Here is a 229889-nt window from a genome sequence, read left to right as displayed (position 1 = left end):
GCCTCACCTTTCAACCAGGCCCGCCCTAGCAAATCCCCGCGCAACGGCGGCAATCGGCATGGTTGGTCCATGGCCAGGCAGTAAGGGTGGAAAACGCGCGGGCGAACGGACAACGCCGTATCGGCCCACAGGCCATCCGCCCCCAGATGCCTATGCCTTCTCGTTTAGGGTGAGATTGTGGCGACAAACATCGCCAAATGGTTGCTGCACGGGCCAGCCAAATTGATTCACGACCGCTGTTGCGGAATCGTCACAGAACGGAGGCTGAGGGGCGTTCCAAGGGGGCGGCGGGTTGTGTGACGCAAGTCGCATCCGCATATTGCAGGACACCGATAACGAAGGAGCCTGCAATGAAAACCGTGTCCCAGACGAAAGGAGCTATTCTTCAACAGGACATGACAGTTCATGCACTCTCGAAAATCGAGCACGGGGCCGCGCCAAGACGCCAGCCGTAGCCACTTTCTCTCCAAACTTCTTTCCAGCCTGACCAGCCGCGGGGGCACTGATCCCGCGCGCGCTGCTTCACGCTTCCGCAAATTCATCGACTACTACCGGCCCTACAAGGGGCTGCTGCTGGCCGATCTTGCGTGTGCTGTCCTTGTGGCCGCCACCGCGATCGCGCTGCCGCTTTGCGCCAGCTACATCACCACACGCCTGCCCGACCTGGCCGCCGCCGACAATGGCATGATGCAGATCCTGGCCGTGGGTGGGATCATGCTTGGCGTGTTCCTAGTGCAGTCCCTTGCCACCTACTTCGTCGACTATCAGGGCCATGTCATGGGCGCACGGATCGAGGCCGACGTGCGCCGGGGGTTGTTCGAGCACTGCCAGAAGCTATCTTTCAGTTTCTATGACCGCCAACGAACCGGCCAGTTGATGAGCCGGATCAGCAACGACTCGCTGTGGCTGGGCGAGCTGTTCCACCACGGGCCGGAAGACATCGCGATCAGCGTGCTGAAATTCGGCGGCGCCATGGTGGTGCTTGCGATCCTCGACCCGGTTCTGGCGGGGCTGATAGCCCTGCTGGTGCCCTTTGCCGTGATCTATGCGCGGCATTTCAACCGGCACATGAATGTGGCGCTCAAGAGCAGCAAGGAACGCATCGCCTCGGTAAACGAGCGGGTGGAAGACGCGTTGGCCGGCGTGCGGGTCGTGCAGTCCTTCGCCAATGAGGCGATGGAGCTGCGCCGTTTCGAGGTGGAGAACCAACGCTTCTTCCAGAGCCGCGCGGCCGGCTATCGCAGCGAGGCCCTGCTCTGGGTCGGCATGGACGGTTTCGCGCAACTGGTGACCATCATGGTCATCGTCGCTGGCGCCCTGCGTATCCTCAGCGGTGCCCTGACCGTCGAGGAAATGCTGACCTTCCTGCTCTGTGTGGGCGTGCTGGTCGATCCGGTGCGGCGGCTGGATAACTTCATCCGGCTTTGGCAGGAGGGCTATACCGGCTTCGTACGGGCCATGGAGCTGCTGGAAGAACAGCCCGACATCGTCGACCGGCCCGGCGCAGTCGCCCTTGGCGACGTTGCCGGACGTGTCAGGTTTCAGGATGTGGGCTTCCGCTACGAAGAGGACGGCCCGCATGTGCTGCATCGGCTGACGCTCGATGTGCGTCCAGGCGAGTTCGTGGCGCTGGTCGGCCCGTCCGGCGTAGGCAAGAGCACGCTCTGTGCGCTCATTCCGCGTTTTTATGACGTGGACGAAGGCGCTATCACTATCGACGGGCATGATGTGCGCAATGTGACCTTGGCCTCGCTGCGCCGCAGCGTTGGGGTGGTGCAGCAGGATGTGTATCTGTTCAGCGGCACGGTGGCGGAGAACCTGCGCTATGGCTGCCCGGAAGCATCGGACGCCGAGATCGTGGCGGCGGCGAAAGCGGCTAACGCACACGAGTTCATCAGCGCCCTGCCCCAAGGCTATGACACCGACATCGGCCAGCGCGGAGTGAAGCTTTCCGGTGGGCAGAAGCAACGGCTCACGATCGCCCGGGCCTTTCTCAAGGACCCTGCCATCCTGATCTTCGATGAGGCGACCAGCGCGCTCGACAACGAGAGCGAGCGGGCGGTGCAGCAAGCGTTGCTTGATCTGACCAAGGGACGAACGACTATTGTCATCGCCCATCGGCTGTCGACAGTGCGGAAAGCGGACCGGATACTGGTGCTCACGGCAGACGGCATTGCCGAAGAGGGCTCGCACGACGTGCTGATGGCGGCGGAAGGGCTCTATGCTGGTTTGCACAAAGTGCAGGCGAGTATCTAGCAAGGAGGAAAGGTAGGAAGGGACGCGGTGCCCCTCCACAGCTCGTCACCCTCGGGCCTGACCCCAGGGCTCTACACTTGCCGCACGGTCAGCAAGTGAAGGACTCTTGCGGCAAGCCCGAGGGTGACGATCGAGTTTTCAGAGAGTTGGGAGGAAATTCCTCGGGCCCTACAGCCAGCGCTGACCGCGCATCCACCAGACGATACCCAGCGCCATGACGAAGAGGCCCGCGCAGACGGCCCAGAAGGCGTGCGGGTTATCGGAAAACGGAATGCCGGCAACGTTCATACCCAGGGCGCCGGTGAGCAGCGTGAGCGGCATGAACACGACTGTCACAGCGGCCAGAACCAGCATGGTGCGGTTCATCTGTTCGGCGCGGGCATCGATGATCTGTTCGTGCACCAGCACGGCACGCTCGGAGAGGGCCTGCAGCTCATCGCCGATGCGTGCCGACCGCGCCGACGCCTCGCGCAGCCGCAGCCGGTCGCGGGCAGTGAAATGGGAGAGGTCTTCGATTTCGAGCGTGTTGAGCACGTCCCGCTGCGGCCAGACCAGGCGGCGGAAGCCGATGAGGTTGCGGCGCAATTCGGCGAGGCGATTGTTGTTCTTGATGCTTTTCTGAACGATCAGCGCCTCTTCGATGTCGTCGAGGCGATCACCGAGCATTTCCACGAGCGGCTCCAGCCTGTCGGCGGCGCGCAGGCCGAGGCGGGCGACCAGGTCAGCCGGGCTAACGGGCGCGTGGTGGGAGGCTACCCATTTGTTGAGGCCGAGGAAATCGAGGATATTGAGCTCGGAGGCGATGATGACGCGCCCCTTTTCGATCCACAGCGTCAGCAATTGGCGGCCGATATCGTGCGGTTCAGCGCCCGGGCGCGCCACCCGCATCACCACCATGGCACGGTCCTCGATAACCGTGCAGCGCGAGCGGGTGCTCGGGACCGTCAACAGATCGGCGTTGAACTCACCCAGTTCCTGCTTGAGCCAAACCTTGAATTCAGGAGCTTTGGAGTTGCCGCAAACCAGCTTGAAGCCGCGCACCGGCACTTTGGGTTCATCGGCCGTCGGCTCATGACGGACAACGCCGCCCTTGCCGTCGAAGACCAGGACCGCGCCAACACCGACCATGCCATTGGCGACATGTCGGGCGGGCGGTTCGCGCGGGATCGTGTCGTCCATCGGGTATCGAGCCTTTCAGTCGACACCCTCCCCCTAAGGGGAGGGATCAGGGTGGGGGTGGGTTGACCCCGATATCGGGCTCTGGTCACCCCCTCCCAGCCTCCCCCATCAAGGGGGATGTGCCGTCCAGTGGTGATGGCCGGCTTGTGCCACTACCCTATGGGTGGGCTGTCAGCTCAAACGCTTCAGCGCTTCGGTGATGTGATGACGCCGTTCGATGGCAGCTTCACGACGAGCCTTTTGTTCTTCGATCACCTCTTCGGGCGCCTTGGCGACAAATTGCTCGTTGCCGAGCTTCTTGTCGATCTGGGTGACCTCGCCATCGAGCTTGGTCACTTCCTTTTCGAGGCGCAACTTTTCGGCTGATATGTCGATGAAGCCTGCCAGCGGCAGGGCCCAGGTGGCCTCGCCGACGACGAACTGGGCGGACTCGCCAGGGACGGTCGATTGCGGCGAGATTTCTTCGAGGCGCGCCAGACGGGTAATCAACGAGGTGCCCGCGACGAGGCGGCGCAGGGTTTCGTCCCCTGCGCCGACGACCACCAGCGGCAGCTTGGCGCTCGCGGGCACATTCATCTCTGATCGAACCGAGCGGACATTTGTGATGACATCAATCAGCCAGGTCAGTTCGGCATCGGCGGATGGGTCCTCGAGGCCCGCTAGATCCGGCCAATCGGTGAGGATCAGCATGTTGGATCTCGCCGGACCGAACTTGCCAGTCTCCGCCCACAGCTCTTCGGTGACGAAGGGCATGAAGGGGTGGAGGATGGTCAGGATCTGGTCGAGCGCCCAGGCCGCAGTGGCGCGGGTTTCGGCCTTGGCAGCTTCATCCTCGCCCATGAAAACCGGCTTGGCGAATTCGACGTACCAGTCGCAGAAGGTGCCCCAGACGAAGTCATAGGCGGAATTGGCGGCTTCGTTGAACTTGTAATCGGCAATGCCCTGGGTAACGGCGGCAGCGCCGCGCGCGGTGGCGCCAACGATCCAGCGATTGAGCGGCAGCTTGTTAGCCTTGGGATCGTAGCCCTCGACGCGGCGGCACTCGTTCATTTCAAGGAAGCGGGCGGCGTTCCAGATCTTGGTGACGAAGTTGCGGTAGCCCTCGACGCGCTGCAGCGACAGCTTGAGATCGCGGCCCTGTGCGGCCATAGCGGCGAGGGTGAAGCGGGTGGCGTCGGCACCGTACTGGTCGATGAGTTCCAGCGGGTCGATGACGTTGCCCTTGGTCTTGCTCATCTTCTGGCCCTTTTCGTCGCGGACCAGCGCGTGCATGTAGACCGTGTGGAACGGCTCTTCATCCAGGAACTCAAGACCCATCATCATCATCCTGGCGACCCAGAAGAAAATGATGTCGAAGCCCGTGACGAGAACGTCAGTTGGATAGTAGCGGCGCAGCTCGGCGGTGTCGTCCGGCCAGCCCAGGGTGGAGAAGGGCCAGAGGGCGGAGGAAAACCAGGTGTCGAGCACGTCTTCGTCGCGCCGCAGCAGCGACGAGGCCACCGGCTGCTTCAGGAAGTCGTCAAAGTCCTCAACCGTTTGGAATGGTCCACCATTTCCGGCCGTTTTGCGGTAGTGATCGACAGCCATCTGGAAGGCTTCGGCTTCACTGGAAGCTACGAAGGCCTCATTGTCCGGGCCATACCAGGCCGGAATCTGATGGCCCCACCAGAGCTGGCGCGAGATGCACCAGGGTTTTATGTTCTCCAGCCAGGCGAAATAGGTGTTCTCGTACTGCTGGGGCACGAACTTGGTGCGGCCCTCGCGGACCGCAGCCATGGCCGGTTGGGCCAGCACGTCGGCCTTGACCCACCACTGGTCAGTAAGGAAGGGCTCGATGACGACGAGCTTGGACTTCTCGTCATGCGGGACCATGATCTTCTTGTCCTCGATATGATCGAGGCCACGGGTCGGCTCGGCTTCGGCCAGCGCGGCCAGGTCGGCGACGATCGCCTTGCGCGCGACGAAGCGATCGAGGCCCCAAAAGCGCTCAGGAATATTCTCGTCTGCGCGGATGGAACCGTTGGTCGTGAAAACGTTGATCTGGTCGAGATTGTTGCGAACGCCGACTTCGAAGTCGTTGAAGTCGTGCGCCGGAGTGATCTTGACCGCACCGGTCCCCAGAATGGGGTCGGCGTACTCGTCGGCAACGATCGGAATACGGCGGCCGACCAGCGGCAGGTCGACGAACTTGCCCACCAGCGGCGCGTAGCGCTCATCGGTCGGATGCACGGCAATGCCGCTATCGCCGAGCATGGTTTCGGGCCGGGTGGTCGCGACGATGATATAGTCGCGTGTCTCCCACTCGGTGGGCTTACCCTCTTCGTCATGGGCAATCGGGAACTGGTAGGTCACACCATCGGCCAGCGGATAGCGCAGGTGCCACATGTGACCCTTGATCTCGATGTTCTCGACTTCGAGATCGGAAATGGCGGTTTCGAGGCCCGGATGCCAGTTGACGAGGCGCTTGGCACGGTAGATCAGGCCGCGCTTGTGCAGTTCGACGAAAACCTTGGTGACGGCGCGGACCATCTGGTCGTCGGCGGCGCCATTGTCGCCCATGGTGAAGCGCTCGCGGGAGAAGTCAGCCGAAGCGCCGAGGCGCTTGAGCTGGTTCATGATGGTGCCGCCGCTCTCGGCCTTCCATTCCCAGACACGCTCGACGAACTTCTCGCGGCCCATTTCACGACGGCCGGGCTGCTGCCGCTCCATCAGCTGGCGCTCGACGATCATCTGGGTGGCGATGCCGGCATGATCGGTGCCCGGCTGCCAGAGGACGTCCTTACGGAGCATGCGATTGAAACGCACCAGGATGTCCTGGATCGTGTTGTTCAGCGCGTGGCCAATATGAAGCGAGCCGGTAACGTTGGGCGGCGGAATGACGATGGTGAAGGTCTCGGCGCCATCTGGGGCCCCTGCCCCCGCGGCAAAGGCATCGGCCTTCAGCCAGTCGCGATAGACGCGATCTTCGACGGCGCCGGGCTCGTAGGACTTTTCAAGCATAACGTCACTCACAACAGCAGCGACCCGCCAAGACGGGCTGCTCGTTGGAGAAGCACCTGGCGGGTCGAACAATAGGTTTGGCAGACTTCAAGCAAATGCGCGGCGCAGGGTCAACAGCGGCGCGGCGGGAATGGTCAGTCGCCGCGCGAAATGCGGGCGATTTCCTTTTCCACCATGCGCTCGACGACGGATGGCAAGTTTTCGTCCAGCCATTCCTTGAGCATCGGGCGCAGCATGTCGCGCATTAGCGACTCGATGGTAGCGCCGGAATTGCCCATGCCCAGGCCATTGAGCTTGGTGATCGAGCTGCGCACGGCGGCCTGCGTCGCCGGTTCTAGAAGCTGATCGGCAATGTCGCTCGACAAAGTCGGGTCCGGCATAGGCGCGGCCTGGGCAATCGAAGGCTGCGGGCGCGGCGCCACGCGGGCGGGCTCGGGTTGCGGCGTTGACTCGGGTGCCTGCACGCGCATCGGCGGCGGGTCGAAGGCTGGCAGACCGTCCTCAATCTCCTCAACGGCGAAGCTGATATCTTCGGGTTCGACGAGCTGGGCACTGATGGCAGCCGGTTCTTCCTCGATCGCCGTATCGGCCAGGATCGAGTCGAAGCTGAAGCCGCCGACGTCATCGTCCGGAGCCTCTTCGCTGACGATCTGGGCCGGAGACAGGGCCAAAGGCTCGATATCGTCGAGCATGTCGCTCAGATCGCGGTCGAGAGGACGGGCGGGCGTCGCCTGCATCGGTGGCGGCGCTGCCTGGATGGTCGGGCGACGCGGAACCCCTGCGGCATCGTCATCGGCAATGATCTGCCGAATGGACGACAGGATTTCGTCCATCGAGGGTTCTTTGGGTGCCGGCTTGTTCATCGATGCCTCTTACTCATGCGCGCTCGAACCTGGCACGAGGCCCCCGCTATGCGGCCACCCCCTGATTCGTAGTCACCACCATAAACCGGCACGCCGCAATTAGGAATCACCGAGGTCAAGCCGCAAGGGGTCTTCCACTAAAAGTTGTGGCCGGGCATTGCCCGGCCACAAAGGATGGAATTCGCCCTGTTGAGCTTACTCGGCAACCGTGCGCAGCTCCTGCCACACGTCTTCGACTGCCTGCGTGTAGCGGACTGCCGACTTGACCTCGACAGCGAGACCCAGATCGGTCGCGGTGAGGTGGCCGGTAGCGGCCAGCAACGAGAAGGTCGCGATGACCTTATTGGTGGAAGCGTTGATGAGACCTTCGCGCGCCGTCGTCAGCTCGGCCTGGGCGTTGAGCACATCGAGCGTCGTGCGGGTACCGAGGTCACGTTCCTGAATGACGCCGTCGAGCACTTCACGGCCGGCAGCAACAGCGGCATTGGCAGCGGAAATCTGCGCGTCGGCGCTCTGGATACCGGCCCAGGCCGAAATCACGGCCTCCCGGATCTGGTCATAGGACGACATCGCCGTCACTTCGGACTTGATCTGCTCGATATTGGCCTTGCGGACCCCGGCACCAATGGCACCGCCAGCGTAGATCGGCACGGTAATCTGGAAGCCGACGCTGCCGCTGATACCGTCCTGCGGGCCGCCGGACGGACCAGTCCAGCGCGTACCCAGCGAACCGGTGACCGACGCCTTGGGGCCAAACGCGGCCTGGGCTGCATCGCTGCCCGCCTGAGCGGCGCGGATAGCGGCCTTGGACATGAGAATGGCGGGGTGGCCAACTTCGGCCTCAGCAATCGCGGCCTGCAGATTGCTCGGGATGAGGCGGCTGTAATTATGCGACGAGTCGAGATTCTGTGGCGCGACGCCGACATAGCGCTGGAACGTCGCCTGACTGATCTCGACGCTGCTGAGCGAGGCACGATAGGTCGCGTCCCCCTGGGCGAGGCGAGCCTCGGCCTGCGCAACATCGATGCGGGTGCCTTCGCCAACGTCGAGCCGATCGCGCGCCGACTGCAGCTGTGCCTGGAAGAAGTTCACGTTTTCCTGGCGCAGGGCGACGAGTTGCCGGTCCCTAAGTACGGACATGTAAGCCTGCACGACCGAAAGCAGCACATTCTGCTCAGTGTTGCGTATCTGGTATTCGGCCGCCTCGGCGCCAGCGCGCGCGGACTCGATCTGAGCGTCGGTCTGGAAGTTGTCGTAGATGGTCTGATTGTAGGACAGCCCGGTGGTCAGCGACGTGCCGTCGCCGATAGCGCCGTTCTGCAGCTGCCAGTTGTAGCTGCCGCCCAACGTAGCGCCGATCGTCGGTCGCTTACCCGATTCAGCAAGGGCGATATTTTCGGCCGCGACCTTGGCACTCAACAGAGCCGCCTGCAGGTCCGGTGCGTAGTCATAGGCCCTCGTCAAAGCCTGCGTGATGGACTGCGCTTGCGCACCGCCGATCGCAAACGCTGCCACACTCAAGGCCAGCACACTTGCGACCAATTTCCTGCGAAAACTCATGGCCCGCCTCCAGTCCCCAGAATAGTACGCGCCGCACATGGGGTACACAACCTGCGAGCGCAATCCCAACCAAGCCCGATGCGCGATTAATCTTGTTGCGTGCCCGGCACGCAACACGGATCGCTCAACCGACACTTTAAAATACAAACTCTTCCTCGGCCTTAACGGTCAGGAGTGGCGGCAACCAGGCGTTGAACTCGTCACGCGCTGCAATGCCCTTGCCCGACTTGACGAAAACGCTCGCCACGGCGACGGCGCCACGACGCATCAGAGCCACCAGACGCCCACCATCCGTGAGCGCCGCAAAGAAGGTATCGGGAACCGTGTCCAGCGCGCCCTCGACGAGGATGACGTCGAACTGAGCCTTGCCGACCTGCCCGATATCGCCGGCAACGATGCGCACGTCCGCCAGGCCGAGCGCCGAGAGATTATCGCGAGCCGTGCTTGCCAGCGCCGCATTCTGCTCGAGGCCGACAACCGACCCGGCAAGGCCAGCGATGATCGCCGCGGAGTAGCCGGTGCCCGACCCGACATCGAGCACGGCATCAGCTTCGGTGACCTCGGCAAGCTGGAGAAGTTTGGCGAATGTCGCGGGGGGCGCGATGAAACGGCCGGAACCGGCCTGCTCAAGCCACTGCACCTCGTCGATATAGGCAACGGCGGCGCGCGACGCGGGGACAAAGAGCTCACGCGGAACCTCGCTCATCCGCGCCAGAATACGCCAGTCGGTGATACCGCTCGTGCGGAGCTGGTTATCTACCATGTGCTCGCGCGAACGCTCAAAATCGGTCATGTCCGTCAGCCCGCCCTCGTGCGACCATATGCTGGACGTGAATATCCTCGGCGGCGTGCATTTGGCAAGACGGCTTGGTGTGCCGCGACAAAAAGAGCTGCGCATAGCTCATATGTCAGCGGCCAGAGAGGGGCAAGAGGCCCCGAAGGTGAGGCGCCCCGGCAAAGCTGTCGAGGCGCCAGCCCTTCTAGTTTGCCGCTGGCGTAAAGCCGCCGTCGCGACAGGCCTCAATCGTGATCGTGGCCATATCCAGGGTTGCAAAGTCGACCTCGCCTCCACCCGCGTCACCTGACGGGCTGGCCTCGGTATCGTCGCTTTCGGGGCTGGAAGTATCGGTGCTGGTTCCCGCGCCCATGCCGGTTTCGGCCGCGAGCGTGTCGCACTGCGCCTGAATACGCTCGACCTGATCGGCGGGCACCGGCGTGCCCATGAGCGTCATTTCCTGCGCGAAAACGGCCGGGGACAGGCTGAGCATCAGCACAGCAACGGATGCTGAAAGTATGGTTCTGGACATAGGCTTCTCCTCTTTCTGGGGCTTACCGCCCAAATCGAGAACGGCTCCCGGCAGACATGGTTGCCCAGTAGTCCGGTGTTAGTGATCGCGGGGTCGCTTGCTCGTCATCGCTGGACGAGACGAGGCTTGAAAATACAGAAAGTGAGCAAACGACAAGACCGCCCCACAGCGGGCGGCTGGTGGTAATCATATGAATTTGTGGGTGAAATCATTGGAGGCCACGTCCGGAATTGAACCGGAGTACGCGGATTTGCAATCCGCTGCGTCACCACTCCGCCACGTGGCCTCACGTCCGCAGTAACTATTGGACGGACATTGCTTATGCAAGACCCTCCCTAATCGACGGTGAATTTTCTGAATTATGACGACGCGCCGACGGGGCGGTCGACGCCGGGGCGGCCGAGGCGGCTTTTGCGCTTCACCCCGACCCCGGGCTTGCATAGTCTGCGCTCGCATCAGGGGGAATCGTCTTGGCACAAGCCTTGTCCGCCGCGCCGGGGCAGCGCGAGTATTTTCAGCCGATCATGGCGGGTGCGCTTGCGGCGGTCGTTGGCTATGCCAGCACGTTTACGCTGGTGCTGGCCGCACTGACGGCGACCGGCGCCTCACCGCAGCAGGCCGGTTCGGGCCTCATGTCGGTGTGCATCGCCATTGGCATTCTCAACATCGTGGTGAGCGCGCGTGTTCGGGTGCCGGTGAGTTTTGCCTGGTCGACGCCTGGTGTCGCGTTCATCCTGACGGTTGGTGAGCCGGTCGGCGGCTTCCCCGCGGTCGCGGGGGCGTTCCTTGTGGCCGCGGGGCTGATCGTGCTGACGGGATTGATCAGGCCTCTTGCCCGGCTGATGGCCGCGATTCCAGCGCCGATCGCCAATGCCATGCTGGCGGGCATGCTGTTGACGCTCTGCCTGGCGCCGATCAACGCAGTGGCAGCCATGCCGGCCCTGGCGCTGCCCATTCTGCTCGCCTGGGTCATCGGCTTGCGGTTTGCGCGGCGCTATGCGGTGCCGATCGCGGTGGTGGTGACGGGCATTCTGCTGGCCACCACAACGCATCTGGAGCCGGGCGCGCTGGACGGCAGTTGGCCGGTCTTTGTGCCGGTAATGCCGGTCTTCACCCTTGATGCGATCATCCGCATCGGCCTGCCGCTCTATGTGGTGACAATGGCATCGCAGAACCTGCCGGGCCTCGCGGTGATGAAGGCCAATGGCTTTGAGCTGCCTCCGGCACCGCTCTTCGTCATCACCGGCATTGCCAGCGCCGTCACGGCATTCTTTGGCGGGCATACCAGCAACCTGGCGGCAATCACCGCGGCGATCTGCGCCGGACCCGAGGCGCATCCCGAAAAGAGCAAACGCTGGCCGGCGCCGATCTCGGCCGGCGTCGTCTATCTGCTGCTGGCACCGGCCGCGAGCTTGGCGGCAGCGTTCATTGCGGCATCGCCGCCGCTACTGATCCAGGCCGTCGCCGGCCTGGCGCTGCTCTCCAGCCTTGCCGCAGCGCTTTCGGGGGCGCTGGTGGTGGAGGAAACACGGCTGCCAGCGATCTTCACCTTTGTCACCACGGCCTCGGGAATCACGATCATCGGCGTCGGCGCGCCGTTCTGGGGGCTGGTAGGAGGAATCGCCATGCTGGTCCTGTTGCGCTGGGGTATCCCGCGCGCACCCGATATCGAGGGGCAATGAGCCTGGTCCACGCGGTGATCATTGCGGGTGGGCAGGGGCAGCGCCTGGGTGGCGTTCGCAAGGGCTCGCTGCGTATTGGCGGCTTGCGACTGATAGACCGGGTCTCGGCAGCACTGGGGCCAGTCGCAGACCCGCTGATGGTATCGAGCGGACCGCATTCGGCGATATCCGACCTGCCGGAGGGCGCGGAAGCCGTGCCGGATCTCCCCGTTCCGTGCGCCGGGCCACTCGCCGGGCTCGCCGCTGCAGTGACTGCGCTGCGGCGGCGCGGTGTTGTGCGCGGCGAGCTGGTGTCCGTCGCGGTGGACACGCCGTTCCTGCCTACTGATTTCGTGGCGCGGATGGTAGCACCGCTGGCGCAAGCCCCAGCCAGCTATGCGGCGTGGAAGGACGACTTCTATCCGCCCAATGCGGCATGGCGGATAGAGGCAATCGCCGATCTGCCCGAACGCATGGCGGCCCCTGCCCCGCCGGCAAGCCTTAAGGCTCTGCAAAGGCTGCTCGGTGCCGAGGCCGTCGACTGGTCGGGGGACCAGACGGACAATCCGTTTCACAACGTCAACACCATTGAAGACGTGATCGCACTTGAGCGGCGCGCCCGGTCTACCCGTCCACTGTCGTGACTTATTCACACGCGGGAGATTTGGGGCTTGGCAAAGCAAATCAAGTTCGCTACATGGACCTCGCCTTCGCAAGAAGGTCTGACGAAGGTATTCCGCGGTAGCTCAGTGGTAGAGCAATCGGCTGTTAACCGATTGGTCGTAGGTTCGAATCCTACCCGCGGAGCCATTCGTAGCGCTCGTTTTGAGCCCCATTCCCGCATAACCTGGCACTGCCAGCGCCAATCGGCGCTCGTACGGGTTCGCATATTTCGAGCTTTGGACTCCTCTCTTCATGGACGCCCTTCCCGGCGCGGCCGCCCCGGCCGCGCAGCGCACATCCCTGAATGTCATCCTGGCCGTCAGCGGGGCGCACCTGCTCAACGACCTCACGCAGTTCCTGTTGCCGGCGCTCTTCCCGCTGCTCAAGGACATCTACAACCTCAGCTACACGCAGATCGGCCTGCTGGTGCTGGCGCAGCAGATTACGGCATGCCTGCTGCAGCCGGCTTTCGGTCTCTATGGCGACCTCAAGCCCAAGCCCTACTGGCTGGCGCTATCGATGAGCATCGTGGCGGTTGGCGTGCTGATGTTGGCCACAGCCAATGGGTTTTGGCTGCTCATGCTGGCCTCGGTCGTGATGGGCACCGGGTCGGCCCTGTTCCATCCCGAGGCGTCGCGTCTGGCGCGGCTGGCCTCGGGCGGCAAGTTCGGGCTGGCACAGTCGATGTTCCAGTTCGGCGGTAATATCGGTACCGCCCTGGGCCCGCTGGCCGCAGCCATGATCCTGCTGCCGCTGGGGCAGAGCAGCATTGCCTGGTTCGTCCTGGCGGCGTTACTGGGCGTCATGCTGCTGAGCTATGTCGGGCGGTGGTATGCCGCCCACCAGCGGCAGTTGGCGTCGCAGCCCAAGCGGGTGAGCGACAAACCGAATCTCTCCCGGCGGCGCTTGACCATCGCATTCGCTGTGATCGGCGCGCTGCTGCTGAGCAAGTTTATCTATATCGAGACGCTCAAGAGCTATTACAGCTTCTTCCTGATCGAGAAATTCGATCTCTCGGCGCGCGACGCGCAGTTCTATCTGTTCCTGTTCCTGGGCGCTATCGCGGCCGGCACGCTCCTCGGCGGCCCGGTGGCCGACCGGTTCGGACGATTGAGCGTCATCTGGGCTTCCATCCTTGGCGCCCTGCCCTTCACGCTGCTCCTGCCGTATCTAGACCTGTTGGGTACCGCTGCGGCCAGCGTGATGGTCGGATTGATCCTGTCGTCCGCATTCTCGGCTATCGTCGTCTATGCGCAGGAGCTGGTGCCCGGTAAGGTTGGCATGATTGCCGGCTTCGTGTTCGGCTTTGCTTTTGGCATCGGTGCCATTGGCGCGGCGGGTATGGGCGCGCTCGCCGACCAGATCGGCATCGTCAGTATCTTCAGCATCTGCGCTTTCCTGCCGGTTCTCGGGTTCCTCACCATCTTCCTGCCCAGGACCGACGAACTGCATCCAACCGAAAAGGTACCAGCATGAGCAACGGCATGGACATCGACAGCGAAAGCCAGATCACCCTGACGCGCACCATCGACGCCAATATCGCCGATGTGTTCTCCGCCTGGACCGATCCGGCGCTGATCGAGCAGTGGCAGGCCGACGAGGCCGAACTCGATGCCTTCGAAGGTGGCGAATACAAGTTCACCACGTTCGGTGACGACGAAGATCCGGAGGATCATACGGTCAGCGGCGAAATCCTGCAGTTCGTCGAAAACGAGAAGCTCGTCATGTCCTGGGTGCACAAGGATGACGAGGACGATGGCGATGACCTGATCTTCGTGCTTGAAATTGCATTCAAGGCGATCGGCGACGACCAGACCCAGATTACCATCACCGAGCGGGGCCTGGCTCATGCCGATCCGGAATCGCGCATTTTCTCCATCGAGGCGTGGAGCGCCGCACTGGAGCATCTGGCCGAGGTGATGGAATAGTTTGAACCATTTGCGCGCTCCGGGCGTATTTGGAGCGGAGGGCTCCATGGTTCGAACGACGATCGTCTGGCTGCGCAATGACCTGCGGATTGCCGACAACCCAGCGCTGACCGCAGCAATGCGCGAAGGCGGGCGCGTCATTGCGCTCTACATCCACGAGGGAACGGCCGGTGTGCGTCCCCCTGGAGGCGCCGCCCGCTGGTGGTTGCACCAGAGCCTCGTCGCATTGAACAGGTCGCTGGCCGAGCTTGGCGTCGAGTTGATCGTGCGCCGAGGCAACAGCCGCGAAGTCGTCGATGCCCTGGTCGCGGAACTCCATGCCGGAGCGGTCTACTGGAACAGGCGTTACGCGCCGGGCGAGCGGGCGATCGATCAAGCGATCAAGGAGGGGCTACGAGAGCGTGGCATCAGCGCAGCCTCGTTCGAGGGCAATGTGCTGGTCGAGCCCTGGGATATCCAGACGGGTCAGGGCAAGCCCTATTCGGTGTTCACCCCATTCTGGAAAACCCTCAAGACCCACGACATTGCCACGCCCAAGCACCGCCCAGCGGCGGGTGAAAGCCGCGATCCCCGTGCCGTAGACGATGCCTACATCGAGCCGAAATGGGCGGCGAAGCTGGCGCAGCATTGGTCCGTCGGCGAGGCGGCCGCGCGCCAGGCTTTGGCGGACTTTCTCGACGATCAGGTGGAGAATTATCCAGCAGGCCGGGATTTTCCGGCGCGCGAAGCGACGTCGCGCTTGTCGCCGCATCTGCGCTTTGGCGAGATCAGCGCGCGGCAGGTCTGGCACACATCCATGGCCGTCGCCCATGGCAATCATCAACTGCAGCCGGCAATCGACAAATTCCTGTCCGAACTGGCCTGGCGCGACTTCAGCCATCACCAGCTCTACCACAGGCCGGATATAACTACCGAGCCGATGCAGCCAAAGTATGCGGGCATAAACTGGCGGGCATCGGAGAAGGACCTGGAGGCCTGGCAACATGGGCGGACCGGCCTACCCATTATCGATGCTGGTATGCGGGAGCTGTGGGAGACCGGGTATATGCAGAACCGGGTGCGCATGCTGGTTGCGTCCCTGCTGACCAAGAACCTGCTGATCGACTGGCGTAAAGGCGAAGAATGGTTCTGGGATTGCCTGGTCGATGCCGACGTGGCGAACAACCCGGCAAGCTGGCAATGGGTGGCCGGTTGCGGGCTCGATGCCGCTCCTTATTTCCGTATCTTCAACCCGGTGACGCAGGGAGAAAGGTTCGACGCGGACGGCGACTATGTGCGCCGATGGGTTCCGGAGCTGGCGAAGCTGCCGAGTGCCTGGATACACAAGCCCGCCGACGCACCTAAAGAGGTGTTGGCTGACGCCGATGTCGTGTTGGGCGAGACCTATCCCCTGCCGATTGTCGACCTCAAGGCGTCACGATCCCGTGCGCTGGATGCAGCATCGGTGCTCTGACGGAATGAAATTCCGGCGTTCGGCTGCTGGCGCACAGGCGTTGCGCTGGCCCTGCCAACCGGGAAAAGCCGTGCCGGGATGGCCGGTAGCGGCTTGCGGCGGCGGGTGCGCACACCTACCATAAGTCCCTCACAGCCCTTGCAGATCGATCCATGGCCAAGCACGAAGACCTCATCTCCGCTATCGGCAATACGCCGCTTATCCGCCTCAACCGCGTCTCCGAACTGACGGGATGCGACATCTGGGGCAAGGCGGAGTTCCTCAATCCCGGGCAATCGGTGAAGGATCGGGCAGCGCTGTTCATCATCCACGACGCGGTCAAATCCGGCGCGCTGAAGCCCGGCGGAACGATCGTTGAGGGCACGGCGGGCAATACCGGCATCGGGCTGACGCTGGTGGCCAATTCGCTGGGCTTCAAATCGGTGATCGTCATCCCCGATACGCAAAGCCAGGAAAAGAAGGACGCGCTACGGCTTTATGGCGCCGAGCTGATCGAGGTCCCGGCCAAGCCGTACAAGAACCCGAATAACTACATCAAGATTTCAGGCCGACTCGCCGAGAAGCTGGCCCGCGAACTGCCGGGCGGCGCCGTCTGGGCCAACCAGTTCGACAACACCTCCAACCGGCGCGCCCATATCGAAACCACGGGACCAGAAATCTGGCAGCAGACTGGCGGCAGGATTGATGGTTTCATTTGCTCGGTCGGCTCGGGCGGTACGCTAGCCGGGGTGGCAGAGGCACTGCGGTCGCGCAACCCCGATATCAAGATCGGCCTCGCCGACCCTGAGGGTGCGGCGCTCTACAACTATTTTGCCAATGGCGAACTCAAATCGTCGGGCAATTCGATCACCGAGGGCATCGGCCAGGGGCGCATCACGGCAAACCTCGAAGGGCTCAAGATCGACAATCCCTACCAGATCTCCGACGCCGAGGCCCTGCCCTACATCTTCGACCTGCTGGAGCATGAGGGACTGTGCCTGGGCGGCTCAAGCGCCATCAACATTGCCGGAGCCGTGCGCATGGCGCGCGACCTGGGCCCGGGCAAGACCATCGTCACGGTGCTTTGCGACTACGGCAACCGCTATGCCAGCAAGATATTCAATCCGGAGTTCCTGCATGCCAAGGGGCTGCCGGTGCCGAAGTGGATGGAAGGCCGCTCGCCGATCGATATCTCTGGGATTATCGAGCCGGAGCCGGTCTGAGACCGGCTCGCTCCACCTATCGCAGTTCTACGAAGCCGAGATTGGTCGGCAGCGCCAACACGCCGCCATTCTTGGTATTGGGGACTACCCTGGAATCGACGGCCTCAAGGTGAAAACCGCGAGCCCAACCCTTGCCATTGCCCTTTAGGTAGAAGCCGTAATTCAGGGTCTTGGCCTCGTCGGGTACGTCCAGGACGATGTTTCGTTCTGTCCAGTCCGTCGTGCCAGAGATCGGGCCATCGGCTTCGCTATGCTCCAAATTCTCGAAGCGCAGCGAACCGTCCGGGCCATCGATGCGAAACCAGATCGTCACGCCGCCATCGACGCCGAGAGCGCGCAACTGACTGCTAACTCGCACGCTGCGTGCACGATATGCCGCGGCGTCGACGGTCTGCATCAGGGTGCAGAAGTCACCATGGCCGATCGTGTCCACGAGTTCCGGCTTGCTCTCGACCCAGGCCGCGTCGAGGGATGCATCGAGGCCAGTCCGGTAGAATTTCGCGTTGTTGCCGGTTCTGATCCAGCCTCTTGGCACCTCGCCATCAGATGCGCTTGCGCCAGCTTCTATCCTTGCGCTCAGGATGTTCCAGTTGGCCACGCCAAACTGGCGTGCCACCAATTCAAGACAGTCGCTGTGCGACAAGTCTACGCCGCGCTCGGCCAAACCTTGCCGCAGCAGTTTGGCCATGAGCTTTGAATCCATGAAGCCATGCATGGTTCGATCCTTCTCCGCCGGGCAATTTATTGGTCAGTGCTCGCATTGCTGACGGCTTGCCCGTCCAGAGGGTCAAACCAGCGATCGTCGTGCATTCACCGTCCCTTGCGGGCGCGAGCGGCTGGCTGCACGAGCCATGACGAGAGACTAGCTTTCGCGCGATGGATGTCAACCAATGGCATTGTCGGACGACGCGCGGCTGATACAGTGCCGGCTCTGGTTGTGGGGCGGCGTTTTGGTCGGCATCGACGATATTCTCAGGGCGATCATCGCCGACTTTCACATTGTCGCGGCCATCACGGCGGCGATCTATCTGCTGGCCTTTATCTGCGCCGTGCGTGAGATCATGAATTCTCGAACGTCGCAGGGTTCCATCGCCTGGCTACTGTCGCTGGGATTGCTGCCGTTTCCCACGGCGTTTCTCTATCTGATCTTCGGCTGGAAGGCCTTCGACGACTATGCGACCGACCGGATACGGAATGGTCGCGCCGCCCGCCCGCTACGCGCAAAGGATTTGGCGTTGATCGACCGGGAGACTAGCCACTTGTGGCCGGTGCAGACCAAGGTCTCCGAGGTACCGTTCCTCAACGGCAACGCGGTGGAGCTGCTGGTGGACGGGCGCGCCACGTTCGATTCGATCTTCGAGGGCATTGCCAAGGCCAAGGACTACCTGCTGGTGCAGTTCTACATCGTCCGCGACGATGCGCTGGGCAAGGAACTAGCCGAGCGCCTAATCGAACGGGCAAGGGCCGGCGTGAGCGTCTACCTGCTCTATGACGATATCGGCAGCACCGGCATGCCAAAGCGCTACCGCACGCAATTGCGCGAAGCCGGAATCAAGGTGGCGGGGTTCAACCAGCGCCACAAGTTCCTGCGCGTCTATGGCCCAAGCCGCATCAACTACCGCAACCATCGCAAGATCGTGGTGGTGGATGGCGAGCATGCCTGGGTCGGCGGGCACAATGTGGGCGTGGAGTATCTGGGCGAGAATCCACGCTTCGGTCGCTGGCGCGATACCCATGTGCGTGTTTCCGGACCGGCTGCGCTCGGCTGCGCCCTGCTGTTCCGCGAGGATTGGGAATGGGCGACGGGCGAGACGCTGCCGGCGACGCCCCCCGAGACCGTGGCGACACCCGGCGACCAGTCGGTGCTGGTGATGGGCAGTGGTCCGGCCGACAAGCTTGAGGAATGCGCGATCGCCTTCACCGATATCATCGGCCGGGCGCGCGAGCGGCTGTGGATTGTCAGTCCCTATTTCGTGCCGGATACCGACATCCGGACGGCGCTGTTCGCGGCCAAGCTGCGCGGCGTCGATGTGCGCGTCATGTTGCCCGACGAGCCCGATCACAAGCTGGTCTGGCTGGCCAGCATCGCCCATGCCGATGCGATGATCGAGCACGGGGTGGAAATTCACCGCTATCAGGACGGGTTCCTGCACCAGAAGGTGGTGCTGATGGACGACCAGATCGCCTCTATCGGCAGCGTCAACTTCGACAACCGGTCCTTCGCGATCAACTTCGAGATCACGCTGTGGTTCACCGATAAGAAGACCATCGATGCAGTGGAGGCGATGCTGATCGAGGACTTCAAAAGCTGCCGTCAGGTGAGCATCGAAGAGGTCAGGACCCGCACCCTGCCCCTCCGTTTCATGACGCAGGCCGCGCGCCTGCTTTCTCCCCTTCTCTGAGTTTTTTTATGACCGAATTCCTGTTTCGCGACGACAGCTATCTGCAATCGACACCTGCCACGGTAACCGCAGTGACAGCGGAGGGTGGGTTCGTGCTCGACAAGACGGTGTTCTACGCCGCTTCGGGCGGGCAGCCGGGTGACAATGGCCAGATCGAACTAGCCGATGGGTCGACGATCATCATCGCCACGACCATCCACCCCGACGGCGACAAGACGCAGGTCGCGCATGTGCCGGTCGAGGGCTCGCGGTTGCCTGCCGTTGGCGAATCCGTCGTTGCCCGGATCGATTGGGAGCGCCGCTACAAGCTGATGCGCATGCATACAGCGCTGCATCTGTTGTCGGTGGTGTTTCCGTTCCCGGTAACTGGCGGTTCGGTGGGTGAGGACAAAGGAAGGCTGGACTTCGACATGCCCGAAGTGCCGGAGGATCTGGCGGCATTGGAGGCCGAGCTCAACGCCATGGTTGCCGGCAAACACGAAGTGACCCAGGAGTGGATCACCGATGCGGAGATGGCCGCCAATCCCGACCTTATCAAGACTATGAACGTCAAGCCACCCATGGGCCAGGGCCGGGTTCGGCTGATCCGCATCGGGGCAATCGACCTGCAGCCCTGCGGCGGAACGCATGTGCGCAATACCAGCGAAATCGGCCGCTTGGCGCTGGGCAAGATCGAGAAAAAGGGCAAGCAAAACAGGCGCGTAAGCCTGGTATTTGCCGATTAGATTCCGCTAAAGGACGGGCGGTGCGTAGAGCAGGCCGCCATTGGTCCATAGGGCATTGGGCCCGCGCAGCAGAGCAGCGCCCGTCTGCGGACCGAAGTGTCGATCGTAAAGCTCGGCATAGTTGCCAATGGTGCGGATGACGTCGGCCATGAAGGTTCGCTTGAGGCCCAAGGGGGTGCCGAAATCGCCCTCGACGCCGAGCAGACGGCGGATGGCCGGGGTGCGGGTTGCGGCCAGCGACTCGGTGTTGAGCGAGGTGACGCCGCCCTCCTCGGCGTTGACGAGAGCGTAGAGCGTCCAGCGGACAATATTGAACCATTGCTGGTCGCCTTCACGCACGACCGGGCCCATCAGCTCCTTGGAGATGCGCTCGGGCAGGATGCGGTGGGCCGCCGGATCGGGCAGCGCGCGTCGGATGGCCTGGAGCTGCCGGCCTGAGGCGGAGACAGCCTGGCAGAGGCCGGCCTGATAGGCGACGGCAAGGTCGGCCACATCTTCGTAGGGCACTTCGGTGTAGCTGGCCTGATTGGCGAAGAAGAATTCTTGCATGCGCTCGAGTTCTTCGCCGCCATCGATGATGCAGACGCTGATGTCATCTAACTCGAAGGCGGAAACGACGCCCAGCGATTGCGGCACGAGGAATGCCTGGCCGTCGAAGAAGGCCGTGCCGACATAGCTAGCGCCGTAGAGCGTATCGCGGCGCTCGGTCCAGGGACCGTTGCGGGTGAGAACGTCGACCGTGCCGGTCTGGAGTGGCGCAAAGCGGGTCTCGCCGCGCAGCGCGCGGAACTCGATGCGCTTTGGATCGCTGTCGCCAAACACCGCGGCCGCGATACCGCGACAAAGATCGACGTCGAAGCCGGACCAGCGGCCTTCGGCATCCTGCTGGGCAAAACCGGGCAACGGATTGGTGGCGCCACAGATCAGGAAGCCGCGTTCACGCACAATATCGAGGGTCGATTGCGCCATCACCGGCGCAGCGGTGAGCGCCAGCGCACAGGCAGCGCCCGCTGCCGCAGTAAGCAATCGCTTGAAAAATCTGGTCAAAACGCCGGGCTTCCTTGCTCGCCACAGCATATTGGCCCGCTGCCCCTCGCGGTCAAGCCAAGCGGCCGATTGCCCTGCCGTTTTCGACAGGGCAATCGGGATGCGAACTCAGTGCAGAATCTGGCTGAGGAAGAGCTTGGTGCGCTCATGCTGCGGGTTGGAGAAGAACTGCTCTGGATCGTTCTGCTCGACGATCTGCCCCTGGTCCATGAAGATGACGCGGTTGGCAACCTGGCGGGCAAAGCCCATTTCGTGGGTCACGCAGATCATGGTCATGCCGTCTTCGGCGAGGCTGATCATCACTTCGAGCACTTCCTTGACCATTTCCGGGTCCAGCGCCGAGGTGGGTTCGTCAAACAGCATGATGCGCGGCTGCATGCACAGCGAGCGGGCGATCGCCACGCGCTGCTGCTGGCCGCCGGAAAGCTGTCCGGGGAACTTGTTGGCCTGCTCCGGGATCTTGACCCGCTCTAGATAATGCATGGCTGTCGCCTCGGCTTCCGCCTTGGGGATGCCGCGCACCCAGATGGGGGCGAGCGTGAGGTTTTGCAGGATGGTCAGGTGCGGGAACAGGTTGAAGTGCTGGAACACCATGCCGACTTCACGGCGCACTTCGTCAATGCGCTTAAGGTCAGCGGTCAGCTCCGTGCCGTTGACGATAATCTGACCTTCCTGATGCTCTTCGAGCCGGTTGATGCAACGGATCAGCGTGGATTTGCCCGAGCCCGAGGGGCCGGCGATGACAATACGCTCGCCGCGCATGACCCTGAGGTTGATGTCGCGCAGCACGTGGAAATCGCCATACCATTTGTGCATGCCGATAACGTCGATGGCCACGTCGGTCTTGGAGACCTGCATCGCAGAGGTGTCGATGTCGCGATCGACGGTGGTTTCGGAAACTTGGCTCATAGCAGTTACCTCTTATGCCCGGTATCCAGCCTGCGCTCCATCCAGAGCGAGTAGCGGGACATGGCGAAACAGAACATCCAGAACACGGCGGCGGCGAAGATATAGCCCGTCGTGGCCTGGTTGGGAGCAGCCCATTCGATATCGTCGGAGCCGGTCTGCACGGTCTTGAGCAGATCGAATATGCCGACGATGGATACCAGCGAGGTGTCCTTGAACAGGGCGATGAAGTTATTCACGATGCCGGGGATCACGTGCTTGAGCGCCTGGGGCAGGATGATGAAATACGTCCGTTTCCAGTAGCCCAGGCCCAGTGACGCGCCGGCCTCGTACTGCCCGCGGGGCAAGGCCTGCAAGCCGCCACGGATGGTTTCGGCCAGATAGGCCGAGCTGAACAGCGTCACGCCGACCAGGGCACGGAGCAGCTTGTCTACCGTCGTACCCGTGGGCATGAACAGCGGCAGCATGATCGACGCCATGAACAGCACGGTGATCAGCGGTACGGCGCGCCATAACTCGATGAACAACACGCAGAGCGTCTTGATGATCGGGAGCTTCGATTGGCGGCCGAGCGCAAGCAGGATGCCGAGCGGGATCGAGCAGATGATGCCCACCAGCGAGATGATCAGCGTGACCAGCAGGCCACCCCACTGCTCGGTCGGCACATAGCGCATGCCGAAGACGCCGCCATTCAGCAGGTAGAAGCAGATGACGGGGTAGACGACGAAGAAGAGCACCGCATTGGTGCGCTTGAACAGTGCCGACGGCACCAGCAGCGGAATGATCAGCGCCGCGCCCAGCGCGAAGACTATGTTGGGGCGCCAGTACTCGGCGATCGGGTAGAAGCCGTAGATGAAGAAGTTGAAGCGGGCGCCGATATAGGCCCAGCAGGCCCCGGCCCCTTCGGCGCGGCATTCCTCCACCGTGCCACCCGGGAATACCGCGTGGCCGATGAGGAAATTGTAGAGGTGCGGTACGGCCCAGAGGAGCAGGACCGCGCCGAGGACTGTGAGCAGGCTATCGCTCGGCGTTGCGAACAGGTTCTGCCGCAACCACAGGATGGGGCCACCGGTTCGACCGGGAGCGGGCTTGGGATCAATAAAGTGATCGCGAACGAAAAGGGCGGAAGTTGTCATGGTTCTACCGCTCCACCAGGGCCACGCGGCCGTTGTACCAGTTCATGAAGGCTGAGGTCAGCAGCGAGAAGGTCAGATAGACGGCCATTGTCAGGGCAATCACCTCGATCGCCTTGCCGGTCTGGTTCAGCGTCGTGCCGGTGAACACGTTGACGAGTTCGGGGTAGCCGATGGCCGCGCCGAGTGACGAGTTCTTGGTGAGATTGAGGTATTGGCTGGTCAGCGGCGGCACGATGACGCGCATGGCCTGCGGGATGATGACCAGCCGCAGCCGGTCCCCTTCCTTGATGCCCAGAGACTGCGCCGCTTCGGTTTGTCCCTTGTTGACGGCCCGGATGCCGCCTCGCACGTTTTCTGCAATGAAGGCCGCCGTATAGATGGTGAGGCCGAAAACCAGAGCAACGAGTTCGGGCGGCAGTTGCACACCGCCGTCGAAGTTGAACCGGTTGAGCACCGGAACTTCGAATTGCAGCGAAGCGCCCGTTACCCAGTAGACCAGGGCCGGAACACCGAAGGCGACAATCAGCGGCAATGCGATGGGAAACTTGCCCTCCGAGGCGCGACCATCGGCGCCATCGAGCAAGATCCAGCCCAGGACAACGCCCGCGATCGCCGAACCGACCGAGATCACTACGCTTGGCACTGACGGGAACATGCCGCTCAGCACGAAGGACAGAACAACCCATGCCAGAATAAAGGCAATGATGGAGCGTACGTAGGGGCTCGCTGGCGTGAAGGTCATCGCCGTCAGTACCACCGCGCCGATCAATGGCAGGCTGGAGAGGCCAGTCAGGGCGGGAAGAAGTGCGCCGAGGGCCATAAATGCCAGATACCCCATGGCGAAGGTGACGGCGGCATTGGCAGCGCGCGCTGCCGTGACGATAGCGGCCGGGTATTTGCCGGTCAGCGTACGGATATTGGTCGCCCAGCGACCGATGACGATGGCACCAATGGCGGCCACAACGAAGGCCACGATCACCCAGGTGAATTCGTGGTCGATCAGGGGCCTTGGCACCATCAGACCGCGCTGATTGATGAAGATGTCCAGTGGCAGCGCGAAAGACTGGCGCACGGCCGGCATCGCCTTGAGCACTGCGAAGTACCAGAAGAACAGCTGCAGCAGCAGTGGGATGTTGCGGATGGTCTCGATGTAGACCGTCGCGAAACGCGAGATCAGCCAGTTACACGAGAGGCGCGCGATACCCAGTGTGAAGCCCAGTATTGTCGAGAAGACAATGCCGATCACCGCCACCAGCAGCGTATTGAGCAGACCGGCGAGGAAGGCCTGCCAATAGAACGAGCTGCGGCTCCACGGAAACAGCGTGAAGCTGATATCGAAACCGGCGGTGCGGAACAGGAAGTCGAAACCGGTCGTCTTGTTCTGGGCTGCGAGGTTCTGGGCAGTGTTGAACACGATCCAGCTTATGAAGGCGATCACCGCAGTGGCGACGAGCACCTGGTAGAGAATGCCGCGGAAAACCGGGTCATTCAGCAGTGACGTGCGCGGGGCACTTGCACTGATATTGTCTTGCACGGCCATGGGGCATGCATTCCTCTGCTGTGAACCGGGCTCGCACGGGCGGCAGGACAAAGCTTCGCCGTCGCGGCTTACGCCACGCTCAACTCACCGGCGTCAGGCCGGCGCCGTCCAATCCCGAGGTCGCTCAGTTCAAAACCAAAACCGGCGCTCCTTGTGAGAGCGCCGGGCTTGTGATCGCTGCTTTAGCGGATCGGCGGAGCGTATTGCAGACCACCGTTGGTCCACAATGCGTTCAGGCCGCGCTCAAGACCGATGTCGGTCGAGGGACCAACGTTACGGTCGAACGATTCGCCGTAGTTACCGATCAGCTTGATAACCTGGTAGGCCCAGTCCTTGGTCAGGCCGATAGGCGTACCGAAGTCGCCCTCGACGCCGAGCAGGCGCTTGATCGCCGGATTGTCGGAACCGAGCATTTCGTCGACATTGGCCTGGGTCACGCCCAGTTCTTCGGCTTCCAGCAGTGCGTAGTAAACCCAACGGTTGATCTTGAACCACTGGTCATCGCCCTGACGGACCACGGGGCCAAGGGGTTCCTTGGACACAATTTCCGGCAGGATGATGTGATCGTCCGGCACAGCGAACTTGGAACGCTCGGCAGCGAGGGCCGAACCGTCGGTGGTGTACACGTCGCAACGGCCGTCTTCGTAGGCCTTCACGACTTCGTCCTGGTCAACGAACACGACGGTGTTGAACTCGAGGTTGTTGGCCGCGAAATAGTCGGCGGCGTTCAGCTCGGTGGTCGTGCCCGATTCGATGCAGATGGCGGCGCCGCTGAGATCGAGAGCGGAAGCAATGCCGTCGGCCTTGCGAACCATGAAGCCCTGGCCGTCATAGTACATGGTGCCGATGAAGCTGATACCCAGATCGGTATCGCGGCTCATGGTCCAGGTCGTGGTGCGCGAAAGGATGTCGATTTCGCCAGCGGACAGGGCAGCGAAGCGCTCCTGGCTGGTCAGAGGGGTGTAGCGCACTTTCTCGGCATCGTTGAAAATGGCGGCAGCAACAGCGCGGCAGAAGTCGACTTCAAGCCCGGACCACACATTGTTGGCGTCGGGAGCGGAGAAACCGGGCACACCGCCGGTCACGCCACACTGCACGTAGTCCTTGGCTTTTACGTCGTCGAGAGTGGCTGCTTGGGCAGCGGTCGCGCCGAGGCCGAGCGAGGCCGCGACTGCAATCGTTACGAGCGTTTTTTGCATAGTTTTGCCTTTTGGTTTCCTGACCTTGTATCCCAGAGCTCATAAGGCTTTCACCCTCGTCCCCGGTGGGCACCACCGCCTTTGAATAGCGGTTGTGATGCTGGTAAGCATGCAAGCGTCTATTGACCGTTGCGTCAAGGGCCGATGGGGCTTGGGACAGCAAGGCTGTCACTTTATTAGCCACTCATTGCCGATTGAACTGATTTTGAGCACGAGCACCGCATGATTGAGAACGATAGAGGCAACAACGCTCCCTTTTCGGTGGAGACGGTGCTCACTCACCAGGGTCGCGTGCCCGACGATCAGTTCGGATTCGTCAACACGCCGGTCTATCGCGGATCAACGGTGCTGTTCAAAACGCTTGATGATCTTGAAGCGCAACGGCAGCGGTTTCTCTACGGCCGTGCCGGCAATCCCACGACCGAAAGCGTCGAGGCGGTCATCACCGAACTTGAAGGTGCGTATCGCACTCGCCTGGTTCCCTCGGGCTTGGCCGCAGTAACCGTTGCGCTGCTGGGTTGCCTCAAGGCCGGTGACGACGTCCTACTCACCGACAGCGCCTATGAGCCGACCCGCGCATTTGCGGATGGGTTCCTGCAGCAGATGGGGGTAACGGCGCGCTACTACGACCCACGGATCGGAGCGGGCCTTGCCGACCTCATGCGGCCGAATACGCGGGCGGTGCTGGCGGAAAGCCCGGGGTCGCTGACCTTCGAGGTGCAGGATATTCCGGCGCTCGCCAAGGTCGCCCATGCGGGCGGCGCGCGGTTGATCGTCGATAACAGCTGGGCCAGCCCGCTCTATCACCAACCACTGAAACTGGGCGCCGACATTGTGGTCCATGCCGCGACCAAGATGTTTGTCGGCCACTCGGACGCGTTCGCCGGCACAATATCGACGACAGAGGAGAGCTGGCGCGGCGTGGAAAGCGCACGCCGCCTGCTTGGCTTCTTCACCTCTGGGGACGAGGCCTTTCTTGTCGCGCGCGGGCTGCGCACGCTTGCCATCCGCATGAAGGAGCATCAGGCGCGGGCGCTCGACATTGCAAGTTGGCTTGAGCAGCAGCCGGAGGTGACCTCGGTGCTGCACCCTGCCCTGCCCAGCCATCCGGACCATGCGCTGTTCAAGCGCGACTTCACCGGCTCAGGTAGCCTATTTGCGTTCGTACTGGCTCCAGCGCCCCGCGCCAGCGTGGCCGCGTTCGTCGACAAGCTGCAATTGTTCTCGATGGGTTATTCCTGGGGCGGCTATGAGAGCCTCTGCCTGCCCGTGGTGCTCGGCAAAAATCGCACGGTTCGGCCGTGGTCCGCGCCGGGCAACCTGTTCCGGGTGCATATCGGGCTCGAAGGCGTAGACGACCTCAAGGCCGATCTCGGCGCCGCAATGGAGCGCTATGCCCGGGCGCGGTGAAAAGCGCGTCGCATGGCAGAGAAGCGGCGGGCAACGATGTGCCCGTCGGGCGTCCTGCGGAACAGCCAACCCCGGCTAGCATAGAAGTTGCGGACCAGGTAAGCGCCCAGCATACCAACGACAATCCCGCCAAACACATCGGTCGGATAGTGCATGCCTACGGGTACGCGGGAGACGCCCACGACCATTCCAATAACAAAGAACACCGGAAACAGGCGCGGCCAGAGGAACCCAACCACAAAGGCCAGCGCGATCGCAGTAGTGGTGTGGCCCGACGGGAAACTCTGAAACGTCCAGTCATTGAAGACATTCTGGAACGAGAATGCGCCCGAGACGTCGAACTCGCTCGGACGGCCCCGACCGACGATGCGCTTCAAGCCATTGGTCAACAAGCCGGGCAAACCGACGCCGAGAAAGATGAAGCTCGACAGCAGCGCCAGTTCGTAGGCCACCAGCCTGCCCAGTCGACGCAGGGCCACCACCGCAATCAAAGCGACGACGAGGACGATGAGTGAGGGAATCAGCACCCAGTCGGACAGGCCATAGTCGGTGATAAAAAAGAACGGCGCGCGCCACTGGTCAGGCCAGCCAATTGCGCCACGCGAGGCCCAGACGTCGACCCGCGACAACACGGCAATGCCGAGGACGACGCAGAAGCAGAACCACGGCCAGCGCCGGCTATCGAGGCCCAGCGGCCATGCCTTAGTCAAATCGATCATACCGTCTTGTCGAATCCGGAAGCTCTGGCGTCAATAGCGCAAGACAGCGCGACGGTGGCTTGCCCTTCTCCGTCGAACAGGCTAACGGAGGGCGGTGATCTCGGAGTGTAGCTCAGCCTGGTAGAGCACCGGTTTTGGGAACCGGGGGTCCAAAGTTCGAATCTTTGTACTCCGACCATCACATCCTTAGCGTTAGCGCATCGTGTTGAGGACTTTGCATGACCGCCCGTATCTACCGCCCGGCCCGTAACGCCATGCAGTCGGGCAAAGGCAAATCCAAGCAATGGGTATTGGTGCATGAGCAGGCCTCGGCCCGCGAAATCGATCCGCTGATGGGCTATACGAGTTCTGGCGACACGCGGACGCAGATCAAGCTGTCGTTCGACACGCAGGAAGCGGCGGAAGCCTATGCTCAGAAGAACGGCATTGCCTATTCCGTGCAGCCCGCCCACGACGCCACGCCCAAGCGCGTGAGCTACCCCGACAATTTCCGCTCGGACCGCAAGACACCCTGGACGCACTAGTGCCGGCCCCATCGCCACGAATTCGCAATGCGTCGCAAATGTTTGCGGCGCATTTGTTTTTGGCGGCGTGAATGGACGCGGCGCTCCTCATCGTGCTGGTTGGGGCAGCAGCGGCGGGCTTCGCGCAGGGCGTGTCGGGCTTTGCATTTTCGCTGGTCGCCCTGTCCGTCTGGGCCTGGGCAGTCGATCCGCAGATGGCAGCGCCCATGGCCGTGTTCGGAGCGCTGGCCGGACAGCTCGTGGCCCTGCCCTGGGTGTGGCGAGGCTTTGAGCTCAAGCGGCTGCTACCCCTAGTCATGGGCGGGTTGATCGGCGTGCCGCTCGGCGCATACCTGCTGCAATGGCTAGACCCCACCATTTTCAGGTTCTCGCTCGGCCTGTTCCTGCTCGCCTATTGCCCTCTGATGCTGTTGCTGCCGTCCGGCTACAAATGGGAGCATGGCGGGCGCGGCGCCGATGGCATCGCCGGGTTTGCCGGAGGCGTGCTGGGTGGCCTGGCCGGGATATCGGGCCCGGTGCCAACGCTGTGGACCACCCTGCGCGGCTGGGACAAGAACACCCAACGCGGTGTGCTTCAGGCTTTCAACATCGCCATGCATGTTGCGACGCTGACCGCTTACGCGGCCTCAGGCTCGATCACGCGTGAGACGCTGGTGATGTTTGCGTGGATCACGCCGGCGCTGGCGATCCCCGCCATATTGGGCGTGTTGTTGTTCCATCGGCTCAATGCGCAGGCATTTCGCCGATTGATTCTCATCCTGTTGATGATCTCTGGCACTACCCTTGTCTGGGGCAGTTTGGCGCACTGGCTCTAGCGCTTGGCGATGGTTACCCTATCTGGCAGGGTGACCCGCGACGAGGAACCAATGATGAAGCTATTCGCCGCCCTTTTGCTCCCTGCCCTCGCCGCCCTGGCAATGACTACTCCCGTTATGGCCGCGCCCGCCATGTGGGAAGTTCGCGACGACGACAGCGCCATCTGGGTATTTGGCTCAATTCACGTGCTCCCGGCTGGCAGCACATGGCGCACGCCGTTGTTCGAAACCGTTCTGGCGGATGCCGACAAGGTGGTATTCGAAACCGACGTCCGCCCTGAAGCCATGGCTGAGATTGGGGCCCAAGCCTTTGTGCGCGGCATCTATGTCGACGGCACGCTGCTGACCGATCTGATCGACGACCAGCTCGAAGTGCAGTTGCGCATGCAGATGGCCAAGATCAGCGTGCCGATGGGTTCAATCCTGGCCATGAAACCCTGGATGGCTACCAACACGATCAGCGCGGCCGGATTTATCGCGGCCGGATATGTCGAACAGGGTGTCGAGTTCATCTTGGAGCCGGAACTGACGCCAGAGCGCATGGTCTTCCTGGAAACGGGGGAGGAGCAGATCGACGTCCTGGCTGGCGGCGATGAGGACGAGCAGATCGCGACACTGGAGGCGACGTTAGAGCAGATCGATTTGCTGCCCAAGCTGATGAGCAAGATGCTCAGCAACTGGAGCGGTGGCACCCCCGAGCGTCTGGCTGCCATGTTCGAGGTGGAGATGAGCGGCTTCGAGGAAGCCTTCCTGGAGCGCCTGCTCTATGCCCGTAACCGCAACTGGATGACGCCACTGGAGGCCATGCTGGCCGACAATCAGGAAAACCTGGTGATCGTTGGGGCGGCCCACCTGGTCGGCGAGGGCAGCGTGCTCGATCTGCTGGAGCAGGCCGGCTACCAGGTCGAGCGCATTCAGTAGAAAGGGCGCCACAGTGGGCGCCCTTGAAATCGAAATCAATTCAAGCTCTTAGACGTCGCTGAGCTTGGTCCATTTGCCGTCGTTCTTGCTCGACTGCACGGACGCCACGATGAATTCCATGCCTTCGATACCATCCTGCAGCGTCGGCAGCAGGCCTTCATAGGCGGCGCCGTCACCGCGGATGACCGAGGCGAACTGGCTGTAGAGGGTGGCGAAGGCTTCGAGGTAACCCTCTGGATGGCCTGAAGGAATTCGTACATTCATGGTCGAGGCAGCGTCGCCGGAGATGGCGCCGCCGCGGGTCAGCAGCTGCTTGGGTTTGCCGAATTCGGTGAACCACATGTAGTTGGGGTTGTCCTGGCGCCATTCGAGGCCGCCCTTTTCGCCGTAGACGCGAAGCTGGAGGCCGTTTTCGGAGCCCACCGCGACCTGGCTGGCCCAGAGCATGCCCTTTGCCCCGCCTTCGAAGCGCAGCATTATGTGGACGTTGTCATCGAGCTGGCGGCCGGGGACGAAGCTGGTGAGGTCGGCCGAAACTGCCTGTGTTTTCAAGCCGGTAACAAAGCGCAGCAGGTTGTAGGCATGGGTGCCGATATCGCCAATGGCGCCGCCGGCGCCGGAGCGGGCGGGGTCGGTACGCCATGAGGCCTGCTTGTTGTCGTCTGAAGTGGCCTCGGTCAGCCAATCCTGAGGGTATTCGGCCTGGATGACGCGGATTTTGCCGAGCGCACCGGAGGCGACGAGCTCGCGGGCCTGACGGATCAGCGGGTAGCCGGTGTAGTTGTGCGTCAGTAGAAACTTGGCGCCGTTCTTGGGTTTGATGCCAGCAAGCTTGCGCGCATCTTCCAGCGTGCTGGTGATCGGCTTGTCGCAAATGACGTGAATGCCCGCTTCGAGGAATGCCTTGGCTGGACCAAAGTGCATGTGGTTGGGCGTGACTATGGACACAGCCTGAATGCCATCGGGACGCGCTGCTTCAGCGCGGGCCATTTCCTCGTAGGAGGTGTAGATGCGGTCCTCGGCGAGGCCGAGATTGCGACCGGACTCTTTGGCGACGTCGGGACGCGACGACAGGGCGCCGGCCACCAGGTCATAGTCACCATCGATGCGGGAGGCGACGCGGTGGACATAGCCGATGAAGGCCCCCGTGCCGCCGCCGACCATGCCCAGACGAATGCGCTTTGCGCCGTTTTCAGCCATTCTTTTCTCCCTATCGAACGCGCTGCGTTCAACGCGCCGTCACCACCCGGCTTGTCCGGGTGGTACATGGATTGCTCGGACAAGCCGGGCAATGACGGCGTACCAAATATCTTCCGTGACTACGATAGCCCCAGTATCTTCCGGTTGGCCGCCGCGTCCGTGCCCGACGAAGCGAAATCGTCGAAGGCGTGTTCGGTGACGCGGATGATGTGGTTCTTGATGAACTCGGCGCCTTCGCGGGCTCCGTCTTCGGGATGCTTGATGGCGCATTCCCATTCGAGCACGGCCCAGCCGGCGAAGTCGTACTGCGCCATCTTGGAGAAGATAGAGGCGAAATCGACCTGTCCGTCGCCGAGCGAGCGGAAGCGCCCTGCCCGGTTGATCCAGCTCTGATAGCCGCCATAGACGCCCTGGCGGCCGGTCGGATTGAACTCGGCGTCCTTAACGTGGAACATCTTGATCCGCTCGTGATAGATGTCGATGTAGTTGAGATAATCGAGCTGCTGCAGCACGAAGTGGCTCGGATCATAGAGCAAGTTGGCACGCGGATGGTTCTTCACCCGGTCGAGGAACATCTCGAAGGTGACGCCGTCATGCAGGTCTTCGCCCGGGTGGATCTCGTAGCAGACATCGACGCCATTTTCGTCGAAGGCGTCGAGGATCGGCGTCCAGCGACGCGCGAGTTCGTCGAAGGCCTCTTCGACCAGCCCTGCCGGGCGCTGCGGGAATGGATAGAGGAACGGCCAGGCCAGAGCGCCCGAAAAGGTAGCGTGTTCGGTGAGGCCGAGATTCTTCGAGGCTTTTGCGGCCCAATTCAGCTGCTGGACCGCCCATTCCTGACGGGCCTTGGGATTGCCGTGGACCGATGCGGGAGCGAAGCCATCGAGCATGGTGTCATAGACGGGGTGCGCGGCCACGAGCTGGCCCTGGAGGTGGGTCGAAAGCTCCGTGATCTCGATGCCGTGTTTGGCGGCAGTGCCCTTCAGCTCGTCGGCATAGGTCTTGGAGGTCGCGGCCTTTTCCAGATCGATCAGGCTGCCGACCCAGGTCGGGATCTGCACGCCCTTATAGCCGTAATTGGCCGCCCAGCCGCAGATGGCGTCCAGGGAATTGAACGGCGCCTTGTCACCGGCGAACTGCGCCAGAAAGATTGCGGGCCCCTTGATGGTGCGCATGACATTTCTCCTCTGTGGCGCTTGGCGCCTGGTCTTCTGCAAAAACAGGCGGCGGAGCTGGCCGCCGCCTGTTCAAGTCGTTGATCTCAATCTTGACCGGCTCGAAGCGCCTGTCAATGAGGTACGCACCTCAGCGCTTACTTCAGCAGCGCCTGTGCATCAGCCGCATTGAGTGCCAGCGGGCGCTCGCAGGTGGTCGACAGCGTCAGCACCTGGCCGCTTTCGCCGGCCTTGAGCAGGCTGGTCATCACGTCCACGGCATGCAGGGCCACGTCGAGGCCGCAGCGGGCGGTGTAGCCCCCGTCGATCGACGCCATCATGTCAGCCAGACCGGCGGCGCGATAGTTGGCGCGGGCGTTTGCGGTGCCGACATCCTGGTTGGCGACGCCGAACGGATGGCTCCATGGAGTCACTGTGCTGCGGGTACCGGTAATGTCTGCCGTAACCAGATCGCCGCCGAAGAAGTTCGGATCGGGTACAAAGATCGAGCCATCAGTGCCGTAGAGCTCGATATTGTGGTGACCATGCGCCGCCACGTCCCAGCTTGCGCCCATGGTGATGATCGCGCCGGAGACGAATTCCAGGACGCCATGGATGGTAGTGGGCGTACCGACCTTGACGAAGGTACCCTTGTAGGGGCCTTCGGCGGTCACTTCGCGTTCGGTGCGCGCCATGTTGGTGAAGGCCGAGAGGCGCTTCACCGGGCCCAGCAGATGGATCAGGTCGGTGACGTAATATGGACCGAGGTCGAGGATAGGGCCGGCGCCGGGCTGGAAGAAGAAGTCCGGATTGGGATGCCAGTGCTCCATTCCGCGGCTCATGACGTGCGTGGTACCGCTCATGATCTTGCCGAGCTGGCCGCTGTCGATGATCTCGCGGGCCTGCTGATGCGCGCCACCGAGGAAGGTATCGGGAGCCGAACCCACCTTGAGGCCGCGATCGTCGGCGGCTTTCTTCAGCGCCATGCCCTCTTCGAGCGACAGCACGAAGGGCTTTTCGGAATAGGCGTGCTTGCCAGCCGAGACGATATCCATAGACACGGAATAATGGGTCGACGGAATGGTGAGGTTCACGATGACGTCGATTTCGCTGTTCTTGAGCAGCTCATCGGGCGTCTGCGCCTTGACGCCGAACTCGTCGGCCCGCTTCTGGGCGGCGGCCGGCAGGATATCGGCGACGGCGCGCACCTCGAGCCCCTTGAACAGGGGCGCGAGACGCAGATAGGCACTGGAGATATTGCCGGCACCCATGATGCCGACGCCAAAGGTCTTGGCCATTTTAGTTTACTTCCACTTCTTGGCGGTAGCGATCGAGCGCGTAGCGAAACGCACTTCGTCGGACGGCTTGTCGTGTTCGGCGACGAAATATTGCGCCTTGGTCTTGGACTGCACCTTGGTGATCAGATTGTCCCAATCGAGCACGCCGTGACCGACGTCGGCCCAGCCGTCCTCATCGGTGGCCTGCCCTGCCGGCGCGATGTCCTTGACGTGGACGGCCGTGATGCGATCGCCATACTTGTCGAACCAGGCGACGGGATCGGCCTTGCCGCGCACGACCCAAGCGACGTCGCATTCCCATTCGATCTTGGGCGCGGTTTCGAGCAGGATTTCCATCGGCGTGCGGCCCGAGGTGGTCGGCGCGAACTCGAAATCGTGGTTGTGCCAGCCGAAGCCGTAGCCTTCCTTGCTATAGGTCTCGGCAGCCTTGGCCAGCATTTCGGCCAATTCGAGCCACTTGGACTCGTCGGCGCTACGACCTTCCGGACCGATATGCGGGCAGAAAATCTTCTTCATGCCGAGGGTTTCGGCGGTCTTTAGCGTGGTCGACACATCAGCGACCTGGGCCGGGCCGAAATGGCCAGTCGGCATGGACAGCCCGTTCTTCTTGAGGCTCGCGGCAAGACCGGCAGCATCGGCATAGAGCCCGCCATAGCCTTCGACCTGGGTGTAGCCAAGCGCGCCAAGGGTGGCGAGAAAATCTTCAAGCGACGGAACGTTCCGTGCACTGTAGAGCTGGAATGACAAGACGGTCATTTGGGCCTCTTTGTAACGTTAGAATGGACTGCTGGGCGCGTTTGCGGACCAGCAGATAGCGATGTTTGGCTGTGCTGTCGCGCTGTCGGGAAAGGCCAGCTACCGCAAAAGTAACATTGGCGAAAAAGTCCGGCTGACAGGTGGCGGGGCGCCCGGGGGCGCCGCCGCGGAATGGAGCAATTGACGATCAGAGACGGTTGGTCGTCTCCGTGCTGAAGATCGAGCCGCGGGCGGGATCGAAGCCCACGACCAGCTTCTGCCCGACGGTGAGATGGACATCGCTATCGGCACGGAAGGTGACGGCCTGTCCGGCGATCTTGGTCCACGCCAGGGTGTCCGAACCCATCGGCTCAACGATCTCGATTTCGACTTCGGTCGAGAACGGCATCTTGGCCACGTCGTCGCCAAGAACGATGTGCTCGGGGCGAACGCCCAGGATGCCCTTGGTCGCAGCGGCGGCCGGGGTCGTGAACTGGTAGGTCCCGATCGGAATCTCCGTGCCATCTTCGGCGGTGAAGGTGGAGCCGTTGATCGTCCCCTGCAGGAAGTTCATCGACGGCGACCCGATGAAACCGGCGACATAGAGGTTGACCGGCTTGTTGTAGATGGTGTGCGGATCGCTGAGCTGCTGGATCACGCCATTCTTCATGATGGCGATGCGGTCGGCGAGCGTCAGGGCCTCGATCTGGTCGTGGGTCACGTAGATCATGGTGTTCTTGAGCCGCTGGTGCAGCCGCTTGATCTCGACGCGCAGGTCCGAGCGGAGCTTGGCGTCGAGGTTGGATAGCGGCTCGTCGAACAGGAACACGTCCACGTCACGCACCAGCGCACGGCCGATGGCGACGCGCTGACGCTGGCCACCCGACAATTCCACCGGCTTGCGCTGCAGCAACGGCCCGATCTGGAGGATTTCGGCGGCGCGCTGGACGCGGCGTTCGATCTCGTCCTTCTTCATGCCGGCGACGCGCAGGCCGAAGCTGAGATTCCGCTCCACCGTCATCTGTGGATAGAGCGCGTAGGACTGGAACACCATGCCGATGCCGCGGTCCTTCGGCTCTTCCCAGGTGACGTTCTTGCCGCCGATGAAGATCTGGCCGTCGGAGACATCGAGCAGACCGGCAATGCAGTTGAGCAAGGTGGACTTGCCGCAACCCGACGGTCCGAGCAGGACGATGAACTCGCCCTGCGCGATATCGAGGTCGAGGTGTTCGAGCACCTTCACATTGCCGAAGTTTAGCGACAGATCGCGAATGGATACACTGTGTTGCGTCATCTGCTTAACCCTTCACCGCACCGGCGGCGATGCCGCGGACGAACCATTTACCCGAGATGAAATAGACAGCCAGCGGCACGGCTGCGGTCAGAATGGTCGCCGCCATGTGCACGTTGTATTCGCGCACGCCAGTTGTCGTATTGACGATGTTGTTGAGCTGCACGGTCATCGGCATGTTCTCGCGACCGGCAAAGACGGTGCCGAACAGGAAGTCGTTCCAGATGCCCGTGACCTGCAGGATGACCGCCACGATGGTGATCGGCACGGCCATCGGCACCATGATCTGGAAGAAGATCTGCCAAAACCCTGCCCCGTCGACGCGTGCTGCCTTGAACAGTTCCGGCGGCAGGGCCGCGAAGAAGTTGCGGAACAGCAGCGTCAGGATCGGCATGCCGAAGATGGTGTGGATCAGGATGATCCCCGGGAAGGTGCCGAAAATGCCAAGCTCGCGGAAGCCGACGATCAGCGGATAGATCACCACCTGGTACGGCACGAAGGCGCCGAATACGAGCAGGCCGAACAGGACGTTGGCGCCCTTGTACCTCCAGAACGACAACGCATAGCCGTTGAGGCAAGCGATGATGATCGAAACGGTAGTGCCGACGACGGTAATCTTGACCGAGTTGAGGAAGCCCGGCTTGAGGCCGTTGCAATCGCGACCGGTACAGGCGGTGTCCCAGGCCTTGAGCCAAGGTTCGAAAGTAATCTGCTGCGGCCACTGGAAGATGTTGCGGAGCTGGATTTCCGGCATGGTCTTGAGCGACGTCACGACCATCACCCAGAGCGGCATGAGGAAGAACAGCGCGGCCAGGATCAGGAAGAGATAGATGCCGACGCGGCTGGCAGTCAGCGTCTTGGGCTTGGCGCCACGCGGGCCGGCCTCGATGCGCGAACTGATGGGAGCGGCTGTCATGGTTTCGGTGGTCATGATGCTTTCCCCTTGGCCTGGTTGGCGCGCCACTGCACGAAGACCTGCAGGCCGAGCAGAACGACGACCGGCAGCAGCATCATGGTTGCCGCGGCCATGCCGAGGCCCACATTCGAGCGGTCGGTAATGTGCTGGATGACGAAGACGGCGGGCATCTGCGTTGCGATGCCAGGGCCGCCCTGCGTCATGGCGACGATCAGGTCGAAGACGCGGACCACGCCGACGCATTGCAGGATGAAGGCGGTGAGGATCGCGCCGCGCATCATTGGCAGCACGATGAACAGGTAAGTCCGCCAGGTAGGGATGCCGTCGATCTTGGCGGCTTTCCAGATTTCGGAGTCAACGCCGCGCAGGCCGGCAAGCATTATGGCCATGGTCACGCCGACGCCATTCCAGATGCCGGCGACGACGAGGCCGTAGATGGCGGTATCAGCGCTGACCAGCGGCGCGAAGCGGAAATCCTCAAAGCCGAGGCCGCGTACGGTGGCCTGGATGCCGTAATTGGGATCGAGGATCCAGCGCCAGACGAGGCCGGTGATCACGAGCGACATGGCGAAGGGATAGAGAAAGATGGAGCGGAACAGGTCTTCCGCCCTGATGCGCTGGTCCATGAATACGGCGAGCAGGTAGCCGGCGGTCATGTTGGCCGCGATCGAAAGCAGGCCGAAGAACCAGATATTGTTGACCGATACGAGCCAGCGGCCAGTCGACCAGAGGCGGGCATATTGGTCGGTGCCCACGAAATTCTCGGCGCCGAAGGCCGGGAAGATGCGGGAATTCGTGAAGGAGAGCACGAAGGAATAGAGGATGCAGATGACGAAGACACCGACTGCGGTCAGGATCATCGGCGTGGTGCCGACGATGGACATCAGTGTCGATAGGCGGAACGGCTTCCGCCCAGAGGCGCGACCTGCCGCTTTGGCAGCGTCGTCCTCTTTGGCCGTAGCAAGCTGAGCCATGACGATTTCCCTTGTGGGTCGATATGAAGGGCGGTCCGAACTCAGCGTGACCTAGAGCCCCAATGGCAAGCCGGGCGGCCCTTGCGGGTCACCCGGCTCGTCAGCAATCGCCTTATTCAGCCGATGCGATGATATCGACGAAACGCTGCTGGATTTCCTCAGCAGTCATGTCGGGATTGGCCCAGGCTTCGGCCCAGAGATCGTCCATCTGACCGATCGAGTCCTGGGTCAGGTAGATGCCTGCGCCCTGGATCACGCGGTTCGGGTCCTTCAGGATGTCCAGACCGACCTTCATGCAGTCGTCGGCGAGGGACATATCGACGTCGTCACGCACGGGGAGCGAGCCCTTGGCGTTGTTGAACAGAGCCTGCACCTGCGGATTGACCATCATCGAGGCCATCTTGAGCTGTGCGGCTTCAACCGCGGCATCTTCCTGCTTGGGGAAGAGGAAGATATCGCCGCCGGTATCGAGGTAGGCCTCTTCAGAGGGGCCAGCGATACAGGCGTAGTCGACACCGGGCTTTTCGCCGGCAACGGCGAATTCGCCACGGGCCCAGTCACCCATGATCTGCAGGGCAGCCTGGTCCTGGATCACGAGGTTGGTCGTGTCGTTCCAGGTGCGGTTGGCCGAACCTTCGTCGGTGAAGGTCTTGAGGCTCTTGAAGATCTTGATGGCGTTCAGAACTTCGGGGCCACCAGCGACTTCGAGGTTGCGATCCTTGTAGATCGCTTCATGGCCGGTCTTGCCGAGCTGGCTCAGCATCACGACGCCCATGGCGCCACCGATCTGCCAGGCTTCACCACCGATGGCGAAGGGGATGACACCGGCTTCCTGCAGCTTGGGAGCCTCGGCGATGAATTCATCGAGGTTCTTCGGCAGCGGCACGCCAGCCTTTTCGAAGGCGGGAACCGAAGCCCAGGCCCACTGCCACGAGTGAATGTTCACCGGGACGCAGTAGATCTTGCCTTCGAATTCGCAGACGTCGAGAATTGCAGCGGGCCGGATAAAGTCCTTCCAGCCTTCTTCTTCCGCCAGCGGAGTCAGGTCGAGCAGCAGGCCGGCTTCGGCAAGCTCTTCGAACTGGCGGCTGATGTTGAACTGGGCGGCGCCCGGAGGATCGCCACCGAGAGTACGCTGAAGCGTGGCCGAACGGGCGTTCTCACCACCGGCAATGGCCGTATCGACCCATTTGTCCTCGCCCAGGGCGTCGAACTCACGAGCGAACACCGAAACGGCGGCCTGTTCGCCACCAGACGTCCACCAGTGGATAACTTCGACATCCGCAGCATTGACGGCGGTGGAGCCGAGCAGAGCAGTTGCCATGGCGGCAACTACCGTAAACTTCTTCATAGGTTGTCCTCCCAACGATCACTTGGAGCAATGCGCTCCCGCGAAGCTGCCAGCCGTCAGGTTGCCTTCTTGTGAGACATCCCCGACTGGCCGCATGTAATCGATTGCATGTTCCGCTCCCGAAATCTCCGCAATCGATTGCATGAGTTTCATACACGTGTTGCGCACCTGTCAAGATCGATTTAGACAGATCGGGTTCTGACGGCCTGAGGAGGTGCTGCCAGGCATGCCATCAGGAAGAAAAGTTCCGACGATTCAAGATGTTGCGCGGTTTGCCCAGGTTTCGACCGCCACGGTGAGCCGTGCACTGTCGAGCCCGGCAAGGGTGAGCGAGGACACCCGCGCACGAATTTCGGAGGCCGTGCGGGTTACCGGCTATACGCTGAACCAAACTGCCCGCTCTTTGCGCAAGCGGACGGCCCGAACCATCCTTGTCGCCCTGCCGGATATTCGCAATCCGTTCTTCTCGACCATCCTCGATGCCATCGAACGCGCAGCTGCGGCGCGTGGTTACGGTGTGCTGGTCGCCAACCGTTTGGTGGGCGTGGAAGCGAACCGCCGATTGCAGGAATTCTTCCTCTCCAACCGCGCCGATGGCCTATTGCTGCTCGACGGGTCGGTTGACTTGGCAAACCTGGTCGAGCTGGCGGGCGAGCCGGCCGAAGTGCCCATCGTCATGGCGTGCGAGGACATTCCCAATGCCCCATTCCACGCCGTCAAGACCGACAACCGCTACGCGGCCGAGCTAGCAACGCGGCACCTGATCAGTCTCGGCCACACGAGAATCGGCCATATACGCGGTCCGGCGGGCAACACGCTGACCGACGACCGGGAGGCCGGCTTTCGCGACGCCCTGACAGCCGCCGGCCTGCCGGTCTGCCGGCAATGGTTGTTCGACGGCAATTTCGAGATGGAGCGCGGGCTCAAAGTCAGCGAGAGCTTCCTCGCCCTTGCCGATCGACCGACCGCCATCTTCGCCGCCAATGACGAGACAGCGATCGGGTTTCTCTCGGGTATCAGACGGCACGGGCTCGAATGCCCGCGCGACATATCCGTGATCGGCTTCGACGACCTTGCCGTCGCCCCACACTTCTCCCCGCCCCTGACCACCATGCGCCAGCCACGCGAAGCATTGGGCCGGATTGCGGCATCGGCGCTTATCGACCTGATCGAGGGACAGCCGCGGAGCCAGGTGCCACTACGGCTGGTGCTGAGCTCGGAAATGATCGTGCGCGGCAGCACTGCCCCAGCCGCCCTACCCGCTTCATCGCTTGCCGCTTCGTAACAGCCGCAAACAAGGGCGGTTCCCTTTCGACAAAAATGCGCTAAATGGGGCGCGAGCTGGTCCCGTAGCTCAGCTGGATAGAGCAGCAGCCTTCTAAGCTGTTGGTCGGGGGTTCGAGTCCCTCCGGGATCGCCATCAACTTCATTGTAGGTAGAGGAATGGCTCTCGGTTTGTCCAAGAGCAGCTCTTACGCGGTTGGCCTGCGGCAGTTATCTCCCCTGTTTCGGCAGGCTTGCCAGCAATGATTGCCAGGCGGCAACAATGTGCTCGCTGAGCAGCCGAGAAGCCAGCTCGCCATCGCCGGCCTTGCAGGCATCCAGGATGGCGCGATGCTCCAGGTCGGCAGTTTTCTCGCCATGCGAGAGGGTCAGCTGCAGCCGGATATAGCGCTCTATGCGATCGTTGACCGAGCGGATCAGGTTCATCAAATACGGTCTGTTGGCGTCCTGATAGAGGCTGGAGTGAAAGCTCCAGTTCAGTTCGGCCCAGCGGCCGACATTGGATTCGGTCTGGAATTCATCACAGATCGCCTCGGCGCGCGCAAAAGTCTCAGGGGTCATATGCGGCACCGCCAGGCGGATGGCGTTGGATTCGAGCATGGCGCGAATTTCGAAGATTTGCGCCAACTCTGTATCGCTCATGCTGGTGACAACGGCACCCTTATTGCGCTGGAACAGCACCAGGCCCTCCGCCTCCAGGCGCTTGAGGGCCTCGCGCACCGGAATTTTGGAGACGTTGAAGAGCTTGGCGACATCGTCCTGCCGGATCGGATCGTTTTCCTCCAGCACGCCAGAGACGATGGCATCGCGGATGTGATTGGCGATCACGTCGGAGGCCGTCGGCACGGCACCCAGATCCGGGGTCTTTATCGCCTTAAGCGGCACGGCTGCTACTCCAACGGTGTCAATGACGCATCAGTATCGGACCAGGCCGAGAGTCGGCAGCTCGAAATGCGAGATTTCCGTACACCTGGGCCGGTCAATTTACCGGGCCCCAGCAAGCCGCCGGATCGCTAGCCGGGCAACCACGCAACGCAGCTCGATCGCCGCGCCTGCAATTCTGTCGACAAATTGCGCACATCGTCTTTCGGAGGGGTTGACGGGCTTAAGAGATCGTATACGGTTCAGGTCTGTTTAGAATATCGTATACGAAAAGTCGAGATCGCACTCGGCTCTAACGGAGGGGAAACCACCATGAAACTCTTGCTCGCAGCCACCCTGGCGCTTGCCTCGTTGACCACTGCCTTGCCCGCTTACGCCGACAAGCTCGACGACATTATCGCGTCAGGCACCCTGCGCTGTGCGGTTGTGCTGGATTTCCCGCCAATGGGATCCCGCGACGCCAATAACACCCCGATCGGGTTCGACGTCGATACCTGCAATGACCTGGCGGCCGCGCTCGGCGTCACGGCTGAAATCGTCGAGACGCCCTTCCCCGACCGTATTCCGGCTTTGGTTTCGGGCCGTGTCGACGTCGGTGTAGCCTCGACCTCGGATACGCTGGAACGCGCCAAGACCGTCGGCTTCTCCATCCCCTATTTCGCCTTCGAAATGGTGGTGCTGACCAAGGATGGCCTGGGCATTTCCGACTATGACAGCCTCAAGGGCAAGAAGGTTGGTTCGACCTCCGGCACCTATGAAGCCATCGCGCTCGAGAAGAGCGTCACCGAATGGGCCGACCCGGCTGGTTCGTTCCGCTCCTACCAGACCCAGGCAGACGTGATGCTCGCGCTGTCCCAGGGCCAGATCGACGCCACCGTGGTGACGTCCACGGTCGCCGGTTCGACCATCGCCACCGGCAACTTCCCCGGCTTCGTCATGGGTGGCAAGGCACCCTACGAGATCGATTATGTAGGCCTGATCACGCTGCGCAACGAGCAGGGCCTGATCAACTACCTGAACCTCTTCGTCAACCAGCAGATCCGCACTGGCCGTTATGCCGAACTCTACGCCAAGTGGGTCGGTGAAGGCGAAGCGCCGAACCTGATGGTTCCCGGCGTCTACTACTGATCGCAGTTGGGGAGGCGTCCTCAAGGCGCCTCCCATCTCCGGACTTACCGGAAGACCTTTAAGCCGCCGCATCCTGATGTCGCCTTGATCAACGGAACGCGCCCTTAATGTTCAACTACACCTTCCATTGGCGCCCCGCCTTCCAGGCCCTTCCGCAAATGCTTGAAGGCGCCGTGGTGACGCTGCAGATCGCGATCATTTCGATGATCATCGGCATTGTCATCGGCGTGCTGCTGGCTCTGATGAGCAATTCTGGCAGCAAGACGCTGCGCGCTATCGCCAGCACCTGGATCGAGGTCGCGCGCAATACGCCGGCGCTGTTCCAGATCTACATGGCCTATTTCGGCCTCGGCCAGCTCGGCATTCACCTCGATAGCTTTGCCGCGCTGCTGTTCGGCATCGCCTTCAACAATGCGGGATATCTCGCCGAGACCTTCCGCGGCGGGTTGCGCGCCGTACCGGCCACACAGGTTCGCGCCGCGCGCTCGCTCGGCTTCGGGCCGATCAGTGCGTTCAGGCTGATCGTGCTGCCGCAGATGTTCCGCGCGGTGTTCCATCCGATGACCAACCAGATGGTCTGGGCCATCCTCATGACGTCGCTCGGGGTGGTCGTCGGGCTCAATACCGACCTGACCGGTGTGACGCAGGAGCTCAACGTCAAGACCTTCCGGACCTTCGAATACTTCGCCATCGCCGCGGTGCTGTACTACCTCATCGCCAAGGCGGTCACCCTCGGCGCGCGGGCTTTCGCCTACCGCCTGTTCCGGTACTGAGGGGCGACACGATGTTTCACACCAGTCTCAGCCTCAACGATATCGGGTTCCTGCTGCAAGGCGCTGGCGTCACGCTGCTCATCACCTTCTGGGCCATGCTCGGCGGTACCATTCTGGGGATCGTGTTCGGGGTCTACCGCGCCACGGTGCCCTGGTGGGCAAGCGCCCCCCTGGCCTTCGTGCTCGATATCTTCCGCTCGGTGCCATTGCTGATCCAGCTCGTGCTGGTCAACGCCTTCCAATCCATCGCCGGTCTCAATGCCAGCGCCTTTATCGTCTCTTGCGTGGTGCTGGCGCTCTACACGTCCGCCTATTGCTCCGAGCTGGTCCGGGGCGGCATTGCCGCCGTGCCGATCACCACCCGCCGCGCCGCCCGTTCGCTGGGCATGACCTGGTGGCAAGACATGAGCAACATCGTCTACCCGATCGCCTTGCGCATCATGCTGCCGAGCTGGATCGGCCTGACGCTCGGCGTCATGAAGGACACGGCCCTGGTCACCTGGCTCGGCATCATCGAATTGCTGCGCTCGTCGCAGATCATTGTGACCCGCATCCAGGAGCCACTCTTCGTCCTCACGGTCGCCGGGCTCATCTACTTCATCATCAGCTTCCCGATCTCGCGTCTGGGAGCACGGCTCGAAAAGAAATGGCGCGAAAATGATTGAGATCGAGAACGTTCAGAAGTCTTTTGGCGACTTCAAGGTGCTCGATGATGTGAGCCTTTCCGTCCAGACCGGCGAAGTGGTTTCCATCATCGGTGGCTCGGGCTCGGGCAAATCGACCCTGCTTATGTGCATCAATGGCCTCGAACCCATCCAGGGCGGCAAGATCAGCGTCGATGGTGTCGAAGTCCACGCCAAGGGCACCGACCTCAACAAGCTGCGCACCAATATCGGCATCGTCTTCCAGCAGTGGAACGCCTTCCCGCATTTGACGGTGCTGGAGAACGTCACCCTCGCCCCGCGCAAAGTGCTGGGCAAGAGCCGCGCCGAGGCCGAAGCCATCGGCCGCAAGCAGCTTGAGCATGTTGGCTTGGGCGACAAGCTCGCCACCTATCCCGGCAAACTGTCCGGCGGGCAGCAGCAGCGCATGGCCATCGCTCGGGCCCTCGCCATGAGCCCGAAATACATGTTGTTCGACGAAGTCACCTCGGCGCTCGATCCCCAATTGGTGGGTGAGGTGCTCGACACCATGCGGCTCCTGGCCAAGGAGGGCATGACCATGATCCTGGTTACGCATGAAATGGCCTTCGCCCGCGAAGTATCCGACCGCGTCGCCTTCTTCAAATCGGGCAAGATGCACGAGATTGGGCCGCCGGATCAGATCTTCGGCAATCCGCAGCGACCCGAAACCGCGCAATTCCTAGCGTCGGTGCTCTAACACCCGCGCGCTCCAGCGAGACTCCAATGAAAATCACCGCGATCAAGGCGTGGCAGGTCGACCTGCCGCTTAAGGAAGGCCGCTATAGCTGGTCGGGCGGCAATTACATGGAAGTGTTCGACAGCACCGTGGTCGCCGTCGAAACCGATGCCGGCATTACCGGCTATGCCGAATGCTGTCCCCTGGGGTCGGCTTACCTCCCCAGCTACGCCATCGGCGTACGGGCGGGCATCAGCGAATTCGGCCCCAAACTGATCGGCATGGACCCCACCGATCTTGGCCCGCTCAACCGCCACATGGATGCGGTGTTGCGCGGCCACCCCTATGCCAAGGCGCCGATCGACATCGCCTGCTGGGACATTCTGGGCAAGGTCGCCGGCCTGCCCGTCTACAAACTGCTGGGCGGCATGGAGCAGAAGGAGATTGCCCTCTACCGCGCCATTTCCCAGGAAGACCCTGAGACCATGGCCCGCAAGATCGACGGCTATCGGGCCGAGGGCTACACCAAGTTTCAGCTGAAGGTCGGCGGCAATGCCAATGATGATATCGAGCGCATCCTCGCCTGCCGGGCCATCCTCAAGCCCACCGACATCTTGGTCTGCGATGCCAATACCGGCTGGACCATGGCCGATGCCGCCCGCGTGGTGAATGCGGTCCGCGACCTCGACGTCTATATCGAGCAGCCGTGCATGACCTATGAGGAAAGCCTCTCCATCCGCCGCCGCACCACCCTGCCCTTCGTGCTCGACGAAAATATCGGCGGCGCCGACAGTCTGCTCAGGGGCATTGCCGAAGACGCCATGGATGCCATCAACCTCAAGATTTCCAAGGTCGGCGGGCTGACCAAGGCCAAGCTGATGCGCGATCTTTGCGTCGCGTCAGGCTTGCCCATGACCATCGAAGATACCTGGGGCGGCGACATCGTCACCGCCGCCATCGCCCATCTCGCGGCTTCGACGCCGGAAAAATTCTATCTCTCGGCCACCGACTTCAATTCCTATGGCACGGTCACCATCGCCGACGGCGCGCCCAGGCGGGTCAATGGCAAGATGAGCGCCTCGGAAGAGCCCGGCCTTGGTGTCACGCCCCGCTTCGACGTCCTGGGCGAACCTGTACTTACTATTGGAAACCCCGCCTGATGCGTACCAGCAAGATCATCCAGACCGTCTCCTGCCACGCGGAGGGTGAGGTCGGTGACGTCATCACTGGCGGCGTAGCGCCGCCGCCCGGCGATACCATCTGGGAGCAGCGTACCTTTATCGCCAATGACGAGACCCTGCGCAATTTCATGCTGCAGGAACCGCGGGGCGGCGTCTTCCGCCACGTCAACCTGCTGGTGCCGCCCAAGAACCCCAAGGCCCAGATGGGTTGGATTGTCATGGAGCCGCAGGATACGCCGCCCATGTCGGGCTCCAATTCGATGTGCGTCTCCACAGTACTGCTCGACGCCGGCATCATTCCCATGACCGAGCCGGAAACCCGCATGGTGCTGGAAGCGCCGGGCGGGTTGATCGAGGTGGTCGCCCAGTGCCGCAATGGCAAGGCCGAACGCGTCTCAATCAAGAACCATCCGTCCTTCGCCGACAAGCTGGATGCGATCCTTGAGGTCGAAGGCATCGGCACGCTGACCGTCGACACGGCTTATGGCGGCGACAGCTTCGTTATCGCCGATAGCCACGCGCTGGGCTTTGCCATCACGCCCGACGAGGCGCGCGATATTGCCCTGACCGGCATGAAAATCACCAAGGCCGCCAATGAGCAGCTTGGCTTCAACCACCCCACCAATGCCGACTGGAACCACTTTTCGTTCACCCAGATCGCGGCACCGGTGACGCGCGACGAAAATGGCGTCCTGACCGCCGCAAACGCCGTCGCCATCCGCCCCGGCAAGATCGACCGCTCCCCCTGCGGCACCGGATGTTCGGCCCGCATGGCGGTGCTGCATGCCAAGGGCCAGCTCAAGGTCGGCGAGGCCTTCGTCGGCCGCTCGATCATCGGCTCGCGCTTCGATTGCCGTATCGACAGCGAGATCATGCTTGGCACCCGCAAGGCCATCGTGCCAATCATCGCCGGAAGCGCCTGGATCACTGGTACGCACCAGCATATGCTCGATCCGGCCGACCCTTATCCCACCGGCTACCGCCTGTCCGACACCTGGCCGATGGAGGGCCGTTTCTGACCCATGCCCTACGTCAAGATCGACATGCTCGAAGGCCGCACCCCGGACCAGAAGGCCGCTCTGGCGCGCGCCATTACCGACGCGTTCGTGGAACATGCCGCTGCCAAGCGCGAAAGTGTTTGGGTCGTGTTCGACGACGTGGCGCGGAAGGACTGGGCTATTGCCGGTGAGCTGCTGGAGAAGCCGGCGAAGTAAGCGGCTGCCACCTATCCCACCCCACCCACCGACGTTCCCTCGGACTTGATCCGAGGGCCGTTCGCCGCTTGTGCTGCGCTGAAGGCAACCCACCGATCAAGTCCGTGGGAAGCGACTGTGGATAGGCAGCTGGTGTGCCCCAAACCACCATCAATTCATCAGATCAAACGCATCGCCCCAGGTGTCCGACACCGAATAGCCGAGTTGGTAGGGATCGGTTGGGTCGACCCCGATCTGGTGGATGCCGTGGATCCAACCGCGCCCGGAGATGATGGGCTGCACGGCTGGCCGACCAGCGACTGTCGTATCGCTGGCATAGGTCACCTCAAACGTTGAATCGATGATCGAACGCGCGGTGAAGCGATCACCGGGCTTGGCCAGCCCACGCGCCGCCGCCACCGCCAGCCGCGCCGAATTGCCGGTGCCGCAGGGCGACCGATCGATGCGGCCGGGCGGCATGATCGTGGCGCCCTTGAGCTCGCCAGCCGCGTTGTGGCTGACGAACATCGTATAGGAAATGCCCTTGATCGCCTCGATCTCGGGGTGGGCGATATTGAGCTGTGCGTTGACGGCGCGGTGGATGGCACTCCCTGCTTCGACCAGCTTCTTGGCCTGGTCCGGGCGAATTTCGAGACCGAGCTGGGCCGGGTCGATCAGTGCATAGAAGATGCCGCCATAGGCGATATCGACTTTGACCTTGCCATAGCCTTCCACATCGACCACCGCATCGAGCTGATCGGCATAGGAGGGGTTCATCGTCAGCGTGACGCGCTCGCATTTGCCATTGCGGCAGGTGGCGCGGGCCGTAACCAGGCCCGACGCAGTCTCGATGCGGACGATGGTCTCCGGCTCCTGCATTGGCAGCATGCCGGTCTCCAGCAATACCGTGGTCAGGCAAATGCTGTTGGAGCCAGACATGGCATGGGCCTTGTCGCCCTGCAGGATCATGAAGGCGATATCGGCATCGGGCCGGGTGGGTGGAAAAATCAAGCAGGTGCTCATTTGTGCCGAGGCGCGCGGCTCGAACACCAGGAAGCGGCGCAGGCTGTCGTCGACCTCGTTGAGGTGACGCAGCTTGTCGGCAATCGTCGCGCCGGGCACGTCGATGACGCCGCCAGTGACAATGCGCCCCACTTCGCCCTCAGCATGCGCCTCGACCAGGGTAACCGTTTTCGACCAGCGCATACGCCTGTCCTTTCGACGAGATAATTGGCTAGGCCGCCAAGGCGCCAAGCTGTTCGTGCAGCGGGGCGGTGGCCTCGACAAGATAGGCTTCCGCCCGTTGCGAAAGGCGGCCGGTCAAGGCGGCCCGCACCTGCGCATGATAGGCGTCCAAATACGCAATGTCGCTGCGGTTCAGTTGTGCCGCGTCGGCCATCGACAGATCGATCGGCACCAGCGTCAGCGTGGCGAACCGCAAAAAGCCCGGTGCACCCGCGACCACTTCCACCTGGTTTTCCACCCGCAGGCCGAAGCCGTTCTCCTGATAATATCCTGGCTCGATAGTCATGATGACCCCAGGCTCGAAGGTGAAGGTGTTCACCGTCTTGCCGAAGCGGTGGGGGTGTTCGTGCACAGACAAGAAATGGCCGACGCCATGGCCCGTGCCATGGTCGAAGTCCAGCCCCAGATCCCAGAGCGGCCGGCGCGCCAGTGCATCGAGATAGTGCCCGGTCGCCGTGACCGGGAATTGCGCCGTCATCAGCGCGATGAAGCCTTGCAGCACGGCGGTATAGGTGCGCCGGACATCCGCGCTGGGCCGGCCAAGCATGATGGTCCGCGTGGCATCGGTCGTGCCGCCGAAATACTGTCCGCCTGTATCGATGAGAAACGGCAGCTCGGCCGTGATCGGGGCGTTGGTGCTTGGTTTGGCGGAGTAATGGCACATGGCAGCATTGCTGCCGGAGGCGGCTATGGGCGCGAAACTCTCTTCGACGAAATGCTCGCGCTGCTGGCGGAACTTGAGCAGTTCGGCCTGTGCTTCCATCTCGTTTATCGGATTGCCAGCCGCGAGCCGCTTGGGGCCTTGCTCCATCAGCCAGGCAATGAATTCCACCCAGGCGATACCATCTTCGACATGCGCGCTGCGGAAACCATCGAGCTCAACCGGGTTCTTGATCGCCTTGGCCATGGTAACCGGGCTGAACTGAGACGCAATCCCGCCCCCTGCCCGCTCCACCGCCTGCCGCACGGCAACCGGAGCAAAGGCAGGGTCGACGGCGACGGTGCGACCTGACGCGCGCTCAGCGATAGCATCGAGGAGGCCCTCCGCAGGACGCAGATTGAGACCGGCACTCAGCACGCTGTCTTGGTCATTGGGCAATTTGCGCGCATCGACGAACCACTCCGCCGCGCCCGTGTCATCGAGCAAAACGGCCGAATGCGCGACGGGCGTATGCGCGATGTCGCTGCCGCGGATGTTGAGCAGCCAGGCAATATTGTCGGGCTGGGTTTCGACCAGCAAATCAGCCCCAATCCGCTTGAGCTCGGCGGCGATGCGGCCGCGTTTGGTGGCGCTATCCTCGCCGGCGAAAGCCAACGGAAATGGCTTGATGGCGCCCAATGGCGGCTCCGGCTGGTCGGGCCAGATCGCGTCGACCAAATCCGCCTCGAGCCCAACCAGTTCTCCACCGGCAGCTTCCAGCGCCGTCTTCAATGAGTCGAACAGCTTGCCTGGCACCAGCATCGTATTGACGCCGACCCGCTGGCCCGCCGCGGTATGGCGCGACAACCACTGCTCCAAGGGCGCATCGTAGAAGTGCTCGATTTCGAAGGCGGATAGATCGACTTCACGGCGCGCTTGCACCTGATAGCGACCATCGACAAACAGCAGAGCCCGGTCGGCCGTGACCAAGGCAATACCCGCTGAGCCCGTGAAACCAGAGACATAGCCCAGTCTCTGATCATGCGGCGCGACGACCTCCCCCTGATACGCATCGAATCGGGGGATGATCACGCCGTGGAGTCCCATGGCGCTGAGCTGCCGCCGTAAGGCAACGAGACGCTGGGCGGGCAGAAGCGCGACAGGTTTTGAGGGCATAGCACACACTTCCGCAACAGAGGATCAAGACGCAGGAATTGTTTGTCGACAAACTGAATACGGTTTACCTTGCATGGCGACGGCGAAATTGCAATGTACTGGTCTAGTTGTATCGGAACGGGTTAGTTGACGAGCCATACGGCATGTCCACCAACGGAGCAGAACGTGAAAACGCGAGACACTGGCGATACGGCGGTCAAGGCAGAGAAGCCCGACCGGACACGCGGTTCGGGCGCCCAGACGGTCTACCAACAATTGCGCCAATCGATCCTGGAGCTGGCGCTGGAGCCGGGTAGTCCGTTGGACGAGGTGACTCTGTCCGAGCAGTTCAAGATGTCGCGCACGCCGATACGCGAAGCGCTGGTTCGGCTGGTGGCCGAGGGCCTCGCCAAGACGCTGCCGAACCGCAACACCGTCGTCGCGACCATCGATTTCGCGCAATTGCCCACCTATTTCGAAGCGCTGACGCTGATGTATCGCGTCACCACGAGGGCCGCTGCTATCAATCGCCGCGTCGAGCATCTGGTCGCCATCCGGAGCTATGAGGCGGCCTATGCCGACGCCGTGGAACGGCGCGATGCGCTGGACATGATCCAGGCCAACCGCGACTTTCACGTCGCCATTGCCGAGGCCGGTGGCAACAGCTATTTCACCAACCTGTTTGCTCGCCTGCTCGACGAGGGCCGGCGCATTCTGCGCATTTATTACCGATCGTTCGATGATCGGCTGCCGCATCAATATGTCGACGATCACAGTCACATGGTGGCGGCAATCGAGGCCGGCGATGCCGAGCTGGCCGACAAACTCGCGGCTACGCACGCGGCACAGATCGTGCAGCAGATCCAGCGCTATATCGCGCGTGACACTGTCTCCAATATCGCTCTTTAACAGGATACCGGCATGGCTCGCATTGGCATCGTTGGCACCGGAATTGTCGGCGCGGCCATCGCCACCCGGCTTATTGGCGACGGCCACCAGGTAACGGTGTTCGATGCCGACCCCGAGGGCCTGCCGACATCGGCGGGGAATGCCGCACTGATCGCCCTGCCGGAAATTGCCCCGCTGGCCAGCCCGGGCATGCTGACGGCCGTACCGAAATGGCTGCTCGACCCCTTGGGGCCCCTAACTCTTCGCTGGCAGGACCTGCCGGCACTGACGCCGTGGCTACTGGCTTTCCTGGCGGCATCGACACCAGCCCGGGGCGCCAAGGCCCGCGCGGCGTTGACCGACCTGATGCAGACCGCCCTGGCTGATCATGAGTCCCTGGCGCGGATTGCTGGCATCGAGGGTCACCTGCGGCAGACCGGCTACATCTCGCTGCATGACAGTGAGACCAGCCTCAAGGGCGCCCTGCACGAGGCCGCCTCGGTCAAGCAGGCGCTCGGCTACGACTATGAAGCCATTTCGCCGGAAACGGCGCGCCGCATGGTGCCGCAATTGGAGGGGCGTTTCTTTGGTGCGGTGCATCAGCCGATTTACTGGATGGTCTCCAATCCGCTGACGGTATTGCGTCAGTACCAGGATTTCGTGCGCCACTCCGGTCAGTTGGTGCGCGGCCAGGTTACCGGTATCGAGCAGGGCGGCCGCGGCGTCGCCCTTCGTCTGGCAGGACAACCCGAACAGGTGTTCGACAAGGTCGTGGTAGCCGCCGGGGTCTGGTCGCGCGATCTGGTGCGGGGGCTGGGGCTCAGGGTGCTGCTGGAAACCGAGCGCGGCTACAACACGACCTATACCGATCTCGGCTGGAACCTGGACCTGCCGGTCGGCCTGGCCGATCACGGTTTTATTGCTTCGCCATTGGTCGACGGCCTGCGTATCGGCGGCGCGGTGGAACTGGCCAAGCCCGAGACCAGCCCCAATTTCGGCCGCGCCAAGGCTATGCGCGAGAAACTGCGGCGTTACATCCCGTCCCTGCCCGAAGGTGGCACCGAGTGGATGGGGCGCCGTCCATCAACGCCGGACTCACTGCCGGTTATCGGGCAGCATCCGGCGGACAACCGGATCGTCTTCGCCTTTGGCCATGGTCATCTGGGCCTGACGCTCAGCGCCGTCACGGCGCGTCTGGTCGCCAGTGCCATGAGCGGGGCGAATTCTATGCCCGAAGCGCTGTCGATCGTCCGCTTTCAGTAGTCTGGACAGGCGAAGCGGCATCCCCCAGCACGATGTCATCCCGGCAAAGGCCGGGGCCTTCGCCGGGATGACCCCGTCGTTCTGAGAGTGGCCCTCGGTCGGCCTAGAAGCCGTACTTGGCCAGGTCGGGGCGGTTCTTCAGCCCTTCCTCAACGACTGCACGGATATGGGCGGCTTCGGCGCCGACCAATTCAAGCCGCGGCGCGCGCATGACCGGCGAGGTGCCGCGGACGATGTGCTCGGCGAACTTGATGTTGTGGACGAATTTCGCCCCGATATCGAGGTGCAGCAGCGGCAGGAACCAGCGGTAGATTTCCAGCGCTTCGGGAATGCGACCCTGCTGCACCAGCTTGTAGATCGCCACGGTTTCCTTGGGGAAAGCCACCACGAGACCGGCGATCCAGCCCTGGCAACCCAGGATCAGGCTCTCGAGCGCCAGGTCGTCGACGCCGGTCAGTAGCTGGTAGCGATCGCCCAATGCCTTGATAGTCTCGTTGATGCGGCGCGTGTCGCCGGTGGATTCCTTGATCGCCACGAACTTCGGCTCGTCGGCCATTTCCTTGAGCATGGCCTCGCTGATGTCGATGCCATAGGCCAACGGGTTATTGTAGACGATGATCGGCAGGCTCGACGCCGCGGCGATAGCGCGATAGTGGGCCACCACTTCGCGGTCGTCGGCGAGATAGCGCATGGCCGGCAGCACCATCAGCCCTTTGACGCCGATCTTTTCGGCTTCGGCGGCCAGCGCGGCGCCGGCACGGGTAGAGTCTTCTGCAATGGTCAGCAGCACCGGCACGCGGCCAGCGGCTTCCTCGATGGCGGCTTTGGCGATGGCCAGCTTTTCGGTCGCGACGAGGCTCGACGCCTCGCCCAACGACCCGCAGACGATGATGCCATCGACACCCGCCTCGATCTGAAAGGCAACGTCGGCCCGCACCCCGGCGAAGTCTACTTCCTGGTCCGCCGTCATCTTGGTGGTGATCGCTGGGAGGACGCCCTTGAAGTCGCTCTTGTTCATAAAATTCTCCGTGGCCGCATGGCGTATCTGGTGTGTTGGGCAATACGTCTAGCTTCTTGTATTTAGTTTGTCGACAAGAAAATCCACCCTTCCCCTGTCGCGACTTGCATCGGCGTACTAGGCCAAATTGCTGTCGCCAAACTGGCGACAAACTTGTTGACAGCAAGGATTTGTTTTGTGTCAATGCGACCTCGACCGCAGTTAAGCGGCTGGAACGACGAGACAGCATTTGCTCGGAGGGAGCGTTCATGATCAGGAAAATCCAAAAATTCGCCTTTGCAGGCGCGCTGGTTGCCACGACCGCGCTGGCCGGTATTCCCACGGTTTCTGCGCAGGAAGGGCAGCCCGGCGGCACGCTGCGCATTCTGGGCACCGAGGATCTCGACCACTTTGACCCGACATCGGCGGCGCTGGTGACGACCAACAATTTCCTGCGCGCGACCACGCGGCAGCTCATTTCCTACGCCGCTTCGACCGATGAACTGGTGCGCGTCACCCCGGCCGGCGACCTTGCCACCGAAGTGCCGCAGCCGACCGACGACGGCCTGACCTACACCTTCAAGCTGCGCCAGGGCGCCAACTGGAATACGCCAACGGGCCCACGGCAGATCACCTCGGTCGACTTCGAGCGTGGCGTCAAGCGCATGTGCAATCCGGCGCTCGGCTCGGCCTCGCTCACCTACTTTACCGATCTCGTCGCAGGCCTTGCTGCCTTCTGCGAAGGCTTCGCCGCCGTGGAGCCGACGGTCGAAGCCATGAAGGCCTATATCGAAAGCAATGACATCACCGGGATCGAAACACCCGACGATGAAACCATCATCATCAAGCTGACCCAGCGCGCCGGCGACTTCATCTTCATGCTGTCGCTGCCGGCCTCGGCTCCAGCGCCGGTGGAAGTGCTCGACTATCTGCCCGATAGCCCCGATTACCGCAGCAACTTCATCGCGAGCGGTCCCTATACGCCAGCCGCCTATACGCCTGACAGTTCGCTGCAGCTCGTGCGTAACCCGGCCTGGTCGGCGGATACCGATCCGCTGCGCAAAGCCTATGTCGATGAAATCCAGCTGACCTTCGGACTGCCGGTCGACGCCATCATGCAGCAATTGCAATCCGGCGACGGCGATATGACCTATGACGTCACCATCCCGCCTGCCGTGCTGCAACTGCTCAAGGCGCAGGGCGACGAGAAGCTGGTGACCGTGTCATCGGGCAATACCAACTTCATCTTCATCAACACCGTCTCGGACAACAACAATGGCGCCCTGCGGGATATCCGCGTGCGCCAGGCGCTGAACTATGCCGTCGACAAGGCGGCCGTGGTGCAGCAGCAGGGTGGCCCCGAAATTGCCAAGCCGGTCCATGGCATTTTCGGTGTTGGCGTGCTCGGCTATCACGAGTTCAATCTCTACCCGTCGGAAGGCGACAAGGGCGATATCGAGAAGGCCAAGGCGTTGCTCGCCGAAGCCGGTTACCCCGATGGCATTACCCTCAAAATGCCCTATCGTAACAAGGGCATCGAACCGACCATCGCCCAGACGATCCAGGCCTCGATGGCCGCAGCCGGCATCACGCTGGAACTGACTCCAGTGGCGCCCGCCGACTACTATTCCAAGTTCATGACCAATCCGGTCAACACCAAGGACGGCACCTGGGACATTGCGCCCGTGGGCTGGACTCCTGACTGGGCCGGTGGTGCTGCCCGCTCGGTGTTCCAGCCGCAATTCACCTTCAACGGCACCCACCAGACCTACAATTACACCGACTACAACAATGACGCGGCCAATGAGCTGGCTGACCAGGCCATCAATGCGCCGACGGCCGAAGAAGTCGGCAACCTGTGGGGCCAGGTCGACGAGCTAGTCATGGCCGACGCGCCCGTCGTGCCGCTGATCGCCAACCTGATCGTGCTCTATCACGGCGCCGCCGTGCAGAACTTTCAGCCCTACTCCATCGGCGTCCAGGGCGACTGGACCAATGTCTGGCTGCAGCGCTAACGGACCGATGTCCCAGTCGACACCCTCCCCTTGTGGGAAGGGATAAGGGTGGGGGTGGCTAGCCCGAATATCGGGCTCCCGTCACCCCCTCCTAGCCTCCCCCATCAAGGGGGAGGTACCGTCTGGTGGAGTGGCAAGATAGCGCTCCACCCAAATGCATTTGCCTCTAATAGAAAGCGGTGCGGGTTTGCCAGTGCTCGAAGCGCGCCACCTCAACGTATCCATCCCCACTGAGGACGGAACGATTCACGCCGTGCAGGACGTGTCGTTCAGCGTCGAGGCGGGCGATCTGTTCGGCGTGGCCGGCGAATCCGGGTCGGGCAAGAGCGTGATGATGCAGGCCATTCTCGGCCTGCTGCCGTTTGCCGACGTGACCGGCGAAGTGATGTTCGAGGGCCGCAACCTGTTGACCCTGCCGCAGCGCGAATTGCAGAAGCTGCGCGGCGCCCGCATCGGCATGATCTTCCAGGACCCGCTCTCGAGTCTCCACCCCTATTACAGCATAGGCGCGCAGATCACCGAAGCTATCCACGCGCATGAAAAGGTCAGCCAGCAGGCCGCGCGCAGCCGCGCCGTCGACATGTTGACCAAGGTCGGCATCGCCAATGCCGCCGAGCGGTTCGACAGCTTTCCGCACCAATATTCGGGCGGCATGCGCCAGCGCGTGATGATCGCCATGGCGCTGGTGCTCAATCCACCGCTGATCATCGCCGACGAACCAACCACCGCGCTTGACGTCACTGTGCAGGCTCAGATCGTCGCCTTGCTCGACCAGATGCGCAAGGAATTGGGCACCACGGTCATCATGATCACCCATGATCTGGGGCTGCTCTCCAGCGTCGCCGATCAGGTGATGGTCATGTATGCCGGCAATCGCATGGAGTTCGGGCCGAGCGCCCCGGTATTCCAGGCACCAAGCCATCCCTATACCGCGGGCCTCTTGGCCTCTTCGCCCTCAAACTATGCGGCAGGCGAGGAACTGATCGCCATTCCAGGCCGCCCGCCGAGCCTGTTGCACAAGCCTGTCGGCTGCGCCTTCGCGCCGCGCTGCAGCTACGCCTTGCCGAACTGCGCGACCGAGCGCCCACCGCTGCGGCGCTACAGCGACAAGGTTGAGGCTTTATGCTGGCTCGAAGAGCCGCCCGAGCCACGCCACAGCGAGCGGATGGCAACGACCGGCCGCAATGCCGATGCGGCGGCGCCCGTTGTGCTCAAGGTCGACAATGTCGAACTGAGCTTTGCCACCGGCGGCCTTTTCGGCAAGCAGGGGCGTTTCGAGGTGCTGAAGGGCATCGATATCGAATTGCGGCGCGGTGAAACGCTCGGCCTGGTCGGCGAAAGCGGTTGCGGCAAGTCCACGTTGGCGCGCGTCATCGCCGGCCTGATCCCAGCCAGCGGCGGCACCGTGCGGCTCGACGGCAAGGATATGTCGACGCTGGACCATGCCGGCTGGAAGGAGATGCGCAAGCGCGTGCAGCTGGTGTTCCAGGACCCGTTTGGTTCGCTTAATCCCCGCCGCCGCGTCGGCGCCATTATCGGCGACCCGTTCCGCCTGCATAACGTCGCCAGCGGCGGCGATCGCAAGCGGCGGGTGCAGGAACTGATGGAAATCGTCGGGCTCAATCCCGAGCACTATAACCGCTTTCCTTCCGAATTCTCCGGCGGACAGCGGCAGCGCATCGGCATCGCCCGAGCCCTGGCGCTCAACCCAGCGCTGATCATTTTCGACGAACCGGTTTCGGCGCTCGATGTCTCGATCCAGGCGCAGGTGCTCAACCTCATGCGCTCGCTGCAACAGGAGCTCGGCCTGACCTATCTGTTCATTTCCCATGACCTTGCGGTGGTGCGCCAGGTCTGCGACCGCATCGCCGTGATGAACCGGGGGCGTATCGTCGAACTGGCGGAGGCCGAAGCCATCTATACCAATCCGCAGGACGACTATACCCGCACCTTGCTGGCAGCCTCCGTTGTGCCACCGCCGCAACGCGGTGGCAGCACACGCGAACTCGTCGCAACCACCTGGGGAGAACAGGCATGAGCGCGCCAGCCGCCGCCCCGCCTGCCGTCGTTCAGCGTGGCTCGTTCGACCTCACCCTGCGCCGCCTGATCCGCGACCGGGCGAGTCTCGTGGCCTTCATCTTCATCGTGCTTTTGGTGATCTTTGCCGCCATCGCCCCATGGGTAGAAGCCTGGATCGGCCATTCGCCCATCGAACAATTCCGCGACAGCGGCCTCTCGCCATCGGGCCTGCCGGTCGCGCCCAATGGCGAGTTCATTCTCGGCACCGACCAGTTGGGCCGCGACGTGCTGGTCCGGCTGGCCTATGGCGCACGCGTCTCGCTGCTGGTGGGCGTCGTCGCCTCACTGCTCGCCGCGCTGATCGGCATCACCGTCGGCATGTTGGCCGGGTTCTTCGGCGGCTGGGTGGATACCGTGCTCAGCCGCACCATGGATTTGATCATGAGCGTGCCCTTCCTGCTCTGCGCGCTGGCACTAGTCTCGGTGCTCGGGCCCAGCCTGTCGCTCAGCATTGGCGTCATTGTGTTCTTCAGCTGGACCACGATGGGCCGCGTCATTCGCGGGCAGGTCAAGTCATTGCGCGAACGCGAATTCGTGCAGGCCAGCCGCTCGCTGGGCGCGGGGCCGCTATCGATCATGGTCATCGACATCCTGCCCAATCTCAGCGTGCCGATCATCGTCTACACCACCATGATGATCCCGGGCTCGATCGTCTTCGAGGCGACCCTGTCCTTCCTCGGCCTCGGCATCGTGCCGCCAGCGCCGAGCTGGGGCGGGATGCTGGCCGATGCGGGCGCCAATTCGATCTACCTGGTGGCCTGGTGGCTGGTGCTGTTCCCCGGACTGGCGCTGTTGTTCACGACCCTGTCGTTCAACATCCTGGGCGACGGACTGCGCGACGCCCTCGATCCCAAGGCTCGCCCGATCCGCCGCCGCAAGCCGGAAGGAGCCAAACCATGATCCGCTTTCTCGCCGGCCGCCTTGGCTTTGCGGCGCTGATCCTGCTGGCGCTCAGCACCTTCGTGTTCTTCCTGTTCTTCGTCGCGCCCGGCGATCCGGCGCGCATGGTGGCCGGGGACAAGGCCACCGAGGCGCAACTGATTCAGATCCGCAGCAATCTGGGGCTCGACCGGCCGATCCATGAGCAATATCTGAGCTTTATTGGCAAAGCCGTGCAGGGCGACCTGGGCTTTTCCTATCGCAACCAGCAGCCTGTCATCTCGCTGATCGCCAATCGCCTGCCCGCGACGCTGTCGCTGGTGGCCGGTGGTGTCATCCTGTGGCTGGCCGTGGGCATCCCCATCGGCATCATGTCGGCGCGCCATCCCGGCGGCTTCCGCGACCGGCTGGGACAGGGTTTCATCCTGATCGGGCTGAGCTTTCCGACCTTCGTGCTCGGCATGATGTCGCTATACGTCTTCTATTTCCTGCCGCGGCAAGCCGGATTCACGCTGTTCCCGGCCGGTGGCTTCAAACCCTTCCTGCCCAATCCGGCCGTCTGGGCCTGGCATATGGCGCTGCCCTGGGCGACGCTGGCGCTGACCACGGCGGCGGTCTATGCGCGCCTGACCCGCGGGCAGATGCTGGAGGTGATGGGAGAGGATTATATCCGCACCGCCCGCGCCAAGGGTCTCTCCGAACAGAAGGTGGTGTTCAAGCACGGCCTGCGGGCGACTTTGACGCCGCTGGTGACGCAACTGGGCGCGGATATCGCCCTACTGCTCGGCGGCGCGATCGTCATCGAACAGGTCTATGGCTTGCAAGGCGTCGGCGCGCTGGCAGTGCAGGCGGTCAACAACCAGGACCGGCCGATCATCATCGGCGTGGTGCTGCTGGGCGGCTTCTTCATCGTGCTGTCCAACATCATAGTCGACATCTTATACGTGCTGCTCGACCCGCGCGTCCGCTAGGAAAACCACATGCTCATCTCGCAATACACCATTCCCGGGCGGCATATCCGCGACCACCTGATCGACGTGCCGCTGGATTGGTTTGGCGGCAATGGCGGACCCAGCATCAAGCTGTTCGCGCGTGAAGTCGTCGATCCGACCAAGAAGGACGAAAAGCTGCCGCTGCTGGTCTTCCTGCAGGGCGGCCCGGGCGGCAAGTCGCCGCGCCCGACGACGTCAAGCCCAGCCTGGTTGAACGAAGCGCTCAAGACGCATCGCGTCATTCTGCCTGATCAACGCGGCACCGGTCGCAGCACGCCCGTCGACGCCGCCACCATGGCCGGCTTCAATGATCCGCAGGCGGCAGGAGACTATCTTGCCCACTTCCGCGCCGATTCCATCATCGCCGACTTCGAGCACCTGCGCAAAACCGTGTTCGACGGCGTGCGCTGGCAAACGCTTGGCCAGAGCTATGGCGGCTTCCTGACCATGACCTATCTGAGCCAGGCACCCGAAGGACTGAGCGCCTGCTATGTCGCGGGTGGTCTCGCCAGCATCACGCCTTCAGCTGATGCGGTTTATCGCCTGACCTACCCTCGCGTCGAAGCCAAGAACCGGCGCTATTACCAACGCTATCCCGACGATATCACGGCGGTAGGGGCACTTGCCGATTTCATCGACAGCAACGATGTCCGCCTGCCCGATGGCGACCAGCTCACCGTCCGTCGACTGCAGACCGTCGGCATTGATTTCGGCATGGCACCGGGATTCGAGAATGTCCACTGGCTCATCGACGAGGCCTTCGCCACACCCGCCCGTGACCGGCTTTCGGATCATTTCCTCGCGCAGGTGATGGCTGCAACCAGCTATGATAGCAACCCGCTGTTCATGGTGTTGCAGGAGAGCATTTATGGCGCTGGTCCCGGCGCGACCGCCTGGGCGGCGCAGCGGGTGCGCGAAACGCTGCCGCAATTCGACACCAGCGCTCGCCCGTTGCTGTTCACCGGCGAGATGATGTTCCCCTGGATGCTCGATGACATTCGCTCGCTTCGACCGTTCAAAGCCGGCGCCGACGCTCTGGCGCAGCGCGTCGAACACAGCCCGCTCTATGATCTGCCCCGGCTGGCCGCCAACGACATTCCGGTCGCCGCCGTGATCTATCATGACGATATGTATGTCGACGCTGGACTGTCGCTCGAAACGGCGGCCAAGGTCGGCAACCTCGAGCACTGGATCACCAATGAGTTCGAGCATGACGGCATCCGCCAAAGCGCCAACGTCTTTAAGCGACTGCTCAGCATGGTCTCGGAACGTGGCGGTCCCGTGCGCTGAGCTGGGCGGCCTACCCTCGACCACCGCCTCCGGCGCGAAGCAGTTCCAATTCCTCAAGTAGCCGGGCGGGCACCAGCACCCCGTTTTGCACGGACTGCGCGCGGGCCTCGAGGCGGCGGTCGCCTGGCAGGCGCACGCCGTCCTGGCCCGATATGCTGGAAAACAGTGTCTCCGCGCGCGCCATGTGGCCAGCAAAGTCGTCGCCCAGGAAGCGCACCGGATCGAAGGCGATGATGAGCTCTCCTCCCAAAGGCGGACTGCCCATTCCTTCATCCTCGGCAAACGATTCTTGGCTGGTCAGGTCGCCGATCATCGGCCCAGCCAACAGTTCAATCATCAGCGCCAGCGCCGTACCCTTGTGGCCACCAAACGGCAGCATGGCGCCAGCCAGGCCCACAGCCGGGTCGGTGGTGGGTCGCCCCTCCGCATCGACGGCCCAACCCAACGGGATGGATTTCCCGGCACGCTGATGCAGCTCGATCTCACCCCGTGCCGCGGCGCTGGTGGCAAAGTCGAACACAAAAGGAGCCCCGTCCGGCCGCGGCCAGCCAAAGGCAAACGGATTGGTGCCGAATACGGGCTTGCTGCCGCCATGCGGCGCCACGGTGCACTGCCCTGCCGTCATGCCGATCGATACGAGGCCCGCATCGGCCAGCGGCTCGAGGTCCACCCACATTGCTGAGTTATGATAGCAGTTGTTGATTGCCAGCACGGCAATGCCCAGCGATTGGGCAGCTGCCACCAAGGCCGGTCGCGCGATCTCATTGGCTAGCGGCGCAAAGCCGCGACCCGCATCGACCCGTATGATGGCTGGCGACACCTGCGTCATGCTCGGGACTGCCCGGCCATCAGCTTTGCCGCTCACGACGGCTCTCACATAACCAATCAGACGATAAACGCCGTGCGACCGGCATTCATCGGCCTCAGCGGCGGTCACATTGCGCGCGACCGCATCGGCCTGCGCAAATGAAACACCCCTGGCGAGCAGCACATCCCGGGCCAGCGCCTCGATCTCCGACAGAGAAACACGACGCTCCGTGTGGATAGATGTCATGGCAGTTTCTCCGGATACCCTCTGACAGAATACGACACGAGCCAATGATTGTCGACATCATGTATGCACAATCTTTGGATAACGCCTCCCGGCGTACCGATCTTTGCGGACTGGACTCTCCTACTCGCGATTGAGGGGGCTAACTGAGAGCATACCATTCTGGTCACCCAGCCGTGGTCCACAAGGCGGCTCGGCACCATACTCCCCTTCGGGCTAAACCTGTCCGCATTGACTCACGAAGCACAAGCAGGTATCACGATGATTAAACGCTTAATCATCACTGATGAACCCTTTAATCATGAAGAAACCCGACCGAGTGACCATCAAAGATGTTGCAGAGGCAGCAGGGGTCAGCATTGCGACGGTTTCGAATGCGTTGAACGGAACCGGCCGGCTTTCGGATGACAAGCGCAAGGCGATTGTCGATGTGGCCGAGCGGTTGAAGTTCCGGCCGAATGTGATGGCCAAGGCGCTGACCAAGAACCGCAGCTTCACAATCGGGCTGCTGACCGACGACACCTATGGCCGCTTCAGTTTCCCGGTCATGAAGGGGATCTCGGAGGCGCTTGTCGATCAGGGCATCTCGGTTTTTCTGTCGACCATCGACGACGACCCGGCGCGGGCGCGGGTGCATGTCGATGCCCTACTCGATCGTCGGGTGGATGGGCTCATCGTTTCGGGGCGCCGTGCCGATTTGCACATTCCGCTCGATCTCGCGGATGTGGATGTGCCGGTGGTCTATGCGCTGACGGCCAGCCCGTCGGGCCACGCGCATGTGGTCATCGATGACCGCCGGGGGTCGTTCGAAGCCACGCGCTGGCTGCATGAGCTCGGACGCAAGCGGATCGCCCACATCACCGGGCCCGAGGCGCATCTTGCCGCCCGGTCGCGCGTGGAAGGCTATCGCGAGGCGATCGGGCAATCGGGGCGTGTGCTTCACGGCCGCTGGTCCGAGCAGTGGGGTCATGAGGCGGTCGCCCAGCTTTGGGCCGAGGGTGTAGCGCCAGACGGTATTTCCTGCGGCAGCGACCAGATCGCCCGCGGTGTCATCGATGCCTTGCGTGAGCGCGGCGTTGCCGTGCCAACCGATGTTTCGGTGGTGGGGTTCGACAATTGGGAGATCGTGGCGCAGGCGACGCGGCCACCGCTGACCACTGTCGACATGAACCTCAAGGAACTCGGGCGGCAGGCGGGGCTCATGGTCCTCGCCATGTCGCGCGGCGAGATCGAAGCCAATGTGGAGCGGCGCGTGCCCTGTTCCCTCGTGGTTCGCCAATCCTGCGGGGGCGCCGACCGCGCTCCCAATGATGTGCTGGGAGGCGCCTAGCAGACCACCAGTGGACAAGGATGCATCCGGCTAGCCGGCAAAGAACCATCCATCCGCACCATGCAAATCCGGTCGAGCCCGATACGGGCGACCAAAAACGGAGGAATAGACATGAAACCGATATCAACCACCGCCGTTCTGGCGGCGATGGCGGTCGCGCTGATTTCCAGCTCGTCCGTCCAGGCACAGACGACGTTGACCATGTGGTCCCGCCAGGGCGAGGCGCTGCCCGCATTGGTGGAGGCGTTCAATTCCGGCCATGAGACACAAGTCGACCTGCAACTCGTGCCATCCGATCAGATGGTGCAGAAATATGCCACCTCGGCGGCAGGTGGCTCGGCCCCTGACATTATCGGCCTGGACCTGATCTATACGCCGGCCTTCGCCGCCGCAGGTCAGCTGGAGGACCTCAGCAGCCTCGCGCAGGGACTGCCCTATTTCGATCAGCTCTCCAAGGCGCATGTCGAGGCGGGTAGCTATGACGGCAAAATCTACGGGTTGCCGCTGCTGGCCGAAGGGTCGGTACTGATCTGGAACAAGGACCTTTTCCGCCAGGCCGGTATCGATCCGGAAAAGGCGCCCACCAACTGGGCGGAGATCGAGGCGGCTGCGGCTGCGGTTGACGCGCTGGGCGGCGACATTAACGGCTTCTACTTTGCCGGCGCTTGCGGGGGCTGTAACGCCTTCACCTTCCTGCCACTTGTCTGGGCTTCGGGCGGCGACATCTTTGCCGACGACGGTAAGACGGTAACCCTCGACACGCCGCAGATGCTCGATGCCGTCAACTTCTTCCGCGGCATGGTCGAGAAAGGCTACGTGCCCGAAAGCGCCGAGACCGATAGCGGCTCGACTTGGCTCAGCACATTCACGTCGGGAAATATCGGTATCTCCCAGTCCGGCGCCTTCGCCATCGGCACGCTCAATAACGAGTATCCCGACCTCGACTATGGCATCACCTTCCTGCCCGGCAAGGATGGCGGCCGCTCTTCGTTCGGCGGCGGCGACAACTTTGCCATCTCGGCCGGCCATAGCGCCGACAAGCTCGATGCGATCACCGAGTTCGTCAACTTCCTCTATTCGGTGGAGGGCCAGACCATCATGGCCGGCCATGGCAGCCTGCCGACGCGTGCCGATGTCGCGGCCGAAGCGCTTAAGGACCAGGATCCGCGCTACGCCATCGCGGCCGAGGCCATGTCGATCGGTCGCACGCCATCGTCGCCTGTCTACAACGATCTCATCAATAGCCCGACAGGTCCGTGGGCACAGATGCTGACCGAGGCCTTCTTCGGCGACGATCCGGCCGGGGCTATCACCTATGCCCAGGAAACCATGCAGGGCATCGTCGACGGCTTCGGCCAGTAGGAGCCTTTGTTCATGGACCGCCCCGGTGGTCCGTGAACTCCCGCGGGGCAATCCTCCCCCTGCCCCGCGGCCCTCCCTGCACCAGATACGGGCAATCGGCCATGACCAGCATGACTTCCGCCTCGACCCCAGTGGCGTCGCTAACCCGACCGAGCCGACCACGCCGTTCGCGCCTGGCGCGCAAGCAATTGGTGGGCCTTCTCTTCATCGCGCCGGCCGTGCTGCTGGTTATCGCTTTCTTCGTCATTCCCCTGCTGATGACGGCCTGGATGTCGCTGCACAACTGGCCTCTGCTCGGCCAGGCGAAATTCATCGGGCTCGAAAACTACTACTCGCTATTTCAGGACGGCCGCTTCTGGAACTCGATGCGGTTCACCGTCTACTACACCCTTGTTGTCACCATCGTGATCTTCGCGGTGGCTTTCCCGCTGGCTTTGTTCGTCGAGCGGCCGAGGCGGCTCGCCGGCTTCTACCGCACGGTCTATTTCCTGCCAGTGGTGGTGGGCTTCGGCTCCGCCAGCCTGCTCTGGGCCTGGCTGATGAACATGGATGCGGGGCTTTTTGCCCCGGCGCTACAACGGCTCGGTGTCACCGAAAAGCCGATCAATATCCTCGCCAATTTCGACGCAACGTTCTGGTCCATCGTGGTCATGGTTGCGTGGAAGACCGCCGGCTTCACCATGATCATCCTGATGACGGGCTTGCAGGGCATTCCCACCGACGTGCGCGAGGCAGCCCGGATCGACGGAGCGTCAGCGGCCCAGCGCTTTACCCGCATCACGCTGCCGCTAATGCGACGCACGATCGCGCTGGCGCTGATCCTGTCGGTGGCCGGGTCGATGCTGGCTTTCGACCAGTTCTACATCATCGCCCATGGCGGCCCGCGCAACAGCACGCTCACGGCGGTCTACTGGATCTTCAACTCGTCCTTCGTGTCCTTCCGCATGGGCTATGGAGCCGCGCTCTCCATGGTGCTGCTGGGCATCCTGCTGGCCATCAGCGTGGTCCAGCTTCGTCTTCTACGCACGCATGAGGGCATATGATGCCGAGCACTCGCCAATCCCTGCGCCGGCGCAAGGCCATCCTCACCGGCATCGCCCGTCACGGCTTCGGCATGACCATGGCGTTCCTGTTTCTCGCGCCCCTCGCCTGGAGCGTACTGGTCAGCTTCAAACGTGGCAGTGAAGCCCGGCAACCGCCGCTGCCACCTTGGCCGGTGGAGGGTGCAACGGTCGAGAACTACACCATGCTCGACAGCTTCGGATCGGGCATCGCCACCCATGCCGGCAACAGTCTCATCGTCTCCACGGGCACCGTCCTTGTCTCAGTGATCGTCAGCCTGCTGGCCGGCTACGGCTTCTCGCGCTTCAACTTTCCGTTCAAGAACACGCTGTTCGTGCTGATCATCATGTCGATCATGGTGCCATTCCAGTCGATCCTGACGCCCCTGTTCCTGATCCTGTCGCGGCTGGGGCTGCAGAATTCATTGGTCGGGCTCATCCTGGTCTATGTGACGCTGCAACTGCCGTTCTCGGTCTTCATGATGCGCAACGCCTTCGATGCGGTGCCGAAGGAGATCGAGGAAGCCGCTCGCGTCGATGGCGCCTCGGTGTGGCACGTGCTGGTCAAGATCATGCTGCCGCTCGTGTTCCCGGGCGTCGTGACCGTGGCGATCTTCGCTTTCCTCGGATCGTGGAATGAGTTCCTCGCGGCGCTGATCTTCATGACCGACCAGGACAAGTACACCCTGCCCATCCTGATGACGGCCGTGGCCTCCGGTCAGTTCGGCACCATCAACTGGGGCGCCATCCAGTCGGGCGTCACCGTGATGATGCTGCCGTGCCTGGCGCTCTTCCTGCTGCTTCAACGCTATTACGTCCGCGGGCTGACCGCGGGCGCCGTGAAATAAGCGCGGCCTGAGCCGCCTGCCCCGAAAGGACCGACCATGACCACCCGTACCATTTCCGCCGTCGCGCCCACCACCTTCCGGCCGCCGCGCATTCCGCAGGTTGAAGTATCCGGCTTCTGGGGCCGGCATGTTGATGCGGTGGCCGACAGGACTGTCGCCATTCTCTATGACCGCTGCCTTGCGGCCGGGATGTTCGACCAGATCGACCCCGCCCGCCCGGTGCCAGAAATGCGGCTGCCGTTTCATCGGCGCAGCAATGGCGTGCATGACACGGTAACCGCCCAGATGTTCTGGGATTCCGACGTCGCCAAGGTCATCGAGGCGGGTGCTTATGCGCTCTATCGGCGGCCCAACGCCGATACCGAAGCCAAGATGGATGGCATCATCGACATGTTCGCTCGCCTGCAGCAGCCCGACGGCTACTGCAACTCCTGGTATATCCGTATGCAGCCCGGCAAGCGCTGGACCAATCTGCGCGACTGCCACGAACTCTACTGCGCCGGCCACCTGATCGAGGCAGCGGTGGCCTATCACCAGGCCACCGGCAAGCGAAAGCTGCTTGACGTGATGTGTCGCTATGCCGATCACATCGCGGCCACCTTCGGGCCAGGACCGGACCAGAAGGCCGGCTATTGCGGGCATGAGGAGATCGAGCTGGCCCTGGTGCGGCTGGCGCGCGAGACCGGCGAACAACGCTACATGGAGCTCGCCAGGTTCTTCGTCGATGCGCGCGGGCAGCAGCCCCATTATTTCGACATCGAGGCCCGCGCTCGTGGGGAAGACCCGCTGGACTACGTCCATCACACGCCCGAATACACCCAGGCCCACCTGCCCGTGCGCCAGCAGACCAAGGTGGTCGGCCACGCCGTGCGTGCCATGTATCTCTATTCGGGCATGGCCGACATTGCGGCCGAATATGCCGATGACAGCCTGACGAAAGCACTCGAGGTGCTGTGGGACGACCTTACCGGCAAGCAGATGTATGTGACCGGCGGCATCGGCTCGTCGGCGAAGAACGAAGGCTTCACCCAGCACTACGATCTGCCCAACGACACCGCCTATGCCGAAACCTGCGCCTCGGTCGGCCTGGTTTTCTGGGCCAGCCGAATGCTTGGCCGCCGGCCGGACCGGCGCTATGCGGATATCCTGGAGCAGGCGCTTTACAACGGAGCGCTGGCTGGCCTGTCGGCCGATGGGTCGCGCTTCTTCTACGAGAACCCGCTCGAGAGCCATGGCGATCACCATCGCTGGAACTGGCACCGCTGCCCGTGCTGCCCGCCCAATATCGCGCGGCTCGTCGCCTCGGTCGGCACCTACATGTATGGCGTGGCCGACAACAGCATTGCCGTGCACCTTTATGGCGACAGCGTCGCCCGTCTGGAGGTCGCCAGCACGCCGGTGACCTTGACGCAGAACACCGAATATCCATGGGACGGGGCGATCCGCCTTACCGTGAACCTGGCGCAGCCGACGCGGTTCACGCTGTCGCTGCGGATACCCGCCTGGTGCGACGCCCCGAGCGTCAGTGTCGGCGGCGAGGCGATCGCGGTGGATGTCGCCGAGAACCTCGGCTATCTCGACATCGAGCGGGAATGGCGCGATGGCGACGTGGTGGCGCTGACCCTGCCCATGCACCTGATCTCGCGGCAGGCCAACCCCAAAGTGCGCCAGGATATCGGCCGGATCGCCCTCTCCCGTGGCCCGCTGATCTACTGCCTCGAAGAAGCCGATAACGGCAACCAGCTCAACGCCATCACCATCGGTCGCAAGCTCGGCGAGACCTCTACGGCGCCCATCCGCGACCTCCACGGCGCCATCAGCGTTTCCATCCCGGCCCTGCGCGAGGACACCAGCGGCTGGAACGGCCAGCTCTATCGCGCCGACATTCCGATGCAACGCACTGCCACCGCTCGGTTCGTCCCCTACCACCTGTGGGACAATCGCGGCCCGGGCGAGATGCTGGTCTGGGTGAGGGCACAATCATGAGTCTCATCGAACCCACGGCCAAGGCCGATATCGAGCTGCGCAGTGTGCGCAAGAGCTTCGGCACCGTCGATGTCATCCATGGCCTCGACCTCACCATCAATGGCGGCGAGTTCGTGGTCTTCGTCGGGCCCTCGGGCTGCGGCAAGTCTACCCTGCTGCGGATGATCGCGGGTCTTGAGGAGGTGACCGACGGCGATATCCTGATTGGTGGCCGCGATGTTACCGATGCCGATCCCGCCAAGCGCGGCATCGCCATGGTGTTCCAGTCCTACGCGCTCTATCCGCATATGAGCGTGCGCGAAAACCTAGCCTTCGGGCTGAAGATCGCCCATACGCCGACCACCGAACTGGATCGGCGCGTCACGGCAGCAGCGGATATCCTCAAGATCACCCATCTGCTTGAGCGGCGGCCGGGACAGCTCTCGGGCGGACAGCGGCAGCGCGTCGCCATCGGCCGCGCCATTGTGCGCAAGCCGCTGGCTTTCCTGTTCGACGAGCCCTTGTCCAACCTCGACGCCGAATTGCGGGTTTCGATGCGCATCGAGCTGGCGCGACTGCATCGCGAGCTGGGCAATACCATGGTCTACGTCACCCACGACCAGATCGAAGCGATGACGCTGGCCGACAAGATCGTGGTGCTGCGCGACGGCCGTATCGAACAGGTCGGCTCGCCGCGCATGGTCTACGAAGATCCCAACAATGTGTTCGTGGCCGGCTTTATCGGGTCACCGCGCATGAACTTCCTCAAAGCGAGCTTCGTCGATGCCTCTACCGTCAGCGCGGCCGGCGCCGCCCTGCCCTTGCCCGCGCCGCTGGAGGCGGCACAGGCGGGGTCCGCGGCTCAGCTCGGCATTCGTCCCGAACATCTGGAGCCGGGTCCACAACGCCCCGACAGCATCGAAGCGCGGGTCGATTTCTCCGAGTATCTGGGCAATACGCGCTTCCTCTATTGCGTCACCCCGGGCGAGGAAACGCTGGTGGTAGAGCAGCGCAGCGGCCCCGATCTCGAAGCCGGGGAAACGGTCTGGCTGTCCTGCGCCCCAGCCAATCTTCGCCTGTTCACCAAGAGCGGCGAGCGGCTGCGCTAGCCGCCCCCTTCCCGACAACCGAGACCCATCATGAGCCAGCCCATTCCTGAGGCCACAGCCAATCGGCTGCCCCTTCATGCCACGCCACTCATCCCGCTCGATCTCGGGAAAGTGCGCGCTTCCGGCTGGCTGGCTAATCAGTTGCGGCTGCAGGCCGAAGGCATGACCGGGCATGCAGAAGAGGTGATCCCCGAACTTGGGCCCGATAGCGCCTGGCGCGGCGGCGATGGCGAGAACTGGGAGAAGGGCCCCTATTACTTCCGCGGTCTCGTCAGCCTGGCCTTACTGCACGACGACCCCGCCCTCCTGGCGAAGGCGCAAAGCTGGGTCGAGGCCATCCTTGCCGGTCAGCAGCAGAACGGCCAGATCGGTCCGCTGTCCAATCCGGACTGGTGGCCGCGCATGGTCGTCACCTGGGCGCTGCGCGACTATTGCGAGGCGACCGGCGATCCCCGCATCATCCCCGCCCTGCTTCGCTATTCCCGCTATCTGGGCGACAATCTAGCCAACCAGCCTCTGCGCGACTGGGCCCGGGCTCGCGCCGCCGACCAGATCGATACGCTGTTCTGGCTCTATAACCGCACGCAGGAGACCTTCCTGCTCGACGTGGCCGACACGCTGAGGGAACAGGCAAACCGCTGGAACGAGTTCTTCGCCGATCTGGAGGTGCCAGAGGGCGACTATCGCAGCGTCCACGCCGTCAACGTTTCGCAGGCAATGAAGTATCCGGTCGTGTTGTACCAACGCAGCGGCGCGGAGAGCGATCGCACCATCTTCGGGACCGGCTGGCGCAACCTCCGTGCGCGTCACGGCCTGGCCTTTGGCATGTGGAGTGGCACCGAGGGCCTTGCGGGTCACGCTGACAATCAGGGCGTGGAACTGTGCTCGATGGTCGAGCAGATCTTGAGCAATGCAATGGCGCTCAAGGCGCTGGCCGACCCTGACATCGGCGACGAGCAGGAGCGCATCGCCTTCAACCTCCTGGCCGGGGCCACCACCAAGGATTTCCGCCAACATCAATACTATTCGCTGCCCAACATGCCGGTGGCGCGCCGCAACCGCAAAGGCGTGCTGCCATTTGTCGACGACCACGGCGACGACCTGCTGCTAAGCCCGCATGCCGGCTTCCACTGCTGCTGCTACAACCTGCACATGGGCTGGCCCAAATATGTGCAGTATGCCTGGATGGCCACCAGCGATGGCGGCCTCGCGGCCGTCGCCCATGGTCCGACCGCGGTGACCGCCAGCATCGGAGATGCGACCGTCACTATCCTCGCTGAGACCGACTATCCATTCGAAGACACCATCCGCTTCCGCGTGACCGCCTCGACGCCGCTCGAGTTCCCGCTACTCGTCCGCATTCCGGGTTGGTGCGCGGCGCCCGTCGTACAGGTTAATGGCGCGCCCGTGGATGGCGTCGCCGCCGGCGCTTTCCTGCGCATCGCCCGGCAGTGGCAGACCGGCGACGTGGTGGTCGCGGAATTCCCCGCCGACGTTTCGGTCACGACTGGCGCGACCGAAGCAAAGACCGTCTGGCGGGGGCCGCTGGCTTTTTCGCTGCGCATCGAGGAAACGGCCGAGATCGTTACCGCCAATCCGGATGGCTTCGACGAGTTCGAGCTTCTTCCCGCCAGCTCATGGAACTACGCGCTGGAGCAAGGCGCGTCGGCGAGCGCGATCACCGCAGCCACACAGCGGCGGCCCATGCCGGCCAATCCGTGGCTGCCCGAGACCACGCCACTGCGCCTGACGACCGCTGCCCGACGCGTTCCCGGCTGGGGGCTGACCGCCGAGGATCGTCTGGCCGACACCGTGCCGATCGGGGCGGTCGAAAGCGTAGGACCGAGCGAAACCGTGGACCTCGTCCCCTGCGGTACGCAAACCCTTCGCATTACGGCCTTCCCGTGGACACGAAGTGGCTGATCACACGCCGCCACGCGATTCTACCTTCTGGTCAGGACGCTGGATTTGGGCAAGTATCGGCCAGTCGTGATCGGGGCGGATATGCGTATCTGGTTCACAGCGTTTGCGTTGTACATCCTGACTGCGAGTTCTTCGCAAGCACAGCCAGCGATGACTGCAATGCCCGCCGATCTGCTACAGGGCTATTCCGGGCTGAATGCCCTTGGGACGAATGATGTTCCGTTCCGGATACGCCAGCTTGGCGATCAGCCGCTGACTTTTGCGCTTCCGGTCGAAGAGGACCTTGATCCCGCGACACTCCAGCTCCTGACCGAGGGCGCGATGCAGCGCTTCTCGTTCAATGCCGAGGAAGCCGTTCAGGGAGAGATCACCCTTGTCGAACTCGCCAATTCCGGTGTGATTGCCGCCGAGTACCTGCTGGGATTGCCGACCGACTCCTCCAACTGGACCATTGAACAGCATCAAGCGGACTTTGCCCGGAATCTTGAATTTGCCAATCAGAACGATCCGCTGGCGCAAAGGCTTGTGGCCACCGGCTTCATCAAGGGCGACTTCGTTACTCCCGACCTGAGCGCGGCGCGCTCGAACCTCGAGTCCCTGGTCGAGAATCCGCGTTTCGATACGCTCGAGCCCACGGCTCAAATCGAGGTCCTTCGGCTTTCGGCCGAAGTGGCGCGGTTTGGCGTGGCCGGAGAACCAAACGAGGCCCAGGCCGAGCAAATCTGGCAGGCAGGTATCGATCGCGGCGATGTCCTGTCGAAACTGGGACTGTCTGACCTGCTCCTGACCTCAGAGGGCGAAGGCGATCGCCAGAGGGGTCTCGCGCTTCTGGGCGAGGCGGCGGAAGCCGGCAACACCTTTGCCACGATCAAGGCGCTGAACCTGTCGCAAGAGGCGGAAGGCTTCTTTCGAGTGGATGATCTTTTTGGCCAGCTCCGCCAAAAGTCCACCGAAGACCCCTTCGCGGCGGCGGCTGCCGGCGACTATCTTTTGCAGCAGCCCGAGGTGACCGACGACATGGTCAGCGAGGCGCTCAGCTACTACCAGCTCGACCTGGACAATCGTCCGCTGTCGCAGCTTCGGCTAGGCGATTATCTGCTCGGCCTGGAGGGCAATCCGGCGGCAAACGAGCAAGGCCTTGCCCTCCTGCGCAAGTCCGCCGATAGCGGTGTGGCAGATGCGCTGATGTCGCTTGCAGAAGTGGAATCGCGCAGCAATTTCGATGCTCCGCTGGTGGCTTACAACGCTGCCATGACCGCGTCGGCGGACAATCCGCATCTGGAACAGCGCTCAATAGCCATAGCGCTGGAAACCTGCATCAAAATCACTTGCTCTCCGGTGCCGGTGCTCTTCGTCACCGATCGGGAGATCATCGAAAACGGCCCCGACATCGACTTTGCCAACGCCCCCTCCCCGGATGGCAAGCTGCGCTTTGGGATTGCGCATGTCGCGATCCCAATTCCGGCTGTCGAGAGCGAACGCATTCTGCAGGAGATCTTCGACACCTATGGCGCCGGTGGCGGCAATTGGGTAGCGGAGAACGACCCCGCACGCGCCGAGCTGCTTGCCCAGACCGAATGGCAGAAGTACCCCGTTCGCCTGATGCTTAGCGAGGACGACGTTACCGGCTTCATCGCACGGGCTCACGATCAGGTCGCCGACCAGACCGATCGGGCTATGGTCTTTGTTCATGGCTTCAACACCACGTTTTATGACGCCATTCGACGAGCGGCCGTTACCGCCGAGCGCTCCAGATTTCCGGGCGTGCCGATCGTCCTGAGCTGGTCGTCCGCCGCCAACGCTTTCGCGTTTCCAAGCGATATCCTGGCCGCCGATCTGGCCTGCGCGAGTTTCAGGCCCGTCATGATGGCTATTTCAAACACATTCGGCGCTTCGAACGTGTCCCTGATCATGCACAGCGCCGGGAATGCATTGGGCCTGTCCATGTTTGGCGCTTGTGCGGAGGGTGCTGATCTGGGGGTTGGGCCCGAGGACGATCTCGTCGGCCTGGGCGTTTTCGCCGCGCCGGCCGTCCCGGCGGGTCGTTTCACGCAGCAGTTTCCCGCGGTCGGCGCCCATATCTGGCATTCGACCCTCTACGTCTCCCAATACGACATTCCTTTGCGGACCGGCCAGGTGCTCTATAACGGCCGCTTCCTCAACGTCTTCAACGAACGGATGGCAGGAACGGGCGGCAATGGATCAATCGTCATGCCGAACCTGCACACCATAGATGCCAGCGCAGTGGAAGAAGAAGGCGTGGCCTATGGATCGTCGCTGGGGCACAGCTATGTGTTCGACCGCACGCAGGTGGCCGACGATCTCAGCCAGTTGCTGTGGGGCGAGACTGCCAGGGATCGCCGACGCTGCCTTGCCGACACCTCGGCCGGGGCGTGGTCCGTCGTCCAAAGGAAATGCAAGGATCCCTGACCCTACCTTCCGGCCAACGGAACCGCTGGCCGGCCCGCTGTTAACTCCGCGAGGCATTGATGAGGTGTGGTCATGTAAGTTGTTCTGGGCGCAACCGGAAATGTAGGTTCTAGCGTTGTCGAGGCGCTGAAAAACTCCGGCGAGACAGTCATCGCCGTCGCGCATAGCGAGGAGAAGGCCAAGGCATTGGCAAGCGCAAACGTGGAGCCGGTGGTCGTCGACGTTCTCGATACCGCCGGGCTTCGAGCCGTGTTTCAGAGGGGACGGCGCGCCTTCTGCTGAACCCGCCCGCGGACCCCGGCACGACACGAACAGCGCCGAACTCAAGACGGCGCGCAGCATAGCGGACGCCTTGGACGGATCGGGCCTCGAAAAGGTGGTGCTGGCCTCCACCTATGGCGCACAGGAAGGCGATGGCATCGGCGATCTTTCGGTGCTGTATAAGCTGGAGCGGCTCGTCGAGGCCAGCGGCATTCCCACTGCAATCAACCGTGCGGCTTACTACTTCACCAACCTGAATATGCTGTTAGAACCCGCCAAGGAAGGCTGGCTACCCACAGCCTTTCCAGACGACTTGGAGATACCCATGGTGGCGCCGTCCGACCTCGGCGCGGCCGCGGCCCGGCGCCTGATGGGTCCGGTCGACGATGTCGGCATCCAGTATGTTCAGGGCCCGGAGCGATACACGTTCACGGATGTCGCCGGGGCATTCCCAACATCGGTTGGAAAGCCCGTGGCGGTGCAGACTACGCCGCGCGACGAGTGGAAGAGAGTTTCCGCCAAGTCGGCTTCTCGCCGGCGGCGGCGCGCTCCTACGCGCGGATGACGGCGACGATCGATGACGGCCCTGAACTGCCGGACGCCCCACGGCGGGGCAAGGTCACGCTCAAGGATTATGTCACCGCACTTTAGGGCGGCTATCGCGTCGCGATCAACACCGCCGCCCCGGCCATGGTGCCGGCGCTGGCGCGGTTGGCGATCTGTACGGCCCGGCGGCTTTTGAGAAAGCCTCGGGCCTTGGCCGCGAGCAGGACCCAGGCCAGGTCGATGGCCACGAGAACCACGAACATGGTTGCGACCAGTTCCGCCCAGACCATCGGGGTCACCGCAGTCATGTCGATGATCGACGGCAGCAGCGCCATGTAGAACACCATGATCTTGGGATTGCCCAGGGTGATGGTCATGCCTGCGAAAAACATGCGCCAGGGCGAGCGGGCTTCAGGCAGGCCCTCGGCCTCGGCAGCAGGTGCTGTCCACATCTTCCAGGCCAGGTAGAGCAGATAGCAGACGCCGAGCCATTTGATGGCAACGAAGGCCCAATGGAAGGTTTCGGCAATGGCGGCCAGGCCGGCCACGGCGCAGGTGAGCCAAATGCCCTCCCCGATCCACATGGCAGCCAGGAATGGCAGCACGTCGCGTGGGCCACGTGTAAGCACACGGGCAACCAGCGCAGCGATGCTGGGGCCGGGAGAACCGGCGGCGATGAACAGCGCCCCGGCAAAGATCACCAACGTCGTCACATCCATCATCGCACTCCTCGTCCAGGGACTTCAGCATAGCCGGCGAGAAAGTGCCAGCGGCGTCTCAGAAATCGAAGCCCATCTGTGGCGGCGGCGCCTCGGGCTTGCGGGGCTTGGCTACAGGCTGGATCAGCGGCATGACTGGCAGTAGCGCTGCCTCCTGCACCATAGTTGCGGGCTTGGCTTTCGCGGCAGACTTGGATTTTGGCCCGGCGTTGGGCTTTGCTGCGAGCTGCAGATCGTCGATCCAGCGCTGCACCGGCAGCAGGCGATCGGCATGCAGGCGATAGACGTTCTCGCGCCCGGCCTTCTTCTCGCTGATCAACCGTGCCCGCTTCAGCACACGCAGGTGCCTGGAAATGGCCGGACGGCTGATATCGAACCCGGCAGCCAGCACGTGTACCGGCTGCGCCCCGTCGCGCAGAATTTCGATGATGCGGCAGCGGGTTGGATCGGCAAGGGCAACGAGGGTCGAAACGGGCGGCATGGGCAAATCCGAGTGGTTCGCTCATTGCTTATGTAACGGCAGAGTTACTCGTCAAGTATTGCCCTTGCGCAACAAGGACTTGTTCACCAGATGTGTTGGCAGGGGCTTTACGATGCCGCGCGACGGCCCTGCTACTGCAATATTCTGGTCACTTCCTTGCGCCAAGGTCGAGACCAAGACGGAGGATGATCGTGCAGAAGCGCCCGGCAAATTACTCGTGGTGGAGTCGCGAACAGCGGCCATACACCCTCGCCGAATTGGTCGCCGACGGCATCGTCCACGTTCTGGGGCTGATCGTGGCGATCGCCGCCGGGTCGGTTCTGCTGGCCTTCGCCATCATCGAGACCGCGCCCGAGGCGGTCCCTGCCCTTGCGGTCTATATCGGCTCGCTCGTCGCCGTGCTTGGCGTGTCGCTGGCCTACAATCTCTGGCCGGTGTCGCCGATCAAACGTCTGTTGGCGCGCTTCGATCAGGCCGCAATATTCCTCTTCATCGCCGGTTCCTATACTCCGTTCCTGGCCGTTATCGGCGGTACCACGACCGGCATCCTGATGACGACTTTCGTCTGGGGCGCATCGCTGATCGGTGTCGGGCTCAAGCTGATCGTGCCGGAGCGCTTCGGCCGCTTAGCCATCGTGCTCTACCTCGCTATCGGCTGGAGCGGGATCTTTGTGTTCCAGTCGCTGGCGCAAACGTTGCCGGCGACCACCATGTGGCTGCTGCTGGCCGGCGGGGTGACCTATTCCCTAGGGATCATTTTCCATCTCTGGGAAAAGCTCAAGTTCCAGAACGCGCTATGGCACGTGTTCGTCGTGACCGGCGCCAGCCTGCATCTGTGGGCCGTCATCGACTGCATGGTCATTCACCGGCTCTAGTTTGCCGGCGTGGCCACCACGCGGTCGTGTTCCATCGTGTCGCCGGCCTTCAAGCCGATCTCCGCCGATCGGCCACCCGGGATTTCCAGCACGAACTGCACCGCTCCATCCGATGGGATCGAGGTGGGATCCTGCGGGCGTGCGTTGACATGGATATTCTTGATTACGCCGTCAGCGCCGACAAAGATCATGTCGAGCGGGATGAAGGTGTTGCGCATCCAGAACGAAACCGGGCGCTCTTCCTTGAAATCGAACAGCATGCCGGCATCGTCGGCCAGCTCGGTCCGAAACATCAGGCCCTGGGCGCGGCTTTCAGGAGTGTCGACGACTTCCACATTGAAGTCGTAGTCGCCCGTGGCTGAATGCAGAACCAGCTTTGCTTCGTCCGCAAAGGCCGCGACGGGCAAGGCTATGGCGGCAATGGCAAAGATTGCGCCGGCGCGGCGCAGCGCCGGAGCGAAGCCTTGAGCTGAAATGATCATGCGGTGATCCTAGTGCGAAGAGGGTGCGTCGCCCCAACCCTCAGGCCGGATTTCGGCGACCATAAGGCCCTTGGGGCCATTGCCGTAACGAACCAGCACGAACTGTCCGGGCCGCAGTTCGGTAATGCCGAAACGGCGCAGGGTTTCCATATGCACAAATATGTCCGGCGTACCCTCGCCGGCCGATAGGAAGCCGAAGCCGCGAATGCGGTTGAACCACTTCACCTCAAGCCGCACCATGCCGGAGGTCGGCTCAACCACGACGTGGGTGCGTGGGGCCGGCATCTGCGCCGGGTGGCGCGCGGTCGACTCGTCCATGGAAACAATGCGGAACGCCTGAAGGCCGCCTGGCCGGTTGAGCGCCTCGACGACGATGCGCGCGCCTTCATAGGCGGTCTGGTAGCCATCGCGGCGCAGGCAGGTTACGTGGAGCAGAACGTCGGGCATGCCGTTGTCGGGCACTATGAAGCCGAAGCCCTTGCCGGCGTCGAACCACTTTATGGCGCCTGCGATCTCGATGGTATCAAGCCCGGACTCGCTGGCTGGATGCGGCGACTCGGCGCTCGCAGCCTGACCTGGCTGGTCCGTTGGCTCCTCGCCATCGCCACTGAACTTGGCCCCCATAGTTCACAAGCCCTTCGCACTCGCCTCGCTTGCGCGAGGTACTCCACAAGACGGGCCTAGTGTGTCCGATTCAACGGGCGTTGTTAAGCATCTCTTAGGAATTAGTTGGCCGGGCGCCCGGTTGCGATGCCGGGCCGGGCTTGGTACGCCACTTGCAATCGATACCGATCAAGGAGAATGCCCAATGCAGTACCTGCACACCATGGTCCGTGTGACCAATGTCGACGAGAGCCTGCGCTTCTATTGCGAAGGGCTGGGGCTGGAGGAAGTGCGCCGTTCGGAGAACGAGAAGGGCCGCTATACCCTGATCTTCCTGCGCGCGCCCGGCGACGTCGGCGGCGAGGTCGAGCTGACCTATAACTGGGACCCGGAGGAATATACCGGCGGGCGCAATTTCGGGCACCTGGCCTATCGGGTGAAGGACATTTACGCGCTGTGCCAACACCTTAGCGACATGGGCGTGGTCATCAACCGACCGCCCCGGGACGGGCATATGGCCTTTGTCCGCTCGCCGGACGGCATCTCGGTCGAGTTGATCCAGGAGGGCACCCTGCCCCAGCAAGAGCCGTGGGCGTCGATGCCGAACACCGGAAAGTGGTAGCGCACAGTTACCCTTGGCGTGACCACCACTAACGTTTCGCTAACCGTGACGCTTAGGCGGCGGTTAGCGAAACCGATCGTATTTTAGCGACTTCACAGAACGAGCCATTGCCTGTTGCCAAAGCGCAACATGTCGCCTCTCGGAAGTCGCCATGAACACCACTCTTCGCTCCATCGCCGCCGTTGTCGTCTGCGTTCTGACGCTGGTGGCTTGTGTACCGATGGCGATGTTTGCCAGCTCGAGTGGAGCCGGATACTCGGGCAAGCGTAGCGATTGGGGCACGTTCGTATCGAGCAGCGAGGTCAATGCGCTGTGCCTGTCGCCCAAGCTGCGCTTCCTCATCTGGGAATTCGAGGGCCATTTCGGGCGCAAGGTGGTGATGAGCTCGGGCTATCGCGACGGCCAGCACAATTCGGCTGCCGGCGGTGCCGACAGCTCCTATCATACCAAGTGCATGGCGGCAGATTTCTACATTCCCGGCATCGACAAGCAGCAGCTCATCGCCTTTGCCATGCGCACCGGCAGCGTAGGCGGGCTGGGCTGCTATCCGGGAAGGCAGTTCATCCATGTGGACGTGCGCGATCGGCCGCGCGGTTACAATCGGCCGGTGACATTCTCGGGCTGTTAAAAAAATCGGGTTTGAGCGCACAAGGGGTTGCGCATCCGAAATCACCCAACTATACGACCACCAGCGCTTAAGCGCCCTTCGTCTATCGGTTAGGACGGCACCCTTTCACGGTGCAGAGAGGGGTTCGATTCCCCTAGGGCGTACCATTCCTTCCTCGCAGGGAATGTCTTAGACTAAGCCAGACGTTCCTAGGTCCGCGCCCATCGTCTATCGGTTAGGACGGCACCCTCTCACGGTGCAGAGCGGGGTTCGATTCCCCGTGGGCGTACCAGGAACTCTTCCTCTCGCATTCGACGGCTCGCGCTGCTACGGTCCCTCCCGTGGGGGCACAGGATGATTTTGCTGGCGGCGATCGTCTGCGGAGGTTTGCGCTGGCCGTGGTGGACACTCATCCCCGTGTTGGCTGTGGGCGGAATCTGGACCTGGCATGTTGAGCTGGTGCAAATTCATGGACTTCGAACCCAGTTTGGCGAACCGCCCCTCTCCATCACCGACGAGGTCAAGCCTATAGCGGCCTGACGTCCGCCGTCGCCGCAACCAGATGATGCCGTCCGATCGGCACGATCATTGGTGTGTCGGACACCGGATCGATCACCACGCGTGATGCCATGCCAAACACGTTGGCGACCACTGCCTCGGTCATGACCTCGGCTGGCCGCCCCTCGGCTACCAGTTTCCCCGCCTTCATCGCCACGATGTGGTCGGCGTAGCGGCAGGCGAGATTGAGGTCGTGGAGAACGACGACGACGGTGCGGCCGTTGTTTTTGACGAGATCGGTCAGGAGATCCAGAACTTCGACCTGATGGTTGATGTCGAGGAACGTGGTCGGCTCATCGAGCAGTAACACGTCGGTTTGCTGTGCCAGGGCCATGGCGATCCACACACGCTGGCGCTGGCCGCCGGAGAGCTCGTCGACGGGCCGATCGGCGATATCGAGAGTATCAGTGGCGGTTAGGGCCTCTGCCACCGCGGCATCATCCTCGGGCGTCCAGCGGCGGAACCAGCCCTGGTGCGGATAGCGACCGCGACCGACGAGATCGGCAACGACAATGGCATCGGGGGCGATCGGCGACTGTGGGAGCACGCCGAGGATGGTGGCGACCTCCCTGGTCGACATCTGGTGGATGGGCTTGCCATCGAGATAGACAGCGCCTCGCGTCGGCGCGAGCAGGCGGGCGAGGCCACGCAGCACAGTAGACTTGCCACAGGCATTGGCGCCCACGATGACGGTCAGCTTGCCCGGCGGGATGGCCAGGTTGAGATCGGCGACGACCTGGCGGTCGCCATAGCCTAAGTCCATTCCGGCGGCGAGAAGCTGGTGGTCAACGCTCATGGGACATTCCTAATTCACCCGCCCTGCCCGGTTGGATACCACAAGCAGCCAGAGCAGGAACAAGGCCCCGAACAAGCCGGTGACGACACCAACGGGCATCTGGATCTCGGGTAACGCGTGCTGGGCTACCAGATCGGAGCCCAGCATGACCAGCGCGCCGACCAGCGCTGCCTGCAAAAAGCCCTTCCCGCTGCCCGCGAGCAGGCTCCGGGCAATGGGGCCGGCGACGAAGGCGACAAAGGTGACCGGGCCGACGGCGGCGGTGGCAAAGGCGGTGTAGCCGACGCCGACCAGGATCAAGCCGAGCCGCACGATTTCGAGGCGGGCGCCGAGTGCCTTCGCGGTGTCATCGCCCAGCTGCAAAGCATCGAGCCCGCGGACGAGCAGGATGGTGGGCGGCAGCAGGATCGCCAAGGCGATAGCCAGCGGCAGGATATCGGCAGCGCTGGCGGCGTTGAGGCTACCCACAAGCCACGCCATGGCCTGCTGGACCTCGAACAGGCGTGCGCGGGTGAAGAGGTAGGATACGACGGCCGATAGCATCGCGGCCATGCCGATGCCGATCAGCACCACGCGATAGGCCGTTACGGTCCCGCGCCAGGCGAGCGCGTAGATGACCAGCGCAGTGAGGATCGCGCCGGCGAGCGAACCCACCGATACGGCGAAACCGGAGAGACCCAGCAGGATGATGCAGACGACCGCGGCGGCGCTGGCACCGTGGGCGATGCCGATAATATCCGGGCTCGCCAATGGGTTACGCAGGATCGTTTGGAAAATGATTCCGGAAAGACCGAAGGCCATTCCGGTCAGAACGGCCAGTGTGGCGCGCGGCAGGCGGACGTTGAGGACGATGAAGTCCACGCCCTTGTTGACCTCCCTGGTGAAGGGAGACAGCAGCGAGCGAACAATATCGGCCGGGGCGACAGGAAAATCGCCGAGATACATGGCAAGCGCGAATGTGAGCGCCAACACCACGAGCAGAGCGGTGGTCACGCCGAGGCGGCGGCTCGCCAGACGGTCGCGGATGCGCCGCACGTCCTGCGCTGCGTCGAGGCTGGCCATCAGAGCGTCGCCAGCTTGCGGCGGCGAACCAGCATGATGAAAAATGGCGCGCCGAGGAATGCGGTGACGATGCCCACCTGCACCTCGCCGGGCGGTGCGATGATGCGCCCGATGACATCGGCGCCCAGCAGCAGGATCGGCGCCATCAGCATGGAATAGGGCAATATCCAGCGATAGTTGGGACCGGTGATGGCACGGGCAACATGCGGCACCGTCAAGCCGACAAAGGCGATTGGGCCGGCTGCGGCCGTCGATGCACCGGCCAGAATAACGGCGGCGAGACCGGCAATGGCGCGTGAGCGGCCGACGTTCTGCCCCAGGGAACGAGCCACGTCTTCCCCCATGGAGAGGCCATCAAGCAGCCTGCCGCTGAACAGCGCGAGCACCATGCCGATGGCGAGGAATGGGGCGACCTGCACGAATATCTCCATGCCCCGGCCCGCCAGTGAGCCGACCTGCCAGAAGCGGACCTCATCGAGGGTGCGCGGACTGGTGAGGAGGATGGCGTTGACGACTGACTGCAAGGCGGCGGTCATGGCAGCGCCGGCGAGTGCAAGTTTGATCGGCGACGCGCCCTCGCGACCGAGCGACGCGACGGCATAGACAATGAGCATGGCAATGCCGGCGCCGATAAAGGCGAGCCAGACGTAAAGGCTCAACTGGCTGATGCCGAGCACCGCGACGCCGAGCACGACGAAGAGCGATGCGCCTGCGTTGATGCCTAGAATGGAAGGATCGGCCAGCGGATTGCGGGTCGCGCCCTGCAGTACCGCACCGGAAAGTCCGAGCGCGGCGCCGACGGCAAGACCAATCACCGTGCGCGGCAGGCGCAGATCCCAGATGATGCGGTGGTCGGTCGATGTTTCGTCATAGGCGGTCAGCGCGGTCCAGACCGTATCGAGCGTGATGGGCCGCGCGCCCTGCGTGATGGAGAAGAAGGCCACCGCCAGTACGATCACGACGAGCGCAAGCAGGCCGAGCGCCAGCGCGGCCCCCTTGCGGTAGTGAACGGCCGTGGTCGTGGCGGTCATCGTCAATCAGTCAGATTCTCATCGGCAGCCTCGACGACGGCCGTCAGCTTTTCCAGTTCGCCGGCATAGGCGTCATAGTTGCGCAGCCAATAGGCCGGCCATTCGCCGATGGCGCCGGCCTCGGCTGCCTTGATGGCGGTCCAGGTTGGCTTGGCCTCGGCATCGGCCCGGTTGGTGGCGACGCGGTTGTCGATCAGGATGATGTCCGGCTGGTACTTGTCAGAGTTCTCCCAGCTCACGGTTTCCCAATAGCCGCTATCGGGGTTGAGGTCGGTCTTGAGGAAGCCCAGGCCCCAATTCTTCAAGTCCATCAGCTCTGCCGCGCCTTCGGGTGCGGCGACCCAAAGGCCGTCATCGCCAGCCCAGATGGCCAGGGCGGTCATGTTTGGCTTAGCCTTTGCCGCGGCCGAGAATGCATCACGGGCCTGTTCGAACCTGGTTTTGGCCTCGGCTATCTCTGGAGCCGACAGGTCGGCACCGAGGCTCTCGGCCAGCGCTTCGTATTCCTCGATCAGCCCAACAACGCTGTCGAGCTGGGCCGGCCCAGTGACCGGCGCAAGGTCGCGGAGGGGACTACCTGGGCCCGTTACCGCAACGCCGCCGCCCCATTCATGGTCGAGCGGCCAATATTCGGCAATGACCAAATCCGGCTGGAGAACAGCGGCCTTCTCGATGTCGATCTCATTGTGGGCGACGCCAACCATTTCGATGCCGCTCAGATCGAGCCCCTGCAGGGCCTTGGAGTCTTCAGGCAAGCTGTTTGCAATGATGCCCACAGGCCTGATACCCAAGGGGATCAGCGCCGCAGCGGCGTCCTCGGTGGCGATGATGCGGGTGGGAACCGCTTCGAGCGTGATGGTCTCGCCTGCCCCATCGACATAGCTCCACGGCTCGGCCTGCGCCGTAACCGGTGCGGCCACGATGGTGGCGATCAAGACGGCCTTACGAAGCTGATGCATCATATCCTCCGTGGGCGCGAGCCCGTCAGTCGGTCAGGTTTTCATCTGCGGCGTTGATGGCCGCGGTAAGCTTGTCGAGTTCGGCGGCGTAGGCACCGTAGTTGCGCAGCCAGTAGGCCGGCCAATCGGTGACGGCGCCGGCGGCAGCGGCCTTCATCGTGGTCCAGGTGGGCTGGGCCAGCGCGGTTTCCATGGTGGCGGCCGAGCGGTTGTCGACCAGGATCAGGTCTGTCTGGTACTTGTCGGCGTTTTCCCAGCTCAGGTTCTCAAAGTAGCCGTGCTCGTCGATATTGTCGGGAGTGATGACGTCGAGCCCCCAATTGCGGAAGTCCGTCAATTCGGAGCTGCCGACCGGGGTGGCGACGTAAAGCGCATCGGCGCCGGCCCACACGGCCAGAGCGGTCAGGTTGGGTTTGGCCTCATTGGCGGCGATGAAGGCGTCGCGGGCGGCCTCGAACTTGGCCTTGTCTGATGTGGCGGCCTCGCTGGGCGCAGCGCCAAGGCTGGCGGCCAGCTCTTCGTAGTCTTGCACGATGCCGATGATCGACTCGCCAACGGTGACGCCGGTGATCTCTGCCAGCGAGGCGAACGGGCTCTGCGGGCCTGTCAGGTCGTTGCCCCCGCTCCATTCCTTGGATACGGGCCAGTACTCGGCGATGATGAGGTCAGGCTCGAGGGCGGCCGCCTTTTCGATATCGACCTCACCCCAGGCCTGCCCGATGATTTCGATGCCGGAAAGGTCGAGCCCCTGCAAAGCCTTGGCATCGGCAACCGGGCTATCGGCATAAATGCCGACCGGGCGGATGCCAAGCGGGATCAGGCCCGCCGCTGCGTCCTGGTGGGCGATGATCCGAGTCGGAATTTCGTCGAGAGCCACCGTCTTGCCCGAGCTATCGGTGAAAGACCACGGCTCGGCCGAAGCCAGGGTCGGCGCCGCCAGCATCAGGGCGACGACAGAAACGGGGCGCAGGGTCTTGAGGATCATGTCGGCTCTCGCAGCAACGGAAATCCCGCGTAACTAACGGCCCATAACATGATGGGTCAAGTCATGTTTGCATTGCACGGAAAAGCAGACACGCCCCGGATCGGCGATGTATGGGTTAGCCATCATCGTTCCGGATAGGTGGACCCGCCATGACGACGCAACCTGGTATTGCCTGGATCATCGGCGGCGGCTCGGGCATCGGTGCGGCGGTGGCGAAACTCCTCGCCCGGCGTGGCTGGATCGTCGCCATTTCGGGTCGACGGGCGGAAAAGCTGGCCGAGGTCGCGCAAGCCAGTCCCGCGATCCGCCCCTACCCCCTCGACGTCACCGATGACGAGGCGATCGTGCGTACCGTCGCGACTATCGCGGATGAGCTGGGGCGCATTGACCTCTTCATCTTCGGAGCGGCGGCGTGGCAGCCGATGAAAGTGGGCGACTACGCCTTCGACAAGTTCGCCAAGGTCGTGGACACCAACTATCTCGGCGTCATCCGCCTCGCCAATCCGGTGCTTGATCAGTTCGACAGGCAGGGCGGCGGGCATTTCGCTGTTATCGCCTCGGTGGCGGGCTATTTCGGGCTGCCGCGCTCGGCTGCCTATTCGTCGACCAAGGCGGGGCTGATCAATCTGCTCGAAACGATGCGGACGGAGCTGACGCCGCGCAATATCAAGGTGCGGATGATCGCGCCCGGCTTCGTGAAATCCGAACTGACCGACAAGAACGACTTCCCGATGCCGTTCCTGATGGAAACCGAGGACGCCGCTGAGCGGATCGTGGACGGGCTAACGAAATCAGACCGCTTCGAGATCGCCTTCCCGAAGCGGATGGTGTGGCTGATGAAGACGATACGGTGGTTGCCGTATCCGGTGTTCTTCTGGCTCACGGGGAAGATGCTGCCGAAGGAGTGAGGTACCATGTCGCCACGCCCACCGTCGTTCCCTCGGGCTTGACCGAGGCCGCTCCCAACACGGCACAAGCGGCGAGAGACCCTCGGATCAAGTCCGAGGGAACGACTGTGGGTGGGATAGTAGGTACCCGAGCAACGCTGCGGACCCCGCAAACCTCAAACCGGCTTGCGGTACTGATAGATCCCGACATCGATCGAGCCTTCGGTGAAGCCGGCCTCGCAATAGCTGAGGTAGTAGACCCACTTGCGGCGGAAATACTCGTCGTATCCCAGCGGCGCAATCATCGGCCAGCGTTCGAGGAAACGGTCGCGCCAGAGCTTGAGCGTCTTGGCATAGCTAAGGCGGAAGGTTTCGACGTTCTCGAGCACCAGGCCGTACTTGTCGCCGAATTCCTTCATCACCGTCTTGGTCAGCAGCATGCCGCCCGGGAAGATGTAGCGCTGGATGAAGTCGGGACCACTACGATAGCCGTCGAAATCGGCTTCGTTGATGGTGATGGCCTGAATGGCTGCCGTGCCGCCCGGCTTCAGGCGGTCATGCACGGTCTGGAAGTAGCTCGGCCAATTGTCTTCGCCCACGGCTTCGATCATTTCGATCGAGCCGATGTGGTCGAATTGGCCTTCGGTGTGGCGATAGTCCTCGAAAACCAGCGTCGCCAGGCCGTCGAGGTCTTGCCGCGCCAGCCGTTCCTGGCCGAACTTGAGCTGTTCGGCGGAAAGCGTGATGCCGCGCAGGTTGGCCTTGTAATCGCGGGCGACGGTTTCGGCGAAGCCGCCCCAACCACAGCCAATTTCGAGCACCGAGGAACCCTCGGTAATGCCGGCCATATCTGCGACACGGTGATACTTGGCGCGCTGCGCTTCCTCGAGGCTTTGATCGCCGGAGGTGAACACAGCCGAGGAATAAGTCATCGACGGGTCAAGCCACTGGCCGTAGAAGTCGTTGCCGAGGTCGTAGTGCTCGGCGATGTTCTTCTTGGAGCCTTCGAGCGTGTTGCGGCGCGACAGGTGGTAGTGCAGATCGCCAGCCGCCTTGCGGAAAAAGCCGGGATTGGCGTTCTCGAACATGTCGCGGTTCTGCAGGAAGAATCGGAACAGCGCCGTCAGGTCATCGACCTCGACATCGCCATTCATATAGGCGGATGCAAAACCGACCGTGCCGCGCTGCATGGCCTCGGTCAGCACCTTGAAATTGTTGAGCCGCAGCACCGCATGCTCGCCGGTCGATGGCGAGCCGACGGTCCGGGTGCGGCCATTGGGAAAAATAACTGTCAGCGCGCCGTGACGTGGCTTACCAAGCATCGCAACGCCAACGCGTTCGACGAACCACGACGCAAGACGAGTCCACGGCGTAACGCCGGTATTGCTGTTTTCTACTGCTGTCTTAGTCATTGGGCTGGAGAATCCAACTGATCGCTAGGCCTGGCGGCGGCCCTTGAGCTTTCGCCTGAATTTAAGCGTCGGCGGCACACCCTTGAGCCATAAAAGCAGCGCTTCAAAGTGTATGCCCCCCACCACTTTAGCTGCCATAAATGGATATGCAAGCAGCAGTTTCAAGAGCGTAGCGTCGGTCAGCGGACGCCTGTTTCCCTGGAAATATGCTGTCAGCAGCCCCCCTTCCCCAGTCGAAAGCGTGATACCCAGAAACACATCTTCATCCGGCGGGCGGATGGAGAATCGGTAGCTGCCATCGAGGGTATTAAAGGGCGAAACGAAGAACGCTTTCTTGGCGTCGTGGCTGATTTCTGGGCCGCTGCCAGCAACCGCCGCCTGGTAGAAATGGTGCTCACCAAAGGTATTGCTGACCTCGTAGACGAGGAAGCGCGTCTGGCCCGCGGCGTCCTCACAGAAGTAGACGGTGATGGGGTTGAAGGCGAAGCCGAAGATGCGGGGATAGGCCAGCATGCGGATGCGCTTCACGTCGCCGACGCCGGCCGCTGCGGCCTTGCGGCGAATGAAGGCGGCGATGCTGCTGCCGTCGCGCGGGCCGAAGTCTTTGATGAAGAGCGAAACAAGGTTGAGTCGATTCAACGAGAAGAGCCGCAACTTCTCATCCAGTGATTCAAGCTGGTCGAGATCGACGAGCATCGAGAAAACCCGGTAGCGCAGAGCGTGACGCTTGGGCCGCGCGCGCTTGTGCACGACATCGCCGACGTAGATCGCGCTGAGGGTGTCCGGGTTTATTCCGCCGCCCACAGGACCTGCTCCCCTTCGTCCCAGTTATGCGCGATGCGGGCGCGCGGCTGGGTGACCTGCCATGGCCGTTGCACCGAGCCGATGCGCTCGGCGACTTCGAGGCCCGATTGCAGGCCGTCTTCGTGAAAACCGTAGCCCATCCAGGCGCCGGCGAACCAGGTGTGCTGGACTCCCTGCACCTGCCAGAGGTCGTGCTGGGCCGCGATGGCGCGCGCGTCGAACAGGGGATGCTGGTAATCGACCTCATATTGCACACTGCCCAGCGCGAAGGCACGATGCGGGTTCAGCGTGACGAATATGTTCGAGTTGGTGGCGAGCGGCTGCAGCCGGTTCATCCAATAGGTGAGGCTGAGGGCGTGTTGACCCTCGGCCCCGCGCAGATAGTTCCAGGATGACCACAGGTGCTTGCGGCGCGGCATGAAGCTGGCGTCGGTATGCAGCACGGCGTGGTTGGTGGTGAAGCGGAAGGCGCCGAGGATATTGCGCTCGGCGTCGCTGGGGTCGGCGAGCAGTGCCAAGGCTTCATCGGCATGACAGGCGAACACCACCTGGTCGAAATGGCGACGACTGCCATCGGCCATGAATATTTCGACGCCGCCGCTGTGGCGGACCACGGTGTGGATCGTCGCTCCGGTGACAGCCTCGAAACGGTGCTTGTCAGCAATGCGCGTCACGTACTCCCGCGAGCCGCCCCGCACCGTGCGCCAGGTCGGGCGATTGCCAACTTGCAGCAGGGAATGGTTGGCAAAGAACTCGATGAAGGTCTTGGCCGGAAACTCCAGCATGCCGCGTGACGGCGTGGACCAGATAGCTGCCGAGATCGGCAGAATGTGGTCTTCGATGAAAACGCGGGAATAGCCGAAGCGGTCGAGAAACTGCGCGATCGAGAAGCCATCCGGGCAAGTGGCGACCTGCCGTTCCGCCTCGCGGAAAAAGCGCAGGATATCGCCAACGAGCTGCCAGTGTTCGGGACGGACGATATTGCGGCGCTGGCCGAAAAGGCCGTTGAGATGCTTGCCGGAGTATTCGCGACGCCCCTCGGCGATTGAAACGGCAAAGCTCATGCTCGAGGGCGAAGTCGCGACCCCGAGATGATCGAAGAAGGCCGTGAGATTGGGGTAGTTCTGCTCGTTGTAGACGATGAAGCCGGTATCGACCGCGACCTTGCCGTCCCCTATGCGCGCATCGATAGTGTTGGAATGCCCCCCAAGCCGGTCGCTTTTCTCGAACACCGTCACGGCGCTGCTTTTGGAGAGCAGCCAGGCGGCTGAAAGTCCGGCAATTCCAGAACCGATCACGGCGATAGTCGGGGCAGTCATGGTCGGGCTGGTCTCCGTCGGGCCATATCTTGTCGTGAAGGCAGCAACGGAACGGAGCGGCAGAAAGTTTCTGCTAGGCCTTGGGCTTGGCCAGGTCGGTCAGGCGGAACTGCACCTGTTCGCGGCCCTGGTAGTGATCGATGGAGAGCGAGCCGGCAAAATGGAACGCGGAATCGGCGTCGCGTAACAGCGCGTCGCCGATCGCGGTGTTGGCAGCACGGAAGGCGATGGCCTTGAGCCTGGCGCCGTCTTCCGAGGTCAGGGCGAAGCTGACATGGCCGCCCTTGCCCACCACCTGAGCGAACTTCGCCCGATGCGCGGGAAAGGCAAAAACCGGTCCGGGATTGCCGGCGCCGTAGGGACCGGCCCGTTCGAGGTCGCGGACCAGGTCGAGCGTTGCCCCGCGCGCCGTCAGCGCCGCATCCACCGGCAATGCGGTGGCAGCACGGGCGGTGGCGACGTCGCCGGATAGCGCTTGGGCCAGGAATGAGCGGAACGGGCCCAATTGTCCCGCCTTGATGGTTACGCCGGCCGCCATGGCATGCCCGCCGCCCTTGATGATAAGCCCGGCTTCCAAGGCTTCAATCACGGCGCGGCCGAGATCGACGCCGGGCATGGACCGACCCGAGCCGGTGCCGGTGCCGTCGGGCTGGAGAGCGATGGCGAAGGTCGGCCGTTCGAAGCGCTCGCGCAGGCGCGAGGCGATCAGCCCGGCAACGCCGGGATGCCAATTGGCCGACGCCAGGACAAGCACCGGCGGCCCCTCGCCCATGCCGATTTCCAGCTCGGCGACTGCTGCCGCTTCCTCGACAGCTTCGACTTCGATGCGTTGGCGTTCGCTGTTGAGCTCGTCAAGGCGGGCGGCGATGGCGAGCGCCATATGTTCGTCGTCCACCGTCAGTAGCTCGGTGCCCAATGCGGCGTTGCCGATACGGCCGCCGGCATTGATGCGAGGGCCGATGAGAAAGCCGAGATGGTATGGGTTAATCGGGCCGCTGAGGCGCGCCGCCAGTGCCAGAGCGGCGATGCCGCGATTGTCGCCCCGCCGCGCCACTTCGAGGCCACGCACCACGAAAGCGCGATTGAGCCCCACCAGCGGAACGACGTCGCAGACGGTCGCCAACGCCACCAGATCCAGCAGCTTGAGCAGGTCGGGCAGGCCGGTGTCGCCGCGCTGTCGCAGCGCCCGGTTGACGGCGACGAGAACCATGAAGGTGACGCCGGCAGCGCAGAGATAGCCTAGACCGGAAATGTCGTCGGGACGGTTCGGATTGACCAGCGCGTTGGCGTCGGGGAGTTCATGGTCGGACAGGTGGTGGTCGATCACCAGCACATCCGCGCCGCGCGAACGCGCATGGGCGATCGGCTTGTCGCTGGTGGTGCCGCAATCGAGGGTGATGACGAGCCTCGCACCGGCATCGATGAGCTTGTCCATCGCCGCGACGTTGGGCCCATAGCCCTCGAAGATGCGGTCAGGAATATGCACCTGGGGTTCGATGCCGAAATGGCGGAGATAGCGCGTCATCAGCGCGCAGGAGCAAGCGCCGTCAACGTCGTAGTCGCCAAAGAGCGCGATTGACTCATTGTCGGCGATTGCCTGTGCCAACCGGTCGGCCAGCGCATCCATCGCCGTCAGCGTCGAGGGGTCCGGCATCAGACCGCGGATGGTGGGTTCAAGGTATTTTTCGGCATCGTCGAGGCCAACGCCGCGGGCGGCGATGATGCGGGCCAGGATTTCGGAAATGCCCGATCGCTGGGAGATCGCCGTCGCTGTCCGCGTGGTCATAGCGTCCAGTCGGTCAGTCCATGCCCGGCCGGTAACCGAGCGGGAGACGTCGAGGAATGGTCGCGGGGCAGCCAGCATGGGGTGAGAGGTAGGCGATTTGGCCTGTGGTGGGAAGGGCGGGCAGTGATCCGCACATGCAAACAACTCGATCGTCACCCTCGGGCTTGACCCGAAGGCACTCTACTTCGCTCCACTTTCAGCGCGTGAAGGGTCCTCGGGTCAGGCCCGAGGGTGACGCGGGGTGGATGCGGCGAGCAGCGATGTGCGGGCTACCGCGCGTGCTGCGCCTTGATCCAGCGGACGGTCTGGCTCCAGCTGCGCATGACGATGGTGCTGGTCTCCACCGAATTGCGGCGCAGGCGGATGCCGTCGAGCAGGGTGCCGTCGGTGACACCCGTGGCGGCGACGAGGACGTCCCCGGCGGCCAGTTCGGTCACGTCGTAGATTCGGTTGGGGTCTTCGATGCCCATGGCGCGGGCGCGCTCGCGCTTTGGCAGGGTATCGAGGATAAGCTTGCCCTGCATCTGACCGCCGATGCAGCGCAGGGCTGCGGCTGCCAGCACGCCCTCGGGGGCGCCGCCGGAGCCGAGATAGATGTCGATGCCCGTGTCTTCGGTATTCACCGCGTGAATGACGCCGGCAATGTCGCCGTCGCTGATGAGCTTGACCGCAACACCGGTGGTGCGCAGCTCCTCGATCAGGCCGGCATGGCGCGGGCGATCAAGCACGATGGCGGTGATCTCGCTTAGCGGCACGCCCTTGGCCTTGGCCAGGGCCTTGACGTTGTCGGTAGCCGACCAATCGATATTGACCGTCCCCGGCGCATATTCGGCGCCGATGGCGATCTTGTGCATATAGACGTTGCGCGCGACGTTCAGCAGCCCACCGCGTTCGGCCATGGCCAGCACGACGATCGAATCGGGCTGGTTCTTGGCGCAGAGAGTGACGCCCTCAAGCGGATCGACGGCGATATCGACCTCGGGCCCCTCGCCTGCCCCGACCGCCTGGCCGATGAACAGGTTCTCGCACTCGTTCTCTTCGCCCTCGCCGATGACGATGCGGCCGGCGATCGCGACGCGATCGAGTTCTGCCTTCATGGCGAGCACGGCGGCCTCGTCGGCGGCCTGCTCGTTGCCCTTGCCGCGCCATTCGGCGGCGGCGATGGCGGCGCGCTCGGTGACGCGCACTAGCTCAAGTGTCAGGCTGCGGTGCAGGTGCGCGGGGCTTTTGGCGCCCTCGGCCTTCGATAATTTCATATTTCCTCCCGGAGCCTGACTTGCCCCGGTGGGGTATCAGAGCGTTTCGATCCGGATCAACTGCGGTTCGCCCACGATAAACCCGTCGGCTGCGATCTGCGCAAGCGATTCACGTACGGCTGATTCCAAAGTCTGTTGAGTGATCATGACCACGGTGCGCGTCGGCGAACCGTCTGGCGCCACTGCCTTAGCGCTCAAATCCGACCGCTGAATGACAGAGTCGATGGAGATGCCGCGCTCGCCCATGCGGGTGGCGATCGCCGCCAGAGCGCCAGGGACGTCCTTGGCATTGAGCCGGATGTAATAGCCGCCATCATGCGGACGCATCGGGGCCTGCTTGTAGGGCAGCAATTCCTCGCTCGGCACGCCCAACGGCGGCACGCGGGTGCCGCGGGCAATGTCGAGAATGTCCGACAGTACCGACGAAGCCGTTGGCGGGCCACCGGCGCCAGGGCCTGCCAGCAGCAGTTCGTGGACGTGGTCGGTCTCGAGCGCCACGGCGTTCATCACGCCATCGACGCCGGCAATGGCACTGCCCTTGGGCACGAAGGTGGGGTGCACGCGCTGCTCGATGCCTTCATCGGTGCGCTGCGCAATACCCAGCAGCTTGATCTTGTAGCCAAGCTCGGCGGCGACCTTGATGTCATGCTGGGTGATCTTGGAGATGCCTTCCACCCGGATCTTGTCGGGCGCGATCTCGTAGCCGAAGCAGAGCGTGGCGAGGATCGACAGCTTGTGCGCCGTGTCAAAGCCCTCGACGTCGAAGGTCGGGTCGGCCTCGGCATAGCCCAAGGCCTGCGCGTCCTTCAGGCAATCGGCGAAGCTGATGTCTTCGTTGCCCATGCGGGTGAGGATGTAATTGCAGGTGCCGTTCATGATGCCGAACACCTTGGCGATGCTCGCTGAGCCCAGGCCCTCACGCAGCGTCTTGATGACGGGGATGCCGCCGGCCACGGCGGCCTCGAAGCCAAGCTGAGCACCAGAGTCTTCTGCTAGTCGGGCCAGCACAACGCCATGCTTGGCCAGCAGCGCCTTGTTCGCCGTGACCACAGGACGGCCGATTTCGAGCGCGGCCTTGACCGCAGCGAAAGCCGGGCCGTCCTCGCCGCCGATCAGCTCGACGAACAGGTCGATGCCATCCGACTTGGCCAGGGCCACGGGATCGTCGAACCAGTCGAGCCCAGAAATATCAATGCCGCGGTCGCGGGATCGCGAGCGCGCGGCAACGGCCGTCACGACGAGCTGGCGGCCCAGTTTTTTGGTGAGTTCATCGCCATCCTTCTGCAGGATGCGCACCAGCGTCGCCCCGACATTGCCGAGGCCCGCTACGCCAACGCGAAGCGGCGGCAGCGATGCGCCATCACCGAAATCCTGCATCGCCTTGAGGATGCGCGTGCGCGTATCCGAGCGCGGCTCACGCCCTTCCCGCAGGTCGAACACGAACAGCGGGTCGCCCGCAACGGTGCGGCCAAACCGCGTGGGCGTCCAGCCACGGGCGGAGATGAAGGTTTCAACGGCTTGGCGGAAGGAAGCGATATCACTCATGGTGGCGCCATCTGCATAGGAATGTGCCTAGCCGTCAATAGGAGTTTGGTGGCGGCGCGCGAAAGCGCCGCCTGTGATGCGGTTGTCATATGGACGCATGCCAAGGGAGCAGCGAGGACGGACCCCGAGACGACTTTCGCCCCGCAAGTATTGTTTAGTGAGACGATTGCCGTCTCGGGGTGCCGGTTTTGGAACGGTATCGCGGCGGACTGCGGACGCTCGCCGCAGCCGACCGATACCCGAACCTGCGCGCCAGCGAAGGCGGCACGGCGCCCTCCACCACTGTTCGCCTGCAGGCCGCCCGCGTGGAGAGATGAGAGGAGTATAGAGCGGGTTTGGGGGGGCGGGGATAAAATGGAGGTTGCCGAGCTACTCGGTGACACTGGCGGCGGCGGCGCCGAGGACTTCGAGGTAGCGCGGCAGACCCCAGCGCAATGAGAGCACGCTGGGCGGCGAGACTGCGGCGACATTTTCTGTGCCGACCAAGGCGGCGAGGCCGCCATTGACGATGGGCGGATAGGTCTGCGCCTGCGGGGTCGCGAGCCAGGCGTCAAGCGCGGACTGTTCTTCGTAGTAGGTGACGAAGATATCTGCCTCGAGCTGGTCGAACAGTTCGTAGCTCAGCGGGTAGTAGAAGGCATCGTCGCCGGGGGCGAGCATGGCAACGCTGGGGTTCATCACCATGCCGAAATTGGTGAGGAACGTCATGCGGGCGTCCAGCGGGGCGTAGACGGCCATGGAACCATCGTAGTCGTTGGCACTGGCGAAGGTGACCTTGGCGAGCGCAGGATATCTGGCGAACTCGGCTTCGACCCAAGCGGTGGTGTCGGCGACCAGCGCCTCTGCCTCGGCTTCCTTGCCCAGCGCCCTGCCGACAATTCGGGTCAAGTCCTGCCAGGAGGTAGACCAAGGCGCGCCGGTGTAGGCGATGGTCGGCGCAATGCCGGACAGCAGCCCATACTGGTCCTGCGTGATACCGGAATAGGCGGCGATGATGAGATCGGGCTTGAGAGCGGCAATCTGCTCGAGAGGCGGTTCGCTGGAGGCATCGAAAATAGTGGGCGTTTCCGCGCCGGCAGCCTCAAGCGCCTGCTCTACCCAGTCATGGATGCCGTCCTCGCCGCCGCCATAGGACTGGAAGGGAATGCCGACTGGGATCACGCCCAGCGCGATAACCGCATCTTCATTGCCCCAGCCCCAGGTCACGATGCGCTGTGGCTCGGCCTCGATGGTCGTCGCTCCCCAGGCGTGATCGAGCGTGACCGGAAAGGCTTGCGCAAAAGCGGCCGGCGTTGCGAAGGCCAGCGGAAAGGCGAGGGCGAGAGTACGAGCGAGCATGACGCACCTGATTGTGGAGACGGCTCTCCATACAAAAGGTGAGTTCATGTGTCATGTATTATTTGGGCGAGGGCAAGCCTCTTCCCTTCTCCCCTTGAGGGAGAAGGGACCCGAAGGGCGGATGAGGGGTGCGGCGGCGTCCACGGGAATCCAAGCATGGGACGGCGAAGACCCCTCACCCTCTCCTTCCGCTGGACGCGGAAGAACGTCCCTCTCCCAGAGAAGCTCTACCCGACCAGCGGAACCACGTTCCCTGCCCCGGTTTTCGAGCCAAGCAGCTTCTTGATATTCCGTGCCGCCTGGCGGATGCGCTGTTCGTTTTCGACGAAGGCCAGGCGAATGTACTGATCGCCGTATTCGCCGAAGCCGACGCCCGGAGCGACGCCGACGCCGGTTTCTTTGATCAGCAGCTTGGCAAATTCGAGCGAGCCCAGATGGGCATACTGCGCCGGGATCGGGGCCCAGGCGAACATGGTCGCCTTTGGCACCGGAATGTCCCAGCCGGAACGAGCAAAGCTCTCGACCATGACGTCGCGGCGATGCTTGTAGATCTTGCGCACTTCGTCGATCACGTCGTCTGAACCATTGAGCGCCGCAGTGGCCGCGACCTGGATCGGGGTGAAAGCGCCATAGTCCAGATACGACTTCACGCGGGCCAAAGCGGCGATCAGGCGTTCGTTGCCGACGGCAAAGCCGACACGCCAGCCCGGCATGGAATAGGTCTTGGACATCGAAGTGAATTCGACGGTGATGTCGATGGCGCCGGGCACCTGCAGCACCGATGGCGGTGGCGCTTCCTCGTCGAAATAGATCTCGGAATAGGCGAGATCGGACAAGATGAAGATGTCGTTGGCCTTACAGTACTTGACCACCTCGGTGTAAAAATCGAGGTCGGCCGTGTAGGCGGTCGGGTTGGCGGGGTAGTTCAGCACCAGCGCGATCGGCTTGGGGATCGAGTGGCGCACGGCGCGGTCGAGCGAACGCAGGAAATCCTCGTTCGGATCAGCCGGCATGGAGCGAACCACGCCACCGGACATGATGAAGCCGAAGGAATGGATGGGATAGGTCGGGTTCGGCACCAGCACCACGTCGCCTGGGGCGGTGATGGCCGAGGCCATGTTGGCGAAGCCCTCCTTGGATCCCAGCGTCGCGACGATCTGGGTATCGGGATTGAGTTTCACCCCGAAGCGGCGGCCGTAATAGCTGGCCTGGGCCTTGCGCAGACCGGGAATACCACGCGAGGTCGAATAGCGGTGGGTGCGGCCGTCTTTGACCGTTTCCTGCAACTTTTCGACGATGTGCTGCGGCGTCGGCATGTCGGGATTGCCCATGCCGAGATCGATCACGTCGACGCCTTCGGCGCGCGCCTTGGCCTTGAGCGGGTCGATATGGGCAAAGACGTAAGGGGGAAGGCGGCGGATTTTGTGGAAGTCTGCGCTCATGATTTCCTCGACGGTCCCCTCGGGAACCTGGACTGGCCGCGACGCGCACCAAGCGCCACGCCTCTTTTGGAGGCCGTGATTATCGCGGAATTATGGTTGTGAACGGGTTAAACGGCCTCCGGAGAGGCGCTTTCGTGATGTTCGGCTCTTCCCGGCCCGGTCGCGGGCCACGCGGGAAGAGCTAACGGGCGTTTGCGCCCGCCGCTGCGAAGGCGGCCGCCGACACGAAATTGCCGGCGAGCGAAGCTCCAACCAATGCAAATGTGTACAGGGACGGCATGTCTCTTGCCCTTCAGAAGCGTATTTTGTAATGAAATCGGCTATCGATAAGGCCGTTCATAATTCCTAGCCGGGGTATTGTAAATGGTCCGAGGGACGCCAACCTTCGGCTCCATGACGGCGTATGGTGAGGTTTGACTTTGAAGCGCATTGCCCTCGTCACGATCGGCACGCAAGGCGACGTTCAACCCTATCTGGCTCTCGCCATCGAGCTCAAGGAGCGCGGCTACTCGGTCGTCCTTGGCGCTTCGGAAGAATTCCAGGGCATGGTTGAAGGCTATGGAATCGAGTTCCACACGCTCGGCCCGTCCATCCAGTCGTTCCTGACCCAGCAGCGTTTCGAGAACGCGATGAGCCAGTCCATGCTCATCAACGGCCCGTCCCTGCTCCGCCAGGGCCAGCAGATCGTCGATACGGCAGCGCGGCACGCCTGGCATATGTGCCAGGGCGCCGACATGCTGATCCTCAACATGAATACCAGCTTCGGCATCGACATTGCCGAGGCGCTGCACATCCCCGCCATCATGGTGGCCTTGCAGCCGCTCAACTCGACCAGCGAATTCCCGCTCTGCATCTATTACGGTGCCGATTTCGGTCCGGCCTTCAACAAGCTGACCTACACGGCGATGACCGTGCAGCAGATCTACTACAACCTGCCGCGCAACAAGTTGCGCCGCGAGCTGATGGGCCTGGATGCGCGCAAGAAGGGCGGCTTCTTCCGCAATACCGATGGGACGTCGCTGACCACGCTTTACGCGTACTCGCCAGTCGTCTCCCCGCGCCCGCGCGATTGGCCCAAGAGCGCCATCGTCACCGGCTATTGGAGCCTCAAGGATCGCACCGACTGGCAACCTTCCGAGGCGTTCCAGAAATTCCTCTCCGAGGGCGAAGCGCCGGTCTATATCGGCTTCGGCTCGATGCCGTTCGGGGCTGAGCGCAATACCAAGATTTTGAAGGAAGCCGTCGCCATGTGGGGCGGCCGCGCCGTCGTTGCGCGCGGCTGGGGCGGGATCAATCCGCAGGACCTGCCCGACACCATTTTCGCCATCGAGAAGGCCCCGCACGACAAGCTGTTCAAGTATGTGTCAGCGGTGGTTCATCATGGTGGCGCTGGCACGACTTCGGCGGGGCTGCATTTGGGCCGCCCCACCTTCGTCGTGCCGCAGACCGTCGACCAGCCCTATTGGGGCCGCCGCGTCTATGAGCTCGGATGCGGACCAAAACCCGTGCGCCTGCGCAAGCTGACCTCGGAAATCCTGGCCGGCGCCCTCGCCGATCTGTCGACCAACGAGGACTACCGCCGCAACGCGGCCGATGTCGCCGAAAAGCTCCATACTGAAGACGGCACCGACAAAGCCATCAAGGTGATCGAGCGCGTCATGGCCAATTATGTGCCGCGGCTGCCCAAGGCGAAAAAGGTCAAGAAAATCAGGCCGGCGCTGAAGCTGGTCGGCTGACCTGCCCTATGGCCGGCCGTCAGTAAGCTAACCTTCGGCCTGACAGACGATTTCGAGATTGTTGCCATCCGGGTCGATCACGAAAGCGGCGTAGTAGGTCGGTGTGTAGTCCCGCATACCCGGCGCGCCATTGTCCTTGCCGCCATTGGCCAGCGCGGCGGCGTAAAATGCATCCACGACAGCACGATCGTCGGTCTTGAAGGCCAAGTGGATGTTGGAGCCTCCCTTTTCATCGGCGCCGATCCAGAAGTCGGGATACTCGCGGCCGAAACCGGCCGTACCAGGGTATTCCATCATGACCGCGTAGTTCATCGGCGCCAGCGCCGCCTTGTAGAACGCGATCAGGGTGTCAAATTGCGCAGTGCGCAGGCCGATATGGTCAAGCATGGGACGTCTCCGGTTATGAGCGCAGTTGTGGTGCCATGTGCTGCTGACAGAGTATGGCATGAGCCAGCTGACAAACGCGCGGGAAACAAAAAGGGAGGCTTTCGCCTCCCCTCTCATTCGGAGGCCAACTCGCTTCAGCGGCCGCGCGGCCTTCGGTAGCTATAGGCCACGCCCAGCGCGGTCGGCACGACCACGGCGATGAGAACCCCGCCTAGCAGAACGATCGCATCGCCGGTCAGCAAGACGGTGATGACCAGCAGGCTACCGGCCACCATCATCGCCAGCCCGGTGAAGCGGTGCGTCGCGACCCAATTGGCTGGATCGGCCAGCGTCGGCGCTAGCCGGATGCCGCCATAGCGATTGGGTTGCGACTTCGGCAGGACGTTGCCAAGCACGATCAGCAGGGCCGCGACACTGAGAGCCGCGACGCGGACCATTGCCATGTCGAAGCGCAGCACCAGCACGATCTGAAATGCGAGGAACATGGCTAGCAGAAGCGGGACAATCGCCTCGACGACGTGGCGCCCACCAGCCAGGCGCTCGGGCCGCGCAAAGCGTCCAATGGCCCAGAACATGAGCAGCAGGAGCAGACCAAGCCCGGGCATGATGAGCAGCGCGTCATTGCGCTGGGCGAAGCGGTCGGGCTGACCGAACATGTCCCAATGCACTGGAAGAACCGCATCAGCGGGCAGGCTCACGAAGCCGGCGATAGTCGTCACGGCGAGCAGCGCCAGGATCAGATGGTTGAGCGGTGTGAAGACGCGTGGCTTCGTCATTTGTCGTCGTCCTTCAATGAGAGCAAGCCTGCCAGCGCCTCCTCGAGGATACTGGCGTTGAGGTGGTAAATCAGGCTCGTGCCCTGGCGCTCCACCACGACCAACTCTGCTTCCTTGAGCTTGGCGAAATGGACCGAGAGGGTCGGCCGGCTGATATCGAAATGTTGCGCGAGGTCGCCGGCGCTGAGCGGTCCAGCTTTGAGCAAGGCCAGCACCTTGCGGCGCGCAGGGTGCGAAAGCGCTTCAAATACTGTGTTGATCCCCACGGTCATTCCTTATTTCGTTCAAACGCTAATTAGCTAACACACTAATTAACGTCAAGACGAAATAATGAAGCGGGCACAAAAAAGGGGAGGCTTTCGCCTCCCCTTTTCGTTGGATGCTGTTGGGGCCCTATTGAGCTGGAACGGCCTCAGCGGTGTCTAGAGCCTCGATGCTCTCGCCGCGGTCATAGGCGGCCTGATCCAGTATGCCTTCGCGCTTGGCGACGATGGTCGGGACGAGCGCCTGGCCCGCGACGTTGACCGCTGTACGGCCCATGTCGAGGATCGGGTCGACCGCCAGCAGCAGGCCGACGCCTTCGACCGGCAGGCCCAGGGTGGAGAGGGTCAGGGTCAGCATCACCGTTGCGCCGGTGAGGCCGGCCGTCGCGGCCGAGCCAATGACCGAGACGAAGACGATCAGCAGATATTCCTGAATGCCGAGCTGGATGCCGAAGAACTGGGCGACGAAGATCGCCGAGATCGCCGGGTAGATGGCGGCGCAACCGTCCATCTTGGTCGTAGCGCCAAGCGGCACGGCGAAGGCGGCGTATTCACGCGGCACGCCGAGGTTCTGCTCGGTGACGCGTTCGGTGAGCGGCAGGGTGCCGATCGACGAACGGGACACGAAGGCGAGCTGAATGGCCGGCCATGCGCCCTGGAAGTAGCGGATGGGGTTGAGGCCATGCGCCTGCAACAGCACCGGGTAGACGACGAACAGCACGAGGGCCAGGCCGATATAGATGGCGGCGGAGTACCAGCCGAGCTGGGCCAGCGCATCCCAACCATAGACGGCGACGGCATTGCCGAGCAGACCGATGGTGCCGATCGGGGTCAGGCGGATCACCCACCACAGGATCTTGTGCACGATCTTGAGGAAGGAGCGGTTGAAGGCCAGGAACGGGTCAGCCGCAGGGCCCACCTTGAGCGCGGCAATGCCGACCACGATGGAGACCACGAGGATCTGCAGCACGTTGAAATTGAGGCTGGTGGTCGCACCGCTATCGTTGACGCGGGTCGATGCCTGCAGGCCCAGGATGTTGGACGGGATCAGGCCCTTCAGGAAGTCGAGCCACGAACCGCTGGAGGCCGGCGCCTTGGCGGCCTCGGCGGCAACGGCGGTGTTGAGGCCCGGCTGGATGATAAGGCCGAGCGCAATACCGATGGCCACGGCGATCAACGCGGTGATGGCGAACCACAGCAGCGTCTGCCAGACCAGCTTGGCGGCGTTGTTGAGCTCGCGAAGATTGGCGATCGAGGCGACGATGGCGGTGAACACGAGCACTGGCACCAAAGCCCGTAGCAGCGAGACAAAGGCGGAGCCAATGGTCGACAGCGTCTGCGTCAGCCAATTGGCATTGCCGGCAGCGTCCGGCCCCATCTGGCGGGCAACAAAGCCCAGCGCCAGGCCGATGACCATGGCGGCGAGCACCTGAAAGCCGAAGGTGCGATAGAATGGCTTGGGCGCGCGTGGCGGCCGAGCAGCGGAAACAGTGGTGGGAGACATCATTGACCTGCAAATTGACGCGACATTCGCCCAAGAATTGAGCGCTCCGCCGCGAAATTAGCCACAATGTACGCCTGTCCGGCAAGAATCGCTGCGTACGGATTTCCGTTTCCACAGGGACGGAAGAAATTTTCTCTTCCGTTCAGCGCGTTCGCGGCAATTGCATGCGAGTGCGCGTCAGGAGCGCGTGAGCAGGGTTGCGAGTGCCGCCACGCCAACAGGCACGAAAGTCGCCGCGATAAAGGCCAGCACCAGCAGGCCCAGCCCGACGTCCTGCCAGGCCAGTGCCAACAGGCCGAGGCCCGCCAGCCCAAACATCAAACCAGTCACGCGATGGACGATCCGCCAGGCGCGATCGGTCCCGACCGGCCAGGGCATGCGAAGCCCGGCATAAGTATGCCTCTCGGCTTCGAACAGCACGACACCGAGCAGCAACAGGGCCACGCCCAGGGCAAAGCCGGTGACGCGAACGAAATCTAGGTCGGAGCCAATACCCGTCAACAGCAGCCCAAGTTGGCTTGCCCCGACCACGAGCATCAGCAGGGTGAGCGCAGGATCAAGAATGTGCTGGGACTTGGCATACTGATTTTTGGTGAGCGCGCGACCAAGTGCAAAGAACGCTCCTAGCAAACCGAGCTGAGCCAAGGGTGCAACGATCAGCGCGACATCACGCGGCCAGAGCCAGTCCGATGTGCCGCCGGTCCAATGCGCGGCATAGAAGTAGTCGGCAGGAACGCGGAAGAACGCAACACCCGTGATGGCCACGGTGACGGTCAGCAGCAGCAGGTGGAAGCGGGTGGTGAGGATTTGCATCAAGAGGTATCCGGCAAGTCAGCCAGATATAGGCAGGCGGAGCCGATTGGGAAGACCGAGCGGCCTCTACTGACAGGATGTGACACACCGCCCCCACAGGTTACCGCTTTCACAAAATAGTAGAACGGAGAATGACCGTGTTCATCATTTTGGGCGCCGGCGGCAATATTGGATCGCAGGTGGTAAAGTCGTTAAGCGAAGCGGATCAGCCCGTTTTGGCCGTCGTTCACAGTGCCGAAAAGGCCAAGGCGCTGGAGGGCGGCGCTGTCGAAGCGGTCGTCGCCGACGTCAACGACAGCGCGGCCTTGCGCAAGGTGTTCCAGCGCGGCAAGCGCGCTTTTCTGCTCAACCCGCCCGGGAACGTCAGCGCCGACAGCAACGCGGCAGAGCTGGCGACATCCAAATCCATCACCGATGCGCTGAGCGATAGCGGGCTCGAAAAGATCGTGGTGGCATCGACTTATGGTGCGCGGCCGGGCGACGGCATAGGCGATCTCACAACCCTCTACGACTTCGAGCAGCGCGCCAAAGCGAGCGGCATCCCCACGGCCATCGACCGGGGCGCCTATTATTTCACCAATCTGGCAATGCTCGCGGAGCCAGCCAGCAAGGGCACCCTACCCGCCACGTTCGCCGCAACGATGGAGCTGCCCATGGTGGACCCTGCCGATCTGGGCGTCGTGGCCGCCGAGCGGCTGCAAAGCGCGCTGGACGATGTCGGTATTGTCTATGTCGAAGGCCCCGAGCGGTACACGTTCGGCGATGTGGCTGCTGCCTTTGCGCGGCATCAGGGCCGGGACGTGGTCGTGAAGACAACGCCGCGCGAACAGTTGGCGGAGAGCTTCAAGGCGATCGGATTTTCGGAGGTGTCGGCGGAGGCCTATGCCCGGATGACCGAGGCGACGATCGACGAGACAGATCTGCCGAAATTGCCCCGCCGCGGGCGCATTACGCTGGACGCCTACATTGCCCGCTTGACCAGGGGCTAAGAAAGCCGAGGGGCCGGTTTCCCGGCCCCTCGCAAACTTCGAAACTGAAACGCTTAGCGCTTCGAGAACTGGAACGAACGACGGGCCTTGGCCTTGCCGTACTTCTTGCGTTCGACGACGCGGCTGTCGCGGGTCAGGAAGCCGCCCTTCTTGAGCACAGGGCGCAGCGCCGGCTCGAAATAGTTCAGAGCCTTGGAGATGCCGTGACGAACGGCACCGGCCTGACCGGAGAGACCACCGCCGGCAACAGTGACGACGACGTCGTACTGGTCGGTGCGTTCGGTCGCGACGATCGGCTGCTTCACGATGAGCTGCAGAACCGGGCGAGCGAAGTAGGTGGCGAATTCGCGGCCATTGATGGTCACGGTGCCCTTGCCCGGCTTGATCCAGACGCGTGCAACGGCGTTCTTACGCTTGCCGGTTGCGTAGGCGCGGCCCTGGGCGTCGAGCTTCTGCACGTGCACCGGAGCGGTGTTGACGACAGGAGCAACAGTCGAGGTGCCGAGCTCTTCGAGGGAGTTGATGGTTTCGGCCATATTACTTCACCCGCGCATTCTTGGAGTTCATCGCAGCGACGTCCAGCTTGGCCGGGTTCTGCGCTTCATGGGGATGCTCGGCGCCCGAGTAGACGCGGAGGTTCTTGAGCTGAGCACGGGTCAGCGGGCCGCCCGGCATCATGCGGCGAACGGCGTTCTCGAGCACGCGCTCGGGGAAACGGCCTTCGAGAATTTCACGAGCGGACCGGTCCTTGATGCCGCCGGGGAAACCGGTGTGCCAGTAGAACTTGTGCTGGTCCAGCTTGCGGCCGGTCAGCTTCACCTTGTCGGCATTGATGACAACGATGTTGTCGCCCATGTCCATGTGGGGGGTGAAGGTCGGCTTGTGCTTGCCGCGCAGGCGCGACGCAATGATCGAAGCAACGCGACCCACAACGAGGCCGTCGGCATCGATGAGGATCCACTTCTTTTCGATCTCGCTCGGTTTTGCCGAGTAAGTGCTCATGCTTGAATTCCCTAGATTCTTGGGGCTTGCAGCCTTCATCCAAGGAAGAAAGCGGCGTGTTCGGCCGGTCGTGTATGGGGGATTCCGCAAGGCGTCAAGGGGGTTGATTTTATCATGAAAAATCAATGAGTTATGGTCGCGGTATTATATTACCGCCTATATCATCATTTCGTAGTGTCATTCCGGCAGGACAGGTGCAGGACCTACCGCCCTGCCCGCACCATGTCGGCAATATAGGCGATCGTCACGCCCGCGAGCATGAAGGCCAGCGCCTGGTGGCCTACGGCCAGCGAAATCGGCACTGCATGCAACAGGGTCATGATACCGAGAGCCACCTGCAGCAGGACCAGCACACCCAGTCTTGGCAGCCAGCCATGCACGTGCCCGAAGCCGCCGCTGCGGTACTGCCGCCAGGTGATGACGGCAAGATAGGCGACGATTACATAGGCAATGCCGCGATGGATGAATTGCACCGTCAACGCGTTCTCGAACAGGTTGCGCCACAGGGGCTGCATGATGCCGAGGCCGTTGGGGATGATGGCGCCGTCCATCAATGGCCAGGTGTTGTAGCCCATTCCGGCATCGAGACCGGCAACGAAGGCCCCTGCCCCGATCTGGATGATGATCAGCACCAGCAGGATGCTGGCGGCCCAGAGATGGAATGGACGGACCTGGCCACCGACGCGGCCCGGTTCCAGTGATCGCGGCACATAGATCAGCGCGATGAGCAGCAGCGAGGCGGCGGTCAAATGCGCGGCCAGCCGGTATTGGGAGACCGAGGTCAGCTCGGTCAGGCCCGACGAAACCATCCACCATCCGAGCAGGCCCTGGAAGCCACCCAACAGGAAGAGACCGAACAACGGCAGAGCCAGCTTGGGCGTGAAGCGCTTCTGCACCAGAAAAACCACGAAGGGTGCGAGAAACAGCAAGCCGAGCAGGCGCCCGAGCAGCCGATGCAGGTACTCCCAGAAGAAGATGTACTTGAAGTCGTCGAGGCTCATCCAGGAGTTGACGACCTCGTATTGCGGGATCTGCTTATAGGCGTCGAACTCGGCCTGCCATTCGGCATCGCTGAGCGGCGGCAAGGTGCCCGAGATCGGCTTCCAGCTCGTGATCGACAGGCCGGATTCGGTGAGCCGCGTGATGCCGCCGACCACCACCATCAGCAGCACAAAGGCGGCCATGGCGTAGAGCCAGATTCGCACCGGCCGCAGGCGGTCCTGGGCAAAGCTGGTCTGGCTGAGTGCGGCGTTTTGGACGGAGTTCACGGCAGTTTCCCGGTGTCGATCGGCGAGCGGGAGTGGTATGCCCCCGGGACAAGTCCCGCAATAGCCGCGATGCCGCATATGACCCAGCGTAACCGCAAGTTGACCGGTGTTTTCCTGATCCTGGGCTCGATCGTGGCCTGGCTATCCATCTTCACGTCGGTCTACCTGGCGTTCCCACCCGGCCTGCCGATCTGGATACTGATGCCCTATTTCATCGTCGCCGGGATGGGTTGGCTCTACCCGGCAATGTGGATCATCCGCTGGATGGCCAAGCCCGACGCGTGATCAGCCGATTAACTTTCCCATGGCAGAGAAGATCGCGCCCGCAGCAAAAACATCGACATAGCGGCGGGATTGAAAGTAACCGTTGAGCGAGATGCGCGGCAGTGACTCCGGCGTCTGCGCATGGCGAGAATAGAGCGCGCCGGGACGAGTGGTGACGCCGGAGCAGAAGCCCAGTTCGCGAACCAGGTCGAATTCACGCTGGCCAGCTGACAGTGGGCCGCCCAACGGATACGAGAAATGTCGGGGCCGTTCGCCGAACTGGGCCAGCAGGATATCGGCCGATTGCGTAATCTCATTGCGCGCCTGCTCGATCGGCAGCTTGGCGAGCTCATAGTGATGCACGGTGTGGGCGCCGATGGTGCAGAGCGGATCGCCCGCGAACAGGCGCAATTCCCGCCAATCCATGATCAGATCACGACACTGCTTCTCGAGATCGTAGCCGTAGGCCGTTGCGAAACCGTGCAACAGTCTTAGCCGCTCGGGTTCTGCGACCTTGCGCATCTGCCGATAAAGCGTGTTGAACGCGGCGTTCTTTTGCGCGGTGCTGCGGGTGTCGACATAGTCGGTTTCCCCGTTCGCGCTCAGGGCAATGGCTTCCTGGCGGGCAATGATGTCCTCGATCGCCTGCCACCAGAGCTCGCCGACGCCGTCGACGAGCGCGGTCGGCACGTAGAGCGTGAACGGCGCATCCTGTCGCCGCAGGATCGGCAGTGCGTATTTGAGGTTATCCTTGTAGGCGTCGTCGAAGGTCAGCACGACGAAACCCCTGCTCTTGACGGGCGCGGCCAGCCGTTCAAGGGCCTCATCGAGGCTCACGATATCAAGCCCCAGATCGCGCATGCGCTCGATGACATACTCCAGGAAATCCGGCCGGACCTGAAGAATGGCATTGGGAGAGAAGTCGGCTGGCTCGTCGGGCAGAACCCGATGCAGGGTGAAAATCACTCCGCGCGAGGATGAAAGTGCGCGCAGCAGTGCCGGAAGGCGGGACAGCCAAAGGGCTTCGAACATGGCCCTGATGGCTGCATGTCTGGCGGACATAGTCCTCTCCGGTCAGGCTGCAACGCGGGCCGGCACGGCGGCAATTTCGACGGTTTCGAAGCCGGCATCGAGCAGTTGCGCCCGGGTATCGGCGACGGAGTCGAAGTCGTCCTCGTCGCCAGCTACCAGCACCAGCCGTCCGTTGAGGCTTTCGAACAGCGGCAGGCTCGAGGTCATGCCCACGCGGCCAGTCATCAAGACGACCACCTCGTAGATGTCCCCCAGCGCCTCGACCAGCGTCAACGGCTTGGTTGACTGGCGAGCGATGACGCGACCGTGGCCCCATGGCACTTCGGCAAAGCTGTTGTCGGCGGATTTGTGCACAACGTCACCGAAGCTGGCAGCCTCGACGCTGAGATCGCTAAGGCCGGGCTCCTCGCTCATACGGGCGCTGCCGCCATCGATGAGAGCGACGCTCAGACCGCGCGCCAAAGCGTCGCCTACCAACTCCTCCGCTAGGGTCTCGCAATCGGCGTTGGAACGGTGCGCCGCGAGAATGACCAGATGCGTGCGGCCGAGAACGAGGTCCGCAGCGAGATCGGCCAGGGCAATGACATCAGGCACTTGCCGCGAAGGCTGGACTGGCTGCGCGATGGCAGCGGTGGGCACAGGCTCGGGCTCCCATTCCCGCGCCGGAACCATTGTGTCGATGTCATCGGCGAGCGCACGAACGAAGGTGCTACCGGCTTTGGGTTCGACGGTGGCAGTAACAATGGTTGGCTCATCGGACGCTGGTTTGATGGCCTCAGCCTGAACGGCATGCACCGGCTCGACTTCCAGCTCTTTAGCGGGGTCGGTCTGCCACTGTTGATCAGGCTCAAGCTCGGCCTCAACGAAGGGAACCTCGTCCAGTTCATCCTGCGGGCGTTCCGGCTCGCGGCCCGGAATAATGGCCCGACCGGACATCAACTCGCCAAAAACGATGACGCCGAGCTGCACTGCCACTGCTACGATGCCGACGGCGAGCAGGATCAACTGGGTCCGCGGGGAGGCCGGCGAAACCGCCGGTGCGGCAACCGTCACCACACGAACGTCGGGTAGCGCCGAATTGACTTCCGTGCGGGAGAACGCCTCGTTGTAGCGCTGCAGATAGCCTTCCAGCAGGTCGCGCTGGGCCTTGGCCTCGCGCTGCAGGCCGTCCAGAGTCACAGTGTCTTGGGTCGCGGTGGAAGCGGTCACTTTGCTGCGCGCCAACTCTGCCTGAAGCGAGGCCTCGATGTCGGCTTCGATCTGAGCCTCGGCGTCCAACGCGTCGGCCACACGCCGGCCTTCGACGACCAGCTGATTGTCGAGTTCAGCCAATTGCGCGTTGAGAGCCTGGATGGTCGGATGGCTGGCGAGCAATGTCGCCGAGCGCTGGGCCTTTTCGCCCTGCAGGCGCGCTTTTTCCTCGGCCAACTGCTGGATCACGGCGGAATCGCGGACCTCGGCAATACCTTCGATCGATTGCCCGCGTTCCAGCATGCCGCGGATCAGCGCGGCACGCGAGAGTGCGGCATTCTTGCGCTCCTGGGCGGCATTGATCTGGGTGGCAATGGTCGACAGCTGTTGGTCGAGCAGGCTGGTATTGTTGGAGCCGGTGAACAGGTCGTTCTGGACCTTGAAATCGGCAACCGCCGTTTCTGCCTCGTTGACGCTGAGACGAAGGCGATCGATCTCCGCACGCAGCCACCCCGAGGCCTCGGCCGTGTCGGACAGAGAGAGTTCGGCGCGGCGGGCGACGTGGGCATTCGCCACAGCGTTTGCGATATCGGCGGCCCGCTGCGGATCAGTCGATCGAACCAGCACGGAAATCAGCCGGGAGTCGCGCTCTTGAACCACCGTCAAGCGGTCATAGAGGTTAGCTAGCACGGCTTCGTCGACATTAACTGCAGTGGCCTTGCGGCCCAGCATCTGCGAAACGAGCCCCATAGGCGAAAAGCCGCCTCCCTCGGAGCCGTTGAACTCCGGCACCGACCGCAGGTCGAGTTGATCAATAACCTTGACCAGCGTATCGCGCGACTTGAGCAACTCGATTTGGCTCGACACGACGCCAGCTTCGCCACCGGTCAGTGAAGGCGCCTGCTCGTTGGCGGCGCGCGTATAAACATTGCTGCGCGGTTCGACGAGGATAGAAGCCGACGATTCGTATAGCCGCGGCATCGTCATCAAGACCGCGAAGGTCGCTGCCAGCAGAACCAAGGTCAGCAGGATGATGCGAGGCAGGCGCTTGACCACAGCACCCAGCACCGCACTGACGTCGATCCGCGCGTCCCGCACGGCTTGCGACTCATAAGCCATCGCTATCCCTCGTTCTTTGGGCAACTTATCGCCCCCACGTGGTAAGCAATCCGTTAAGCCTTTTGCAGACCGCAAGAATACGACCGGCGCAGAAGGGATTTATTAACCATAGAAACCGACACTGGCCGCACTTCCAGAAGACCGAGATTCCAATGCGCTGGCTGCCTGTCTTTACCATCGCCCTGATGCTGCCACTGGCCGCCTGCGCGACGACGCGCCCCCAGACCTATCTGGTCGAGACCAAGGGTCCTTACCAACTCGACACCGGCGACGCCGTTCGCGTCACCGTTTATGGCGATGACGCCTTGAGCGAAACCTACCGCGTCGATGACAGCGGAGCGATTGCTTTCCCACTGGTTGGCCCAGTGCAGGTGCGCGGCAAGACCACCAACAGCGCCGCCGCCAGCCTCGCGGCCGCGCTCGCCAACGGCTATATGCGCAACCCTAACGTCGTGGTGGAAATTGCCGAGTACCGCCCCTTCTTCATCCAGGGCGAGATCACCAATGCGGGACAGTTCCCCTATGTCTACGGCATGACCGTCCGGGCTGCGATCAGCACCGCTGGCGGCTTCACCGACACGGCCGACCGAAACCAGGCCGTCGTCTATCGGCGCCAGGGCGACCAGATGGTCAAAGGCTCTGTCGAACTGGACTTCCCCATTTTTCCGGGCGATACGGTCGTCATCAACGAACGCTGGTTCTGACGGAGTCATCCATGGCCGGGCGCAAGCTGCGTATCCTGCAGGTCATGCGGGCGCCTGTCGGTGGCTTGTTCAGACACGTAGCCGACCTCACGCGGGCACTCTCATCCAATGGGCACGACGTCGGATTGGTCGTCGACAGCCTCGCCAATGATGCCCAAACCGAAAGCAAGCTGGCGGCGTTGTTGCCAGATGCCAGCCTCGGCATCCATCGCGTCGCCATGCCCCGCGTCCTGGGCCGCGGCGACCTTGTGACGCCACTGAAGGTTCGACGACTGGCGCGTTCGCTCGACATTGATGTGTTGCATGGACACGGCGCCAAGGGCGGCTTCTATGCGCGCCTCGCCAAGATCGGCGGCGGCAAAGCGGTCGCGGTCTATACGCCGCATGGCGGTGTACTGCATTTCTCTCGGTCGTCGACGTCGGGGCGGCTGTTCCACCTGCTCGAACGCTGGCTGATGGCGCAAACGGGAGCGATCGTCTTCGAAAGCGCCTATGCCAAAGCCACCTATTCAGCCCTTATCGGCTCCCCCACCTGCCCCACCGAGCTCATCCACAACGGGCTGACGCCGGATGAATTCGTGACGATCAAACCCGACGCGGACGCGGCGAATTTCGTCTTCGTTGGCGAATTGCGCGACCTCAAGGGTATTCACATCCTGGTTGAAGCCCTTGCCGAAGTTATCCGCCCCGACGGCAGCCCTGCGACGCTCGTGATGGCGGGCGATGGGCCGGCGCGGGATGCGCTTACGGCGCAAATCCAAAGCCTCGGCCTGGGCGCAAGGGTCACGCTGCTCGGCGCGCAACCGGCCCGCCCCACTTTCGCTCGCGGTTTGGTCGCAATCGTGCCGTCGCTGGCGGAGTCGCTCCCCTACATCGTGCTGGAGGCCGCGGCGGCGCAACTACCGCTGATCGCGACGCGCGTAGGCGGCATTCCGGAGATATTCGGCCCCACGGCGACCAGCCTTGTCCCGGCCAACGACATCGCGGCGCTTACCCAGGCGATGCAGCGGGCGCTCGATGATCCCGCGGCCGCCCATGCCGAGATGCTGACGCGCCTGCAGTTCATCTCCGAGCACTTCTCGCTGGCCCGCATGGCGGGCAGCATCGAGGGCCTTTACCACTCGCTGTTGGGAAAAGGTTAGCGCCCCAACTTCACCGAGTCTAAACCCTTTGTGCTGACAATGCGGGGCAAGATTTCCGTACCGGTTAGCGTCTCATGTATCGTGTCGATCCCAAACAGGCTGTGCTGGATCACGTATCCCGGCAGGCTGGTGGCGAGGGTGAGCGGGCTTTGTCGCCTGCCGCCGAAGCCATCATTGCCGCACCGGTAGAGCGGTCGCTCTCGGGTGCGGTCGTGGTGGGGGTGGTGCAGGTCGTCGAGGCCGTGCTGCTGGCGACGCTGGGCTATGGCATCTACGAGTATTACGTTGAACTCGGGCAGCCGGCATTCTATGTGCCGGTGATCCTGGCTTCGTGCCTGCTCGCCAACGTGCTGTTCAATGCCGGGCGCACGCATCGCATCGCCGCCTATCGTTCGCTGTTCGGCCAACTCGGCCGGGTGCTGGTGGCGTGGACGCTGGTCATGGTCGTGCTGGCGGTCGGCATCTTCTTCTTCAAGGCCGCCGACCTGTTCTCGCGGGTCTGGCTGGCGAGCTGGTTCGTGGCCGGTGCCGTGCTGCTGGTGGCCTATCGCTTAGCACTGCGGGCGCTGATCATGCGTTGGACGGCCCATGGAAGGCTGCGGCGCCGCACGGTGATTGTGGGCGGCGGCAAGGATGCCGAGGCGCTGATCGACCAGATCAAGGCGGGCGCCAGCAACGATATCTCGCTGCTGGGCCTGTTCGACGACCGGATCGACGATCGCTCCCCCGACACCGTCGCGGGCTACCCCAAGCTCGGCAAGGTCGCCGATCTCATCGAATTCGCTCGGCGCAGCCAGGTCGACCTCGTCATCGTCTCGATGCCGCTATCGGCCGAAAAGCGTGTGCTCGACATGCTGACTCAGCTCTGGGTGCTGCCGGTCGATATTCGGCTCTCGGCCCATATGAGCAAGCTCAAGTTCACCGACAAAGCCTACTCCTATGTCGGTGATATCGCCGTCTTCGACATGGCCGACCGACCGATCTCGGACTGGAACCTGGTGTTTAAGTGGGTGTTCGACAAGGTCGTGGCACTGACCGCGCTTATCCTTCTGTCACCGGTGATGATTGCGACCGCCATTGCCATCAAGCTCGAAAGCAAGGGGCCGGTGTTCTTCATGCAGAGCCGGCACGGCTTCAACAACGAGCTCATCAAGATTTACAAGTTCCGCTCCATGCGGACCGACATGCTCGATGTCTCCGCCGCCAAGCTGGTGACCAAGGGCGACCCGCGCGTCACCAAGGTCGGCCGGTTCATCCGCAAGACCTCGATCGACGAGCTGCCGCAGCTCTTCAACGTACTGAAGGATGAATTGTCGATCGTGGGCCCCCGCCCCCATGCCCTGCAGGCCAAGGCCGATAACCAGCTCTATTACGAGGCCGTCGAAGGCTATTTCGCCCGACACCGCGTCAAGCCGGGCATGACGGGCTGGGCCCAAATCAACGGCTGGCGTGGCGAGACCGACACGATCGACAAAATCATGCAGCGCGTGAACCACGACCTCTACTATATCGAGCACTGGTCGATCCTGCTCGACCTATACATCGTCGTGATGACGCCGGTATCGCTCGTGTCTCACAATGAGAATGCCTATTGAGCGACGCGGGCGCCCTCGGCGGAAGCGGCCTTGGAGCAGTATCCAAGGGACTTGGCCTCGCCGTCGTTCGGCTGCGGGCCATGCGCCTGCTGGACTTTATGGTTGCCTTCTGGATTTTCTCCGGCGGCTTCGTACTGTTCGAACCGTCGCCCTATGAGCTGACATTTCTCGCTGTATTGCCCATCGCTTTCCTCGCCGGCATGGGGCTGTACCGATCGGTTTTCGGGCTGCTTGCCATCCTCATCGCCTTCACGCCATTTGCCCTCATCGCAGCGTTCCAGGTTCGCTATACGCCTATCGAAGATGCTTTGATCTTCACGTTCGTCACGATCTTCCTTCTGCTGACCAGCTATTTCGTCGCCAACTACGTCGCCGAGGCCACGGAACGGCGGATGCGCATCGTGATGGGTGCCTACACCGCGGCGGCAGTTTTCTGCGCGCTCGTTGGAACGCTGGCCTATCTTGGACTGCTACCTGGCGGCGACCTTTTTGTGAGGTATGGCCGCGCCAAAGCCACTTTCAAGGACCCGAACGTCTACGGGCCGTTTCTGGTGCTGCCGGCGATGTTTGCGCTGCAACGCGTGCTGTTGGGCACCGGGCGCAGACAGTTCTGGGGCGCCGCCGTCTATCTCTTGCTGTTCGTTGGCGTTTTTGTCAGCTTCTCCCGCGCGGCCTGGGGCCACTTCGCGTTCTCATCGGTGCTGGTGCTGGTTTTCTGCTTTTGGCTTGAGGCCGCGGCCCGCGACAGAGTCCGCATCATGATCATGTCGCTGGTGGGCATTGCCATGTTGGGCATAGCACTGGCCGGACTGCTAAGTATTCCAGCGGTCAGCAACCTCTTCGAGACCCGCACGGAGAGTCAGGAATACGATTCCGGCGAAACCGGACGTTTCGGCCGCCAGGGCTATGCGTTCGATCTTGCGCTGGCCAACCCCCTAGGCATGGGCCCAGGACAGTTCGGGTTCCTGCGCATTATCGAGGCTCCCCACGACGTCTATGTTACGGTTTTGCACTCATACGGCTGGGGCGGCGGGGCGATGTATTACCTGCTCGCCATCCTCACGCTTTGGCGTGGCTTTTCGGGTCTCGCGCGGCCTTCGCCCTTCCGGCTGATGATGATTCCGCTGATGGCTACTTACCTGATGCTACTTGGGGAATCGGCAATCATCGATAGTGACCACTGGCGCCACTACTACCTGATCGCTGGGCTAATTTGGGGCATTTCCAGCGCAATCAGGAACGATCAGCGACGTGGCGCGCCACGTAGCGAGATGTTGATCTAAGACCAGATGGATCCGCGAAGGTAGCGCTCGGCCAGGGCGGCGGTGCCGGCCGCGAAGCCGGTCATGTGCGTCCGCGCCAGCCCCGTCTCGGCGTGTGAGCCTATCCAGGCCAACAGCGCCATGCGGCGCAGCATGACCATGGTGTCCAGCGAGGCGATATCCTCTTCGGTCAGCGAACGGATGCGGCGATAGCCATCGAGCCAGGCTGCCCTTAGAGCGGGAATGGTCGGGCTGGTCTCGTGGAACGAGATGGCGGCCGCGAAATCGTAGGTGAACCAACAGAAACCGCAGTCGTCGAAATCGATCAGCGTAACGCGCTCGCCATCCACCAGCAGGTTACCCAAGCGCATGTCGGCGTGGATAAGCCCGAAACGGTCGGGCACCGTGCCATAATCGCCGAGGCGCTGCCGGAGCACCGCTTCGAGCTGGTCCAGTACCGGCCGTATTGACGCGTCGACACCGGGCGCAACGCGCCAGTCCCCCCATAGTCCATCGGCGTCGAGAATCGTCGAGGCCTGCCAGACCTGCCGCTGGAACCCGGGCGGAGGCTTCCAGTTCATCGCCTGCTGGTGCAGCGTCGCCGCGTAACCACCAAGCGTCCCGAACAGGCCAGCCAGATTGTCGCTGGGCAACGGCTCCTGCCCCGCGATGAAATGAAACAGTACAGCCAAGTGCGGTTCGCCGTCCGGCGTGCGGAAACTCTGCAGCAGTTGCCCGTTGTGCCCCGGAAGTGGTTCGGGAACAGGCACTGCCGTGCCGCGCCTCAAGGCCATGAGCCAGGTAAGCTCAGCCTCGATCGAGCCGGCAGACTGATAGCCCCGGCGATGAACCCGCAGGCTGTAGCGCCCGCCGTTGGGCGTATCTATGCGGAAGGTTTGATTCTCCGAATGATTGAGCAGGTGCCCTGCCCCGCCCTCCACTTCGCGCCATAGCGCAAAAGCAGGCTGGATCTCGTGCGCCGTGAGCGGCATTGGCAAATCTCCAATGGGCCGCGCTGCCCTAGCGGGCCAACGCTCGATTTCGATGCAGTGGAGAGAATGGTCGGAGCGGCCGGATTTGAACCGACGACCCTTTGTCCCCCAGACAAATGCGCTACCAGGCTGCGCTACGCCCCGACTGCGCGGAGACATAGAGAAACAGGGGTTTTGGTGCAACCCCGATTTTTCGGGAATTGGCGCAAACCTGTGATTTGATGCGGCTAGCGCGGCGTGACGACCGGCGTACCGGCGATCGGATCGGGATAAACCGCGCATTCGAGCCCGTAGACGTCGCGCAGTAGATCTGGGGTCACCACATCGGCCGGCCGGCCCTCGGCGACGATCCGCCCGGCATGCATCACCACGAGACGATCGCCGTAGCGCGCCGCCTGGGCGATGTCGTGCAGTACGACAATGCTGGTGCGGCCGGCATCGTGGAGCTGGCGGACGAGGTCGAGGGTTTCCACCTGGTGGCGAATGTCGAGAAAGGTCGTGGGCTCGTCGAGCATCACGTAGGGCGTGTCCTGCGCCAGGGCCATGGCGATGAAGGCGCGTTGGCGTTGGCCGCCCGAGAGTTCGGAGACCGGTTTGAGGCGCAGCTCCTCGAGCCCGGTAACGCCGATGGCGTGATCGACCATCTCGATATCCCGCGCCGAGCGCAGGCCGAGCAGCGACTGGTGCGGCGCGCGTCCATATCCCACCAGCCGCTCGACGGTGATGGCGCCGGGCACGATCGGGCTCTGCGGCAGATAGGCGATCGTGCGGGCCACGCGCTTGGGATCATTGCGCAGCACGTCTAGCTCATCGACACGGATAGTACCCGTTGACGGCTTCAGCAGCCGTCCGATGGTCTTGAGCAAGGTCGACTTGCCGCAGCCATTGGGGCCGATGAGGACGGTCACTTCGCCGGTGCGGATTTCCAGATCTATGCCCTCGACGATCGGCCGATCGCGCTCATAACCGGCGGTCACACCGGACAGAATTATGCTCATGGCTCCTGCTCGCTGGCGGTGGTCAGCATGATGTAGATGAAGAATGGCGCGCCGATCAGCGCTGTGATGATGCCCGCCGAAATCTCGAGTGGTGGCGCGACGGCGCGGCCGATACCGTCGGCCAACACCACCAGAAGCATGCCCACCAGCATTGAAACCGGCAGTAGCAAGCGATGCGAGCCGCCTACCAGGCGGCGGGCAATATGGGGCGCCATGAGGCCAATGAAACCCATCACGCCAACAAAAGCCACCGCAACGCTGGCAAGGAACGTGGCCACCAGCAACAGCAGGATGCGCTGGATCGGCACGTTGAGGCCAAGCTCAGTGGCGGTTTCCTCGCCCAGTGCGATGAGATCGAGCCGGTAGGCGAGCACCAATGCGGCGGAACCCAACCCCACGAGCGGCAGCCAGCTGATGGTGACGTGGTTCCAGGTGCGGCCGACGAGCGAGCCAGTCAGCCACATCATCGCGGCCGAGGTTTCGCGATCGGAAGTGACCACCAGCAGGTAGTCGACCCCGGCCTCGAACACAAAACCGACCGCTACGCCGATCAGGGCGAGATGGATGGCCGAAAGCCTGCGGCGGTGCGATACGACGATGACGAAAGCTGCCGCCGTGACCCCGCCAATGCAGGCCGCCAGCGGCATGAAGGTTTCGGGCACGCTGGGCAGCCACAGGACTAGGCCGAGGGCGAAGAGGGCCGCGCCCGAGTTGATGCCGATAATGTTGGGACTGGCCAGCGGATTGCGCACCACCGCCTGGATAATGGCGCCGGAAAGACCCAGCGCCCCGCCGGCCAGCAGGGCCATGAGGATGCGCGGCAGGCGCGATCGCATGATGATGTAGGTTTGCTGCTCGCCGGGCAGGTTGAAGACGGTGTTGATGATCACATCGACCGGAATGGCCACGGCCCCGACGCCGAGGCCCCACAGTGCCGCGCAGACGGTCAGCGACATCAGGGCGAAGAGGACCAGCAAATTGCGTGTGGCCGTGCGGCTTCGCAATTGATCGAGCGACAGGTCGGTCATGCCATGGTCCGCGCGCGCATGGTGGCAAACAGGAAGTATGGCGCCCCGATCAGCGCACAGATGACCCCGAGCGGGGTTTCATAGGGAAAGCGTACGAGCTTGGACACCACGTCGGCGCAGAGCACGAGGCCGGCGCCGCCCATGGCGACGGCCGGAACCAGCAGACGATGGTTATGACCGAACCACAGGCGGCACAGATGGGGCACCACCAACCCGACGAACATGACCGGCCCTGCGGCCGCAACGCTGGCACCTGTTAGGATGGCAGCCAGCAGAGCGCCGAGAAAGCGCATGCGGCGCGGATCGATGCCCAGGCCTTGCGAGGCTCCATCGCCCAAGGCGAGGATGTTGTAGCTATGCGCCAGCAACAGGCTGGCGCCCAACCCACCTGTTGCCCAGAGCGCCAACGGAAACGCTTGATCGAGGCGCGCGGAGGAGATGTCGGCCGAGGTCCAGCTCAGGATCAGGCGCGAAAGGTTGTCCTCGAGGGTAAAGGTGAAGCGAACCAGCGCGAAGCTGAAGGCCCCCACAGTGACACCGGCCAGGATCAGCCGCATCGAATCGAGCCGTCCGCCAAGACCCCCGGCGATGGAGAAGGTTATGAGCCCGGCTGCAATCGCGCCCAGGATCGCCATGACGTCGAGATTGATGATCATCAGCGACGGCATGACCACCGCCAGCGCAACACCGAAAGCCGCGCCCTGGTTGATCCCCAGAACCGATTCAGATGCCAGCGCGTTGCGGGTGATGGCCTGCAGCGCGAGCCCGGCCAAAGCCAGATTTGTACCGACAAGCCCGGCGACCAGCATGCGCGGCAATCGTAGATCCACCACCGCCGATCGCGCCAGACTACCGTCATCGACAAACAGAAGCTGGAGCACGTTGCCCAGCCAAACGTCGCTGCGCTGACCAATGGTTAGCGACAGCAGCGCCGCAAGCAGCACTGCTGTCGCCATCAATCCATAGCGCAGAAGCAGAGGCACTATTGGCGGATCTGCTTGATGATTTCGACCAGGTTGGCCGCGCTCACCTCGGAGGCGAGCACGCCACGCAAGCGAGACCATTCGTGGGCGATCACGTCGTAGACATGCCCGTTCTTGACCGCGTCGAGATTGTCATAGAGGGGCTGGCCAACCCAGGAGTCGGTGAGACCAGGATCCGTGTACTTGCCGCGCAGAATGACGCTCGGGTTGATCTCCGAAAGCTGTTCCAGCGAAGTCTGAACGATGGCCTCAGAATAGGTATGGCCATCTGGCGTCGGCATATTGCTCTTGAAGCCGAACCAGGCCAGCAGCGAGCCATTGTAGCTCACCGGCGAGTGCAGGAAGATGCCTTCGCCATTGTCGATCATGAACTGGATCGACAGGTCCGAAACGTCGCCCACTTCTGCCTTGAAGGCATCCATGGTGGCGGTGTGCTCGGCAAGACGCGCCGCCATTTCGGCATCTTTGCCGACGGCGTGGGCGATGGTCTTGGCGGCTTCGATGGCCACTTCGTAAGTGCCGGTCAGGCTGTCGAAGACGATCGTCGGTGCGATTTCGCTGAGTGCGCCGTAGATGGCTTCGTGGCGGCTCGTATCGGCAATGATCAGATCGGGCTGCAGTGACGCGATCAGTTCGAGGCTCGGCTCGCGGCGCAAGCCGACGGAGGTCCATTCGTCGCCAATGATGGCAGTATAGGCAGGAATGATGGACTCGCGCGTGTCATCATCGGCAATGCCAACGGGCGACACACCAACGGCGGCCAGTGTGTCGACGAAGCTGTATTCGAGGACGACGATGCGCTGCGGCGCGTCGGGCACTTCGGTGGTACCGAGGTCGTGGGTGATTTCGACGGCTTGCACTGGCATAGCGGCAAGCATCATCGCGCCGGCCAGGCCGACGAGAATCGATTTGATGGACATGGAATACCCCAAGCAAGAGCTGCGCCGCAGCCATGGCCCCGGCATCCGCACAGCTACAGCCAGAAAATATGACTTGTCAAATCATATTACCAGCCACCAAACTTGACATGATTGGTCATAAATCCTAGTGCAAACTCTCGCGACGGGGTGTCGCCGACGGACCGGCGTATGAATCTGCACGATCACGGAAATGCCGCGCATATTGACGCTCTCAGGGGCCAGCGGCGATGAGCAAGCACGTCTTCTGCCGAACCCTGACGCTGGAGCGCGGCGAGCCGCATGAAGGCACCGGCGAGCTACGTCCCCGGTTCTTGATGATGCCCTGGCCCAAGGGAAAGTGGCGGGTGCCACGGTTCCAATCTGCCGATATGAGCGCGGAATTGGGTGAAGCCATTCGCAGCGCCATGCAGTCTGATGTGACCAGCAATGCCGTCGAACTGGTGGAAGGTACTCCGGGTCAGGAGTTGCCTGCCCTGCTCGCCTATCCCGAGGGTCGCTTCGTTTCCACGGCCAGTGAGACCGAAATGGTGGCCTTGATCGAGGCCTGGACGGCGGGACACCCCCTGCCCGGCCCCGTCGACGACCGCATCACCATTCTGTGCTGCACCGACTCCAAGCGCGACGCCTGCTGCGCCCGCTTCGGCTTCGCCACCTTTAAGGCGCTGACTGCCGCGGCCGACCCGGCCCGCTTCAACGTGTTGCAATCCACCCATCTTGGCGGCTGCCGTTTCGCTGCCTCGTTGATCGTGCTGCCGCAGGGTCAGCGCTATGGGCGGCTGGAGCCGGCGGAGGTGCCGGCCTTTCTGGCGGCGCTAGAGCACGGTGAGCTCTACCTGCCCGCTTCGCGCGGCAATCCAGAGCTCGACGAACCCGCGCAAGCGGCCGAACTGGCGGTGATGCGCTGGGGTGCCGCGCGTGGCCAGAGCCAGGCTTCGGCCCGGCTCGGCGAGCGCAGGGAAATCGACGAGGATCACATCGTTTTCAGCGCAATGTCGGGCGGGCAGCGGCTGTCGGTTAGGGTCGCGGCCAAGGTCTTCAGCGTTGACAGCGCCTGCCACAGCGTCGGCGTCGAACCGCCGGATATCGAGAAGCGCTGGCTAGCCGATCAGGTCGAGCTAGTCTGAGGCTCGCGCCGGCCCGGCTACCCGTCCGCCCGCGGCCCGATAAATGTCATCGATCGCGGCCATATTGCCAATAGCATCGCTTCCTTCGGTCGGCAGAGAACCGCTGGTTTCGATCGCCTGCAGAAACGCCGCTAGTTGGTAGTCGAAGGTGGTGCGCCCGGCCATCGTGTAGACGGCCGGCGGCTCGCCTTTGATCCTCAGAGCGATGCTGTGGCCGTCGTGAGGGCCGGCGGGGTTGTTGACCTCCAGCATGCCCAGACTGCCCTCGACGCGCAGATGGCAGCGCGTGGGAATGCCCTCGGCCATGCTGGTGACGACTTCGGCCGACACGCCGCCAGCGAAGTCCAGCGAAGCCCTGATACTCTCATCAACACCAAGCTTCGTGCGCGTGATCTCGACGGCACGGACGACAGGCTCGCTCCCCGCGATGGAGCGAAGCCAATGTACCGGATAGCAACCAAGGTCCATGAGCGCACCGCCGCCCAGTTGTGGTGCGTGCCGGATCGCCGTGGGATCGAACGGAATGCTGACATCGAGACAACCCGCTAGCCGTTCGATCTGGCCTAGCCGGCCGCCGCGGCACAAATCCATCACATGCTCGAATAGCGGATGATAGCGATAGTGGAAGGCCTCCATCAGCCGCCGGCCGGCGCGTTCGGCCGCCTCGACCATGGCTCGGGCCTCGGTAGCATCAAGCGCAAACGGCTTTTCGCAGATCACATGCTTGCCTGCCTCCAGTGCCGCAATGGTCCACCGGGCGTGAGCGGCAATCGGCAGGCCGACATAGACGATGTCGATAGTCTCGTCGGCCAGCAGGGCCACGTAGCTGTCATGCGCGGTCGAGATGCCGCGCTCGGCCGCATAACGCGCCGCCGCCCCGGGGCGAGCCGAAGCAACCGCAGCGATTTCCACATCAGGCCGCCGCTGCGCCGGCTCGATGATGGCCCGGGGCGCGATGCCGGACGCGCCCAGCAGGCCTGCACGCCAGAGGCGGGACGAACGCCATTCCAGGCCCGCGAGCGTGTCGCGGACAAGCTCAGTGCTGCTCATGGGTTTCTCCCGCCAGCTATATGCGAGGCAGCGCCATACCGCTGGCGCTGTCGAAGCCGTAGACGCGTTCAGCGGGTACGGTGAGGCCGATCAGTTCGTCATCGGCGAAGTGCCGCTGGCCCGGCAGCTTCACTACGATCCTCGCCTCTTCCTCGTCCGCTGGCGCGGTCAGATCGCAGTGCAGGAACGTCTCGCCACCCAGTTGCTCGGTGAACCGCACTCGGGCTCGCAACGCCCCTGCATCCGGTGCAGCTAACTCGAAGTGTTCCGGTCGCACGCCGACGACGATCGCCTGCCCGGCGCTGGCCGTCAGCGTACCCAAAGGCAACCGACCACCAATGATGTCGGCCACCATGCCACCGACATCGGAGGATACGGCGTGGCCGGCAATGCAGTTCATCTTGGGTGAACCGAGGAACCCCGCCACGAACAAATTGGCCGGGTTGTTGTAGAGTTCAAGCGGCGTGCCGGTTTGCTCTATGCGACCCTCGTTGAACACCACGATCCGGTCGGCCAGGGTCATGGCCTCGACCTGGTCGTGCGTCACATAGATGGTCGTGCGGCCCATGCGTTTATGCAGGCTGGCGATCTCGACACGCATATGCACGCGCAGCTCAGCGTCGAGGTTGGACAACGGTTCGTCGAACAGGAAAATCTTGGGATCGCGCACGATCGAACGACCGATAGCCACACGCTGGCTCTGGCCGCCCGAAAGCTGGCCCGGTCGGCGTTGCAGCAAGGGCTCGATCTTGAGCGTCTGCGCCGCCGCCATCACCAGCTCATGAATGCGCGCCTTGGGCACGCGCTGTTGTTCGAGGCCAAACGCCATGTTCTGGTAGACAGTCATGTTCGGATAGAGCGCGTAGCTTTGGAATACCATGGCGATGCCGCGGCTGACCGGGGTTTCCTCGTTCATTACCCGCCCGTCGATGAGCAGTTCGCCGCCCGAGATCACCTCCAGCCCGGCGATCATCCGCAGCATGGTGGATTTGCCGCAGCCCGAGGGTCCCACGAAGACGACAAAATCGCCGTCCTCGATCCGCAGGGACACCCCATGCACCACCTGGTGGTTGCCATAGGATTTGCGCATGTCGCGCAGTTCGACCGTGGTCATGATCAGTGCTCCCGTATCAGCATCTGCGAGCGGTACTCGCTTGGCGTGGTCCCGACATATTTGCGGAAGACCCTCGAGAAATATTGTGAGCTGCCGAAGCCGAATTCGATGGCGATGTCGGTCACCGACTCCTCGGTCGCGGTGAGCCGCTGGCAGCAGCGCTTGATGCGCAGGCGTTGGGCATAATCGCTGGGCGACATGCCCACTTCCTTGCGGAAGCGGTCGTGCAGGTAGCCGCGGCTATAGCCGAGCTCGCCCGCCACATCGCCGATATTGAGTTCGGCATAGGGGTCGCCGTGCAGAAGCTGCAGGAATTCCTCGACCACTTCGCTGTTGTGCCTCTCGCCCAGCCGCTTGTCCTGGGCCTTCCAGGCCTCGATGAGCACGACATGGAGCTTGGCCCGGATCTCGGCGATCAGCAGGGCCGAGCCGGTATAGATGCGCGGGTCATCGATCAGCTCGGCCAGCTCGCGGATCGCCGTCTGGCAGTTGGGCTCGATGTCGTGCGTCAGTCCGCGCTTGCCGAGGTAATTCTGGAAGTCGCGGAGGCCGTCGGCGGTCAGCAGCGCCGGCGGCGCATGACCGGGGCCGGCCATCACCATCCAGAACGACTGGCTGGGTGGATAGAGGCCGTTGACTATGCGATGCGCCTTCTCGGCCGGGAACAGCACGAACTGCCCGCCCGAAACCGGGACCAACAGTTCATCTTCCAGCTCCCAGCAGGCCTCGCCTTCGAGCATGAAGACCAGCTCCGGCCCGCGATGGGACGACCAAGAGTCGGTGGTCGGCACCGCTTGCTGGAACGAAGCAAAGCCAAAGGTACGGATCTCGGGGACGCCTATATCCGCGCCGGCAATGCTGCGATTGAGATCGATAATCTGTGAGCCGAGCATGGTGATCTCCTAGCGCTTGATGCCGGTACTGGTGATGGATTCGACGATGAAGCGCTGCGCGATGAGAAACACCACTAGCAGCGGCAACACGCACATGGTCACGGCGGCCATGATCGCGGCGAGCGATAGCGAGCCAAAGTTGTCCGACAGGGCCACCATGCCCACCGGCAGGGTCATGGTCTCGAACTTGCGTACGAAGATCAGTGGCAGCAGGAAATTGTTCCAGCTAGAGGTGAAGACGATGATGCTGAGCGCGGCGATCGGGGGGCCCATCTGCGGCAGCGAGATGCGCCAGAAGATGGTCCAGTAGCTGGCGCCGTCGACAAACGCGGCCTCCTCGTATTCGCGCGGCTGACCCTCCATGAACTGCCGCATCATGAATACGGCCAGGGGCGACGCCAGCGCCGGCAGGATCAGCGACCAGAGGCTGTCCAGCAGCCCCGCCGCGGCCATGCCGAAGAACAGCGGAATGACGATCAGCGCCGGTGGCACCATCAGTCCCAGCAGCATGAAGCCGAAGAGCCAGGAATTACCGGGGAACCGCAGCCGCGAGAAGGCGAAAGCGGCCATGGCGCTGGTGACGATGGTGCCGATCGTGGTGGCGACGGCGACGACGAAGCTGTTGAAATACATGCGCAGGAACGGGATGGGCGAGTCCAGCACCGCCCAATAGGCATCGAAGTTGAGGCGCGATGGCAGGAAGCTGGGCGGCAGCTGGTAGGCCTCGCTGGCCGGCCGCATGCTGGTGGCGAACATCCACAGGAACGGCAGCAGCATGAAGATGGCGCCGATACCGAGCAGGATCATGACCGGCAAATTGCGCCAGTTGATGACCTGGGAGGCGGCCAGCACGCGGTTGGAGAAGGTGGTTTCGTGCGCGATGGTCATGGCTTACCTCCGTGCTAGCCGGCGCCCGAGGCCGAGCTGGATGGCGACCACGACAGCGATGACGATCAGCAGGGTGAGCGCGGAGGCCGCGCCGGTACCCAGTTCACCGGCGTTGAAGGCTTCGCTGTACATGTACATCACCACTGAACGGGTGGAATCCCCGGGGCCGCCATTGGTGATGATCTTGATTGAGTCAAACACCTGCAGCCCGCCGATGGTGGCGTAGGTCACGCAGAACAGGATGACCGGGGCGATGTAGGGAATCTTGATGCGGCGCAGGGTGGTGAAGGCCGAGGCGCCGTCGATCCGGGCCGCTTCGAGCAGCGATTTCGGCACGCCCTGCAGGGCCGCCAGCAGAATGATGATGAAGAAGCCGACATTCTTCCACACGTCGATGATTACGATGGAGAACATGGCGATGTTCTGGTCGTTGAGCCAACCCACCGGCGGCAAGCCGAGTAGCCGCACATAGTAGTTGATGATGCCCAGATCGTAGGAAAACAGGAACTGCCAGATGAACGACACGAAGGCCAGGGACACCAGCACTGGCAGGAAATAGGCCAAGCGGAAGAGGTAAAGCAGCGGTCCGGGCAGATTGCGATCAAGGAGAATGGCGAGCACCAGCCCGAGACCCACATTGCCCGCCACCGCCAGAGTGATGAAGTAGAACGTGTTGGCGAAGGTCTTCCAGAAGCGTGGGTCGGTGAAAATCCAGTCGAAGTTCGCCCAGCCGACATAGTCGATGCTCAGGGTCAGCCGATCGACTTCGAGAACCGAAAGGAACAGCGCCGCGATGAGCGGAATGGCCAGAAACAGCAGGTAGATGATGTAGGCCGGCGCCAGGAAGCCGAACGCGGCGATGGCTTCCCGTTGTTTCAGTGTGGCCATGCGATCCTCCTCGAAAGCGGCGGGTGGAGCGCCAAGCGCCCCACCCTCCTGAGCTAGTTGTACGCCCGCGCCATTGCGCGATCGAGTTCACGATCGAGTTCGGCGATGGTGGTTTCGAGGTCCTGGCTATCGGTGAAGTAGGCGCCCAGATGTCGCATGACGATTTCTTCGATTTGCGCGAAGTTCGGCGGCGCTGCGACGGGCTTGGCCGTGGCGGCCGTGGCGTAGAAGAGCTGCGCATTGTCGGGGAAGGCCGTGTATTCCGGCGTCGTTGCCATCGAACGGGCCGAGGGGATGGAGCGTTGCGAGTCCGCCAGCTCCTGCTGGTATTCTTTGCCAGTCATCTCCTTGATGAATTCCCAGGCCAGTTCCGGATTTTCCGAGGCCTTGGTGATCGCCAGTCCGCCAATGCCGAAGACCGTGGCTTCGATCTTGTTGATGGGCATGATCTGGACGCCCACATTGGTCAGGCCGCTCGAGACAATCTCGGGGATCGGCCAATGGCCTGCGGAGAACATCGCGACCTGCCCGGCAACGAACTGCTCGCCGCCGACGCCGGCCTCGAAAGCCGGGGCGCTTTTGTCCTCATGGATCAGCGCGTGGAGGAACTCCAGGCTCTCACGGAATTCGGGGGTGTCGACGGTCGACTCCCGCCAATCGTTGTCGAGCACGCTGGCATTGTTGGTCAGCAGCCAAGGCTGCAGGCCGAAATTGAAGCCAGGAACGAAATAGCCGTACTGCGTAGCGTTGCCGGCGCTATCGCGAATGGTGAGAGCCTTCGCAGCGGCGCGGAAGTCCTCCCAGGTCCAGTCAGCGGCTGGGTATTCCAGGCCGGCGGCGTCGAACATGTCCTTGTTGTAGTAGGTGATCATGTTGTTCCACTCGGTGGGGAAGAAGTTCAGTTCCCCACTGGGCCGGGTGCGCATGCCTTCGAGCAGGTTGGGCTCGATGTCGCCCAAAACCGTCTGCGCCGCCGGATCGGCCTCGATGACCGGGCCCAGATCGAGCAGCAGATCCTTGCTGGCGATTTCCGCAAAACCTTCGATGGCCGACGCGAAGATATCGGGCGAGTCGCCGGAGGCGATCTGATTGAGCATCGAATTGTTGTACTCGCCCCAGGTCGGCTGCGGCACGAACTGGGTCTCGATCGTCACGTTGGGATAACGCGCCTTGAAGCGCTCGATCGCCTTCTCAGTGCTGTCAATGATCTGCGGATTGATCCACTGAAAGACCTTGAGGGTCGCGGTGGTATCGGCCGCCGGCTGTGCCAGCGCAGGTCCCGTCAGCAGTGCCAGCACTGCCGTTCCTGCCAGAAGTAGATGTCTCATTTGGGTCTCCTCCCCGTTGAGTTCAGTTTTGCGTTGTAAGATCGGGCAGTGCGCCGATGCTGATGGCCGGGTCGGCAATCACCAGGCTCTCGCCAGCCTGAAGGCCGTTGGCCGGTGTATGCCGCACGCTCTGGATGGCGATTTCGGACAGCTCCAGTCCACCGTCGAGAACCGTGAGGCGTGCCTCGCCGTCCTTGATGTCGATCGATCCCCAGGCGGTGCCGGTCGACCAGATCGAATAGAACGAAGCGCCTGCGCGGATCTTGGGGGCGAAGGCCATGCGGCCCTTGGCCAGGTCGAACTCGAAGCCCGACAGCACCAGCACGGCGGCGTAGCTCGCCATTGAACGGGCGTAGTTGGAGCCGCATTCGATCTCGTTCCACGGGTTGCGATTGTGACCGCGATAGCGATCGCGCACCGCCGCAAAGACTTCGATGCCCTTCTCGAGTTCGCCGATCATCATGAGCTGGCAACCGAACGCGTATTCGAAGCCGTGCATGGTCTCCTGGCTGTAGGGCACCGGGATAGCGGGGCGCTCGACACCCGCCGGCCAGGCACACATCAGCGTGCCGGCTTCATGCTCAAGTCCGAAAACACGGCAGGGATTAGCTTCGTCGCCCAGGCGCTTCTTGAAGTTATGCTGGTAGATGGCGCGAACGGCCGAGGCGAACTTTTCAGGCTCGAACACGTCACCCAGCCCATAGAGGCTGGCATGCCACTGCGCGACAACCTGATCGATCTCGCAGCCTTGCCCGATCTGGTATTTGACCTGGCCGTGCTCCTGGCTCCAATAAAGATCGTAGATCGAGCCGCGAACGATGTTCGAGCCGCGCCCCTTCTGATCGTATGGAGCCAGTTGCTTGCGGTCGTGCAGGTCCACCTGCTGGATGAAGTACTCACCGTTGAACAGGTGCTCATGCATCCATTCGCGGCCACGTCCGTAGATCTGCCGGAACTCGGCAGCGGTCTCCGTGTCCCCCGCTGCCTCGCCCATCTCGGCGCCGGCCAGCAGCGCCGCGAGATAGAAGCCGTTGAGCCATGAGCTGGGACCAAACAGCTCCATGTCCAGCGTGTGATGCTGGCGACCCGTCAGCACGCCGGTCTTTTCGGGATCCCACTTGTCGTAATTCCCGGGATGCCAGGCATAGGCCACCGCGGCCTTGACATGCGGCCACATCTGCTTGAGCCACCTAGCGTCGCCGGTGAGCTTCCAGTCGCGATAGGCCTTGAGCACGTTGCCGAACTGGCCGTCGGCACAGGGCCGATCATTGGCCGTACCGATACCGAGCGGCAGGCTGAGCCGGAAGGCCATGCCCCCGGTTTCGGCGATCTGGTTGAAGGAGAAATCGGCCTCGCGCATGCTGCGTTCGAGGTCAGGGAACAGGAAGGGCAGCGCCTGCTGGTAGTTCCACACATGGGTGCAGCTGCCTTCGCATGAACCGGCATCGGGATGACAGCCTTCCCAGCCATAGAAGGTTCCGTCCTCCAGTCGCAGCACGGTCGCGGTCTTGAGGATGGAGAGGTTGGCCGAAACCGCATCCAGAACCGGGTCCGGCAGCGATGAACGGCCGAGCTCATCCTGGAAGGACTTGGTGGCATCGGCGAACCGGTCCCAATTGGTCATGGTCACATCGGAGACGGTGGCCGCGCTGTCCCACTGAGTGGCGTAGTAGTTCTTCCAGGTGGTCGGAACATCACGCGGCTCATCGAGCAGAGCGTTCTGCGAGATCCAGTATTTGCTGACATTGGGCACATACCAGGAGATGGCGACACGCACCGTGCGGCTTTCGCCGGCCGGAACGTGGACGTGGCAGGCCAGCGTGCTGTGCTCGGCCATGGCCCGGCTGCCCGACATGCGGGCCGCGCTTTCGTCCTTGTAGTACCAGCGATCCTTCAGCTCGCCGGGCGCAGAAATGTCCTGCCAATAGACCTCCAGCGCGTCGAACCAGCTCCCGCGGTAGAAGTGGCGCTGATAGCTGGTCTGGTCGCAATCGGTGGCGATGGAGAGTTCGCTATAGGCTGTGCTCTTGGGGTCGATGGCCGAGCGGCCGACGATGAGCGTGCGATCGCCACGCTTCTCGGCGGTCACCAGAGCGTCGGCCTTGAAGTCGAAGCCGAGGCAGCCGAGCAGGGTGTAGTCGAGCGCTTCGCTATCCGTATTGGTCAGCGTGAACTCGAACATGGCGGTGGGCAGGCTCGATTCGCGGCTGTTGAGCGGCATGAACGGGCTGAACGCCTGCATCCGCACCGCACCCGGGAAGCGGCTATCGGCAAAATCCAGCGTGGCGACCGGATAGGGCCCGGAGACGGTGCTGCTCTCGAAGCTGGGGAAGCCGGCCATATGCTCGCGGCGCACGCCGAAGCCAAACGAGTTGAAAGGCCGCCCCAGGAAATCGCCCGTGAGCGATCCCTGGAACGGCCCGTGGAGGACTCGCGTATCGAGGACTTTGCCCTCTTTCTCGGCGCGGACGGCGAAATGGGAGAAGCCGTTCACACTGCCCTTGGAGGGGCGGTTGTAAATCTCCCAATCGCGCAGGCGTCCGTCGCCGCCAATGCCAATGCAGCCCGCGCCGATGCCACCCAAGGGAAAGATGACATTTCTGGTGCTGTCAGCGGAATAGGTGAAGTAGGCCGAGCGACCCATATAGCTAATCCTCCCATATCCGCGGGTTCTGCCGCGGAAATCGACTTGTTGGAGAGGTTATAGCCCAAACCAAACCGGCCCGCGTTCAATCCAGTCGTGTTGACAAAAATGCACATGGTGCGGACCGAGGCCATGGCCAGACCCGGCTTTCGGCCGGGCGCTCCCCGCGCTTTGTCGTGTTTCTTCAATCCTGAAACGGGCGCCCCTCGTACAACAGGAGCGTTCACAACGCGCCGCGACGGAGACCCAGGATGACCAACCAAACCGACCTTACTCGCCGCCAGTTTGTCGCCGGGATTGCCGCCGCAACCTTGGCCACCGCACTGGCCAACCCCACCACAGCCAATTCAGACGGAGTAGAAGCGATGACCATCACCCCCTTCAAAATTGCCATCTCTGACGAGCAGATCGCCGACCTCAAGCGCCGCCTAGCGACAGCCCGCCTGCCCAACGTCCTGACCACCGACTGGAGCCGTGGCCAGCCCGTCCCTTTCATCAAGGAACTCGTCGATCAGTGGGCAAATGGCTACGACTGGCGCAAGCACGAAGCCGAACTCAACCGTTATCCGCAATTCCTGACTGAGATTGACGGGCAGACCATCCACTTCCTGCACGTCAAATCTGTGGAGCCCAATGCCTTCCCGCTGATCCTGACCCATGGTTGGCCATCGAGCATCGCCGAATTCCTCGACATTATCGGGCCGCTGACGGACCCGCGCGCGCACGGCCTCGATCCGGCATTGGCCTTCGATCTGGTCATCCCCTCCCTGCCCGGCTACGGCTTCTCGACGCCGCTGTCGAGCACCGGTTGGGACGCTGGCCGCACGGCCAAGGCCTGGGCGACGCTGATGGATCGCCTGGGTTACAAAAAGTGGGGCGCTCAGGGCGGCGACGTCGGCGCGTTGGTCGGCCGCGAACTCGGCGCCCTCAATCCCGAAGGGCTGGCCGGCATCCATCTGCAACAGATATTCGCCTTCCCCAGCGGCGCTGCTGGCGAAATGGAAAAGCTGACGCCGTTCGAGATGGCCGGCTTCGCCAATTTCGAAAAGTTCCAAAAGTACTCGGGCTACGCTGACATTCAGTCCAAGCGCCCGGGCACGCTGGCCTACGGCCTTGTCGACTCACCGGTCGGGCAACTGGCGTGGAACAGCGAACTGTTCTTCGGCTTCGAGGGCAATGCAGCGCAGAGCTTCGACCGCGAACGCTTCCTCACACATGTGTCGATCTACTGGTTCACCAATACCGCGAGCGGCGCCGGCGACAACTACTTCGAAAACGCCCAGACAGGGGCTGGCTATCGCGAACTGCCCAATCCGGTGCCGACCGCGGTTGCGGTCTTCCCCGACGACTTCCGTTCGGTGCGGGTCTTCGCCGAGCGCTCCAACAACATCGTGCAGTGGACCGAAATGGCCGAGGGCGGACATTTCGCAGCGTCCGACGCCCCCGAAGCTCTGGTCAACGACATGCGGACGTTCTTCGCCAAGGTCCGCTGAGCTAAACGAACGCCGCGCTGGCTATCTGGCGCGGCGTTCTACCCGTGATGGCTTGTAGCGAGCGAATGAGGTGGGGCTGGTCGGAAAAACCAAGCGAGAAGGCCACGTCGGCTGCGCTTTGGCCGGACCGCAACAGCTCCACCGCCTTTTGAGCTCGGTCAATCTGGCTGTAGGCTTTTGGTGTCAGCCCCGTCGTCTTCAGGAAATGCCGTTGCATCGTCCGCGTCGTGGCCGCGGCTGGGTTGCCCGACACAACCGAGGCGACCAGTCCGTTCTCCTGCACCAGTTCATTTCGCAACAGGCGTTCGACGAAGCCGTCGACATTGTCGAATGTGGGGATTTCAACCACATCGGTGCCGAGCCAGAAGCGGTCCTTGCCAATGCCGCCTAGCGCCACCCCCTTGTCGCGCATGCTTTCTCCCGACATCAGCGGCATGAAGGTGCTGGCCCTGAACGAAATGGCCAAAACCTCGTCGCCGTCGCGATACGTGAATGGCACCGGCGGGGTCGTCTGGCCGGTCCGCAACACCAAGGTACCGCTACTGTTGCGGATGATCGCAATATCCCAGCACCCGTCGGGCACCATCATGTGGATGCCGGAGCCGACATAGACCGTGCGGGTGATGGACCTCACGATGGGTGAAGTCGATCCCTCCCATAGGGTGACCTGCTGCATGCTTGCGATCCCAGGCAATCAATTAGTGCGATGATACACAGACCGGGCGCGGGGCGGAAGCTAGGTGCCGCCCTTCGGAAATCATCCAGCCAGTGCCGGCACGGCGCTTCGGAAATCACCCAGCCGGTCGCGGCAGGCGTCGTAGAAGTCGCCGAGCCGGGGATCGATGACCACGGCCAACGCGCGGCAGCCCGCGATCTCATCAACGCTGAAGTCGCCCCTGGCCCACTGCGCCAGCAGCGCCGCATGCGTCTTCTCCAGTGCGTTGAATTCCGGCGATTGCGCCAGGCTTTCGGGGCCGACCAGCAAGTAAATCGGTTCGGGCTCGCTGATGCCCTTGAGCACGGTCGACCCCGCGTCGAGAAACGCCAATTCCGGCGCCGCCTCTCGTGTTTCCGCGGTGACGAGGATGTCGTAGCAGACCACCTTGCAGGCGCCCTCGATACGGCTCGCGACGTTGACGGTGTCGCCAATGCACGAATAGTCGAAGCGCGCCTCGAACCCCATATTACCCACCAGCGCCGGGCCGGTGGAAATGCCGATACCGATAGAAATGGCTTCGGCGTCCGGCTGGGCCGCGTTGAGCTGCCGCAGCGCCTTGCGCATATCGAGGGCAGCCTCGCAGGCCTTGCGCGCATGGCCGGGCACTGTCACTGGCGCATTCCAGAAGGCCATGACGGCGTCGCCCATGAACTTGTCGATAGTCCCCAGATGCGCGACGATCGCCGCTCCAAGCGCCGCGAACAGCCGGTTGAGGATGCCGACGAGATCGGCGGGCTCTGTGCGCTCGCTGAGGGCGGTGAAGTTGCGGACGTCGGAAAACATCACCGTCATCTCGCGCACATCGCCGCCCAGCTTGAGCAGGTTGCCATCGGCTTCGAGCTGGGTCAGCAATGAAGGCTCGATGTAGTGGGCAAAGGCCCGACGGATGCGGCGCTTGTCCGCGTCGGTCACCGCATAGCGGAAGAAGGCCATGGCGGCGTAGGAAACCAGCGCCGCGAACAAGGCAAAGCTGGGGTCCAACAGCACGCCAAGCCGGGCAAAGGCAAACCAGCTTCCGGCGACTACCACCGCAGCCAGCAGCGCTGAGAAGATCAGCCCCACCATGGGGCCCATCAGTATCAACGCCACGACAACGGCTAGGCCCGTCACGGCGATAACCAGCAGTTCAAGCCCGCCAACCCAGTCGGCCCGCTGCAGGAATGTGCCGGACAGCATCTGTTCCAACGCCTGCAAGTGGATCGAAACGCCCGGCACCGCCTCGCCAAGGGCGCTGGCGCGAATGTCGAGCAAACCAGCCGCCGACGCACCGACAAGAACGATGTGACCAGCCAACGAGGGCGCTAGGTCGGCATAGCCTTCACCCAGCAGTTCGCGGGCCGGGATGTAGGTGGATGCGGGCAATTCCCGGTAGTAGAGCCACATGTCGCCGCTGGGTCCGGTCGGAACGGTAAAGTCGCCAATCCTCAGTCCCTCGACCGTTCCTGCCCCAGCAGTGTCGCCCAGCACGACCAAGGTCGACGCGCCCTGCGCCACCCGCAGGGCCTCGACCGACAAGGTCGGCAGCGGCGCCGTACCGTTGGACCACAACAGTGGCAGGCGGCGCGCGATCCCCGCCCCCTCGCGATCAAGGCTGGCGACGCCGAGACCCGGGGCGGCGGCGGCAAGAATAGGCAAAGGTGCGGCGACGCCATCCAGCATGGGCAGGCTGGCGAGCGGATCGGCACCGGTCATAGCAAATCCCGCCTTGGGCGCGGGCGCCGGCCCACCGAGCACGGCGCGGCTCATAACCAGAATATTGGGCCCCGCCGCCAGCGCCCGCGCGAAGCCGGCATCATTATCCGCGCCCGACGCCGATAGCCGGTCGGGCTCGGGAAACAGCACGTCGAAGGCTATTGCGGCTGCGCCCAGCTCCGTCAGGCGCCGGGCGATCAGGGCCATGGTCTCACGCGACCACGGCCACTGCCCCACTGCCGCTAACGAAGCCTCGTCAATATCGATGATGCGCACCGGCAGATCGTCCGGCGCCGATCGCGGCTTGATCTGCTGAAAAACATCGAAGGTCGTCTCGCGCGCCACCCGGACCGCATAGGGATCGCCGGCCCGCAGCAGGATCAGGACGGCGACGACGATGGCGCCAAACAGCAGTGCCGAAAGACGCTGCTTCCACATGCGCTAGTTGATCGGTCCGAAGGCGTTGGCCCTCACCGCAACCGGCGTACTGGGCCGGCAGCGCAGCTCGCGGCGGAAGTCGGTGGGCGACATGCCGGCGATCTTGCGGAAGGACTTATTGAATGCACTGAGTGAACCAAAGCCGCTATCCATTGCGACTTGCAACACATTCGCTTCGTCCTGGATCAGCAGAGCCTGAGCATAGCTCAGGCGCATCAGGTTCACGTAGTCATTGAGGGTCATACCCGTCGACTTCTTGAACACGTTCATCGCGTATTTGGGATGGATGTCGGCGGCAGAGGCTATGTCGCTCGAGTCGATCTCTTCCCGGAAGTTATCGGTGATGAACTCACAGATCCGGACCACGATGGGCGATGAGTGATGGTCGAGGCCATCGACCGCGCTGACGACGTCGGCCGCGCCTGGCAGCAGGGTATAGGCATCGAAGCGGATACGCTCGATGCGCAGCAGCAGCTCATCGACCGCCATGCTTGCCTTCATTGGATCGCCCGACCGCGCATATTCGTTCCAGCGAGCAAAATTAAGGGGGTCCGAAGCATCGGTGGCATGGGTCACCAGCGTGGCACCTTGCATCAGCTTGGACTGCACGTCCTGCGGCAGACGCAGGCGAAAGAAGTGCACCAGCGGCAGGTGTCCACCAGCATAAACCAGATCGTCCGACGCATCGTCGAGGCAATGCGGCAAGCCGCCCCAGAACAGCGCCAGGTCGCCGGCGGCGAAGCGCACTTCGTGGCCGCTCATCCGGTAATGCGCCCAGCCTTTGACGATATAGTTGACCTCGACCTGCGCGTGCCAATGCGGCGCGCGCATCAGCAGCGGCGAGGCGTGGAACATGTTCAGTTCGGTCGGCAGGCGCTCAACCCCGTTAGTTCCGGGTTCGTAATACGCCCTTTGTGCCATCTTACTTTCCGCCAACTCGGGATGCCCTTTGAGTGGGACGCCACCTGCTATTCGGATAGCTTAGGAAGCGCTCGACATAAGAGCAAATGAAAAGGGAGGACTACAATGAACCGCATTTTCTCGCGGCGCGGCCGTATGCTCGGCCTTGCTCTGGCCAGTATCAGCTTTCTCACCGTTGCAGCCGCTACGGCCGGCGACGTCACCGTCTGGGTGTGGGACCCGAACTTCAACGGCGCAGCGATGAAGGAAGCGGCCACACGGTACGCAGCGATCAACCCCGACGCCAATATCATCGTCGATGACTCGGCCAGCCAGGACGACATCCGCGCCAAGCTTCAGACCCAGCTTCTCGCCGGCAGCACCGATGGCCTGCCAGACATCGTGCTGATCCAGGACGATATCGCGCAAAAGTACCTCCAGTCCTTCCCCGGCTCGTTCGAGCCGCTGTCGGACTCCATCGATATGTCGGCCTTCGCCCCCTACAAGGTCGCTGCGGCCACCTTTGACGGCAAGTCCTACTCCGTTCCTTTCGACTCCGGCGTTTCGGGCCTCTTCTACCGCTCGGACTATCTTGAGCAGGCCGGCTTCACCGCCGAAGACCTCAACGACATCACGTGGGACCGCCTGGTCGAGATCGGCACCGAAGTGAAGGCCAAGACCGGCCATCTGCTGCTCGACCTCGACATGAACGACCCCGGCCTCATCCAGATGATGATGCAGTCGGCCGGCCAGTGGTATTTCAACGCCGATGGCAGCCTCAACATCATCGACAACGCGCCGCTCAAGAAGGCGCTGGAAACCTTCGCCAAGTTCTACGAAGCCGATCTGGTGAAGCCGGTTTCCGGCTGGGCCGAGTACACCGGCGCGTTCACCTCCGGCGAGGTCGCCGCGGTTGCCGTGGGTGTCTGGATCACCGGCACGATCAAGGCCAATGCCGATCAGTCCGGCCTGTGGGGCATCGCCTCGACGCCGCGCCTAGATATCGAAGGCTCGGTCAATGCCTCCAACCTCGGCGGCTCCAGCTGGTACGTCCTCGCCTCTTCCGACAATAAGGAAGAAGCGATCGACTTCCTCAAGACCATCTGGGCCAGCGATGTGGACTTCTACCAGAAGATCCTGGTCGGTCAGGGCGCCGTTGGTTCGCTCCTCGCGGCTCGCGAAGGCGAGGCCTACAAGGCAACCGACGAATTCTTCGGCGGTGCACCCGTGTGGCAGAACTTCTCCGACTGGCTCGCCGAAATCCCCAGCGTCGACTACGGCGTCTTCACCGCCGAAGTTCGTTCGGCCATCACGGCTCAGCTTCCGGCGATCCTCGACGGCGGCGATATCGACGCTGCCCTCCAGGCGATCAACGATCAGGCCCAGCAGCAGATGCAATAATCTGCGGGATGAGAGCGGGTTTCGGCCCGCTCTCACAGTCCTCATCGGCCAAACTACGTTGGTGCACCAGGGAGGGTGATAATTGGCACAGGCGCGACTTGATCGCAGGGAGCAGATGGCCGGGTGGGGATTTATCGCCCCTGCCCTCATCCTGCTCGGATTGTTCATGATCTACCCCATTATCTGGTCGCTCTGGATGAGCTTCCAGGTCGGCAAGGGCATGAATCTCAGCTTCGGCGGCTTGGCCAATATCGAGCGCCTCACCAAGGACCCGGTCTTCCTCAGGGCCTTGGGCAATACCTTCACCTTCTTCATCGTCCAGGTTCCGATCATGATCGTTCTCGCACTGCTTTTTGCAGTTGCGCTGAACGACAGCACCTTGCGCTTTCGTGGCCTGTTCCGCACCGCGATCTTCCTGCCCTGCGTTACCTCGCTGATCGCCTACTCGACCGTGTTCAAGTCGATGTTCGCGGGTGACGGCGTCGTCAACCAGACGCTGATGGCCTTGCATCTGATCAATACCCCGATCTCCTGGTTCGGCGATCCGTTCTGGGCCAAGGTCGTGATCATCCTCGCCATCACCTGGCGCTGGACCGGCTACAACATGATCTTCTACCTTGCGGCCCTGCAGAATATCGATCGCTCGATCTACGAAGCCGCGCGTATCGACGGCGTGCCCGCCTGGGCCCGGTTCCGCTATCTCACGATACCCATGCTGAAGCCGGTGATCCTGTTCACCACGGTCATTTCCACTATCGGCACGCTGCAGCTCTTCGACGAGGTCTACAACTTCACCGCGGGCTCGGGTGGGCCGTCGGATTCGACGGTGACGCTGTCGCTCTACATCTACAATCTCACCTTCAAGTTCATGCCCAGCTTCGGCTACTCGGCGACCGTGTCGTGGGTGATCGTCGTGCTGGTGGGGATTTTGAGCCTCATCCAATTCCTCGTCGCCCGTGACCGGAGGTCAGCATGACAGCCACAACGATGACCACGGCAAGTGATGCCAGAACCACCGCTGCGCGCGTGCCGGGCAACCCGTTTGCCGTGGTCCGCCGCGCTCTTGTCTACATCCTGCTGTCGATCGCGGCCTTCATTTCGGTTTTCCCGTTCCTGTGGATGATCGTGGGCGCGACCAATACGTCGGCGGAAATTATCAAGGGCAAGATATCCCCCGGCGGCGCTTTCCTGACCAATGCGATGACGTTCTTCAACCAGGTCGATGCGCTGCGCATCTTCTGGAATTCCGGCTTCATCGCCGTCGTCGCCACCGTGCTGACACTCGCGATCTCTTCGCTGGCCGGATATGGCTTCGAAATGTTCCGCTCACGCGTCCGCGAAGGCATTTTCGGACTGCTACTGCTGCTGCTCTCGATCCCCTTCGCGGCGATGATGGTGCCGCTCTTCGTGATGTTCTCGCAGGCCAAGCTGGTGAATACCTATGTCGCGGTGATCCTGCCGACCGTCGCCTCGATCTTCATCATCTTCTACTTCCGCCAGGCCACCAAGGCCTTCCCCAGCGAGCTGCGCGATGCCGCCAAGATCGACGGGCTCAAGGAGTGGCAGATCTTCCTCTACGTCTATCTACCGGTGATGCGCTCGACCTATGCGGCGGCGACGATCATCGTCTTCATGTCGAACTGGAACAATTATCTGTGGCCGCTGATCGTGCTGCAGACGGCCGAGAACAAGACCATCACGCTGATCCTGTCGGCGCTGACCTCGGCGTATACGCCCGATTACGGGATGATCCTGTTCGGCACGGTTCTCGCCACACTGCCCACACTCATCATTTTCTTCCTGCTCCAGCGCCGCTTCGTCGAAGGCATGCTGGGCGCGGTCAAATAAGGTTCGATCACCATGAGCAGTTTGAAACTTACGGCGGTCCGTAAATCCTACGGCAATGTCGAAGTCATCAAGGGCGTCGACCTTGAGATCAAGTCCAAGGAGTTCGTCGTCTTCGTCGGCCCATCCGGCTGCGGCAAGTCCACCCTGCTGCGGATGATTGCCGGGCTGGAACACATAACCGCCGGCGATCTCGAGATCGGCGGCGAGCGCATGAATGATGTCGATCCGTCCAAGCGCGGTATCGCCATGGTGTTCCAGTCCTATGCACTCTATCCGCATATGACGGTGCGCGAAAATATGGGCTTTGCCCTGCGTTTCGCCGGCGTCCCCAAGGACCAGATCGCCAAGCAGGTCCAGGACGCGGCTCGCATCCTGGCGCTCGAACCCCTGCTCGATCGCGTTCCCAAGCAATTGTCGGGCGGCCAGCGCCAGCGCGTCGCCATTGGCCGCGCCATCGTGCGCAACCCACAGGTCTTCCTGTTCGATGAACCGCTGTCGAACCTCGATGCCGAGCTGCGTGTGCATATGCGCATCGAGATTGCGCGCCTGCACAAGGAACTGCAGACCACCATCATCTACGTGACTCACGACCAGGTCGAAGCGATGACTTTGGCGAACACGATCGTGGTGCTGCGCGACGGCCTTATCGAACAGGTCGGCCGACCGCTCGACCTCTACGACGATCCGGCCAACCAGTTCGTGGCCGGCTTCATTGGCTCGCCGCAGATGAATTTCTTGGCTGCGACCATCGTGGAAAAAGCGCCGGCCAGTACGACGATCGAGCTGACCAACCACAACGGTGCCAGATTGGCCTTGCCCGTCACTGCCGGCGCTGTCGGCGACAAGGTCACCTTGGGCGTCCGTGCTGAGCATTTCGGTGAACCGGGCGCTGGCAATGCCGACATTACGCTCAATGTCGACGTGGCCGAGCATCTGGGCTCGACCAGCTACGTCTATGCCAATGCTGGTGGCGAAGCGCTGGTCATCGAGCGCGAAGAATCCCGGCACGAGGGCGGTCTCGACCGCATCAAAGTCTCCATCGACGCCGCCAAGGCGTATCTCTTCGACAACAAGGGCCAGCGCCTGCGCTGACCTTCCAACCACATCAGTAGACCTCATGGTGAGCTTGTCGAGCCACGAGGTCATGCCACGGCACACTGCCACGACCTCGTCCTTCGACAAGCTCAGGATGAGGTCTACTTGAGGACTAAAAATGACTGACCAAAAGATCCGCTGGGGCATTATCGGGCCGGGCAGCATTGCCAAGGCATTCCACGGTGGTGTCGCCGGCTCAAAGCATGGCGTACTGGCTGCCATCGCGACGCGCGATCCGAGCAAGCCGAACCTGGCCACCGACTTCCCGGGCATCCGCGTCGTGCACGGCTATGACGCCCTGCTCGCTGATCCCGAGATCGACGCCGTCTATATCGCCGTGCCGCATACCGGCCACGCCGAATGGGCGATCAAGGCGGCGGAAGCCGGCAAGCATGTGCTGGTCGAAAAGCCCTTCGCGCTCTCGGCTTTCGAGATCGACGCCGTCTTCCATGCCCACCGCAAGGCCGGCACCTTTGCCGGCGAAGCCTTCATGTATCGCCTGCATCCGCAGGCGGCCAAGCTGGCCGAGCTGATCCGCTCGGGCGTGATCGGCGAAGTCCGCATGATCCAGTCGAGCTTCGGCTTCTCCATGGGCAAGTTCCAGCCGCAGCACCGTCTGTTCGCCTCGTCGCTTGCTGGTGGCGGCATTCTCGACGTCGGCGGCTACCCGGTCTCGATGTCGCGCTTCATTGCCGGTCAGGCCATGGGCAAGGCCTTTGCCGATCCGATCAAGGTCGCGGGCACGGCCAAGCTCAACGCCGAGGGCACCGACGATTGGGCCGCAGCCATCCTCACTTTCGAAAATGGCATCGTCGCCCAGGTCTCCTGCGCCGTGATGATCAATCTCGACAACGTTCTGCGCATCCACGGCTCAGAGGGTCGCATCGAAGTGCCGGACTTCTGGTTTGCCGGCGGCAACCGCGATCAGGGTCTTGGCAAGATCGACATCATCAAGAATGGCAAGACCGAAACGGTCAGCGTCGGCGAAACCCGCCACGTCTATTCGTTCGAAGCCGATGCCGCCGCCGAAGCCATTTTCGCCAAGCGGCAGGAATTGGCGGCCCCGGGCATGAGCTGGGCCGACAGCCTGGGCAATGCCCGCGTGCTCGACGCCTGGCGCAAGGATGCCGGGATCGAGTATTCGGTCGAGAAGTCGTCCAACCGGGTCAACACGCTCGACAACCGCAAGCTCGGCCCCAATACCGGCGTGATCCCCAAGCGCTCCATTCCGGGCCTCGGCAAACAGGCATCGGCTGTGGCACTGGGCTTTGAAGACTTCAAGACCTTCGCCTCGGGCGCCATTCTGCTCGATGCATTCTGGGAAAAGGGCGGCAATATCTTCGACACCGCCTTCGTCTATGGCGCGGGCTATACCGAAAAGCTGTTCGGCGAATGGCACAAAAGCCGTGGCACGCGCGAGGGTTCGGTGCTGATCGGCAAGGGTGCGCATAGCCCGCTCTGCTACCCCGATGTCATCTCGAAGCAACTGACAGTGTCGCTCGATCGCTTGCAGACCGACTACGTCGACGTCTATTTCATGCACCGCGACAATCTCGACGTCCCGGTCGGGGAGTTCGTCGATGCCATGGATGCCGAGGTCAAGGCCGGGCGCATTCGCGGGCCGTTCGGTGGTTCGAACTGGACCAAGGAGCGTTTCGACGAGGCCGTGGCCTATGCGGAACGCACCGGCAAGACCAAGCCAATGGCGCTTTCCAACAATTTCGCCCTGAGCGAAATGCTGGTGCCGATCTGGGACGGCTGCGTCACCTCCTCCTCTGACGAATGGAAGAAGTGGCTCAAAGACAAGCAGGTCACGAACTTCTCCTGGTCGAGCCAGGGCCGCGGCTTCTTCACCGACCGCGCCGGCCGTGACAAGCTCGACAACGAAGAGCTGGTTCGCTGCTGGTACAATGACAAGAACTTCGGCCGCCGCGATCGGGCCATCGAACTGGCCAAGCAACTCGGCCACAGCCCGATCCACGTCGCACTTGCCTTTGTGCTGGCCCAGCCCTTCCCGTCGATCCCGCTCATCGGCCCGCGCACGCTGGCCGAACTCGACGACAGCCTCAAGGCCTTCGAGATCAAGCTGACCGCCGAGCAGCTCAACTGGCTCGATAACGGCTAAACCACCACAGAACTCCGCCCTCTCCCCTCGTGGGAGAGGGACGACATTTCTGCGTTCAGCAGAAATGTCAGGGCGAGGGGTGCAGCGCTTCCCCATGCCAGATACGAAGAAGAGACCCCTCATCCGCCCTTCGGGCACCTTCTCCCACAAGGGAGAAGGTAACGCGCCGAGCGCGCCGATAAGCGCTGAACAGATTTTCCTCACCGTTCGCGAACGACGCACAGTTACACCTTTGTGTCTACTTGCCCGCCCGCTCCCCCTCCCCTATGTTCATCGTCGCGGGACGATACATCCCGCATTGTTCTCAGGGCGGGGTGCGATTCCCCACCGGCGGTAAAGGCGGCGACGCCAAGCCCGCGAGCGCCTCGTGCAAATGAGGGTCAGCAGATCCGGTGTAATTCCGGGGCCGACGGTATAGTCCGGATGAAAGAGAACGGGATCAAACGCTGGCTTTGCCGGCGTCCGCGCCCATTCGGGCCGGGCGTCTGCGTCGGCGCTGCTTCCCGTAACCCTGAGGAAACTGGTTACGGAAAGGACGATCAATGAACCACGTTTCCTCTTCTACCCCAAACGGCGCCGCTGCGGGCGCATTCCTCATGCTGGCGGCGAGCTTTGCCTTTGCCGGCACCAATGTGCTGCAATCGGTGCTGCCGACCCCCGTCGAATATGGCGGCTTTGGCATGAGTTCGACCGGCATGGCCTTCTGGCAATACCTCATTGCCTCGGTTCTGGCCCTGCCCCTCATCCTGCGCATCGGCCTGCATAATCTGCGGACCAGACGCCCACTGGCGCACGAAATCCGGGCCTTCGTCTCGGCACTAGGCGTCCACGTCTTCGTCTATGGCTTCGCATCGGGCGTACCAATCTGGCAGATGGTGACCCTGCTTGCCACCGGCCCGCTGTTCATCATCCTGGGCTCGACGGTATTTCTTGGCGAGCGCGCCACCATCCAACGCCTTGCGGCCGCCTTGGTCGGTTTCGTCGGCGCCATCATCATATCTGGTGTCGGCGCGGAAGGGCTGAGCTGGGCCACGCTGGTCCCGATCGTCGCCGCGGCGCTCTGGGCCACCACGGACGTGCTGACCAAATATCTGGCCCGCGAAGAGTCGCCGGAAACGATGACGATCTCTTTGTTGGTGCTGACGACGCCCAACCACTTGCTGATCCTGCTGGCGGTGAATGCGTTTGCCTGGCTTACTCCCTCGCTGCTGCCCGCGGGCGTGGCAACCGGCTTCCCGTTTGCACTGCCTGCCGGAAATGCCTTGCTGCTGCTTCTGCTCCTCGGGGCACTGACGGCCGCCGCGCAATACATTCTCAGCATTGCCTACAAGCTGGCAGACGCGACCTATCTGCAGCCCTTCGGCGACCTCAAGGTGCCGTTGAGTGGCCTGTTGGGCTGGCTTTTCCTGTCACAGGTGCCGGGCGTGCTGTTCTGGCCAGGCACCCTGCTGATCGTGGGTGCGTCGACGTTTATCTTCTGGACCGAGGCCCAGCAGCGCCAGAAGTTTAGCCCGGCATAATTCGCGGCTGTGCTACTCAAGAGCGCTATGTCATTCCGGCGCAGGCCGGAATCCATCCTGAGATTCTGTGACTTCAATGATCTCAGCATGGACCCCGGCCTTCGCCGGGGTGACATGGCGTTTGTTGGTACTTTGGCGGCCTAAACCCGGACCCACCGCTCCTCGCGATGGCTCTGCGCCATCGCATGCACCGCCCGCTCGATCCCCAGTCCGGTGTCGAAATCGATCACCCGCGCTGCGTCCCCGCCAATCGCCTTCAGCAATTCGTGGCATTCGATGATCTTGAGATCGTTGAACCCGAGCCCATGCCCTGGCGCCGGAATGAACCGGTCATAGGGCCCATGTTGTGGCGCGGCGAGGATGGTGCGGAACCCCTGCTCCATCGGCTTGTCTGATGTTACATAGAGCTGCAGCTCGTTCATCCGCTCCTGGTCGTAGACAATGGTGCCCTTGCTGCCGAATATCTGCAGCGCGATGCGGCCTTTGCGGCCCCAGGCCGAACGATCCATCGCCATGACGCCGCTGATCCCGTCGCCCAGCTCAAACAGCACGCTGGCGAGATCGAAGGTCTCCACCGCCCGTCGCACACCCTCCCTGGTCGGCCGATCGGCATAGGGCTTGGAGAGATGCGCGAACACCTTGGTGACGCGCCCGAGCAGCACCTGCAGCAGGCTCAGTGGATGCACGCCGAAATCGTCCAGCGCGCCATAGCCGGAGCTGGCCTCGCTCTTCCAATAGAACAGCGCCTCCGGATCGGCCATGAAATCCTCGTCCATCTCCAGCCGCACATGATTGACCGTGCCGATGGTGCCATCGGCGAGAATGGCGCCAATCTGCCGGATCAGCGGGTTCTGGATATAGTTGTAACCCAACACAGCCACCCTGCCCGACGCCTTGGCCGCCGCCGCCATGCGCTCGGCATCAGCAAGCGCCACCGCCATCGGCTTTTCGCACCACACGTGCTTGCCGGCTTCGAGCGCCGCAATCGCCATTTCGGCATGGAAGGCGTTGGGCGTGGTCACCGAGACCACTTCCACCTCGGGGTCCGCAATCAGCTCGCGCCAATCTCCCGTCGCCTTGTCGAAGCCAAACTCATCGGCCTTCTTGCGGGCGATGTCGGCGTTGACCTCGGCCAGGTGCACGAGACGCACTTTTGGCCCATCGCCGAACACGGCTTTGACGCCATTCCAGGCCAAAGCGTGGCATTTGCCCATGTAACCGGTGCCGATGAGGCCTACGCCGATTGATGAATTCATTCCGTCCTCCAGTGCTGCCGAAATGGATAGTCCATCTATTCCATTTTCGGAATAGGCTTTCTAACGGGGGTTGATTGATGGCGTGGATTGGGGATTATGGTGGCGTAGCGGGGAAAATAGCCATGTCAGACGCAACAGCCAAAGAGCAGCCGCCGCAGGATTTCGATGCGCTACGCGCGGCCATTCTGGAGCGCAAGGGCGAGTTGCCCAAGCGGCTGACGCAGGTGGCCGCCTATGCGCTCGATCATCCCGACGAGATCGCGTTCGGGACGGCGGCCAGCATTGCGATTTCGGCCGATGTGCAACCGTCGACCCTGGTCCGGTTTGCCCAGCACTTTGGCTTTGACGGCTTTTCCGGGCTGCAATTGCTGTTCCGCGCCCGCCTGCGCGAGCGCACGTCGTCTTATGAAGAGCGGCTGCGAACCCTCGAGCAGAACGGGGCCGCACTGGCTGAAAGCACCACGATTTTCAATGGTTTCATCTCTGCCGCGCATCGCTCGATCGACGCAATTTCTGCGGCGGTGGAGCCAGATGCCTTCGAGCGGGCCGTGACGCTGCTGGCCAAGGCCGACACCATCTATCTCATTGCCAAGCGCCGCTCCTATCCGATCAGCAGCTACATGGCCTATGCCTTCGGCAAGCTGCGCGTGAAGTGCCAGTTGGTGGGCACTTCGGCCGGCATAGATGATGATCTGCTTGCCATGGCCACGCCGCGCGACGCCGCTTTCGCCGTCAGCTTTTCGCCCTATGCTTCCGAAAGCGCGGCCCAGGCCCGCATGCTGGCGTCGCGCGGCATTCCCGTGGTGTCGCTCACCGATTCGGCATTCTCGCCGCTGGCCGAGTGCTCGAAGGAATGGTTCGAGGTGGTCGAGGCCGATCATGCCGGCTTCCGCTCGCTGTCGGCCAGTATGGCCTTTGCGATGGCCCTCACCGTTTCCATCGCGGAAAAGCGGCGGCGTGGCTGACATTTCACAATTGGAATGAACATTCCATATTGACGAATAGTCGGAACCCATGTTTCATAATGGCAACCAGCAAGCGGTAAGCTTGCATGCGATGGGCTGGCAGCATGCTGCACATTTGCATGGATGTTTTGCTTGTTGGAGAACAGATCGGCCAAGAGCCGCGTGGGAGGATTGCTGTGACCAATGCGCACCCCGATGACGGGACGAAAACCCTCGACGTCATCACCATTGGCCGCGCCTCGGTGGACCTCTACGGCCAGCAGATCGGCACTAAGCTCGAAGACATTGGCAGCTTCGCCAAATCGGTCGGCGGCTGCCCGACCAATATCTCGGTCGGCACGGCCCGTCTTGGTCTCAAGTCGGCTCTCATTACCCGTGTCGGCAACGAACAGATGGGCCGGTTCATCCGCGAACAGCTCGGTCGCGAAGGCGTCGAAACGCGGGGCATCGCCACTGATCCCGATCGCCTGACGGCGTTGGTATTGCTCTCGGTGGAAGCCGAAGGCGTGTCGCCGATGATCTTCTATCGCACCGATTGCGCCGACATGGCGCTCGATGAGAGCAATATCGACGAGGCGCTGATCGCCTCCAGCCGCTCCATCGTGGTCACCGGCACGCATTTCTCGCGTCCCAACAGTGAGGCGGCGCAGAAGAAGGCGATCCGCATCGCCAAGGCCAATGGCGCCCGCGTCGCCTTCGATATCGATTATCGCCCCAATCTGTGGGGCCTGGCCGGGCATGACGCCGGCTTCGAGCGTTACGTCGCCTCGGACGTCGTCTCGCAGAAATACAAGTCGGTTTTGGCCGATTGTGACCTCATCGTCGGCACCGAAGAGGAAGTGCTGATCGCTTCCGGCGAGGCCGACCTGCTCTCCGCGCTCAGGACGATCCGCGCTCTCTCCCCCGCGACCATTGTCCTGAAGCGCGGGCCCATGGGCTGCATCGTCTATGATGGTCCGATCCCCGCCAATCTCGAAGACGGCATTGTCGGCAAGGGTTTTCCTATCGAAGTCTATAACGTGCTGGGCGCCGGCGACGCTTTCATGAGCGGCTTCCTGCGCGGCTGGCTCAAGGGCGAAAGCCACCAGACATCGGCCACCTGGGCCAATGCCTGCGGCGCCTTCGCCGTGAGCCGCCTGCTCTGCGCGCCGGAATATCCGAGCTGGACCGAGCTTGAGACCTTCCTCGCCAAAGGCAGCCCGAAGCGGGCCCTGCGCAACGACGACAATCTCAACCACATCCATTGGGCCACCAACCGTCGCCGGCAATGGCCGACGCTGATGGCCCTCGCTATCGATCATCGCAGCCAGCTCGAAGACATGCCGGGTGCCAGGGAAGACAAGATCGCCGCGTTCAAGGTGCTGGCCGTCGAGGCTGCCGCCCGCGTCGCCGATGGCCGGCCCGGCTTCGGCATGCTGCTCGACGACAAGCATGGCCGGAAGGCGCTGTTTGCCGCCGAAGCCAAGGGCTTTTGGCTCGCCCGCCCGGTCGAGCTGCCCGGGTCGCGTCCGTTACGCTTCGAATTCAGCCAGGATCTGGGTGGACGCATCATCGACTGGCCGGTCGATCATTGCCTCAAGGTGCTGTGCTTCTTCCACCCCGACGACCCTGCCGATCTCAAGGCGGCACAGATCGACAAGCTGCAAACCGCGCACGATGCGGCCCGTCGTGTCGGCCGCGACATCCTGATCGAGATCATTGCCAGCAAGCATGGTGAACTCAAATCCGACACTACGGCGCGTGCCCTGACCGAGCTCTACGATGCCGGCCTCAGGCCGGACTGGTGGAAGCTCGAGCCGCAGGCTGACCGGGCTGCCTGGGCGGCCGTCGACAGCGTGATCGAAACGCGCGATCCGTTCTGCCGTGGCGTGGTCCTGCTGGGCCTGGAAGCGCCGCAGGCGGCGCTGGAGGCGGGCTTTGCCGCAGCGCGGTCGTCGCGGACCGTGAAGGGTTTTGCGGTGGGCCGAACAATCTTTGCCGAAGCCGCCAAAGCGTGGTTGGCTGGCACAATCACCGACGAAGAGGCCGTTGCCGACATGGCGCGGCGGTTCGGCGCGCTGGTTGAGATTTGGGAACGGCTAGGCGAGAGCAAGGCGGCTTGATGTTGCCATCAACCATCGATGTCACCCCGGCGAAGGCCGGGGTCCATGTCCGCATCTCCCCGCAAGCTTGATGTAGCGGAAGACCATGGACCGGGATTCCGGCCTTTGCCGGAATGACACCGCGAAAGAATGATACCCTCGCGCGAGGCGCTGACGATGAGGAACACCATGAGCCAGAAGACGATCCGACTAACGATGGCCCAGGCCGTGGCCCGGTTCCTGACCATGCAGAAGACCGAAATCCACGGTGAGATCGTCCCCATCTTCGGGGGCGTCTTCGCCATTTTCGGCCATGGCAATGTCGCCGGTGTCGGCGAAGCGCTCTATGGCATCAAGGACACGCTGCCGACCTATCGCGCCCAGAACGAACAGGGCATGGCCAATGCCGCCATCGCCTATGCCAAGGCCAGCTTCCGCCGCCGCTTCATGGCCTGCACCACCTCCATCGGGCCCGGCGCGCTGAATATGGTTACGGCTGCCGCGCTGGCGCATGTGAACCGCCTGCCGGTGCTGCTGCTGCCGGGCGATGTGTTCGCCAACCGCCTGCCCGACCCGGTCCTGCAGCAGATGGAAGATTTCAGCGACGGCACCGCGACGGTCAATGACTGCTTCAGGCCGGTCAGCCGCTATTTCGACCGCATCACCCGCCCCGAACAGATCATCCCGGCCCTGCGCCGCGCCATGGCCGTGTTGACCGACCCGGCCGAATGCGGCCCGGTGACGCTGAGCCTCTGTCAGGATGTCCAGGCCGAAGCCTACGACTATCCCGAGAGCTTCTTCGAGGAGCGGGTTTGGAACGTCCGCCGCATCATGCCTGACGGTGACGAGTTCGCCACAGCCGCGGCCGCCCTGTTGCAGGCCGAGAAGCCAGTGATCATTGCGGGCGGCGGTGTGCTCTATTCGGAGGCCAGCAAGGCGCTCCGCACCTTTGCCGAGCGCTATGGCGTGCCGGTGCTCGAGACGCAGGCCGGCAAATCCAGCCTGCCGCATGATCATCCGCTCAATATGGGCTCAGTCGGCGTCACCGGGACTTCGGCGTCCAACGCTCTGGCCGAAGAGGCCGATGTGGTGCTGGCCGTGGGCACGCGGTTGCAGGATTTTACCACCGGTTCGTGGGCATTGTTCAAGAACGACGATCTCAAGATCGTCGGCCTCAACGTGCAGCCGTTCGACGCCCATAAACACCGCGCCCTGCCCCTGGTGGCCGATGCCAAGGTGGGCCTCGACGCGCTCAACCAGGCCCTGACCGGTTGGCTGGCCGACGAGACCTGGACCGCCAAGGCCAAGGCTGGCAAGGATGAGTGGCTTGTTGCCGCCGACCGCGCCACCGCCAGTACCAATGCCGAGCTACCGTCGGACGCGCAGGTTATCGGCGCGGTGCAGCGGGCGCGAGAAAATGCGGTACTGGTTTGCGCCGCCGGCGGTCTGCCGGGCGAATTGCACAAGCTGTGGAAGGCCAATGGTCCCGGCAGCTACCACATGGAATATGGCTTCTCGACCATGGGCTACGAGATTGCCGGCGGGCTCGGGGTCAAGCTCGCCCGTCCCAATGACGACGTGGTCGTCATGGTCGGCGATGGCAGCTACATGATGCTGAACTCGGAGATCGCCAGCTCGATCATGCTGGGCGCCAAGATCACCATCGTGCTGCTCGACAATGCCGGCTATGGCTGCATCAACCGGCTGCAAATGGCCACGGGTGGCGCCAACTTCAACAATCTGTTGAAGGACACCCACCATGTCACTCTGCCTGGAATCGATTTTGCCGCGCACGCGGCCTCGATGGGGGCGATTTCGCGCAAGGTCGGATCGATCGCCGAGCTGGAAACAGCTTTGCAGGAGAGCGAGGGGAATGATCGCACCACGGTCATCGTTATTGACACCGATCCGCTGATTACTACCGACGAAGGCGGGCATTGGTGGGATGTGGCGGTGCCGGAAGTCAGCGATCGCCCACAGGTGAATGCGGCGCGCGAGGCCTATGTGCAGGCGCTGAAGGCGCAGCGGGCGGGGTAGAAGCCATCAACCACCGGGTCATTCCGGCGAAGGCCGGAATCCAGGTCCGGCCTTGGCCGCGAACTCTGTGGCAGGGCCACATACGGACATGGATCCCGGCCTTCGCCGGGATGGCATCGCGAAATATACTGGCCCTCTGCGGCATTATACTCGGAGCAAGTACCTTGAAAGCCAAACTCGGCATGTCCCCCATCGCGTGGTGGAACGACGATCTGGTCGAACTCAGCGATGACGTTTCCCTTGAGGAATGCCTGCGCCAGTCGCGTTCGGCCGGCTTTACCGGCATGGAGAAGGGCCGCCGCTTTCCTGACGATCCCGCGGTGATGCTGCCCATCCTGAAGGCGGCCGACGTTACCCTGTGCGGCGGTTGGTTCTCTGGCACGCTGGTCGATGAAGACCTCGCTGCCAACAAAGACCGCATCCAGCCGATGATCGACCTCTTCAAGGCGGTCAACGCGCCCTGCATCGTCTATGGCGAAGTCGGCCGCTCGATCCAGGGCAAGCGGGAGATTCCGCTGGCGCAGAAGCCGAAGCTCTCCGATGACGAGATGAAGGCGTATGCCCGCAAGGTCACTGAATTCGGCGAATGGTGCGCGGAACAGGGCATGCCCCTCTCCTATCACCATCACATGGCGGCTGTGGTCGAGACCGAACCCGAGCTCGACGCCTTCATGAAGTATTCCGGCGCCGGCATTCCGCTTCTGCTGGATGCGGGCCATCTGGCATTTGCCGGTGGTGATGTGCTCCGCGCCATCGACAATCACCACAGGCGTATCAACCACGTGCATGTCAAAGACGTGCGGATGGACGTCATCAACAAGCTCGATCGCAGCAAGCAATCATTCCTCGATGCCGTCGCGCTCGGTGCGTTCACCGTGCCAGGCGACGGGTCGCTGGACTTCGGCGCGATCGTGCAGAAATTCGCCGACTACGGCTATGAAGGCTGGTTCGTGGTCGAGGCCGAGCAGGACCCCAAGCCCAACCCGCCGCTCCGGATGGCGCAGGTTGGTTACAAGGAGCTCATGCGCGTCATGACCGCCGCCGGCTACACAGTGGAGACTCAGGGCTTCCCGGGATAAATCCGCCCAGCGTCATCACCCGGCTTGTCCGGGTGATCCATTGACAGGGCGGCGCTCGGCCCTATGGATTGCCGGGACAAGCCCGGCAATGACGAGCGAAGAGGAACGAAGCGTGGCGCTGAAGCCCAATGACGTAAGCTGGTTTCGACCCCTGTGGCGGCGCGTTGCCATCACCGGTTTTCTGGCGGTGTGGTGCGCCTGGGAATGGATCTGGAACAAGGAGCCCTTCTGGGGCGTCCTGGTCGGGGCGGCCCTCGCCTACTCGCTCTACAATTTCTTCTATGCGTTTCCAAAAGAGGACCCGGCCAATGAGCAAATCCAACCTCCTGATACGCCCGAAGGGGACGACCGGCCTGGTGCATGACGTCACCCCGGCTTCGGCTGGGTGGACCTATGTCGGCTTCGCGCTGCACAAGCTCGCCGCCGGTGAGGTCACGGGCGGCGAGGCTGGTGACAAGGAGCTGTGCCTGGTGCTGGTCAGCGGCAAGGCGCGGATTTCGGTCGACGGTGTCGATCTCGGCGAGATCGGCGAGCGCATGACGCCGTTCGAGGGCGCGCCCTGGGCTGTCTATGTGCCAATGGGCAGCGAATGGGTCGCCGACGCGACCACGGCGGTGGAGCTGGCGGTCTGCGCGGCGCCGGGGGGCGGCAGTTACACCGCCAAGGTCATTCCGCCGGGTACCCATCCGCGCATCACCCGCGGCAAGGGTGCCAATGTACGACACGTCTACAATATCATGCCGGAGGACGACGCCTCGGCCAACTCGCTGCTGGTGGTCGAGGTGATCACCCCGCAGGGCAATACCTCGTCCTACCCGCCGCACAAGCATGACCAGGACAACCTGCCGCACGAGAGCTTTCTCGAAGAGACCTACTATCACCGGATGAACCCGCCTCAGGGTTTTGCGTTCCAGCGCGTCTATACCGACGACCGGAGCCTGGACGAGGCGATGGCGGTGGAAGATGGCGACGTGACGCTGGTGCCGCGGGGTTATCACCCGGTGGCGACGACGGCGGGGTATGATTTGTACTATCTCAACGTCATGGCTGGCCCGAAGCGGGTGTGGAAATTCCACAATGCGGCCGAGCATGAGTGGCTGTTGAAGTAGGGCTGGCCCTGACGTTTCCCCACCCACCGGCGTTTCCCTCGGACTTGATCCGAGGGCCAATTTCAGCACGGCACAGGCGAGGAGAGACCCTCGGGTCAAGCCCGAGGGTGATGATCGAATTTGGGAAGCGTTTACCGCCCCTGGAACACGCTCTTATCCGCCAGCGCGCCGGTGACTTCGCTCACCTTCACCGCCCGGCCCTCCTTCACCGACTTCACCGCCGCATCGGCCAGCGCCAATGCAATCAACCCATCCAGCCCACTCGGCGCGGCCGGAGATTTTGATTCAACGGCGTCGATGAAGGTACTGATTTCGCGGGCATATGCCTCGAGATAGCGGGTCATGAAGAAGTCGTGCAGCGGCGGGCGGGTGTAGCCGGAGGCGTTGGCGACTTCGATCGAGACCGGGCGCTGGTTTTCGGCCGAGACGGCGCCCTTGGAGCCGTGCACTTCGATGCGCTGATCGTAGCCATAGGTGGCGCGGCGCGAGTTGGAGATGGTGGCGTGCTTGCCTGACGCGGTCGAGAGCATCACCGAGACGCTGTCATAGTCGCCGGCTTCGCCGATGGCCTTGTCGACCAGCACCGATGCCTGCGCCGTCACGGTTTCGACCTCTTCGCCGAGCAGCCAGCGGGCCATGTCGAAATCGTGGATCGTCATGTCGCGGAAGATGCCGCCCGAGCGCTTGATATAGTCGACCGGCGGGGCGCCGGGATCGCGCGAGATGATGGTCACCATCTCGACGGCGCCGATTTCGCCCTTGGCGATGACGTCCTTGACGGCCTGGAAGTGCGGGTCGAAGCGGCGGTTGAAGCCCACCATCAGCGTGCCGCCAGCAGCGTCGACGACCTTGAGGCAGGCCTTGACACGCTCGACGTCGAGATCGATCGGCTTCTCACAGAAGATGGCTTTGCCGGCCTTGGTGAACTGCTCGATCAGGTCGGCATGGGTATCGGTCGGCGTGCAGATCACCACCGCATCGATGTCCGAAGCTTTGAGTATCTGGTCGATGGTGCGGATTTCGCAGCCATACTGGCCGGACAGGTCGGTTGCCGCCTTCTCGAAAGCGTCGGCAACGGCGACCAGCTTGGCCTTGGGGTTGGAGGTGATTGCCTTGGCATGCACCTTGCCGATGCGGCCAGCGCCGAGCAGGCCGAAACGAACGGTCATTTGTAGTCTCCGGGTAGGCGCGCCGGGAGGTGGCGCGGTTATGCAACAAACTTGATGTCATACCGGCGCAGGCCGGTATCCATCCTGGGGTATTTCAACGCCCGCCGCCCCGCTGGTCCATCTCAGGATGGACCCCGGCTCAAGGCCGGGGTGACGCCGTGGGTGAGGATGGAACGCGGCAGAACTAAGCCTTCTTCCGCTTCCGCTGGCGATACTGGTCGGCCACCACGGCGGCGACGATGATCATGCCCTTGATGATCTCCTGATAGTACGCGTCGATGCGGAGGAACGTGAAGCCCGAGGTCATCGTCCCCAGGATAATGGTGCCGATCACCGTGCCGGTGATGCGCCCCTGCCCGCCGGCCAGCGAGGTGCCGCCGATAACGGCCGCGGCAATGGCGTCAAGCTCATACATCACACCCATGCCGGCCTGCGCGGTCTGGGCGCGAGCAGCGGTGACCAGGCCCGCCAGCCCCGCCAGCATGCCGGCAATGGCATAGACCTTGATCAGGTGCTTTTCGATATTGATGCCGGAGACGCGAGCCGCCTGCGGATTGGCGCCGATGGCATAGGTGAACTTGCCATAGCGGGTGTAGCGCAAGGCGATGTGGAAGATCAGCGCCACCCCGAGGAAGATGATGACCGGCCAGATGCCGAAGCCGATGAAGTTGAACTCCGGCGTCAGGCCCGAAACGGGCTGGCCCTTGGTATACCACTTGGCTACACCGCGCGCCGACACCATCATGCCCAAGGTGGCAATGAAGGGCGGAATCTTGGTGTAGGAAATCAGCGAGCCGTTGATGATGCCGGCCAGCGTACCGATAGCGAGGCCGATGAGCAGCGGAATGAAGACCGGCAGGCTGACCAGCGCCGGATAGACCGGCCGGGCCCAGTCGGCGCTTTGCGCGAAGCTGGCCGCAATCATGGCGGTCATGCCCACCACCGAGCCGGAACTCAGGTCGATACCACCGGTGATGATGACCTGCGTCACCCCCACGGCGATAATGCCGACCACCGACACCTGCAGGATCATGATGGTCAGCCGTTGCTGGTTCATCAGGAAGGACTGGCCGATGAAGATCCAGCCCAGCGCCTCGAAGGTCAGGGCAATGCCGGCCAGCACCAGCAGAATGGAGAGCTCGGTCGGCAGCTTGCGCCGGCGCGCCCGTGCGGGCGCTAGGCTTTCGGATGTGGTGGTCATGCTCAGGTCCTCCTGGCGGCGAAAATTGCGCTTGCTGTTCTATTTCGTTCGGCCGTCATTGCCCGGCTTGTCCGGGCAATCCAAGACTCGACTGATGCGGTGGCGTGGACCACCCGGACAAGCCGGGTGGTGACGATGGATGAAGTAATCTGGTCAAAGGCCCTCATCGCGCCGCCAGCTCCATGATCTTGACCTGGTCCGCTTCGGCGCGGTCCAGAAAGCCCGTAGCTCGTCCGTGGTGCATCACCATGATGCGGTCGCTCATGCCAAGCACTTCGGGCAGTTCGGACGAGATCATGATAACCGCGACGCCCTGGCGCGCCAGTTGCGTCACGAGCCGGTGGATTTCCGCCTTGGCGCCGACGTCGATGCCGCGCGTCGGCTCGTCGAGGATGAGAATCTTCGGGTTGGTCAGCAGCCAGCGACCGATCAGTACCTTTTGCTGGTTGCCGCCCGACAAGTTCTCCACCCGCTCCCCGAGGTTGGGGGTCTTGACTCGCAGCTTGGCGCTCATGTCCTCGCAGACGGCGCTCAGTGCTTGCTGGGTCACGAAGCCCATGCGGGTGTAGCTGTCCTGCAAAACCGCGAGCTGCATGTTCTCCTGGATGTCGAGCATCAGCAGGCAGCCGGTTTCCTTGCGGTCCTCGGTGATGAAGGCCATGCCATGCTGGATGGCCACTGTTGGCGACGAGATGTCGACCTTCTCGCCCCTGATCGAAATGGTCCCGGTCGAGGCTGGCGTCACGCCGAAGATGGTTTCGGCGACATTGGAGCGCCCCGAGCCCACGAGGCCGGCAATGCCCAGAATTTCGCCGGCACGGACGTCGAATGAAATATCGGAGAAGACCCCGTTGAGGCCCAGATCCTTGACCGACAGCACGACTTCGCCGATCGGCACTTCTTCCTTCGGGAACATCTGGGTGATTTCGCGACCCACCATCATGCGGATAATGTCGTCGCGGGTGACGTCCGATGAGGCGTGGGTGCCGATATAGCGACCATCGCGGAACACCGACACCTCGTCGGCAATCTCGAACAGCTCGCTCATCTTGTGGGTGATGTAGACGATGCCTTTGCCCTGCTCACGCAGGTCACGGATGATGCGGAAGAGGTGGGCGACCTCGGTTTCGGTCAGCGCCGAGGTCGGTTCGTCCATGATGAGCACGTCGCTCTCATAGGACACGGCCTTGGCGATCTCGACCATCTGCCGGTTAGCGACGCTCAAGGTCGACACCTGTACGTCCGGTTCGATATCGATATTGAGCCGGGCAAAAAGTTCGGCAGTGCGCCGGTTGAGTTCACCGTGGTTAACGAAGCCGAGGCGGTTCAGCGGCTCGCGGCGGATCCAGATGTTTTCGGCCACCGTCATATAGGGCATCAGGTTGAGTTCCTGATGGATCATGGCGATGCCGTTCTCGAGCGCATCGAGCGGCGACTTGAGTTGGATATCAACGCCGCGCAGCGTTACCGTGCCGCTATCGGGCACATAGATGCCGGCGATGATCTTCATCAGCGTCGATTTGCCGGCGCCATTCTCGCCCATCAGCGCATGCACGGTGCCGCGCTTGAGCTGCAAGGAGACGTCATCCAGCGCCACAACGCCGGGGAATTCCTTGCGGGCGTGCGCGATTTCCAGAAGAAAGGGCGCGTTGGGCACGGCACCGCTTTCGCGGACCGCTCGCATCGTCTGCGGACTGACCATCGCTCAGGCCTCCCATGCCCGTTCCGGGCGTGTTGCGTGGAGGATGCGCCGATTTACGGGCGCATCCAAGACTGTTGTGGGCAGGGCCAGACCGGGCACTCGGTGGAATTCCCTCCCCTTAATGGGAGGGCCAGGGTGGGTGGGGCCGAGAGCGCGGAGCGTGCGACTCCCCCCACCCTCACTCCCTCCCCACGAGGGGGAGGGAAGCCTGTTCCGTGGGCCGGGAGAGACTGCCTCTACCCTTAGTTCTTCGCCTGATAGTCAGCCAAATTCGCCGGGGTCACCAGTTCGAAGGGGATCCAGACTTCGCGTTCCACGGCCTCGCCGCGCGACAGCGCCAGGGCCGCATCGAGAGCCCCGGAGCCCTGCGCGGCAGCATTCTGGAACACGGTCACGTCGAGATCGCCAGCTTCCATGGCGGCCAGGGCGTCGGCGGTAGCGTCGACACCGCCGACAATCACGGCATCCATGGCGACACCAGCCGCCTTGAGTGCCTGGATGGCGCCGATGGCCATTTCGTCATTGTTAGCGACGACAGCGTCAAAGGCGATGCCGGCGGACAGCCAGTTGGTAACAAGATCGGCACCCTGCTGGCGCGACCAATTGCCAGTCTGCTCCTCGACGATCTTCATGAAGGAGCATTCCGGCGTGGCGATCACGTCATGCACGTCCTGGGTGCGCTGGCGGGCGGCCTGGTTGGAGAGTTCGCCCATCAGCACGACGATGTTGGCTTCGGTCTTGCCGGCCTCGGTCAGCAGGCGGCAGACTTCCTTGGTTTCGAGTGTGCCGGAATCGACTTCGTTAGAGGCCACGAAGGCCTGGCTTTCCGGCAGGGTATCGAGGTTGACCGGCTGGCGGTTCACATAAACCAGCGGGATGCCGGCCTCCGCAGCAAGCTGGGACATCGGGGCGGTCGAATCGGTATCCACCGCGTTGACGATGATGGCGTCGACGCCCGAAGCGATGAAGTTCTGGATCTGGCTCATCTGCTTGGACACGTCGTTCTGCGCGTCCTCCACCTGCAGCTCCACGCCATCCAGCGTCGCGGCGTAGTCGCCCATGCCGTTGCGCAGCACGGTCAGGAAGTTGTCGTCGAAGGCGGCCATGGTGACGCCGACGGTTTCGGCCTGGGCAGCACCGACGAAGCCTGATGTGAGCATGGTGGTGGCCAGAGCGGCCAGCGCGATCTTCTTCATTTCGTTTTCTCCTCCACAGAGCGGGCGTCCGGTTGCGCCCCATTTGTCCGGATGTTCCCTTGTCCGGGAATTCTTTGAGCCTCAGGCCGCGCGGGCCTTGAGGGATTCGGTGATGAACGTCATGGACTGCCGCACAGCCCCGGCCGGATCGGCCAGGTGGCGCAATTCCTCTGCAAAGGGCTCGAACGATAGCGGGCCGGCATAGCCCCCTGCCCGCAAAGCGGCGATCTGGCCGACATTGTCGAGGCGATCCTTGGGGCCGACCAGCACGCGATGGCTGTCGCGCATATCGCCCACAGCAATCGCGGGATCGTCGACACCGGAAATATGGACCAGGCCGGTCAGTTCGGGGAACAGGTCTGGTTCGCCGGCGAGATGATGATGGAAGGTGTCGTGGGTGAGCCGCAACACATCACGGCCATTGGCGCGATCGATCGCGGCCACGGCTTCCTTCTTGGAACGGAGCGAGCAGCTCTCGAAGCCCAGACACTCGACGAGGCCGATAATGCCAAACTTGCGCAGGATGGGGACAAGTCCTTGCAACGCCTCGGTGGCATTGGCAATTCGCGTAGCACTGTCAAAGGCCTGGCCAGAGTTGTCAGCAACCAGAACCAGGGCCTTGGAACCGCTTCCGGAGCAGTAGGCGGCGAGGGTTTCGGCTTCGGCGGCGCGCGTGGCGGACCAATGATTGAATTGCTGCAGCGCGTTGATGGAAATGATAGACACATCATTTTCCGACGCCAGGCGCTTGACCTCGTTGGCGGAGGTGCCGTCGAGGATGGCATTGCCCGAAATGTCGTTGCGGATCTCCACGCGTGGCGCATGCAGACTGGCAGCGAGACGGAAGAAGTCTGCCAGCGAAAGCTGCGGCGCTGTCATGTGGTTGAGCGCGAACGCTAGCGACAAGATCCGGAACTCCCTGTGACGCCGGGCATGCTTGATGTTGCCCGGTCATTTGATGGAGCAAATGAAACACAGGTTCTGTTAAGTTGTCAATGCGGAATATTCATTCCAAAAATGGTCGACGTGGCTGGACCGGGCGGCAAAACGGGCCGATCAGATGTTCTCGGAAACATAGATATCGAACGGCAAAAAGGTTTGTCCGCCCGATTCGGCGCCTGGCGACGCGATGGCAGCGGCCATCAGATTAACGACCGATTGCGACACCGCGGCGATGGGCGTCGCGATGAGCGCCGTTGCGATGTTGTCGGCCAGGGCAGCATGGGTGAAGGGATTGATTTCATTGCAAACCAGCGCGATCCGGCCGGCCATCCCCTCCTCGCGCAGAGCGGTGATGACGCCCTCGGTGCCGCCACCGGCGACGTAGATGGCAACCAGATCAGGATGACGGCGCAGCAGATCCAGCGTTGCCTCATGGGCCAGCGCGCCATCCTCCAGGCTGACCTGGGTGTCGATGATGGAGAGGTCGGGGGCGGTTTCGCGGAGATAGGAGCGGAAGCCGATCTCGCGCATTTCGTGGCCGTGAAAGCGATGGCTGCCGACGAAGACGGCGACCTTGCCCGTCGCCGGCGCCGCCTTGGCGATGAACCAACCGGCAGTGCGCCCGACCTTGCGGTTATTGGTGCCTACATAGCCGTGGCGAACACCGGCGGCGAAGTCTGACAGCAGCGAGAATACCGGCTTTCCGGCAGCTTCGACCTCGGCAACGGCCGACGTCACGGCGGGATGATCGATGGCCACCATGGCGATGGCATCGACTCGCTTCGCCATATCCTTGAGCCGCTCGGCGATCTCGCCGGGTGTCTGGGACTGCAAATGCGCCAATGTCGAACTGGCGCGGAACTGGGTCGGCAAGGTCGCCGCATATTCCAGCCCACGCCCGAAATCCTGATAGAACACCTGATCCGGCCGCTGCAGCAGAAATCCCAGCCGATAATGCGGCAGGTTCTGCTCGAGCCGTCGCCGGATAAGCCCTGTCCCGTGATAGCCAACCTGCTCCGCCGCCGCAAACACCCGCTCCGCCGTCTCCGGCTTCACCGGCAAGCGACCATTGAGCACGCGATCGACCGTGGCCACGCTCAGGCCGGAGACGCGCGCGAGATCGGCGATGGTCGGGCGGTTTGCCATGGCATTTTCCTATCACCATCTTTCGCATCAGAATGATGTAAATGATAGAAACCATCATGCGCGCATTGCCTGAAAACCGCAAGTTTGCCATCAAGATGAACGTCATCTGAACAATCGAGTTCGCTAGCAGACTGTTACCCTTGAGAGGCGCAATTGGCCGAAACTGCGAAACGCGACTACAACCTGCTCGGCAAAAGCTCGGAAGCCGCCCTGGCTAATGGATTGGCCGCGGCGGAGTGGTACCACAGCGACATCGATCGCAAGACCATGAAGGGACTGATGCAGCGCTCGGATGGTCCGGCTATCCGCGACACGGCGATCTGGCTGGGCGCGATGCTGGTGTTTGCGGTTGGCGGTATTGTGCTCTGGGGCACATGGTGGGCGGTGCCGTTTTTCCTGGCCTATGGCGTGCTCTACTGCTCGGCCTCGGATTCGCGGTGGCATGAATGCGGGCATGGCACGGCGTTCAAGACGCGGTGGATGAACGACGTCGTCTACCAGATCGCGTGCTTCATGGTCATGCGGAACCCGGTGACATGGCGCTGGAGCCATGCGCGACACCATACCGACACGGTGATTGTCGGCCGCGACCCGGAAATCGCGGTGATGCGGCCACCGGACCTGTTCCGCGTCGTGCTCAATTTCTTCGGGATTCTCGATGTTGGCTATGCTGTCATCGATATGGTCCGCAATGCGGCTGGGGTCATCACAAAGGAAGAGGCCAGCTTTATCCCGGAGATGGAGCGGCACAAGGTAATCCGGGTCGCCCGTATCTGGGTGGCGATCTATGCGGCGGTTGTTGCACTGTCGATCTGGATGGGCTCGATCCTGCCGCTGATGCTGGTTGGACTGCCCCGGCTCTATGGCGCCTGGCATATGGTCATGTGCGGCCTGCTGCAGCATGGCGGGCTGGCGGACAATGTCATCGACCACCGGCTCAACAGCCGCTCGGTGCTGATGAACCCGGTGAGCCGCTTCATCTACTGGAACATGAACTACCATGTGGAGCATCACATGTTCCCCATGGTGCCCTACCACGCCCTGCCGCAACTGCACGCGCTGATCAAGCATGACCTGCCGGCACCGAACCGATCGATCATCGCGGGGTATCGCGAGATGGTGCCGGCGTTCCTGCGGCAGTTGAGGAACGAGGACTACTTTCTGAAGCGCGAGCTGCCGGCGACGGCCAGGCCGTACAAGGAAGCGTTTCACAATGGCGATGGGGCGGTGGCGGCGGAGTAGACGCCACTGATTCCCTTCTTCCCCGGGGGAGAAGGTGCCCGAAGGGTGAGGGTTCTCGTGGGCGTCTGGCATGGGATGGCGCAGCACCCCTCACCCTCGAAAACCCGCTGAACGCGGATTTCCTATCCCTCTCCCACAAGGGACGAGGGGCAACGACTGTGAGCTAAGGGACGAACATAGATGGCCGAGTGGATTGAGGCTTGTGGCGCCGATGATGTGGATGAGGAGGATGTGATCCGCTTTGACCACGCGGGGAAGGTGTTTGCGATCTATCGCAGCCCGGATGACCGGTATTTTGCCACGGATGGGCTCTGCACGCACGAGCAGATCAGCCTGGCGGATGGGCTGGTGATGGACGACATCATCGAGTGTCCCAAGCACAATGGGCGGTTCAACTACAAGACGGGCGAGGCCAAGGGCGCGCCGGCATGTGTGAACCTGCGGATTTACCCGGTGAAGGTCGAGGATGGGGCGGTGTTTATTGAGGTTTGAAGCGGCCTTCACCTCTCCCATTGGGGGAGAGGTAAGGGGAGACTGCCAAACGGGCGGCAAGTGTAGGGCCCTCGGGGCAAGCCCGAGGGTGACGATTGGTGTACGAGAAGCGGTGGCGACAGCGGGGCTCGCAGGATTGGACCTAACGCGCGGGTGGGTGGAGGCGATGTGACACAGCATTTTGTGATTGTCGGGGCGGGCGAGTGCGGTGCGCGGGCGGCGATGGCTTTGCGGGAGCAAGGGTTTGGCGGCGATGTGACACTGGTGGGTGGCGAAAACCACCTGCCCTATGAGCGACCGCCGCTGAGCAAAGAGGGGATGCTGGCTGAGGTGTTTGCCGCCAAGACGATTGCGACGGCGGAGCGGCTGGCTGAGGTCGGCGTGGCGTTTCGCGGTGGTCTGCAGGTTGCGGCGATCGACCGTGGGGCGAAACGTCTGGTCGGCGGCAATGGAACGGCCCTGCCCTATGACAAGCTGTTGCTGGCAACTGGTGCGTCGCCGCGGCGGCTGCCTGACGTTGATGGCGAGCGCTTTGTCTATTTGCGGACGATGGAGGATGCGCAGCGAATACGGGACGCGCTCAATGCGGGTAGCCACATTGCCATTGTGGGTGGCGGGTTCATCGGGCTGGAACTGGCGGCGACGGCCCGGCGGCGGGGCGCTGATGTGACATTGATCGAAGCCCTGCCCCGGCTGCTGTCGCGTGGCGTACCGGAGGCGATTGCCCGGCAGATCGAGGCGCGGCATCGGGAGGGCGGAGTCGAGCTGGTGTTTGGCGATGGCATTGCGGCCATGACCAGCGGTGCGGACAGCGCCGTGGTGACGCTGAACAGTGGGCGGGTGATCGAGGCCGATCTGGTGCTGATCGGAATTGGGGCGGTGCCGAACGTGTCGCTGGCTGCTGAGGCCGGGCTTGAGGTCGATAACGGTATTGCGGTCGACCAGTGTCTGGGGACTGGTGATGCCAACATTTTCGCGGCCGGCGATTGCTGTTCGTTCCCGCTGGCGATCTATGGCGGGCGGCGGGTGCGGCTGGAGAGCTGGCGCAATGCGCAGGACCAGGGGAGTCTGGCAGCACGGAATATGCTTGGCGCTAATGAAGCGGTTTCGAGCGTGCCGTGGTTCTGGTCGGATCAGTATGAGCTGACGCTGCAGATTGCCGGGCTATCCGATGAGGGCAGCACCGTGGTGCGGCGGGAGCTGGGGGACGGGGCGAGCATTCTTTTTCACCTCAGTGCGGATGGACGGCTGGTGGCGGCAAGCGGGATCGGCGTGGGGAATGTGGTGGCCAAGGACATCAGGTTGGCGGAGATGCTGATCGGGCGCGCTGCGCGGCCGGATGTGGCGGCGCTGGGAGATGTTGGGGTGAAGTTGAAGGGGTTGTTGGCGGCTTAGCGCCCGCCCGCGTGGTGAACTTGTCGAGCCACGAGGTCTTTAAGACATCCCAACAGTAATCGCCCGGTAAGAGCCCCGATATTCGGGCCAGTCATCCCCCACCCTTGATCCCTCCTCGCAAGGGGGAGGGTGTCGACGGCTTGGTCGGAGAAAAGCCCCTTAGCCCTTTCCTGCCTTTTCCTTGGCTTCGGCGACCCAGCCGCTGAAGCGTTCAAAGAGGCGGGCGAAGGTGACGAGGTCGTCTTCAGGCCATTCGCCGAGGGCTTCGGCGAACACGCCCCATTTGTAGCGGCGGACGGATTCGGCATGGGAGCGGCCGGTTTCGGTCAATTCCAGGCCGATACGGCGGGCGTCTGCCTGCGAGGCGACACGGCGCACCAGGCCCTTGTCGACGGCATCGGCCACGATGCGGCTAGCGCGCGAGGGATCTACATTGAGGCGCTCGGCGATGTACCCAACCGTCGCTTCACCCTCCGGCGCCATCTCCAGGGTTACCAGAATATCGAGATCTGCCACGTCGATCGGCAGATCGAGCGCCTTGATCGCCAGACGCCCCATTTCGCGCCGCGCCATGGAGCGGCGGATATGGGCCATCACGCCATCGATCTTGATCGTGGCAGCAGCCGAGGCCGGCGACATGCCCAAGGCAACGAGGTGGGCGAGGTGACTTTTTTCATCGGGGTGCGTCATGGCAGCGGTCGTAGCAAATTATGGGACAGAGTCCAATATATGATCTTGACACATAATTGACATCGGCACATTTTGGCGCGCTCTTTTAGGAATGTGCCATGACCGAGACCACCACTCTTCCCATTTCGCAGCGCCGCAAGATGACGATCTACATCGCGGTACTGGTCGGCATGTTCATGGCCAGCCTCGACATGCAGATCGTGGCGACGGCGCTACCGACCATCGCCGCCGATCTCGGCAAGTTGGAGCTGTTCGGCTGGGTGGGTGCGGCCTACCTGCTGGCGACGGCAGCAGTGACGCCGTTCTACGGCAAGCTGGGGGACCTGTTTGGCCGCAAGCGCGTGTTCATGGTGGCGATTGGGCTATTCGTGGTCGGCTCGCTGGTTTGCGGCATGGCGTGGTCGATGGAAAGCCTGATTGGCGCTCGTGTGCTGCAGGGGCTGGGCGGCGGTGGGCTGATGACGTCGGCTTTCGGCATTCTGGCCGATCTGTTCGAGCCGCGCGAGCGGGCGAAGTACCAGGGCTATAGCTCGGCGGTGTTTACGCTGTCAGGGCTGATTGGGCCGGTGGCCGGTGGGGTGATCAGCCAGGCGATCGGGTGGGAATACATCTTCCTGATCAACCTGCCGATCGGCGTTATCGTCATCGCCGTGCTGGCTTTTGCCATGCCGAATTTTGCCACAGGACGGCAACCCAAGATCGACTATCCGGGCGGATTGCTGCTGGCCGGCGCGGTCACGGCGCTGGTGTTCTGGGCCGAGGAAGCGCTGGGCGGCGGTTATGGCGGGGTGATGGTTTATGTGCTGCCGGTGGTGGTGATCGCGGCGCTGGTGGCATTTGTGCTGGTCGAGCGCCGGGCCACCGAGCCGATGGTGCCGCTGCACCTGTTGAGCAATTCAACCATCGGGCTGGCGCTGGCCATTTCGGTGATTTCGGGTGTGTCAACGCTGGGCATGCTCAACTATTTCGCGCTGTTCCTGCAGACGGTGACCGGCCTGCCGCCTGCATTGGCCGGGCTGCTGTTCCTGCCGTCATCGGTGGGTTCCCTCGTTGCGTCGATCGGCACGGGCTACATCGTGGCACGAACCGGGCGGTACAAGCCGTTTCCGGTGGCGGCCATGGCGCTCGGCATTGCCGTGATGCTGGGTTTTGCAACCGTGCACGCCACGACGCCGCTGTGGGTCATCGGCGTGCTGATGTTCTTCTTCTCGTTCAGCATCGGCATGCAGATGCAGACGCTGATGGTGGCCGTGCAGTCGGCGGCGCCACGCAAGGATGTGGGCGCGGCAACCGGAACGCTGACACTGGCCCGCATGATCGGGGCATCACTGGGCCTGGCGGCTAATGGCGGCATTCTCACCGCCGGGCTGGTGCGGGGGCAGACTGGGATCAGCCCGGAGACGTTGGCGGCTATGCCGGGGCAGATGACCGAGATGACGCCGAGCGCCATTGCCACCCTGCCCGCAGCCTCAGCACAGGAAGTGATCGAGGTGTTCGCCGGGGCGTTTCACATGGTGTTCTATGCCGGCGCGGCGCTGTTTGCCGTGGGGCTGGTGTGTGCGCTGCTGATGAAGAATGTGAAGCTGGAGAGCCATGGCAAGGCGGCGGCGGATAGTGGGGCGCAGCCGGTGATGGCGGAGTAGACTGGACGTTTCACCATCCACAGAGTCCCCGTCGGGCTTGACCCGAGGGCTCTGCACTTGCCGAGCGTCTAAGAAGCACAGGGCCCTCGGGTCAAGCCCGAGGGTGACGGCCGGTGAGAAGACAAGCGCCAAAGCCCAAACAATGGACGGAAGACTCAGTTCTCACGGGCGCGTTCGAGGATGCGTTTGCACTCGAGAAGTTCGCGGAGAACGTCGGAGAGACGATCGCGGGATTCACGGTCGAGGCCGGGGCTGGAGAGCATGACGGCCTCTTCGATCTCCGCTTCGTCGCTGGCGGCTTCAGCCTGCTCAATCATCGGCAGGATATCTTCGAGCGGCTTGCCTTCACCGACGGCGATAACGTAGCGGCTGCCCTGATCCTTGAGGATGCGCTGCACACCCTTGATGGTGAAACCCTGATCGTAGAGCAGGTGGCGGATGCCGCGCAGCAGCAGGACATCCTCGGGCCGGTAATAGCGCCGGCCGCCGCCGCGCTTCAGCGGCTTGATGGTCGAGAATCGGGTCTCCCAGAAGCGCAGGACGTGCTGCGGCAGGTCCAGTTCCTCGGCTGCTTCTGATATCGTCCGGAAGGCGTCTGGCGACTTGTCCACGGAGGCTGAGACTCGCTGGATGCGTTATTTTCCAGCACGAACCATAGATTTGTTGATCTTGGACTTCAACACGTTGGACGGTTTGAACACAAGAACCTGTCGCGGCAGGATGGGAACCTCCTCGCCAGTCTTGGGATTGCGACCGATACGCTCGTTTTTCGAGCGAACCTGGAACGAGCCGAATGAGGATAGCTTGACGTTGGCCCCGGCGATCAGCGCGTCGCCGATGAGCTCCAGAACGCGTTCGACCAATTCGGCCGATTCGGTTCTCGATAGGCCAACCGTTCCATAGACCGCCTCGGCGAGATCAGCCCGTGTTACCGTCTTTTGCGTCATTCGCACCCCCGTGTTGTCGAAAGGCCGAAATTCCTAAGCCGGGGCGATCGAGTCCGCCCTGATCAAAATTAGCGCCAGCACGACCAGAGAGGTCGAGCTATACCGCAGGAATCCTTCCTTCGATCAGCGATACCAGACCGTCACAAATCCCCTCGCGCGGCTGATTTCTACGCTGTGTCCTCCACCCGGGGCGGAGACTAACGCCTTGAAACGGTTGAGGTCAATGCGCTGGAGCACTTGTTTACTGCTCCGACACAAGGTCGTCACCAGCGAATAAGCGAGGCGCCCCAGGTAAAGCCGCCGCCCATGGCCTCGAGCATCACCAGGTCGCCCCGCTTGATGCGGCCATCGGCCACGGCGGCGCTCAGGGCGAGCGGCACCGAGGCGGCGGAGGTATTGGCGTGCAGGTCGACGGTCATGACGACCTTTTCGGGCGGCAGACCAAGCTTGTTGCCGGCGCCTTCGATAATGCGCTTGTTGGCCTGGTGCGGCACGAACCAGTCGAGGTCATCGACGGTGTAGCCGGACTTATCGAGCGTCGCGTAGACCACGTCGGTGATCTTGCCGACCGCATGGCGGAACACTTCGGGGCCCTGCATGTGCACATGGCCGGTGGTGCCGGTGGTCGACGGACCGCCATCGACATAGAGCTTTTGCCAATGATGGCCATCTGAGCGCAAAGCCGAGGCGAGGACGCCCTGCTCGGGCGCGTCATCGGCGAGCTCGACCTTTTCCATGACCACGGCGCCGGCGCCGTCGCCAAACAGCACGCAGGTGGTGCGGTCGGTCCAGTCGAGCAGGCGCGAGAAGGTCTCGGCGCCGATGACCAGCGCACGATTGGCGAGACCGTTCTTGATGTAGCTGTCGGCCGTGACAACGCCATAGACAAAGCCGGAGCACACCGCCTGGATGTCAAACGCCATGCCGTGATGCATGCCCAGCTTCATCTGGACCAGGGTCGCGGCGGCGGGGAAGGTGTAGTCAGGAGTCGTGGTGGCGACAACGATCAGGTCGATGTCATCAGGGGTGACGCCGGCGGCGGCCATGGCCTTCTTCGCCGCTTCCACAGCGAGATCGGACGTGAATTGGCCCTCGGCCGCGATGTGCCGTTCCTTGATGCCGACGCGCTGCTGGATCCACTCGTCGGACGTATCGACCATGGTTGCCAGTTCGGCGTTGGTGAGGACCTTTTCAGGGAGATAACCGCCGACACCGCGGATGATTGAACGCGTCTTGGTCACGCCGGTTTCGCCTCGGGTTCTGATTCAGGGGCGGCTTCTACCGCCTTGATGGGAAAGCGTTTCATGGTATCGCCGATCTTGGCGATCAGGTCGCTGCGGGCCATTTCATAGGCCAGGCTGAGAGCGCTCTTGTAACCGATTTCGTCGGTGCCGCCATGCGATTTGATGACGATGCCGTTTAGGCCCATGAATACGCCGCCATTGACGGTGCGCGGGTCCATCTTGCGGCGCAGGGCATTGAGGGCCGAGGTGGCGAACAGCGCGCCGATGCGGCTCATCAGATTGGACTTGAGGGCGCTGCGCAGGTAGGAGCCAACCTGGCGGGCGGTGCCTTCGGCAGTCTTGAGCGCGATATTGCCGACAAAGCCCTCGGTGACGACGACGTCGACCGTGCCCTTGCCTATGTCGTCGCCTTCGACGAAGCCATGATAGGTGAAGCCCGAGCCGCTGGCCTCGGTGAGGATGCGGCCGGCCTCCTTGATCGATTCGAGGCCCTTGACCTCTTCGGTGCCGACATTGAGCAGGCCAACGGTGGGCGCTTCATCGTCGAAGAGGCAGCGGGCCAGGGCGGAGCCGAGAATGGCGTAGTCGACAAGCTGCTGGGCGTCGGCGCCAATGGTGGCGCCCATATCGAGCACGATGATGTCGCTGCGCAGGGTCGGCCAGATGGCGGCGATGCCGGGCCGGGCAATGCCTTCCATGGGTCGAAGGCAGAAGGTGGCCATGGCCATGAGGGCGCCGGTATTGCCGCCCGAGACGGCGACATCGGCCTCGCCATCTTTGACGGCCTGGATGGCCATCCACATCGAGGATGTGCCCCTGCCCTTGCGCAAAGCCTGGCTGGGCTTTTCGTCCATGGCAATCACCGCTTCGCAGTGTCGGACGGTCGAAGCCGGTTTCAGGGCCGGAAATTCTTCAAGCAGCGGAGCAATCTGCTCCTGGCGGCCATGGAAGATGAAGCGAGTGTTCTTGCGTTCCTTGAGGGCCAGATGGGCGCCGTGGATGACTGCCCGGGGCGCGTTATCGCCCCCCATGGCGTCCACTGATATCGTTATTGTATCGGTCATTTCAGCCCGTTCTGCGCCCCAAAGAAGGGGGCGAGCAAACATATCTCATCGGGGAGTCGGTGCAACCCCCGGTCACGAGGACAATAGCGTCATATGACACCCGCCGACGCGCAGATGCCATCATGGTTAGGAGAGATTGTGGCCATCAGGCGCCTGAATCACCCGGCTTCTTGAGGCGCGCGAGACCGGCGAAGGGACCGGAATCCTCACCGTCCTTGTTGAGGCCCAAGGAATCGAGGCTTTCACCCGGCTGGCGCGGATAGGGATCGATGGCCAGGGCCAGCGTCTCCACCAGCAGCGCGCTGAGATCGACCTCTGGTCCGTCGATATGGTCGGGGAAATCGTCGTCCTCAAGGTCGACGAAGACCTCCGAACCCGGCGTCGGCTTGTGCGCGTGCGCCTCGGGCAGGAAAACCCGATCGACGGCCTCATCAATGTCCTGCGTCACCGGCTCGAACGTTACGACGGAAGGCTGGACGATGCGGGCGACCAGCCTGCCCTGCGCGCGGATGCCGCCGCGCAGCGGGACGATGGTCATGGTGGCGTCGAAACTGTCGATGGCGGTGAGCTTGAGCGATTCTGCCAGGGCAGCGCGGGTCGGTTCGTCGAGCGAAACCTTGAGATCGCGACCGGTCGCCGGCAGGCGATCGATACGGATGATGGCTTCGAAAAGCGGCGCTTCGGAAAAACTCACGCGGCTGCCTCGAAGTCGATGGCGCCACCCGTAATGGTTTCGGCGGGCTGTGCCGTAAGGGCCCGGTCCTCGGCGAGCAGATACTGAGCCAAGGCGGTCACGTGCGGGCCGGTCGTTCCATCGAAGATATTGCGCGACAGCACGCCTTCGAGCGCTGCAGAATCATTGCGGTCCATGGCCTCGTTGAGCGCTGCAAGCAGGCCGAAGAAGATATTGCCCATCTTCTGGATCTTCTTGGGAACGCCCAGATCGCCCACGCCCATCTCACGGAGGGAGCGATCCATATCCTTGAAGAAGAGGTCGAACACGGCCTGGCTGAAATCCTTGCGCGCACCGCTTTCGGCGCGAAGGCGGCGGAACAGCAGCGCCATATGCAGGCTGATCATGTCGAAACGGCCGGTCACCGTGTCCGGAACCAGCCAATCGGCATAGAAGCGGGGTTGCCGGGATTGCGCCACAATAGCGCTATAAACGGCGTAAACCGGTTCGGTAGCGGTATTCTTGCGGAACAGGTTGAAGATCATGGGGTTGCGCTCAACATCGTGGTCAGCCTGACGGGCCGGTAAAATGGTCCATCGGACCATTGCCAGCTTGCCAGACGGACAAGTTGGCAGCTACACATTCCGGCGGCCACAAAGGCCGCCGCCTTGTTGTCGTGCCTATAGTCGAGAGCCATCGGGAAAGTCAAATTCATGCCCCTGCGTACCGTTTCGCGTTCAGTCGCGCCATTTGCCGCCGCCGCCATGCTGGCGCTGCTGCTGGCCGCCTGCACGAGCAGCAACTCGCTGATCAGTTCCCGCACGCAGGGCTACGAAATCTCCGATAGCGCGCAGGCCCAGATTCGCAACGGCCAGAGCCAGGACCTGGTGACGCTGGTGCTGGGTTCGCCGCAGTCGACCAATACGTTCGGCGACCAGACCGCATGGTATTATGTCGAGACCAAGGTGCGCCAGACGGCGTTCGGCATGACCATGATCGACTCGCGTACGGTGCTTGCCGTGTATTTCGACAAGAACAAGAAGGTCTCGGACAAGGCCGTATACACGCTGCAGGACGGCAAGACCGTGGCCATCGAAACGCGCCGCACGCCGTCGTTCGGCGAGGACCGTACGTTCATCGACCAGATTTTGCAGTCGTTCTAAGGCTGCGCATTTTCGGTTTTGAAGGCCCCGGAATACCGGGGCCTTTTGCATTCTGGAGGCAGGTTTTGCACAACAACAGCCAGGAGCATCGCACGCTCGCCCTGTGGGCCGCCGATTGCGCGGAGCGGGTCTTACCCTTGTTCGAAGCAACGCAGCGCGGGGATAACCGTCCGCGGGCGGCCATTGCGGCAGGGCGAGCCTGGGCGCGTGGGGAGATGGCGATGACCGAGGCGCGGCAATTCGCCCTGGCCGCGCACGCGGCTGCACGCGAGGCAGGTACGGAAGCGGCGCGACAGGCGGCGCGGGCGGCGGGCCATGCCGCGGCGACGGCGCATGTGCCGACCCACGCTCCGCATGCGGCGACCTATGCGGTCAAAGCTGTCGTCGCGGAGGGTGGCGATGCGGTGGCGGAAGAGGCGTGGCAGGATGAGCGGGCGCCGGCTGTGGGTTGAGTGCCGGAGTTCCCACCGCGTCATTCCTGCGAAAGCGGACATCTCTTGCAGGGGGATTCCCGCTTTCGCGGGAATGACGTCGTGGACGGGGGACGCGTGGTGGTGGACGCCGCGAAGACCGTAAGGTCGCCGCGGACCAGTGCTACGCGACGGCCGGGCGGCGGAAGCTGCCCCAGGCCAGCAGCACGATGGTCACGGCAGCGAGCGGGATGGCCAGGATGTTGATCGACTGCCAGCCGATCAGTTGCAGCAGCAGGCCCGAGCCGATCGAGGCAATGGCGGTGGAACCGAACACGACCTGCTCGTTGATAGCCTGCACACGGCCGGCCTCTTCGGGACGGTAGGCGCTGGTCAGCATGGCGGTTGAACCGATGAAGCCGAAGTTCCAGCCCAGGCCGAGCAGGATCAGCGTCACGGTGAAATGGCCCACGGTGATGCCGTTGAGCGCGATGATGGCGCACAGAATGATCAGCAACAGGCCGATGGCGGTGACCAGGTGCGCGCCAATGCGGCGGATGATGGCGCCGGTGACGAAGCTGGGGGCAAACATGGCCACCACATGCCACTGGATGGCGCCGCTGGCGGCATCGGGCGAGTGGCCGCAGAAGTGGACCATGGCAAGCGGCGCGGCAACCATGATGAGCGTCATCAGCGCATAGGTGACCGAGGCGCCCAGCATGGGCAGGAAAATCTCGGGCTGCCGCAGCAGTTCACGCAGCGGCCGCCCCTGCCCGGCCTGGCCATCTGCGGCCACTGTCGGCGCAAGACGGGTTTGCGAGAGAACGGCGACTGACAGTGCCGACAGCACCACGATGGCGAGAAAGCTGGCGGCGTATTCCGAACCCGGGATCCAGTTGCGGGTTATGGCGCTGAGTTGCGGGCCGAAGAAGCCGGCGGCAACGCCGCCGAACAGCACCCAGGAGATGGCGCGACTCTTTAGGTCCGGCGCCACACTATCGGCTGCGGCGAAGCGCACCTGCTGCACGAAGGCGCCGGAGGCGCCGACGAGGAAGGTGCCCAGCGAATAGATGTAAAAGTTGGCGAGGATGACGCCGAGGGCGGCCAGCAGCGCGGCGGGAATTGCCAGCGCCGAGCCGAGCATAAGGCCACGGGTGCGGCCGAGGCGGTAGATCAGCCGGGTCGCCGTGGTGGTGGCCAGCGCCAGGCCGATAATCATGGCCGTGACCGGCAGGGTCGCCATGGCCGGATCGGGAGAAAAGGACACCGCAGCCAGCGCGCCGACGGTCATGACAATGGACGAGTTCGAACCGCCTAGCGCCTGTACGGCGGAGAGCAGGCCGATATTGCGTACGGATTGGCCGCGGGACGGGAACTCGGTCATGACGACACCCAGATTTGAACCACAATCAAACTAGACGGTACAGTACTGGTTCGTCAACAGGGATATTTGCTGGAGAATCGAGAGCCAGGGCTACGCCCTACTCTACCTGGTTTCGGTGAGGTCGGAGCCGGCTTCGCGGGCGATAGCGTCGAGCGCGGCATTGACGAGGCCGGACGCGTCGTCTTCGTAGAACGCCTTGGCGACATCGACATATTCTGTGATGACGACGCGCGGCGGGATGTCCTTGCGGCGCAGCAGTTCGAACGCCGCCGCACGCAGAATGGCGCGGAGCGTGGCATCGACGCGCTCGACTGGCCAGCCTTCGGCGAGAGCGCGATCGACTGCCGGATCGATGGCAAGCTGGTGCTTGGCGACGCCGGTGACGATCTGGCGGAAGAAATCGGCGTCGGCAGGCAGGTATTGCTCGCCTTCGATCTCTCGGCCGAGGTGGAAGGCGCCGAACTGCGCCAGCGTATCCTCGAGCGTCGCGCGGCCGATATCCATCTGATAAAGCGCCTGAACCGCCGCAAGGCGGGCGGCGCCGCGCTGGTTGGCGGGTCGGTCGGCCTGGGGATCGCGTTTGGGGGCATCAGCCATGGTGGTCACTCTAATATGGGCCGGGGCGGGTGACCACGGTCGGCAAGCGCCAAGTCCATAGTCGTCCCGCGCGGGAACTTCAATACAATAGGGGCAGAGCGGCTATGCAGGCCGCCGGTAGAGGGTGAGCACGTCCTCGCCCAGCGCCTGCTGGTCACCGGGGACAAGACCGACCGCATCAAGCACCCGCTCGATAGCGCCATCGGGACTGGCGGCGATGCCGGTGTCGCCGATGGTGACCGGGCTGGTGATGAGGGCGAAGCGATCGACGAGGTCGGCTTCGAGCAGCGCCGCCGTGAGGCGGGGACCGGGCTCGACCAGCACATTCTGCATGCCGCGATCGCCGAGCGCGGTGAGCGCCTTGCCAAGATCGGGACGATCCTTGGCGCCGGCAATCCGGATGGTTTCGACCGAGGCCGGCGCGTCGATCGTTGAACCGGTTTCGGCAATGATTGCAGTGCGATAGCCGGAGAAGCCACCAATCAGATTCACCTGGCGATCGATGCCGGTGCGGCCGGCGAGGACGACGCGCAGCGGTGTGCGCGACTGCAGGCCCGGCAGGCGGATGGTGAGGTGCGGATCGTCGCTGCGGGCGGTGCCGGAGCCGATCAGGATGGCGTCGGAACGGGCCCGCATGGTGTCGAGCCAATTGTGGGCAGCGGCGGTGCCGAGATCTGCCCTGCCCCCGTCGCGACGGCCGATCATGCCATCGGCGGAGACGATGAGGCAGGCGGTCACCAGCGGACGGCCGAGGCTCGCGCGCGTCGAATGGCCGGCGTGCAGCGCGATCGAGGGCGCGTGATTGGCCAGCACGACTTCCACGCCCGCGGATTCGAGGCGCTTGATGCTTTCGCCGGCATGGCGGGGGTCGCCATCAGCAGCGCCGATGACCACGCGCATGACGCCGGAGCGCACGATGGCATCGACGCAGGGCGGGGTGCGGCTCCAGTGGTGACACGGCTCGAGCGTGAGGTAGAGCGTGTTGCCGGCGGCGTCGAAACCCGCCGCACCGAGCACTTGCGCCTCGGCATGGGGGCGACCGCCTTTCGCGGTGACGGCGCGGGCAATCAGCGATTGGTTCGAGGCATTGACCAGGAGGGCGGCGACGGTCGGATTGTCAGCGGTGGTGCCGAGGAAGGGCATAGCGTAGCGCGCCGCGGCATCAAGCCAGCGCAGGTCTTCTGAGGTGGCGGTGGTCAATCGTCTTCGCGCAGGGTGCCCTGCCCCTCGGCCAGCTCGGCCAGGAAATTGCGGAAGTCGTCGGCCGCCGAGAAGTTCTTGTAAACCGAAGCGAAACGGACGAAGGCCACGTCGTCGAGGCCTTTTAGGCCGTCCATGACGTATTCTCCGATCTGGTCGGAGGTGACTTCGACATCGCCCAGGCTTTCGAGCTGGCGGACGATGCCCGAGATCATGCGCTCGATGCGGTCGGGTTCAACCGAGCGCTTGCGCAGGGCGGTGTAGACGGAGCGGGCGAGCTTTTCGCGATCGAAGGGGACCTTGCGGCCGCTCTTCTTGACGACGGTCAGGTCGCGGAGCTGCACCCGCTCGAAAGTGGTGAAGCGACCGCCGCATCCATTACAGACGCGGCGGCGACGAATGGCGCCGGAATCCTCGGTCGGCCGGCTGTCCTTGACCTGCGTATCGTCATTTCCGCAATAGGGACAGCGCATGAGGAACCTTACTGGCCGTAGATCGGAAAGCGGTCGGTCAAGGTCTTCACCTTGGCGCGAACCTGCGCCTCGACCATGCTGTTGTTCTCCTCGCCGTTTTCCTTGAGTCCGTCGAGCACTTCGATGATCAGCTCGCCGATGAGCTGGAACTCGGCCAGGCCGAAGCCGCGCGAGGTGCCGGCCGGGGTGCCCAGGCGCACGCCCGAGGTGATGGCGGGCTTCTCCGGATCGAAGGGCACGGCGTTCTTGTTGCAGGTGATGTGAGCGCGTTCGAGCGCCTTTTCGGTCGCCTTGCCGGTCAGGCCCTTGGGGCGCAGATCAACGAGCATCAGGTGATTGTCGGTGCCGCCGCTGACAATGTCGACGCCGCCCTTGACCAGGGTTTCGGCCAGGATATGCGCATTGGCGACAACCTGACGGGCATAGGCCTTGAACTCAGGCTGCAGGGCTTCCTTGAAGGCCACGGCCTTGGCGGCGATGACATGCATCAGCGGGCCGCCCTGGATGCCTGGGAAGATCGCCGAGTTGATCTTCTTGGCGATGTCCTCGTCATTGGTGAGGATGAGGCCACCGCGCGGGCCGCGCAGGGTCTTGTGGGTCGTGGTGGTCGCGACATGTGCATGCGGGAACGGGCTGGGGTAGACACCGCCAGCAACGAGACCGGCCACATGGGCCATGTCGACGAAAAGGATGGCGCCGACTTCATCGGCAATGGCGCGGAACTCCGCCCAGTCCATGACGCGCGAATAGGCCGAGAAGCCGGCAACGATCATCTTGGGCTTGTGCTCGCGGGCGAGCTGGCGGACCTGGTCCATGTCGACGCGGCCGTCCTGCTTGCGCAGGCCGTACTGGATGGCGTTGAACCACTTGCCGGACTGGTTGGGCTTGGCGCCATGGGTCAGGTGACCGCCGGCATCAAGCGACATGCCGAGGATGGTATCGCCGGGCTGAATCAGCGCCTGATAGACGCCCTGATTGGCCTGCGACCCCGAATTGGGCTGCACATTGGCGAACTCGACGCCGAAGAGCTGCTTGGCGCGCTCGATAGCGAGCGTTTCGGCCACGTCGACGAATTGGCAGCCGCCATAGTAGCGGCGGCCCGGGTAGCCCTCGGCGTATTTGTTGGTGAGGACGGAACCCTGCGCCTCGAGCACCGCCTGGGAAACGATGTTTTCCGAGGCAATCAGCTCGATCTCGTTCTGCTGGCGGTCGAGCTCGTTGCGGATGGCCGCGGCCAGTTCCGGATCCGTGTCGCCGACGGCGTTGGAGAAGAATTGCGGAAAGAGCGGGAGTGACGTGGCGGCGCTCATGGGACAATTACCTCGCAAGGAACGAAACGGGTCGGCGTGGATGTGGCCTTATCACGTCGCAACATGCGATTCCAAGGCCGGCATAGGTGAGCTGGGTAGTGAATTGGACTCATGGGGGCTCCCCGAATTGCGGATGGATGCCCAGGCGAGCGGCTCTTCAAGGTTCGCGTTCCCCGATGGTTCCCCATCTCTTCTCGCCAGTCGCGCGAACGGCAGAGTTATGCCGCAGAAGGAGCGAGATGGGAAGGGACAAAGGGACGCAACCAGTGCCCTGCCCTGCGCATTAAGCACAACAGACCGGCTCTTTCTTCCGGCCGCGGGCGGCATTGGAGAGACAGAAATGAACAAGAAACTCGCAGGAATCACGGCGGCAGTCCTGTCAGGCCTGCTGGTCGTCTCAAGCATTGCGCCAGCGCAGGCGCAGGTCATCCAGTTCGGCTACAGCGAGCGCGACCGCGTGATCCGTACCTATTGCGACCGCTACCCCAACGACTATGACTGCGGCGGCTATTATGGCGGCAACTGGAGCAGTGGTGATTACGACCGGTTCTATCGTCGCAATCGCAGCGGTCTCGACTCGGTGGCATCAGGCATTTTCGGCTTCACCTTCGGTGCCATCCTCGGCAGCGCATTGGCGAATTCCGGCGGTGACCGGGTGATCCGGCGCTCGTATGGCAGCAGCCATGTCGATGCATGCTACGCGCGGTATCGCTCCTACGACGAGCGGACGGATACGTTCCTCGGCTATGACGGGTATCGGCACCGCTGCAATCTGTAGCGGGAGCGGCTAAGGCGTTGCCGGAGCGCGGTAATTTCGCTCCGGCCGACACGCCGAAGCGTCTACCCCTCAACGACTTCGCTGATCTGCACGATCGGAGCGATGTCCGTATAGTTGGCAACGTCGGCACTGATCTCGGCGCGGTGGGGAGCCAGCGCGGCCTCGAATATCGCCACACTCGGCGAATAAACGTGACATGCCGCAACGAACCCTGGTGCGCTGCCGGGTTCGCGGCCCGCAATGCCCTTGTCGATCTCGTAGCGCAGGCAGGCATCGCCGAGCCTTTCCTGAAGCAGCGGCATGTGGCGGGTGCGGTAGTAGTCGTGATCGAATTTCGAGCCGCCAGCGGCCGGATAGTAGACACTCATCTTGATCATAGTCGGGCTCCTGAGCGCCTCTGCGAGCGAAGGTCCGACTCATTGAAGCGCAGCCGGAATTTGGCTGAGGCGAGCCGACGAGAGCAAGGCCGTTTGGCGGTCCTTTGGACCCCCGCGCCGCTCGGCAATGGCGGGTTCGACCAAAGCAGCAATACTTCGTGCCTAGAATAACCGGAGCGGCGTTTCTGGTGCCGCGGCGGCAAGCTTCTTACGGAGCTTGGCCAATGCCATCTGCTGCATCTGGATTTTGGTGGCGCTGACCGGCGTGATGACCACGACTTCGGTGCCGGAATCGGCATCGATGGCGGCGACGCGCATCTGTTGACCGACCTGGACGAATTCGAAATAGACCTCACCCGCCATGGCGCGCCCTCCTCGGCGAACAGTAACGGATTCTCGGATCAAACAAAAACGCCCTCCGATGGGAGGGCGTTGAACTTATCAGGCGGCGGTTTCCTCGAAGGTCACCTTGCCCTGCTCGTCAAACTTATAGACGTCGTCGCGGAAGCTGACGGTACCCTGGCGGTTGGCCCAGGCGGTGATGTAGGTGGTGTGGATCGGGACGCGGCCCTGGCATTCCACATCCAGACGCTGCAGCGACTCGAAGGTCATATCGACCTTCTGCTGGTCCCAATCACCATTATCGCGCAGCAGCCAGTTGACCAACTGGTTGACGCCGTCGACGCGGACGCAGCCCGAGGAGTGGAAGCGGGCATTCTCGCCGAACAGTGCCTTGGTCGGGGTGTCGTGCAGGTAGCAATCGTAGGGGTTGTAGAAGTTGATCTTGCAATGGCCCATCGAGTTGGCCGCGCCAGGCTCCTGGCGGTACATATAGCCCACTTCGGTATCGGTGATGTTGGCCCAGTTGATCGACTGCGGATCGACCTTGTTGCCCGCCCCATCGTAGATGAAAATGTTCTGTTCAGTCAGATAGTTGGGGTTCTCCATCATGTACTTGGTCAGGTCCTGACGGACCAGCGACTTGGGCACATGCCAGTAGGGGTTGAAGTTGATCTGGCTGATCTTGCTGGCCATAATCGGGGTGGCGCGTTCGACGCGGCCCACCACGGCGGTATGGCGCTGCTCAACCATTCCGTCATTCACCGCCTCGATGGTGGCGGCCGGAATATTAACCACCACGTAGCGCGGGCTAAGGTTGGCGGCCATGGTCTGGACGCGCTGGGCATTGAGATAAAGCTGATTGAGACGGGTCTGGGCCGGCACGTTCATGGCGTACCAGGTGGCTTCGTCGACCTGGCCATTGAGGACTAGGCCGTGACGCGCCTGGAAGGTGCGGACGCCGCGATCGGTATCGGCATCGAACAAGTCGTTGACGTTCTCGACCATGGGCATGTCGCCGGACGAAATCAGGCGGCGCTTGAGCTGGATAACGGCCTGCTTGGAATGGCCGAGCAGTAGACCATAGGCTTCCTGCGGGACTTCTTCCCATCCGCCGGCAGCCACGAAGGGCTCGTACTGCGAAATGGCGAGCTGGAGGTTGTAGGCGGTATCGAACGACAGAATGGGTTCGTTGGTGGCGATCAACGCCTCGGCGGCGACACTATTGCCGCCCTGGTCCGCATCACGGAGCACGCGATTGCGCGCGAACATATCCCAGATGGATTCACCTTCCTGCCCGAGAGCCGCTGCTGGCAGGGCCGCGCTTGCGCCGGCGAGGGCCATGGAGCGGAGGAGAGAACGTCGATTCAGCCGCATTAAGTCACCCGAAAAATGTCACCGCCGAAGCAGAGCCGGTTTTTACCATCGCGTCCCATAGCTCACAACGCGGTCAAGCGAGTGTGAAGCTTTTAGACTTTGGGAACCATGAATACGCGGGAAATGGTTTCAAACCACGTAACAAGGCCATTCGCCCCGGTTTGCGGCACAAATAAGAACGCCGGCCCCAGGGACCGGCGTTTGCTTAGAGGTGTGGCATGGCGGCAACAGATACGTGTTGCAGGCCTTAGAGCTTGTAGAGGATCTGATCGACCCAGAAGCGCTCCAGGCGTGCGAGGGCCTTGTTGAGGCCGTCGAATTCGTCGTCGCCCAGCCCGCCGACCTTGTCGATGGACTTGAGGTGGCGGTCATAGAGCTCGTCGATCACTTCGGCTACTTCCTCGCCTTTCGGGGTCAGCTTGATGCGGACCGAGCGGCGATCGGAACGTGAGCGTTCCTGGAAGATGTAGCCGGTTTCAACCAGCTTCTTGAGATTGTAGGAGACGTTGGAGCCGAGATAGTAGCCGCGGGAGCGGAGCTCGCCGGCGGTCAGCTCTGCGTCGCCAATGTTGAACATCAGCAGGGCTTGGACCGGGTTGATATCATCCCACCCCATGCGGTCGAACTCATCCTTGATGAGATCAAGCAGGCGGCGGTGAAGACGCTCGACCCGGGAAACAGCTTCCAGATAAAGCGGCTTCAGGCTCTGCGGACGTTCCGGGACCATTGCCTCGGCTGCGTTGGATTTGATTGCCATTTGTGCCTCACTGTTTTGCAGTCTGTGCGATTTTTCGCATCTCATGAGGCCAAACTACGGCGCCCCAACTAAGATCGCCCTAAGCAGCGTGATTAAAAGCATCTTACTGGAATGCAATGAGAATTTGGCTTTATTCTTCGTTACACCGGTATAGAAAATTGTAACCTTACGAGGGTGTGAAGGGCGGCCGAGGCCGTCCTTCCGCGGCAGGTCATGCGAGCAAGGCGCGGGCGCCGATCAGCTTGATCACACCAACGCCCGCAACCGCGACAGCCTGCGCTGCAATCAGGGCGAAGCCCAGTGGCGTGATGGTATCGGCATAAGCGAGCAGCAGCGCGACGCTGCCCACCACCCAACCGACGTCCACGACAAGATGTACGGCGAAGGCTGCGCCGCCGACGCTGGCGGCGCGGGCCGTCCACAGGTTGTAGGCGGACCAGGGAATGAGGATTAGGCCGACCAGCAGCAGGAAGGTGGTGGGCATCGGCCAGCCGGCCAGCGCAGTCAGCGGGCCGGCCATGGCCGCGACCGCCACACCCATGGCAAACGAGACAGCCGCATCGAGCCAGTAGACGGCACGCGGGTGGAGGCGGGGAAGGGTTTGAACCTGGGTCGTCATGGCGTTTCTCCGTGGTCGGGTTGTTGATGGCCCCAGATTGCCGCCACGACGTCATGGTCTCAATTACGTGGTAGGTAATGGAATGCGCGACCGGTCAGGTACATGATTGGACGAAATCGGAGATCATCATGTTCAGTACGATGTTGAGGGAATGGCGCGGGCTGCGCGGAATGAGCCAGCTCGACTTGGCGCTGAGTGCCGACGTATCGACACGGCACCTGTCGTTCATCGAATCCGAGCGGGCCAAGCCGAGCGCGGAAATGGTGTTGCGGCTGGCCGAAGCGCTGGACCTGCCCCTGCGCGAACGCAACGCCATGCTGGGCGCGGCGGGCTTTGCACCGCAGTTCGGCGACAGTGACTGGCACAGCGAGCAGATGGCCGAAGTGCGGCGGGCGGCGGCGCTGCTGCTGAAGGCGCATGAGCCCTACCCTGCCCTGGTGCTCGACATGGCGTTCAACATTCTCGATGCCAGCCCGGCAGCCATGGCGATGGTGGGGGCGCAGCCGGAGGATTTGGGAACCATCAACCTGGTGGATTACGTCTACCAGCCCGGTCCGGTGCGGGATTCGATCCTCAATTGGGTGGATGTGGCCGAGTACCTGCTGCATCGCATGCGCGAAGGCGTGCGGCGCCATGGGCCGCAATCGGCGATGGGCGCGGTGTTGCGCCGGGCTATGGCGCAGCCGGGCGCCTCGGAGCTATCGACGGTGCGCAGCCATTGGCGTGGCGCGGTGCTGCTGCCGCTTGAGTTCAGCATGGGCGGGCAAACGACGCGCTGGTTCACCACGGTCACCAGCTTCGGCGCGCCGCAGGATGCATTGGCGGAGGAGATCACGATCGAGCAGTTCCATCCGGCCTAATCGGCGGCGCGGGCGCGGCTCGAGCGGATGCTTAGTATGAAGATGATGAGGATGGAGACCAGCAGCACGAGCCGGACGGCGAAGCCGAAGGCCGACATGCGCACATCGGTATTGCCCAGCAGGTAGAGCAAAAGCTCGACGCCAGTGGCGCCCACGAGCAGTACGGCGCCCCAGCTGGCCTTGATCCACAGGCCGACAGCGGCAAACAGTCGGGCGAGCGCGAAGATGGCCAGGTAGACGAAGCCGGTCATACCCATGGTCGCGATGGGGCTGACGGGGCCGAGATTGACGCCAAGCAGGCGCGCCGCATCGTTGAGGCCCAACAGCAAGCTAATGATGGCGACGACACGAATGTAGATACTGATCGACTGGGCATTGAAATCCATGGCGGTTTTCTAGCCCTCCATGGCGGATGCGACAAGCCGGAGCTTGGACGGGCGGTTTGGCCCTGATATTGAACCGGCCAAGACAGGAGACGGCAATGTCCGACGATTGGCAGAAGCATGACATGGATTTTCTCGGCGGGCGGCGGCTGCGCCGGACGCGACGGACGGCATGGAGCCGGGCCATGGTACGCGAGACCGTGCTGACTCCATCGGACCTGATCTGGCCGCTGTTCGTGATCGACGGCCACAATGAGAAGACGCAGATCCGCACCATGCCGGGTGTCGACCGGCTCAGTGTCGATCTGTGCGTCGAAGCTGCGCGGGCAGCGCGGGATGCGGGGATACCGGCGCTGGCGCTGTTCCCCAATACGCCGGACTACCTGCGCAGCGAGAATGGTGCGGAGGCTTACAATCCGGACAATCTGATGTGCCGCGCGCTGAGCGCGATCAAGAGCGCGGTGCCGGAAATCGGGCTGATCGCCGATGTGGCGCTGGATGAGTATTCCTCCGACGGCCAGGATGGGCTGGTGCGCGACGGGGAAATCCTCAACGACGAGACCATCGCGGCGATGATCCGCTCGGCGCTGGTGCAGGCCAAGGCCGGCGCCGATATTATCGCGCCGTCGGATATGATGGATGGCCGGGTCGGCGCCATTCGCGAGGCGCTGGATGGTGAGGTGCACGAGCAGGTGCAGATCATGGCCTATGCGGCCAAGTATGCGTCCTACTATTACGGGCCATTCCGCGAGGCCGTGGGGTCGGGCAGCCGGCTCAAGGGCGACAAGCGGACTTACCAGATGGACTATGCCAATTCCGACGAAGCCATGCGCGAAATCGCGCAAGACATCGAGGAAGGCGCTGACAGCGTGATGGTCAAGCCCGGCCTGCCCTATCTCGATATCGTGCGGCGGGCGCGGGACAATTTCAACATTCCCATCTACGCCTACCAGGTGAGCGGCGAGTTCGCGATGATCGAGATGGCGGCGGCGGCCGGTGCGATCGATCGCAAAGGGGCAATCCTGGAAAGCCTTCACGCCTTCAAGCGCGCCGGGGCCAATGGCGTTCTGACCTATTTTGCGCTGGAGGTGGCCCGGGAGCTGGGCCGGTAGGTCACTTTTGTGTGCCCTACCCTCTTGCACCGCGCCCCATCCATTACAATGTTTCGGTCATGAGCCAGACCGAGACCATTCGCCCCAGCCTGCCCGACCCTGCCACCGCCCCCGAATTGTTCGAGGGTGTGCTGACCCGGCGGGTGCTTGCGTTCTTCATCGACCTGTTCGTCATGGGGCTGATGGTCCTGGCCTTTGCCTTCGTCGGGTTGCTTGCAGGCTTCCTGACCTTCGGGCTGGCCTGGCTGGCGCTGGTCTTCGTCGTCCCGGCCACGATCGTGCTCTACTATGGCGCGACGCTGGGCTCGGCCAAGCGGGCTACGCTGGGGATGCAGGCCATGGACCTGGTGCTGACCCCGACTCGCGGGCAGCCACTGGATGGCTGGATGGCATTCATCCACGCCGGCGTGTTCTGGCTGACGACCTGGATTTCCTGGCCACTGTCACTCCTCTTCGCGCTGTTCACCCCGCGCCGGCAGATGATCCACGACCTGATCACCGGCACCCTGATGCTGCGCCGCTCGCCGATGGTGCGCCATTGGCAGAGCCATTCGGCGCGGACCAGCCAAGCCTACTGAGACGTTGCCCGCGGTGATTGGGGGGAGTACATTCCCCTGATTGTTCGCAAGGGTCTTCGATGACCGACCAGACGCCCGAAACCACCCAGCTCTTCCTGACGGCCGCGATGCCGTGCCCGTACCTACCGGGAAAGCAGGAGCGGAAGCTCTTTACCCACCTGACCGGGCGGCGAGCGTCGAGTCTGCACCATCTGCTGAGCGAAAACGGTTTCCGCCGCAGCCAGAATCTCATTTATCGCCCCGCCTGCGAGGGCTGCAATGCCTGCCAGTCGGTGCGCATCGTGGCGCGGGAATTCGAGCCATCGGGGCGTTATCGCCGCGTGCAGGGCAAGAATGACGACCTGGTTGTCGCCGTGCGCCCGACCACCGCGACGAGCGAACAATACGACCTGTTCAAGCGCTACCTCGAATCCCGGCATGCCGGTGGCGGCATGAACCAGATGAGCTTCGTCGACTATGAGTACATGGTCGAGGATACGCCGGTGCAATCGGTGCTGGTGGAGTATCGCCTGCGGGACGATCCGGAGCAGCGGCTTGTCGCGGTGGCGCTGACCGACGTGATGCCCGACGGTCTGTCGATGGTGTACTCGTTCTACGACCCCGACATGGCGCAGCGAAGCCTGGGCACCTTCCTCATCCTCGACCATATCGCACAAGTTCGCTCGGCCGGGCTCAACTACGTGTATCTGGGTTACTGGGTGAAGGATTCCCCGAAGATGGCCTACAAGGCACAGTTCCGCCCATTGCAGGTGCAGCGCGGTACGCTGGGCTGGTGCCTGCTGGACTGATCCGGTCCGCGCAGGTTTTCGGTTTGCCGGCGCCATCATTGGGCCATAAGTGTCGGTGAGATCGCATCGTCGTTCCCGCCGCCCGGATTATTCTCATGTCATTTCTGTTGAAGCTGGTCCGGCTTGGGCTGGTGCTTGGCGCTCTGGGCGTCGCGACACTGTCGATGCTGGCGCTGTTCGGCTTTGCCGTGCCCGAACTCGACCTGCTCAATCATGCGCAGATTTTCCTGTTGCCGGGCACGCTGATCGGTCTGGCCATTATGGCGATTGCGCTGCGCGGACGCCGGCGCAGTTTTGCGATGATCTATGCCCTGGTCGGCGTTGCCGCGTCTGCCAATGTGATGGTGCCCGAATTCGTGGGTTCCATGCAGCAGCGGCCCGCCGCGCCGGATACCGGCACCGTCACAATGATGACGCACAACCTTTTTGGCATGAATTACGAGATGGAGAAGGTCGAGGCGGCGATTCTGGCCGAGCAGCCCGATATCATCGTGTTCCAGGAGTATTTCGGCGAGCAGGCGACGGAATTGCATCCGCTGCTGCTGGCGGAGTATCCGTTTTTCGTGCGCTGCCGGGGCGGCAAGCGCGCCAATCTGGGGCTCTATTCGCGCTTGCCATTCGAGCAGGTGCAGGATGGAGCGTGCCCGAACAATGCCTATGGCACGACACGGACGGCACACATCCTGGCGACGTTCCAGTCGCCGAACGGTAAGCCGTTCTCGGTGGTAACGACGCATATCGATTGGCCGATTCCCGTGCAGCGGCAGCGCGACCAGCTCAGCGCACTTTCCGCGCTGGTCGACAGCATCGAGGGGCCGGTGATCCTCGCCGGGGATTTCAATTCGACCCCGTGGTCGTATTCGCTGCGGGATTTCGTGGCTCGGACCGGGCTGGTCCGGCAGACGATGAACCTGCTGACCTATCCGATGAGCTGGTACTACCTGAGAGCCTGGCGCGAGACGATCCCGTTCCTGCCGCTGGACCATGTGATGACGCGAGGCGGCATCGTGGTGCATGAGCTGCATGCGGGGCGACCGACGGCGAGTGACCATCTGCCGGTGGTGTTTACGTTTTCGGTGGAGTGAAGGACCGATGCTCGATCCGCGAGGGTGACGAGCGGTGGAATGGCGCGCCTGGGCTCTAATCCAGCTTCATATCGAACACCAGAAGTCCTTCCGCACCACCTTCCAGCGCGGCGACGAGCCGAGCGCCGGCGGCTTTATGGGCTGGGTCGTCGAGGTAGCGGTCGCGGGCGGCTTCGTCGGCGAGGTCCATGATGAAGCCGTCATCGAAGCCCTGCCCCAGGCCTTCGGGCGAAGTGTTGGGGCCGAAGGTGGCGCTGAGCAGGCCGTCGATCTGCCCGACCAGGGCGTTGAGGCCGGCATAGATTTCGGCGCGCTCGTCCTTGCTGACGCCGGAGCGGAACCTGAAGAAGACGCAGTGGCGGATCATTGGCGGCTCCTTTCCCTTCTCCCCTTGTGGGAGAAGGTGCCCGAAGGGCGGATGAGGGGTCTCTTTCTTCGTGTCTGGCATGGGATGACGCAGTACCCCTCACCCTGGCCTTCCGCTGAACGCGTCAGGCCGTCCCTCTCCCCCGAGGGGAGAGGGGTAGACCGAGTTCTACCCCACGAACTTGTTGTTCCTCGGGAAACCGTTAGGCGGTTGGCGGCCAGCCGTGGCGCGGTCGCCGAGCCAATCGGTGAGTTCTTCCATTGGCTTGGTGTAGGTGCGGCCGGAGCTGTCTATCCACGTGAGGCCATCAGCGGCATAGAAGGTCTTGAGGTCAGAAATGCCGCCATCCTTGTAGCGCTGCAGCCGGACGCCCTTGCCGCGGCCCATTTCGGCCAATTGAACCAGCGGGAAGACCAAGAGCTTGCGGTTCTGGCCGATAACGGCGACACGGTCGCCCGCGCAGGGCACGAGCAATGCGGCCTCGTCGGGGGCGCCGACATTGAGGATCTGCTTGCCCTTGCGGGTATTGGCGATCATCTCGTCTTCGCCGACGATGAAGCCGTAACCTGCTGACGAGGCAATGATGCGCTTCTGGCCGGGGCGATAGACGAAAATATCGACGATATCCTGGCCTTCCTCGATATCGACCATGATGCGGACCGGCTCGCCCTGCCCGCGTCCACCCGGCAGCTTGTCGCCAGCCAGGGTATAGACCTTGCCGCCGGTCGTGAGCATGAGCAGCTTGTCAGTGGTCTCGCACTTAATGGAAAGCTTGAGGCGGTCGCCGGCCTTGAAACCCTTCTCGTCATTGACTTCCACTGCATGGCCGCGTGGGGCACGTATCCAGCCTTTTTCCGAAAGGATGACGGTGATCGCCTCGCGCTCGATGAAGGCTTCGGTGACTTCGGAAAGGTCAGCGTTGGGCGCGTCCTTCAATTCGGTACGGCGGCTGCCCAGGGCGTGGCGTGAGCCATCGGGGTTGAGCAGAGGATAGGCCTTCTTGAGAGCCTCGATTTCCTTGCTGATGTTGCCCCACTGGCGCTTGTCAGAAGCGAGCAAAGCTTCGAGATGGCCCTTCTCGTCGGTGAGGTCGGCATGTTCCTTGCGCAGCTCGATTTCTTCGAGCTTGCGCAAGGAGCGCAGACGCATGTTGAGGATGGCTTCGGCCTGTACGTCAGTCAGCTCGAACGTGCTCATCAGTGACGCCTTGGCGTCATCCTCTTCGCGGATGATGCGGATCACCTCGTCGAGGTTTAGGTAGGCGATGATGTAGCCGGCTAGCACTTCGAGGCGGTGGGCGATCTGTTCCAGCCGGTGCTGGCTGCGGCGAACGAGGACTTCCTTGCGATGTTCGAGCCAGGCCTTGAGGGCCTGGGCCAGGCTCATCACCTTGGGTACGGCGCCGCGATCGAGCACATTGAGGTTGAGCGGGAAGCGGGTCTCAAGATCGGTGGTCTTGAACAATTGCTCCATCAGGATCACCGCATCAACGGTGCGGGCGCGCGGCTCGAGAACGAGGCGGATATCGTCCGAACTCTCGTCGCGTACGTCTTTCAGCAGCGGCAGCTTCTTGGCCAGCAGCAGTTCAGCGATCTTCTCGACCAGGCGCGACTTCTGGATGCCGTAGGGAATTTCGGTGACGACGATGAGATAGACGCCGCGGCCGGTCTCTTCGATGTTCCACTTGGCGCGTAAGCGGAACGAGCCGCGGCCGGTCTCGTAGGAATGGGCGATCGAGCTCGCTGATTCAACCAGAATGCCACCCGTGGGGAAGTCCGGGCCCTTCACGAACTGAGTCAGGTCGTGGGCGGAAGCATTTGGATTGACGTTGATAAGATGCAGTGCAGCGTCGCAGAGTTCGGCGACATTGTGCGGCGGAATCGACGTCGCCATGCCCACGGCGATGCCGGTGGAGCCGTTGGCCAGCAGGTTCGGGAAGTTCGAAGGCAGGACGACCGGCTCTTCGTCTTCGCCGTCATAGGTCGGCTTGAAGTCGATGGCGTTTTCGCTGATGCCCTCAAGGAGGCGCATCGTAATATCGGTCATCCGACTTTCGGTGTAACGCATCGCGGCGGCGTTATCGCCGTCGATATTGCCGAAATTGCCCTGGCCGTCGACCAGTGGGTAACGCAGGGCAAAGTCCTGCGCCAGGCGGACCAGGGCGTCGTAGATCGACTGATCGCCATGCGGGTGGAACTTACCGATCACGTCGCCGACGATACGCGCGGACTTCTTGTAGCCCTCGTTGGGCGCCAGCTTGAGCAGACGCATGGCGTGAATGATGCGGCGGTGCACGGGCTTGAGCCCATCGCGCACGTCGGGCAATGCACGCTGGGTTATGGTCGACAGGGCGTAGGAGAGGTACCGCTCCTCAAGCGCCTGCTTGAGGTCAACGACGCGCTGGTCGTCGGCAGGCGGGAGGGTATCGCTATCAGACATCGGCAGGCATTCCGGGAGAACGAATCAGGAAATCACTATAGCGGGCAGGACCAGATTTGTGCGGAAACACTGGGTTTTGCACGGGTTATAGGCGTGAAGACACACCGCCTGTGATGCGGTTGCCAATCATAGGCGCATGCCAAGATGGCAGCGAGCGGACCCCGAAGCGGTTCTCGCCCCATAAGTAAATTTTAGTGAGACGATCGTCGCCTCGGGGACCGGGAAGGCTCGTCCGGCCGGCCGGTGCTCGGAGCTGCGCGGCACCGGGAGGCTGGGAGGGAGTAGCAGCGGATGCCGATGGGGACTTAGCGTTCGACGGTGGTCGGTTTGTTCCCGGCGCTTCGCTCAACCAGGCCGATGATGGTGTCGAACAGCTCGTCCCTTGCCTGTTCGATAGAGATATCGCCGTTGACAGCCGCTTCCGACAGGGCCTCGGCGGCGCCGAGCATGGCCCAGAGCGCCGGTGCGCCGATAGGCCGGCCGCCAGTGAATGGTACCAAATCGGCGCGACACTTTTCGATGAAGCTGGCCTGGTATTCGCGCTTGATAGAGGCGAGTTCAGGCGAGCCCGCCAGGGCGGCGATAATGCCCGGTATCTCGCGCCCCTGCTCGCGCACGCATTCGATGTAGGACGCAGCAATGACCAAAGCCCGCCCGGCGAGCGTCGGTTCGCTGGCGGCAATCGCAGCGTCCATGATGATGGCCTGGCGCTGGTCGAAATCCTGATAAAGCGCGGCCAGCAGTGCCGGACGGGTGGGAAAATGGTCGTAAACCACTGGCTTGCTGACCGCCGACCGTTCGGCCAGCCGACCGAGCGTAAGCGCGTCAGTGCCCTCTTCGCCGATCACCTGCCAGGCGGTGCGCACCAGCTGAGCATAGCGATCCTCGCGTGAGAGGCGCTGACGCGGAGGCCCGCCCCGAAGAACATTGTCGCTGCTTGACATCGTTATGTACCAAAAGTAGCCTACTAATAGTATATAACTTATCCGGCTGGCTAGCAAGGAGCCAACATCATGCACGCACTTATCGTCTTCGCGCATCCCGACCGCGCATCGTTGACCCATGCTTTGGCGGCGCGGATAGCTGCCGGTATTGTCGAAGCGGACAGGACAAACACCTTCGAGATCGCCGATCTGAGCGCGGAGGGCTTCGACCCGCGATTCACTGCGGCCGATATTTCCGTTCACATGGAAGTTGCCACCCCACCCGCCGACGTGGCACGGGAACAGGCGCGGATCGACCGCGCCGATGCGCTGGTGCTGGTCTATCCGGTCTATTGGTGGTCGATGCCCGGCGTGCTCAAGGGGTGGATCGACCGGGTCTTCGCCAATGGTTGGGCCTATGCCGAGACCTCGGACGGCAAGCTGATCAAGAGGCTGGGCCATCTGCCGGTGCATCTGGTGGCGCTGGCCGGCGCCGACGCTCGGACCTATGCCCGGCACGGCTATTTCGGCGCCATGAAGACCCAGATCGATCATGGCATTTTCAACTATTGCGGAGCGCCGGTGGCGACGTCAGAGCTGCTGATGCCGTCAGGCGCGACCTGGGATGCGCAGTTGGAGCGAGTACAAGCCATTGGCCGGAGCTTGTTTGGTGCAGCGAAAGCGGCGGACGCCGCCTAGTCCTTGCGGCTGAGAATATCGATCAGGCTCTGGCGGGTTGGGGAGGTCGCGATGTCGCGCGGCCCCCACACCTGCGCGTCGAGGAAATGCCCGGTCAACCGCAGCGCATCGGCAATATCATCCGGCCCGGCATTGCCGCGCGTGGTCAGGAAGCTGGGCAGCGGCAGCAGGCGATCGAGATAGGGCTGGGCCGCGGTTCGGGACACGGCACGACCGGTCTTGGGGGAGACGTGGGTCAGGTCGATGGTGGTGCCGGTGGCGGCGCAGGAAGCGAGATCGAGGCCGTAGCCCAGGTCGTCGAGCACGGCGAGTTCGAAGCGGGCGAGCTCGGCGCCATCGGGCGGATTGTCAACGAGGCGCAGAGCCATGGCGAGGAGGCGATCATGCGGGTCGCGTTCGGGAAGCAGGCGCAAATGCTCGCAGACGAGCTGGCTGAGATAGAGCCGGGTGCGATCCTCGATCAGGGCGGCAGCACGGGCTTGCAGCAGTTCGACAGTGAACATGCCGAGCTGATCTTCGAGACGGGCACGCCAGGTGAGCTGGATGGTGTTGCCGGGCTGGAGCACGGCCGCGAGCCGGCGCGTGCGGCCGCCGCGCACGAGGCCGAGATGCCGGCCACGGCCGGCCACCATGGCCTCGGCGATGACTGACGTCTCGCCGTGGCGGCGAACACCGATCAGAAGGGCTTCACCGGTCCATTCCATCAGTCGGCTGGCTCGCTGCTGGTCTGCTCTAGGCGCGTGCGCAAGGTTTGAAGGATTTGGGCGGCAACGGCTATTTCGCCGGTGTCCATGCCCTGCACCAGTGTCTCCACCCACGGCGTTTGCAGCTTGTGAATGGCGCGGAAGGCGTCCCTGCCCTGGTCCGTCATGCAGACCAGCTTGGCCCGGCGATGGTGGGGATTGTCTTCCAATTGCACGAAGCCGGATTCCAGCAACTCGTTGACCAGACGCTGCACGCCCTGCCGCGCCGTGCCCAGATCGCGCGCGATATGGGCTACCGGTTGAGGCACGGCCGCCATGGCCACAGCGCCCAGAACCTGCCAGCGCGCGCTGGTGAGGCCGAGCGGGGCAACAAGTTGATCGCCTGCCGACACCAAACGCGCATTGGCGCGGAAAATGTCGAGAAACAGGGCGCTGAGGGCACGGGCAGCTTTTGCGTCAGTCGAACTCATATTGACATCATAACTCCATGTTGACATCATGCTGTCAATTCAGCGCGACTGAAGGCAATTCGATATCCCCGCTCTATGGAGACCAGACATGACCACCTCTACGCAACAGCCAAATTCTTCCGTTTTTCGCATCGACAGCTTCGCCGTGCCGCAGGCGGCGCACACGGAGTTCATGGCCAAGGTACAGGAAACCAAGGACTTTCTCGATGAACAGACCGGCTGCCTACAGAACCTGATTCTGGAACGGCATTCCGGCTCCGACCGCTTCAATGTGGTGACAGTGGTCGAATGGGAACACGAACAGGCCTTCGCCAAGGCGAAAGCGGCCATGATGGAGAAGCGGCGAGGCAGTGGCTTCGATCCGGAGGCGTTTCTCAAGACGCTGGGCGTCGAAGCCAATATGTCAAACTACATTGCTGCAAGTTGAGGGACGCCGCCTATGCCCTTGCGGCGAAAGCCACGTCCAAGGAGGTTCTGAAGGAGGGTACCGCCTCAGCCCTTCCCAAAAGAGTCCGCGCTATCCGTACGGCCGATATCATCGGCCCGACCGTTATCAAAACGAGCATTGCAACTGCGTATCGGCTGGGAGGGCCCGGCAACATCACGCCAATTAGAACGCCGCACAAAGCGCGAGGATTACAAGCTCTGGTGCATGCTTTTTGATTGCATTTGGAAATGACACTCGGCCATCGCCTTAGCCCTTACCGTGCGGGTATTCTAGCCCCATTTCGCGGTAGCGTTCCGGGTCGTCGCCCCATTTTTCGCGGACCTTGACGAACAGGAAGAGGTGGATGGGCACCTCGTACATGGCCATCAATTCCTTGCGGCTCTCGGCGCCGATGGCCTTGATGGTCTGGCCGCCGGCGCCCAGCACGATCTTCTTGTGGCTTTCGCGCGAGAGGTAGATCACCTGGTCGATCTTGTAGGAGCCGTCCTTCTGGATCTTGAAGCTCTCGGTTTCGACCGTGGAATTGTACGGAATCTCGTCGTGGACGCGCAGGAACAGCTTTTCGCGGGTGATCTCGGCGGCGGTGATGGCCATGGTGAGATCGGTGAGGTGATCCTCTGGGAAGTGCCAGGGGCCGGGCGGAATGTGCTTGATGCACCAATCCATAAAATCGCTGACGCCGTAGCCCTTGAGGGCCGAAATCATGAAGGTGGCTTCGAAGCGCAGTTTGGCGTTGATGGCTTCGGAGAGCTTGAGCAATTCCTCGTTCTTGATCGTGTCGATCTTGTTGAGGATCAGGATGCGCGGGTGATTGATGTTGTCGAGGCCCTCGATCAGCTTTTCGAGTTCTGGCGTCAGGCCGCGATCAACATCAACGATGAGGGCGACGAGGTCGGCATCCCCTGCCCCGCCCCAGGCGCTATCGACCATGGCGCGGTCGAGCCGGCGCTTAGGCGCGAAGATGCCGGGCGTGTCGATGAAGACCAGCTGGGCTTTGTCCAATGTCACCACGCCGCGGACCTGGCTGCGGGTGGTCTGTGCCTTGTGGGTGACGATGGAGACCTTGGTGCCGACGAGCGAATTGAGCAGCGTCGACTTGCCGGCGTTCGGCGCGCCGACGAGAGCAATAAAGCCGCAGGAGGTATCGGCCAGTTCGGATGGTGTGTTCATTGAGGCAAGCCTATCAGGTTTTCGGCCACACCTTCTGGGAAATCAGGAACAGCTCGGCGGCCTTGTGTTCGGCGATCTTCTTGGAAGGTCCGGTGGCGCTCAGCGGTTCGAAATCGCCCAGGGTGACGGAGATGGTGAATTCGGGCGCGTGGTCGGGGCCGGTGCGCTCGGTCTGGGTATAGGTGGGGGGCTCGAGGCCGCGGGCCTGGGCCCATTCCTGGAGCGTGGTCTTGGCGTCAGCTTTGTTGGCCTGCCCGTCGGCGAGGAATTCTTCGAACATGCGCTCGACGAATTCATAGGCCTTGCCAAGGCCGCCATCGCAATAAATGGCGCCGATGACAGCTTCGGTGACGTCGCCGAGAATGGCTTCCTTCTCGGCCCCGCCGGTGCGGGCTTCGCTGTCACCGAGATTGAGTTCGCCGCCCAGATCGAGGGTGCGGGCGATGATGGCGCAGGTTTCCTTGCGCACGAGGGTATTGAGCGTGCGGCTCAATTCGCCCTCGTTGGCCTTGGGATAGCGACGATAGAGCATGTCGGCCACGACGAGGCCGAGCACGCGATCGCCGAGAAATTCGAGACGCTGGTATGAGCGCTCGATGCGCTTGGCGGGCGAGACAAAGCTGGAATGGGTGAGCGCGCGATCAAGCAGGTCCGGATCGGCAAACTTGTAGCCTAACCGGAACTGGAGCTTGTCGTGGTTACGCGCGCCTCGGCTCACGGCGTGGTGTCGTAGGGCTTGTCGGTGGACACGCCTTGGAACATGCGGTCCCAGCGGACGTTGGCCGGCCACTGCCAGAGCTGCCAGGGCGGAATATTGTCCTTGATCGAGAAGAAGCGGGCTTCGGCCTTCGCGATGAGATTGACCGCCGGGACATAGCCGACCTGGCTGAGCACGCGGCTATCGGCGGAACGGTCGCGGTTGTCGCCCATCATGAAATAGTGACCGGCCGGAACCACGTATTCCTGGGTGTTATCGAGCGGCGCAGTGTCGGAGATTTCCTGGATGATGTGGGTCGTACCCTCGGGGAAGGTCTCGCGATAGACGGTGACTTCGCGAGTCTGGCCTTCGCTATCGGTATCCTGCGCGGTGCCGAGCTCTTCGCGCTCGACCATGGTGCCATTGATATAGAGGCGACCTTCACGAACCTGGATAGTGTCGCCCGGCAGGCCGACGACGCGCTTGATGTATTCGATATTCTGCGGCACCGGGCGGAACACGGCGATATCGCCACGGTTGGGTTCGCGGCCAAAGATGCGGTTGGAAATCGGCAGCTCGAAATCGAGCGCGCTGAAATCGCCGTAGCGGCCGAGCGAGAAGGAGTGCTTGCCGTAACCCCAGACGAACTTGTTGGCGACGAAGTAGTCACCGATCATCATCGTCTGCTGCATCGAAGCCGTCGGGATCGAGAAGGGCTGGTAGAGAAACGAGCGCAGCACGATAGCGATCAGCAGCGCCTCGACCACCACGACGATGGTCTCAACCCATTCATTGGTCGCGGACTTCTTGATGGGCTTGTCGACGGGCTGGCTCATGGATTTCCCCGGAAATGCGGCAAGCGCACGGTTATGCCTTTGTTCCGGCCGGGTCAACGGCGTCGGCGGGCAGTGCCTCTATGATGACGAAGGCCTGAGCGAGCCCGGCATCGTCGGTAATGGTCAGGTGGATGTGGGGAACGTGGCCGGGCGGAACAAGGCGGGCCAGCGCTTTTGCCGCGCCATTGGTCAGATGCATGGTCGGCTTGCCCGATGGCAGGTTCACCACGCCCATGTCGCGCCAGTAGACACCCCAGGAAATGCCGGTGCCGAGAGCCTTGGAGCAGGCCTCCTTGGCGGCAAAGCGCTTGGCGTAGGATGCGGCGCGCTGGGCCCGGCGATCGGACTTGCGGCGTTCGATCTCGGTAAAGCAGCGGTTGGTGAAGCGATCGCCGTATTTTTCGAGGGTTTGCTCGATGCGGTGAATCTGGATGAGGTCGGAGCCGAGGCCGAGGATCATGGATGCCAGCGTCCCTTGTTCACGCACAGGGCGTCACCCTCGGGCTTGACCCGAGGTGCCTGTACTTGACCATCGGCCCGCCAGTGCAGAGCCCTCGGGTCAAGCCCGAGGGTGACGGCCGGTGGGCGGGCCAATGGGCCAGACACTACTTCACCCCCTGAATGCCGCGGCTGCCCGGCTTGACAGCCGGGAGGGCGGCCAGTTCTGGCGGGAGCTGGTCGGCGGGATACGCGGGGACTTTGTATTCGATCAGGCTCACCAGCGGCACGCCGACATCGGCTTCGCCGCCGGAGCGGTCGATGAGGCAGGCGGCGGCCACGACGTTGGCGCCGATGCCGCGCAGCGCCTCGACGCATTCGCGGATGGAGAGGCCGGTGGAGACGATGTCTTCCACGATGATGACCTGGTCATCGGCTGCGATCTCGAAGCCGCGGCGCAGCTCGAACTTGCCTTCGACGCGTTCGGTGTAGAGCGAGGGAAGGCCGAGGTGGCGGGCGGTTTCGTAACCGGGAATGATGCCGCCGATGGCGGGCGACACGACCTTGGTGACGCCGGGATATTCGGCGCGGATCTTGTCGGCCAGGGCCTTGCACAACTTTTCGGTCTGGGCGGCGTATTGAAACACCTTTGCCTTCTGCAGGAAGACCGGCGAGCGCAGGCCCGACGACAGGATGAAATGGCCTTCGAGCATGGCGCCGCATTCGCGGAAAATGTTCAGGACTTCATCTTTCGTCATCGGCAAACCTCTTATCTACCTTGCCATCCCATTCCAGCGTCGAGATCATGCTCGCTTCGCGGATGCCGGCGCGTTGCACGGCCGAAAGGCCAGGACTGCGCTTGAGCGTTGCCAGAACATCGGTCAGTTGCGCAAGGTCGCGCACTTCGATTTCGAAGATCATCTGGTGAAAGTCGGGCGAAATCATCCGCATCACCAGATTGTTGATGTTGGCGTCGCAGGCGGCGATGGCCGAGGAAATCTGGGCCAGCGAACCGGGCTTGTTGACGCTCTCCATGGTGATGACGGTGGCGTAGAGCCTGTCATCGGCGGTGCTGATGTTCCAGCGCACGTCGACCCATGCCACATCGCTGTCGTGCATGTCGGTTAGCGCGTCGGAATGGATCGGATAGACCAGCATGGGGCTATCGGGTTGCAAAATGCCCACGAGGCGATCGCCGGGAACGACCCCCTCCCCCGATACCGTCACCGGCATGTGGAAATCGAGTTTCGCTAGGGCCGCCTTGGCGCGCGGGCCAGAGCGCTGGCCGCCGGGGACGCGGAAGCGGAACAGATCGGTGGCGCGCAGGGCGAACCAGCCGTCGGCCGTGTCGGCAACCGGCAGGTCGAGCTTGCGGCGGCGCTTGCGCAGGCCCTTGAGCTTGGCAAGCTCGACGGCCAGAGGCTCCGAGCCGACCTTGCCCTCGCCAACAGCAATCAGCAGGTCGCGGCGACTATTGGCGTTGAGCGCTTCGGCGAGAGCCTTGGCCTCGCTGTCATCGAGCATGACGCCTTCGCGCTCGAGCAGCATGTTGAGCACATGTTCGCCCAGGGCCAGAGCCCGCTGGGTGGCGGCATGGCGGACCGAACGGCGAATAGCGGCGCGGGCCTTCCCGGTCGCGGCAATGCCGAGCCAGTTGAGCGGCGGCAGGTGGTTCTGGTCGCGGATAATCTCGACTTCATCGCCTGAGCGAAGCTGCGTCACCAGCGGCAGGATGGCGCCGTTGATCTTGGCGCCAACGGTGGTGTCGCCGATGTCGGTATGAAGCGCATAGGCGAAGTCGATGGGCGTAGCGCCGCGCGGCAGGGCAATTAGCCGTCCGCGCGGGGTGAAGCAGAAGACCTGATCCTGGAACAGTTCCAGCTTGGTGTATTCGAGGAAATCTTCGGTTGAATTGCCGGCGGTCAGATGCGCGATGGTGGAGCGCAGCGAGCCATAGGCCTGCGATTCATTCTCGATGCGGCTGAGATCGGCCGAGGCGCCGTCCTTGTAGAGGGCGTGCGCGGCGATGCCGAACTCGGCGATACGGTCCATCTCCTCGGTGCGAATCTGCAGTTCCGCGCGCTGGCGGCCGGGACCGACAATGGTGGTGTGGATGGACTGGTAGTCGTTGTGCTTGGGGACCGAAATATAGTCTTTGAAGCGCCCGGGCACGACCTTCCATTTGGTGTGGACGACGCCGACCGTGCGGTAGCATTCCTCGATCGAGCCCACGATGACGCGGAAGCCGATCATATCGGAGAGTTGCTCCAGCGCGATCGACTTGCGCTCGATCTTGTTGAAGATCGAGAACGGCGACTTCACGCGCGCCTTGACGCGGGCGGTGATGCCCTCGGCGGCGAGGCGCTCGGTGAGCTCGCGGGAGACGGTGGAAATGGTCTCGCGATACTCGGTCTGCAACTCGTCGAGCCGCGCGGTGATCGCCTCATAGTGATCGGGCTGGAGGATCTTGAAGGAGATGTCTTCCAGCTCGTTGCGCATGTCCTGCATACCCATGCGGCCGGCGAGCGGGGCATAGATATCCATGGTCTCCTGCGCGATGCGCGTCCGCTTTTCGGGCGGCATGTATTGCAGGGTACGCATGTTGTGCAGGCGGTCGGCCAGCTTGACCAGCAGCACGCGCACGTCCTGGCTGATGGCCAGCAGCAGCTTGCGCAGGTTTTCGGCCTGGGCCTCCTCGCGCGAGACTAGGTTGAGGCGCTCGATCTTGGTCAGGCCATCGACGATGGCGCCGATTTCAGAGCCAAAGAGCTGGTCGATTTCGGCGCGGGTGGCGTCGGTGTCTTCGATCGTGTCGTGCAGCAGGCCCACGGCAATCGAGGCGTCGTCGAGCTTGAGCTCGGTCAGGATGGCGGCGACCTCGAGCGGATGATTGAAATAGGGGTCGCCGGAGGCACGCTTCTGCGAGCCATGCTTCTGCATGGCGTACACATAGGCCTTGTTCAACAACTGCTCGTCGACGTTCGGGTTATAGGCCTGAACGCGTTCGACAAGCTCATACTGACGCATCATGGGAGGTGTCGCCGCTCGCTCGAAGATTGGAGCTTAGCGCTTTGAAAGAAAATGGGAAGGGTGGTGGGGGAGTATCTGAGTTGGGCGGCGATGGGAAGGGTGGCGAGGTTGTCAATCGCGGTGTCATCCCGGCGAAGGCCGGGATCCAGGTCTGCCTTCATCCGCGAGCTGCGTGCGATGGAGAGCTAGGATTCCGGCCTTCGCCGGAATGACATCGCATAAGTGCGGGCACCATCCCAAAACAAAGCACCCCCGGCTCGCGCCGAGGGTGCTGAATACTCGCCAACGAGCAAAATCAGTCGTCGCGGCGTTCCGGTGGGGCCAGGCTTTCGATACCGCGCAGCAGTTCTTCTTCGCTGATGGTATCGAAATTGATCGAATCGTCGTCGCCGGCGCTTTCGATCAATGGAGCCGCATGGCTCTCGGGCTCGTCGACTTCGACATATTTCTGCAGCGAGTGGATCAGATCCTCACGCAGGTCATCGGGCGAGATGGCGCCGTCGCCGATTTCGCGAAGCGCCACAACGGGATTCTTGTCGTTATCGCGTGAGACAGTGATCTGGGAGCCCGACGAAATCATGCGCGCACGATGCGCGGCCATGAGAACGAGATCGAAGCGGTTTTCGATCTTTTCGATGCAGTCTTCAACGGTGACGCGTGCCACAGACGTCTCCAAAACTTATGGAATGAACGCCTCCCATACACGAGGCACGGGGATGGCACAAGGTTTGCGTGCCCCTGCTCCCGGCAGAGTTGCCAGAACGACTTTGCGGGACCCAGGCTTGCCAGTGGCGCGAAAACATGCGAGTAGCGAAATTAATTTAATGTTAGCTGCGGAACTTAATCGCCGCAATTTCTGCTGCAAGACAGCGCCATGTATTCCGGCGGGTCGCCGCCAATCGGGAGTTTGGTATGCCCATCGACCCTCGCGAAAAGATCGTCCTCTTCATTGACGGCGCCAATCTCTACGCAACATCGAAGGCCATAGGCGTCGACATCGACTATCGGAAGTTACTGGCCGATTTCAACGCCCGGGCCTATCTGCTGCGGGCCAATTATTATACGGCGCTGGTCGAGGACCAGGAATACTCATCCATCCGTCCCCTGATCGACTGGCTCGACTATAACGGCTTCACCGTTGTGACCAAGCCGGCCAAGGAATTCACTGATGCCGCCGGGCGGCGGAAGGTGAAGGGCAATATGGATATCGAGCTCTGCGTCGATGCACTGGAGCTGGCCCCCTACTATGATCACATGGTGCTGTTTTCCGGCGACGGCGATTTCACCGCGCTGGTGGCCTCGCTGCAGCGCAAGGGCAAGCGTGTGACGGTGGTATCGACGCTGACCACCTCGACGCCGATGATCTCGGACGACCTGCGGCGGCAGGCGGATTTCTTCATCGACGTCGCCGACCTGGCCAAGACCGTCGGCCGTCCGCCCAGCACAAGGCCGGTGGCGGCGCCGACTACCGAAGAGACCTAGTACGCTGGTCGCCGGAGTGCCGCCCTGCTAGCTTTCGCGAAAGCGGAGTTTTAGCCACATGCGGATCGCCTTACTCAATTTGACCGTTGCCAGCCTGCTGCTTGGCGCCATGCCGGCCATGGCCCAGGACGCAACGGTATTTGACCAGTATGCAGACGTGGTCGCGACGCTGGGTGGCACAAACGCCGATCCGGCGGATTATCGCCGGCAATTGCTGGATGGTCTGGCGGGCGACTGGTTCCCGATCGGCGCGTTGCAGCCGACCGGTGACGATCCTGATCTTTTCGCCATGGCCTGCGAGAAGTCGCTGACCCAGATCGCGGTTCGCGACGGATTTTCGTTCGAGGCCAGCCGTGTCAATGCCGAGGGAAAGCCGGTGAGCACGACGATCTACACCGCTCGCGCCGGCAGTGAATTCGGTAGTTATACCGACCCGCAGGTCGCGGCCAAGTGGCTGGGGATCGACGTCGACAATGCGGACGCTACGGCGCTCAACGCCCTGCTAAGCGGGCTCAACGGCACGGTGAGCGTATCCCGGCCCTCGCCGGATATTCTGGTGATCCAGAAGCCCGGTACGGCCGATATCCTGGCGCGGTGCGCGAGCTAGCCGCGCCCACCCTCTTTCATGATGCGGGATTTGTCGCGGTTCCAGTCGCGATTACGCTCGGTTTCGCGCTTGTCGTAGTTCTTCTTGCCCTTGCCGAGGCCGATCAGCACCTTGGCACGGCCCTGGTCGTTGAAGAACAGTTTTAGCGGCACGATGGTGTTGCCGGCGCGGGATACTTCCTGGTCGAGGTGAGCCAGTTGCTTGCGCGAGACGAGCAGCTTCCGCGGCCGCTTTTCTTCGTGGTTGAAGCGGTTGGCCTGGAGATACTCGGGAATGTGGGCGTTGATCAGCCATAACTCGCCTTTTTCGGGCGAGGCATAGGACTCGGTGATCTGCGCTTTGCCGAGGCGGAGCGACTTGACCTCGGTGCCCGTCAGCACGAGGCCGGCCTCTAGCGTCTCGCCGATCTCGTAATCGTAGCGTGCACGACGGTTTTCAGCCACGAGACCGTGGCTGATCACACCGTTCCTGGATTTGTCGTTCTTCTGGGCCATGCGCTCTAGATAAGACCTGCATGGCGCATTGCAAAGTCCATCGCGTCCTCGGCGGCTCTGGTGGCCGGCACGAGCGGCAGGCGCAGTTCGTTGGCACAGAGGTTGAGGCGGCTGGCGCCGTATTTCACGGGGGCCGGGCTGGGCTCGATGAAGACGTTCTTGTGCAGATGCACCAGCTTGTCCTGGATGGCGAGTGCGCCCTTGAAGTCACCGGCCAGGGAAAGCTCCTGCATCTGTGAGCAGAGGCGCGGAGCGATGTTGGCGGTGACCGAAATGCAGCCATTGCCGCCATGGGCATTGAAACCGAGAGCGGTGATGTCTTCACCCGAAAGCAGGATGAAGTCGGTGCCGAGCTTGGCTCGCTGCAGGCTGGCCCGGCCAAGATCAGCCGTTGCGTCCTTGACGCCGATAATGTTGGCGTGAGCCTCGTGCAGACGCGCGATGGTATCGACGGTCAGATCGGCAATGGTGCGGCCGGGCACGCTGTAGAGGATGACCGGAATACCGACGGCCTTGGCGACAGCCGAGAAGTGCTGGAACAGCCCTTCCTGGCTGGGCTTGTTGTAGTAGGGCACGACGGAAAGCACGGCATCAGCACCGGTTTCCTCGGCGAACTTGGCGAGCGACACCGCTTCGGCAGTCGAGTTCGAGCCCGCGCCGGCGATGACAGGCACGCGCTTGTTGGCGACTTCGACGCAGATTTCGACGACGCGACGATGCTCTTCGTGGCTGACAGTGGGGCTTTCGCCCGTGGTGCCGACCGGCACCAGACCGTGCGTGCCCTCGGCGATCTGCCAGTCGACAAAGCTGGCGAAGGCTTTCTCATCCACGTTCCCATTGAGCATGGGAGTGATGAGCGCCGTAATCGATCCTCGCAGCATTTGTCGGATTTTCCTCAGGTTAGGTTGCCACAGTTCAGCCGTGGCGGGATGGCATAGCCGGATTGGCAGGCCGAATAACGGGCCGCACCATAGTTTCTATCGGGCAGCACCACAACGCTTTGTTGCTGCCACGGCCGGCACGGATCACCAGCGGCAACCAGATGTTTACCCGACCGGGATAACGATAGGTTAACCGCAAGGTGGGGGCTCCTTGCCGGATCTACGACTTGTATACCAGCAGGACGGCAGATGAAGCGCTTACGGGCAGGTTTCGTCGCAGCGGTTTTGGGACTGGCTAGCTTTGCCCCCTTCTCGTTTGCGCCGGCCAATGACACCGTCGATATGACAACGACCGGCTCGGTGCAGCCGGACGTGGCGTTGGCTGGTACCGGTGAAGAGGGCTCGGCGCCGTTTCGCGCCGCGCTGGCCACCCTTGTCGGCGGCGACCCGGTCGCGGCCTATGCGGCCGCTCGCGGGCTTGGAAATGCGGTGGAGCGGCGAACCATCCAGTGGGCGGCCATCTACTTCAATGGCGGCAAGATCGACTACCAGACCGTGCAGCGCTTCGCTGCGGATGCGCCGGAATTCGCGCCCGCCAGCCTCTACCAGACACGGATCGAACAGGCGCTTGCCGAAGCCGAGCCGGAGCCGACTGTTGTCGTGAGCCTGTTGGGCGACACCACGCCGAGCACGGTTGATGGCCAGATCATGCTGGCTGCGGCGTACGTCGCGGCTGGCAATGATGCGCGGGCGACTGAGCTGGCGCGCAGCCTGTGGATCGAGAACTTCCTGACCGAGGCGCAAGAAAAGACCGTGCTCGCCAAATTGGGCACGCTGCTCGATTGCGACACGCATTGGCAGCGCGCCATCCACCTGATGATGCATGACCGCGCCCGTGGCAGCGAGCGGCTGATCCCGTTCCTGACCGAGGCACAGGCATCGCTGGTGGTGGCGCGCGCCGCGGTGTCGCGCAATGATGCCGACGCCAAGGCCAAGCTCGACAGCGTCGATCCGAGCATGCAGGCCAATCCGGTCTTCATCTTCTCTCGTGCGCAGCGGGCCCGGCAGTTCGAGCTATGGCAGAGCGCGGTTGATTGGCTGAACAAGGCACCTGACGAGCTGCCTGACGCCGCTGAGTGGTGGTATGAGCGGCGCACCCTGGTGCGCAAGCTGCTCGATGCCGGCCAACCCGCCCTCGCCTTCCAAGCCGCCGCCGGCTACCGCAATGGGCCTGACGGCCGCATGGTGGAGGCGCATTTCCACGCCGGCTGGATCGCGCTGTCGTTTCTTGATGACGCGGCGTCGGCCAAGGCCCAGTTCACGGCAATGCTACCTTATGCGACGCTGCCCGATAGCGTCAGCCAGGCCAATTATTGGCTAGCGCGCGCCAATCGCAAGCTGGGGGATGAGCCCGCGGCACGAGCGGCATTCGAGACGGCGGCGCGCTATGGCACGGTCTATTACGGGCAATTGGCGCGGGCGGAATTGGGCCAGGACAGCGTCAATATCCGCCCCCTGCCCGACGGAACGCAGAGCAAGACCCTGTTCGACAGCAATCAGGTGGTGCAGGCAATCAGGCTGCTGGCTGCCAATGGCCAGGGGACTATGGCAGCGCCGTTGCTAAGCCATTTTGGCAGTGGCCTGACAAATGGCGGCGACCTGCTGCTGGCGGCGCGGCTGGCGCAGGAGATCGGCGCGCATCACCTTGCCATCGCCATTGCCAACACGGCCGACCAACGCGGTACGCCGCTGGACCTGTTCAGCTTCCCCAAGGATGGTGTTCCGGTCAATGCCCAATTGGCCGCCGATCGCGCGGCCGTCTATGCCGTAGCCCGGCAGGAATCGATGTTCCAGATCGATGCCGTATCGGTGGCGGGTGCGCGCGGCATCATGCAATTGATGCCGGGCACGGCCAAGGATGTGGCGCGGCAAGTGGGCGTCGACTATTCGCCCAATCGGCTGGTGAGCGACGCCGCCTATAACGCCCTGCTGGGCTCGACCTACCTTGCCAAGCAGCTCGATCGCTATGACGGCTCGCTGGTGCTCGCGGCGGCAGCCTACAATGCCGGCCCGGGCAATGCCGACAAGTGGCTCAGGGCCTATGGAGACCCGCGCGCCGACAATGTCGATCCGGTGATCTGGGTGGAGCTGATCCCGTTCCAGGAAACCCGGACCTATGTGAAACGCGTGCTGGGCAATTATCTGGTCTATCGGGAGCGATTAGGCGACAGCCGGCTGACGTTGATGCAGGCCCTGCGCACGATCGAGTAGAATCGCTTGAGGCGGCGGCGCCGCTGCCTCAAAATGCACGCATGGCCCGCAGCAGAACCAGCCCCCCAGACCACGCCGCCTTCGCCGGCCTACCAATTACCCAGGTCACGCTGGCGGCAGGGTTGCGCGCAGCCGTGCACGTGGCCGGGCGATTGTCGCAGGCGCGACTGCCGGTGGTCTGCATTCCCGGCTATCAGCGCAATATGAGCGACTTCACTGCCTTCGCCGACTATTTTCGACGCATGGGCGGCGGGGAATGGCCGGTGGTGCTGCTCGATCTGCCCGGTCGGGGACGGGCCGACGATCGCTTGCGGGCCGAGGACTACAGCTCATTGGCGGATGCACGGGACGTCGCCTCGATATTGGCGGCGCTCGGCATCAGCCGCGCCATCATTCTCGGACAGGGGCATGGCGGACAGGTGGCGATGGCATTGGCCACGGCGCATCCGCTGCTGATTGCAGGAACCGTATTGCTGGATTCGGGCCCGGTGACGGATTCCCGCGGCATCGTGCGGCTGCGCAATAATCTGCAGCATGTGGAGGGTCTGCGCGGCGCCAAGGTGACCAATGCGGGCTTCCGCCAAATTCTCGCCGGCAATTATCCGGGCCTGCCCGATGACCGGCTCGCGGCGCTGATGGGGCGCAGCCACTATCTCGACAAACGAGGCCGCGCCCGGCCACTTTACGATCAGCGCCTGATCGCAGCCCTGGCGAGCATCAATTTCGACGATGTGCTGACCCCGCAATGGCCGCTGTTCGATGCGCTGACCTGCGCGCCGCTGATGCTGCTGCGGACGCAACTGACCGACCAGCTTCGGCGCGAAACCTTCGATGAAATGGTGCGACGCCGACCCGACGCGACGGCGCTGACAATTGCCGGGCAAGGCTCGCCTGCACTGTTTGACCAGCGCGAGGAAATCGAAGCGGTGGCAGAATTCGTGATCGGCACCAGCACCAGGTTGCTCGGCAAAGCGGCGTAGGGGCTGGTGTGGGTCTAAAGCACGTCGCGTTCGATGAACCTCACCAGCATCCAACCCGCCGGGTCATTCCGGCGAAAGCGGGAAGCCCTGTTTGCTTCCATGCATCAAAAGGTAGGTTCCCGCTTTCGCGGGAATGACCCGGCCGGAAGAACGACTTCGTCCATCGCCGGCCACCCCGGCGAGATATCAAGCCTTCACTTTGCTCAGCTCGATGGCCTGCTCGACCCAGCGCTCGCGCCGGATGCGGCCCTTGAAAGCCAATTGGCCATCGACCCAATCGGCATTGGCCCTGGTCCAGCGGGCAATCTGGTCGAGGTGATAGACGCCCATGGCATTGAGCGATGTCTCGATCTTGGGGCCAATGCCCTTGATTTGCTTGAGATTATCGGCCTGCCCGCCAAGCGGCGCGGCCAGCGCCGCCGGTTTGGGCTCGACCGGCTTAGATACTGGCTTTGCCGAAGCGACGGCCGGCAATGGAGCAGGCTCATCGGCGGATGCGGTTGCGGCCAACCGTGCCGCGGGCGACCGCGGACGCGCCGGCGGGGCCGTTGTGGCGGGAGCGGCTGTGACCAGTGTGGCCGGAACGTTGCGGGTACCGCGCGCCGCATGCAGAACACGGTGCGCGACATAGCCGAGCACGCAGCCGGCCAGATAGGCCACCAGTACCAGTACGGCCGTTTCGCAGATATGCGCCAGGTTGGTCACGCCCAGGTCCTCAGGCCTTTGGCGGCGCAAAGCTGCGCCAGCCAACGATGAGGCCAATCACGCCGACACCGGCCAGGTAGGGCCAGTAGTAGCCCAGCAAAAAGACCACCCCATTCCAGCTCATCACCAACGCCCCCTCCCCCCGTTTAGCGCCGGTCAGTAATGCTCGCCCGTCACCGTCACCACGATGCGCCGGTTCAGCCGCTTTCCTTCTGCGCTTTCGTTATCGGCGATGGGCCTGGACTCGCCGTAGCCGACGGCATAGAGCCGGGCCGGCGTCACGCCGCGTTGCACCAACGCCTCGACGACGGCCTCGGCGCGTGCCACCGAAAGCGCCAGATTCAGCTGCTCGTCGCCATCGGCATCGGTGTGGCCCTCGATATGCACGACGGCATCCGGACAGGCCGACAGATCGGTGGCCAGCTCGGCCAAAGCCGGATCGGACTCGGCGGCGATGATGGCGCGGCCAGACTGGAACAGGATGGCGTTGCGGGCCGAGAAGTCCGCCAATGGCGCCTGGCATGCCGCAATATCCACGGCGGCGACCGGCTCGGATGGCGGGGCGGCGGTCGTCGCGACGGCGGCCACGGCTGGCTCCGGCGCGGGTGGCGGCACGTCGACGGTGAGGCTCCAGCTATTGCCTTCGGGATTCGCCGCCACGGCCGCAACCACCGCGTCGCGAACGGCCTCGTCGGCGGCAATACCCTTGAGGCTCCAGGCGCCCGATGCGAAATCGAGCTGGCCTTCGGTCAACTGCATCAGCGCCCGCAGACCGGCTTCGGCACTCGGCAGGAAGTTCTCTGGTGCGCCCTGCGCAATGCTCACAGCGGCGGTGTCACCATTGGTGATGGCGCCGAGATAGCGCATCGCCGGATCGGCGGGAACCTGCCCGCTGAGAATCACCGTGCCATCGGGCAAGCGGCTGGCCGAGAAGGCGTAAGCCGGATCGATGGACGCGGGTTCGAGCGCGGGCGGCTCAGCCGGCTGTTCGGTGACTACGGCGGCCCCTGGCGCAGGTGGCGGGGTGATCAATGTCAGCAGCCAGGCGTCGGCTGGCGTCGTCGCGGCGGCCAGGGCGGTATCGATCGTGGCAGCGCTATCGGCGTCGCGCAGCTTGCCCTCGAGGCTCCATTGGCTGCCGTCGAACCGGGCAGCGCCCTCGGTGACACCGGCGAGCGCATCGATGGCCGCGAGAACGTCGGTGGCGAAGTTCTCCGGCGCAGTCGGATCGACTGCGGTTTCATCGATCGCGCCCTCCCCGGCTCGCACGGCCAGGAAGCGCTGTAATGCCGCCGCCGGAACCAGGCCCGTCAGGGTGACCTGGCCGTCGGCTGACTTGGTGGCGGACCAGACATAAGGCGTCGTGGCTGCCGGCACCGGCTCGGGCGCTTCGACGGCGATGGACCAGCTGGAGCTGTCGGTGGTGCTGGCCAGCGCGGCCAGGGTGGCGCCGCGCGCTTCCATTGAGGGCGCCGCGCCGGAAATCGACCAGCTTGTGCCATCGAACCGGGCCGAGCCGGCTTCGAGGGCCAGTACGGCATCGAGTGCCGCGGTCGCCGCGGCGATGAAGCCTTCCGGCGCCCCGGCGCCCAGGCTGGTTCTGTCCGTAACCTTATCGCCGGCATGGATTGCGGCGAAGCGCTGAAAGCCAGCGGTCGGGGCATGACCGTTCAGGACTATAGCTCCATCGGCTGTCTTGCTGACGGACCAGATGTATGGCGACACTTGCGGAATTGCGGGAATTGGTTCAGCGACGGCCATGGACCAGCCCGCCGCAGCGAGCTGGCGGGTGACGAAATCGGCGTCGATCGCGCCCTTGTCGATCGCCGACTTGGCGTTGCCCGTCACAGTCCAACCCGTGCCGTCATAGACCACCTTGCCGTCGCTCAGCCATTGCAGCAGGCCGATCCCAGTCTGCGCTGCAGCCACGAAATTGCTCGGTTCACCCGACGCATAGGTCAAGTTCTCGCTGGCCGACGGCCCCGCCGCCGCGAGCAGTGTTGCCTCGACCGTTGGGCTCGGGACCATGCCGGAGAGCGAAATGACGCCGGCCGTATCCTTGGTCGCGGTCCAATTGTATTGCGCAGCGCGGGGCGCCGATATCTCGGCGCGCACCAGCACAAGGCCTTGGGGCGCGCTCGCTGCCATCTCAGCGACGAGGGCCTCGTAGTCCGCGCCCGAACGCGCAACGCCGCTGAGCGTCAGCACATTGTCGCGCAAAGCGAAGCGACCTTCGCTCATGCGCTCGAGTGCAGCGAGCCCGAAATCCATGGCGGACTGGTAACGTTCCGGGGCCCCGCGTCCGAGCTTGAGCCAGGAGATATCAGCCCCTGCTCGCTGACCCAGTGCCTCACGCGTCGCTTCGTCGGGGGCGTAGCCGTCGAAAATCGTCAATCCGCCCGGCTGGCGGGTGGCGCTGGTCCAATAGTCTGAGATGCGTGGCGGATCGAGTACGACAATCGAGCCCGAAGACTCAAGTTGGGCCACGATGTCATCGGCGATTTCGGCAGTTGGAGGCGCTCCGGTGAGCGAACTCTGGCCGTCGGTGATCGTGGCCGCTCCGTATTCAAGTTTTGAGAGTTGCTCGATAAGCTTTTGGGAAAGCTCGGCAAATCCGGCTGGTTCGCCGGAACCCAATGCCAGCCCGGTGGCGACCGGCAGGCCGGCAACATCAGCGCTGCGCAATCGCTCGATCAGCGCTTCGTCGGGCACAAAGCCCTCGACGCTGATCCGGGCGCCATCGGACGAAGCGCTCCATTCGTAGGGCGAAACCAGAGCGGGGCGGATATCGACGGAGCCGAGCGCCACGCCACTGGGGGCCCCTGCCCGCATGATGATGAGCAGATCGCGGAAATCGCGCTCACTTTTGGCCCGACCGGTCAATTCGAGCGTGAGATCGGACAGGGTCACCTGACCCTGATCGAAATGGCTCAGCTGGTCGACCGCATATTGCGCCCCCGCCAGCCAAGTTCGACGTTCGGGCATGCCAGAGCGCAGCTCCAGCCCACCCTCTTCGAGACCGGCACGAGACAATAGCAATTGGCGCGTACGCTCATCGGGTACGCCGCCCGCTATGCTGACGACGCCGTCGTCAATCCGGGCCTCGAACAAATATGGCCGAGAAAGTGGGGCGAGCGTGATGTCCGTCGTAATTGTTCGCACGCCCGACAGGTTGGCCAGCCGAGAAACGGCGGCATCGGCCATTTCCTGATCAGTGGTGGTTCCCGACAGGATCACGTCCCGGGCATCGACAGTCAATTCTGCCCAGTCGTAACCGGCACCCTGCATTGCAGACGCGCCCTGAGCGCCAACATCACTGGCGACATTCGCCGAAGTCATGGTCAGCAACAATGCCGTGCCGCCCAGGACAGTTGCCAGTCCCGGCGCGACCCACTTGAGGAGGTCCCTGATCATTCTCGTCCCAATGCCATGCCGCAATTGGGCCAACGCTAGTGCATTTCGCGATGTGTGGAAACGAAAATGGAAGCCGTAAACCGTTGTTTTTAAAGCATCAATCGGGCCGTCGCCGCCCGATTTTCATGCGTGCAGATGAATCGCGACGAATCACAGTTCCGCGTCCTCAAAATCAGAAAGGCCCGGCGTGAGCCGGGCCTTTCCGTATTGCAGTACGATCCGAGGATTACTCGAACGACTTGGCAGCCTTGAAGGTAACCTTGTAGGCGCTTTCGCTGTTGACTTCGCCCTTGACGGACGAGGTGAAACCGCCGCCAGGAGCCCAATCGAGACCAACGTTGCCGTAGTAGATGTTGTCGCCGGCAGTTGCGGTGGTGACCGCATCGCCGAAGTAACCGCCGATTTCGCCGGTGACCTTGAGGGTCTCGGTGACGGCAGCAACGAGCTGAGCCGAAACCTGGAAGGTGTCGTCCGAAGCGTCGACAGCGAGGCCGTCCTGGAAGTAGCGAGCGCCGAGGTTGATCGACACGCCTTCAGTGACGGTCACACCGATCGAGCCACCAACACCAAAGTCGGTGTAGCTAACAGCGCCAGAGACGCTGGCAACTTCACCCGACAGGGCGATCTTGAACAAATCGAAGGTGCCTTCGACGCTGACCAGGGCGTTCAGGAGGTCCTGCTCGCCGAACACGCCAGCAGCAATGCCCTTGCGGCCAAGAGCGGTCTGGCCGTTGAACTTCACGTTATCCCAGTAAGCGATAGCGCCACGAACCTTGAAGGCGTCGAACGTGCCGGTCGCACCAGCATGCACAGCCCAAGATTCAACCGTACCGTCGAGGATGCCGAAGGCAGCGCCAGTCAGGTGAGCGGTGAGGTTTTCGCCAGCGTAGCTAACAACGCCAACGAGCGTGCCGTGGGTGAAGGGAGCATTTGCGGCCGACAGCGGCAGCGGGTCGCTGCTACCGTTCAGGTTTTCGAGACCAACACCGACGCTAACGCCGTTGCCGAGATCAGAAACGACCTGGATGACATGGCCGCCGAGATAGGTGGTGTCACCGTCGATGCCAACGCCCTTGCCGTCGATACCGTCGGAGCCGAACAGGCCGAGATAGTTGAAGGGCTCGTCGTCGCCCAGGTTCGCGATCGAACCCTTCTTACCAGCCATGATGACGGTCGAGTCGCCGATCGAGACGTAAGCCTCATCGATGTAGACGCCATCGCGTTCGCCATCGTTGTCGACAACAGTGTCCACACCAGCAACGGCGTCGAGTTCGCCACGGTTAACGCGGGTGAATTCGATCGACTTGAGCTTGATCACAGCCTTGGCAGGACCAAAGTCCGACGAAGCGGTGCCAACAAACTTGAGCCAGGCTTCAACCTTGCTGTTCCAGTCGGTCGGAGCATTGCCGATCGAGACAGCGCGGTTGCTGTCGTGAGTGCGAGCGACGGTGGCTTCGGTGCGGAAATCGCCCCAGTTGAATTCGTAGGAGACGCCGCCCGAGATCTGCAGGCAGTTGGTGTCGGACGAAATGGTCAGGCCCGACAGGCCCAGCTCGTCGCAGACGTCCAGCGAGGTGAGGACGCCCAGATCGGCAGCGAAGCCAGCGGTCGAGAGACCGGCAGCAGCAACAGAACCGAGGATAAGGCTCTTGAGTTTCATTAGTTGACCTCCAAAGTCAGTCATTCTTGGTGCCGGTTGCCCAGCAGGTTTGTCGTAACGCGACCACACTATTCGTGGTGCAGTGTGTTGCCGTCGCGCTGCGACCGACAAACGATCCCATGCATGGATTCGCAAGACCCACTCTACGCATGACGGAAAATGACGCAATCGCGCAAAAGCCGTTTTGCCGGGCAGGCAATATGGTTGCGAACCGGATGTTGCAGATTCAGCACACAGATGGAAACCACCTGTTAACCCGGCTAAATGAAGCGTTAAATTCCGCAGCTTTTGAAGGGTTTAGTGGCAGTTTGGCGCTTCAGGAAAGCGTCTGCCAGGCCGTTTTCCCGCTAAAAGGCCGGGACACACACGGAGCGCTTGAGTGGTGGCAATGTGGACGGAATCGGGAATCAGGGTGGCAGTCCGAACAGGGGCGCCACAATTGGAGGAAGCATGGCGAACAAGGGTAAGGTGGCCGTAATCACCGGCGGGAGCTCGGGGATCGGCAAGTCGGCGGCGCTGGGTTTCGCCGCGGCGGGCTATGAGGTGGCGATCTGTGGCCGTCGCGCCGATGCGTTGCAGGCCGTGGCAGCCGAAACGCGCGGTTACTGGGGCGAATGCGACGTGACGGACCCAACGGCGGTGGCGCATTTCTTCACCGGCGTGAAGGAGCGGTATGGCCGCGTCGATGTCGTCTTCAACAACGCCGGGCGGTTTGCGCCGGCGACGTCGTTTGGTGATCTCGATGTCCTGACCTGGCAGGAAATGATCAATACCAACCTCAATGGCGCGTTCTATGTGGCGCGCGAGGCGTTCCGTGCCATGCGCGATCAGAGCCCGCAGGGCGGGCGGATCATCAACAATGGTTCGATCTCGGCCTATGTGCCCCGGCCCGGTGCCGCGTCATACACGACGTCAAAGCATGGCATTACCGGATTGACCAAGGCGATCTCGCTTGACGGCCGGGCCTTTAACATCGCCTGCGGGCAGATCGATATCGGCAATGCCGCTACCGACATGACCAGCCACATGAATAGCGGCTCGCTGCAGGCCAATGGCACGATTATGCCGGAACCGACTTTCGATGTTGCGCATGTGGTGGAGGCCTTGCTCTATATGGCCGGCTTGCCGCTATCAGCCAACGTGCAGTTCATGACGGTGATGGCGACGACCATGCCCTATATCGCGCGCGGCTAATTCAGCCCTGGCCGCGCAGGAAGGCGAAGTTGAAGTCGGTGATGCCCAGCGCGCCATAGATCTCTACCCAGAGCGCGACGAAGTGCTCGGGGCCGCGGGCAGAAGCAATGCCGCCGAGGTCGACGATGGATTTCCAGCCGAAACCGGCGAGCAGGTCGACCACGGCCGCCTTGGCTTCGGCGTCGTCGCTCGATACGAAAACCGTGTGATTGCCCGGCAGGCGGGCGGGATCGGTCATAAGCTCGGCCGAGACACAGTTGAGCGTCTTGACCACGCGCGCGTTTGGAAAGGTGCGCTGAACCGTCAGGCCCAGCGAGCCCTTGTCGCTGGGATCGGGGACCGGCAGATTGGAGATGTCGATGACGATCTTGCCATCAAGCGCGTCCGGCCCGGCAGAACGAAGGGTTTCGATGGTATGGGCGCCGTCCACGCAGACGAAAAGCCACTCGCCATGCCGGATCGCATCGGCAAAAGCGCCCGCCTTATTGCCGGTGTCCCTAGCAAAGGCTTGAGCCTTTTCGTTGGTCGCGGACCGAGCGCCCATCAGCACGTCATGGCCGTCGGAAGCCAGCTTGCGCGCAAGAGCCTGACCGACTTCGCCGGTGCCGAGAACGCCAATCTTCATCGCTCAAACTCCGCTGTTGGGGCGGCTAAGCTTGAAACGCCCTGTTGCCGTTGATCCAGGTGGACCGCACCTGCCGTTCATCGGACAAATGCACGAAGCTTGCAAAGGCTCCAGCGCCGAGGTGGCCGTATTCGGCCTGGATGCCCATCGCCTCGGCCGGATAGAGCGAGGCCATGCGGACGGCCTCGTCGAGGCTTAGGCCGATCGTCGTATGCATGAACTCGACGGCATCAATCATATCGAGATCGGCGCCGGCCAGCGTGCCATCAGCCAGGCGCAGGGCGCCATCGGCGCGGGTGATGGTGCGGCCGTTGAGCGTCAGCGTCTGGATATCCGTACCCGTCTGCGACATCGCGTCAGTCACAAGGAAAATGCGGCCCGGGCCCTGCTTGGCGCGCAGGGCGATTTCGATCGAGGCCGGGTGGACATGGATGCCATCGGCGATGAGGCCGGCAAAGACACCCTCGGTGGTGAGCACCGATCCGACCACGCCGGGTTCGCGGTTGCCGATCTGGCTCATGGCGTTGAACAGGTGCGTGGCCATGGTGGCGCCCGATGCGAAGGCGGCGCGCGTGGTGTCGGTGCCGGCATCGGAGTGGCCGATGCTGACGGTGATCCCGGCGCCCGAAAGAGCCGCGATCTGTTGCGGTGTCACGGTTTCTGCGGCCACGGTGCAGAGCAGGTTGGGCAGATCGGCGCGGGCGGCGATGAGACGCGCGAGGTCGCTGTCGTCCATCGGGCGGATCAGTGCCGGATCATGCGTCCCCTTGCGCGCCAGCGACAGGTGGGGGCCTTCGAGGTGGAGGCCGATGAAGCCGGGCACCGCTTGCTCGGTCGCGGCCTTGCCGGCGGCGATGGCGGCGATGTTGACCTCGACCGTGTCGGTGATCAGCGTCGGCAGCAGTGCCGTGGTGCCGAACTGGGCGTGCACGGCGCAGATGGCGCGGATCGCTTCGACGGTCGGCTCATTGTTGAACAGGATGCCGGCGCCGCCATTGACTTGCAGATCGATGAAGCCGGGCACGACCATGCCGCCATCAAGATGGACGGTTTCAGCATTCGCTGGAACCGCGTTCGACGGAACGATGCCGGCGACATGGCCGAACTCGACCAGCAGCGCGGCATCGTCATGCCAGTCGTGCCCGTCGAAGATGCGGGCACCCGAAATGGCGACGAGATCACTCATACCGTTTCGGTGACCTTCTTGAGAGCTGGGGGCACATCGGGGTTGAAGCCGCGATGGCGGGACAGCGCTTCGACAAAGCCATAGAAGGAGACGATCAGCGCCAGCGGATCGGTGACCGAATGGCCGGTCGCCGCGAATGGCAAGGCCCTGGCAGCGCCAGGACGATCGCTGGTGAGGAAGGCGAGAGCGCCCTGCCCGGCCAGCTTGTGCGCCATATCGGCCACGGAGGCTTCGGCAGCGTCGCGGGCCGCGAGCCCCAGCACGGGATAGCCCGGAGTTACGATGGCGACCGGGCCGTGCATCACCTCGGCAGCGCTATAGGACTCGGCCTGGATGTTGCAGGTTTCCTTGAATTTCAACGCCGCTTCATTGGCGATGGCGAAGCCGGGGCCTCGACCGAGCACGTAGAGGGCGTTCTGGCCATCGAGCGCGCCGATCATTTCGGACCAGTCGCATGCGACGGCCTTAGCGAGCGAGTTGGGAAGATCGCTGATGGCGGTGCTGAGGGACTGGTCGCCACTCCAGCGGGCGATCAGCGAGAGGCCGGCCACGACAGAGGTCACGAACGTCTTGGTGGCCGCAACGCTCTTCTCGATGCCGGCATGCAGGTCGATGGTGAAGTCGGACGCCGCGGCCAGCGGGGAGTCGGCGGTGTTGGTGATGGCGATGGTGATCGCGCCGGAGCGGCGCACCGACTGGGCCATGCCGACGATGTCAGGCGATTTTCCCGACTGCGAGATAGCGATGGCCGCGCTGCCCGGCAGCTTGAGATCCTTGCCGTAGATGGATGCAACCGATGGGCCGATGGACGCGACGGGTACGCCCAGGGTCAACTCGATAGCGTATTTAAGGTAGGAGCAGGCGTGATCGGACGAACCGCGGGCGACAGTGGCAACCAGCAGCGGATCGCGGTCACGCAAAGCGGCAGCGGCCGCATCGAGTACGGGGCCACTTTTGTCGAGGAAGGTGGCGACGACGCTGGGAATAGCCTCGACTTCTTGCCGCATATAGGTCTGGTTCGTCACGTCTTGGTGCCTCCAGTGGAAGGAGAGTCGCCGATCCTGAGTTCGGCGACAAAGTCATAGGTATCGCCCCGATAGATGGAGCGGGTGAATTCGATGACGCGCCCCGAGGCGAGATAGGACGTGCGCTCGATATTGAGGCCTGCCGATCCGACCGGGACTTGCAGCAGGAAGGCGTCCTGTTCGTCGAGATTGGCCGCCCTTATGCGCTGAATGGCGCGGATCGGGCGATTGCCTGATTTATCGAGGTGCTTGTAGAGCGAGTCGGCGATCGCCTTGGGATCGGGCAAGACCCGAGCCGAAAGGCTGGCGCGCTCGATAGCGAGCGGCGTTTCGCCGGTGAGGCGCAGGCGCGAAATGCGCGCCACCTGATCGCCCGATGACAGGCCCAGAATGACGGTTTCTTCAGGCGACGGCAGATAAAGGCCGCGATCGAGCCATTCAGCGCGCACCGCCATGCCGCGGCGTGCCATATCTTCGGTAAAGGATGTGAGTTGGGACAGCGATTGTTCGACGCGCTGGGTCAACGGGGCCACGAAGGTGCCCGAACCGTGGCGCTGCACGAGCACCCCGTCCTTGACCAATTGCAGCACCGCCTTGCGAACGGTGACGCGGGAGACATCGACCTTGGTGGCAAGATCGCGTTCGGACGGCAGGGCGTCGCCGGGGTTGATCTCGCCCCTGTGGATGGCGTCCTCGATCCAGCGCTTGAGCTGCAGGTAAAGCGGGCCGCCGGACGGCAGCACTACCGGACCATCGGCAAAAAAACTGTTGGAGAGGTCGGTCACTCTTCTACCCCCGGCTGCGCATGCGTAGGCTGGTTGCTGCGGAGCCTTTCGAAAAGCCTACTCATTTGCTTCGCCCTAGCCCCGATCCGCGATGCATATCACTAAAAATCCGCGATTTCTCCAACCCTTCCCCCGCGACCAACATGATACCAATAAAATACCATTCACCAAGCCCTAATGTGAAATTATGCACGACAGGGGTATCAGACTGGGATTCCTGAGCTTTTTGGCAGAACTCTCGATGCTGAGCGGACGGCTTTCTTGGCCCGGCTAGACAAGTGGTATTTTTTTGGCATCATTACCATGACTGGAGTATTGGCATGAGTGCAACGCAAACCGAGATGACACATGTCCACGCGGCGGGCTTCGACACCTTGCCGGCCAATGAGGCTTTGTCGATTCTCGCCCGGGCCCAGGTAGAAGCCGCCGAAGCTGTGGAACACGCGGTGCCGCAAATCGCGGCGGCGGCAGAACTGGCGGCCAAGAGCATCGCGGGCGGCCATCGGCTGATCTACGCCGCGGCCGGTAGCTCAGGCTTGATGGCGCTGGCCGACGCGCTCGAAATACCAGGCACCTATGGCATTGCACGCGATCGCATCAAGGTGCTGCTGGCCGGCGGGGTCGCGGCGCTTACCGACATGGAGGGCGGTCCCGAGGATGACGCCGACGCGGCGCGCGCGGAAATCGCGGCGGCGGGCGTTGGCCCCGGCGATTGCGTCATCGCGCTCACCGCAAGCGGCTACACGCCCTACCCCATGGCGGCTGTTGAGGCAGCGCGCGCGGCAGGAGCGAGCACGGTGGGCCTTTCCAACAATCACGGCGCGCCCTTGTTCGACAAAGTTGATGTCGCGGTGTGCCTCGCGACGCCACCCGAGGTGATCGCCGGCTCGACCCGTATGGGTGCGGGAACAGCGCAGAAGATCGCGCTCAACATGCTGTCGACCATGATGGCGATCCATCTGGGACATGTGCATGACGGCTTCATGGTCAATCTGATCGCCGACAATATGAAGCTACGCGGTCGCGCCAAGGGGATCGTCATGGCGGTCGGAGCTGTGGATGACCAGAAAGCCGCCGCGGCGCTGGAACAGGCGCACGGCGCAGTCAAGGTGGCAATAGTGCTTGCCGCCGGAGCGGATGGCGTTGACGCCGCGCGGAGGCTGCTGGCCGAGAATGATGGCAAGCTGCGGCCCGTGCTGAGCGCGCTGGGGCGCTAGACGATATCGTCTTCGCCGGTGGCGCCGCCCTCCCCTTCCCAAGTCTGAATGCGCTTGACCGTCTGACGCGGAAACTTGAGACGCACGCCGACGCCCTCCCCACCCTGTTCGGGCAGGAAGAGCACGCCGTTGGCTTCCAGCGCCGTGCGGATGGCGCGATGGCAATCGCTATCGGGCCGCAGCGTTTCCGCCTCGAACTGCTCGATTTCTGACTGCGGCATGTTGGTGGCTTCGGCCAGTGCCGCGACAGACCAGCCGATAAGGGCACGGCCAGCACGACTTTGCGGCGCGGTGACGGCTGGCAGCGGGTCGGTCATAGCGGCAATCCTCTTTCAAACAGGGGCAGAGAGAACATGCTCGACGGGCAGCTGCCAAGCTTCGCGCAGAAAAAATGTAAAAAAGCGAACAAGGCCTGTCGAAGCCAGAATGCTTCGCTCGTCGCTTGGATAGAACTGCACCAAGACCGAGAGAGAAACGAAATGACCACCACCCTTCCCACCCAGGATACGGATCGTGACCTCGTGCTGACCCGCGTGCTCAATGTCCCGCGCGAAAAGGTCTATCAGTGCTGGACGCAGCCCGAGCTGATGAAGCAGTGGTTCGCGCCCCGCCCGTGGACCACACCCAAGATCGAGATCGACCTGCGTCCTGGCGGCGCCAATGTTGTCACCATGGCGGACGAGAATGGCACCGAATACCCCAATCCCGGCCAGTATCTGGAGATCGTCCCGAACGAAAAACTGGTCTTTACCGACGCTTTCGTCGGGGACTGGGCTCCGTCGGGCAAGCCGTTCTTCACCGCCATCCTTACCTTCGAGGATGGCGGCAACGGCAAGACCAAGTACACCGCCGTGGCGCGGCACTGGACTGCCGAGGACGCCGCCAACCACAAGAAGATGGGTTTCCACGAAGGCTGGGGCCTCTGCGCTACCCAGCTCGAAGAAGTGGCCTCCCGCCTCTGAATTCTACGCAACCGGCAAGGCCGGACGACGTTCTCCCCCGAGCGCGGCGCCACAAGGCGCCGTGCTTAGGGCTGGAGGATTGACCATCATGAATACGCTGCAAGACGACGCCATCCGCGACCGGGCCTATGCCCTGTGGGTCGAGGCCGGATCGCCCGAGGGCAACGACCTAGAATACTGGCACAGGGCGGAGCGCGAGTTGGCAGAAGAGGCCGGCCTCGACACATCCGAGGCGGCCGCCGAAATCGCACAACCGACGCCGCCAGCAGGAACGCTGACGCACTAGGATTCGGCCCACAGGCCAGTTTTGGGCACCGCGCCATTCCCGAATGGCGCGGCGGTTCGACCTCAGCTCTCGCCGAGCTGCAGCACCATGCGGGTGACGAACGTACCCTCGCACCACATGGCGAAGTTGGTGCCCCATTTGTTGTTGTGAATGTTGATGCGAATGCCTGACGCGAAATCGGGGCGTTCCGGCTGGAATGGCATGAAGGGGCTCGATGCGGGGCTGATGAGGGCGCTATCCAGCAAAGTCGCGGTCAGCGTGGTTGAACCCAGCTTGCTGCGCACGGCCTCGACGGCTTGAAGCTGACCGCCGCCGCGACGGGCGATGTCGCCCCCCTGGTGCCAGAGCCCCATCTTGCGGAGCTCCCAGCCCTTCGCGCTTGCCGGGGTCAGTGACAGAAAGCTCGCCTCAGGCATGCGGTTGGCGGGTTTGTCGCGCAAGGTGAGGGTGATTTCCAGCCTGGTGGCATCAAGCGCGCGGATAGAGAAATCGTGCCTTACCGGTCCGCCCAATTGCTTGTGGGCGAGGTCGGGCAAGGCGCCCTGCCCGGCGCCGAGATGGCGTGGGGTGAAAACCTGGGTGACCGCCGTGGCGGCGTTGGCGAGGCCGGGCTTGTCATGATCGAGAATGGCCCATTCGGCCCGGTGCTGCAGGTAGGTATCGAGGTGACGCTGCAGCTCTATCGAGTCGTAGCTCTCGTAGCGGTAGCCGAGCAGCGAGCCATCAATGCCTTCAACGATGGTGCCGCCTGGGGTGGCAATGCGGGCGATGTCGCCGGTTTGGGGATCGAAGGTGACAGACCAGCCGCTATCGGTGGCCTCAAGCGCCGCGCCTTGCGGAACCGATGGCGGGGCCAGTTCGGCGAGGGCGCTATCCGCGGCGGCCCGATCGATCGCCTCAAGGCTCTCGAGCGCGGTATCCACGTAGGCGCGCTGTTCGGCCCAGGATTGCTCGGTATAGGCGAAGCGATAGTCGCTGGCCCGGGCGGCTTCGAAGGCGGGGCGATCCCACGCCGTGTCGTCGCGAAGGTAGGTCTTGATGTCGACACCCCAGGTATGTTCGGCAACCATGGTCAGGTTACGCCCGAAAGCCAGCCGGCTCGGGGTGAGGTCGTCGGCAAAGGTGTCGTAGAGGCGCTGGAGGGCGCGGAAGCGGGCGAGCTTTTGCGGATCGGTGGCGGTGCCGAAAATCCAGCTGTCGCCGATCTCCTGGGTGATAACGGGCAGGCTGTCGCGGCGCGCCCACATCTCGGCGCCAAAGGCGTCCAGCGTGGAGGCGCCTATGTCGGCGTCCGGGTGCGCATGGTGCAGGCCTCGTAGCGCCTCGACGGTCTGGCCGACGCTTTGCGGGCCGATATTGTCGTTGGTGTGGGCAAAGCTCAGGCCGATATCGTCGCCGGCGGGGAAATCGGTCTCGCCGTAGGACGCCTGATACATGACGACCAATTCGGAACCGTCGGGCGCGCGCCAGCGGAAGATCGGCGGGACGTCGGGCACGGGGCTCGCAGTATTGACGCCAAGGTGCAGGAACTTGACGCCGGCTTCGGCCAGCAGCGGCACCATGCCCAGCGTGTGGCCGGGAACGTCGGTCATCTTGGCGGCGATGCTGGTCTTGCCAAAGCGCCTGTCGAGTTCCTGAGCGTAGCTCAGACCGGCGCGAAACAGGGCGGGCGACATCAGCTCGGTATGGGTGGTGAAGGGCAGCGCATGCCAGGCGATGAGGCCGCGCTCGATGGCCCGCTCCAGCCGCTTGATGCGCGCCGCATCCTGGCTGTTGAGATGATCCCAGATCAGCCAGGCGCCGGTGGTCCAGATGAAGGCGGGCGCCTGCGGGTCCTCGGCGAAGAAGTGCTCGCCGGTGGCGATGGCGTGGGGAATGAACTGCTCGTGGTACTGCCGGCGCACATTGGCCGCGTGGTCAGTGAAGCCGATATCGAGGTGGGTCTTGAAGACCAGATGGATACGTTTGCGGGTCATCAAAATCTCCTGGCGTCGTCAGGCACACCTTAGCGGAACAAATATTTCAATATCGGAACACGATCTAACACACGTTCGAACGGCGAGTGTCGGCGACGAATAGAGCCGGATTCGACCTGTCGCTCCATATGGTCACGCCAGCGCCCATCGCGGCAAGAGCCGTGTTATCGCGAGCGGAGAGATGGATGGGGCTGCGGCCGATGCGGTGGCGTATCTCAAGCTCTCACGCAACATCACTTTCAATATCAAGGACGTATGTTGTCACACTCCTGATCACTGGCGGCCGCATGATGGTGATGTTCTGGACGACTGCCTCGTGTAACACGACTGTCGCAAAGCTGTGATTTGTACGCCGCTGTCGCGATCTCGACAGGCGATTGGTTTCTGCTTGCATAATCTCCGGACCGGTAGTTAGCTGATTTCCGGGAGAGGTCGACGCTAGATCGATGAAACCTACGGGCGTAACTGACCGTCTTGTGGAACATCCGTTCCAAGGAACGGACTTTGGGAGATGACAATGAAACGGCGTGATTTCATGCTCGCGGCCGGCGCTACTGCCGGTGCTCTTATGCTGCCCCGCATGTCGTTTGGCGCTGAAGGCACCATCGACTGGTACACCAGCTCGGACCAGAATGTGCTCGACTTCTGGACCAATGTGGTGAAGCCGAAGTTTGAGGCCGCCAATGCCGGCCTGACGCTGAACCTGGTTGACGGTGGCGACGGCGCCGGCGTGGCGGCCATCGGCGATCGTGCGCTTGCCGCACTCGCTGGTGGTGGTGATCCGCAGGCCGACATCTTCGAAGGCTTCGACACCCGCGTAACGGTGGATGGCATTGCCAAGGGCCTCTATGTCGATTTCGAGACGGCCGGCCTTTCCAACTATTCCAAGATCAATCCGCTGGCCTTCGACATTCCGACCAACCTGCCGTACCGCGGTTCGCAGGTGCTGCTGGCCTACGATACCACTAAGCTTGACCCGGCCAACGCGCCCAAGACCTGGGCCGACCTGGTTGCCTGGATCAAGGCGAATCCCGGGCAGTTCATCTATAACCGTCCCAACAAGGGTGGTTCGGGCGGCAACTTCGTGCGTCGCGCGATTTTCGAAGCCAATGGCAACGATCCGACCAAGTTCACCGTCGACAACTACACTGCGGAACTCGGCGAAACCACGCTGAACCCGGCCTGGGATATCCTGATGGACCTGGCTCCGTCATTGTTCGATGGCGGCGCTTACACGTCGGGTAATACTCAATCTCTACAGCTGCTCGGCCAGTCGGCAGTGACCATGATCCCGGCCTGGTCGGACCAGGCGCTGTCGGCCATCGCCCAGGGCGTACTGCCCGAAACGACCGGCCTGGTGCAGCTTTCGGACCTTGGCCTGCCCGGCGGCTTCACCAAGATCGCCGTGCTCAGCAATGGTGTGAACAAGGAAGCGGCCCTGAAGCTGGCCGACTTCGTACTCAGCGAAGAAATCCAGTCGGCGGTTCTCACCGAGCTCGGAGGCTTCCCCGGCGTGTCGTGGGACTACGTCGCGGCCGACCTGCGCGAGAAGTTCAAGGATATCATCCCGTCCACCATCCCGACCTTCCCGGGTGGCGATTGGGAAAAGGCCGTCAATGACGGCTGGTATCGCGCTGTTGCTCCGAACGTGGACCCGGCCTCGTGACCACTGACACCGCGAGCGCCCTGCCGCCCGCCCCCGCACAGAGCAAGAGGCCAATTGGCCTCTTGCTCGTCGCTGCGCCCGTATTGCTGGTCATCTGGCTCATCATCTGGCCGATTATTTCGGCCGTGGTGCAGACCCTGTGGGTGAAGACACCTGAGGGCAGCGCTTTTTCGATCGAGACCTATCGCTTCTTCTTTTCGGATGGCTACAGCCTCTCGAACCTGTCCATAACGCTATGGACCACCGGCGTATGCGCCATTCTGCTGCTGCTCGTGTGCCTGCCGATCGCGCTTTACCTGCGCTTTTCGGACAGCCGCGTGGCCGGTTATGTACAAAGCCTCGCCATCTTCCCGATGTTCGTGCCCTCGATCATCCTCAGCTTCGCGTTCATCCGCGTGCTCGGACCAAACGGCACGGCGGATCTATTGCTTAACGCTGTCGGCATGCCAAAAATTCGCTCGCCCTATCTGACGCCGTGGGGCCCGGTCATCGGGCTGGTGTGGGACAATATTCCGTTGACGGTGCTGATCCTGCTGTCGGGATTGGGCAGTATTTCCAACCAGGCGATCGAAGCCGCCCGTGACGTCGGCGCCGGCAAGTTCGCCTTGCTCTGGCACATCATCCTGCCGCGCATTTCCAACTCGATCCTGGTGGCGATTTCGTTTGCCGTGCTCGGCATCTTCTCGGCCTTCACCCTGCCCTATGTGCTGGGTCCGGCGGCGCCGGAAATGATGGGGCCGTTCATGCAGCGCACCTTCCGCGAGCTGTTCGAGCCGCAGACGGCCATCACCCAGGCGGTGATCACGTTCGGTTTCTGCATCATCTTCGGGCTCTTTTATGTGCGCTCTGTCGCCAAGAACCAGGCGGCATAGATGACCACACTCGTTCGCCGTCGCATCGACTGGACCGGCATCGCCTTCGCGGCGGTGCTGACGCTGGTCATCGTGCTGCCGCTGGTGGTGGTCGGCACCTGGGCCTTCACCAATGTGTGGCGCTACCCCGCGCTGATCCCACAGGAATTCGGGCTCAGGTTCTGGGGCCAGACATTGGCGCGCGCCGATGTGTGGACCTCAATCACCATGAGCCTGACGCTGGCAGCGACCGTGACGCTGCTGTCGGCCATCATCTGCCTGCCGGCAGCCTATGCGTTTGCACGGCTGGATTTTCCCGGGCGCAGCATCCTGTTCTTCTCGTTCCTCGCCGGGCACGCGTTCCCCAAATTCGGCCTGCTGGTGGCCATTGCCGGCATCTTTCTGCAGCTCAACCTGATCGGCACGTTCTGGGGCGTCGTGCTGATCCAACTCGTGGGCACGCTGCTGTTCATGATCTGGATTCCTGTGGCGGCCTTCCAAGCCGTCGACCGGCGCATGGAAGAGGCGGCGCGCGATGTCGGCGCCGGGCCGTTCCGCGTGTTCTGGTCGATCACCCTGCCTCAGGCGGGGCCGACCATCGCTGCGGCCATCCTGCTCAGCTTCGTTGGCACATTCTATGAGACCGAGGGCGCCTGGCTGATCGGGGCGCCGCAGGTGCGCACGCTGCCGGTGCTGATGATCTCGTTCATCAACAATCAGCCGGTGATCCAATATGGCGCGGTGCTGTCGGTGATCTTGTGGGTGCCCAGCTTCATTGCGCTGCTGTTTGCCCGCCGGGTCGTCAATTCCGGTTCGTTTGCCCGCGGCTTCGGCGGCTAGGAAAAGTTATGTCCGTTCTCAAGATCAAAGACGTTTCCAAGATTTTTCCCAATGGCACAAAGGCCGTCGACAGCTTCTCGCTCGACGTGGCCGATGGCGAGCTGGTGTGTTTGCTCGGGCCGTCGGGTTCGGGGAAATCGACACTTTTGCGCATGGTTGGCGGCTTTGAGACGCCGACATCGGGACTGATGACCATCGATGGTGAGGACATCACCTTCATCCCGCCGGAGAAGCGCCCGACCGGCATGGTGTTCCAGAGCCATGCGCTGTGGACACATATGAATGTGTTCAAGAACCTGGCCTTCGGCCTGAAGCTGCGCAAGGTGGCGCCGGACGAGATCAAGCGGCGGGTGGAAGCCGTGCTCGATCTGGTAGGGCTCAATGGCTACGGCACGCGCGCCGTGACCCAGCTTTCGGGTGGGCAGCAGCAGCGCGTGGCGCTGGCGCGGTCCCTGGTGCTGGAGCCCAAAATTCTGCTGCTCGACGAGCCTTTTGCGAGTCTGGACCAGCACTTGCGCGAAAGACTTCGCGAAGAGGTGCGGGACATTCAGCAGCGGCTCAAGATCACCACGCTGTTCGTGACCCACGGTCAGGACGAGGCGCTGTCGATGGCCGACCGTATCGTCGTCATGCGCGATGGCAAGACCGAGCAGATCGATCGGCCGGACATCGTGTATCGGGAACCGCAGACGCCGTTCGTGGCCGGCTTTATCGGTACGATGAACCTGGTCGAAGGCACTGTGTCCAATGGCATTTTCAGCAAGGCGGGGTATTCGACACCCCTGCCCGTCAGCGACGGCCCGGCGACCCTGGCCATCCGTCCCGAAGCGCTGGACTTGGCCGTGGCAACCGAAGGCAGCCAAGGCAAGGTGCACCGGGTGACCGACTATGGCACGCATGGGCTGGTTGATCTGGAACTGCTCGATGCGACGCGCATCAAGGCGATGGTGTCTCACCCGGATATGTTCAGGCCGGGCCAGGGGGTGACGCTGTCACCGCGGGCGATTGCGGCCTATCGCGACAATGCGGTGATCCACCGGGCTTAAGCGGTGGGCCTCACGTCCATCCGACTTCCAGTTCCGTCGTCGTTGCCCGGCTTGTCCGGGCAACCCAGCGGTGCCGCAGCATAACATAGACCACCCGGACCCGGGTGGTGACGGCACCGAGACGCCGGAATGATCTCCGACGTCTGATACTTCCCCCATGAGAGAATCGCATGACCGATCCCATCTCCATCGACCGAAACGGCCATCGCACGTGGCTCAAGTGGCATCGGGCCAAGCGGCGGGCGGGTGATCCGGTGTTTACCGGCAAGCGCATTCTCGAGGGGATGCGGCTGGGGGCAAGTGTCGAGGTCGACCTGGTGGTGCATGCCGACCGCGGCTATGCGGTGCTGCATGACCTGAGCGTCGAGCGCGAGACCACCGGGATGGGCAAGGTTGCGGACTTGACGGCGGCGGAATTGCGGTCGTTTTTCCTGCGCGGCGCGGACGGTGTGCCGGTCGACGAGCGCGTCATGCTGCTGGAAGATCTTTGCAGCATGCTGGCGAATGGCTTGCTGCATGCTGATGCTTTGCTGCAGCTCGACTACAAGGAAGACTGGAAGGTCCTCGACGCGGCGGCAATCCGCACGTTCAAAGATGCCGTGGCGCCGGTGGCGAGGCACATGATCCTGTCATCGGGCGACGCGGAAGCGGTGCGGTTGCTGACCGATGGGGTGGATGGGCTCAAGATCGGGTACGACCCTTGCCATGATGGCGCGCTGGAGCGATTGCGGCAGTCACTGGATTTTGCCGGCTTCGTGCGCGATGCGGTGGCGGCGTCGCCTAAGGCCGAGATGATCTATCTGGCCTATCCGCTGGTGCTGGAGGCGGATCGGCTGGGCTTCGATATTGTGGGGGCGTTTCATGCGGAGGGCCGGCGGATCGATGCTTACACGATCCAGGTCGCGGATGGCGTGTCGCTGCCGCAGGTGGAGCGGTTGCTGGCGCTGAAGGTGGATCAGATTACGACGGATGATCCGGAAGGGTTGAAGGCGCTGGTGGGGTGATTGCGCGCGGCGGCGGTCAACGGCGGGCGGGATTCCTACCCACAGCCGCTTCCCGCGGGCTTGACCCGAGGGTGCTGCGCTTAAAGGAAGTGTAGAGCCCTCGGGTCAAGCCCGAGGGTGACGATCTGTGGAGTGGGAGCCGCGGTGCCACGCGATAGCAATGGCTCAACAAGGCCCTACTTCGGGTCCTTCCGCGGCACGTCCTTGAGTTTGTCGAGCAGGTAGGCGTGGGTGGCTTTGTTGGCCACCAGAAGCGTGCCGGTGCGCTCGTAGACTTCGGGGCCGCGGCCCCACCAGTCGGTGACCACGCCGCCGGCTTCCTGGACGAAGAGGATGCCGGCGGCGGTGTCGACGAAGCCGGTTTCCTCGTAATAGCCGGTGAGGCGGCCGAGGGCGACGTAGGCGCAGCTATTGGCGGCGCTGCCGACGATGCGGACAGCACCAACAGGGGCGCGGATGGCGTCGAGGCGTTCGTAGGCCCCGGGATAGAGCTGAAGGCCGGGCGTGGGCAAGCCGGTGCCGATGTTGAAGAGACCCACGTCGGCCTGCTCGCTCACCTTGAGCCGCTCGCCATTCATGAAGGCGCCCTGCCCGGCGATGGAGGTGAACATCTCGTCGGCGGGCGGATTGTAGAGCACGCCGACGACTGTCTCGTTGCCGCGACGCAGGGCGAGCGAAATTGTGTAGTGCATGCCGTTGATGAAGTTGGTGGTGCCATCGATCGGGTCGACCAGCCAGCGATGCTCATTGTCCTTGTCCACCGGGGCGAATTCCTCGCCCGTGAAGCTCCAGTCCGGGTAGCGCTCGAACAGGAATTTGCGGATCAGCAGCTCGCTTTCCTTATCGGCATCGGAGACGAAATCGGCCGGCCCTTTGATGCCGATCTCGATGTCGCGGAAGCGCTTGAAGTAGGACTGGGTTAGCGCCCCTGCCTCGCGGGCAACCGCAACCATATCCGCGAGGATGGCATCGTAATTCATCTAAGACTCCGAAGTTATTTTGAGGCCGGCTTTGTTTCCAAGGCGGTCTTGGGTTCCAGCACGGCGTTGGGGCGCAGGCGGCTCTCGTCGAGCTCGCCCTTGGTTTCAAGAATAGGATAGGCAACCGATGCCAGGTGGGCGTTGATGCGCTTGAGATCGCGCAGGATATCGAGGTGCAGCGAGCTGGTTTCGACCGACGCCGGCACGCGCTCGCGCACGCGCTGGATATGAGCCTTGGCCGACTGGGCTTCGAGCCGGCGGATTTCGACCTTGGCGGCAACCAGCTGGCGCGCCAGTTGCGGATCGCCGGTGAGGAAAATCGTCTGGCTCATCTGCATATTGGCGATGGTCTTTTCGTAGAGCGCGACGATTTCGGCGAGACCATCGGACGAGAATTTGAGCTGGCGCTTGGCGATCTTGGAAGCGACGTCGATCAGGCCGCCTTCGACGATATCGCCGACATGCTCAAGATTTATGGCAAAGCTCATAATCTCAGCGGAGCGCTTGGCGTCGTCGTCATCGAGTTCGGTCTGGTCGAGGCGGGTCAGGTAGAGCTTGATGGCCTGGTTGAGCGCGTCCACGTCGTCATCGAGCAGGGAGACGGTGCTGCGGGTGGCCGGGCCCGGTTTGCGCAGAGCCTCGAGGCTGCCTTGCAGCATGCGGAGCACGATGTCGCTGACGCGCAGGGTTTCGCGGGCAGCGGCGGCCAGAGCGATGGTTGGCGTATCGAGGGCGCTGTAGTCGAGGTAATTGGCGCCTCTTTCGGGTTTGGCGGGCGCCGGGATGGCGAGCGCGGCCAGCTTGCCGATCGGGCCAAGCAACGGCAGGAACAGGACCAGCAGCGCCAGATTGAAGCCGATATGGGCGGCGATCGTCAGGGCGCTGTCATTGGGCACAATGGTCTGCAGCACATTGGCTGATGGTACGGCGAAGCTGGTGAGGATGATGGCGCCGATGGCGCGCACCACCAAGTTCGCCAGCGTGAGCCGGCGCGCCTCGGTGCCTTCGGTCAAAACAGCGAGTAGCGGCGGAATGGCGCCGCCGAGGTTTGCGCCGGCGACAAGCGTTACGGCCAGCGGCGGCGAGACGATGCCGGCCGAGGCCAGCAAGGCCACGAACAGCACCACGGCGAGGCTGGATGAGGAGACAAAGGCGAGGACAGCGGCGAGGATCAGCGCAAAGGCCGGCGCATCTGTCAGACCCGACAGGATGGCGATCATCACCTCGGATTCGCGTAACGGGCCGGTTACGTTGCCGACCAACTGCAGAGCCAGCAGCATCAGGCCGAGGCCAAGCACGGCGCGGCCAATGCCCTTGCCACGGGCATACTTGCTGAGCTGAAAGATGGTGACGCCGATGAGGATCATCGCCGATCCGAACCAGTGCACATCCAGCGACAGAATGACGGCGGCGATGGACGTTCCGACATTGGCACCCAGCATAACGGCTTGGGCCATGCGCGGATTGATAGCGCCATTGCTGGCGAAGGATGCGGTGATGACGGCCGTCGCCGTGCTCGATTGCAGGGCCAGGGTGGCCATGATGCCTGACATCACGGCAGTGAAGCGATTGCCGGTGCCCTTGGCGATCCACAAGCGGAGCGAGGCACCAAATGCGCGCATCACGCCGGTCTTGATCATCCGGAGGCCCCAGAGCAGCAGGGCTCCGGCGCCAAGCAGATTGATCAGTTCAATTGTGGAATGCATGTTCCCTTACCGAAGCAGCATGGAACGGGCAGTGTACGCCTGTCACAATTCCTGTCGACCGATTTCACGCGTTTACCAGCTCTCGTTTGCCGGTGACGGTGCGCAGTTTGAGCTCATCGGCCCGAATGCAGGCGAAACGGTGGTCGGAGGTACCTTCGAGGGGCGGATCGACGTCGCGGCAGGCCGGTTTGGCATACGGGCAACGGTCGGCAAAGGCGCAGCCCTTGAGCTGCTGGCTGGCATCGGGGACGTGGCCGGAGAGGCGAATGCGATCCTTGGGCTTGGTGACTCCGCGGCCGGGAATGGCGGCGAGCAGGGCCTCGGTATAGGGGTGGCGCGGGTTGCGGAAAATCTCGTCGGTGGTGCCGATTTCGACGATGCGCCCGGCATACATGACGGCAACGCGATCACTGATATTGGCAATGACGCCGAGGTCGTGGCTGACGAAGAGATAGGTCAGGCCCATCTCGGCCTGAAGCTGCTTCATCATATTGATGATCTGGGTCTGCACGGACACGTCGAGTGCTGACACGGCCTCGTCGGCAATGACCAGCTTGGGGTCCGACGCGAGGGCTCGGGCGATGGCGATGCGCTGGCGCTGGCCGCCGGAAAAGGCGTGCGGATAGCGCTCGGCGTAATCAGGGCTGAGGCCGACGCGGGTCAACAGGCTCTGCACTCTTGCCTCGATTTCCGACGCCGAGTGGTTCCCGTTGACCTGGAGCACTTCGCCGATGATGTCGCGCACCCGCATGCGCGGATTGAGCGAGCCCGTCGGGTCCTGGAAGATCATGCGGATATCGGTGCGCAGGCGGCGAGTGTCAGCCCCGCGCGCTTTGAGCAGGTCCACGGGGTCGTGGACGCCATCGTTGAAACGGATCGAACCGCTATCGGCGCGGTGAAGGCCGACAATGGTCTGGCCGAGCGTAGACTTGCCGCAGCCACTTTCCCCAACGAGGCCAAGGGTCTCGCCGGTATAGATATCAAGCGATATGTCATTGACGGCGCGCACCGCCCCTACCTTGCGCTGGAAGAAGCCGGAGCGGATGGGGAAGTGCTTGTGGAGGTTACGGACGATGAGCAGCGGCTCGGACTTCGCGGCCCGACGGGCAAGCACGGCGACCGGATCGGCTGGACGCGCGTCGGATTTGGCGAAGCGGGCGGCATCGGGTCCATAGGCGTGGCAGGCAACCATGTGGGCGTTGCCGAGCTGCGTTTCGTCGACCGGCAGGACGTTGCAAATGCCTGATCGGGCCCATTCGCAACGCGGATGGAACGAACAGCCAGATGGCCGCAAAGCCGGGGGCGGCACCATGCCAGGGATGGCCTTGAGCGGGGCTTTGAAGTCGCCGTCGAGACGGGGCATGGAGGCAAGCAGGCCACGGGTATAGGGATGCCTGGGCTTCTCCAGCACCTGCTTGACCGGGCCACGCTCGACAATCTTGCCGAGATACATCACGGCAACTTCGTCGGCGATTTCGGCGACGACGCCCAGGTCGTGGGTGATGAACAGCACCGCCATGCCGCTATCGCGCTGCAGCGTGGCCAGCAGGTCGAGAATGTTGGCCTGCGTCGTCACGTCGAGCGCCGTGGTTGGCTCATCGGCGATCAGCAGGCGCGGCTGGCAGATCAGCGCCATGGCGATCATGGCGCGCTGGCGCTGGCCGCCGGAGAGCTGGAACGTGTAGCTGTCGTAGCGGCGGGCAGGATCGGGCATGCCGACCTGCTTCAGCATCTCTATGCCGGCGGCGCGCGCCTCGGCCTTGCTCACCTTGCGATGCAGGGTCAGCGCCTCGCTGATCTGGTTGCCGATGGTGTAGAGCGGCGACAGGAAGGTCATCGGCTCCTGATGGATCATGGCGATGTCGGCGCCGCGCACGGCGCGCATCAGCGGGCTCGATGGCTTGGTGGCGGCGATGTCGAGCACAGGGCCGTTGGGCTGACGCACATTGATCGAGCCGCCAGAAATGCGGCCGGGGTGGTCGATGACCTGCAGGATGGACTTGGCCGTTACCGACTTGCCGCAGCCGCTTTCGCCGACGAGGCACAGGGTCTTGCCGGCGGGAATATCGAGGTCGAGACCCTGCACGACGTCAACGCTGCCGGCGAAGGTGATCCTGAGGTCGCGGATTTCAACGAGATTTTCCATAGGCGGCCTCAATCGGAATAGGGGTCGGCGGCGTCGCGCAGGCCATCGCCGAGGAAGTTAAGCGCCAGCACGGCAACAACCACCGCGCCGCCGGGCAGCAACAGCCAGGGCGCCGAGGCGATGGTTCGGACGTTCTGCGCCTCCTGCAGCAGCACGCCCCAGCTGACGATGGGCGTGCGCAAGCCGATGCCGAGATAGCTGAGGGCGGTTTCGGCGAGGATCATGCCTGGGATGGCCAGCGAGACGACGGCGATGATGTGGCTGAGGAAGCTCGGCAGCATGTGCCGGAAGATGATGCGGACCGGACCGCAGCCATCGAGGCGGGCTGCTTTGACGAAATCCTCGTTGCGCATGGCCAGGAAGCGCCCGCGCACAACGCGGGCCAGGCCAGTCCAACCGAGAACGGACAAGATGACGGTGATGAGGAAGTAGACCTGCAACGGCGGCACGGACTGGGGAATGGCGGCGGCAAGGCCGATCCAGAGCGGAATGGCGGGGACCGACTGGATGAACTCGATGAGGCGCTGGATGATGTTGTCGGTAACGCCGCCAAACAGGCCGGATATGCCCCCAATGAGGATGCCGAAGACCAGGCTCAGGGTGACGCCGATGAGACCTATGGTCATAGATATGCGGGTGCCGTAGATAGTGCGGCTGAGGATATCGCGGCCGAGCCGATCGGCCCCGGCGATGTAGAACGGCTGCCCGACTTCGACGGGGCCGAAGAGGTGGCGGTTGGTTTGGATCAGGCCGAACAGCTTGTAGGGCTCACCGGCAACGAAGACGCCGATATCGATGACAGTTTGCGGATCGGCGGCGAACAGGCGGCGGCCGGAATTGTAGTCGATCTCGGTCTTGTAGGCGTTGACGTGCGGGCGCCACTGCCAACCGTTACCATCGTCGCGACCCCATTGGATCGCCTGGGGCGGCGCGTAACTATAGGCCGGATTGTAGGCTTCCAGGGTCACCGGGGCGAGGAATTCGGGGATCAGCGCCACAATGTAGGCAAGCATAACCACAATGCCGCCGGCGACGCCGAGCCTGTGGCGGATGAATTTCTGCCAGACCAGGGACCAGTGGCCATCAAAGCCCCTACCCTTTTGGTGCTTGGCGGCGATGGGGGCGACCTGGCCGGTGGTTTCGTCGAAGGTGCTCATGGCCCTACCCCTGCTGATAACGGATGCGTGGATCGAGCCAGGCGAGCAGCAGATCGCTGAACAGCGTGCCGATGACCACGAGCACGCTCAGCATCAGAATGAAGCTGGCGGCCATGTGCATGTCCTGCGTGCGCAGGGCATCGAGCAGCAGCGGGCCGGTGGTTTGCAGGCCCATGACGATGGCGACGATGGTGCCACCAGAGACGATATCGACGAAGATGTCGTTCTGGCCCGAGACGAACGGGTTGAGGGCGTGGCGGACGGGGTACTTCATCAGCAGGCCAAATTCGCCCATGCCCTTGGCCCGGGCGGCGGTGACGTAGGGCTTGTGCAGCTCGTCCATGAGGTTGGCGCGGATGATCCGGATTACGCTGGCGGTGCCAGATGTGCCCAGCACGACCATGGGCAGCCAGAGGTGCTGGAGCAGGTCGACCACTCGGGCCCAGCTCCACGGCGCTTCAACGAATTCGGGGGAGAACAGGCCACCGACATTCATGCCAAACACGGCGAAAGCGACATACATCGCCGCCAGCGCCAGCAGGAAATTGGGGACGGCCAGGCCCAGAAAGCCCAGAAAGGTGAAGGCATAGTCGCCGGCGGAGTAACGGCGAACCGCCGAGTAGATGCCGATGGGAATGGCCATGACCCAGATGAAGAGCAGGCTGGCCACGCTGAGCACCACGGTGAGGCCCAGGCGCGGCCAGATCACGTCCTTGACCGGCAAATTGAACGAGAACGAGTAGCCGAAGTCACCGCGCAGGACGACGCCGCTGATCCAGTCCCAGTACTGGACCATGATGGGCAGATCGAGCCCGTAGGCTGCGCGCGTGGCCTGTTGTTCGGCCAGGGGAATGACGTCACCACTTGCCGCGCGCAGTTCGGCCAGCCGATCGACATAGTCGCCGGGCGGGATGGCAATGACCAGGAACGAAATCAGCGAAACCGCGATGAGAGCGGGGATTACGTAGATGATCCGCCGCAGCATGAATGAACCCATCGTGGTCTCCTCGTTTCCAGGCGGTCACACCGCAACGCCCTCGTCTCGTTCGGCGTCATTCCCGCGAAAGCGGGAATCTCTCTTGAAGCCGGCCAAGGGAGATTCGCGCTTTCGCGGGAATGACGCCGTGGTTGTGGACGAGTCTATCGGCTTATGAAAAAGGCCGGGCCCGCAAAGGGAATGAACGGGGCCGGCCAGTTCGGGTGGTCCCTGCCATGGGAACCACCCAGCTCGTGGAGGGAGCTTATTGGAAGTAGTAGCTGGCGAAGTTGGACGGCGCCGGGCCCGGATAGAGCCAGCCTTCGATCAGCTCGGCCGGCACGTTGTGCAGGTTGTTCTTGACCGAGCGGTAGAAGCCAGCGGGCATGGCGATGCCGATGGTGAGGAATTCCTCGGCCTGCAGGTTGGTGAATTCCTGCATCAGGGCGGTTTGTTCCTCGCCGATGGTCTGGGGGATCAGCGAGCGGAGTTCATAGAGGCGCTGCACGTTGGCCGGCGGCTCGATCACTTCCCAGCCTTCGGGCAGCTCGGCATTCGGGTCGAGGCGCTTCCGATCCCAGGCGGCCCAACCGTTCCAATTTCCCAGCGACCACCCGCCGTAGTCGTTCATGAAGCGAGAAAGGTTGAGCAGCGGGAGCTGGCCGCAACCATTTTCGCCAACCCATACCGAGCCATCGCTATCGGGCTTGGAGCGGGCGGCACCGAACAGTTCGTCGGAGTGGTGGTTGATGGTGACGTTGAGACCCGCCTGCTTCCAGGTGCGCTCGATCAGCTGGAACGCGTCCACTGTGTCGGGCTTGAAATCGGCATTGATCTCAACAGAGAAGGCAAAGGGCTTGCCATCGGGGCCGAGGCGGACGCCGTCGGGCCCCATGGGCAGGATCTTGTCGAGATGCTCGGCGGCGGCGGCCAGGTCGAACTCGGTGAACTGACGTGCCATGGTCTCGTTGTAGAACGGAGAGTTCGGCAGCGGTGCCGGCTGGAAGGGTTCCCCCTGCCCCAGATAGACGGTGTCGATGATTTCCTGGCGGTTGATGGCCTGGGAAATGCCAGCGCGGAAGTCCTTGGAGGAGAATACCTGCGCCTTTATCGGATCGGGGTGGTTGACCGAGAAGGCCAGCACGGCAGTGTTGTAGTCGCAGCTGGCAGCGGGGACGAGGCGGTAGTCGCCGGCCGCCTGGTTGTCGAAGAATACCGCACGGTTCTGCGGGATCGACACATTGCGCGGCGACATGGTGATCTGGCCCTGAATAGCCTGTAGCAGCGTCACTTCAGGTTCCGCAGCACTCGCCCAAACGCGCTCGTCGATATAGGGGAGCTGCTGGCAGGAGGGATCGACGGCGAAGTAGTAGGGGTTGCGGACGAAGGTCACGCGTTCCTTACCGAGGATCGAGTCCGTGCCCACCCAGGCGTGGATGGATGGACGCTTGGGATCGTTGAACTGGGACGGATCGTTGTAGGAGCCGACATTGCCCTTCCACCACGCAGCGTAATCGGTAGCG

The 229889-nt window shown here is 62.8% G+C and carries 211 protein-coding genes, 7 tRNA genes, 1 pseudogene and 2 riboswitches (1 of these 221 running past the window's edge); of the genes and pseudogenes, 95 read left to right on the top strand and 124 right to left on the bottom strand.

Going from position 1 to position 229889, the window contains the following annotated elements:
* The first annotated feature begins 405 nt into the window (after positions 1-405).
* Positions 406-2256 carry an ABC transporter ATP-binding protein gene (locus MF606_RS08420; RefSeq protein ID WP_240233351.1) on the top strand — a complete coding sequence of 617 codons (1851 nt, stop codon included), beginning with the start codon at positions 406-408 and terminating at the stop codon, positions 2254-2256.
* 168 nt (positions 2257-2424) lie between these two features.
* On the opposite strand, the gene MF606_RS08415 is transcribed toward MF606_RS08420, so the two are convergent.
* The 7 genes from MF606_RS08415 to MF606_RS08380 all read right to left on the bottom strand — a co-directional run bounded on the left by MF606_RS08415 (position 2425) and on the right by MF606_RS08380 (position 10451).
* Complete coding sequence (locus MF606_RS08415; RefSeq protein WP_240233350.1) at positions 2425-3435, bottom strand: CorA family divalent cation transporter; 1011 nt, start codon at positions 3433-3435, stop codon at positions 2425-2427.
* Between the two features lie 171 nt (positions 3436-3606).
* Positions 3607-6435 (bottom strand): valine--tRNA ligase, encoded by a 2829-nt coding sequence (locus tag MF606_RS08410; protein WP_240233349.1) that lies wholly within the window; start codon positions 6433-6435, stop codon positions 3607-3609.
* A gap of 134 nt (positions 6436-6569) precedes the next feature.
* Positions 6570-7298 (bottom strand): DUF2497 domain-containing protein, encoded by a 729-nt coding sequence (locus MF606_RS21615; protein WP_275693137.1) that lies wholly within the window; start codon positions 7296-7298, stop codon positions 6570-6572.
* A gap of 195 nt (positions 7299-7493) precedes the next feature.
* Positions 7494-8858, bottom strand: a complete 1365-nt coding sequence (locus MF606_RS08395) for a TolC family outer membrane protein (protein ID WP_240233348.1) — start codon at positions 8856-8858, stop codon at positions 7494-7496.
* A gap of 136 nt (positions 8859-8994) precedes the next feature.
* Entirely contained in the window at positions 8995-9651 is a 657-nt protein-coding gene (locus MF606_RS08390; protein ID WP_240233347.1) for a protein-L-isoaspartate O-methyltransferase family protein, read from the bottom strand.
* Positions 9652-9838: 187 nt separating this feature from the next.
* Positions 9839-10165: a hypothetical protein gene (locus MF606_RS08385; RefSeq protein WP_240233346.1), complete on the bottom strand. Its 327-nt coding sequence runs from the start codon at positions 10163-10165 to the stop codon at positions 9839-9841.
* Between the two features lie 212 nt (positions 10166-10377).
* Positions 10378-10451: transfer RNA gene (locus tag MF606_RS08380), tRNA-Cys, on the bottom strand.
* A gap of 184 nt (positions 10452-10635) precedes the next feature.
* Here MF606_RS08380 and MF606_RS08375 point away from each other — a divergent pair.
* From MF606_RS08375 to MF606_RS08345, 7 genes are all read left to right on the top strand, one after another.
* Positions 10636-11847: a benzoate/H(+) symporter BenE family transporter gene (locus MF606_RS08375; protein ID WP_240233345.1), complete on the top strand. Its 1212-nt coding sequence runs from the start codon at positions 10636-10638 to the stop codon at positions 11845-11847.
* Positions 11844-12470 (top strand): molybdenum cofactor guanylyltransferase, encoded by a 627-nt coding sequence (gene mobA, locus MF606_RS08370; protein ID WP_240233344.1) that lies wholly within the window; start codon positions 11844-11846, stop codon positions 12468-12470. The genes MF606_RS08375 and mobA overlap by 4 nt, the downstream gene beginning before the upstream one ends.
* A 91-nt stretch (positions 12471-12561) precedes the next feature.
* Positions 12562-12636: transfer RNA gene (locus MF606_RS08365), tRNA-Asn, on the top strand.
* Positions 12637-12741: 105 nt separating this feature from the next.
* Positions 12742-13965 carry an MFS transporter gene (locus MF606_RS08360; RefSeq protein WP_240233343.1) on the top strand — a complete coding sequence of 408 codons (1224 nt, stop codon included), beginning with the start codon at positions 12742-12744 and terminating at the stop codon, positions 13963-13965.
* Positions 13962-14417, top strand: coding sequence for an SRPBCC family protein (locus MF606_RS08355; protein WP_240233342.1), 456 nt, complete (start codon positions 13962-13964; stop codon positions 14415-14417). The genes MF606_RS08360 and MF606_RS08355 overlap by 4 nt, the downstream gene beginning before the upstream one ends.
* 46 nt (positions 14418-14463) lie before the next feature.
* The gene (locus MF606_RS08350) at positions 14464-15870 is read left to right on the top strand and encodes a cryptochrome/photolyase family protein (RefSeq protein WP_240233341.1); all 1407 of its coding nucleotides are present in this window, start codon (positions 14464-14466) and stop codon (positions 15868-15870) included.
* Between the two features lie 152 nt (positions 15871-16022).
* Positions 16023-17072: a cysteine synthase A gene (locus MF606_RS08345; protein ID WP_240233340.1), complete on the top strand. Its 1050-nt coding sequence runs from the start codon at positions 16023-16025 to the stop codon at positions 17070-17072.
* 544 nt (positions 17073-17616) lie between these two features.
* On the opposite strand, the pseudogene MF606_RS08340 reads toward MF606_RS08345, so the two are convergent.
* Positions 17617-17787 (bottom strand): annotated as a pseudogene (locus MF606_RS08340) (glyoxalase superfamily protein); the annotation flags it as partial.
* Between the two features lie 175 nt (positions 17788-17962).
* Here MF606_RS08340 and cls point away from each other — a divergent pair.
* On the top strand, positions 17963-19474 hold the full coding sequence (cls, locus tag MF606_RS08335; RefSeq protein ID WP_240233339.1) for a cardiolipin synthase: 1512 nt from the start codon (positions 17963-17965) through the stop codon (positions 19472-19474).
* Between the two features lie 8 nt (positions 19475-19482).
* Positions 19483-20199, top strand: a complete 717-nt coding sequence (locus MF606_RS08330) for an alanyl-tRNA editing protein (RefSeq protein ID WP_240233338.1) — start codon at positions 19483-19485, stop codon at positions 20197-20199.
* Between the two features lie 6 nt (positions 20200-20205).
* Here MF606_RS08330 and MF606_RS08325 read toward each other — a convergent pair whose 3' ends face one another.
* The 5 genes from MF606_RS08325 to MF606_RS08305 form a co-directional block, all read right to left on the bottom strand.
* Positions 20206-21246, bottom strand: coding sequence for a transporter substrate-binding domain-containing protein (locus tag MF606_RS08325; RefSeq protein ID WP_240233337.1), 1041 nt, complete (start codon positions 21244-21246; stop codon positions 20206-20208).
* 108 nt (positions 21247-21354) lie between these two features.
* Positions 21355-22155: an amino acid ABC transporter ATP-binding protein gene (locus MF606_RS08320; protein ID WP_275693136.1), complete on the bottom strand. Its 801-nt coding sequence runs from the start codon at positions 22153-22155 to the stop codon at positions 21355-21357.
* 5 nt (positions 22156-22160) lie between these two features.
* Entirely contained in the window at positions 22161-23288 is a 1128-nt protein-coding gene (locus MF606_RS08315; RefSeq protein ID WP_240233336.1) for an amino acid ABC transporter permease, read from the bottom strand.
* Positions 23289-23292: 4 nt separating this feature from the next.
* The gene (locus MF606_RS08310) at positions 23293-24828 is read right to left on the bottom strand and encodes an amino acid ABC transporter permease (protein ID WP_240233335.1); all 1536 of its coding nucleotides are present in this window, start codon (positions 24826-24828) and stop codon (positions 23293-23295) included.
* Positions 24829-25010: 182 nt separating this feature from the next.
* Complete coding sequence (locus MF606_RS08305) at positions 25011-26027, bottom strand: amino acid ABC transporter substrate-binding protein (protein WP_240233334.1); 1017 nt, start codon at positions 26025-26027, stop codon at positions 25011-25013.
* A gap of 222 nt (positions 26028-26249) precedes the next feature.
* Here MF606_RS08305 and metC point away from each other — a divergent pair, with 222 nt between their 5' ends.
* On the top strand, positions 26250-27437 hold the full coding sequence (metC, locus tag MF606_RS08300; protein ID WP_240233333.1) for a cystathionine beta-lyase: 1188 nt from the start codon (positions 26250-26252) through the stop codon (positions 27435-27437).
* On the opposite strand, the gene MF606_RS08295 is transcribed toward metC, so the two are convergent.
* Positions 27419-28156, bottom strand: a complete 738-nt coding sequence (locus MF606_RS08295) for a phosphatase PAP2 family protein (RefSeq protein WP_240233332.1) — start codon at positions 28154-28156, stop codon at positions 27419-27421. The two genes, metC and MF606_RS08295, sit on opposite strands and share 19 nt — an antisense overlap.
* Before the next feature lie 101 nt (positions 28157-28257).
* Here MF606_RS08295 and MF606_RS08290 point away from each other — a divergent pair.
* The 4 genes from MF606_RS08290 to MF606_RS08275 all read left to right on the top strand — a co-directional run bounded on the left by MF606_RS08290 (position 28258) and on the right by MF606_RS08275 (position 30416).
* A tRNA-Pro gene (locus MF606_RS08290) sits at positions 28258-28334 on the top strand.
* A gap of 40 nt (positions 28335-28374) precedes the next feature.
* On the top strand, positions 28375-28680 hold the full coding sequence (locus MF606_RS08285) for an ETC complex I subunit (RefSeq protein ID WP_240233331.1): 306 nt from the start codon (positions 28375-28377) through the stop codon (positions 28678-28680).
* Positions 28681-28751: 71 nt separating this feature from the next.
* A complete protein-coding gene (locus MF606_RS08280) occupies positions 28752-29495 on the top strand; it encodes a sulfite exporter TauE/SafE family protein (RefSeq protein WP_240233330.1) in 744 nt (247 codons plus the stop codon).
* A 51-nt stretch (positions 29496-29546) separates the two neighbouring features.
* Complete coding sequence (locus MF606_RS08275) at positions 29547-30416, top strand: TraB/GumN family protein (protein WP_240233329.1); 870 nt, start codon at positions 29547-29549, stop codon at positions 30414-30416.
* 48 nt (positions 30417-30464) lie between these two features.
* Here MF606_RS08275 and MF606_RS08270 read toward each other — a convergent pair whose 3' ends face one another.
* The 8 genes from MF606_RS08270 to MF606_RS08235 all read right to left on the bottom strand — a co-directional run bounded on the left by MF606_RS08270 (position 30465) and on the right by MF606_RS08235 (position 39335).
* Complete coding sequence (locus MF606_RS08270) at positions 30465-31616, bottom strand: Gfo/Idh/MocA family protein (RefSeq protein WP_240233328.1); 1152 nt, start codon at positions 31614-31616, stop codon at positions 30465-30467.
* Positions 31617-31735: 119 nt separating this feature from the next.
* The gene (locus tag MF606_RS08265; protein ID WP_240233327.1) at positions 31736-32791 is read right to left on the bottom strand and encodes a sugar phosphate isomerase/epimerase family protein; all 1056 of its coding nucleotides are present in this window, start codon (positions 32789-32791) and stop codon (positions 31736-31738) included.
* A gap of 137 nt (positions 32792-32928) precedes the next feature.
* Complete coding sequence (locus tag MF606_RS08260; RefSeq protein WP_240233326.1) at positions 32929-34068, bottom strand: Gfo/Idh/MocA family protein; 1140 nt, start codon at positions 34066-34068, stop codon at positions 32929-32931.
* Positions 34069-34074: 6 nt separating this feature from the next.
* Positions 34075-34824: a sugar phosphate isomerase/epimerase family protein gene (locus MF606_RS08255; RefSeq protein ID WP_240233325.1), complete on the bottom strand. Its 750-nt coding sequence runs from the start codon at positions 34822-34824 to the stop codon at positions 34075-34077.
* A 187-nt stretch (positions 34825-35011) separates the two neighbouring features.
* Positions 35012-36097, bottom strand: coding sequence for an ABC transporter ATP-binding protein (locus MF606_RS08250; RefSeq protein ID WP_240233324.1), 1086 nt, complete (start codon positions 36095-36097; stop codon positions 35012-35014).
* 4 nt (positions 36098-36101) lie between these two features.
* On the bottom strand, positions 36102-37025 hold the full coding sequence (locus MF606_RS08245; RefSeq protein WP_240233323.1) for a carbohydrate ABC transporter permease: 924 nt from the start codon (positions 37023-37025) through the stop codon (positions 36102-36104).
* On the bottom strand, positions 37022-37984 hold the full coding sequence (locus MF606_RS08240) for a carbohydrate ABC transporter permease (RefSeq protein WP_240233322.1): 963 nt from the start codon (positions 37982-37984) through the stop codon (positions 37022-37024). Before MF606_RS08240 ends, MF606_RS08245 begins: the two co-directional genes overlap by 4 nt.
* 112 nt (positions 37985-38096) lie before the next feature.
* Positions 38097-39335, bottom strand: a complete 1239-nt coding sequence (locus MF606_RS08235; RefSeq protein ID WP_240233321.1) for an ABC transporter substrate-binding protein — start codon at positions 39333-39335, stop codon at positions 38097-38099.
* 226 nt (positions 39336-39561) lie between these two features.
* Here MF606_RS08235 and MF606_RS08230 point away from each other — a divergent pair, with 226 nt between their 5' ends.
* Together MF606_RS08230 and MF606_RS08225 are read left to right on the top strand one after the other, a co-directional pair.
* Entirely contained in the window at positions 39562-40620 is a 1059-nt protein-coding gene (locus MF606_RS08230; protein WP_240233320.1) for a LacI family DNA-binding transcriptional regulator, read from the top strand.
* Positions 40621-40678: 58 nt separating this feature from the next.
* Positions 40679-40755: transfer RNA gene (locus tag MF606_RS08225), tRNA-Arg, on the top strand.
* A gap of 74 nt (positions 40756-40829) precedes the next feature.
* Here MF606_RS08225 and MF606_RS08220 read toward each other — a convergent pair.
* On the bottom strand, positions 40830-41504 hold the full coding sequence (locus MF606_RS08220; RefSeq protein WP_240233319.1) for a GntR family transcriptional regulator: 675 nt from the start codon (positions 41502-41504) through the stop codon (positions 40830-40832).
* Between the two features lie 309 nt (positions 41505-41813).
* Here MF606_RS08220 and MF606_RS08215 point away from each other — a divergent pair, with 309 nt between their 5' ends.
* The 7 genes from MF606_RS08215 (at position 41814) to MF606_RS08185 (ending at position 47156) form a co-directional block, all read left to right on the top strand.
* Positions 41814-42629: an ABC transporter substrate-binding protein gene (locus tag MF606_RS08215; RefSeq protein WP_240233318.1), complete on the top strand. Its 816-nt coding sequence runs from the start codon at positions 41814-41816 to the stop codon at positions 42627-42629.
* Between the two features lie 107 nt (positions 42630-42736).
* Positions 42737-43402 (top strand): amino acid ABC transporter permease, encoded by a 666-nt coding sequence (locus tag MF606_RS08210; protein ID WP_240233317.1) that lies wholly within the window; start codon positions 42737-42739, stop codon positions 43400-43402.
* Positions 43403-43413: 11 nt separating this feature from the next.
* Positions 43414-44067: an amino acid ABC transporter permease gene (locus MF606_RS08205; protein WP_240233316.1), complete on the top strand. Its 654-nt coding sequence runs from the start codon at positions 43414-43416 to the stop codon at positions 44065-44067.
* The gene (locus tag MF606_RS08200) at positions 44060-44782 is read left to right on the top strand and encodes an amino acid ABC transporter ATP-binding protein (protein ID WP_240233315.1); all 723 of its coding nucleotides are present in this window, start codon (positions 44060-44062) and stop codon (positions 44780-44782) included. The genes MF606_RS08205 and MF606_RS08200 overlap by 8 nt, the downstream gene beginning before the upstream one ends.
* Positions 44783-44808: 26 nt before the next feature.
* Entirely contained in the window at positions 44809-45921 is a 1113-nt protein-coding gene (locus tag MF606_RS08195; RefSeq protein WP_240233314.1) for a cis-3-hydroxy-L-proline dehydratase, read from the top strand.
* Positions 45921-46961, top strand: coding sequence for a trans-3-hydroxy-L-proline dehydratase (locus tag MF606_RS08190; protein ID WP_240233313.1), 1041 nt, complete (start codon positions 45921-45923; stop codon positions 46959-46961). The genes MF606_RS08195 and MF606_RS08190 overlap by 1 nt, the downstream gene beginning before the upstream one ends.
* A gap of 3 nt (positions 46962-46964) precedes the next feature.
* Complete coding sequence (locus MF606_RS08185) at positions 46965-47156, top strand: 2-hydroxymuconate tautomerase (RefSeq protein WP_240233312.1); 192 nt, start codon at positions 46965-46967, stop codon at positions 47154-47156.
* A gap of 150 nt (positions 47157-47306) precedes the next feature.
* Here MF606_RS08185 and MF606_RS08180 read toward each other — a convergent pair whose 3' ends face one another.
* Both MF606_RS08180 and MF606_RS08175 read right to left on the bottom strand, forming a co-directional pair.
* A complete protein-coding gene (locus MF606_RS08180; protein ID WP_240233311.1) occupies positions 47307-48341 on the bottom strand; it encodes a proline racemase family protein in 1035 nt (344 codons plus the stop codon).
* Positions 48342-48369: 28 nt separating this feature from the next.
* Positions 48370-50196, bottom strand: coding sequence for an aminopeptidase P family protein (locus MF606_RS08175; protein WP_240233310.1), 1827 nt, complete (start codon positions 50194-50196; stop codon positions 48370-48372).
* A 165-nt stretch (positions 50197-50361) separates the two neighbouring features.
* Between MF606_RS08175 and MF606_RS08170 the strand changes: the two genes are divergently transcribed.
* Entirely contained in the window at positions 50362-51084 is a 723-nt protein-coding gene (locus MF606_RS08170) for a GntR family transcriptional regulator (protein WP_240233309.1), read from the top strand.
* Between the two features lie 12 nt (positions 51085-51096).
* Positions 51097-52326, top strand: coding sequence for an NAD(P)/FAD-dependent oxidoreductase (locus tag MF606_RS08165; protein ID WP_240233308.1), 1230 nt, complete (start codon positions 51097-51099; stop codon positions 52324-52326).
* Positions 52327-52429: 103 nt separating this feature from the next.
* Here MF606_RS08165 and MF606_RS08160 read toward each other — a convergent pair whose 3' ends face one another.
* Positions 52430-53344 (bottom strand): dihydrodipicolinate synthase family protein, encoded by a 915-nt coding sequence (locus MF606_RS08160; protein ID WP_240233307.1) that lies wholly within the window; start codon positions 53342-53344, stop codon positions 52430-52432.
* A 248-nt stretch (positions 53345-53592) separates the two neighbouring features.
* Here MF606_RS08160 and MF606_RS08155 point away from each other — a divergent pair, with 248 nt between their 5' ends.
* The 5 genes from MF606_RS08155 to MF606_RS08135 all read left to right on the top strand — a co-directional run bounded on the left by MF606_RS08155 (position 53593) and on the right by MF606_RS08135 (position 60578).
* Positions 53593-55338, top strand: a complete 1746-nt coding sequence (locus tag MF606_RS08155) for an ABC transporter substrate-binding protein (protein ID WP_240233306.1) — start codon at positions 53593-53595, stop codon at positions 55336-55338.
* A gap of 193 nt (positions 55339-55531) precedes the next feature.
* A complete protein-coding gene (locus MF606_RS08150; protein ID WP_240233305.1) occupies positions 55532-57376 on the top strand; it encodes an ABC transporter ATP-binding protein in 1845 nt (614 codons plus the stop codon).
* Complete coding sequence (locus MF606_RS08145) at positions 57373-58317, top strand: ABC transporter permease (RefSeq protein WP_240233304.1); 945 nt, start codon at positions 57373-57375, stop codon at positions 58315-58317. The genes MF606_RS08150 and MF606_RS08145 overlap by 4 nt, the downstream gene beginning before the upstream one ends.
* Positions 58314-59267 (top strand): ABC transporter permease, encoded by a 954-nt coding sequence (locus tag MF606_RS08140; protein ID WP_240233303.1) that lies wholly within the window; start codon positions 58314-58316, stop codon positions 59265-59267. The genes MF606_RS08145 and MF606_RS08140 overlap by 4 nt, the downstream gene beginning before the upstream one ends.
* Positions 59268-59276: 9 nt before the next feature.
* Positions 59277-60578: an alpha/beta fold hydrolase gene (locus MF606_RS08135; RefSeq protein WP_240233302.1), complete on the top strand. Its 1302-nt coding sequence runs from the start codon at positions 59277-59279 to the stop codon at positions 60576-60578.
* 10 nt (positions 60579-60588) lie between these two features.
* Here MF606_RS08135 and MF606_RS08130 read toward each other — a convergent pair whose 3' ends face one another.
* Complete coding sequence (locus MF606_RS08130; protein ID WP_240233301.1) at positions 60589-61632, bottom strand: Ldh family oxidoreductase; 1044 nt, start codon at positions 61630-61632, stop codon at positions 60589-60591.
* Positions 61633-61948: 316 nt separating this feature from the next.
* Here MF606_RS08130 and MF606_RS08125 point away from each other — a divergent pair, with 316 nt between their 5' ends.
* The 10 genes from MF606_RS08125 to MF606_RS08080 all read left to right on the top strand — a co-directional run bounded on the left by MF606_RS08125 (position 61949) and on the right by MF606_RS08080 (position 74483).
* Positions 61949-62959, top strand: coding sequence for a LacI family DNA-binding transcriptional regulator (locus MF606_RS08125; RefSeq protein WP_338084433.1), 1011 nt, complete (start codon positions 61949-61951; stop codon positions 62957-62959).
* A 111-nt stretch (positions 62960-63070) separates the two neighbouring features.
* Entirely contained in the window at positions 63071-64321 is a 1251-nt protein-coding gene (locus MF606_RS08120) for an ABC transporter substrate-binding protein (protein WP_420842245.1), read from the top strand.
* A 101-nt stretch (positions 64322-64422) separates the two neighbouring features.
* Positions 64423-65364, top strand: a complete 942-nt coding sequence (locus tag MF606_RS08115) for a carbohydrate ABC transporter permease (protein WP_240233299.1) — start codon at positions 64423-64425, stop codon at positions 65362-65364.
* Positions 65364-66230: a carbohydrate ABC transporter permease gene (locus MF606_RS08110; protein WP_240233298.1), complete on the top strand. Its 867-nt coding sequence runs from the start codon at positions 65364-65366 to the stop codon at positions 66228-66230. The genes MF606_RS08115 and MF606_RS08110 overlap by 1 nt, the downstream gene beginning before the upstream one ends.
* A 36-nt stretch (positions 66231-66266) precedes the next feature.
* On the top strand, positions 66267-68216 hold the full coding sequence (locus MF606_RS08105) for a glycoside hydrolase family 127 protein (protein ID WP_240233297.1): 1950 nt from the start codon (positions 66267-66269) through the stop codon (positions 68214-68216).
* Positions 68213-69304, top strand: coding sequence for an ABC transporter ATP-binding protein (locus MF606_RS08100; protein ID WP_240233296.1), 1092 nt, complete (start codon positions 68213-68215; stop codon positions 69302-69304). The genes MF606_RS08105 and MF606_RS08100 overlap by 4 nt, the downstream gene beginning before the upstream one ends.
* A 30-nt stretch (positions 69305-69334) precedes the next feature.
* On the top strand, positions 69335-71227 hold the full coding sequence (locus MF606_RS08095; RefSeq protein ID WP_240233295.1) for a beta-L-arabinofuranosidase domain-containing protein: 1893 nt from the start codon (positions 69335-69337) through the stop codon (positions 71225-71227).
* 150 nt (positions 71228-71377) lie between these two features.
* Complete coding sequence (locus MF606_RS08090; protein WP_240233294.1) at positions 71378-73657, top strand: alpha/beta hydrolase; 2280 nt, start codon at positions 71378-71380, stop codon at positions 73655-73657.
* A gap of 84 nt (positions 73658-73741) precedes the next feature.
* Positions 73742-73939, top strand: a complete 198-nt coding sequence (locus tag MF606_RS08085) for an NAD(P)H-binding protein (protein WP_275693144.1) — start codon at positions 73742-73744, stop codon at positions 73937-73939.
* A 70-nt stretch (positions 73940-74009) separates the two neighbouring features.
* Positions 74010-74483 carry a Rossmann-fold NAD(P)-binding domain-containing protein gene (locus tag MF606_RS08080; RefSeq protein ID WP_240233293.1) on the top strand — a complete coding sequence of 158 codons (474 nt, stop codon included), beginning with the start codon at positions 74010-74012 and terminating at the stop codon, positions 74481-74483.
* 91 nt (positions 74484-74574) lie between these two features.
* On the opposite strand, the gene MF606_RS08075 is transcribed toward MF606_RS08080, so the two are convergent.
* Together MF606_RS08075 and MF606_RS08070 are read right to left on the bottom strand one after the other, a co-directional pair.
* Positions 74575-75183, bottom strand: coding sequence for a LysE family translocator (locus MF606_RS08075; RefSeq protein WP_240233292.1), 609 nt, complete (start codon positions 75181-75183; stop codon positions 74575-74577).
* Positions 75184-75241: 58 nt separating this feature from the next.
* Complete coding sequence (locus MF606_RS08070; RefSeq protein WP_240233291.1) at positions 75242-75664, bottom strand: ArsR/SmtB family transcription factor; 423 nt, start codon at positions 75662-75664, stop codon at positions 75242-75244.
* A 191-nt stretch (positions 75665-75855) separates the two neighbouring features.
* Here MF606_RS08070 and trhA point away from each other — a divergent pair, with 191 nt between their 5' ends.
* Positions 75856-76539, top strand: a complete 684-nt coding sequence (gene trhA, locus MF606_RS08065) for a PAQR family membrane homeostasis protein TrhA (RefSeq protein ID WP_240233290.1) — start codon at positions 75856-75858, stop codon at positions 76537-76539.
* Here the strand turns inward: trhA and MF606_RS08060 are convergent.
* Complete coding sequence (locus MF606_RS08060; RefSeq protein ID WP_240233289.1) at positions 76536-77021, bottom strand: DUF192 domain-containing protein; 486 nt, start codon at positions 77019-77021, stop codon at positions 76536-76538. The genes trhA and MF606_RS08060 overlap by 4 nt on opposite strands.
* 9 nt (positions 77022-77030) lie before the next feature.
* A complete protein-coding gene (locus MF606_RS08055; protein WP_240233288.1) occupies positions 77031-77645 on the bottom strand; it encodes a cold-shock protein in 615 nt (204 codons plus the stop codon).
* Between the two features lie 184 nt (positions 77646-77829).
* On the opposite strand from MF606_RS08055, the gene MF606_RS08050 reads away from it, so the two are divergent.
* The 4 genes from MF606_RS08050 (at position 77830) to MF606_RS08035 (ending at position 79145) form a co-directional block, all read left to right on the top strand.
* Entirely contained in the window at positions 77830-78246 is a 417-nt protein-coding gene (locus tag MF606_RS08050; RefSeq protein WP_240233287.1) for a VOC family protein, read from the top strand.
* 151 nt (positions 78247-78397) lie between these two features.
* Positions 78398-78874, top strand: coding sequence for a YcbK family protein (locus MF606_RS08045; protein ID WP_240233286.1), 477 nt, complete (start codon positions 78398-78400; stop codon positions 78872-78874).
* Between the two features lie 71 nt (positions 78875-78945).
* Positions 78946-79020: transfer RNA gene (locus MF606_RS08040), tRNA-Glu, on the top strand.
* A gap of 50 nt (positions 79021-79070) precedes the next feature.
* A tRNA-Glu gene (locus MF606_RS08035) sits at positions 79071-79145 on the top strand.
* Positions 79146-79379: 234 nt separating this feature from the next.
* On the opposite strand, the gene MF606_RS08030 is transcribed toward MF606_RS08035, so the two are convergent.
* From MF606_RS08030 to MF606_RS08010, 5 genes are read right to left on the bottom strand one after another with little or no spacing between them, the layout of a single operon-like run.
* The gene (locus MF606_RS08030; protein WP_240233285.1) at positions 79380-80207 is read right to left on the bottom strand and encodes an ABC transporter ATP-binding protein; all 828 of its coding nucleotides are present in this window, start codon (positions 80205-80207) and stop codon (positions 79380-79382) included.
* A 9-nt stretch (positions 80208-80216) separates the two neighbouring features.
* A complete protein-coding gene (locus MF606_RS08025; protein ID WP_240233284.1) occupies positions 80217-81269 on the bottom strand; it encodes a FecCD family ABC transporter permease in 1053 nt (350 codons plus the stop codon).
* Complete coding sequence (locus tag MF606_RS08020; RefSeq protein ID WP_240233283.1) at positions 81269-82300, bottom strand: FecCD family ABC transporter permease; 1032 nt, start codon at positions 82298-82300, stop codon at positions 81269-81271. Before MF606_RS08020 ends, MF606_RS08025 begins: the two co-directional genes overlap by 1 nt.
* A 2-nt stretch (positions 82301-82302) precedes the next feature.
* Complete coding sequence (locus tag MF606_RS08015; protein WP_240233282.1) at positions 82303-83259, bottom strand: ABC transporter substrate-binding protein; 957 nt, start codon at positions 83257-83259, stop codon at positions 82303-82305.
* A 25-nt stretch (positions 83260-83284) separates the two neighbouring features.
* Complete coding sequence (locus MF606_RS08010; RefSeq protein WP_240233281.1) at positions 83285-84244, bottom strand: ABC transporter substrate-binding protein; 960 nt, start codon at positions 84242-84244, stop codon at positions 83285-83287.
* Between the two features lie 149 nt (positions 84245-84393).
* Between MF606_RS08010 and MF606_RS08005 the strand changes: the two genes are divergently transcribed.
* Positions 84394-85152, top strand: coding sequence for an SDR family NAD(P)-dependent oxidoreductase (locus MF606_RS08005; protein WP_240233280.1), 759 nt, complete (start codon positions 84394-84396; stop codon positions 85150-85152).
* Positions 85153-85307: 155 nt separating this feature from the next.
* Here the strand turns inward: MF606_RS08005 and MF606_RS08000 are convergent, their stop codons facing one another.
* The 8 genes from MF606_RS08000 to MF606_RS07965 form a co-directional block, all read right to left on the bottom strand.
* Positions 85308-86543, bottom strand: coding sequence for an SAM-dependent methyltransferase (locus MF606_RS08000; protein ID WP_240233279.1), 1236 nt, complete (start codon positions 86541-86543; stop codon positions 85308-85310).
* A gap of 24 nt (positions 86544-86567) precedes the next feature.
* A complete protein-coding gene (locus tag MF606_RS07995) occupies positions 86568-87347 on the bottom strand; it encodes a DUF1365 domain-containing protein (RefSeq protein WP_240233278.1) in 780 nt (259 codons plus the stop codon).
* The gene (locus MF606_RS07990; RefSeq protein ID WP_240233277.1) at positions 87332-88666 is read right to left on the bottom strand and encodes an NAD(P)/FAD-dependent oxidoreductase; all 1335 of its coding nucleotides are present in this window, start codon (positions 88664-88666) and stop codon (positions 87332-87334) included. Before MF606_RS07990 ends, MF606_RS07995 begins: the two co-directional genes overlap by 16 nt.
* A gap of 73 nt (positions 88667-88739) precedes the next feature.
* Positions 88740-90530, bottom strand: coding sequence for a single-stranded-DNA-specific exonuclease RecJ (gene recJ / locus MF606_RS07985; protein WP_240233276.1), 1791 nt, complete (start codon positions 90528-90530; stop codon positions 88740-88742).
* A 191-nt stretch (positions 90531-90721) separates the two neighbouring features.
* Complete coding sequence (gene glpX, locus MF606_RS07980; protein WP_240233275.1) at positions 90722-91708, bottom strand: class II fructose-bisphosphatase; 987 nt, start codon at positions 91706-91708, stop codon at positions 90722-90724.
* 36 nt (positions 91709-91744) lie between these two features.
* Positions 91745-93085, bottom strand: a complete 1341-nt coding sequence (locus MF606_RS07975) for a homoserine dehydrogenase (protein ID WP_240233806.1) — start codon at positions 93083-93085, stop codon at positions 91745-91747.
* 537 nt (positions 93086-93622) lie between these two features.
* Positions 93623-94591 carry an iron-siderophore ABC transporter substrate-binding protein gene (locus MF606_RS07970; RefSeq protein ID WP_240233274.1) on the bottom strand — a complete coding sequence of 323 codons (969 nt, stop codon included), beginning with the start codon at positions 94589-94591 and terminating at the stop codon, positions 93623-93625.
* Positions 94592-94818: 227 nt separating this feature from the next.
* Positions 94819-96033, bottom strand: a complete 1215-nt coding sequence (locus MF606_RS07965) for an LL-diaminopimelate aminotransferase (protein WP_240233273.1) — start codon at positions 96031-96033, stop codon at positions 94819-94821.
* 419 nt (positions 96034-96452) lie between these two features.
* On the opposite strand from MF606_RS07965, the gene MF606_RS07960 reads away from it, so the two are divergent.
* Positions 96453-97769, top strand: a complete 1317-nt coding sequence (locus tag MF606_RS07960) for a glycosyltransferase (RefSeq protein WP_240233272.1) — start codon at positions 96453-96455, stop codon at positions 97767-97769.
* Between the two features lie 27 nt (positions 97770-97796).
* On the opposite strand, the gene MF606_RS07955 is transcribed toward MF606_RS07960, so the two are convergent.
* The 5 genes from MF606_RS07955 to MF606_RS07935 form a co-directional block, all read right to left on the bottom strand.
* Entirely contained in the window at positions 97797-98156 is a 360-nt protein-coding gene (locus MF606_RS07955; protein WP_240233271.1) for a VOC family protein, read from the bottom strand.
* A 134-nt stretch (positions 98157-98290) separates the two neighbouring features.
* Positions 98291-98932: an SdpI family protein gene (locus tag MF606_RS07950; RefSeq protein WP_240233270.1), complete on the bottom strand. Its 642-nt coding sequence runs from the start codon at positions 98930-98932 to the stop codon at positions 98291-98293.
* Positions 98929-99204, bottom strand: a complete 276-nt coding sequence (locus MF606_RS07945) for a metalloregulator ArsR/SmtB family transcription factor (protein WP_240233269.1) — start codon at positions 99202-99204, stop codon at positions 98929-98931. Before MF606_RS07945 ends, MF606_RS07950 begins: the two co-directional genes overlap by 4 nt.
* A gap of 121 nt (positions 99205-99325) precedes the next feature.
* Positions 99326-100699, bottom strand: coding sequence for a dicarboxylate/amino acid:cation symporter (locus MF606_RS07940; RefSeq protein WP_240233268.1), 1374 nt, complete (start codon positions 100697-100699; stop codon positions 99326-99328).
* 177 nt (positions 100700-100876) lie between these two features.
* On the bottom strand, positions 100877-101512 hold the full coding sequence (locus MF606_RS07935; protein ID WP_240233267.1) for an SdpI family protein: 636 nt from the start codon (positions 101510-101512) through the stop codon (positions 100877-100879).
* Between the two features lie 131 nt (positions 101513-101643).
* On the opposite strand from MF606_RS07935, the gene MF606_RS07930 reads away from it, so the two are divergent.
* Entirely contained in the window at positions 101644-102501 is an 858-nt protein-coding gene (locus MF606_RS07930) for an NmrA family NAD(P)-binding protein (RefSeq protein ID WP_420842244.1), read from the top strand.
* Between the two features lie 53 nt (positions 102502-102554).
* Here the strand turns inward: MF606_RS07930 and rpsI are convergent, their stop codons facing one another.
* The 3 genes from rpsI to MF606_RS07915 all read right to left on the bottom strand — a co-directional run bounded on the left by rpsI (position 102555) and on the right by MF606_RS07915 (position 104771).
* Positions 102555-103037 carry a 30S ribosomal protein S9 gene (gene rpsI / locus MF606_RS07925; protein ID WP_240233265.1) on the bottom strand — a complete coding sequence of 161 codons (483 nt, stop codon included), beginning with the start codon at positions 103035-103037 and terminating at the stop codon, positions 102555-102557.
* Between the two features lies 1 nt (position 103038).
* A complete protein-coding gene (gene rplM, locus MF606_RS07920; RefSeq protein ID WP_240233264.1) occupies positions 103039-103503 on the bottom strand; it encodes a 50S ribosomal protein L13 in 465 nt (154 codons plus the stop codon).
* Positions 103504-103706: 203 nt separating this feature from the next.
* The gene (locus MF606_RS07915; protein ID WP_240233263.1) at positions 103707-104771 is read right to left on the bottom strand and encodes a COX15/CtaA family protein; all 1065 of its coding nucleotides are present in this window, start codon (positions 104769-104771) and stop codon (positions 103707-103709) included.
* A gap of 78 nt (positions 104772-104849) precedes the next feature.
* Between MF606_RS07915 and MF606_RS07910 the strand changes: the two genes are divergently transcribed.
* Entirely contained in the window at positions 104850-105056 is a 207-nt protein-coding gene (locus MF606_RS07910; protein WP_240233262.1) for a DUF2842 domain-containing protein, read from the top strand.
* On the opposite strand, the gene MF606_RS07905 is transcribed toward MF606_RS07910, so the two are convergent.
* Together MF606_RS07905 and MF606_RS07900 are read right to left on the bottom strand one after the other, a co-directional pair.
* Entirely contained in the window at positions 105057-106097 is a 1041-nt protein-coding gene (locus MF606_RS07905) for a polysaccharide deacetylase family protein (protein WP_240233261.1), read from the bottom strand.
* Positions 106098-106109: 12 nt separating this feature from the next.
* On the bottom strand, positions 106110-108377 hold the full coding sequence (locus MF606_RS07900; protein WP_240233260.1) for a GumC family protein: 2268 nt from the start codon (positions 108375-108377) through the stop codon (positions 106110-106112).
* A gap of 152 nt (positions 108378-108529) precedes the next feature.
* Here MF606_RS07900 and MF606_RS07895 point away from each other — a divergent pair, with 152 nt between their 5' ends.
* The 4 genes from MF606_RS07895 (at position 108530) to MF606_RS07880 (ending at position 113101) form a co-directional block, all read left to right on the top strand.
* Entirely contained in the window at positions 108530-109081 is a 552-nt protein-coding gene (locus MF606_RS07895; protein WP_240233259.1) for a polysaccharide biosynthesis/export family protein, read from the top strand.
* Positions 109082-109092: 11 nt separating this feature from the next.
* A complete protein-coding gene (locus MF606_RS07890; RefSeq protein WP_240233258.1) occupies positions 109093-110223 on the top strand; it encodes a glycosyltransferase family 4 protein in 1131 nt (376 codons plus the stop codon).
* Between the two features lie 74 nt (positions 110224-110297).
* Positions 110298-111818, top strand: coding sequence for an undecaprenyl-phosphate glucose phosphotransferase (locus MF606_RS07885; RefSeq protein ID WP_240233257.1), 1521 nt, complete (start codon positions 110298-110300; stop codon positions 111816-111818).
* The gene (locus tag MF606_RS07880; RefSeq protein ID WP_240233256.1) at positions 111815-113101 is read left to right on the top strand and encodes an O-antigen ligase family protein; all 1287 of its coding nucleotides are present in this window, start codon (positions 111815-111817) and stop codon (positions 113099-113101) included. The genes MF606_RS07885 and MF606_RS07880 overlap by 4 nt, the downstream gene beginning before the upstream one ends.
* On the opposite strand, the gene MF606_RS07875 is transcribed toward MF606_RS07880, so the two are convergent.
* The 6 genes from MF606_RS07875 to MF606_RS07850 form a co-directional block, all read right to left on the bottom strand.
* Complete coding sequence (locus MF606_RS07875) at positions 113098-114072, bottom strand: phosphotransferase enzyme family protein (protein WP_240233255.1); 975 nt, start codon at positions 114070-114072, stop codon at positions 113098-113100. The two genes, MF606_RS07880 and MF606_RS07875, sit on opposite strands and share 4 nt — an antisense overlap.
* A gap of 67 nt (positions 114073-114139) precedes the next feature.
* A tRNA-Pro gene (locus MF606_RS07870) sits at positions 114140-114216 on the bottom strand.
* An 83-nt stretch (positions 114217-114299) separates the two neighbouring features.
* The gene (locus MF606_RS07865; RefSeq protein WP_240233254.1) at positions 114300-115070 is read right to left on the bottom strand and encodes an ABC transporter ATP-binding protein; all 771 of its coding nucleotides are present in this window, start codon (positions 115068-115070) and stop codon (positions 114300-114302) included.
* Complete coding sequence (locus tag MF606_RS07860; RefSeq protein WP_240233253.1) at positions 115067-116098, bottom strand: FecCD family ABC transporter permease; 1032 nt, start codon at positions 116096-116098, stop codon at positions 115067-115069. The genes MF606_RS07865 and MF606_RS07860 overlap by 4 nt, the downstream gene beginning before the upstream one ends.
* The gene (locus tag MF606_RS07855) at positions 116095-117081 is read right to left on the bottom strand and encodes a FecCD family ABC transporter permease (protein WP_240233252.1); all 987 of its coding nucleotides are present in this window, start codon (positions 117079-117081) and stop codon (positions 116095-116097) included. The genes MF606_RS07860 and MF606_RS07855 overlap by 4 nt, the downstream gene beginning before the upstream one ends.
* Positions 117081-118001 (bottom strand): ABC transporter substrate-binding protein, encoded by a 921-nt coding sequence (locus MF606_RS07850; RefSeq protein WP_240233251.1) that lies wholly within the window; start codon positions 117999-118001, stop codon positions 117081-117083. Before MF606_RS07850 ends, MF606_RS07855 begins: the two co-directional genes overlap by 1 nt.
* Before the next feature lie 227 nt (positions 118002-118228).
* Here MF606_RS07850 and MF606_RS07845 point away from each other — a divergent pair, with 227 nt between their 5' ends.
* Positions 118229-119125: a sucrase ferredoxin gene (locus MF606_RS07845; RefSeq protein WP_240233250.1), complete on the top strand. Its 897-nt coding sequence runs from the start codon at positions 118229-118231 to the stop codon at positions 119123-119125.
* On the opposite strand, the gene MF606_RS07840 is transcribed toward MF606_RS07845, so the two are convergent.
* Genes MF606_RS07840 through MF606_RS07810 form a run of 7 tightly spaced genes read right to left on the bottom strand, consistent with a single transcriptional unit; the run spans position 119117 to position 127930 of the window.
* Positions 119117-120175 carry a Gfo/Idh/MocA family protein gene (locus MF606_RS07840; protein ID WP_240233249.1) on the bottom strand — a complete coding sequence of 353 codons (1059 nt, stop codon included), beginning with the start codon at positions 120173-120175 and terminating at the stop codon, positions 119117-119119. The genes MF606_RS07845 and MF606_RS07840 overlap by 9 nt on opposite strands.
* A gap of 16 nt (positions 120176-120191) precedes the next feature.
* Positions 120192-121289, bottom strand: coding sequence for an ABC transporter ATP-binding protein (locus MF606_RS07835; RefSeq protein ID WP_275693135.1), 1098 nt, complete (start codon positions 121287-121289; stop codon positions 120192-120194).
* Between the two features lie 2 nt (positions 121290-121291).
* Positions 121292-122182: an AraC family transcriptional regulator gene (locus MF606_RS07830; protein ID WP_240233248.1), complete on the bottom strand. Its 891-nt coding sequence runs from the start codon at positions 122180-122182 to the stop codon at positions 121292-121294.
* Between the two features lie 9 nt (positions 122183-122191).
* Positions 122192-123070, bottom strand: coding sequence for a carbohydrate ABC transporter permease (locus tag MF606_RS07825; RefSeq protein WP_240233247.1), 879 nt, complete (start codon positions 123068-123070; stop codon positions 122192-122194).
* Between the two features lie 3 nt (positions 123071-123073).
* Positions 123074-123958 carry a carbohydrate ABC transporter permease gene (locus MF606_RS07820; RefSeq protein WP_240233246.1) on the bottom strand — a complete coding sequence of 295 codons (885 nt, stop codon included), beginning with the start codon at positions 123956-123958 and terminating at the stop codon, positions 123074-123076.
* 53 nt (positions 123959-124011) lie between these two features.
* Complete coding sequence (locus tag MF606_RS07815) at positions 124012-125286, bottom strand: ABC transporter substrate-binding protein (protein ID WP_240233245.1); 1275 nt, start codon at positions 125284-125286, stop codon at positions 124012-124014.
* Between the two features lie 22 nt (positions 125287-125308).
* Positions 125309-127930, bottom strand: a complete 2622-nt coding sequence (locus tag MF606_RS07810) for a GH116 family glycosyl-hydrolase (RefSeq protein ID WP_240233244.1) — start codon at positions 127928-127930, stop codon at positions 125309-125311.
* A gap of 251 nt (positions 127931-128181) precedes the next feature.
* Here MF606_RS07810 and MF606_RS07805 point away from each other — a divergent pair, with 251 nt between their 5' ends.
* A complete protein-coding gene (locus tag MF606_RS07805) occupies positions 128182-129423 on the top strand; it encodes an epoxide hydrolase family protein (protein WP_240233243.1) in 1242 nt (413 codons plus the stop codon).
* 1 nt (position 129424) lies between these two features.
* Here MF606_RS07805 and MF606_RS07800 read toward each other — a convergent pair whose 3' ends face one another.
* The 3 genes from MF606_RS07800 to MF606_RS07790 all read right to left on the bottom strand — a co-directional run bounded on the left by MF606_RS07800 (position 129425) and on the right by MF606_RS07790 (position 133192).
* The gene (locus tag MF606_RS07800) at positions 129425-130099 is read right to left on the bottom strand and encodes a helix-turn-helix domain-containing protein (RefSeq protein WP_240233242.1); all 675 of its coding nucleotides are present in this window, start codon (positions 130097-130099) and stop codon (positions 129425-129427) included.
* An 81-nt stretch (positions 130100-130180) separates the two neighbouring features.
* Entirely contained in the window at positions 130181-132271 is a 2091-nt protein-coding gene (locus MF606_RS07795) for a CHASE2 domain-containing protein (RefSeq protein ID WP_240233241.1), read from the bottom strand.
* 3 nt (positions 132272-132274) lie between these two features.
* Positions 132275-133192: a helix-turn-helix domain-containing protein gene (locus tag MF606_RS07790; RefSeq protein ID WP_240233240.1), complete on the bottom strand. Its 918-nt coding sequence runs from the start codon at positions 133190-133192 to the stop codon at positions 132275-132277.
* Between the two features lie 105 nt (positions 133193-133297).
* Between MF606_RS07790 and MF606_RS07785 the strand changes: the two genes are divergently transcribed.
* From MF606_RS07785 to MF606_RS07760, 6 genes are all read left to right on the top strand, one after another.
* Complete coding sequence (locus MF606_RS07785; RefSeq protein WP_240233239.1) at positions 133298-134572, top strand: ABC transporter substrate-binding protein; 1275 nt, start codon at positions 133298-133300, stop codon at positions 134570-134572.
* 115 nt (positions 134573-134687) lie between these two features.
* On the top strand, positions 134688-135548 hold the full coding sequence (locus MF606_RS07780; protein WP_240233804.1) for a carbohydrate ABC transporter permease: 861 nt from the start codon (positions 134688-134690) through the stop codon (positions 135546-135548).
* Positions 135545-136420: a carbohydrate ABC transporter permease gene (locus MF606_RS07775; protein WP_240233238.1), complete on the top strand. Its 876-nt coding sequence runs from the start codon at positions 135545-135547 to the stop codon at positions 136418-136420. Before MF606_RS07780 ends, MF606_RS07775 begins: the two co-directional genes overlap by 4 nt.
* 12 nt (positions 136421-136432) lie before the next feature.
* A complete protein-coding gene (locus MF606_RS07770) occupies positions 136433-137512 on the top strand; it encodes an ABC transporter ATP-binding protein (protein WP_240233237.1) in 1080 nt (359 codons plus the stop codon).
* Between the two features lie 121 nt (positions 137513-137633).
* Entirely contained in the window at positions 137634-139640 is a 2007-nt protein-coding gene (locus MF606_RS07765) for an aldo/keto reductase (protein WP_240233236.1), read from the top strand.
* Between the two features lie 296 nt (positions 139641-139936).
* Positions 139937-140079: riboswitch (FMN riboswitch) on the top strand.
* 103 nt (positions 140080-140182) lie between these two features.
* Positions 140183-141160: a DMT family transporter gene (locus MF606_RS07760; RefSeq protein ID WP_240233235.1), complete on the top strand. Its 978-nt coding sequence runs from the start codon at positions 140183-140185 to the stop codon at positions 141158-141160.
* Positions 141161-141300: 140 nt separating this feature from the next.
* Here MF606_RS07760 and MF606_RS07755 read toward each other — a convergent pair whose 3' ends face one another.
* Positions 141301-142416, bottom strand: coding sequence for a Gfo/Idh/MocA family protein (locus tag MF606_RS07755; protein ID WP_240233234.1), 1116 nt, complete (start codon positions 142414-142416; stop codon positions 141301-141303).
* Positions 142417-142538: 122 nt separating this feature from the next.
* Between MF606_RS07755 and MF606_RS07750 the strand changes: the two genes are divergently transcribed.
* From MF606_RS07750 to iolB, 6 genes are all read left to right on the top strand, one after another.
* Entirely contained in the window at positions 142539-143381 is an 843-nt protein-coding gene (locus tag MF606_RS07750) for a MurR/RpiR family transcriptional regulator (protein WP_240233233.1), read from the top strand.
* A gap of 176 nt (positions 143382-143557) precedes the next feature.
* The gene (locus MF606_RS07745; protein WP_240233232.1) at positions 143558-145483 is read left to right on the top strand and encodes a bifunctional 5-dehydro-2-deoxygluconokinase/5-dehydro-2-deoxyphosphogluconate aldolase; all 1926 of its coding nucleotides are present in this window, start codon (positions 143558-143560) and stop codon (positions 145481-145483) included.
* Between the two features lie 168 nt (positions 145484-145651).
* Positions 145652-147499, top strand: coding sequence for a 3D-(3,5/4)-trihydroxycyclohexane-1,2-dione acylhydrolase (decyclizing) (iolD, locus tag MF606_RS07740; protein WP_240233231.1), 1848 nt, complete (start codon positions 145652-145654; stop codon positions 147497-147499).
* A 164-nt stretch (positions 147500-147663) separates the two neighbouring features.
* On the top strand, positions 147664-148578 hold the full coding sequence (gene iolE / locus MF606_RS07735) for a myo-inosose-2 dehydratase (protein ID WP_240233230.1): 915 nt from the start codon (positions 147664-147666) through the stop codon (positions 148576-148578).
* 88 nt (positions 148579-148666) lie between these two features.
* Positions 148667-148942: a hypothetical protein gene (locus tag MF606_RS07730; protein WP_240233229.1), complete on the top strand. Its 276-nt coding sequence runs from the start codon at positions 148667-148669 to the stop codon at positions 148940-148942.
* Positions 148887-149687 (top strand): 5-deoxy-glucuronate isomerase, encoded by an 801-nt coding sequence (gene iolB / locus MF606_RS07725; RefSeq protein ID WP_240233228.1) that lies wholly within the window; start codon positions 148887-148889, stop codon positions 149685-149687. The genes MF606_RS07730 and iolB overlap by 56 nt, the downstream gene beginning before the upstream one ends.
* Before the next feature lie 131 nt (positions 149688-149818).
* Here the strand turns inward: iolB and iolG are convergent, their stop codons facing one another.
* The 6 genes from iolG to MF606_RS07695 form a co-directional block, all read right to left on the bottom strand.
* Positions 149819-150856: an inositol 2-dehydrogenase gene (iolG, locus tag MF606_RS07720; protein WP_240233227.1), complete on the bottom strand. Its 1038-nt coding sequence runs from the start codon at positions 150854-150856 to the stop codon at positions 149819-149821.
* Positions 150857-151040: 184 nt separating this feature from the next.
* Entirely contained in the window at positions 151041-152057 is a 1017-nt protein-coding gene (locus tag MF606_RS07715; protein ID WP_240233226.1) for an ABC transporter permease, read from the bottom strand.
* Positions 152058-152220: 163 nt separating this feature from the next.
* Complete coding sequence (locus MF606_RS07710; protein WP_240233225.1) at positions 152221-153759, bottom strand: sugar ABC transporter ATP-binding protein; 1539 nt, start codon at positions 153757-153759, stop codon at positions 152221-152223.
* Between the two features lie 242 nt (positions 153760-154001).
* Positions 154002-154955, bottom strand: a complete 954-nt coding sequence (locus MF606_RS07705; RefSeq protein WP_240233224.1) for a sugar ABC transporter substrate-binding protein — start codon at positions 154953-154955, stop codon at positions 154002-154004.
* A gap of 81 nt (positions 154956-155036) precedes the next feature.
* Positions 155037-155864 carry a TIM barrel protein gene (locus tag MF606_RS07700; RefSeq protein WP_240233803.1) on the bottom strand — a complete coding sequence of 276 codons (828 nt, stop codon included), beginning with the start codon at positions 155862-155864 and terminating at the stop codon, positions 155037-155039.
* Positions 155865-156011: 147 nt separating this feature from the next.
* Positions 156012-157043 (bottom strand): LacI family DNA-binding transcriptional regulator, encoded by a 1032-nt coding sequence (locus MF606_RS07695; protein WP_240233223.1) that lies wholly within the window; start codon positions 157041-157043, stop codon positions 156012-156014.
* Between the two features lie 153 nt (positions 157044-157196).
* Between MF606_RS07695 and MF606_RS07690 the strand changes: the two genes are divergently transcribed.
* The 3 genes from MF606_RS07690 to MF606_RS07680 all read left to right on the top strand — a co-directional run bounded on the left by MF606_RS07690 (position 157197) and on the right by MF606_RS07680 (position 160172).
* Positions 157197-158285, top strand: coding sequence for a fatty acid desaturase family protein (locus MF606_RS07690; protein ID WP_240233222.1), 1089 nt, complete (start codon positions 157197-157199; stop codon positions 158283-158285).
* A gap of 180 nt (positions 158286-158465) precedes the next feature.
* Positions 158466-158777: a MocE family 2Fe-2S type ferredoxin gene (locus tag MF606_RS07685; protein WP_240233221.1), complete on the top strand. Its 312-nt coding sequence runs from the start codon at positions 158466-158468 to the stop codon at positions 158775-158777.
* Between the two features lie 168 nt (positions 158778-158945).
* Positions 158946-160172 carry an NAD(P)/FAD-dependent oxidoreductase gene (locus MF606_RS07680; protein WP_275693134.1) on the top strand — a complete coding sequence of 409 codons (1227 nt, stop codon included), beginning with the start codon at positions 158946-158948 and terminating at the stop codon, positions 160170-160172.
* Positions 160173-160331: 159 nt separating this feature from the next.
* Here MF606_RS07680 and MF606_RS07675 read toward each other — a convergent pair whose 3' ends face one another.
* Positions 160332-160862, bottom strand: coding sequence for a MarR family winged helix-turn-helix transcriptional regulator (locus MF606_RS07675; RefSeq protein ID WP_240233220.1), 531 nt, complete (start codon positions 160860-160862; stop codon positions 160332-160334).
* 98 nt (positions 160863-160960) lie between these two features.
* On the opposite strand from MF606_RS07675, the gene MF606_RS07670 reads away from it, so the two are divergent.
* Entirely contained in the window at positions 160961-162505 is a 1545-nt protein-coding gene (locus MF606_RS07670) for an MDR family MFS transporter (protein ID WP_240233219.1), read from the top strand.
* A gap of 155 nt (positions 162506-162660) precedes the next feature.
* Here MF606_RS07670 and MF606_RS07665 read toward each other — a convergent pair whose 3' ends face one another.
* From MF606_RS07665 to MF606_RS07640, 6 genes are all read right to left on the bottom strand, one after another.
* Positions 162661-163116: a MerR family transcriptional regulator gene (locus tag MF606_RS07665; RefSeq protein ID WP_240233218.1), complete on the bottom strand. Its 456-nt coding sequence runs from the start codon at positions 163114-163116 to the stop codon at positions 162661-162663.
* A 24-nt stretch (positions 163117-163140) separates the two neighbouring features.
* Positions 163141-163452, bottom strand: coding sequence for an integration host factor subunit alpha (locus MF606_RS07660; RefSeq protein ID WP_240233217.1), 312 nt, complete (start codon positions 163450-163452; stop codon positions 163141-163143).
* A 263-nt stretch (positions 163453-163715) separates the two neighbouring features.
* Entirely contained in the window at positions 163716-164693 is a 978-nt protein-coding gene (locus MF606_RS07655) for a beta-ketoacyl-ACP synthase III (RefSeq protein WP_240233216.1), read from the bottom strand.
* Positions 164690-165760: a phosphate acyltransferase PlsX gene (plsX, locus tag MF606_RS07650; protein WP_240233215.1), complete on the bottom strand. Its 1071-nt coding sequence runs from the start codon at positions 165758-165760 to the stop codon at positions 164690-164692. Before plsX ends, MF606_RS07655 begins: the two co-directional genes overlap by 4 nt.
* 145 nt (positions 165761-165905) lie before the next feature.
* Positions 165906-166454, bottom strand: a complete 549-nt coding sequence (locus tag MF606_RS07645) for a YceD family protein (RefSeq protein ID WP_240233214.1) — start codon at positions 166452-166454, stop codon at positions 165906-165908.
* Positions 166451-166978 carry a ubiquinol-cytochrome C chaperone family protein gene (locus MF606_RS07640; protein WP_240233213.1) on the bottom strand — a complete coding sequence of 176 codons (528 nt, stop codon included), beginning with the start codon at positions 166976-166978 and terminating at the stop codon, positions 166451-166453. Before MF606_RS07640 ends, MF606_RS07645 begins: the two co-directional genes overlap by 4 nt.
* Before the next feature lie 168 nt (positions 166979-167146).
* Between MF606_RS07640 and MF606_RS07635 the strand changes: the two genes are divergently transcribed.
* Positions 167147-167596, top strand: a complete 450-nt coding sequence (locus MF606_RS07635; RefSeq protein ID WP_240233212.1) for an outer membrane protein assembly factor BamE — start codon at positions 167147-167149, stop codon at positions 167594-167596.
* Between the two features lie 65 nt (positions 167597-167661).
* A complete protein-coding gene (locus tag MF606_RS07630; RefSeq protein ID WP_240233211.1) occupies positions 167662-168048 on the top strand; it encodes a putative immunity protein in 387 nt (128 codons plus the stop codon).
* A gap of 142 nt (positions 168049-168190) precedes the next feature.
* Here MF606_RS07630 and MF606_RS07625 read toward each other — a convergent pair whose 3' ends face one another.
* The 5 genes from MF606_RS07625 to glyA all read right to left on the bottom strand — a co-directional run bounded on the left by MF606_RS07625 (position 168191) and on the right by glyA (position 172970).
* Complete coding sequence (locus tag MF606_RS07625) at positions 168191-169390, bottom strand: MFS transporter (RefSeq protein WP_240233210.1); 1200 nt, start codon at positions 169388-169390, stop codon at positions 168191-168193.
* A 102-nt stretch (positions 169391-169492) separates the two neighbouring features.
* Positions 169493-169987, bottom strand: coding sequence for a transcription antitermination factor NusB (gene nusB / locus MF606_RS07620; protein ID WP_240233209.1), 495 nt, complete (start codon positions 169985-169987; stop codon positions 169493-169495).
* A 102-nt stretch (positions 169988-170089) separates the two neighbouring features.
* Positions 170090-171187 (bottom strand): bifunctional diaminohydroxyphosphoribosylaminopyrimidine deaminase/5-amino-6-(5-phosphoribosylamino)uracil reductase RibD, encoded by a 1098-nt coding sequence (gene ribD / locus MF606_RS07615; RefSeq protein WP_240233208.1) that lies wholly within the window; start codon positions 171185-171187, stop codon positions 170090-170092.
* Entirely contained in the window at positions 171184-171660 is a 477-nt protein-coding gene (nrdR, locus tag MF606_RS07610) for a transcriptional regulator NrdR (RefSeq protein ID WP_240233207.1), read from the bottom strand. The genes ribD and nrdR overlap by 4 nt, the downstream gene beginning before the upstream one ends.
* 8 nt (positions 171661-171668) lie before the next feature.
* The gene (glyA, locus tag MF606_RS07605; protein WP_240233206.1) at positions 171669-172970 is read right to left on the bottom strand and encodes a serine hydroxymethyltransferase; all 1302 of its coding nucleotides are present in this window, start codon (positions 172968-172970) and stop codon (positions 171669-171671) included.
* 132 nt (positions 172971-173102) lie between these two features.
* A riboswitch (ZMP/ZTP riboswitch) is annotated at positions 173103-173185 on the bottom strand.
* 125 nt (positions 173186-173310) lie between these two features.
* On the opposite strand from glyA, the gene MF606_RS07600 reads away from it, so the two are divergent.
* Positions 173311-173748 carry a BA14K family protein gene (locus MF606_RS07600; protein ID WP_240233205.1) on the top strand — a complete coding sequence of 146 codons (438 nt, stop codon included), beginning with the start codon at positions 173311-173313 and terminating at the stop codon, positions 173746-173748.
* A 62-nt stretch (positions 173749-173810) separates the two neighbouring features.
* Here the strand turns inward: MF606_RS07600 and MF606_RS07595 are convergent, their stop codons facing one another.
* The 5 genes from MF606_RS07595 to MF606_RS07575 form a co-directional block, all read right to left on the bottom strand.
* Positions 173811-174125 carry an EthD family reductase gene (locus tag MF606_RS07595; RefSeq protein ID WP_240233204.1) on the bottom strand — a complete coding sequence of 105 codons (315 nt, stop codon included), beginning with the start codon at positions 174123-174125 and terminating at the stop codon, positions 173811-173813.
* Positions 174126-174287: 162 nt separating this feature from the next.
* Positions 174288-174488 carry a DUF6898 family protein gene (locus MF606_RS07590; protein WP_240233203.1) on the bottom strand — a complete coding sequence of 67 codons (201 nt, stop codon included), beginning with the start codon at positions 174486-174488 and terminating at the stop codon, positions 174288-174290.
* Between the two features lie 78 nt (positions 174489-174566).
* Positions 174567-175841 carry a L,D-transpeptidase family protein gene (locus MF606_RS07585; protein ID WP_240233202.1) on the bottom strand — a complete coding sequence of 425 codons (1275 nt, stop codon included), beginning with the start codon at positions 175839-175841 and terminating at the stop codon, positions 174567-174569.
* Between the two features lie 247 nt (positions 175842-176088).
* Positions 176089-176598 carry a transcriptional regulator LdtR gene (ldtR, locus tag MF606_RS07580; protein ID WP_056229202.1) on the bottom strand — a complete coding sequence of 170 codons (510 nt, stop codon included), beginning with the start codon at positions 176596-176598 and terminating at the stop codon, positions 176089-176091.
* A gap of 211 nt (positions 176599-176809) precedes the next feature.
* Positions 176810-177217, bottom strand: a complete 408-nt coding sequence (locus MF606_RS07575; protein WP_240233201.1) for a hypothetical protein — start codon at positions 177215-177217, stop codon at positions 176810-176812.
* Between the two features lie 128 nt (positions 177218-177345).
* Here MF606_RS07575 and MF606_RS07570 point away from each other — a divergent pair, with 128 nt between their 5' ends.
* Positions 177346-178077 (top strand): MmyB family transcriptional regulator, encoded by a 732-nt coding sequence (locus MF606_RS07570; RefSeq protein ID WP_240233200.1) that lies wholly within the window; start codon positions 177346-177348, stop codon positions 178075-178077.
* Here the strand turns inward: MF606_RS07570 and MF606_RS07565 are convergent.
* Positions 178074-178463, bottom strand: a complete 390-nt coding sequence (locus MF606_RS07565) for a DUF6163 family protein (protein ID WP_240233199.1) — start codon at positions 178461-178463, stop codon at positions 178074-178076. The genes MF606_RS07570 and MF606_RS07565 overlap by 4 nt on opposite strands.
* A gap of 95 nt (positions 178464-178558) precedes the next feature.
* On the opposite strand from MF606_RS07565, the gene hemB reads away from it, so the two are divergent.
* The 4 genes from hemB to MF606_RS07545 all read left to right on the top strand — a co-directional run bounded on the left by hemB (position 178559) and on the right by MF606_RS07545 (position 182023).
* Positions 178559-179572, top strand: coding sequence for a porphobilinogen synthase (gene hemB / locus MF606_RS07560; protein WP_240233198.1), 1014 nt, complete (start codon positions 178559-178561; stop codon positions 179570-179572).
* Between the two features lie 59 nt (positions 179573-179631).
* Positions 179632-180150: an RDD family protein gene (locus MF606_RS07555; RefSeq protein ID WP_240233197.1), complete on the top strand. Its 519-nt coding sequence runs from the start codon at positions 179632-179634 to the stop codon at positions 180148-180150.
* 59 nt (positions 180151-180209) lie between these two features.
* On the top strand, positions 180210-180938 hold the full coding sequence (locus tag MF606_RS07550) for an arginyltransferase (protein ID WP_240233196.1): 729 nt from the start codon (positions 180210-180212) through the stop codon (positions 180936-180938).
* Positions 180939-181033: 95 nt separating this feature from the next.
* The gene (locus MF606_RS07545; protein WP_240233195.1) at positions 181034-182023 is read left to right on the top strand and encodes an endonuclease/exonuclease/phosphatase family protein; all 990 of its coding nucleotides are present in this window, start codon (positions 181034-181036) and stop codon (positions 182021-182023) included.
* Positions 182024-182078: 55 nt separating this feature from the next.
* Here the strand turns inward: MF606_RS07545 and MF606_RS07540 are convergent, their stop codons facing one another.
* From MF606_RS07540 to MF606_RS07530, 3 genes are all read right to left on the bottom strand, one after another.
* Positions 182079-182390 (bottom strand): Dabb family protein, encoded by a 312-nt coding sequence (locus MF606_RS07540; RefSeq protein ID WP_240233194.1) that lies wholly within the window; start codon positions 182388-182390, stop codon positions 182079-182081.
* Between the two features lie 168 nt (positions 182391-182558).
* Positions 182559-184829, bottom strand: a complete 2271-nt coding sequence (gene parC / locus MF606_RS07535) for a DNA topoisomerase IV subunit A (protein WP_240233193.1) — start codon at positions 184827-184829, stop codon at positions 182559-182561.
* Between the two features lie 305 nt (positions 184830-185134).
* A complete protein-coding gene (locus MF606_RS07530; protein WP_240233192.1) occupies positions 185135-185773 on the bottom strand; it encodes a TetR/AcrR family transcriptional regulator in 639 nt (212 codons plus the stop codon).
* Between the two features lie 69 nt (positions 185774-185842).
* On the opposite strand from MF606_RS07530, the gene MF606_RS07525 reads away from it, so the two are divergent.
* Positions 185843-186451 carry an NAD(P)H-dependent oxidoreductase gene (locus MF606_RS07525; protein ID WP_240233191.1) on the top strand — a complete coding sequence of 203 codons (609 nt, stop codon included), beginning with the start codon at positions 185843-185845 and terminating at the stop codon, positions 186449-186451.
* Here MF606_RS07525 and recO read toward each other — a convergent pair.
* On the bottom strand, positions 186448-187155 hold the full coding sequence (gene recO, locus MF606_RS07520; RefSeq protein WP_240233190.1) for a DNA repair protein RecO: 708 nt from the start codon (positions 187153-187155) through the stop codon (positions 186448-186450). The two genes, MF606_RS07525 and recO, sit on opposite strands and share 4 nt — an antisense overlap.
* Positions 187155-187625 (bottom strand): MarR family winged helix-turn-helix transcriptional regulator, encoded by a 471-nt coding sequence (locus tag MF606_RS07515; protein WP_240233189.1) that lies wholly within the window; start codon positions 187623-187625, stop codon positions 187155-187157. Before MF606_RS07515 ends, recO begins: the two co-directional genes overlap by 1 nt.
* Before the next feature lie 88 nt (positions 187626-187713).
* On the opposite strand from MF606_RS07515, the gene MF606_RS07510 reads away from it, so the two are divergent.
* Positions 187714-188052 carry an antibiotic biosynthesis monooxygenase gene (locus MF606_RS07510; RefSeq protein ID WP_240233188.1) on the top strand — a complete coding sequence of 113 codons (339 nt, stop codon included), beginning with the start codon at positions 187714-187716 and terminating at the stop codon, positions 188050-188052.
* Between the two features lie 267 nt (positions 188053-188319).
* On the opposite strand, the gene era is transcribed toward MF606_RS07510, so the two are convergent.
* The 7 genes from era to rpoZ all read right to left on the bottom strand — a co-directional run bounded on the left by era (position 188320) and on the right by rpoZ (position 194908).
* Positions 188320-189243 (bottom strand): GTPase Era, encoded by a 924-nt coding sequence (era, locus tag MF606_RS07505; RefSeq protein WP_240233187.1) that lies wholly within the window; start codon positions 189241-189243, stop codon positions 188320-188322.
* A gap of 13 nt (positions 189244-189256) precedes the next feature.
* Entirely contained in the window at positions 189257-189961 is a 705-nt protein-coding gene (rnc, locus tag MF606_RS07500; RefSeq protein WP_240233186.1) for a ribonuclease III, read from the bottom strand.
* Positions 189958-190776, bottom strand: a complete 819-nt coding sequence (gene lepB / locus MF606_RS07495; protein WP_240233185.1) for a signal peptidase I — start codon at positions 190774-190776, stop codon at positions 189958-189960. Before lepB ends, rnc begins: the two co-directional genes overlap by 4 nt.
* Before the next feature lie 31 nt (positions 190777-190807).
* The gene (acpS, locus tag MF606_RS07490; RefSeq protein ID WP_240233184.1) at positions 190808-191236 is read right to left on the bottom strand and encodes a holo-ACP synthase; all 429 of its coding nucleotides are present in this window, start codon (positions 191234-191236) and stop codon (positions 190808-190810) included.
* Between the two features lie 145 nt (positions 191237-191381).
* Positions 191382-191972, bottom strand: a complete 591-nt coding sequence (pyrE, locus tag MF606_RS07485; protein WP_240233183.1) for an orotate phosphoribosyltransferase — start codon at positions 191970-191972, stop codon at positions 191382-191384.
* Complete coding sequence (locus MF606_RS07480; protein WP_240233182.1) at positions 191959-194244, bottom strand: RelA/SpoT family protein; 2286 nt, start codon at positions 194242-194244, stop codon at positions 191959-191961. The genes pyrE and MF606_RS07480 overlap by 14 nt, the downstream gene beginning before the upstream one ends.
* A 295-nt stretch (positions 194245-194539) precedes the next feature.
* A complete protein-coding gene (rpoZ, locus tag MF606_RS07475; RefSeq protein ID WP_236897445.1) occupies positions 194540-194908 on the bottom strand; it encodes a DNA-directed RNA polymerase subunit omega in 369 nt (122 codons plus the stop codon).
* 248 nt (positions 194909-195156) lie between these two features.
* Here rpoZ and MF606_RS07470 point away from each other — a divergent pair, with 248 nt between their 5' ends.
* Positions 195157-195726: a LabA-like NYN domain-containing protein gene (locus MF606_RS07470; RefSeq protein ID WP_240233181.1), complete on the top strand. Its 570-nt coding sequence runs from the start codon at positions 195157-195159 to the stop codon at positions 195724-195726.
* Between the two features lie 58 nt (positions 195727-195784).
* Positions 195785-196333, top strand: coding sequence for a hypothetical protein (locus MF606_RS07465; RefSeq protein WP_240233180.1), 549 nt, complete (start codon positions 195785-195787; stop codon positions 196331-196333).
* Here MF606_RS07465 and smpB read toward each other — a convergent pair.
* Together smpB and dapA are read right to left on the bottom strand one after the other, a co-directional pair.
* Positions 196330-196827, bottom strand: coding sequence for an SsrA-binding protein SmpB (gene smpB / locus MF606_RS07460; RefSeq protein ID WP_240233179.1), 498 nt, complete (start codon positions 196825-196827; stop codon positions 196330-196332). The genes MF606_RS07465 and smpB overlap by 4 nt on opposite strands.
* A gap of 5 nt (positions 196828-196832) precedes the next feature.
* Positions 196833-197708 carry a 4-hydroxy-tetrahydrodipicolinate synthase gene (gene dapA / locus MF606_RS07455; protein WP_240233178.1) on the bottom strand — a complete coding sequence of 292 codons (876 nt, stop codon included), beginning with the start codon at positions 197706-197708 and terminating at the stop codon, positions 196833-196835.
* A 249-nt stretch (positions 197709-197957) separates the two neighbouring features.
* Between dapA and MF606_RS07450 the strand changes: the two genes are divergently transcribed.
* Both MF606_RS07450 and MF606_RS07445 read left to right on the top strand, forming a co-directional pair.
* Entirely contained in the window at positions 197958-199979 is a 2022-nt protein-coding gene (locus MF606_RS07450; protein WP_240233177.1) for a lytic transglycosylase domain-containing protein, read from the top strand.
* A 41-nt stretch (positions 199980-200020) separates the two neighbouring features.
* On the top strand, positions 200021-200959 hold the full coding sequence (locus tag MF606_RS07445; protein ID WP_240233176.1) for an alpha/beta hydrolase: 939 nt from the start codon (positions 200021-200023) through the stop codon (positions 200957-200959).
* Positions 200960-201145: 186 nt separating this feature from the next.
* Here MF606_RS07445 and MF606_RS07440 read toward each other — a convergent pair whose 3' ends face one another.
* The 3 genes from MF606_RS07440 to MF606_RS07430 form a co-directional block, all read right to left on the bottom strand.
* A complete protein-coding gene (locus tag MF606_RS07440) occupies positions 201146-201664 on the bottom strand; it encodes a hypothetical protein (RefSeq protein WP_240233175.1) in 519 nt (172 codons plus the stop codon).
* Positions 201665-201820: 156 nt separating this feature from the next.
* On the bottom strand, positions 201821-205078 hold the full coding sequence (locus MF606_RS07435) for an OmpA family protein (protein WP_240233174.1): 3258 nt from the start codon (positions 205076-205078) through the stop codon (positions 201821-201823).
* 226 nt (positions 205079-205304) lie between these two features.
* Positions 205305-206738, bottom strand: a complete 1434-nt coding sequence (locus tag MF606_RS07430) for a porin (protein WP_240233173.1) — start codon at positions 206736-206738, stop codon at positions 205305-205307.
* A gap of 450 nt (positions 206739-207188) precedes the next feature.
* Between MF606_RS07430 and MF606_RS07425 the strand changes: the two genes are divergently transcribed.
* Complete coding sequence (locus MF606_RS07425; protein WP_240233172.1) at positions 207189-207932, top strand: SDR family oxidoreductase; 744 nt, start codon at positions 207189-207191, stop codon at positions 207930-207932.
* Between the two features lies 1 nt (position 207933).
* Here the strand turns inward: MF606_RS07425 and MF606_RS07420 are convergent, their stop codons facing one another.
* The 4 genes from MF606_RS07420 to MF606_RS07405 are packed head-to-tail and all read right to left on the bottom strand — an operon-like array spanning position 207934 to position 211553.
* Positions 207934-208557 carry an NADPH-dependent F420 reductase gene (locus MF606_RS07420; protein ID WP_240233171.1) on the bottom strand — a complete coding sequence of 208 codons (624 nt, stop codon included), beginning with the start codon at positions 208555-208557 and terminating at the stop codon, positions 207934-207936.
* 25 nt (positions 208558-208582) lie between these two features.
* Positions 208583-209743 (bottom strand): N-acetylglucosamine-6-phosphate deacetylase, encoded by a 1161-nt coding sequence (gene nagA / locus MF606_RS07415; protein ID WP_240233170.1) that lies wholly within the window; start codon positions 209741-209743, stop codon positions 208583-208585.
* A complete protein-coding gene (locus tag MF606_RS07410; RefSeq protein ID WP_240233801.1) occupies positions 209740-210750 on the bottom strand; it encodes an SIS domain-containing protein in 1011 nt (336 codons plus the stop codon). Before MF606_RS07410 ends, nagA begins: the two co-directional genes overlap by 4 nt.
* A gap of 14 nt (positions 210751-210764) precedes the next feature.
* Entirely contained in the window at positions 210765-211553 is a 789-nt protein-coding gene (locus tag MF606_RS07405; RefSeq protein ID WP_240233169.1) for a GntR family transcriptional regulator, read from the bottom strand.
* Positions 211554-211873: 320 nt separating this feature from the next.
* On the opposite strand from MF606_RS07405, the gene MF606_RS07400 reads away from it, so the two are divergent.
* Positions 211874-212770 (top strand): N-acetylmuramic acid 6-phosphate etherase, encoded by an 897-nt coding sequence (locus MF606_RS07400; protein WP_240233168.1) that lies wholly within the window; start codon positions 211874-211876, stop codon positions 212768-212770.
* Here MF606_RS07400 and MF606_RS07395 read toward each other — a convergent pair.
* Positions 212767-213087: a helix-turn-helix domain-containing protein gene (locus MF606_RS07395; protein WP_240233167.1), complete on the bottom strand. Its 321-nt coding sequence runs from the start codon at positions 213085-213087 to the stop codon at positions 212767-212769. The genes MF606_RS07400 and MF606_RS07395 overlap by 4 nt on opposite strands.
* Before the next feature lie 162 nt (positions 213088-213249).
* Here MF606_RS07395 and MF606_RS07390 point away from each other — a divergent pair, with 162 nt between their 5' ends.
* Together MF606_RS07390 and MF606_RS07385 are read left to right on the top strand one after the other, a co-directional pair.
* Positions 213250-213732 (top strand): SRPBCC family protein, encoded by a 483-nt coding sequence (locus tag MF606_RS07390; RefSeq protein ID WP_240233166.1) that lies wholly within the window; start codon positions 213250-213252, stop codon positions 213730-213732.
* Positions 213733-213820: 88 nt separating this feature from the next.
* Entirely contained in the window at positions 213821-214018 is a 198-nt protein-coding gene (locus MF606_RS07385; protein ID WP_240233165.1) for a DUF2934 domain-containing protein, read from the top strand.
* Between the two features lie 62 nt (positions 214019-214080).
* Here MF606_RS07385 and MF606_RS07380 read toward each other — a convergent pair whose 3' ends face one another.
* Positions 214081-215994 carry a DUF5054 domain-containing protein gene (locus MF606_RS07380; protein WP_240233164.1) on the bottom strand — a complete coding sequence of 638 codons (1914 nt, stop codon included), beginning with the start codon at positions 215992-215994 and terminating at the stop codon, positions 214081-214083.
* 517 nt (positions 215995-216511) lie between these two features.
* Here MF606_RS07380 and MF606_RS07375 point away from each other — a divergent pair.
* From MF606_RS07375 to MF606_RS07355, 5 genes are all read left to right on the top strand, one after another.
* A complete protein-coding gene (locus tag MF606_RS07375) occupies positions 216512-217660 on the top strand; it encodes an extracellular solute-binding protein (RefSeq protein ID WP_240233163.1) in 1149 nt (382 codons plus the stop codon).
* Positions 217657-218532: an ABC transporter permease gene (locus tag MF606_RS07370; protein WP_240233162.1), complete on the top strand. Its 876-nt coding sequence runs from the start codon at positions 217657-217659 to the stop codon at positions 218530-218532. The genes MF606_RS07375 and MF606_RS07370 overlap by 4 nt, the downstream gene beginning before the upstream one ends.
* The gene (locus MF606_RS07365) at positions 218533-219351 is read left to right on the top strand and encodes an ABC transporter permease (RefSeq protein WP_240233161.1); all 819 of its coding nucleotides are present in this window, start codon (positions 218533-218535) and stop codon (positions 219349-219351) included. It begins immediately after the preceding gene.
* Between the two features lie 8 nt (positions 219352-219359).
* Positions 219360-220397, top strand: coding sequence for an ABC transporter ATP-binding protein (locus tag MF606_RS07360; protein WP_240233160.1), 1038 nt, complete (start codon positions 219360-219362; stop codon positions 220395-220397).
* 170 nt (positions 220398-220567) lie between these two features.
* A complete protein-coding gene (locus tag MF606_RS07355) occupies positions 220568-221401 on the top strand; it encodes a glycerophosphodiester phosphodiesterase (protein ID WP_240233159.1) in 834 nt (277 codons plus the stop codon).
* Between the two features lie 176 nt (positions 221402-221577).
* On the opposite strand, the gene MF606_RS07350 is transcribed toward MF606_RS07355, so the two are convergent.
* From MF606_RS07350 to MF606_RS07325, 6 genes are all read right to left on the bottom strand, one after another.
* Positions 221578-222381 carry an inositol monophosphatase family protein gene (locus tag MF606_RS07350; protein ID WP_240233158.1) on the bottom strand — a complete coding sequence of 268 codons (804 nt, stop codon included), beginning with the start codon at positions 222379-222381 and terminating at the stop codon, positions 221578-221580.
* Between the two features lie 14 nt (positions 222382-222395).
* Entirely contained in the window at positions 222396-224087 is a 1692-nt protein-coding gene (locus MF606_RS07345) for a Na/Pi cotransporter family protein (RefSeq protein ID WP_240233157.1), read from the bottom strand.
* Positions 224088-224151: 64 nt separating this feature from the next.
* The gene (locus MF606_RS07340; RefSeq protein WP_240233156.1) at positions 224152-226233 is read right to left on the bottom strand and encodes an ABC transporter ATP-binding protein; all 2082 of its coding nucleotides are present in this window, start codon (positions 226231-226233) and stop codon (positions 224152-224154) included.
* An 8-nt stretch (positions 226234-226241) separates the two neighbouring features.
* Entirely contained in the window at positions 226242-227390 is a 1149-nt protein-coding gene (locus MF606_RS07335; RefSeq protein ID WP_240233155.1) for an ABC transporter permease, read from the bottom strand.
* Positions 227391-227394: 4 nt separating this feature from the next.
* Positions 227395-228387 (bottom strand): ABC transporter permease, encoded by a 993-nt coding sequence (locus MF606_RS07330; protein ID WP_240233154.1) that lies wholly within the window; start codon positions 228385-228387, stop codon positions 227395-227397.
* A gap of 244 nt (positions 228388-228631) precedes the next feature.
* Positions 228632-229889: the 3' portion of an ABC transporter substrate-binding protein gene (locus MF606_RS07325; protein ID WP_240233153.1), read on the bottom strand. 728 nt of this gene lie beyond the right edge of the window; 1258 of the gene's 1986 nt are visible here — the last part of the coding sequence; the start codon falls outside the window, past its right edge; its stop codon occupies positions 228632-228634.

Source organism: Devosia lacusdianchii (assembly GCF_022429625.1).
GTDB classification, from domain to species: Bacteria; Pseudomonadota; Alphaproteobacteria; order Rhizobiales; family Devosiaceae; genus Devosia; species Devosia lacusdianchii.
The sequence above is the reverse complement of the archived record's forward strand: the minus strand, read 5'-3'. Positions and strand labels throughout refer to the sequence as shown.

Bases quoted from the DNA above. Each gene is read 5' to 3' on its own strand.
- MF606_RS07970 (WP_240233274.1), bottom strand. From the start codon at position 94,591: ATGCTCGCTCGTACTCTCGCCCTCGCCTTTCCGCTGGCCTTCGCAACG.
- MF606_RS08385 (WP_240233346.1), bottom strand. From the start codon at position 10,165: ATGTCCAGAACCATACTTTCAGCATCCGTTGCTGTGCTGATGCTCAGC.
- MF606_RS07345 (WP_240233157.1), bottom strand. From the start codon at position 224,087: ATGCATTCCACAATTGAACTGATCAATCTGCTTGGCGCCGGAGCCCTG.
- MF606_RS07865 (WP_240233254.1), bottom strand. From the start codon at position 115,070: ATGAGCATAATTCTGTCCGGTGTGACCGCCGGTTATGAGCGCGATCGG.
- cls (WP_240233339.1), top strand. From the start codon at position 17,963: ATGGCATTGTCGGACGACGCGCGGCTGATACAGTGCCGGCTCTGGTTG.
- parC (WP_240233193.1), bottom strand. From the start codon at position 184,829: ATGTCTGATAGCGATACCCTCCCGCCTGCCGACGACCAGCGCGTCGTT.
- era (WP_240233187.1), bottom strand. From the start codon at position 189,243: ATGAACACACCATCCGAACTGGCCGATACCTCCTGCGGCTTTATTGCT.
- MF606_RS07575 (WP_240233201.1), bottom strand. From the start codon at position 177,217: ATGACGACCCAGGTTCAAACCCTTCCCCGCCTCCACCCGCGTGCCGTC.
- MF606_RS07590 (WP_240233203.1), bottom strand. From the start codon at position 174,488: ATGGCGGGTGAGGTCTATTTCGAATTCGTCCAGGTCGGTCAACAGATG.
- iolD (WP_240233231.1), top strand. From the start codon at position 145,652: ATGAGCCAGAAGACGATCCGACTAACGATGGCCCAGGCCGTGGCCCGG.
- MF606_RS07815 (WP_240233245.1), bottom strand. From the start codon at position 125,286: ATGAGACATCTACTTCTGGCAGGAACGGCAGTGCTGGCACTGCTGACG.
- MF606_RS07695 (WP_240233223.1), bottom strand. From the start codon at position 157,043: ATGGCAAACCGCCCGACCATCGCCGATCTCGCGCGCGTCTCCGGCCTG.
- MF606_RS07935 (WP_240233267.1), bottom strand. From the start codon at position 101,512: ATGCAAATCCTCACCACCCGCTTCCACCTGCTGCTGCTGACCGTCACC.
- MF606_RS07375 (WP_240233163.1), top strand. From the start codon at position 216,512: ATGAAACGGCGTGATTTCATGCTCGCGGCCGGCGCTACTGCCGGTGCT.
- MF606_RS07480 (WP_240233182.1), bottom strand. From the start codon at position 194,244: ATGATGCGTCAGTATGAGCTTGTCGAACGCGTTCAGGCCTATAACCCG.
- hemB (WP_240233198.1), top strand. From the start codon at position 178,559: ATGTCCGACGATTGGCAGAAGCATGACATGGATTTTCTCGGCGGGCGG.
- MF606_RS07430 (WP_240233173.1), bottom strand. From the start codon at position 206,738: ATGAAACTCAAGAGCCTTATCCTCGGTTCTGTTGCTGCTGCCGGTCTC.
- MF606_RS08305 (WP_240233334.1), bottom strand. From the start codon at position 26,027: ATGCAAAAAACGCTCGTAACGATTGCAGTCGCGGCCTCGCTCGGCCTC.
- MF606_RS07830 (WP_240233248.1), bottom strand. From the start codon at position 122,182: ATGCTCGGCTCACAGATTATCGATCTCAATCGCAGCATTGCCGGCGCG.
- MF606_RS07330 (WP_240233154.1), bottom strand. From the start codon at position 228,387: ATGGGTTCATTCATGCTGCGGCGGATCATCTACGTAATCCCCGCTCTC.
- MF606_RS07955 (WP_240233271.1), bottom strand. From the start codon at position 98,156: ATGCTTGACCATATCGGCCTGCGCACTGCGCAATTTGACACCCTGATC.
- MF606_RS08185 (WP_240233312.1), top strand. From the start codon at position 46,965: ATGCCCTACGTCAAGATCGACATGCTCGAAGGCCGCACCCCGGACCAG.
- MF606_RS07780 (WP_240233804.1), top strand. From the start codon at position 134,688: ATGGCCGGGTGGGGATTTATCGCCCCTGCCCTCATCCTGCTCGGATTG.
- MF606_RS07905 (WP_240233261.1), bottom strand. From the start codon at position 106,097: ATGTCCGCCAGACATGCAGCCATCAGGGCCATGTTCGAAGCCCTTTGG.
- recJ (WP_240233276.1), bottom strand. From the start codon at position 90,530: ATGCTGGCTGCCCCGCGACCATTCCTCGACGTCTCCCGCTCGGTTACC.
- MF606_RS08415 (WP_240233350.1), bottom strand. From the start codon at position 3,435: ATGGACGACACGATCCCGCGCGAACCGCCCGCCCGACATGTCGCCAAT.
- MF606_RS08180 (WP_240233311.1), bottom strand. From the start codon at position 48,341: ATGCGCTGGTCGAAAACGGTTACCCTGGTCGAGGCGCATGCTGAGGGC.
- MF606_RS08015 (WP_240233282.1), bottom strand. From the start codon at position 83,259: ATGCATCAGCTTCGTAAGGCCGTCTTGATCGCCACCATCGTGGCCGCA.
- MF606_RS07885 (WP_240233257.1), top strand. From the start codon at position 110,298: ATGTATCGTGTCGATCCCAAACAGGCTGTGCTGGATCACGTATCCCGG.
- MF606_RS08265 (WP_240233327.1), bottom strand. From the start codon at position 32,791: ATGCGCACCATCAAGGGGCCCGCAATCTTTCTGGCGCAGTTCGCCGGT.
- MF606_RS07760 (WP_240233235.1), top strand. From the start codon at position 140,183: ATGAACCACGTTTCCTCTTCTACCCCAAACGGCGCCGCTGCGGGCGCA.
- MF606_RS08230 (WP_240233320.1), top strand. From the start codon at position 39,562: ATGCCATCAGGAAGAAAAGTTCCGACGATTCAAGATGTTGCGCGGTTT.
- MF606_RS08350 (WP_240233341.1), top strand. From the start codon at position 14,464: ATGGTTCGAACGACGATCGTCTGGCTGCGCAATGACCTGCGGATTGCC.
- MF606_RS07410 (WP_240233801.1), bottom strand. From the start codon at position 210,750: ATGCGGCAAGAAGTCGAGGCTATTCCCAGCGTCGTCGCCACCTTCCTC.
- MF606_RS08410 (WP_240233349.1), bottom strand. From the start codon at position 6,435: ATGCTTGAAAAGTCCTACGAGCCCGGCGCCGTCGAAGATCGCGTCTAT.
- MF606_RS07945 (WP_240233269.1), bottom strand. From the start codon at position 99,204: ATGACCGTGGGGATCAACACAGTATTTGAAGCGCTTTCGCACCCTGCG.
- MF606_RS08330 (WP_240233338.1), top strand. From the start codon at position 19,483: ATGACCGAATTCCTGTTTCGCGACGACAGCTATCTGCAATCGACACCT.
- MF606_RS07990 (WP_240233277.1), bottom strand. From the start codon at position 88,666: ATGACTGCCCCGACTATCGCCGTGATCGGTTCTGGAATTGCCGGACTT.
- MF606_RS07910 (WP_240233262.1), top strand. From the start codon at position 104,850: ATGACCCAGCGTAACCGCAAGTTGACCGGTGTTTTCCTGATCCTGGGC.
- MF606_RS07570 (WP_240233200.1), top strand. From the start codon at position 177,346: ATGTTCAGTACGATGTTGAGGGAATGGCGCGGGCTGCGCGGAATGAGC.
- pyrE (WP_240233183.1), bottom strand. From the start codon at position 191,972: ATGACGAAAGATGAAGTCCTGAACATTTTCCGCGAATGCGGCGCCATG.
- MF606_RS07565 (WP_240233199.1), bottom strand. From the start codon at position 178,463: ATGGATTTCAATGCCCAGTCGATCAGTATCTACATTCGTGTCGTCGCC.
- MF606_RS08295 (WP_240233332.1), bottom strand. From the start codon at position 28,156: ATGATCGATTTGACTAAGGCATGGCCGCTGGGCCTCGATAGCCGGCGC.
- MF606_RS07355 (WP_240233159.1), top strand. From the start codon at position 220,568: ATGACCGATCCCATCTCCATCGACCGAAACGGCCATCGCACGTGGCTC.
- MF606_RS21615 (WP_275693137.1), bottom strand. From the start codon at position 7,298: ATGAACAAGCCGGCACCCAAAGAACCCTCGATGGACGAAATCCTGTCG.
- MF606_RS07420 (WP_240233171.1), bottom strand. From the start codon at position 208,557: ATGAAGATTGGCGTTCTCGGCACCGGCGAAGTCGGTCAGGCTCTTGCG.
- MF606_RS08010 (WP_240233281.1), bottom strand. From the start codon at position 84,244: ATGATCCTCAAGACCCTGCGCCCCGTTTCTGTCGTCGCCCTGATGCTG.
- MF606_RS07365 (WP_240233161.1), top strand. From the start codon at position 218,533: ATGACCACACTCGTTCGCCGTCGCATCGACTGGACCGGCATCGCCTTC.
- MF606_RS07930 (WP_420842244.1), top strand. From the start codon at position 101,644: ATGACCGTGTTCATCATTTTGGGCGCCGGCGGCAATATTGGATCGCAG.
- MF606_RS07660 (WP_240233217.1), bottom strand. From the start codon at position 163,452: ATGACGCAAAAGACGGTAACACGGGCTGATCTCGCCGAGGCGGTCTAT.
- MF606_RS07545 (WP_240233195.1), top strand. From the start codon at position 181,034: ATGTCATTTCTGTTGAAGCTGGTCCGGCTTGGGCTGGTGCTTGGCGCT.
- MF606_RS08195 (WP_240233314.1), top strand. From the start codon at position 44,809: ATGAAAATCACCGCGATCAAGGCGTGGCAGGTCGACCTGCCGCTTAAG.
- MF606_RS07800 (WP_240233242.1), bottom strand. From the start codon at position 130,099: ATGCAGCAGGTCACCCTATGGGAGGGATCGACTTCACCCATCGTGAGG.
- MF606_RS07890 (WP_240233258.1), top strand. From the start codon at position 109,093: ATGGCCGGGCGCAAGCTGCGTATCCTGCAGGTCATGCGGGCGCCTGTC.
- MF606_RS07390 (WP_240233166.1), top strand. From the start codon at position 213,250: ATGACCACCACCCTTCCCACCCAGGATACGGATCGTGACCTCGTGCTG.
- MF606_RS08200 (WP_240233315.1), top strand. From the start codon at position 44,060: ATGATTGAGATCGAGAACGTTCAGAAGTCTTTTGGCGACTTCAAGGTG.
- MF606_RS08280 (WP_240233330.1), top strand. From the start codon at position 28,752: ATGGACGCGGCGCTCCTCATCGTGCTGGTTGGGGCAGCAGCGGCGGGC.
- MF606_RS07525 (WP_240233191.1), top strand. From the start codon at position 185,843: ATGCACGCACTTATCGTCTTCGCGCATCCCGACCGCGCATCGTTGACC.
- MF606_RS07350 (WP_240233158.1), bottom strand. From the start codon at position 222,381: ATGAATTACGATGCCATCCTCGCGGATATGGTTGCGGTTGCCCGCGAG.
- MF606_RS07550 (WP_240233196.1), top strand. From the start codon at position 180,210: ATGACCGACCAGACGCCCGAAACCACCCAGCTCTTCCTGACGGCCGCG.
- MF606_RS07335 (WP_240233155.1), bottom strand. From the start codon at position 227,390: ATGAGCACCTTCGACGAAACCACCGGCCAGGTCGCCCCCATCGCCGCC.
- MF606_RS08165 (WP_240233308.1), top strand. From the start codon at position 51,097: ATGGCTCGCATTGGCATCGTTGGCACCGGAATTGTCGGCGCGGCCATC.
- MF606_RS07705 (WP_240233224.1), bottom strand. From the start codon at position 154,955: ATGAAGAAGATCGCGCTGGCCGCTCTGGCCACCACCATGCTCACATCA.
- glpX (WP_240233275.1), bottom strand. From the start codon at position 91,708: ATGAAATTATCGAAGGCCGAGGGCGCCAAAAGCCCCGCGCACCTGCAC.
- MF606_RS07595 (WP_240233204.1), bottom strand. From the start codon at position 174,125: ATGATCAAGATGAGTGTCTACTATCCGGCCGCTGGCGGCTCGAAATTC.
- MF606_RS08130 (WP_240233301.1), bottom strand. From the start codon at position 61,632: ATGACATCTATCCACACGGAGCGTCGTGTTTCTCTGTCGGAGATCGAG.
- MF606_RS07850 (WP_240233251.1), bottom strand. From the start codon at position 118,001: ATGTCCATCAAATCGATTCTCGTCGGCCTGGCCGGCGCGATGATGCTT.
- MF606_RS08145 (WP_240233304.1), top strand. From the start codon at position 57,373: ATGAGCGCGCCAGCCGCCGCCCCGCCTGCCGTCGTTCAGCGTGGCTCG.
- MF606_RS07635 (WP_240233212.1), top strand. From the start codon at position 167,147: ATGCCCCTGCGTACCGTTTCGCGTTCAGTCGCGCCATTTGCCGCCGCC.
- MF606_RS08210 (WP_240233317.1), top strand. From the start codon at position 42,737: ATGTTCAACTACACCTTCCATTGGCGCCCCGCCTTCCAGGCCCTTCCG.
- MF606_RS08060 (WP_240233289.1), bottom strand. From the start codon at position 77,021: ATGATCATTTCAGCTCAAGGCTTCGCTCCGGCGCTGCGCCGCGCCGGC.
- metC (WP_240233333.1), top strand. From the start codon at position 26,250: ATGATTGAGAACGATAGAGGCAACAACGCTCCCTTTTCGGTGGAGACG.
- MF606_RS08075 (WP_240233292.1), bottom strand. From the start codon at position 75,183: ATGGATGTGACGACGTTGGTGATCTTTGCCGGGGCGCTGTTCATCGCC.
- MF606_RS07600 (WP_240233205.1), top strand. From the start codon at position 173,311: ATGAACAAGAAACTCGCAGGAATCACGGCGGCAGTCCTGTCAGGCCTG.
- MF606_RS07465 (WP_240233180.1), top strand. From the start codon at position 195,785: ATGCGGATCGCCTTACTCAATTTGACCGTTGCCAGCCTGCTGCTTGGC.
- MF606_RS08205 (WP_240233316.1), top strand. From the start codon at position 43,414: ATGTTTCACACCAGTCTCAGCCTCAACGATATCGGGTTCCTGCTGCAA.
- MF606_RS07900 (WP_240233260.1), bottom strand. From the start codon at position 108,377: ATGGCTTATGAGTCGCAAGCCGTGCGGGACGCGCGGATCGACGTCAGT.
- MF606_RS08120 (WP_420842245.1), top strand. From the start codon at position 63,071: ATGAAACCGATATCAACCACCGCCGTTCTGGCGGCGATGGCGGTCGCG.
- MF606_RS07820 (WP_240233246.1), bottom strand. From the start codon at position 123,958: ATGGCCACACTGAAACAACGGGAAGCCATCGCCGCGTTCGGCTTCCTG.
- MF606_RS08100 (WP_240233296.1), top strand. From the start codon at position 68,213: ATGAGTCTCATCGAACCCACGGCCAAGGCCGATATCGAGCTGCGCAGT.
- MF606_RS08235 (WP_240233321.1), bottom strand. From the start codon at position 39,335: ATGAAGAAGTTTACGGTAGTTGCCGCCATGGCAACTGCTCTGCTCGGC.
- MF606_RS08190 (WP_240233313.1), top strand. From the start codon at position 45,921: ATGCGTACCAGCAAGATCATCCAGACCGTCTCCTGCCACGCGGAGGGT.
- MF606_RS07395 (WP_240233167.1), bottom strand. From the start codon at position 213,087: ATGACCGACCCGCTGCCAGCCGTCACCGCGCCGCAAAGTCGTGCTGGC.
- nusB (WP_240233209.1), bottom strand. From the start codon at position 169,987: ATGGCTGATGCCCCCAAACGCGATCCCCAGGCCGACCGACCCGCCAAC.
- mobA (WP_240233344.1), top strand. From the start codon at position 11,844: ATGAGCCTGGTCCACGCGGTGATCATTGCGGGTGGGCAGGGGCAGCGC.
- MF606_RS08270 (WP_240233328.1), bottom strand. From the start codon at position 31,616: ATGGCTGAAAACGGCGCAAAGCGCATTCGTCTGGGCATGGTCGGCGGC.
- MF606_RS07450 (WP_240233177.1), top strand. From the start codon at position 197,958: ATGAAGCGCTTACGGGCAGGTTTCGTCGCAGCGGTTTTGGGACTGGCT.
- MF606_RS07360 (WP_240233160.1), top strand. From the start codon at position 219,360: ATGTCCGTTCTCAAGATCAAAGACGTTTCCAAGATTTTTCCCAATGGC.
- MF606_RS07540 (WP_240233194.1), bottom strand. From the start codon at position 182,390: ATGATCCGCCACTGCGTCTTCTTCAGGTTCCGCTCCGGCGTCAGCAAG.
- MF606_RS07730 (WP_240233229.1), top strand. From the start codon at position 148,667: ATGACGAGCGAAGAGGAACGAAGCGTGGCGCTGAAGCCCAATGACGTA.
- MF606_RS07640 (WP_240233213.1), bottom strand. From the start codon at position 166,978: ATGATCTTCAACCTGTTCCGCAAGAATACCGCTACCGAACCGGTTTAC.
- iolG (WP_240233227.1), bottom strand. From the start codon at position 150,856: ATGACCGTTCGTTTCGGCCTGCTCGGCGCTGGCCGCATCGGCAAGGTG.
- MF606_RS08175 (WP_240233310.1), bottom strand. From the start codon at position 50,196: ATGCCCTCAAAACCTGTCGCGCTTCTGCCCGCCCAGCGTCTCGTTGCC.
- MF606_RS08420 (WP_240233351.1), top strand. From the start codon at position 406: ATGCACTCTCGAAAATCGAGCACGGGGCCGCGCCAAGACGCCAGCCGT.
- MF606_RS08285 (WP_240233331.1), top strand. From the start codon at position 28,375: ATGACCGCCCGTATCTACCGCCCGGCCCGTAACGCCATGCAGTCGGGC.
- recO (WP_240233190.1), bottom strand. From the start codon at position 187,155: ATGGAATGGACCGGTGAAGCCCTTCTGATCGGTGTTCGCCGCCACGGC.
- MF606_RS08050 (WP_240233287.1), top strand. From the start codon at position 77,830: ATGCAGTACCTGCACACCATGGTCCGTGTGACCAATGTCGACGAGAGC.
- MF606_RS08105 (WP_240233297.1), top strand. From the start codon at position 66,267: ATGACCACCCGTACCATTTCCGCCGTCGCGCCCACCACCTTCCGGCCG.
- MF606_RS07795 (WP_240233241.1), bottom strand. From the start codon at position 132,271: ATGTGGAAGCAGCGTCTTTCGGCACTGCTGTTTGGCGCCATCGTCGTC.
- MF606_RS08090 (WP_240233294.1), top strand. From the start codon at position 71,378: ATGACTGCAATGCCCGCCGATCTGCTACAGGGCTATTCCGGGCTGAAT.
- MF606_RS08095 (WP_240233295.1), top strand. From the start codon at position 69,335: ATGAGCCAGCCCATTCCTGAGGCCACAGCCAATCGGCTGCCCCTTCAT.
- MF606_RS07940 (WP_240233268.1), bottom strand. From the start codon at position 100,699: ATGTCTCCCACCACTGTTTCCGCTGCTCGGCCGCCACGCGCGCCCAAG.
- MF606_RS08240 (WP_240233322.1), bottom strand. From the start codon at position 37,984: ATGGCTCAGCTTGCTACGGCCAAAGAGGACGACGCTGCCAAAGCGGCA.
- MF606_RS08360 (WP_240233343.1), top strand. From the start codon at position 12,742: ATGGACGCCCTTCCCGGCGCGGCCGCCCCGGCCGCGCAGCGCACATCC.
- MF606_RS07510 (WP_240233188.1), top strand. From the start codon at position 187,714: ATGACCACCTCTACGCAACAGCCAAATTCTTCCGTTTTTCGCATCGAC.
- lepB (WP_240233185.1), bottom strand. From the start codon at position 190,776: ATGAGCCAGCCCGTCGACAAGCCCATCAAGAAGTCCGCGACCAATGAA.
- MF606_RS07585 (WP_240233202.1), bottom strand. From the start codon at position 175,841: ATGCGGCTGAATCGACGTTCTCTCCTCCGCTCCATGGCCCTCGCCGGC.
- MF606_RS08140 (WP_240233303.1), top strand. From the start codon at position 58,314: ATGATCCGCTTTCTCGCCGGCCGCCTTGGCTTTGCGGCGCTGATCCTG.
- MF606_RS08255 (WP_240233325.1), bottom strand. From the start codon at position 34,824: ATGACCGTCTTGTCATTCCAGCTCTACAGTGCACGGAACGTTCCGTCG.
- MF606_RS07840 (WP_240233249.1), bottom strand. From the start codon at position 120,175: ATGAGCAGCACTGAGCTTGTCCGCGACACGCTCGCGGGCCTGGAATGG.
- iolB (WP_240233228.1), top strand. From the start codon at position 148,887: ATGAGCAAATCCAACCTCCTGATACGCCCGAAGGGGACGACCGGCCTG.
- MF606_RS07675 (WP_240233220.1), bottom strand. From the start codon at position 160,862: ATGACGCACCCCGATGAAAAAAGTCACCTCGCCCACCTCGTTGCCTTG.
- MF606_RS07385 (WP_240233165.1), top strand. From the start codon at position 213,821: ATGAATACGCTGCAAGACGACGCCATCCGCGACCGGGCCTATGCCCTG.
- MF606_RS07975 (WP_240233806.1), bottom strand. From the start codon at position 93,085: ATGCAGGATTTCGGTGATGGCGCATCGCTGCCGCCGCTTCGCGTTGGC.
- MF606_RS08005 (WP_240233280.1), top strand. From the start codon at position 84,394: ATGACGACGCAACCTGGTATTGCCTGGATCATCGGCGGCGGCTCGGGC.
- MF606_RS07805 (WP_240233243.1), top strand. From the start codon at position 128,182: ATGACCAACCAAACCGACCTTACTCGCCGCCAGTTTGTCGCCGGGATT.
- MF606_RS08155 (WP_240233306.1), top strand. From the start codon at position 53,593: ATGATCAGGAAAATCCAAAAATTCGCCTTTGCAGGCGCGCTGGTTGCC.
- MF606_RS08320 (WP_275693136.1), bottom strand. From the start codon at position 22,155: ATGAGCCAAGTTTCCGAAACCACCGTCGATCGCGACATCGACACCTCT.
- MF606_RS08000 (WP_240233279.1), bottom strand. From the start codon at position 86,543: ATGACTAAGACAGCAGTAGAAAACAGCAATACCGGCGTTACGCCGTGG.
- MF606_RS07860 (WP_240233253.1), bottom strand. From the start codon at position 116,098: ATGACCGACCTGTCGCTCGATCAATTGCGAAGCCGCACGGCCACACGC.
- MF606_RS08055 (WP_240233288.1), bottom strand. From the start codon at position 77,645: ATGGGGGCCAAGTTCAGTGGCGATGGCGAGGAGCCAACGGACCAGCCA.
- MF606_RS07470 (WP_240233181.1), top strand. From the start codon at position 195,157: ATGCCCATCGACCCTCGCGAAAAGATCGTCCTCTTCATTGACGGCGCC.
- MF606_RS08025 (WP_240233284.1), bottom strand. From the start codon at position 81,269: ATGGCCAGCCTCGACGCAGCGCAGGACGTGCGGCGCATCCGCGACCGT.
- dapA (WP_240233178.1), bottom strand. From the start codon at position 197,708: ATGCTGCGAGGATCGATTACGGCGCTCATCACTCCCATGCTCAATGGG.
- plsX (WP_240233215.1), bottom strand. From the start codon at position 165,760: ATGACCGATACAATAACGATATCAGTGGACGCCATGGGGGGCGATAAC.
- MF606_RS07530 (WP_240233192.1), bottom strand. From the start codon at position 185,773: ATGTCAAGCAGCGACAATGTTCTTCGGGGCGGGCCTCCGCGTCAGCGC.
- MF606_RS07775 (WP_240233238.1), top strand. From the start codon at position 135,545: ATGACAGCCACAACGATGACCACGGCAAGTGATGCCAGAACCACCGCT.
- MF606_RS07755 (WP_240233234.1), bottom strand. From the start codon at position 142,416: ATGAATTCATCAATCGGCGTAGGCCTCATCGGCACCGGTTACATGGGC.
- MF606_RS08110 (WP_240233298.1), top strand. From the start codon at position 65,364: ATGCCGAGCACTCGCCAATCCCTGCGCCGGCGCAAGGCCATCCTCACC.
- MF606_RS08395 (WP_240233348.1), bottom strand. From the start codon at position 8,858: ATGAGTTTTCGCAGGAAATTGGTCGCAAGTGTGCTGGCCTTGAGTGTG.
- MF606_RS07685 (WP_240233221.1), top strand. From the start codon at position 158,466: ATGGCCGAGTGGATTGAGGCTTGTGGCGCCGATGATGTGGATGAGGAG.
- MF606_RS07875 (WP_240233255.1), bottom strand. From the start codon at position 114,072: ATGCCGCTCACGGCGCACGAGATCCAGCCTGCTTTTGCGCTATGGCGC.
- MF606_RS08310 (WP_240233335.1), bottom strand. From the start codon at position 24,828: ATGGCCGTGCAAGACAATATCAGTGCAAGTGCCCCGCGCACGTCACTG.
- MF606_RS07845 (WP_240233250.1), top strand. From the start codon at position 118,229: ATGAGCAAGCACGTCTTCTGCCGAACCCTGACGCTGGAGCGCGGCGAG.
- MF606_RS07715 (WP_240233226.1), bottom strand. From the start codon at position 152,057: ATGACCACCACATCCGAAAGCCTAGCGCCCGCACGGGCGCGCCGGCGC.
- MF606_RS07340 (WP_240233156.1), bottom strand. From the start codon at position 226,233: ATGGAAAATCTCGTTGAAATCCGCGACCTCAGGATCACCTTCGCCGGC.
- MF606_RS07555 (WP_240233197.1), top strand. From the start codon at position 179,632: ATGAGCCAGACCGAGACCATTCGCCCCAGCCTGCCCGACCCTGCCACC.
- MF606_RS07770 (WP_240233237.1), top strand. From the start codon at position 136,433: ATGAGCAGTTTGAAACTTACGGCGGTCCGTAAATCCTACGGCAATGTC.
- MF606_RS08030 (WP_240233285.1), bottom strand. From the start codon at position 80,207: ATGAGCGTTGACCACCAGCTTCTCGCCGCCGGAATGGACTTAGGCTAT.
- MF606_RS07765 (WP_240233236.1), top strand. From the start codon at position 137,634: ATGACTGACCAAAAGATCCGCTGGGGCATTATCGGGCCGGGCAGCATT.
- MF606_RS08115 (WP_240233299.1), top strand. From the start codon at position 64,423: ATGACCAGCATGACTTCCGCCTCGACCCCAGTGGCGTCGCTAACCCGA.
- MF606_RS07515 (WP_240233189.1), bottom strand. From the start codon at position 187,625: ATGAGTTCGACTGACGCAAAAGCTGCCCGTGCCCTCAGCGCCCTGTTT.
- MF606_RS07895 (WP_240233259.1), top strand. From the start codon at position 108,530: ATGCGCTGGCTGCCTGTCTTTACCATCGCCCTGATGCTGCCACTGGCC.
- MF606_RS07750 (WP_240233233.1), top strand. From the start codon at position 142,539: ATGTCAGACGCAACAGCCAAAGAGCAGCCGCCGCAGGATTTCGATGCG.
- MF606_RS08260 (WP_240233326.1), bottom strand. From the start codon at position 34,068: ATGGCCAAGACCTTTGGCGTCGGCATCATGGGTGCCGGCAATATCTCC.
- MF606_RS07785 (WP_240233239.1), top strand. From the start codon at position 133,298: ATGAACCGCATTTTCTCGCGGCGCGGCCGTATGCTCGGCCTTGCTCTG.
- MF606_RS07400 (WP_240233168.1), top strand. From the start codon at position 211,874: ATGAGTGCAACGCAAACCGAGATGACACATGTCCACGCGGCGGGCTTC.
- MF606_RS07965 (WP_240233273.1), bottom strand. From the start codon at position 96,033: ATGAGCGCAGACTTCCACAAAATCCGCCGCCTTCCCCCTTACGTCTTT.
- MF606_RS07380 (WP_240233164.1), bottom strand. From the start codon at position 215,994: ATGACCCGCAAACGTATCCATCTGGTCTTCAAGACCCACCTCGATATC.
- MF606_RS08345 (WP_240233340.1), top strand. From the start codon at position 16,023: ATGGCCAAGCACGAAGACCTCATCTCCGCTATCGGCAATACGCCGCTT.
- MF606_RS07710 (WP_240233225.1), bottom strand. From the start codon at position 153,759: ATGGTCAGTCCGCAGACGATGCGAGCGGTCCGCGAAAGCGGTGCCGTG.
- MF606_RS08275 (WP_240233329.1), top strand. From the start codon at position 29,547: ATGATGAAGCTATTCGCCGCCCTTTTGCTCCCTGCCCTCGCCGCCCTG.
- rplM (WP_240233264.1), bottom strand. From the start codon at position 103,503: ATGAGCACTTACTCGGCAAAACCGAGCGAGATCGAAAAGAAGTGGATC.
- glyA (WP_240233206.1), bottom strand. From the start codon at position 172,970: ATGAGCGCCGCCACGTCACTCCCGCTCTTTCCGCAATTCTTCTCCAAC.
- MF606_RS08135 (WP_240233302.1), top strand. From the start codon at position 59,277: ATGCTCATCTCGCAATACACCATTCCCGGGCGGCATATCCGCGACCAC.
- MF606_RS07425 (WP_240233172.1), top strand. From the start codon at position 207,189: ATGGCGAACAAGGGTAAGGTGGCCGTAATCACCGGCGGGAGCTCGGGG.
- MF606_RS07445 (WP_240233176.1), top strand. From the start codon at position 200,021: ATGGCCCGCAGCAGAACCAGCCCCCCAGACCACGCCGCCTTCGCCGGC.
- MF606_RS08070 (WP_240233291.1), bottom strand. From the start codon at position 75,664: ATGCCGCCCGTTTCGACCCTCGTTGCCCTTGCCGATCCAACCCGCTGC.
- nrdR (WP_240233207.1), bottom strand. From the start codon at position 171,660: ATGCGCTGTCCCTATTGCGGAAATGACGATACGCAGGTCAAGGACAGC.
- ldtR (WP_056229202.1), bottom strand. From the start codon at position 176,598: ATGGCAATCAAATCCAACGCAGCCGAGGCAATGGTCCCGGAACGTCCG.
- MF606_RS07435 (WP_240233174.1), bottom strand. From the start codon at position 205,078: ATGATCAGGGACCTCCTCAAGTGGGTCGCGCCGGGACTGGCAACTGTC.
- MF606_RS07810 (WP_240233244.1), bottom strand. From the start codon at position 127,930: ATGGGTCGCTCGGCCTACTTCACCTATTCCGCTGACAGCACCAGAAAT.
- MF606_RS07625 (WP_240233210.1), bottom strand. From the start codon at position 169,390: ATGACCGAGTTCCCGTCCCGCGGCCAATCCGTACGCAATATCGGCCTG.
- MF606_RS08355 (WP_240233342.1), top strand. From the start codon at position 13,962: ATGAGCAACGGCATGGACATCGACAGCGAAAGCCAGATCACCCTGACG.
- MF606_RS07950 (WP_240233270.1), bottom strand. From the start codon at position 98,932: ATGACGAAGCCACGCGTCTTCACACCGCTCAACCATCTGATCCTGGCG.
- nagA (WP_240233170.1), bottom strand. From the start codon at position 209,743: ATGAGTGATCTCGTCGCCATTTCGGGTGCCCGCATCTTCGACGGGCAC.
- MF606_RS07825 (WP_240233247.1), bottom strand. From the start codon at position 123,070: ATGACCATCGCGCACGAAACCACCTTCTCCAACCGCGTGCTGGCCGCC.
- MF606_RS08215 (WP_240233318.1), top strand. From the start codon at position 41,814: ATGAAACTCTTGCTCGCAGCCACCCTGGCGCTTGCCTCGTTGACCACT.
- rpsI (WP_240233265.1), bottom strand. From the start codon at position 103,037: ATGGCCGAAACCATCAACTCCCTCGAAGAGCTCGGCACCTCGACTGTT.
- MF606_RS08250 (WP_240233324.1), bottom strand. From the start codon at position 36,097: ATGACGCAACACAGTGTATCCATTCGCGATCTGTCGCTAAACTTCGGC.
- MF606_RS07790 (WP_240233240.1), bottom strand. From the start codon at position 133,192: ATGGCACAAAGGGCGTATTACGAACCCGGAACTAACGGGGTTGAGCGC.
- acpS (WP_240233184.1), bottom strand. From the start codon at position 191,236: ATGATCCTCGGCCTCGGCTCCGACCTCATCCAGATTCACCGCATCGAG.
- MF606_RS08315 (WP_240233336.1), bottom strand. From the start codon at position 23,288: ATGACAACTTCCGCCCTTTTCGTTCGCGATCACTTTATTGATCCCAAG.
- MF606_RS07670 (WP_240233219.1), top strand. From the start codon at position 160,961: ATGACCGAGACCACCACTCTTCCCATTTCGCAGCGCCGCAAGATGACG.
- MF606_RS08045 (WP_240233286.1), top strand. From the start codon at position 78,398: ATGAACACCACTCTTCGCTCCATCGCCGCCGTTGTCGTCTGCGTTCTG.
- smpB (WP_240233179.1), bottom strand. From the start codon at position 196,827: ATGGCCCAGAAGAACGACAAATCCAGGAACGGTGTGATCAGCCACGGT.
- MF606_RS08160 (WP_240233307.1), bottom strand. From the start codon at position 53,344: ATGAACAAGAGCGACTTCAAGGGCGTCCTCCCAGCGATCACCACCAAG.
- MF606_RS08020 (WP_240233283.1), bottom strand. From the start codon at position 82,300: ATGACCGCCACGACCACGGCCGTTCACTACCGCAAGGGGGCCGCGCTG.
- MF606_RS08245 (WP_240233323.1), bottom strand. From the start codon at position 37,025: ATGACCACCGAAACCATGACAGCCGCTCCCATCAGTTCGCGCATCGAG.
- MF606_RS07835 (WP_275693135.1), bottom strand. From the start codon at position 121,289: ATGACCACGGTCGAACTGCGCGACATGCGCAAATCCTATGGCAACCAC.
- MF606_RS08390 (WP_240233347.1), bottom strand. From the start codon at position 9,651: ATGACCGATTTTGAGCGTTCGCGCGAGCACATGGTAGATAACCAGCTC.